This is a genomic window from Microbacterium sp. T32 (assembly GCF_001619615.1).
Lineage (GTDB): Bacteria > Actinomycetota > Actinomycetes > Actinomycetales > Microbacteriaceae > Microbacterium.
Genome location: NZ_LQQP01000016.1, coordinates 1 through 226,040 on the forward strand (window position 1 = coordinate 1; position 226,040 = coordinate 226,040).

Consider the following 226,040-nt stretch of genomic DNA (forward strand, 5'->3'; position numbering starts at 1 on the left):
GGCCGGGACAGACGAGTTCAATCTGACCAAAGAGAAACATCATTACTGACGTATCCAATGCCAACCCCCGAAAGGAGTTGGACTTTGATCCAAAGGAATTTCTCGCAATCCGAAAAACGGACCGACGAGGAATAAATTGGCATTTGACAAGTGCACGCTGTTGAGTTCTCAAGGAACGGACGCACCCACAGAAACGATCTCTCGACCTACCCGCGAGGCAACTTCACTACCTGATGCGCCACAGGCACGTCACAACCCACGAGTCGAATCAGAAGATTCAGTCATGGAAGACAAGCGCCGAGTGGCAGAATCCGATCGTATACCCACAAGCCGAAGCTCACAAGTTCTGATCGGGGTGGTTAGCCGCTTGAGAGGACGCGGGGCCTTCCGGCCGCTCCGCTCTCCCCTGTGGGGCGAACAAGTAATAAGTTACGCGGATCCGGGCGACTCGTCCAATCAGCGCCTCAGCCCGGGCGTGTCGCGAAGCGAAGACCCCGGAAACACGCGGATATAGGCCCGCCGTACGACCTGGACCGTGACAGCGAGCAGAACCGACACGATCGCCCATGCGGCAGCGATACGCGTGAGAACGCCATAGACCAGCGCGGTCGGCGTCATCGCTTCACCGAGGGACGCACTCACGGAGACCGCGATCGCTCCCCCGACGATGAGAGCCACGGGCAGCGACAGCCACCAGATGAGGCGAACGACATCGGACAGCACCCGACGCACCGGACCCGCGCCGCGCCGCGTCACCCAGACGAGGCCGTAGACGGCGAGCACGATCAGCCCGAACGCGCTCGAACCGTACTGCAGCCACTTCACTCCGGGAAGAGGGCCCCATTGATCCTCCAACGCGGGCATCAGCTCCACGCCGAGTCGTCCCTCGTGCGTGAAGAGATCCCATGCGATGTGGGTCAGGACCCCGAACGCCAGCGACACGATGAGCCAGATCAGCGCCACGGCTCCCCCGCCGAGCGACTCGCGGAGCCCCTCGCGCCAGCCGGCATCCCACCGCGACGGCAGACGTTCGGCGACAGCGCGCGGGGAAAGCTCGCGGACCGCGGGCCGCAGGACGCAGCGCCAGAGCAGGAACAGCACGAGCGCGAGTGCCGAGGTGACGACCACCCACGCGGGATCGTGCGTCATCGAGTAGTCGGGCCACATTCCGCGGAGGAATAACGGCAGGTCGGGGGTCATCGCCCCGACGGCGATCGCCGCCAGCACCAGCCGCGTGCGCACGAAAGGGAGCGCGACGACGGCATGGCTCGGCGTGAAAGGCATCAGCCGACGAACACTCCGGCGAGCGTCTTCTTTCCGCGGCGGAGGACCGAGACGCCCCCGGGAAGACCGCCGGTCACCACGGCCTCGTCGGACGAGACCTTCTCGCCGTCCAGCGAGACACCGCCCTGCGCGATCGCTCGGCGCGCCTCGCTCAGGCTGCTCACGAGCCCCGTCGCCGTGAGGGCGTCGACCACCGTCGCCCCGGGCGGCAGCACCGCGTGCGGCAGTTCGTCGAGCGCGCTGCGCAGCGTCGCGGCATCCAGAGCCGTCAGATCGCCCTGCCCGAAGAGGGCCTCGGTGGCCGCGATGACGGCCTCGGTCGCCTCCGTGCCGTGCACCGTCGTCACGACCTCGCGCGCCAACCGCTTCTGCGCGGCGCGCCGGAACGGTTCTTCGGCGACGAGGCGCTCGTACTCCTCGATCTCGGCGCGGGTGAGGAACGTGAACACCTTCAGACGCTCGACGACATCACGGTCGTCGGTGTTGAGCCAGAACTGGTACATCGCCCACGGGCTGCACATCTCGGCATCCAGCCAGATCGCATTGCCCTCACTCTTGCCGAACTTCGTCCCGTCGCTGTTCGTGATGAGCGGGGTGCCGATGGCGTGGACCGAGGCGCCCTCGACGCGGCGCACGAGGTCGGTGCCGCTGGTGAGGTTGCCCCATTGGTCGCTGCCGCCCGTCTGCAAGACGCAGCCGTAGGCGCGGAACAGCTCGAGATAGTCCAGGCCCTGGAGAATCTGGTAGCTGAACTCGGTGTAGCTGATGCCGGCCTCGGAATTGAGACGGGCGCTCACGGCATCCTTCTTCAGCATCGTCCCGACGCGGAAGTGCTTGCCGATCTCGCGGAGAAAATCGATCGCGCCGAGCGGGGCGGTCCAGTCGAGGTTGTTGACCATGCGCGCCGCGCTGTCACCCTCGAAGCTCAGGAAGCGTTCCACCTGGGTCCGCAGCCGATCGACCCACTCGGCGACGGTCTCGCGCGTGTTGAGCGTGCGCTCCGCCGTCGGACGGGGATCGCCGATGAGACCGGTCGAGCCGCCCACCAGGCCCAGGGGGCGGTGCCCCGCGAGCTGCAGTCGACGCATCGTGAGCAGCTGGACCAGGTTGCCGAGGTGCAGGCTGGGGGCCGTCGGGTCGAAGCCGCAGTAGAAGACGATGGGAGGCCCGGAAAGCAGGTCGCGCAGCTCGTCCTGGTCGGTCGAGACGTGGATCAGGCCGCGCCAGACGAGCTCGTCCCACACCGAGGTGAAAGCGGGATCGTTGGCGGGCGCGACGGCGCGAACGGAGAGCTCTTCGGAGGGCGCGGACACCCTTCCAGGCTATCAGCGGCGGCGCATCGGCCCGGATGCCGCCCGGCTCACGTCGCGTGCAGGCTCCACCACACGACGAACGCCGCCGCCAGCCCGGTGACCCAGCTCACGAGACTGCCGATGAGGAAGTACTCCGCGCGATCGCCGCCCTCGCCGTCGCGCGAGATCTCGGGGAAACGCACGATGCCCTTCGCCGCGAGAACCGCGGCCAGCAGCGGATAGGCCCCCGCCAGGGTCAACGCGAAGACAAGGATCCGCTCGAGCGGGCCGATGAGACGGCCGCCCTTGAGCGTCGTCGGCGCGTCACCCGCATCGGGCAGCACCCGCTCCCCCATCTCGGCGCGGAGGGCGATGCGGACGACGGCATTGCCGGACTCGAGGAGGAACAGCAGGCAGCCCGCCACCAGCAGCACGACATCCAGCGAGATGCCGGCGCGCGGACCGTACGCTTCCCAGACGGCACCGAGGAGTCCGGGGTGCGGCCGAGCGGGCGCCGCCACCACACACGCCGCGACCGCGACGCCGAGCAGACCGACCGGCCACAGCCCCGCGCGGGCGGGACCGCTCTCCGGCACGACCCACGTCCAGATCGCGGCGACGGCGACCGCGAGGAGGCCCGCGACGATGGCATCCGCTCCGGCTGAGACGGCCACGAGCACGACGCCCGCGATGGCGAACGCGATGCGTCGACGCCCGACGATGAGTCGACGCAACAGGTCGACTCCGCCGACGGCGACGAGGAGCAGTGCGGCGGCGATCATGCGGCGCCTCCCCCGGTCAGGGCGAGGAATCCCTCGACGACGGCGGCCGATCCGGCGGATGCCAGGGCCTGAGACACCGCGGACTGGGTGATGCCCTCGTCTCCGGCGAGCTCGCGCTGCGACCGGCCGAGGCACCGGCCGTACGTCAGGCGCCGCGCGCGTTCGCTCATCGACGAGACGAGCTGATCGCGAGACAGCGCGTAGGCGTTCGCGAGCGCGACGCTCTGCCGCACCTCGGCATCCGCTCCCTCCTGCGCCTCGAACCAGGTGCGCGCGAGCGGCGCGACGCGTTGCTGGACGGCCTCGATCCGCTCGATCGCGGCACGCGCGGCCCACCACGCGGGGCCCTCGGGGATCGTCCGATCCCCCAGTTCCACCGGCCGGACGTCGCCGACGCCCACGCCGAAGCGGCACTCGACCCCGTCCGGCAGGTTCAGGCGCACGAGGAGCAACGCCGCCGCCGCCGCGGCGACCGTGGGGTACTCGGCCTGCAGCTCGTCGCCGACGACGGCCGTCAGAGGAGCGACGGCGAGCGGGACGTCGGCCTCCGCGCGGGCGACCGCCGTCTCGATCGCGCGCTGCGCGGCCGTCCGATCGTCCAACTCTCGCGAGCGGACGATATCGGCGATCACAGCGGCGGTCATGGGATAAGCGTATTGCTTATGGGGGCGGTTTTATAAGTGTTTGGCTAATCAGAGGGACAGGGCGTGGGCCGCGGACTGCGCCCGGGCGACCAGTTCGGTGCGCTGCTCCGCCACGCGGGCGGGGGCGGTGCCGCCCGCACCCGTGCGACTCGCGACCGACCCCTCGATGGTCAGCACTCCGCGGACGTCCGGCGTGAGGGACGGGGACACGGATGCCAACAGGGCGTCATCGGCATCCTCGAGACCGATCCCGCGCTCCTCGCACGCACGGACGAGAGCGCCCGAGATCTCGTGGGCGTCACGGAACGCCACGCCCTGCCGCACCAGCCACTCGGCGACGTCCGTCGCGAGGGAGAAGCCCTGCGGGGCGAGCTCCGCCATGCGCTCGGTGTGGAAGCGGAGGGTGGAGATCATGCCGGAGAAGGCCGGAAGGACGAGCTCCAGGGTGCGCACGGAGTCGAACACCGGCTCCTTGTCCTCCTGCAGGTCGCGGTTGTACGCGAGCGGGAGGCCCTTCAGCGTTGCGAGCAGGCCCGAGAGGTTGCCGATCAACCGGCCGGCCTTGCCGCGCGCCAGCTCCGCGATGTCGGGGTTCTTCTTCTGCGGCATGATGCTCGACCCGGTGGAGTACGCGTCGTCGAGGGTCACGAACCCGAACTCGCGCGTGTTCCACAGGATCACGTCTTCGGCGAGGCGAGACAGGTCGACGCCGATCATCGCCGCGATGAAGGCGAACTCGGCCACGACGTCGCGCGAGGCCGTGCCGTCGAGCGAGTTCTCGGCCGGACGGGCGAGCCCGAGCCGGTCGGCGACCAGCTGCGGGTCGAGACCGAGCGTCGCCCCGGCGAGCGCGCCGCCGCCGTACGGCGAGACGGAAGCGCGCACGGACCAGTCGCGCAGGCGCTCGATACCGCGCACGAACGCCCAGCCGTAGGCCTGGAGATGGTGGGCGAGGAGCACCGGCTGTGCGTGCTGCAGGTGCGTGCGCCCGGGCATGATGGCCGACTCGTGTGCGGTCGCCTGGGCGACGAGCGCGTCGATGAGCCGGAGGAGTTCGCGCGTGATCGTGCGCGCGTGATCGAGCAGGTAGAGGCGCACGAGCGTGGCGATCTGGTCGTTGCGGCTGCGACCGGCCCGGAGCTTTCCGCCCAGGGCTGCTCCCACGGTCTCGATCAGCACGCGCTCGAGCGCACCGTGCACGTCTTCGTCGCCGGGGGCGGCGACGAGCGTGCCCGCCCGTACGCGATCGGCGATAGCGTCGAGACCGGCGTGCATCTCACGGGCCTCATCGGCGGAGAGGTAGCCCGCGGCTTCGAGGGCCGCGGCGTGCGCGTGCGACCCGGCGATGTCGTAGAGCGCGAGGTCCCAGTCGAAGTGGGTGGAGCGGCTCAGCGCGGCGAGCTCGGGAGACGGCCCGCCGGAGAAACGGGCGCCCCACAGCGCGCCCTCGTTCGTGCCCTGACCGGTCTCACTGCTCATGCTCCCAGCCTAGCGAGAGCGGCGGACACCACCCGGCCGCTCAGACCGCGGCCGCCGGGGGCGTGGCATCCGGTCGGGTGGGGGGACCCACGACGCGACGCACGAATCCGTCGATGACGGCCTCGAGCGGTCCGCGGCCGACGAGAAGAGCCCACGCCGTGCAGCCCGCCACGATTCCCACGGTCAGCGGGAGGAAGAGACCCGCCTCGCGCACGCCCGACAGGTCGGAGGCGTCGCCGAGAACGGCGACCGCGAAGACGGCCCAGACGACGATGTGCGCCACGTAGGCGGTCAGCGGCATGGAGCCGACCGCGCGGAGGGGAATCGCCACCCACCGCACCGGCGTTCGGCAGATCAGCAGGCACAGCCCGATCACCGCGATCGCGAAACCGCCGGAGCCGATGATCTCGCCCAGTCCCGAGGAATGCGCCTCCGCGGTCAGGACCGCCGCGAGGTACGGGGTTCCCGGAGGAGCGACCGAAGCCAGGCCGTAGCCGAGGGCGGACACCGCGATCCCGACCACCGTGACCAGCACCTGGACACGCACCCTGTGGAGGTCGAGGCGACCCACGCCCATCCCGGCGAGGAGGAAGGCGATCCACACCGGGAACGGATAGTGCCATCCCACGAACGCGGCGAGGTCGTCTCCTGCCGGGCCCGACCAGATCGGTGCGGCGTCGAGCAACGGCTGGATCCACGGCATCACGGCCGCGGCGATCGCCGCCGCGAGGAACAGCCGGCTCGACCGCAGGCCGAGGAACGGCAACGACAGCGCGAACAACAGGGCGTAGGCCGGGAGGATCACGTACACCGGCACCCCGGTCATCACCAGCAGGATGCCGATCCCCCACAGCAGTCCGCCGCGCATCGCCAAGCGGGCCGACGCCCGGATGCGCGCGGGCCCCTCGATCGGACGCGGGCCACCGGTGACGAGTGCGATCGACAGGCCCGCAAGGGTGGCGAACAGGATCGACGAGCGGCCGTTCACCACGTCGAGCCACGTCGCGGGATCGTCCGGCGCGAACGTCTCCTCGATCGTCAGCAGGTGCGCGGCGAACATGCCGAGCACCGCGAGTCCGCGCGCCAGATCGATCCCGACGAGCCGAGCGGGGCCGTCGAAACGGCGCCACGCCCGGTTCGCGCGCGGCGTCAGTCCTGGCGCAGCAGCCACACCAGCAGCGCCTTCTGGGCGTGCAGCCGGTTCTCGGCCTCGTCCCACACGACGCTCTGCGGGCCGTCGATGACCTCGGCCTCGACCTCGTAGCCGCGGTCGGCGGGGAGGCAGTGGATGAAGATCGCGTCCTCGTCGGCCCGCGACATGAGGTCAGTGGTGACCTTGAATCCGCCGAGATCGCGGATGCGTGCGATCTTCTCCTCTTCCTTGCCCATCGAGACCCAGGTGTCGGTGACGACGACGTCGGCCCCGGATGCCGCGGCCGCGGGGTCGTCGATCAACGTGATCGAACCGCCGGTCGTGACGGCGATGCGCTCGGCATCCGCGATCACGTCCGGACGGGGCGCGTAGTCCGCGGGCGACGCGACGCGGACGTGCATCCCGGCGGTGACCCCGGCGAGCACGTACGAGTGCGCCATGTTGCTCTGGCCGTCACCGAAGAACGACAGCGTGAGACCCTTGAGCTCACCCTTGTGCTCACGGATCGTGAGCAGATCGGCGAGCAGCTGGCACGGGTGGAAGTCGTCGCTCAGAGCGTTCACGACCGGGACGCGGGTCCCGCGGGCCATCTCCTCGAGGCCCGCCTGGGCGTAGGTGCGCCACACGATGGCGGCGACCTGCCGCTCGAGGACGCGCGCCGTGTCGGAAGGGGTCTCCTTGCCGCCGAGCTGGCTGTTCGCGGTGGAGATGATGAGCGGCGAACCGCCCAGATCGGCGATGCCGACCGCGAAGGACACGCGCGTACGAGTCGAGGACTTGTCGAAGATCACGGCGACGGTCTGCGGACCGGCCAGCGGCTTCTGGGCCCAGCGGTCCTTCTTCAGCTCGAGCGCGAGATCCAGGATCTCGGCCTGCTCGGCCGGGGACAGGTCGTCGTCGCGCAGCAGGTGGCGGGTCACGCGGGAACTCCTTCGATGATGAGGGCATCGGCCACGGTGGCCAGCGCAGCGCCGAAGAGATCCAGGAACTCGGCGATCTCGGCATCCCCGATGATGAGCGGTGGGGCGAGGCGGATCGTCTCGTCGTTCGCGGCGTTGACGATGAGCCCGTGCTCCTGCGCCGCGGCCACGATGGCCTTGGCGACCGGGTGGGTCAGCGCCACGCCGAGGAGGAGTCCCCGGCCGCGCACACCCGCGATGAGGGGCGAGCCGAGGGCGGCGATGCCGTCGCGCAGCTGCGCCTCGCGTTCTGCCGCGTTGCCGACGAGGTCCGCGGACTCGATCTCCTGCAGGACGGCGCCCGCCACGGCGGTGCCCAGCGCGTTGCCACCGAAGGTCGAGCCGTGGGTGCCCGGGAAGAAAAGGTCGCTGGCCGCGCCGAACGTGATGAGAGCGCCGATCGGGAACCCGCCTCCGATGCCCTTCGCCACCGTGATGGCATCCGGAACGATCCCCGCGTGCTGGAACGCGAACCACGCGCCCGTACGGCCCGCGCCGGTCTGGATCTCGTCCACGATCAGCAGTGCGCCGTGGCGCGCGGTGATCTCCCGGGCCGCCTCGAGATACCCCTCGGGCAGTTCGACCACACCGGCCTCACCCTGGATCGGCTCGACGATGAAGGCGGCGACGTGTTCGTCCACCGCGGCCTCGAGCGCCTCGATCGTCGCGTCGATGTGCTCGACACCGGCGATCATCGGGAGGAAGTCGGCCTGGAGCGCGGGCTTGCCGGTGAGCGCCAGGGCGCCCATCGTGCGGCCGTGGAACCCGCCTTTGAGCGTCAGGATGCGGGTCCGGTCGGTGCCGCGCCCGTGCAGCCGGGCCAGCTTGAACGCCGCTTCGTTCGCCTCGGCGCCCGAGTTGGCGAAGTAGACGCGCCCGGAATCCCCGGTGCCGGCGAGCCGCTTGAGACGCGCGGCGAGCGCGAGCTGCGGGGGCGTCGCGAAGTAGTTGGAGACGTGCGCGAGCGTCGCCGCCTGCGTCGCCACGGCCTCGACGAACGCCGGGTGGGCGTGACCGAGCGCGTCGACCGCGATGCCGGCGAGGAAATCGAGGTACTTCTTGCCGTCGCCGTCCCACACGTACGCGCCCTCACCGCGGACGAACAGGGCCATGCGGTCGCCGAAGCTGCGGACGAGGTCGCGTCCGGCATCCTCCTGCCAGGACGGGCCGCGCGAGCCCGGGGATTCCTGTGTCGTGTCCGCGTTCACGCGACCACCTCCGTTCCGATTCCTTTACTGGTGAAGAGTTCGACGAGCACCGAGTGCGGCACCCGTCCGTCGATGATGGCGGCCGTGGGCACTCCCCCGTCGACCGCGTCGAGGCACGCCTGCATCTTCGGGATCATGCCCGACTCGAGCTTCGGGACCATCGCGCGCAGCTCGGTCGACGTCAGGTGCGACACGAGCGAGTCGCGGTTCGGCCAATCCGCGTACAGCCCGGGCACGTCCGTGAGGACGACGAGCTTCTTCGCGTTGAGCGCGACCGCGAGCGCGGCCGCCGCGGCATCCGCGTTGACGTTGAGCGAGGTCCCCGGGTTGTCCAGGTCGGGCGCGATCGACGAGACGATCGGCACGCGGCCGGCGGCGAGGTGGTCGAGGACCGGCTGCGGGTCGACCGTGACGACGTCGCCGACGCGGCCGAGGTCGTGCTCCACGCCGTCGACCACGACGCCGCGGCGACGGCCGCCGAAGAGTCCGGCATCCTCTCCGCTGAGCCCGGTCGCGAGTGGGCCGTGGGCGTTGACCTTGGCGACGAGCTGCGGGTTGATCTGCCCGGTCAGCACCATGCGCACCACACCGATCGCCTCGGTCGAGGTGACGCGGTAGCCCCCGCGGAACTCGCTCGGGATGTCGAGCCGGTTCAGCATGGAGGAGATCTGCGGCCCGCCGCCGTGCACGACGACCGGTTTCACCCCGACGTAGCGGAGGTAGGCGATGTCGGCGGCGAACGCATCCTGGAGCTCATCGCTCACCATGGCGTTGCCGCCGTACTTCACGACCACCACCTGGTCGCGGTACTTGCGCACCCACGGCAGCGACTCGACGAGCGTCACTGCCCGTTCGCTCGCCTGGGCGGGATCGGTGTCCTGGAGGTCGATGTCGCTCATGAGGCGTAGGCGCTGTTCTCGTGGACGTAGTCGTGCGTGAGATCGTTCGTGCGGATCGTGGCCGCGGCGTCGCCGACCCGCAGGTCGACGAGGAGATCGGTCGCACGGGGAGTCAGGTCGACCTCCTCACGGGGGCGGTCGGGACCGCCGGCCGAGCACACGCGGACGCCGTTCATCCAGACGTCGACGTCGTACGGGTCGAACGCAGCTCGCGTGGTGCCGATGGCGGCGAGCACACGACCCCAGTTCGGGTCGTTGCCGAAGATCGCGGCCTTGAAGAGGTTGTTCCGGGCGATCGAGCGCCCCACCTCGACGGCGTCGTCCTCGGAGGCGGCGCCGACCACGCGGATCGTGATGTCGTGGCTGGCACCCTCGGCATCCCCCTGCAGCTGCGCCGCGAGGTCGTCGCACACCGCAGCGAGCGCGTCGGCGAACTCGTCGGCATCCACCCGGATGCCACTGGCCCCGCTGACGAGCAGCGTCACCTGGTCATTGGTCGACATGCACCCGTCCGAGTCGAGGCGGTCGAAGCTCACGCGCGTCGCCGCGCGCAGCGCGGCGTCGGCCTCGGCCGAGTCCAGGACGGCGTCGGTGGTGAGGACCACCAGCATCGTCGCGAGGCCCGGGGCGAGCATGCCGGCGCCCTTGGCCATGCCCCCGATGCTCCACCCCGTGCCGCGGTGCTCGGCCCGCTTGGGCCGCGAGTCGGTGGTCATGATCGCGAGCGACGCATCCTCGCCACCGTCGACGGAGAGGGCGGCGATCCCCTTCTCGACGCCGTCGAGGACCTTCGCGCGGAACACCTCGTCGCCCGTGCCGATGAGCCCCGTCGAGCACACGACCACGTCGCCCGCGCCGACGCCGAGGAGCTCCGCCGCGCGCTCGGCGGTCTGGTGCGTCGTCTGGAATCCGAACGATCCGGTGAAACAGTTGGCGCCTCCCGAGTTCAGGACGACCGCCTCGACGACACCGTCCCGGACGACCTGCTCGGACCACAGGATCGGATTGGCCTTCGCCCGGTTCGACGTGAAGACGGCGGCGCCGACCTTGAGCGGGCCGCGGTTGACGACGACCGCGACGTCACGGGCGCCCGTCGACTTCAATCCGACGGCGACACCGGCCGCCTCGAACCCTGCGGGGACGGTCACGCTCACGGGGCGACTCCATTCGTGGGGAGCGCCGTGGTCTCGCGGAGACCCAGCGCGATGTTCATGGACTGCACCGCGGCTCCCGCCGTGCCCTTCATCAGATTGTCGACGGCGCCGACGACGACCACCCGGTTCGCCGCGCGGTCGATAGCGAGCCCGAGGAGTGCGGTGTTGGCGCCCAGCACGTCCGCCGTCCGGGGGAACGTCCCCTCCGGCAGCACGTGGACGAACGGCTCGTCGGTGTACGCGTCCTCCCACGCCGCGCGGATCTCGGCGTCCGAGACCCCTTCGCGGATCGCGGCGGACGAGGTGGCGAGGATCCCGCGCGCCATCGGGACGAGAACGGGGGTGAAGGAGATCCGGATGCCATCGGCCGGTGCCCCGGCGGCGACCAGGGCCTGCCGGATCTCGGGGATGTGCCGGTGGGTGCCGCCGACCGCGTACGGGTTGGCGGTGCCGAGGATCTCGCTCGCGAGCAGGTTCGTCTTCGCGGACTTGCCCGCGCCGCTCGGCCCGACCGCCAGGACGGACACGATGTCGCCCGGATCGATGACACCCGCGGCGACGCCGGGAGCCAGCGACAGCGACACCGTGGACGCGTTGCAGCCGGGGGCAGCGATCCGCGTCGCGCCCCGCAGCAGTTCGCGCTGCTTGCCGTCGCCGACGGGGAGTTCCGGCACGCCGTAGGCCCACGGCTCGGCGTGCTCGCCGCCGTAGAACGCGGCCCAGTCGGCCGCGGAGGTGAGCCGGTGGTCGGCCCCCGCGTCGATCACGAGCGGCGTGTCACCGAGGGCATCGGTGTAGGCCGCGGACTGTCCGTGCGGGAGCGCGAGGAACACGACGTCGTGCCCCGCGAGCACCTCGGGCGTCGTGGCCTGCAGCTCGAGGTGCGCGAGCGAGCGCAGATGAGGCTGGTGGGAGATCAGCCGCTGCCCGGCGTTGGCGTGCGCCGTGACCGTACGGATCTCCACGTCGGGATGGTCGGCGAGCAGACGAAGGATCTCGCCGCCCGCGTAGCCGGAGGCGCCGGAGACGGCGACCGAGAGGGTCATGGATCCACCTTAGAAGTCGGGGCTGTGGCTGCAATGAGCGTGAACCGGGGCGGCGACGCCCGTATGCCCGACCGACGGCGGGTTACGAGGTCGCCGAGACTCGGCGTGCGACCCGACGTCGACGCACGGCAACGGTGCTCACGGAGAGCTCCTCGCTGCGGACGGCGTTCGACGACATTCCGCGAGAGTATCCGGCGCGGCCCGGCGGGGGCAAATCGGGGGTCCGGGCGACCGATCCGAGCGTTCCGAAAGGTGATCCAGCGACTTCTTTCAGTTTGTCCCCCATTTGGGGGACAAGTTGGGGGTATGCTCATGGCACTGCCCTCATCGCCGACCACTTCCGACTGCCCCCGCGTCGGCGATGAGGGCAGACCACTGCCCCGGCGCCGATACGCCGACTCACGCTCCCGCGTCACCGTCGCGGATCGCCGCGCCGAACCGCTCCGCCGCCACCGCGACACCGGCCAACTTGGCATCCGAGGCCTCGGCCGCCGTGAGCGTGCGGTCGTCGGCGCGGAAGCGCAGCGCGAACGTCAGGCTCTTGGAACCCGCCGCCACCCCCGCACCGCGGTAGTCATCGACGAGGCGGGCGCCCTCGATGAGCGGCGCGCCGCCCTCGAGCAGCGCGGCGCGCACGTCGCCCGCGGCGACCTCCGCCGGCACGACCACGGATACGTCCTGCGTCGCCGCCGGGAACCCGGACAGCGACGCCGCGACCACGCGCGCCTGCGCGCGCTCGAGCAGCGCGTCGAGGTCGAGTTCGGCGACCAGCACACGACCCGGAAGATCCGCCTCCGCCGCGACCGTCGGCAGCAGCTCCCCGACGTAGCCCACGTCGACGCCGGCGACGAGCACACGCGCCGTGCGACCCGGGTGGAGTGCGGCGCGCTGCGCCTGGACGAGCTCGATGTCGACACCGGCGGCCCCGGCCAGCACGCGCACGGCGTCGACCGCGTCGGCCAGGTCTGCCGCAACCGCGGGCTGGCCCGGCTGCTTGGCCACGAGGTGACCCGTCAGCAGCACGGCGACGTGCCGACGCTGCGGCGGGATGGAGGCATCCAGAGCGGTCAGCGTCGCGGCATCCGGACGCACCGCGAGGGGCGGGACCGACGCGGTGCCGTACTGCACGCCCGGCTTGGGCAGGAACACCGTGCCGGCCTCGAACAGCGCCAGGTCGACGATGCCGCGCGACAGGTTGCGGTGAGCGACCTGCAGGAGACCCGGGACGAGCGAGCGACGCAGGAACGGCGCCAGCCCGTCGAGCGGGTTGGCGAGCCTGACGCTCGGGAGCGACTCCCCCGACGGCGAGCCGTGCAGGGCGTTCTGCTCCGCGGTCGTGAACGGGAACGACGGCGTCTCGACGAAGCCCGCCGCGGCCAGCGCGTTGGCGACACGGCGTCGGCCCTGCTGCGCCGAGGTGAGTCCGCGGCCGGACGGCGGCGTGGGAAGCACCGACGGAATGCGGTCGTATCCCTCGATGCGCGCGACCTCTTCGGCGAGCGTCCACTTGTCGGTGAGGTCGGGGCGCCACGACGGCGGCACGACCAGCCAGTCGCCGTCACGCGGCTCGACCGTGCAGCCGATCAGGCGCAGGGCGCCCTCGATCTCGGCATCCGTGTACGCCACCCCGATGAGACCCGGGACGAAACCGGCCGGGAGCGGGATGCCGTCGATGTGGACCTCGGCGAAGAGTGCACCGCCGACCGCCGTGTCGAGCGTGCCGCCGGCGTACTCGACCATGAGGTCGGCGACGCGGCGGGCAGCGGCGAAGGGGATTCTCGGGTCGACGCCGCGCTCGAAGCGACGCGACGCCTCGGACGGGAGCTTGTGGCGGCGAGCCGTGCGCGCGATCGACACGGTGTCGAAGATCGCGGCCTCGATGAGGACGTTACGAGTGGCATCCGTCATCTCTGTCGTGCCGCCGCCCATGACGCCGGCGAGACCGATGGGGCCTGACTCGTCGGTGATCAGCAGGTCTTCGGCATCCAGCGTGCGCACCTTGCCGTCGAGCGTCTCCAGCTTCTCGCCCGCGGTCGCGCGACGCACGGTGATCCCGCCCTGCAGCCGGTCGAGGTCGTACCCGTGGATCGGCTCGCCGAGCTCGAGCATCACGTAGTTCGTGATGTCGATGAGGACGCCGAGCGAACGGATGCCGGCGAGCGTCAGCCGCGCGATCATCCACGCCGGCGTCGGCTTGGTGGGGTCCACGTCGCGGACGATGCGCGCGACGAACTCCGTCGCCCCGACGCGGCCGCGGATCGGCGCCCGGTCGTCGACCGCGATCGGGAAGCCGGTACCCGGGTCGAGGTCGCCCCACGCCCGCTCGGCGGGGTCGCGGAACGCCGCGCCCGTGGCGTGCGAGTACTCGCGCGCGACGCCGCGCAGCGACAGCGCGTACCCGCGGTCGGGAGTGACGTTGATCTCCACGGCGACGTCGTCGAGCCCGAGCAGCGCGATCGCGTCGGTGCCGACGGGAGCGTCGATTCCGAGGTCGACCAGACGCAGGATGCCGTTGTGCTCGTCGCCGAGACCGAGCTCGCGCGCCGAGGCGATCATGCCGTCGGACACGTGGCCGTAGGTCTTGCGGGCGGCGATCGGGAACGGCCCCGGGAGCACCGCACCCGGGAGCGTCACCACGACCTTGTCGCCCTCGAAGAAGTTGCCCGCGCCGCACACGATCCCGCGGACGCCGCCGTTCTCTTCGCCGACGTCGACCTGGCACCAGCGGATCGTCTTGCCGTTGGACTGCGGCTCGGGCGTGAACTCCTTCACCTGACCGACCACGATGGGTCCTTCGAGCTCGAAGCGGTGCACGTCCTCTTCTTCGAAGCCGACGGAGACCAGGGCCGCCAGGACGTCTTCGGGCGTGGCCTCCGCGGGCACATCGACGTACTCGCGCAACCAGGAGAGCGGGACGCGCATCAGACCACCATTCCGAACTGCTCGCTGAAACGGACATCGCCCTCGGCCATGTCGCGCATGTCTTGGACGTCGCTGCGGAACATGAGCGTGCGCTCGATGCCCATGCCGAACGCGAAGCCCGAGTACTCCTCGGGGTCGATGCCGGCGGCCCGCAGGACGTTGGGGTTCACCATTCCGCAGCCGCCCCACTCGATCCAGCGCGCCCCGCCCTTGAAGGTGGGATGCCACAGGTCGAGCTCGGCGCTCGGTTCGGTGAACGGGAAGAAGTTGGCGCGGAAACGCGTCTTCGCCTCGGGACCGAAGAGGACGCGCGCCGCGTGGTCGAGCGTGCCCTTCAGGTGCGCCATCGTGATGCCCTTGTCGATCACGAGGCCTTCGAACTGCGTGAAGACGGGGAGGTGCGTCGCATCGAACTCGTCGGTGCGGTACACCCGGCCCGGGCAGAGCACGTAGATCGGGAGGTCACGTTCGAGCATCGACCGCACCTGCACGGGGCTCGTGTGCGTGCGCATCACCAAGTGGCGGGCGACGGGATCGACGAAGAAGGTGTCCTGCATCTGGCGCGCCGGGTGATCGACGTCGAAGTTCAGGGCGTCGAAGTTGAACCACTCGTGCTCGAGCTCGGGGCCCTCGGCGATCTCCCACCCCATGCCGACGAAGATGTCGGAGACCTGCTCCTGGAGGAGCGAGATGGGATGCCGTGCACCGACGCGCGCGCGCTGCGGGAGGGCCGTGACGTCGACACGCTCGGCCTCCAGCCGGGCCGCGGTCTCGGCCTGGGCGAGCTCGCCCTCGCGCGCGGCGAACGCCTGGCTCACGCGCCCCCGCGCCTGCCCGACGAGCTTGCCGAACTCGGCCTTGTTCTCGGGGGCGACGTTGCGCAACTGGGCGTTGAGTCGCGACAGCGGCGACTGCTCCCCGGCGTGCGCGGAGCGGGCGGCCTTCAGGTCGGCCGTGGTCGCGGCGTCGGCGACGGCCGCGAGCGCGGCATCGACGGCGGAGGCGACGGCCTCGGGGGTGATCTCGGGTGCGTCAGACACGAGAACCGAGTCTACCGACGGGCGGGGACACTCCCCCGCCCGTCCAGGACGCTAGGCCGGCGAACCGGGGTCGTGCGTGCCCCGCCCGCGCTGAGCGACGATCAGCTCGGTGTCGGTGCCGGTCTGGCCGGGAGGCTCGGCGCCGGCGACGCGGGACGCCTTCGGCGAGCGGCGCAGGCCGATCTCGACGCGGTGAGCCGCGTACGACAGGGCGAGGCACATGGCGACGTAGATCACGCTCGCGATCATGGCGGCCGGGATCAGCGGCGAGCCGTACTCGCCGTTGGACCCGAGGAGACGCGCGAAGTACAGCAACTCGGGGTACGTGATGATGAAGCCCAGCGCGGTGTCCTTGAGGGTGACCACGAGCTGAGCGATGATCACGGGCAGCATCGCCCGGATCGCCTGCGGCAGCAGCACGAGGCGCATGACCCCGGCCTTGCGCAGGCCGATCGCGTAGCCGGCCTCCCGCTGGCCGCGCGGCAGCGACTCGACGCCGGCACGGATGACCTCCGACAGCACCGAGCCGTTGTATGCGATGAGGGCGATGACGACGGCCCAGTACGACGACATCCGGATGCCGATGACCGGGAGCCCGTAGTAGAGCAGCAGCATGAAGATGAGCACCGGGACGGCGCGGAGGATCTCGACGATCCAGCCGACGGGGAGCCGCACCCACGCATGGTCGGACATGCGCCCGATCGCGAGGACGAAGCCGAGGACGAGCGCCCCGACCGCCGCGGCGGCGAAAGCCGCGAGGGTCGCCAGCGTCGCCTCGCCGAAGCGCACCCAGATGGCGCTGTACGTGAAGACGTTCCATTTCGCGGCGGAGAACTGTCCGGTGTCGACGAAGCGCCACACCACGAACGCGACGACGGCGGCGACGAGGACGAGGGTCAGGATGCCGAGGACCCGGTTGCGCAGCCGCGCCCGGGGGCCGGGCAGGTCGTAGAGGACGGAGGAGCTCATCGGGCCACCTTCCACTTCTTCTCGGCGGCGCTCTGGAGAGCCGACAGCACCAGCACGAGCAGGACGAAGATCACCATGACCAGGACGATCGTCACAAGCTGGTTCTCGCCGTTCTCGCTCATGTTGGCGCGGATGTTCCCGAGGTTGACCACCGAGAAGCCCGAGGCGACGGTGGTGTTCTTCAGGAGGGCGATGAAGACACTGACCATCGGCGGGATGACGGACCGGGTCGCCTGCGGGAGGACCACGAGCGTCATGACCTGGCCGAACCCCAGCCCGAGGGCCCGCGCCGCCTCCGCCTGTCCGACCGGCACCGTGTTGATGCCGGAGCGGATCGTCTCGGCGACGTATGTCGCGGTGTAGATCCCCAGGCCGCAGACGGCGAGCGGGAGGAAGAAGCCCCGCGGAACATCGATCAGAAGAGGGACGCAGAACGCGAAGAAGAACAGCACCAGCGTCAGCGGGGTGTTGCGGATCCAGTTCACATACACCGCGCCGACCGCTCGCGCGATCGGCACCGGCGAGACGCGCATCGCCGCGACGACGAACCCGAGCACGATGGCGATCGCGCCACCGCCCACGAACAGCACGACGGTCCCCCACAGGGCCTGCGCCCACAGGTCGGGGTAGTCGAAAATCTGATTCACCGGTTGCTTCCTGTCTTCTCGTGATCGACGAGGTCGAAGGTGCGGGCGGCGCGTTCACGCCGCCCGCACCGCGTGATCAACCGGCGGGGTCGACCGCGGGCTGCGTGCCCTCGACGCCCGAGGCACCGAGGTTCTTCTCGAAGATGGCCTGCCAGGTCGATCCGCCGTCGGTGAACAGCGTGTTCACGAACTCCTGGAACGCCGTGTCGCCCTTGGTGAGGCCGACGCCGTAGCGCTCCTCACTGAAGGGCTCGCCCGCGATCTTGAGGTTGTCGGGGTCCTGGGCGGCGTAGCCGAGGAGGATGGCCTCGTCGGTGGTGACGGCATCCACTTCGCCGTTCTTCAGCTTCTCGACGCACTGCGAGTAGGTGTCGAACTCGACCACCTTGGCGGGGGTCTGCTCGCGGATGCGCTGGATCGGCGTGGAGCCGGTCACCGAGCAGACCGTCGTGTCGGCGGTGAGCGAGTCCTTGCCGGTGATGTTGTCGTCGTCGGCCGCGACCAGCAGCCCCTGACCGGTCAGGAAGTACGGGCCGGCGAAGGAGATCTGCTCCTTGCGCTTGTCGGTGATCGAGTAGGTGCCGACGTAATAATCGATGTCGCCGTTGATCAGCGCCTGCTCGCGGTTCGCCGACGCGATGGCCTTGTACTCGACCTTCGACTCGTCGGCCGGGTCGTAGCCGAGCGAGGCGGCGATCCAGCGGGCGATGTCGACGTCGAAGCCCTTGCGCTCGCCCGTCACCGGGTCGAGGTAGCCGAGGCCGGGCTGGTCTTCCTTCACACCGATGACGACCTTGCCCGCCGAGCTGATCTTCTCGAAGGTCTGGCTGCCGTCGATCGTCACGTTCGACGCTACCTCGCCCCAGACGGGGGCGTCGGAGGAACCCTCGCCGGAGCCGGCATCGGGCGAACCGGGGGTGCCGCTGTTGCAGGCCGTGAGGGCCAGAAGTCCGGCGGCGAGGATGCCCGCGCCGGTCAGGAAGCGTGCTTTACGCATGTGATGTCTCCTTGGTTACGTGTGCTGTGCGGAGGGGATACGGGGGGATGGCACGTGTGCCGGAGGCGATGCGGGCAGCGGAACACCGTCGTTCCGCCGCGGAGTCAGTGGGTGATGAGCTTCGAGAGGAAGTCCTTCGCTCGGTCGGATTCGGGCTGGGTGAAGAAGCGCTCGGGGGTCGCCTGCTCGACGATCTGCCCGTCGGCCATGAACACCACACGGTTCGCGGCTTTGCGGGCGAAGCCCATCTCGTGGGTGACGACGATCATCGTCATGCCGTCGGCGGCGAGGCCCACCATGACGTCGAGGACCTCGTTGATCATCTCGGGATCGAGCGCGGACGTCGGTTCGTCGAAGAGCATGACCTTCGGCTTCATCGCCAGCGCGCGGGCGATGGCCACGCGCTGCTGCTGACCGCCGGAGAGCTGCGCCGGGAGCTTGTCGGCCTGGTGCCCGACGCCCACACGGTCCAGGAGCGCGCGCGCCTCCTTCTCGGCATCCGCCTTCTTCATCTTGCGGACCTTGATCGGACCCAGCGTGACGTTCTCGAGGATCGTCAGGTGAGCGAAGAGGTTGAAGGACTGGAAGACCATGCCGACATCGGCGCGCAGCTTCGCGAGACCCTTCCCCTCTTCGGGGAGCGGAGCGCCATCGATCGTGATCGTGCCGCTCGTGATCGTCTCGAGGCGGTTGATCGTGCGGCACAGGGTCGACTTGCCGGAGCCGGACGGGCCGATGACGACCACGACCTCGCCGCGGTCGACGGTGAGATCGATGTCCTTCAGCGCCTGGAATTGGCCGTAGTGCTTCTGCACGTCGGAGAGGACGACAAGGGGCTCAGGGCCCGCCGGGGGAACGGATGCCATCCGTCCACCCTATGAGATGGATCAGAATGCGCCACCTCGTGGCGTCGGCCTTAACCGTTCTGTAACAGCCCGGGCTCAGCCTGCACGCTGCGCGAACGCCGTCTCGTAGAGGCACACGCTCGCGGCGGTGGCGAGGTTCAGCGACTCCGCACGGCCGTAGATGGGGAGGCGCAACGACTGGTCCGCGAACGCGAGCGCGGCGTCGTCGAGACCGCGGGCCTCGTTGCCGAACAGCCACGCCGTCGGCTGGGAGAGCAAGCCCCGGGATGCCACGAAGTCATCGCCCCCGACGTCGGCCGCGACGACGCGGAGACCGGCCTCGTGCACGCGCTCCACGACGTCGGCGAGCTCGAGATCGACCGCCACGGGGAGGTGGAACAGCGAGCCCGTGGTGGAACGCACCACCTTGGGGTTGTACAGGTCGACCGTTCGCCCCGTGAGGATCACGGCGTCCGCGCCGGCGGCGTCGGCCGCGCGGATGATGGTGCCCAGGTTCCCCGGGTCGCGCACCTCCTCGCAGATCGCCAGCAGCGTCGGGCCCTCCGCGAGGATGTCCTTCAGCGCCGTCGGCGACTGCCGGGCCACCGCGACGATGCCCTGCGGCGTGACCGTGTCGGCCATGGCATCCAGGACCGCCTCGGTCGTGTACTGCAGGTCGACGCCGGCGTCGATCGCCGCGTCCCGCACATCGGTGTGCTTCTCGAGAGCCGTCGGGGTCGCATATAGCTCGAGCACCGTCTCGGACGCCCACGCCAGCGCCTCCCGCGCAGCCTGCGGACCCTCGAGGAGGAACAGACCGGTCTCCTGCCGAGCGGCGCGCTTGCTCAGCTTGGCCACGGCGCGCACCCGCGGCGAACGAGGGTTCTCCAGCACGCCCCCAGTGTATGGCGCGGGAGGCATGCACCCCGAGAACCAGCGCAGAAACGCCGAACGGACGCCCTCCGAAGAGGACGCCCGTTCAGAAAGAACCGGTCTTACGCGGTCTTGGCGGCGTTGACGTCGCTGGGCAGCGCGGCCTTGGCCGTCGCGACGAGCGAAGCGAACACGGCGGGCTCGTTGACCGCGAGCTCGGCGAGCATGCGACGGTCGACCTGCACGCCCGCGAGGCCGAGGCCCTGGATGAAGCGGTTGTACGTGAGGCCGTTCTGGCGGCTCGCGGCGTTGATGCGCTGGATCCACAGACGACGGAAGTCGCCCTTGCGCTTGCGACGGTCGCGGTACGCGTAGACGAGCGAGTGGGTGACCTGCTCCTTCGCCTTGCGGTACAGGCGCGAACGCTGACCCCGGTAACCGGAGGCGCGCTCGAGGATGACGCGACGCTTCTTGTGGGCGTTGACGGCCCGCTTGACTCTAGCCATGACTAATCTTCCTTAAATCTCGCGGACGCTCAGATACCGAGCAGCTTCTTGGCGACCTTGGCGTCACCCGGCGCGAGGATCTTGTCCGCCGACAGACGACGGGTGCGCTTGGTGGGCTTGCCCTCGAAGTTGTGGCGGAGGTTCGCCTGCTGCTTCTTGATCTTCCCGCTGCCGGTGACCTTGAAGCGCTTCTTGGCACCCGAGTGGGTCTTCTGCTTCGGCATGTCTCTTCCTTCGTTGTGTTTCCCGCCGGGCGGGAGTTCGGGGGGCCTTACTCGGCCGGTGCCGAGGTGGGCTGTTCCGCGGGGGCCGAGTCGCCGCGGGCGGCGCTCCGGGCCGCTTCACGGTTCGCAGCGCGCTGGGCGTTCTGCTCGGTCTTGACCTCGGACTTGTTCTTGTGCGGCGCGATCACCATCACCATGTTGCGGCCGTCGATCGTGGGGTTCGACTCGACCGTGCCGAACTCGGCGACGTCCTCGGCGAACTTACGGAGCAGGCGCACACCCTGCTCGGGACGGGACTGCTCACGACCGCGGAACAGGATCATCGCCTTGACCTTGTCACCCGCCTGCAGGAAGCCCTCGGCGCGCTTCAGCTTGGTCGTGTAGTCGTGCGCCTCGATCTTCAGACGGAACCGGACCTCCTTGAGGACGGTGTTCGCCTGGTTGCGACGCGCTTCCTTGGCCTTCTGGGCAGCCTCGTACTTGAACTTGCCGTAGTCCATGATCTTGACCACGGGCGGCCGCGAGTTCGGCGCGACCTCGACCAGGTCGAGGTCCGCTTCCTGGGCCAGACGTAGCGCAGCTTCGATACGGACGATGCCGACCTGCTCGCCGTTGGGTCCGACGAGGCGGACTTCCGGGACTCGGATGCGCTCGTTGGTGCGGGGATCGCTGATGCGGAACTCCTCTTGTCTGCGGATGACGGCCGCCGTGATCCTGGTGGACCACGGGCGAAGAGGAGTACACGCCACCCGGCTCGGTGCGATGAGCACCGGCTTCTGCACCCGAACAACCCCGTGCGAAACGCAGCGGAGTGCGGGAACCCGGTAGCCTGGAGCGGCAAGCGCGGGTGGGATGTGATCCTCTTTCGTACGGAGCAGAACGCTCCGAAGCCCGCCACAGTCTAGCAGAGAGAACCACGTGGACACGACTTCCCCCGACGACGCCCGCGCCGCACAGGATCCCGAGCGTCTCGCACGGTGGGAGGAGCAGGAGCGCGCCTCCGCCTCCGCCACCCGCGACATCGCCGACGTCCCGGCCGTCGAGGTCATCACCACCACCGCCGTGCACCTGATGAGCGCCGCCGCGGTGAAGGTCGGACTCGCCGACGACCCCCAGCAGCAGATCGACCTCGACGAGGCCCGAAAGCTCATCAACGCCCTCGCCGGTCTCATCACCGCCGGGGCCCCCGAGATCAGCGACATGCATGCGCGCTCGCTCCGCGACGGCCTCCGGTCCCTGCAGCTCGCCTTCCGCGAAGCCTCCGTCATCCCCGACCCGATCGGTAAGGGGCCGGGCGAAAAGTGGACGGGTCCCGTCAACTAGGTCGCTCATTCCGTGGGGGTACCGGGCTCCGGGATGCCGTCCTCTCGAGGCAAGAACAGGGCCCCTACCCCGATTGCCTCGAGAGGACGGCATCCCTCCGCCCTGTGCCGCCGCAGGACGGCTCCTCGGTGACACCCGTGGGGCATGAGAGCTGCGGGTCAAGGTGTGCCTGGAAAGGAGGGCACCCCTCCGCCTGTGCCGCAGGACATCTCCTCGGTGACACCCGTGGGGCATGAGAGCTGCGGGGCAGGGTGCGCCTGGGGAGGACGGCATCCCTCCGCCTGTGCCGCAGGACGGCTCCTCGGTGACACCCGTGGGTGCGTGGGACTCGGCGCGTCAGACGTCGGCGCTGCGGTGCAGCTTGACCGTCAGCGAGTCCACGAGAACCGCGATGCGGTCGTCCGCGGCCCAGCGGCGCGCGAGACGCGCGAGCACGGCATCCAATTCCTCCTGCTCCAGACCCGACATCAACTGGAGGTGGACGACCAGCTCGGGGCCGCGGAGGCGACCCGTCGGGTCGCCCGGCTGGACGGCCAGGTCGAGGACCGCGAGCTCGCCGGAGATGCTCTCCTGCAGCCCCGTGAATACCGCCGGGGCCACGTGGGCCGGCTCCCACGACTCGCCCTGCGCGATCGCCCACACGGCCGGTCGGCGCAGCACGAACTCCGTGTCGGAGGTCGGGTCGATGACGATCAGCTCGGTGTCCTCGGATGCCGCGGCGAGGGCCGTCCGACGACCGTCGGCCGGGACGGGGCGCGCCGTCGCATCCCAGCGCTGCATTGCCGCAACGGAACTGAACACGGGCAGAACCTTGCGACCGTCGGGCGCGGCGACCGTGACGATGGAGAGCTCCTGGGTCTTGTCGACCTCGAGCCCGTGCGGTCCGATGCCGTGGTCGCCCTTCTCCGCGACGAGCGGGATCAGCAGACGCGCCGTACGGTAGGCCTCGACGACGTCGGTCGCGTCACCGGTACCGGCGGAGAACGCCTCGAGCGCGGCGAGCAGCGTCGGGTCTGCGGAGCCGTCGTCACCCGAGTGCGGGTTGGCCTCGAACCGCCGCCCCTCCCACGGGAGGCCGGCCGAATCCGCGCGCGGACCGCCGTGGTGCGGACCGTGGCCGTGGGGATCGTCAGTGTCCGGCGACATCCAGCGCCTCGGCCAGGGTGAACTGGCCCGCGTAGAGCGCCTTGCCCACGATCGCGCCCTCGACGCCGAGCGGCACGAGCTCGCGGAGCGCGGCGATGTCGTCGAGGCTCGACACGCCGCCCGACGCCACGATGGGCTTGGGCGTGCGCTGGGTGAGTTCGCGGAGCAGCTCCAGGTTCGGGCCGCGAAGCGTGCCGTCCTTGGTGACATCGGTGACGACGTAACGGCTGCAGCCGGCGTCCTCGAGGCGCTCGAGGACCGTCCACAGGTCGCCGCCGTCACGCGTCCAGCCGCGGGCGGCGAGCGTCGTACCGCGCACGTCGAGTCCCACCGCGATCGCCTCGCCGTAGCGGTTGATGACGTCGGCGGCCCACTCCGGGTTCTCCAGGGCGGCCGTACCGAGGTTGATGCGCGTCGCGCCGCTCTCGAGGGCGGCTTCGAGCGAGCGATCGTCACGGATGCCACCGGACAACTCGACCTGCACGCCCTTGACCTGCTTGATGACCTTGCGCATCACCGCGGTGTTGTTGCCACGCCCGAAGGCGGCATCCAGGTCGACCAGGTGGATCCAGGCCGCGCCTTGACGCGCGAAATCCAGGGCGGCATCCACGGGGTCGCCGTAGCTGGTCTCGGTGCCGGCCTCGCCCTGGGTCAGTCGGACGGCCTTGCCGTCGGCGACGTCGACCGCGGGGAGAAGGACAAGCTCGGGCGTGGACGCGAAATCGTTCATGGCTCCTCGTGCCGGCAGGCGCCTCTCGCCGGCCCGGGCACGAGGTCACACAGTAGTCGCGCCCAGCCCGTCGATCCAATTCGCGAGGAGCCGGATGCCGGCCTCTCCCGACTTCTCGGGGTGGAACTGCGTCGCGGCGAGCGGGCCGTTCTCGACCGCCGCGAGGAACGGCGCGCCGTAGGTGCACCAGGTCAGCACCGGCTCGGGGAAGGGAGGCGTCACCTCGAGCGCCCACTCCTGCGCCGCGTACGAGTGCACGAAGTAGAACCGCTCGTCGCCGATGCCGTCGAACAGACGCGAACCCTCGCCCGCGGAGACGGTGTTCCAGCCCATGTGCGGAAGCACCGGGGCGGAGAGCTCCGCCACCGTACCCGGCCACTCCCCCAGGCCCTCGGTGTCGGTGCCGCGCTCGATGCCGCGGCCGAACATGACCTGCATGCCGACACAGATGCCGAGCACCGGACGGCCACCCGCAAGGCGCCGGTCGATGATCTCGCCGCCGCGGCTGGCGTTGAGGGCGCCCATGACCGCGCTGAACGCCCCGACACCGGGGACGAGGAGCCCATCCGCGTCGAGCAGGAGCGAGCGGTCGGAGGTCAGACGCGCGTCGGCTCCGGCCTCGATGAGCGCCTTGACCGCCGAGTGGACGTTGCCCGAACCGTAGTCGAGGACGGCGACGACGGGCTTGGTCACAGCGCACCCTTCGTGCTCGGGATGCCGTCGACGAGCGGGTCGAGAGCCTTGGCCTGACGGAACGCGCGGGCGAGCGCCTTGTACTCCGCCTCGGCGATGTGATGCGGGTCGCGGCCCCCGAGGACGCGGACGTGCACGGTCAGGGCCGCGTGGATCGAGATCGCCTCGAACGAGTGGCGCACGAGCGACCCGGTGAAGTGGCCGCCGATGAGGTGCTGCTCGAAGCCGACCGGCTCGCCGGTGTGGACGAGGTACGGGCGACCGCTGATGTCGACGACGGCCTGCGCGAGCGCCTCGTCGAGCGGGACGAGCGCATCGCCGTAGCGCGCGATGCCGGACTTGTCACCGAGCGCCTGACGGATCGCCTGGCCGAGGACGATCGAAGTGTCCTCCACGGTGTGGTGCGCGTCGATGTGGGTGTCGCCCGTCGACGTCACGCGCAGATCGGTCAGCGAGTGCTTCGCGAACGCCGTGAGCATGTGGTCGAAGAACGGCACACTCGTCGAGATCTCGCTCGCACCGGTGCCGTCCAGATCCAGCGACAGCTCCACCCGCGACTCGCTCGTCTCGCGGACGATCGTGGCGGTGCGGGACGTGACGGGGCCGGTCATGCTCGCGATCCTACCGAGGCCAGGGCGTCCAGGAACGCGGTGGTCTCGTCGGCCGTCCCGGCGGTGACGCGGAGGTGGTGAGGGATGCCGACGTCGCGGATGAGCACGCCGCGGTCGTACAGCGCCTTCCACGTCGCCGCGGGGTCGTCGACGCCTCCGAACAGCACGAAGTTCGTCCAGGACTCGTGCGCGACGTAGCCGAGGGCCGCGACGGTGGCCGAGATGCGGTCGCGCTGGGCCACGATCTCGTCGACCATGGACAGCATCGTCTCGGCGTGGCCGAGCGCAGCCGTCGCCGCCGCCTGCGTGAGGGCGCTCAGGTGGTAGGGCAGGCGCACGAGCCGCAGCGCGTCGATCAGCGCCGGGTCCGCGGCGAGGTAGCCGACACGGGCGCCGGCGAAGGCGAAGGCCTTGCTCATGGTGCGGGAGACGACGAGACGCGGCCGACCGGCCAGGAGCGTCACCGCAGACGGCGCGTCGTGCGGCGCGAACTCGTGGTACGCCTCGTCCACGATCACGATGCCGTCGGTCACGGCGTAGACCGCTTCGATGACGTCGAGACCGAGAGGGGTTCCCGTCGGGTTGTTCGGTGCGCACAGGAAGACGATGTCGGGGTTCTCGCGCACGACCTGGTCGGCGGCGAACGCCGGGCTCAACGTGTAGTCGTGCTCACGCTCGGCCGCGACCCATTCCGCGCCGGTGGCGCGGGTCAGGATGGGGTACATCGAGTACGTCGGAGTGAAGCCCAGGGCTCGTCGACCGGGACCACCGAACGCCTGCAGGATGTGCTGCAGGACCTCGTTGGAGCCGTTGGCCGCCCAGATCTGCTCGCGCGTCAGCCCGTTGCCCAGGTAGTCGGCGAACGCCTCTCGGAGTCCGGTGAACTCGCGGTCGGGGTACCGGTTGACGTCGCGCAGCGCCCGGGCGATGGCATCCAGGATGTCGTCGGCCACCTCGGAGGGGACCGGATGCGTGTTCTCGTTCACATTGAGAGCGACGGGAAGCGCAGCCTGGGGTGCTCCGTAAGGAGTCATTCCCCGCAGGTCGTCGCGAAGCGGCAGGTCATCGAGGCGAACGGTCACCTCACCCATCGTAGGCGGCTCTGCACGCCTGGATCATCGACCCGGGGTGTACTCCGCGGGGATCGCGATGCGCTGGCCGGCGGTGACGGACCCGTTCTCGAGCGCGTTCAACCGGGTGATCTCGGCCACCACGTCGCGGGGATCGGAACCCGGCGCGACGTCTTCGGCGATCGACCACAGGGTCTCGCCGCTCATGACGGTGATCTCGGTGAACGCGCCCGCCGGCGCGCCCGACTCGTTGGAGGCGAGAGCTGCTCCCCCGCCGACGACGGCGATGGCGAGCGCGACCACCACGGGCAGCGCGGCCAGGAAGGCGAACACGCGGCGCCCGCGCGCGGTCAGCCGCAGGCGGGTCGTGGGGGTGGTGACGGCAATGCTGCTCATGGTGTGCTCCTCAGTGGGGAGAGATTCGCACCCCACCCTCGGCCGGGAGGGCGGTGGTGCGAATCTGTATTCCGAATCTATCTTCGATACTGTGAGAGTGTCAACACCGGGGTTCTCGGAGACCGATCGAACGCGACACGCGGAGCGCTCCGCCTGCTTCGAGTGATCCACCGGATACGGTTTCGACGAGGAGACCTCATCACGGACCTCCGACATTCGAATTTCCGCCGCATCGGAAGCGCGGCGCGAGGGGAGCACACATGACCGACGCGACGACCGCGGCCGGCCGCGAACGGCCGCAGACCCGGCGCCGGAAGAGCCTCAGCGACAAGCAGCTCGCGATCCTCGAGGTGATCCAGCGCTCGATCGCGCGGCACGGCTATCCGCCGAGCATGCGCGAGATCGGCGATGCCGTGGGGCTCAAGTCGCTCTCCAGCGTCACCCACCAGCTCAACCAGCTCGAGCTGAGCGGGTACCTGCGCCGCGACCCCGGGAAGACGCGGGCGATGGAGGTGCTGATCGATCTGCCCGGCGCCGCCGCCGAGAATCCCGCCGACACCGCACCGGCCGTGGGAGATGCCGCCCTCGTGCCCCTCGTCGGGCGAATCGCCGCGGGCGTCCCCATCACCGCGGACCAGCAGGTCGAGGAGATCTTCCCGCTCCCCCGTCAGCTCGTCGGCAAGGGCGAGCTGTTCATGCTCAAGGTGTCCGGCGAATCGATGATCGACGCGGCGATCTGCGACGGCGACTGGGTCGTCGTCCGCGCGCAGTCGACCGCGGAGAACGGCGAGATCGTCGCGGCCATGCTCGATGGCGAGGCGACCGTCAAGACGTTCCGCCGCCGCGACGGCCACACGTGGCTGCTCCCCCGCAACTCCGCGTTCGAGCCGATCTTGGGCGACGAGGCCGTCGTCCTCGGGCGTGTGGTCGCGGTCCTGCGGACGGTCTGACGCGGGAACGACGACCCGGAAGGCCGGATGCCCCCTCAGGGCGGCATCCGGCCTTCGCTGTTCCCCGGGGCGCTTGTCCACAGGCCGATCCGCGGACGGGGGGCGGCCCCTAGCATGACAGGACACCTCGAGAGAGCGAGTCCCGTGTCGTCGAACACCCCCGCCGCAGATCCCCCGCCCTCCGAGCCGTCCGCCGGTTCCCCGGCACCAGCCTCGCCCGCCGCCCCGGCACCGGCGTCGTCGGCACCCGAGCTTCCCGCCGCCGGGCCGCCGTACCCCGCACCCGGGCTCCCGGCCGCGCCTGCACCGGACCCGGCCGCCGTTGCCGCGCAGGACCCGATGGGCGCCCCCGCGCCCGCGGCGCCGAACGGCGAACCGTCACCGCCGGCACGAGCGCGTCGCCCGCGGGCGAGCGTCGTGATCCTGTCCGTCCTGCTGTTCGTCGTGGTGGTCGCCGGCGGTCTCGGTTTCTTCTGGGTGGTCACGCAGCTGGAGGAGGCGCGGACGCAGATCGAGGATCAGCAGCAGAAGATCACGGATCAGCAGCAACGCCTCGACGAGCAGCAGGAGATGATCGACCGGAAGGAACAGTTCGGAGCGGCGATGGACGACCTGTACGCGACGGTCGACCCGCTCGTGGGGCTTCCGTACTCGACGATCGTCCCCTGGAACCGCGTCGAGAACCTCGCCGAGAGCGCGTGGAATCATCGCCGCAACGCCACGGGTCTCGGCCAGGACGTCGAGGTGCTGAAGGAGCTGACGGCGGAGATCTCGGGGCAGTCCGCGGGAGTGGCGGAACAGGCGGCGTCGAACGCGTCCGGCACCGCCTGGGAGGCCACGCTCGACAGCATCGGACGGGGCTGGGTGTCCACCGTCTTCGACGACACGACACCCTGCGGCGCAACGGCGATGGCGTGCGTCACGAGCACCGACCCCTTCACCGTCCACGTGCGGGCGGACACGCGAACGGATCCGGCGATGACGGACTGGATCCGCACCGGTGCGGCGTACCACGAGTACGCCCACGTCCTGCAGTTCACCAACCCGGGTCCGACGGACGCCGCCCTGGCGTCCTTCGGGGGCGACGTCGAGACCATGGCCGACTGCTATGCCCTGACCTTCCTCGACGGCTGGTCGCTCGACCACGAAGTGTCGATCGACGAGTACTCGTACTACGAGGTCAGCGTCGGGTACGGCTACACCTGCGACGCGAGTCAGCGCCAGGTCATCCGCGACTGGGTGGGGCGCCTGGGCGTGACGCGCCAGACCGTCGGGGGCTGAGCACCGTCCGGCTGTGATCGGAGTCCGAACCCGACGGGAGGGCCACCGTGGGGATGTCCGACCCGATCCGTAGGGTGGATGCCATGCCCCAGACGCTCCCCTATGGATCCTGGCCCTCCCCTCTGACGCCCGAGGCCGTGTCGCAGTCCTCACCGCGCGTGGACGGTGCCCGCTTCGTCGGCGACGAGGTGTGGTGGGGCGAGTCCGTCCCCAGCGAAGGCGGACGCGTCGCGGTGCGGCGACGCCGCGGCGACGGGTCCGTCGAGACCATCCTCCCCGCACCGGCGAACGCGCGTTCGTCCGTGCACGAGTACGGCGGCGGCGCGTGGACCGCGTCCGACGCCGGTGAACTGTTCTACGTCGAGAAGACCGACCAACGGGTCTACGCCCTGACCCCCGGGGGCTCCGCGCGGCCTCTGACGCCCGAGAGCGGCGACGTGCGCCATGGCGGACTCACCTGGCAGCACGGCGTGCTGCTCGCCATCCGTGAGACGCACGGCGTCGGCCGTGTCCCGTCCCGCGCGATCGTCCGGATCCCGCTCGACGGCTCCGACCCCGTCGTGCTCGCGGACGGCAGCGACTTTCTCGCGCACCCCGCGCTCTCGCCGGACGGTCGGCGTCTGGCGTGGATCGCGTGGAACCATCCCGACATGCCCTGGGACGCGACGATCCTCCGCGTCCGCACCCTGGACACCGGCGAGACGCGGGACCTCGCGGGCGGCGGCCGGCGGGCGCCCCTGCAGCCCGTATGGATCGGCGACGACGAATTGCTCTACGCCGACGACCCCGACGGGCGCTGGAACCTCTTTCGACGCGCGCTCGACGGCGACCCGCAGCCCGTCGCCCCGGTCGACGCCGACACGGGCGGGCCGGTCTGGGTCCTCGGCACGCGATGGTACGGCGCCACGACGGACGGTCGCATCGTCGCGGTGCGCACCGACGGAGGCGATGAGGTGGTCGAAATCGCGCCGAGCGGCGTTCGTCCGACGGGCATCCCGGTGGTCGCCGGGGCGGCCGTCGACGACGTCCGCGGGTCGCGCGCCCTGATCTCCGGCACGACCGCGGGCGGGAGCGCGGGACTCTGGTCGCTCGACCTCGACACCGGCGCCGTCGACCTCGTCACGGGGGGCGCGGGTTCCTGGGGACCTGAGTGGATGCCATCCGCCCGCACCCTCACCACCGAGGGCCCGCACGGCCCGGTGCACGCCTTCGCCTACCCGCCCACGCACCCCGATGCCGTCGCCCCCGAGGGCGAGCGGCGGCCGTACGTCGTCTTCGTCCACGGCGGTCCGACCTCCCATGTCGGCCCGGCACCCTCGGCGAAGACGGCGTTCTTCACGAGCCGCGGCATCGGCGTCCTCGACGTCAACTACGGCGGCTCGACCGGCTACGGCCGTGCGTACCGCGAGCGCCTCCTCGGTCAGTGGGGCGTCGTGGACGTCGACGACGTGGCGGCAGCGGCATCCGCTCTCGCCTCCGCGGGTCTCGCCGACCCCGAACGTCTCGCGATCGAGGGCGGGTCCGCGGGCGGCTGGACCGTTCTCGCGGCGGTGACGAACACGGACGTGTTCTCGGCCGGCATCTCCCGATACGGCGTGGGCGACGCCCGCGCCCTCGCGGAGGATACGCACGACTTCGAGGCCCGGTACCTCGATGGCCTCATCGGGCCGCTGCCCGACGCCGAAGCCGTCTACGTCGACCGCTCGCCGCTCTCGCACCCCGAACGCTTCCGCGTGCCGCTCCTGATCCTGCAGGGCTCGGAAGACCGGGTGGTGCCCCCGTCCCAGGCCGAGGCCATCCGCGACTCCCTCGCGGCTCACGGCATCCCGCACGCCTACGTCCTGTACGAGGGCGAGGGGCATGGCTTCCGCCGGGCCGAGACCGTCGTCGACTCGCTCAGCCGCGAACTCGGCTTCCTGGGCGCGGTGTTCGGGTTCCAGACGCCCGGGGTCGCTCCGGTCTCCCTCGACTGAACACCTCTCCGGGGACACGAAGACGCCCCGCCGGTGCGGCGGGGCGTCTTCGGGGGAACGTGCGTCAGCCGGTGAACGGCGCGAGCTCGGCGGCGAGGCGAGCGCCGACGTGCGCGTGCAGGAACGTTCCCTGCTCGCGGTGCTCCTGCGCGACGATGAGACCGGTCTCGTGCACCGCCGACACGAGGTCGCCGCGGTCGTAGGGCACGACCGCCTGGACCTCGACGGCGGGGAGCGGCAGCGCCGCCTCGATGGCGGCGCGGAGCTCGGCGATGCCCTCGCCCGTGCGCGACGACACGAACAGCGCAGCGGGCGCGAGCCCGCGCAGAACGAGCCGGTCATCCGGGCTCAACAGGTCGGCCTTGTTGAACACCACGATCTCGTGACCGAAATCGGCATCCACGTCGCCCATGACGTCGCGCACCGTCGACAGCTGCGCGGCGGGGTCGGGGTGCGACCCGTCCACGACATGCAGGATGACGTCGGCGCCGCCGACCTCCTCCAGCGTCGAGCGGAACGCCTCGACGAGCTGGTGCGGCAGGTTGCGCACGAAGCCCACGGTGTCGGTCAGCGTGTACACGCGGCCGTCCGTGGTCTCGGAGCGGCGGACGGTGGCATCCAGGGTCGCGAACAGGGCGTTCTCGACCAGGACACCGGCGCTGGTCAGCCGGTTCAACAGGCTCGATTTGCCGGCGTTGGTGTACCCGGCGATCGCGACGGACGGAATCGTGTGGCGCTTGCGCTCGGCGCGCTTGGCCTCGCGGGCGGGCGCGAAGTCCCGGAGCTGCTTGCGTAGCTGGGCCATGCGCGTGCGGATGCGGCGACGATCCAGCTCGATCTTCGTCTCACCGGGACCGCGCGATCCCATGCCCGCGCCGCCGGCGCCGACCTGGCCACCGGCCTGGCGCGACATCGAGTCGCCCCAACCGCGCAGGCGCGGGAGCAGGTACTCGAGCTGCGCGAGTTCGACCTGCGCCTTACCCTCGCGGCTCTTGGCGTGCTGGCTGAAGATGTCGAGGATCACGGTGGTGCGGTCGATGACCTTCACCTTGACGACGTCCTCCAGGGCGCGTCGCTGGCTGGGGGCGAGTTCGGTGTCGGCGATGACGGTGTCCGCGCCGACCGCCGCGACGATGTCGCGGAGCTCCTCCGCCTTACCGCGACCGACGTAGGTCGCGGGGTCGGGGTGCGGCCGACGCTGCAGCACGCCGTCGAGCACGACTGCACCGGCGGTCTCGGCCAGGGCGGCCAGCTCGCGGAGGGAGTTCTCGGCATCCGTCTGCTCCCCCTGGGGGTGAACGCCCACGAGCACGACGTTCTCCAGGCGCAGCTGGCGGTACTCGACCTCGGTGACGTCCTCGAGCTCGGTGGAGAGACCGGGGACACGCCGCAGCGCCGCACGCTCCTCGCGATCCCACTGATCTCCGTCGCTCGATCCGCCGTACGCCGTCGAGGCATCCTGAAGGGCTTGCGCCGCCCCGAAGACCCGGACCCCCCGGTGCGCATCGGCGAGCGCGAGCACGCGGTCGACCGGGTCCACCGGCGACCCGTCGGTGCTCGGGGGTGTGGTCTGTTCGGTCATGTGTTCCTTTCGTCCGCGGACTGTGCCGCGGCATCCTCGCACTTTAGTCGCCCCCACGACGGAGGCTCCGGTCCGGTACGCTTCCCGCATGGGGAGCGACCACTATTTCAGCGCGTCGCCGTCGAGTCCCGAACAGTTCCGCCGCCTCCGCGTCACCCTCGCCGGGCGTGAGCTCGAAGTCGTGACCGCCGGCGGCGTGTTCAGCCCCGACCGACTGGATGCCGGCACCTCGGTGCTGCTGGCCAACACCCCCGCTCCGCCCGCCGGTGGGAACTTCCTCGACCTGGGGAGCGGGTGGGGGCCGATCACGCTGAGCCTGGCGCTGGACGCGCCGCACGCCACGATCTGGGCGGTCGACGTCAACGAGCGAGCTCTCGACCTCGTGAGGCAGAACGCGGAGCTCCTCGGCCTCACCAATGTCAACGCCGTCCGCCCCGAGGATGTTCCCGAGGGCATCTCCTTCCGCACGATCCGCTCCAACCCGCCGATCCGCGTGGGCAAGAACGAACTGCACGGCATGCTCGAGCACTGGATCCCGCGCCTCGCCGAGCGCTCGGACGGATGGTTCGTCGTGCAGCGGAACCTCGGCTCCGACTCCCTGCAGCGGTGGCTCGCCGCCACCTTCGCGACGGGTTTCTCGGTCCACCGCGCCGCGACGGGCCGCGGCTACCGGGTGCTTCGAGTGCGCCGCCACGGCTCGCCGCCGAGCGAGCCGATCGACATCGTCACCGACGGGGTTTGAGCCCCGGCTCCGCGAGCCCTCAGGCGAGCGCGACCTCGCCGGTGAAGACGAGGGATGCCGGTCCCGAGAGGAACACGCGCCCCTCAGCGACGCGGACCCCGAGCGTTCCGCCCCGCGTCTCGACGATCCACGAGTCGGGAGCGGCCGGTCCCGCCCAGTGGCGTACGGCGAGAGCCGCCGCCGCAACGCCGGTGCCGCAGCTCAGCGTCTCGCCGACGCCGCGTTCGAACACGCGCATGGTGATCGCCCCCACCCCGTCGCGCACGAGCGGATCGGCCGGGACCACGAACTCGACGTTCGCGCCACGGGCCGGAGCCGGGTCGAGCACCGGCTGGTAGGCCAGTTCGAGCCCGTCGAGCTCGTTCTCCGACGAGAGGGCGACGACGACGTGGGGGTTGCCGACGTCGATCCCGACGCCGGGGCGCGCCACCGGCAGCCCCTTGGCGCGCACGAGGACCTCGCCCGGCTCGATTCGGAACTCGCCCAGGTCGACCTCGAAGCCACGGTCGCTGCGCGTCAGCGTCTTGACGCCCGCGCGCGTGCCGATGCGCAGTCCGCCGGAGATGTCGGCCAGCCCGGTGTCGGTCAGGTAGCGGGCGAAGACCCGCGTGCCGTTGCCGCACATCTCCGCCTTCGAGCCGTCGGCGTTGCGGTAGTCCATGAACCACTCCGCGCCCGAGACCGCGGCATCCGCTCCCTCATCGATCGCGGACGAACGTACGACGCGCAGCAAGCCGTCGGCACCGATGCCGAAGTGGCGGTCGCAGAGGATCGCGACCTGCTCTTCGGAGAGGTCGAGTTCGCCGTCGGGGTCGGACACGACCACGAAATCGTTGCCCGTGCCGTGCCCTTTGGTGAACGCGAGAGTCGCCATGGCATCCAGTCTAGGGATCGGAGGCGGGCGCGTGACCGGGGGCCCGCCCAGGAGCTCAGGACGTTCCGGGACCGTCGACGATGAGCCGGCGCCCGGTGGCCCACGTCTCGAACGGTTCGTAGCCGAGCGCGTCGTAGAACCCGCGCGCACCGGCGTTGTCGGGGCGCACCATCAGCTGCACCTTGGGGCACCCGAGCGCTTCGAGCAGGCGCTCCGCCTCGGCGACGAGCGCGCGGCCGACACCGCGGCCGCGGTGCGACTCGGCCGAAGCGAGGTAGTACAGCCACTCGCGGTGTCCGTCGTACCCGGCCATGACGGTGCCGACGACGACGCCCCCGTCGACGGCGACGAGGAAGAGCTCCGGCTGAACGGTGAGCTTGCGGCGGATGTCGGCGCGCGGGTCGTTCCACGGCCGGGTGAGCCGCGCCTCCTCCCACAGGGCCACGACCGCGTCTTCGTCTTCGATCGCGAAGGCACGAATGTCCACGGTCACGCCCCGACCTCCCCGATCAGTTCCCCCGCGCGGACGGAGCGGGGGTCGACCCACCGCACGTCCGCATACCGACGGAACCACGACACCTGACGGCGCGCGTACCGTCGCGTGAGCGCCTGCGTCTCGGCGATCGCCTCCGCGCGCGTCATCTCCCCGCGCACTTCCGCCAGGGCCTGCGCGTAGCCGATCGCACGGGACGCGGTCACTCCCCGCTCGATGCCCTCGGCCCGCAGCCGGGCCACCTCGTCGAGCAGCCCCTGGTCCCACATGCGTTCGACCCGTGCGTCGAGGAGTCCGACGAGCGTCTCCCGCTCGATGCCCGTTCCGACGACGGAGGTGAGGGGATGCCACAGCTCCGGCGCCGCCGGGAGAGCACCGCCGTGAGTGTCCTCGCCCTGCGCGAGCACCTCGAGCGCGCGGACGACGCGTCGGCCGTTGCGCGGGTCGATGCGCTCCGCCGCGGCCGGATCGGCGGCACGCAGTCGCTCGTAGAGGACGCCGGGACCGAGGTCGTCGAGCTCGCGCTCGAGTTCCGCTCGCACGGCCGGGTCGCGCGGCGGGAAGCGGAAATCCCACAGCACGCTCGAGACGTACAGCCCGGAGCCGCCGACGAGGATCGCGTCCGCCCCGCGCGCATGCACCTGCGCGACGGTCTCACGCGCGACTCCCTGATACCAGGCGACCGCGGCCTCCTCCGTCACCGCGAGAATGTCGAACAGATGATGAGGGATGCCGCGCCGCTCGGCTTCGGGAAGCTTGGCGGTGCCGATGTCCATCCCGCGGTACAGCTGCATGGCATCCGCGTTGACGATCTCCGCAGAACGCCCGCGGCGCGCGAGGGCATCGACGAGGTCGAGCGACAGGCCCGTCTTCCCGGTTCCGGTCGCTCCGACGATCGCCCACAGCCGCGGCGCGGCACCCTCGCCCGTGCTCACCCGCGGCGCGGCGATATCGCCCGTCGTCACCCGCCGATGCGGAGTGTCGGCAGCCCGAGCAAGACGGCCCGAGGGGCGCCCGCCTCGCCGGCCGGTGCGGGCACGCCGCAGGACTCCGCCTGCGTTCGGTCCCAGGCGTCGCCCGCACGCGTCCGACGAATGCGCAGCGGCTGACCGGTGGGGGCATCCGCCAGCAGGTAGAACGGCGCGGCGTGCGTGACCTCCACGGAGACGACATCGCCCGGGCGCGGCAGGTCGGAGCCGTCGGGCACCTCGAAGTGGACAAGACGGTTGTCTTCCGCGCGGCCGGTGAGACGACGCGTCGTCACGTCCTTCTTGCCCTCGCCCGTCGAGACGAGCACCTCGAGCGAACGTCCGAGCTGCTTCTGGTTCTCTTCGAGCGAGATGCGCTCCTGCAGTGCGATGAGGCGCTCGTAGCGTTCCTGGACCACGGCCTTGGGCACCTGATCCTCCATCGTCGCGGCGGGCGTGCCCTGGCGGATGGAGTACTGGAACGTGAAGGCGCTGGCGAACCGCGAGGCCTCGACCACCCGCATCGTCTCTTCGAAGTCGGCGTCCGTCTCGCCGGGGAAGCCGACGATGATGTCGGTCGTGATCGCGGCGTCGGGGATGCGGTCGCGAACGCGGTCGAGGATGCCCAGGAAGCGCTCGCTCCGGTACGAGCGGCGCATGGCCTTGAGGATGCGGTCCGAACCGGACTGCAGCGGCATGTGGAGCTGCGGCATCACGGACGGCGTCTCCGCCATCGCAGCGATGACGTCGTCGGTGAAGGCGGCGGGGTGCGGGCTCGTGAAGCGGATGCGCTCCAGCCCCTCGATCTCGCCGGCCGCGCGCAGAAGCTTGCCGAAGGCCAAGCGGTCGCCGAACTCGACACCGTAGGAGTTCACGTTCTGCCCGAGCAGGGTGACCTCGATCGCCCCGTCGTCGACGAGGAGGCGGATCTCGTTCAGGATGTCGCCCGGCCGACGGTCCTTCTCCTTGCCCCGGAGGCTCGGCACGATGCAGAACGTGCAGGTGTTGTTGCAGCCGACCGAGATGGAGACCCACCCGCTGTGGACCGAGTCGCGCTTCGTCGGGAGCGTCGAGGGGAAGATCTCGAGCGACTCGAGGATCTCGAGCTCGGCCTCGCCGTTGTGGCGCGCGCGCTCGAGCATGCCCGGAAGCGACCCCATGTTGTGGGTGCCGAAGACGACGTCGACCCACGGCGCCTTCTGCTGCACCGCGTCCTTGTCCATCTGCGCGAGGCACCCGCCCACGGCGATCTGCATGCCGTCGTGGTGATCCTTGCGCGACTTCAGGTGGCCGAGCGTGCCGTAGAGCTTGCCCGCGGCGTTGTCGCGGACCGCGCACGTGTTGATCACGACGACGTCGGCGTCCGTGCCGGCCTCCGCGCGGACGTAGCCTGCGCTCTCCAACGAACCGGACAGGCGCTCGGAATCGTGCACGTTCATCTGACAGCCGAACGTCCGCACCTCGTAGGTGCGCGCGCGTCCGTCCGCCGTGCGAGCGGCGGCGGAGGGCGCGATGAGCGTCGGCGTGGCTACAGGGGTGGTCATGATGCGTGCCATTCTAAGCGCCGGTGTGGAAAGGGGCGGGGTGGCGGGTCGACGCGGGACCCGCGCCCCAGGGGGCCGCCCGCCGGGTGGGCGGATGGACGCCTCCCACCGCACCGCAGGGGTCCGCCCGCCCGCGGGGTTGGCGGATGGACGCCTCCCACCGCGCCGCAGGGGTTCGCCCGCCGTCGTGGCGGATGAACGTCTCCCCTCCGCCGCACGGGCCCCGCCGCCTGAGACGCGGACGGCGCCTCCGCCAAACGCCGGAGCCGCGGACTCGTCGGTGGGAGGGACCCGGGCTACTCGTCCGGAGTGAATCGGACGCCGCTGGACGGTGCGGGCCGGGAGAACGGCGCACGCCGCACACCCACTTCGGCGAGGGCCTGGCGCGCGGCGTCCAGGGACACGGACGACGAGTACCCCCGGCGAGCGAGTTGACCGGCAAGTCGACGCAGGCTCGCGTCGTAGTCCTTGCCGCCCACGCTGCGCGCCTTCGAGCGGGCGAACTCCAGTGCCCGTTCGGCGTCGTCGTCGGGCAGCTCGGCGATCGCCGCGTCAGCCACCTCGCGCGAGATGCCGCGCTTCCGGAGCGTCTGCACCACGGCGCGGCGCCCCTGCCCGCGACGTTCGATCGCCGACATCGCGAGCTGCTCCGCGAACGCCTCGTCGTTCAGGTAGCCGAGGTCGACGAACTTCGCGAGGATCTCGTCGACCACGACGTCATCCACGCCCTCGACGCCGCCGAGGGCCGTTCGAGCCTCCGCGAGCGAGAGGGAGCGGCCGCGGAGCCTGCGCAGAAGCATCGCCTCGGCGCGGTCGCGGGTCTCGTCGGGTGACTCCTCGGATGCAACGGCATCCGCGCCCGGTCGCGCCCACGCGGCGGCGTCGTCCCGCTCACCGTCGGGCGACGACCACCGCGACGGGAAGACGCCCGTTCGGTCGTCGCGGGTGGCGGGCGAGGCCGGGGCGGCGTCGACCGGTCGTGTGCGACCCGCTGGATGCCCGGACGACGATCGCTCCGTCGGCGTGCGAGCTCCGAACAGCGGGATGACCGGAGCAAGGGCGTCCGCGGGCACGGGGCCGTCCGCGGGCACGGGGCCGTCCGAGTCGCTCCCCGATGGGACGGAGCCGCGACCCGGACGGCGTGCGTCGTCGGTCATCAGGCCGGACGGCGGGCGGCCAGCTCGTCGGTCGTCGGAGCCGCGGCAGCGGCCGGAGCGCCGATCGCGAGCTTGCCCTTGATCTTGGTCTCGATCTCGGCCGCGACATCGGGGTTCTTGATGAGGAAGTTACGGGCGTTCTCCTTGCCCTGCCCCAGCTGCTCACCGTCGTACGTGTACCAGGCGCCCGATTTCTTCACGATCCCGTGCTCGACACCGAAGTCGATGAGGCTGCCTTCGCGGGAGATGCCGACGCCGTAGAGGATGTCGAACTCGGCCTGCTTGAACGGCGGGGCCATCTTGTTCTTGACGACCTTCACGCGCGTACGGTTACCGACCGCTTCGGTGCCGTCCTTCAGCGTCTCGATGCGCCGGATGTCGAGGCGGACCGAGGCGTAGAACTTGAGCGCCTTTCCACCGGCCGTGGTCTCGGGCGAACCGAAGAACACACCGATCTTCTCGCGCAGCTGGTTGATGAAGATCGCGGTGGTCTTGGTGGTGTTCAGACCACCCGTGAGCTTGCGGAGCGCCTGGGACATCAGGCGCGCCTGCAGACCCACGTGGGAGTCGCCCATCTCGCCCTTGATCTCGGCCTCGGGAACGAGGGCGGCCACGGAGTCGATGACGACGAGGTCGATGGCACCGGAGCGGATCAGCATGTCGGCGATCTCGAGCGCCTGCTCACCGGTGTCGGGCTGCGACACGAGCAGAGCATCGATGTCGACGCCGAGCTTCTTGGCGTACTCGGGGTCGAGCGCGTGCTCGGCGTCGATGAACGCCGCGATGCCGCCGGCGCGCTGCGCGTTGGCGATGGCGTGCAGGGTGAGCGTGGTCTTACCCGAGGACTCCGGGCCGTAGATCTCGATGATGCGACCGCGAGGAAGACCGCCGATGCCGAGCGCCACGTCGAGCGCGACGGAGCCGGTGGGGATCGTCTCGATGGGCGCACGCTCGTCGCTGCCCAGTCGCATGACCGAGCCTTTTCCGAACTGCCGGTCGATCTGGGCGAGGGCCGATTCGAGGGCCTTCTCGCGCTCTGCGGGTGAGGGCATGACGTCTTCTTTCTTCTCGCGTTCCGTCGCCTATAGGCTGTCGCGCTCACCACCGACGGTGGGGATGCCCGACAAGGCGTTCAGAGTGTCGTTCGACATCGCTCACGTTAGAGAGGGCCTCCGACATCGGTGGGAGGAACTCGGTCTTCTGTGGACGAAAACGCCCGAAACTCCGATGTGCAGGAGCCTACGCCGAAATCGAACGAAGATTCGATGACACGCCGCGTGTCACGGCTGGAGTCCCGAACTGTTCGCGGCTCCGCGTCGAGCCGGAACGGCGCGCCGGACTCAGCGGCGCCGCGGGTCGAGACGTCCCACGCCGTACCGACGCTCGAGGGGGACGTCGGTCTCCTCGCACAGAGCGAGCCACACCTCGCGCGGGTCGACCCCCGCGGCCAGAGCATCCACGCTCGTCCGCCCGCCGACGGCCGACAGCACGAGATCGGTCAGCAGCGATCCGCCACGCGGACCGAACTCGTCGGCGACGGCGCGCTCGAATTCGCTACGACGCATACTCCGGGATCAGCGAAGGGAGAGCTCGGGCTCGACCGCGGCGACCAGGTCGTCGGGAACGACGTCGGGGAAGGTCTGCAGACCCTCGAGAACCGAAAGACGATCGCCGACCTCGCGCATGATCGTCGAGATGGGGACATCGAGGGCTTCGGCGACGGACGCGAGGATCTCGCTCGACGCTTCCTTCTGGCCGCGCTCGACCTCGCTCAGGTAACCGAGTGCGACGCTCGCACGGCTCGCGACCTGACGAAGGGTACGGCCCTTCTGCTGGCGGAGCTCACGCAGGACCTCGCCGATCTCTTGACGGACCAGGATCATGTGAACCCCTCCTCACTACCGATTCCCCCGCTGCCCGGGTGGACAACGGTACAACACCGTTTCAGGTCACCCTAATGCCGCGCGCTGGGCACTGGATGGGAATCGCTGAGAACAACCCCGGTGTGTCATCATTTGTTCCCCCGCGGGAGCCGTCCCCGGCTCGACCTCACAGGGCAGCGAGAGCGCGGCGGATCGCGATGTGCGTGGCCTCGCGTCGGATGCGATCGCGGTCCCCCGCGATGACGAGCGAGTCCACCCGGGTGCCGAGCGGCGTCGAGACCGCGATGTGCACCGTCCCGACCGGTTGTCCGTCCTGAGGTTCCGGTCCCGCCACTCCCGTCGTGGCGATGCCGACGTCCGCGGGGGTGCCGTCGCGCCCGAGGACGTCGCGGACGCCGCGCGCCATCTGGCGGGCGACGCGCGGGTGCACGGCGCCGTGCGCCTCCAGCAGCGCGGGATCGACGCCGAGGACGCTGTGTTTGAGATCGGTCGCGTAGGCCACCACACCGCCCCGGACCGCGCGCGAGGCGCCCGGGATGTCGACCAGCGACGAGACCACCATCCCGCCCGTGAGCGACTCGGCGACGGCGACCGTCCAGCCGAGTTCGACGAGGCGATCGAGGAGCACAGCCGCGCTCTCTCGGGGGTCGCGAACGACGGTCTCGTCGAGATCGTCGGGCACGCCGTCGATCATCCGCGCGCCCGTTTCGCGCGAGCCCCGCGAACCTCCGAGACGATGTAGTCGATGCCCGACGCGATCGTGAGGACCACCGCGAGGGTCATCGTCACCGTCCCGGCCCACCACACGATCGAATGCCAGACGGTGGCATCCGAGAAGGATGCCAGGGGCAGGAGCGCGATCGAGAGGGCCACGGCCTGCGCCACGGTCTTGAGCTTGCCCATCCAGGCGGCCGCGAGGACATGGTCGCTGACGACCAGGAAGCGGTAGACCGTGATGCCGATCTCGCGGACGAGCACGACGATCGTCACCCACCACGGCAGTTCGCCGAGGATCGACAGCCCGACGAACGCGACACCGGTCAGCGCCTTGTCGGCGATCGGGTCGAGAAGCTTGCCGAGGTCGCTGACGATGTCGTAACGGCGGGCGATGTACCCGTCGACGCCGTCCGTGGCGATCGCCACGATGAACACGATCCCCGCGGCCCAGCGAAGTCCTCCCCCGGCGCCCGCGTCAGCGAGCAGCAACCACAGGAAGACCGGCGCACACAGGATCCGCGCGATCGTGATCGCATTGGGAAGCTGCGGATGCACCGCCATCAGTCGCGCCCCGTGAGCTGCCAGGCGTCCTCGGAGTCCTCGTCGTCGCCGACCACGGGAAGACCGTCGAACTGCGCCTCGACGGGGTCGGGACCGTAGGGGTCGTCGTCCGCACCGGCCGGCGGCTCCTCGCCGCGCAGACGCGCGAGGACGGCGGGGAGCTGCTCGTTCGTCACGAGGACGTCGCGGGCCTTGGAACCCTCCGAGGGTCCGACGATCTCGCGGGACTCGAGGAGGTCCATCAGACGCCCCGCCTTCGCGAAGCCGACGCGCAGCTTGCGCTGCAGCATCGAGGTCGATCCGAACTGCGTCGAGACCACCAGCTCGGCGGCGGCCAGCAGCAGCTCCAGGTCGTCCCCGATGTCGGCGTCGATCTCCTTCTTCTCCGCCGCGGCCTGGACGTCGGACCGGTACTCCGGCCGCGCCTGCTGCGTCACGTGGGCGACGACGCGCTCGATCTCCTGCTCGCTCACCCAGGCACCCTGCACGCGCAGGGCCTTCGAGGCGCCCATCGGCAGGAACAGACCGTCGCCCTGACCGATCAGGCGGTCGGCGCCCGGCTGGTCGAGGATGACGCGGGAGTCCGTAACGCTCGTGACCGCGAACGCGAGACGCGACGGCACGTTGGCCTTGATGAGGCCCGTGACGACATCGACCGACGGACGCTGGGTCGCCAGCACCAGGTGGATGCCACTGGCGCGGGCCAGCTGAGTGATGCGGACGATCGAGTCCTCGACGTCGCGCGGGGCGACCATCATGAGGTCGGCGAGCTCGTCGACCACGACGAGGAGATACGGGTACGGCTTGAGGACCCGCTCGCTCCCGGCCGGCAGCTGGATCTCGCCGGCGACGACCGCCTTGTTGAAGTCGTCGATGTGACGGAAGCCGAACGACGCGAGGTCGTCGTACCGCATGTCCATCTCTTTCACCACCCACTGCAGCGCCTCGGCGGCCTTCTTGGGGTTCGTGATGATGGGGGTGATGAGGTGGGGCACGCCCGCGTAGGACGTGAGTTCCACACGCTTCGGGTCGATGAGCACCATCCGCACCTCGGACGGCTTCGCCCGCATGAGGAGGCTCGTGATCATCGAGTTGACGAAGCTCGACTTACCGGAACCCGTGGAACCGGCCACCAGGAGGTGCGGCATCTTGGCGAGGTTCGCCACCACGAACCCGCCGCCCACGTCTTTCCCGACGCCGATCGTCATCGGATGGGTCGAGCCGGTCGCGGCATCCGAGCGCAAGATGTCGCCCAGGGTCACGATCTCGCGGTCGGCGTTCGGGATCTCGACACCGATCGCGCTCTTGCCCGGAATGGGCGCGAGGATGCGCACCTCGTTGGAGGCGACCGCGTAGGCGATGTTGTTGGTGAGCGCGGTGATGCGCTCGACCTTCACGCCCGGGCCGACCTCGATCTCGTACTGCGTCACGGTCGGGCCGCGGGAGAAACCGGTGACGCGCGCGTCGACCTTGAACTGCTCCATGACGCTCTCGATGGCGCGGACGACGGCGTCGTTCGCCGCGGACCGTTCCTTCGGCGGGGTTCCCGCCGCCAGGGCGCTCACGGACGGCAGACGATAGTTCGCCGACGGCGGGAGGCCCGCGTTGTCGCCACCGAGACCGGAGATGCCGGGGAGGTCGTCGTCGCCCTCGTCCTCGGCGGGCGAGTCGTCACGCAGACCGCGACCGGTCGGGAGGCCCGCGAGCGCAGACGGGTCGATGATCTCGGTGAGCGCGTCCGGAGCCGGCGGCAGCGGCGGCCGCACCGGGGGCGCGGCCGGCGCTGCGGGTGCGGAGGGCGCGACGAAGGCCGACTCGAACCCGCCCTGCGCGGTTCCGGGCGTGAGGAGCGCGGTCAGGTCGTCGGAGCCGAGGTCGCCGTCGACGTCCTCCTCGCGGCCCGACTTGTTCCGCCGCCACCACGGCAGCGACTTCTCGGCGGGCGCCTCGTCGTCGGCATCCACCGGGAGGACCGCCGTCGCGGCGTCCTTCTCGACGCGCTCGGCGCCGAACATCCACGCGTAAAGGTCGCCGAGGCGGTGACCGATCCGGTTCGGCGGGGTCTTCGTGAGGATGAGGACGCTGAGGAGCGTCAGGACCGAGAGCGCGATGTAGGCGCCGACGTCGGTGAGCAGCGACAGCGGCTCACCGAGCAGCCACCCGGCGAGCCCGCCGGCCAGGCTCAGGCGCGGCAGCCCCTCACTCGGAGCAGGTCCGCCACCCGCGACGTGACAGAACCCGGCCATCGAGAGGACGAACAGCGCGAAGCCGATGCCGATGCGGCCGTTGTCGTGGACCGACGAGGGATGCCGGAACAGCCACCCCGCGAGGAGCAGGAGCAGCACGGGGAAGACGAACGCCACCCGCCCGATGAGCCCACCGAAGCTGTAGGCGCTGATCGCCGCGGCCACGTCGTTGCCGATGAAGAACCACTCGACGACCGCACCGAGGACGGCGAGGACGACGAGGAAGAACGGGAACCCGTCGCGCCGCTGGTCGCGCTCGAGGGTCTCGGGGCCGAAGACGCGGAACATGCCGCCGACTCCGTGAGCGAGCGCCGTCCAGGCGCGGACGGCGACCGGCGGCTTCTCGGGCTCGTCGACGTACCGCTTGGGCGCGGGCGCCGACGCTTTCGGTCGCGCCTGTCCCTTCGCGGGGGCGCGACCGCCGGACGTGGACGAACTGCGGGGCATTCCCCCACGGTAGGCCGAGCCCCCGACATTCGCACGGACCGACGCGGGGTTCCGCGGAAGCAGCGCGTCAGCGGAGGGTCCTCACCATGACGTCGCGCCCCTGTCCGGCCCGGGTCACGGCGAAACCCTCGCTGCGGTAGAAGGTGCGCGCGAAGTTGTCGCGCTCGACGCTCAGGCTGATGCGGGAATACCCCTGGTCCCGCGCGTGGGCCACGAGGCGCTGCAGGAGCGCCCGCCCCACCCCGTGCGCGCGCCAGACCGGTCGCACACCGATGATGAGCTCGGGAACGCCCGTACCGACCCACCCGAATCCGGGTTCGGTGCGCGGCAGCATGCGATACCAGGCCGCGCCGATCGCCTCGCCCGCGGGCGATTCCGCGACGAAACCGGCATCCCCCGGTCGTTGCCAGCCCGCGATGTACCGCACGTGGTCAGGGCTGCTGAGCACCTCGTGACGCGGCCGGGCACTGCCGGCGCGCCAGTTCGCGGCCTCCACCGTCATGTCGGCGAGGAACGCGCCGTCGGACGGGAGCGCCGCGCGGATCGGGATGGCGGGCATGCCCGCATGATACCGATCCGCGCGGTCGCCCCGCGGGTCCGCTCCCCCACCCGTGGAGAGGAGCGGACCGGAACCTCACGCCTCGATGACGAGGGGGACGATCATCGGCCGACGACGCAGCGACTGGTTGACCCAGCGGCCGATCGTGCGGCGCACGACCTGCGACAGCGCGTGGGTGTCGCGCACGCCCGACTGCGCGGCCTCGGCGAGCGCCGCCGCGATCTTGGGCTTCACGCTCTCGAACACCGCGGCATCCTCGGCGAACCCGCGCGCGTGCACCTCGGGACCGGAGATGATCTTGCCGGTCTGGCGGTCGACGACGACGATCACCGAGATGAAGCCCTCTTCGCCGAGGATCCGGCGGTCCTTGAGGTCGGCATCCGTGATCTCGCCCACCGACGACCCGTCGACGTAGACGAAGCCGATGTCGAGCTGACCGACCACCTCGGCGTGACCGTCGCGGAGGTCGACGACCGTACCGTTCTCGCCGAGGATCGTCTTCTCCGCAGGGATCCCGGTCTCCTGCGCCAGCTTCGCGTTGGCCATGAGGTGACGGAACTCGCCGTGCACGGGCAGAACGTTCTTGGGCTTCAGGATGTTGTAGCAGTACAGCAGCTCGCCCGCCGCCGCGTGACCGGACACGTGCACCTTCGCGTTGCCCTTGTGCACGACCGTGGCACCGAGCTTCGTGAGCCCGTCGATCACGCGGTACACCGCGTTCTCGTTCCCCGGGATGAGGCTGGATGCCAGGATCACGGTGTCGCCCTCGCCGGGCTCGATCGCGTGGTCGAGGTTCGCCATGCGGCTGAGCACGGCCATCGGCTCGCCCTGCGACCCGGTCGACATGTAGACGATCTTGTCGTCGGGCAGGTCGCGCGCCTTCTTGTAGTCGATGAGCACGCCGTCGGGCACGTTGAGGTAGCCGAGGTCGGCCGCGATGCCCATGTTGCGCACCATGCTGCGTCCGAGCAGCGCCACCCGGCGGCCGTTGGCGTGGGCGGCGTCGAGAACCTGCTGCACGCGGTGCACGTGGCTCGAGAAGCTCGCCACCACGACGCGGCGCGGAGCGCGGGCGATCACCTGGTCGAGGACCGGGCCGATCGCGCGCTCGGTGGGCGTGAAGCCGGGGACGTCGGCGTTGGTGGAGTCGACGAGGAACAGGTCCACACCCTCCTCACCGAGCCGCGCGAAGGCGCGCAGGTCGGTGATGCGGCCGTCGAGCGGCAGCTGGTCCATCTTGAAGTCACCGGTGGCCAGGACGAGGCCGGCGGGGGTGCGGATCGCGACGGCCAAGGCATCCGGGATCGAGTGGTTCACCGCGACGAACTCGAGGTCGAACGGGCCGACCTGCTCGCGCTGCCCCTCCTTCACCGTGAGCGTGTAGGGCCGGATGCGGTGCTCCTTGAGCTTCGCCTCGATGAGCGCGAGCGTCAGGCCGGAGCCGATGAGGGGGATGTCGCTCTTGAGCTTGAGCAGGTAGGGGACGGCACCGATGTGGTCTTCGTGGCCGTGCGTGAGCACGACGCCCACGACGTCGTCGAGACGGTGCCGGATCGGATCGAAGTCGGGCAGGATCAGGTCGACCCCGGGCTGGTGCTCCTCGGGGAACAGCACGCCGCAGTCGACGATGAGGAGCTTGCCCTCGAACTCGAACACGGTCATGTTGCGACCGACCTCGCCGAGCCCACCGAGGGGGACGACGCGGAGGGTTCCGGGGGCGAGGGCGGGGGGATCGTAAACGGTCGTGGGCATATGGTGCCTCCTCGGATGCCGCCGTGCGGCATCCCTTCGTGTGGCGTCCCTGGCCGCGGTTCGGCGGACGCCGATGTCTTATCTCGTGGTGCCGTGCACCTTGGGCAGAGCACCGCCGGCCGCCGCGTTGCGGTCGGGACGGAAGTTGGAGAAGTCGGCGCCCGGCACGTCGCGGACGAGCGCCAGCTCGTCCTCGATGGTCGCCGCCTCCCACTCCTCCGGGCCGACCAGCGGCAGGCGCACGCGCGGGCTGCCGATGCGGCCGAGGCCGTGGAGGATGTACTTCGCCGCGACCGTGCCCGGCACGTGCGTCATGACGGCGCGGACGAGCGGCTCGAGGCGCTTGTGCTCGGCGGTGGCCGTCGCGAGGTCACCGCGGTTCACGGCATCCACGATCGTCCGGTAGGGCGTGGCCGTGATGTTCGCCGTGACGCCGATGAGACCGGCCGCGCCGATCGCGAGGTGCGGCAGCACGTTGGCGTCATCGCCGGAGAAGTACATGAGGTCGGTCTGGTTGAGCACACGGCTGACCTCGCTGAAGTCGCCCTTGGCGTCCTTCACCGCGAGGATGTTCGGGTGCTTCGCGAGGCGGAGGATCGTCTCGTACTTGATCTCGACGCCGGTGCGGCCGGGGATGTCGTAGAGGATCACCGGAAGGTCGGTGGCATCCGCGACGAGACGGAAGTGGGTCAGGATGCCGGCCTGGGTGGGCTTGTTGTAGTACGGCGTGACGATCATGATGCCGTCGGCGCCGGCCTTCTCGCTCGCCTTGTACAGCTCGATGGCGTGCGCGGTCTCGTTCGACCCGCCGCCGGTGATGATCTTGGCGCGTCCGGCCGCGACGTCCTTGCCGACCTCGACGAGACGGAGCTTCTCGGGATCGGTGAGCGTCGACGTCTCGCCCGTCGTGCCCGTGACGACGACACCGTCGGCGCCCGCGCTGACGACGTCGTCGATGTGCTTCTCGACGGCGGGCCAATCGACCTCGCCGTCCGCCGTCATCGGGGTGACGAGCGCGACGAGCACCTGACCGAAGGGGTTGCCGGAGTGCGTCATGCTCTCAGGTTATCGGTTCGGGCCCCCCTCCCTCCGGCGTCTCCCGTTCGAGGGAGGAACGAGGACCTGCCCCGCCCTAGGCTCGGCTCATGGCCTGGTCGACTCGCTCCTCCCGCACCGTGTACGAGAACCGCTGGATCCGCGTGCGCGAGGACGAGGTGACCGGGCCCGACGGCGACGGGATCTACGGCGTCGTGCAGATACAGCAACCCGCCGTGTTCGTCGTCGCGCTGGACGACGACGACCGTGTCTGCCTCGTCGAACTCGAGCGCTACACGACGGGGCGCTCGCTCGAGGTGCCCGCGGGCGGGAGCGACGGCGAGGACCCGCTCGTCGCCGCGCAGCGCGAACTCCGGGAGGAGAGCGGCGTGACCGCTGCGCGCTGGGATTACCTCGGGCGGATGAACGCGCTCAACGGCATCGCCGACGCGCCGGAACACGTGTTCCTCGCGCGCGACCTGAGCATCGCGGATGCCACGTCCTCGCAGCGCGAGGAAGGCATCGAGGCCGTGCGCTGGGTCCCGTTCGCCGACGCGCTCGGGCTCATCGCCGACGGCACCATCACCGACGGCGAGACGATCGCGGCGCTGGCGTTCGCCGGCATCCACGCCGGTCGCTTCCGCTGAGCTCAGCGCCCTCGGGACGCGGCGCGCACGACGGTCGCGTCCGGCAGGAGCCCCGACGCGGCGACCAGGAGCTTGTACCGCCACGACGGGATCGACACGGCCCGGCCGCGGGCGGCGTCGCGCAGCCCCTCGCGCACCACGGTCTCGGCGTCGAGCCACATGCCCGGCGGCACGCCCTCCTCCCCCGGCGGGAGTCCGAGGCGTTCGTGGAAGTTCGTGTGCACGAATCCCGGGCAGACCGCGGTGACGGTGACGCCGCGCGGGGCGTAGGTCACATTCGCCCAGCGGCTGAAGGAGATCAGCCAGCCTTTGACGGCGCCGTACGTGCCCCGCGGGACGAACCCGGCGACGGAGGCGACGTTGACGATGCGGCCGCCACCACGCTCGAGCATCGCGGGGAGAGCCGCGTGCACGAGCCGCATCGCGACCCCGACGTGCAGCCGGAGGTGCCGCACCTCGTCGGCGACGTCGTTCTTCTCGAAAGCCAGGTCGAGACCGAATCCGGCGTTGTTGACGAGGACGTCGACGCCCTGGGCGAGGCGCGCTTCGACCGCCGCGCGATCGTCGTCATCGAGCAGGTCGGCGGGGAGGATCTCGACCCGACTGCGGGAGACCGCGCGGATGCCGTCGGCCACCGCGGCGAGCGCCTCGCGGTCGCGCGCGACGAGGACGACGTCCGCGCCGCGGGCGGCGAGCTGACGCGCGAACTCGGCGCCGAGACCGGAGCTCGCGCCGGTGACGAGCGCGGTGCGCGTCACGGGCGGTCCGCCGGTGCGTAGGTCTCGAAGCGGTACCGGATGCCGGTGCGCGAGACGTGCCAGCCGTCGGCGGGGTCGGCGGCGGTCCGGGTCCATCCGGCGAGGGGCGGGGCGAAGGTGTCGCCGTCGACCTCGAGATCGAGCTGCGTGACCTCGAGGACGTCCGCTCGCCCGATGGCCTCGGCGTACAGGTGGCCGCCCCCGATCACCCACGCCTTCGGGGTCGAGGTGAGCGCGCGAGCGGCATCCAGGGAATCGGCGGGTTCCGCGCCCTCGCCCGCCCAGTCCGCCGAGCGCGAGACGACGATGTTCCGGCGACCGGGCAGGGGGCGGAAGCGCGGCGGGAGCGACTCCCATGTGCGGCGCCCCATGATGACGTCGGACTCGCCCGTCACCGCACGGAAGTGGGCCAGATCCTCGGGCACGTGCCACGGCATCCCGCCCTCGGCGCCGATGACACCGCCATGGGCCTGGGCCCAGACGAGTCCGAGCGTCGTCATACCGCGACGGCCGCTCGGATGGCGGGGTGGTGCTGGTACCCCTCGACGACGATGTCGTCGTAGGTGTAGTCGAAGATCGAGGCGGGCTTCCGCGCGAACCGCAGCGTCGGGTACGGGTACGGGTCGCGTGAGAGCTGCTCCTGCACCTGCTCGCGGTGGTTGTCGTAGACGTGGCAGTCGCCACCGGTCCAGACGAACTCGCCCGGTTCGAGCCCGGTCTGCTGCGCGATCATGAGCGTGAGGAGCGCGTAGGACGCGATGTTGAACGGCACGCCGAGGAACATGTCGGCGCTGCGCTGGTACAGCTGGCACGACAGCTTGCCGTCGGCGACGTAGAACTGGAACAGTGCGTGGCACGGAGCGAGCGCCATGTCGGGGATGTCGGCCGGGTTCCACGCCGAGACGATGAGCCGACGCGAATCGGGGTCGCGGCGGATCTGCTCGATGACCTGCGAGATCTGGTCGATCTCGCCGCCGTCTGCGGTGGGCCACGAACGCCACTGCACGCCGTAGACCGGCCCCAGCTCGCCGTCGGCATCCGCCCACTCGTCCCAGATGGTCACACCGTTCTCCTGCAGCCAGGAGACGTTGGACTCGCCGCGCAGGAACCACAGGAGTTCGTACACGATCGACTTCAGGTGCACCCGCTTCGTCGTGACCAGCGGGAACCCCTGGGCCAGTTCGAACCGGATCTGCCGACCGAACACGCTGGTGGTGCCGGTGCCGGTGCGATCGGACTTGTGCACGCCCGTCTCGAGGACGTCGCGGAGGAGATCTTCGTACGGCGTGGGGATGTCGGCGGTCACGGCCCTCACGATACCGGGGTCCTCCGACACCGCGGCGGTGATGCGCCCGAGGACCGCGGGCGCAGCCTGAGCGATGGCTGCGGAAACACCGGGCAGGACCGTCATTCGGCGACTCATCGGCCCCTGTCTCCCGTGCGCGCGTTAGCGTTGTCGGTCGTGGACCTGACCATCGCTCTCTTCGTGACCGCCGCGCTCATCGTGGTCGCCGTGGGCGCCGGCGTCGTCTACCGCCGCACCCAGGGCCGTGCCCGCACCGTGGACTCCGCCGAGGTGGTCGACCCGCGCCGTCTGGGTGCCGACGGGCTCGGCGAAGAGGCCACGCTCCTGCAGTTCAGCACCGAGATGTGCTCGCGCTGCCCCGGTGTCCACCGCATGCTGTCCGACATCGCGGACGGCCGCGACGGTGTGCGTCACCTCGACGTGGACCTCACCCACCGCCCTGACATCGCTCAGCACTTCCACGTGCTGCAGACCCCCACCACCCTCGTCCTCGACCGGAACGGCGCGATCCGCACCCGCTTCGGCGGCACACCCGGCCGCGCCGTGGTCGAACTCGAACTGACCCGTTTGCAAGAGGAGTCCGCCCGTGCCTGAGCTCCAGCGCATCGATGTCCGAGGCCCGCGGTTCGCGGCATCCATCACCGCCGTCCTGCTGCTGATCGCGACGTTCCTGTCGCTGATCGGCATCGCCACCGGTGACCTGGCCTCGGCGTCCCTCGGCGCCCGCGTCACCGACCCGGGGTTCCTGCTCGTGCTCGTGATCGCCGCGCTGTTCCTGTGGGGCGTCGTCTCGCCGCGCACCGCACCGTGGGGTGTCCTCTACCGACGCGTCGTGCAGCCGCGCCTCGCTCTCCCGACCGAGTTCGAAGACCCCCGGCCGCCGCGCTTCGCGCAGGGCGTGGGCCTGTTCGTCACCGCCGTCGGTCTGCTCCTCCACCTCGCGGGAGTGCCGTGGGCGCTGCCGATCGCCGCGGCCGCGGCCTTCATCGCGGCGTTCCTCAACGCGGTGTTCGGACTCTGCCTCGGATGCCAGCTCTACCTGCTCCTGCAGCGTGCCGGGCTCATCGGGCGACGCCGTCCGTCGGCTGCCTGACGCCCTTCTTCTGCAGCGGCTGTCAAGACCCCCGACGGGTCGGAGCCCCTGGCTAGGCTGACTTCCGCGGCAGCCATCCCGGGCTGCGCGGAAACCGCGGAGGTTCGAATGTCCGTCACGAGCGAAGCCACCACTGCCTGGAAGGGCAGCCTGTTCGAAGGTTCGGGCGAGGTCACCTTCACCTCGTCGGGGATCGGCACGTTCGACGTGAACTGGAAGGCCCGCAGCGAGGGCTCCAGCTCGGTCACCACCCCCGAAGAACTCCTGGCCGGGGCGCACTCGTCGTGCTTCAGCATGGCCCTCTCGAACGCCCTCGCCGAGAACGGCACCCCGCCCGAGTCGATCCACGCGACCGCCTCGGTCACTTTCAAGCCCGGCACCGGCATCACCGGCAGCCACCTGAACGTCAACGCCGTCGTCCCCGGCCTGGACGCCGCGACGTTCGAGAAGATCGCGAACGACGCCAAGGCGAACTGCCCGGTCTCGCAGGCGCTCGCGGGCATCGACATCACGCTCGAGGCGACGCTTGCCTGAGTCCTCTGCCGGAGGGGCCCGACGCGTCGTCCTCGCCGGCGCGTCGGGCCTCATCGGTTCCGCCCTCGCGGAGTCGCTTCGGGCCGACGGCATCGAGGTCACGTCGCTCGTGCGGCATCCGGCATCCGGTCCGCACGAAGTGCAGTGGTTGCAGGATGCCACCCCGCTCGATCCGGGTGTCCTCGCCGGTGCCGACGCCGTCGTGTGCCTCAACGGCGCCTCGATCGGGCGATTCCCGTGGACACCGGCGTACAAGAGTCAGCTGCTGTGGTCCCGGATCACCCCCACGCGGACTCTCGCCGCGGCGATCCGAGAGCTCGGCGACGACGCGCCCGCCCTGGTGAACGCCTCGGCGACCGGGTTCTACGGCTCGCAGCCGGGCGCCGTCCTCACCGAATCCTCACCCCGCGGTGAAGGGTTCCTCGTGGACATCTGCGTCGAGTGGGAGCACGCGGCGCGCGACGCCGGCTCCCGCGCCCGGGTCGCTCTCCTCCGGACGGCGCCGATCGTCCACGAGCAGGGTGTCCTCAAGCCACTGCTGTTGCTCACGAAGCTCGGCGCGTCCGGTCCGATCGGACGCGGCACGCAGGTGTGGCCGTGGATCACGCTCGAGGACGAGGTGCGTGCCATCCGCCACGTCATCGACTCCGACCTGGACGGCCCGGTGAACCTGACCGGTCCCACCCGTGCGACAGCGAACGACCTCGGGTTCGCGCTCGCTCGGCGCATGAACCGGCCGTACGTGCTGCGCGCACCCGTGTGGGCCATGAAGCTCGCCCTCGGCCGCGACGCGACCGAGGCGCTGCTGACCTCGGATGCCGACGTGCGCCCCGCCGTCCTCCACGACAGCGGCTTCACGTTCCTGCACGAGACCGTCGAGGACGCCGTGGCGTCCGCGGTGCCCGCGGCACGCTGACCGCGGCCCGGCCGCCCGGGTCGCCGGAATGGACCGGGTCGCCGCACCGCCCGGGTCGCCAGAGTGGACCGAATCGCCTCGCGCGCTCCCGGACCCTCAGGCGGCCCGGCGGTCCGCGGTCTCGAGCGCGACCGCCTTCCGGACCGCCGCGCGGGCCCGGCGGCGGTCACCCGCCGCGTCGTAGGCGAGCCCGAGCCGATACCAGGCCCGCCAGTCCGCGGGATGCGCCTCCACGTCGGCGCGGTACGTCGGGAACAGCGCGTCGGCATCGTCCCGAGTGGCGCGACCGCTCGGTCGTACCTCGATCTCCTCCTCGGGCAATCCGCCCTCGGCATCCAGGGTCTCGCCCAGCTTCTGGGCGCGCACACCGAACCAGAGCTCGCGGCCGATGGCCCACAGAGCGATGAGCGGCAGCACGATGAGCGCGAGGCCCATGGCCACGGCGACGCCGTCGCCGCTGGTGAGGAGGATCACCGCGCGCTGGCCGGCCAGCACGATGTAGAGCAGGAGCAGGACCGTCATGACCGCGACGGCGACGCGCGTCTTCATGCGCTGGTGACGCCCGCGACCTGTCCGGACACGTCCCCGTCGGCGATGGGCGCTTCGGGGCGGGCCGGACGCGTCCGCACGCCGATGTCGATGAAGCTGTCGAGTCCGACGACGACGCCCCGCGCCTCGCGGGCGGCGGCGAGGGCGATCCGGATGCCGGGTGCGTACGCCGCGGTCGGGTCGATGGTGTCGTGGACGATCGTGAGCGACTCCCCCGCGCCGGAGAGGATCGTCTCCTGGCGCGCGACGACACCGGGGCGGCGCAGGGAGTGGATCGCGACCGAGGCGACCTGCTGTCCGCGTGCGCGCTGGTCCACGTGCGGGGACTGCACCGGACCGACCTTCTCGCGCGCCGCGGCGATGAGCTCCGCGGTGCGGACGGCGGTGCCGCTCGGGGAATCCACCTTGGTTTCGCGATGCGCCTCGACGATCTCGATCGACGGGAAGAAGGGCGCGGCAGCGGCCGCGAGGGCGCTGCCGATCACGGATCCCAGCGAGAAGTTCGGGATGAACACGGCGCCCGTGCCGCTGGCATCCACGAGGGGACGCACGAGGGCGATGCGCTCGTTCGACCAGCCCGACGTGCCGACGAGCACGTTGATCCCGCGCTCGATGGCCGCCCGCACCACGTCGATCGACACGGCCGGCGTGGACGCGTCGATCACGAGGTCGGCGCCGTCGAGCTCGGAGAAGTCGGAGCCCGAACCGAGCACCGCCGAGACCTCGTACCCCTCTTCGGCCTCGACGACCTCGCGGATGACTCCGCCGAGCTTTCCCGTTCCGCCCACGATGGCAACGCGTGTGGTCATGCAGCCAGCCTAGGCGGACGGGGGATGCCGGGAGCGGCGCTGTCCACAGACGCGCCGGGATGCCGCTCGCCTAGCATCGACGGATGGTCTCGATTCGTACATCCCCCGTCGACGCCCCCGACGCGCACGCGCTCCTCGAGGAGTACTTCGGCCTGCGCGCCGCGATCTTCCCCGGCGGGGCGTACCGCACGGTGTTCCCCTCCCCCGCGACGTTCGTGGAGCCGGCCGGCGTCTTCGTCGTGCTGGACGACGACGAGGGCCGCCCCGCCGGGTGCGGTGGCATCCGACGGATCGAGGACGGCCCGCACGGCCCGCGCGACGAGGTCAAACACCTGTTCGTCCGCCACACCGGGCGCGGACGCGGCTGGGGCCGCGTAATCCTCGACGACCTCGAGCGCCGGGCCCGCGAGCGCGGCGCCGCGGAGCTCGTCCTCGACACGCATCACACTCTCGAGGCCGCGGGCGGCCTGTACGCGCGGTCGGGCTTCGAGGCGATCCCCGCGTACAACGACAACGCGAACGCGACGCGGTGGTACGGGAAGGTTCTGGCCTGACACCGAAGTTCGCAGATTCACTCGAACTTCGCAGATCTCCGGGCGAATGCTGCGATATTCGTCGGATTCTGCGAAGTCTGGAGCGCGCTCAGACCGGGAGCGGGTCGACCAGCCCCGTGCGCAGCTCGACGGGGAGGTGCGCCAGGTCGTTGTGCGACAGCAACGTCCAGGGGCGGCCCTTCTTCTGCGCGATGACGGTGAGGCCGCAGTAGGCCTGATTGATCGTCATCCAGCGCCAGTCCGGAGCCTGCAGGACCTCACGCACGAACCACGCGATCACGAAGTTGTGGGTGATGAGCAGCTCGTGCACCTCGCCCGTCTTCCGCGCGAGGAATTCGACCGTGGCATCCTCCATCTGCGCGCGCCCGGCCTCGATCTCGGCCTCGGTCACGCCGCCGAAGAACGGCTCGTACGCCGCGGGTGTCTCGGGCGTCATGCCCGTCGGAACGCAGTCGAACAGCAGAGCGGATGCCTCGGGCGTGACGGACGGGAGACGTTCGGCGACCGCGCGGGCGGTCTGCGCGGCACGCTCGAGGGGCGAATGCCACACGGCATCCAGCGGGAGTCCGGAGAGGCGGTCGGCGAGGAGCGCGGCTTGACGCTGTCCGCGCGGCGACAGCGGGCCGTCGGTGAGCCCGTGCTCGGCATCCTGGTGCTCACCATGGCGCACCAGGTAGATGTAATGCGTCACGTCGGCTCACCTCGTTGTCAGTGTGCGGGCCCCCCGCAGAACACTTCCAGCCTACGTCACGCCCCCCGACCGACGGTCGTTCACTCGGCGGCGCGGGCGATGTCCGACAGCTGGGCGCGGCTGAGCCGCACGCCCACGGCGCGCATGCACTCCACGACGTGTCGCGGCGCGAACGCGTTCACGATCGGAGCGGTGACCGCCTTCTGCGCGAGGAGCCACGCCATCGCGACAGCGGCATCCGGGATCCCCAGTTCGTCGCCGATCGCGTCGAGCGCGCGCAAGACGCGGGAGCCGCGACGGTTCAGATGGGCGGCGAGCTGCGACCCGCGCACCGAGGTGGCGCGCTGGCCGCGAGTACGCGTTTCGCCCGCGAGGAAGCCGTGGGCGAGCGGGTGCGAGGGCGTCACGGCGATGCCCTGCGCCGAGGCGATGAGACGGAGATCCCCGTCGAACTCCTCGCGCCGCAGCACGTTGTAGGGGACGTCGAGCACCGTCACGCGCGGGTAACCCGCCGAGGACAGGATGCGGGCCTCCACCAGCTGCGACGCGGTGTAGCCGTGCGCGCCGATCGCGCGGACCTTGCCGCTCTCGACGAGCCACTCGCACGTCGCGAGGGTGTCCTCCAGTACCGCGGTGTCGCCGCGGACGGCATCCAGCGAGAGGATGTCGATGCGGTCGGTGCCCAGGCGACTCAGCGACGCCTCGACGGCGCGGACCAGGTTCACCGAGCCGAGTCCGGGGTTGTCCGGATGCCGCCCGACACGCACCGCGAGCACGATGTCGTCGCGCGTGCGGCGGTCCTTCATCCAGGAACCGATGATGTGCTCGCTGCGGCCCGCCGCATAGCTGTCGGCCGTGTGGATCGCGTTGCCGCCGAGGTCGACGTACGTGTCGAGGATCTCGTGGCTCGCCGACGCGTCGACGTTCCAGCCGAACTCGCCACCACCGAGGAAGAGAGGGAAGACCTCGAATCCGGTCTCGCCGAGGGCGACGCGGACGTGCGACCCGAGACCCGGGCCCTGGAGTGTCACCGGAGCGGAGGGGTGAGCAGCGGGGATGGACGGCTGCGCCGCCCTGTTCCGGCGCAGGGGCGGCGGAGTCGTCTCCTCGACGCCCGAGCCGCTCATGGGCCTCTCCTCGGTGCGGCGGAGGCCGGACGCCGGCGGCGCCCGCTTCGCCCCCGACGCGTAGTTCGAGGGTAGGGCCTCCCCGAACGACCGCTCCCGATTCGCACGGCTCGGCGGTAAACATTGCATAACGCTTGGTTCCGACCAGATCAACGGCAGCGAGGAGGGCGAAATGCACGGATGCCCGCCCCGCGCGAAGCGGGACGGGCATCCGGGGAAGAGGGATCAGCCCTCGGCGGGAGCCTCCGGGCCCTCGCTCGCGGCGGCCGAGCTCTGCGTGTCCGCGGGCTCGGGCGTCGTGGCGGCCTCATCGAGCACGGGCTCGAGCGACAGCTTGCCGCGGTCGTCGATCTTGGTGATGCGCACCAGGATCTTGCGGCCGACGGACAGGACGTCCTCGACGTTCTCGACGCGCTTGCCACCGGCGAGCTTGCGGACCTCGCTGACGTGCAGCAGACCGTCCTTGCCGGGCAGGAGCGAGATGAACGCACCGAACGTCGCGATCTTGACGACCGTACCCAGGAACTGCTCGCCGACCTCGGGGTTGGTCGGGTTGGCGATCGCGTTGACCTGGGCGCGGGCGGCCTCGGCCGAGGGGCCGTCGGTCGCGCCGATGTAGACGGTGCCGTCCTCCTCGATGGAGATGTCTGCGCCGGTCTCGTCCTGGATCGCGTTGATCGTCTTGCCCTTGGGGCCGATCAGCTCGCCGATCTTGTCGACCGGGATCTGCACGCTGATGACGCGCGGCGCGGTCGGCGCCATCTCGTCGGGAGCGTCGATCGCGGCGTTGAGGACGCTGAGGATCGTGAGGCGCGCCTCACGGGCCTGCTGCAGCGCGGCGGTCAGCACGGACGACGGGATGCCGTCGAGCTTGGTGTCGAGCTGGATCGCCGTGACGAACTCGCTCGTGCCCGCGACCTTGAAGTCCATGTCACCGAGGGCGTCCTCGGCGCCGAGGATGTCGGTCAGCGCGGCGTAGCGCGTCTGGCCGTCGACCTCGTCGGACACGAGACCCATCGCGATACCGGCGACGGGAGCGCGCAGCGGCACACCCGCGTTCAGCAGCGACAGGGTCGAGGCGCACACCGAGCCCATCGAGGTCGAGCCGTTGGAGCCCAGCGCCTCGGAGACCTGACGGATCGCGTACGGGAACTCCTCGCGGCTCGGCAGAACCGGGACGAGGGCGCGCTCGGCAAGGAAGCCGTGCCCGATCTCGCGACGCTTCGGCGAACCCACGCGACCGGTCTCACCGGTCGAGTACGGCGGGAAGTTGTAGTGATGCATGTAGCGCTTGTGCGTCACCGGGGAGAGCGAGTCGATCTGCTGCTCCATCTTGAGCATGTTCAGCGTCGTGACACCCAGGATCTGGGTCTCGCCGCGCTGGAAGATCGCCGAGCCGTGGACGCGCGGGATGACCTGCACCTCGGCGTCGAGCGGACGGATGTCGGCCAGACCGCGACCGTCGATGCGGACGCCCTCGGTGAGGATGCGACCGCGCACGATCTTCTTCGTGACCGACTTGTACGCGCCCGCGAACTCCAGGGGAGCCCCGGCGGGCAGCTCGCCCGCCTCGACGGCGGCGATCAGCTCGGCCTTGACACGGTCCTTGACGGCGTCGTCGGCGTTCTGACGCTCCTGCTTGTCGGCGATCTGGTAGACGCCGACGAGGTCGTCGTACGAGCGGCCGGCGACGAAGTCGTAGACCTCGGAGCTGTACGCGGGGAAGACCGGGTACGGCTGGATCTCCTTCGCCGCGGTGTTCGCCACGACGTTCTGTGCGGCGACGAGCTCGCGGATGAAGGGCTTCGAGGCCTCGAGGCCCTCGGCCACGACCTGCTCGTTCGGCTTGGTGGCGCCGCCCTTGATGAGGTTCCAGCTGCCTTCGGTGGCCTCCGCCTCGACCATCATGATCGCGACATCGCCGTCCTCCAGGACGCGACCGGCGACGATCAGGTCGAAGACGGCGTCCTCGAGCTGCGCGGCGGTCGGGAACGCGACCCACTGGTCGGCGTGCTCGCCGTGACCGGGGATGAGCGCGAGGCGGACACCGGCGATCGGGCCCGAGAACGGCAGACCCGAGATCTGGGTCGACAGCGACGCGGCGTTGATGGCGAGGGCGTCGTAGAACTCGCCCGGCGCGATCGAGAGCACGGTCACGACGATCTGGACCTCGTTGCGGAGACCGTCGACGAACGACGGGCGCAGCGGGCGGTCGATGAGACGGCACACGAGGATGGCCTCGGTGGAGGGGCGCCCCTCGCGGCGGAAGAACGAGCCGGGGATCTTGCCGGCGGCGTACGAGCGCTCCTCGACGTCGACGGTCAGCGGGAAGAAGTCGAAGCCTTCACGCGGGTGCTTTCCGGCGCTGGTGGCCGAGAGAAGCATGGTCTCTTCGTCGAGGTACGCGGCGACCGAGCCCTGCGCCTGCTGCGCGAGACGACCGGTTTCGAAGCGAACGGTGCGGGTGCCGAAGCGGCCGTTGTCGAGAACGGCCTCAGCGGCGGTGATTTCTGGACCTTCCAAGAGGTCCCTCCTTCTTTGTTTAGGCTCGGCGCCCCGTGTGGGCGACGAGCTGACATGCGAAGGAGCAGGAACAGGCAGAAAGGGCGCGCCGACTCGTCGGCCCGGAAATCCCGGCGACTGGCCACCAGTAGACGACCACCCGGCATCGTGACGGGGAGTCCACCACAGGGGACCAGCGTCTGCCGGCCTGCTCCGTGAGCTCATGTGTAGTTGAGCGGATGCCATGGCGGCACCCTCCGAGAGCCTATCAGGGCCCGGCTTTCCCGGCTGGTTCGGCTCGCGGGAGTGCCGTACCCTCGCCTCATGGGCCTCAGACGTCACACGCGTCACACGCTGGCCGCGTGTGCGCTCGTGTGCGGAGTCCTCGTGGCGACCCCCGCGGGGGGCGCGACCGCCGCTCCCCTCCACGTGACCGCAACCGATGACGACGACCCCGCTGTCCGCGCGATCGAACAGCAGCTGGACGCCGCCCAGACCCAGGCCGCCGCGGCGTCGAGCCGGGCGCTGGACGCCTCCGCCGCCGCCGAGCGCGCGCGGGAGCTCGCAGCAAGCACGGCCGCACGCGCCGACGCCCTCACCGCGCAGAGCACCGCGGCGGAGTCCGCCCTCGCCGCGGCGAGCGCCCGCGCCGGTGCGAGTGCGTCCCGGCTCTACCGCTCGACCGCCGACGGCCCGCTCGTCGCACAGTTGTTGACGACGGCCGACCCCGATTCACTGCTCGACCGGCTCGGCATCCTGGATCGGGTGACGACGCTGACGGCGCGCACCGTCGGAGAGGCACGCAGCGCCGCCGATGTCGCGACGTCGCTCCGCACGCAGGCGGAGGACGCCCGGACCGAGGCTGCGCGGCTCGCGACCGAGGCGGAGACGACCGCCGCCCAGGCCAACACGGAAGCGGATGCCGAAGCAGCCGTCGTCTCGGAGACGCAAGGCCGGCTGGACGCGCTGTTCACTCAACTCGCGGCGCTGCGCGAAACCACGGCCGCGCAGGAACGCGCGGCCCGGCTGGCCCAGCAGACCGCCGCGCAGGCGGCCCAGCCCGGCGGCGCGACCGGCGGCGGGGCCGCGGCGTCCGGGGCCTCGTCCGGGGGCGGGTCCTCGTCGGGCGGCAGCGCGGCCTCGGGCGGGGGCTCGGGCGGGTCGGGTTCCGGCGGCGGCTCAGGCGGCGGGGCGTCGTCGGGCGGCTCCGGCTCAGGCGGCGGATCTGGTTCCGGCGGGGGCTCTGGTTCCAGCGGCGGCGGTGGCGGCTCCACGGCGCCGGCGGGCCCGACGATGAGCCCCGCCCAGGCGCGCGACTACGCGCGCGGCGCCCTCGGCGGCTACGGCTGGGGCGACGATCAGTTCTCGTGCCTGGTCTCGCTGTGGAACCGCGAGTCCGGCTGGCGCGCGGACGCCTACAACCCCGGAAGCGGTGCCTATGGCATCCCGCAGGCTCTTCCCGGAGACAAGATGGCCGCCGCCGGTCCCGATTGGCGGACGAACGCCGCGACGCAGATCGCCTGGGGCCTGTCGTACATCCGGTCTCGCTACGGCTCCCCGTGCGGTGCGTGGGCGCACTCCGAAGCGACCGGCTGGTACTGAGCGCCGCCCAGCGCCCACGATCCGTGCGAGCGCTCACGATCCGGTCGGCCGAAGCGTGGGCGCTCGACCCGATCGCGAGCGGTCGGCACGCCTCAGGACGTCGCGCGCTGACGCTGGCGGTCGCCGCGCGTGGGAAGCTCCACGTATCCGTCGTGCTTGGGCAGGATGCCGTCGCCGGCGGTGCGGCCGCGCACCCGGCGCCACACCCACGGCAGCGCGTCGCGCATCAGCCAGCCGCCCTGCGGGACGTCGTCGTCGGCGTGCAGCGCCTCGTCGAGGCCGAGCAGCGCGTCGGCGTCGGGGACGCCCAGAGCCTCGGCCGCACGGTACGCCACGAGCCGGTGCCCGCGCGAACGGAGGTGCACGAGGTCGTCGGCCCATAGTGGGAGCTCGCCGATCTCCGCCACGGCCTCGAGGTCGAGCAGGATCGCGCCGTGCGCGCGGGCGATGCGCCGCAGCTCGACGTTGTAGGCCGAGAAGCGGCGAGCGAAGATCCGTGCGGCCGCCCGGCGCGGCAGGAACGTCGTCACGAGCAGCACGTCGGCGCCCGTTCGGCGAACAGCCCGGACCGCCGACTCGACCTCGGCGACGAGCGCCGGGATCACCGGTGCGGGTCCGACGAGGTCGTTGGCCCCGATGAGGATCGAGACGAGGTCGGGCCGCATCTCCAACGCCGCGGGAATCTGCTCGTCGATGAGATGCCGCACGCGACGACTGCGGACCGCGAGGTTGGCGTACTGGAACGGTCCCTCGTCGCTCGTGTGCGCGAGGAGTTCCGCGAGGCGGTCGGCCCAGCCGCGGAACTGCCCCGACGGCATCCGGGACGCGTCGCACAGGCCCTCAGTCAGCGAATCGCCGAGCGCCACGAACCGTGTCCACCGTCCGCGGGTGCGCGGCGCGGGGACCTTGGGTCGCTCGCCACCCCGGACGAGCATGCCCTCGTCCATCGCGCGCAGCGCCGCTGCTTCGCGGTAGTACCCGACGAGGTCGCGGGTGAGGGCCTCCCACGTGCGTCCTGCCACCGCCTCCCGCGCCGCTCGCGCGAACGCCTGCCGCTTGGACTCGTCACCGACGAGGTCGGCGACGCGATCCCGGAGGTCGTCGAGGTCACCCGGCTTGTACAGCCACCCGTCGACGCTCGAGCGGACGAGATCCAGGGGCCCGCCGACGCCGGTCGCGACGACCGGCACGCCGCTCGCGAGCGCCTCCTGGATCGTCTGGCCGAAGGTCTCGCTCTCGCCAGGGTGCACGAAGACGTCGAAGCCCGCCATCGCCCGCGCGAGATCGCCGCCCGACAGATGGCCGGTGAAGACGGCATCCGGGATCGCCTTCTCCAGGGCGGAGCGAGACGGGCCGTCGCCGACGATCACGAGACGCGTGCCCGGGAGATCGGCGAGCGCGCGCAGGTCGTCGACCTGCTTCTCGGGCGCGAGTCGGCCGACGTACCCGACGATGCGCTCGCCGTTCGGGGCGACGGCGGCGCGCCACGCCTCGTCGCGGTGTTCGGGCGCGAAGCGGATGGCATCCACTCCCCTGCCCCACCGGCGGATCCGGTCGACGCCCAGTCCCTCGAGCTGCCGCGACGATGCGGAGGACGGCGCGAGGGTGAGCGTCGCGCGGCGGTGCAGCCGCGTGACGTGTCCGGCGACGAGCGCGGTGGCCTGCGGCAGACCATACTTCTGCGCGTAGGCGATGACGTCGGTCTGGTACACCGCGACCGACGGGATCTTCAGCGCCTCGGCGGCGGCGAGTCCCTGCCAGCCGAGCACGAACGGGGATGCCAGATGCACCACGTCGGGGCGGAACTCCCGCAGCAGCGCACCGAGGCGTGCCGCGCGCGCGAACACCACGCGGACCTCGGGGTACGACGGCAGCGGCACGGAGCGGAGGAGCTCCGCGCGGGCACCGTGCAGATCGGCGGTGACGTCTCCGGACTTCGGGGCGATCACGAGCGTCTCGTGACCGGCCTCCGCCAGATGACGGAGGACGTGCAGAACGGAACCGGTGACCCCGTTCATGTGCGGGAGGAAGGATTCGGCCAGCAGCGCGACTCTCACGCATCCAGGGTGGGACCCCGCGACACGCCGCGCCGTCGATCACGGCCCGACGTTCGCGATGTTCACCGGATGCTCCGCGCCGGGTCACCGCGCGGTCGGCATCCCGTCTCGATTCGCGACGGAGAGTGACGTGGTGGACGGGATCGATGCGTGGCTCGGGCTGATCGCGGCGAGCCCGTGGGCGCTGCCGGCCATGGCCGCGCTCGTGTTCGCGGATGCGTTCCTGGTGGTCATCCCGGGTGAGGCGGCCGTCACGGCCTTCGGCGCGCTGGCCGTAGCGAACGGCACCCCTCCGCTCTTCGCCGTCATCCTCGTCGCGGGCGCGGCGGCCTTCTGCGGCGACCTGTGCTGCTACCTCGTCGGGCGCGCCGTCGGTGTCGAGCGTTGGCGGTGGATGCGGGGCCCGCGCGTGCGTGCGGCGCTGGAGTGGGCGCGCGCCCGCCTCGAACGCAACGCCGCGGTCGTGCTCTTCACGGCGCGGTTCGTGCCGTTCGCCCGGCTCGCGGTGAACCTCGCCGCGGGTGCGGCACGGGTGAATCCCGCCCGGTACCTCGGGGTGGCGGCGATCGCCGCGATGGCGTGGGCCGCGTACCAGGCGGTCATCGGCGCGATAGTGGCCGCCCTCGTCCCGGGCGGACCGGTGGTCGCGGTCATCGTGTCGATCGTGGTCGCCGTCGGGATCGGCGTCGGCATCGACCTCCTGCTCGCGCGGCGCGCACGGCGGCGGGCGGCTCCGGGCGTGTCGGCGTAGGGACGCCGAGTCTCGCCGTCGAAGTTCGCAGAATCGCGCGATCTTCGCAGGATTTCGGCGCGACGCTGCGAAGAACCTCGGATCCTGCGAGCAGGGGCGGCCTCAGCCGAGCGCGAGCGTGTGCTCCGCGGCATCCACGAGTTCGTCGCCGTACGCCGGGCCGTGTCCCGCCGCGTGCACCGCGAGCGGATGCAGCTGGTGCACGGGCACCCGCTCGCGCCAGCCCGGACGGAGCGGACGCCGCGCGTCGTACGCCGCGAGGATGCGGTCGAGGAACGGACAGCCGAAGAGCGCGAGCATCGCGAGGTCGGTCTCGCGGTGGCCGCCGTGCGCCGCGGGGTCGATGAGCACGACGCCCTCGGCCGACCACAGCACGTTTCCCGCCCACAGGTCGCCGTGCAGGCGCGCGGGGGCGTCCGCGTCGTCGAAGGCCCCGGCGGCGATCAGCGCGCACGCCCGCCGGACGACCTCGGACCCGGATGCCGTGAGGTTCCCGGCCGCGACGGCGGGAGCGAGGAACGGCTCGACGCGCTGTGCCGCGTAGAACGCGCCCCACGTCGGCGCGGGCCGCGCCGACTGCGTGCGGCGACCGATGAAGATGTCGCCCGTCCATCCCGGCGGCGGTGCGCCGAAGGCGGGGGCGCCGGCGTCATGGGTCGCGGCGAGCGCGGCACCGAACTCCTCGGCGGCGGCCTGGGTGGGGCGCACGGTCTCCACGCGTTCGAGGACGATGCGCGTCGGCCCGCTCTCGAGCACCTCGACCGTTCGGGCGCCGCCCGCGGCGGCGAGCCACGCGAGTCCCGCGGCCTCCGCCGCGAAGAATCCCGCGGGGGCGTCGTCCCGGGTCTTCACCAGCCGTTCCATCGTCCCAGTCTGTCGCGATGTCGGAGGGCCCGGGCACGATGGAGCGATGAGCGACGGCTTCGACCCCGAGTTCCTCGGCATCCCCCTGCCCCTTCCCTCCCCCGCCGTCGAGACGGTACGGCTCGACTACCCCCGGTTCTCCGTGCTGCTCGACCCCGCGCGGCGCTTCGCCGCGGTCACGGGCGTCGTGATCGACGGGTCCACCGTGCAGGACCTCCCGCGCACCGGCGAGTGGCACCTCGACCCGCGGGTACCCGTCGACGCGCAGGCGGGCCCGGCGGTGTACGCCGACAACGACCTCGACCGCGGGCATCTCGTGCGCCGTCGCGACCCTGGCTGGGGCACGGTGGCGGAGGCTCGGGATGCCACGGCCGCGACGTTCGTCTACACGAACGCGGCCCCGCAGGCGGCGGGCTTCAACCAGTCGAAGGAGCTGTGGCTCGGGCTGGAGGACCACGTCCTCGCGTACGCCGAGAGCACCGACCAGCGGCTCGCGGTGTTCACCGCGCCGGTGCTGGGTGCGGACGACCCTCCCTACCGCGGCATCCGGGTACCGCTGCGGTTCTGGAAGATCGCGGCCTGGCGGTCGGACGCCGGCCTGTCGGCCGCCGGATTCGTGCTCGACCAGAGCGCGCTCGTCGACACACGGCGAGGGCTGCGCGTGCCGCCGCTCGGCGCGTTCCGGACGTTCCAGGTGCCGATCCGCGACATCGCGGCCGAGGCGCGCGTGGACGTCGGGCAGCTCGTCGGCGCGGACGTCCTCGCCCGACCGGGAGTACGGCCGACCGGCGTGCGCGAGCTGCGCGACGCGGGCGACATCGTGCTCTGAGCGGGCGCCGCGGGTCCGACGTCGCGGCCGAACCGCCGCGGTTCAGCGCACCCGCACCGCGTGCAGCAGCGTGTCGATCGCGGGATGGGCGTGTCCGCCGCGCAGTTCGGCGTCGGCCGCGCCCCGGGTCAGACGCTCGCAGCGCTCGATGCGGAACCGATCGTCGAGCGCACCGCGCAACAACGCGGGCGTGTAAAGGATCGCGGGGTCGGACGGCCCGTGCCCGCCGGCCGCGATGTTCTCGACGTCGTGCCCGACGACGACGAGCGTCCCGCCGACCCCCACCCACTCGGCGATGCGGGCGATCGCCGCGGCGTTGTCGCTCAGGTGCAGGTAGCACGACACCACGAGATCGACGGATGCCACCGGCTCCCACGTGTGGACATCGGCGCGGACCCACGACACGGCGTCCCCGCCGGGTCGGTCCGCCGCGATCGCGAGGGCCTCGGCCGAGAAGTCGACGCCCGTGACGCCCCAGCCACGCGCGGCCAGCAAGAGCGCCGTCCGCCCGTCGCCCGTGGCCACGTCAATGGCCGTGCCCGGCGTCAACGGCCCGGCGATCTCCCGCACAACGGCGGGCGGCTCGCTCGCCCACACCCCTCCGGCCGACGCTCGATAGCGCTCGTCCCACTGCGCGGCATCCATGCCCTCACCCTAGGGCCGGCGCGGAACCTGGGTGATCCGCGCGACGTCCCCTTCGGCGGCACAACCTCAGCGATCTGCACGACCTCAGCCCGAATCCGCGCGAACGGACTGAGGTTGCGCGGATCGCGGAGGGTGCGCGAATCACTGACCCAGCGCGCGCCGCGCAGCACGAAGCCCCGCCCTCCCGGAGGAGAGCGGGGCTTCGAACGGGTCACTCCCCGGCGAGACCGCCGAGCAGGTGACCGAAGGACTTGCCGGCGCCGAGGTACGACGCGGGGTCGTACGGGTCGGCATCCTGCACGGGCTCGCGCGCGGCGATCGCGTCGGCGAACTCCCGAGCGGCGCGGTCGACGCGGGCGCCGAGCGGCGCGACCTCGTCGGCGTTGGATCCCCAGTCACTGGATGCCGCGAACACGCCGGTCGGAACCGGATTCGCGTGCAGGTAGGTGAAGAGCGGGCGGATGGCGTAGTCGATCGCGAGCGAGTGGCGGGCGGTGCCCGCGTTCGCTCCCAGCAGGACCGGCGTGCCGCTCAGCGCCTGCGGGTCGAGCACGTCGATGAACGACTTGAACAGGCCGGAGTAGCTCGTGGAGAAGATCGGCGTCACGACGATCAGGCCGTCGGCTGAGACCACGGAGTTGATCATCTGCTCGAGTGCCGGCGGGGCGAAGCCCGTCAGCAGGTTGTCGGTCAGATCGTGCGCGAAGTCCCGCAGCTCGAACACGTCGCTCGTGGCGTCGATCCCGCGCGCGCGGAGCTCGGTGAGCGCCGCGTGCGCGAGCCGGTCGCCCAGCATGCGCGTCGAGGAGGGGGTCGAGAGTCCCGCGGTCACGACCGCGATACGACGGGCAGTCATGTCAGGCCCCCACTCGCGTCGCGGCGGCACCGAAGGAACTGCCGGCCTTGGCCGGGGCGTCCTGGTACGGGCTGCCCGCGGTCAGGTTGTCACCGCGGTTGGCACCGGGAACGGCCTGGCGCGGAGCGGCGCCGGCGTAGATCTTCTCGACGAGGTTCGCGTGCGTCGGAGCGTCGGGCACCTCGGCCGGACGGTTCTTCTGCAGCTCCTTGCGGAGCACGGGCACGACCTCGCCACCGAGGATGTCGAGCTGCTCGAGCACCGTCTTGGTCGGGAGTCCGGCGTGGTCGATGAGGAACAGCTGCCGCTGGTAGTCACCGAACGTGTCGCGCATCGCGGCGTACCGGTCGATGATCTGCTGCGGCGAGCCGACCGTCAGCGGGGTCATCTCGCTGAAGTCCTCGAGGCTCGGGCCGTGGCCGTAGACGGGCGCGTTGTCGAAGTACGGGCGGAACTCCTTGACGGCGTCCTGCGAGTTGGACCGCATGAACACCTGGCCGCCGAGGCCGACGATCGCCTGCTGCGGGGTGCCGTGACCGTAGTGCGCGAAGCGCTCGCGGTACAGCATGATCAGGCGCTGGTAGTGCTCCTTGGGCCAGAAGATGTTGTTCGCGAAGAAGCCGTTGCCGTAGAAGGCGGCCTGCTCGGCGATCTCGGGCGTGCGGATCGAGCCGTGCCAGACGAACGGCGGAACGCCGTCCAGCGGACGCGGGGTCGAGGTGAAGCCCTGCAGCGGGGTGCGGAACTTGCCCTCCCAGTCGACGACGTCCTCACGCCACAGCTTGTGGAGCAGGTCGTAGTTCTCGATGGTCAGCGGCAGACCCTGACGGATGTCCTTGCCGAACCAGGGGTAGACCGGGCCGGTGTTTCCGCGGCCGAGCATGAGGTCGGCACGACCGCCCGACACGTGCTGCAGCATCGCGAAGTCTTCGGCGATCTTCACCGGGTCGTTCGTGGTGATGAGGGTCGTGGAGGTCGTGAGGATCAGGCGCTCGGTCTGGGCCGCGATGTACGCGAGCGTGGTGGTCGGCGACGACGACCAGAACGGCGGGTTGTGGTGCTCGCCGAGCGCGAAGACGTCCAGCCCCACCTCTTCGGTGTGCTTCGCGATGGTGAGCGTGTCCTTGATGCGCTGGGCTTCGCTCGGGGTCTTGCCGGTGGTCGGGTCCTGCGTGATGTCGCTCACCGTCATGACACCGAACTGCATCCCGGGCCAGTTGTTCGTCTCGTTCACGATGCCCCTCCTGTTTGTATGCATCTGAATATACATCGTGAAACGCAGAACCGCGAGATCTATTCCCGGGGCCCGGACCCGGCATCCCTGCGTAAACGCTCCCGCTCAGCAGAAACGCCCGGACGCGGCGTTTCCGCCGAGCCCGAGCGTTTATGCGAGAAGGAGCCCAGGCCTCAGGCGCCGAGCAACCCCGCACCGATCGACGCGCCGGCCTGCGGTGCGGGCGGCACGGCCCACAGGCCCGAGCCGACGTGCTTGAGGTACTCCCCCATCGCGTCATTCGCCAGGGACTTCTGCAGCGTGACGAAGCGGTCGGGGCTCCGCTGGAACGACAGGAAGAACAGACCTGCGTTCAGCCGCCCGAGGTCGGTGGTGCCGTCGACGAAGTTGTAACCCCGACGGAGGATCCGGATGCCGTTGTTCATGTCGGGATGCGCCAGGCGCACATGGCTGCGCGCGTCGATGCGGGGTTTGCCCGTGGCATCCGTCGCGGTGAAATCGGGCGCCGCGAACTCGTCGCCGCCGGAGAGCGGAGCGCCCTGCGCCTTGTCCCGCCCGACGACCCGGTCCTGTTCGGCGAGTCGCGTCCGGTCCCACGTCTCGATGAGCATCGCGATACGCCGCGCGACGAGGTACGACCCGCCCGCGAGCCACGCCGGACCCTCGGATGCCGGGACCCAGACGTTCTCGTCGAGGGCGGCGGCGTCGTCCGCGAGGATGTTCGCCGTGCCGTCCTTGAACCCGAACAGATTCCGCGGGGTCGACTGATCGGCCGTGGTCTTCGACGTGCGGCCGAACCCGAGCTGCGACCACCGGATGCTCGCGCGCCCGAAGGCGATGCGGCTGAGGTTGCGGATCGCATGGACCGCGACCTGCGGGTCGTCGGCGCACGCCTGGATGCAGAGGTCTCCGTCCGATCGCTCGGGGTCGAGGTCGTCGCCGAGGAACGCGGGCAGCCGCTCGAGCCCGGCGGGGCGCTGCGCCGCGAGACCGAAGCGGTCATCGAACAGCGACGGACCGAACCCGAACGTGATCGTGAGGTTGCTCGCCGGGAGACCCAGCGCCTCGCCCGTGTCGTCCGGCGGAGCCTCGGGCGAGCCCCCGACCGCACCGGTCGCGCTCACCTCGAGGCCCTGCATCATGCGCGTCGCCGCGTACGTCCAGTCCGACAGCAGCGACGCGAGATCCTCCCGCGTGGTCCGCGCCATCATGTCGTACGCCGCGAAGTGCAGGTGCTCCTGCACCGGCGTCGTGATGCCCGGCTGATGGATGCCGGATGCCGAGGCCACGGCATCCATCGCCTGTCGCGCCTGCGTCTGACCGTAGGCGGCGCCACCGACCAGGCCCGCGCCGGCACCCACGACGAGGCTCGTGGCACTCGCGCCGAGCGCGAGGCCGATCAGGTCGCGCCGGGACACCCCGCCATCGACATCCTTCTCCGGCTGTTCTTCCGTCACGGTCACTCCAGGACGGTGGAGGTGAGCTGCGACAGCGGCTCGGCGAGCGCGTTGATGAGATCCGTGAGCTGACGCTTGTCCGCGTCGGTCAGCTGCGTGTAGGGCACGAAGCCGGCGTCCGCGGAGCCGTAGGTCGCCAGCGCGGCCTCGAGGTCGGCGTATCCGGTGTCGATCCGCGTGACGAGCGAGGCACCCTTGTCGCCCTTGGACTCGGCGAAGTCGCGCACGAGCGAGAAGGCCATCTTGGAGCCCTCCACGTTGGCGGCGAAGTCGTACAGGTCGGTGTGCGACCACCAGTCCTCTTCCCCGCTGATCTTGCCGGTCGCGACCTCGTCGAGGAGCGCGATGGCGCCGTTGGAGATGCCCGCGACACCCTGGTCGGTGAGCGCCTGCTCGAACGCGTCGGAGTGGACGTAGTCGTAGAGCTCCTGCGTGTCCTTGATCAGGGTCTGGCCGTAGGTCGCGCGCTCGTCGGGGGTGGACGGCGCCCAGTCCTTCCAGGCCGGGGTCTCGCCGTCGGCGTTGAGGGCATCCTGCGCGGGGACCCACAGGTCCTTCTCGATGCGGTGGAAGCCGGTCCACGACAGCCCCTCGGCGGTGGCGTCGACCTCGCGGTAGTCGAGGCGCGGGTCGAGGTCGCCCAGCGCCTCGGCGATCGGCTCGATGCGCTCGTAGTACGCGCGCACGCGGGGATACTGGTCGCGCGCAGCCGCGTCGTCGCCGGACGCGTAGACGCCCGCGAACGTCTGCACCGCCGGGAGCAACTGCCCGACCTGGTCCTTCACGAACGCGGCGTACAGGTCGATGGCCTGCTGCTTCTGCTCGGCGTCGGCGCCGTCGATCGCGACCGCGTCGCCGGTGACGGTGAACGCGGCCTTTCCGACGCCGTCGCCGACCATGCCCGGCTTGCAGAGCGTGAAGTAGTCACCGGGCTGCGCCGTCACGGTGAGGCTGCGCGACGCGCCGGGAGCGACGTTCTCGACCTCGCCGACGATGCGCAGACCGTCCGAAGCGAGCAGGTAGAACTCCGTGACCTGGTCACCCTTGTTCACCACGTCGAACGCGAGCGTGCCGCTGCTCGCGGTCGCCGCGGAGACGTCGCAGCCGTCCGCCGTCGAGGTGACGGTGAGGGCTCCGGCGGAGGCGGCGTCGGTCTTGGCGACGCAGCCCGAGAGGACGAGGACGGCCGCGCCGGCCGCGGCCGTGGCCGCGAGGAGGCGTGTCGGGTTCATGATGCTCCGTTCGGGTGGGCGGTGGATGCCACGGCGGGCGCGGCATCCGACGTCGGGGAAGGCGCGGCGGCCGTTGCGGCGGCGGTCGGCGCGGAGGGGGTCACCGCGGCCGGGCGTCGCCCCGCCCGCACACCGCGGATGAAGAGGGGGACGACGACGGCGACGTACACGACCCACGCGATCACCTGGAGCCAGGTCATCTGGGGCATGAAGCCGACGGTCGCCTGGAGGAGTGCGGCGAGTCCGCCGCTCGGGGCGATGACACCGGACAGGTCGAACGCCCAGCCGAAGGGGAATCCGGCCCAGCCGATCGCGACGGCGCCGGTGGTCGGGTCGATCGGGGCGCCGGCTCCGAACGGGCCGGGAAGGGCGCCGCCCTCCTGTAGATCGTGCGCCGCGTAGGCGAGCACGCCCGCCGCGACGACGACGAGGAACGCGCCGGTCCACGTGAAGAACCGCCCGATGTTGAGCCGCAGCATCCCGCGGGCGATGAGCCAGCCCAGCAGAGCCGCGGCGACGAGGCCGATGAGGGCACCGAGGAGAGCGAGCGGTTCGCTGCCGAGCCCCTGGACCATCGACCACAGCAGCAGCGTGGTCTCCACTCCCTCGCGGGCGACCGAGACGAACCCGACGAGAACGAGCGCCCACACGCTGCCCTGGAGTGCACGGTCGATGCCGCCCTCGAGCCCGGACTTGAGCGTGCGCCCGGCCTTCTGCATCCAGAAGATCATCCACGTCACCATCGCCACCGCCAGCACCGAGAGACCGCCGCCGATGAGCTCCTGAGCCTGGGTCGTGAGGGCGTAGGCGCCGAACGTGAAGATCGCGCCGATGACGACGGCCAGGGCGATCGCGAGGCCCACGCCGACCCACAGTCGGGGCAGGGCGTCGCGGCGGCCGAGCTTGGTGAGATAGGCGACCAGGATGCCCACGACGAGGGCGGCTTCCAGGCCCTCGCGCAGCCCGATGATGAACGGGGCGAAGAAGGAGGCAAGCACGGGCGAAGACCGACTTTCGGAGTTTCGGGTGGGGACCGCGGAATCGCGGGAGGTAAGGACAGCCTCACCTGACTCACCTAGATTACGCAATGTCGGCCACTCCTCGCACCCCGCCGCCCGGCGGGGACCCGTCGGGCCTCAGGGGAAGCGGTAACCGTCGGCAACATTCGCCCGAGGTCGGCGCGGCCCGACCTAGCCTCGAAGCATGTCCGAGCTGAACCTCCCGATCCTCGACCTTTCGCTCCTCGATCAGGGGCCGGAGGCCGCCGCCCGCTTTCGCGACGAGCTGCGCACCGCGACGCGCGACGTGGGCTTCTTCTACCTCACCGGCACCGGGATCAGCCCCGAGCTGGAAGCGCGGCTCCTGCAGGCTGCGAAGGACTTCTTCGCGCTGCCGGAGGAGGAGAAGCTCGCGATCGAGAACGTCACGAGCCCCCACTTCCGCGGGTACACGCGGGTCGGCGGCGAACTGACGCAGGGCCGCGTCGACTGGCGCGAGCAGATCGACATCGGCCCCGAGCGCGAGGCCATCAACGACCCGGACGGCCCGGGGTACAACCGGCTCGTCGGCCCCAACCTCTGGCCCGCCGCGCAGCCCGAACTCCGCGACGTCGTGACCGAGTGGCACGACCGTCTGACCGAGATCGCCCGGACGCTCCTCCGCGCGTGGGCGCTCTCCCTCGGCGCCGAGGAAGAGTACTTCGACCGCCACTTCGGCGATCCGCAGACGCTCATCAAGATCGTGCGGTACCCCGGCAAGGACGACCCCACCCCTCAGCAGGGCGTCGGCGCGCACAAGGACTCCGGCGTGCTCACGCTGCTCTGGGTCGAGCCAGGCAAGGGCGGGCTCCAGGTCCTCCGCGACGGCGAGTGGGTCGACGCTCCCCCGGTGCCCGGCGCGTTCGTCGTCAACATCGGCGAGCTGCTCGAATACGCGACGCAGGGATACCTGACGGCCACGAACCACCGTGTCGTCTCGCCGCGGTTCCCAGACGAGCGCATCTCGGTGCCGTTCTTCTTCAACCCCGCGCTGGACGCGGTCCTGCCGATCATCGACCTGCCCGCGGAGCTCGCCGCCGAGGCCCGCGGCGTCGAGGACGACCCGACGAACCCGATCCACGCCACCTACGGCGAGAACGCCCTCAAGTCGCGCTTGCGCGCGCACCCCGACGTCGCCGAGCGCTGGCATCCGGATCTGGTCGCCGCCCGCGCGGCATCCTGAGGCTCACCCCTCGGCGATAAAACGCGATCCACGGGAGGAAACGCACTGACGAGGCGTTTCTGCCCGTGGATCGCGTTTGTCGATGGATGCCACGGCCCCGACGCCGCACGCGCAGCGCGATTCCGCACCATCGAGGCGCAACGGAGGCTGACGCCGCGCCGCAGCATCGCCCGGGAATGACGAAGGCCGCCCCACACCGTGGGGCGGCCTTCCAAGAATGTTTTGCGCGATTGAACGCTGGTGCGATTAGCGACGCAGACCGAGACGCTCGATGAGCGAGCGGTAACGGTTGATGTCGACCTCCTGCAGGTAACCCAGCAGGCGACGGCGCTGACCGACGAGCAGGAACAGGCCACGGCGCGAGTGGTGGTCGTGCTTGTGTGCCTTGAGGTGCTCGGTGAGGTCCTTGATGCGCTGCGTCAGCATCGCGACCTGCACCTCGGGGGATCCGGTGTCACCGGGGTGCGTCGCGTACTCTTCGATGATCGCCTTCTTGACGTCTGCTTCCAGTGCCATAGGTGATCCCCTTCCTCTTCGTTGCGCGGCGCCCGACGCCTGATGCGTGGGCTCTCTTTATCCGCGGCCGATCGAACGGCAACCGCATGAGTCTACCAGCATCCGGATGCCACCACCCACCCGCCCGCGAACCCCGCCGCCCGGGCGTGCCGTAGCCTCATGGGGTGCAGATCACCGTCCGCGTGAAGCCCGGCAGCCGGCGCGGCCCCCTCGTCGAGGACGGACCCGACGGCCTCCTCGTGCACGTGCGGGAGCGCGCCGCCGACGGTGCGGCGAACGCGGGCGTCGTCCGCGCCCTCGCGGAGCACTTCGGCGTCCCGCCGCGCGACGTCGAGATCGTGCGGGGGCACACCGCCCGGGTGAAGCGCGTCGAGGTCGGAGAGTGAGCCGGGGCAGCGCGCTGATCGACCTGCGCCCCCTCACCTCGTCCCCTGCGTTCGCGCGCCTGTGGATCGGTTCCACTCTGTCGGGCATGGGCGGGCAGCTCACGGTCGTCGCCGTCATGCTGCACGTGTTCGAGCTGACGCAGAGCACGTTCGCGGTGTCGATGATCGCCGTCGCGGGCCTGGTCCCGATGGTCCTCGCGGGGCTCTACGGCGGCATGCTGGCGGATGCCTTCGACCGCCGGACCGTCGCCCTCCTCGCCGCCTGCGTGACGTTCGTGTCCACCGCTCTGCTCGCGGCCCTGGCGTGGACGGGGATGGAGAACGTGGCATCCCTCTTCGTCCTCAGCGTCGTCAACTCGGCCGCGAACTCGATCGTCATGGCCACCCGCTCGGCGATCACGCCCCGTCTCCTCCCCCGCGACCTGCTCCCCGCCGCGGCGGCCCTGCAGGGGGTCACGGTCGGGATCATGGTCATGGCCGGCCCGGCGCTCGCGGGCGTCCTCGTCGCGTTCGCGGGCTACGCGTGGACCTACTCGCTCGACGTGCTGCTGATGACGTCGCTGTTCCTCGGCCTGTGGTCGCTACCGAGGCTGCGCCCCGAGGGCGAGATCGTCCGGCCCGGCCTGGAGTCGTTCCGCGACGGCGTCCGGTTCCTGCGCCGCGCCCCGAACATCCGCCTGCAGTACCTGCTCGACATCACCGCGATGACGTTCGGCCAGCCGATCGCCCTGTTCCCCGCGATCGGCGCGGTCCTCCTCGGCGGCGGCGCGATCACGACCGGCATCCTCACCGCGGCGATCGCGGCGGGGGCGTTCCTGTCCAGCCTCTTCTCCGGGCCGGTCGGCCGCGTCCGCCGGCAGGGCCTCGGAATCGAGCGGGCGATCCAGGTCTACGGCCTGTCGATCGGGGCGTTCGGCCTGATCCTGCTCGCCGCGACGCTCGGGTGGATGCGCCCGGCCGACACCGGCGAGAACTCCGGGGCGGTCGCGCTGATCGTGCTCGCGGCGATCGTCCTGGCCGTCTCCGGCGCATCCGACAACGTCAGCGCCATCTACCGCTCGACGATGATGCAGGCGGCGGTTCCGGATGCCATGCGCGGGCGCCTCCAGGGCATCTTCATCGTCGTGGTCGCCGGCGGTCCCCGCGTCGGCGCGCTCTACGCCGGCACGCTCGCGACCCTCACGTCGCTGTGGGTGCCTCCGTTGTTCGGTGGCATCCTGATCCTCGCCCTCGTCGGCGTGCTCGTGCGCTTCTCGCCGCGGTTCCGCGAATACGACGCGCTGAACCCTGTGCCGTAAGGTCAAGGACCGGCGGATTCCGGACGTCTGAGTCGGCCGCCCCCGCGCGTGTCGGAGCCCGGGCCTAGGGTCGGGATCGTGACATCCGCTCCGTCCCCCTCTCCCGTCTCCGTCACGGTGCAGTTCGTCCTCACCGGCATCGTGTGGGGGTCGAGCTTCCTGTTCATCGCGGTCGCCCTCACCGGCATGACGCCCGCGCAGGTCGCGGGTGGCCGACTGCTCTTCGGCGCGCTCGCGCTGGCGGCGGTGGTCGCGATCCGGAGGGAACGGATGCCGCGGAGTCTCCGCGTCTGGGCGCACCTGTGCGTCCTCGCGGTGTCGTTCTGCGTCATCCCGTTCCTGCTCTTCGCGTGGGCCGAGCAGCACGTGTCGTCGGGGCTCGCGAGCATCTTCAACGCCACCACGCCGATCATGACGGCGATCATGGCGTGGGCGGTCTTCCGCGTCGAGCGGCTCCGGGCGGGCCAGCTCGCCGGGATCGCGCTGGGCATCCTCGGGGTCGTCGTCATCATCGCCCCGGGCGCGCTCGCCGACCTCGGAGGCAGCACGGTCGCGCAGCTCGCGCTCCTCGGCGCCACCGCCTGCTACGGGTTCAGCCTCGCGTACATGCGCCGGTTCCTCGGGAACGCCGGACTGTCGGGCATCGCGTTCGCGTTCGGCTACATCGGCCCGGCCGCGGTCCTCATGCTGCTGCTGTCGCCGCTGATCCTCGCCGAGCCGATGACCCTCACTCCTCCGGTGATCGGGAGCATCGTCGCCCTCGGCGTCCTCGGCACGGGCCTCGCCTACGTCTGGAACCAGAACACGCTGCGCGCGTGGGGCCCGACGCGCGCGTCAACCGTGACCTACATCACCCCGGTCGTCGGGGTGGCCCTCGGCATCCTGGTCCTGAACGAACGGCTCACCTGGAACGGGCCGACGGGCGCGGTCATCGTGTTCCTCGGCATCCTGCTCGTGCAGGAGCGCGTGCGCCTCGGTCGCCGCGCCCGCGCCTGACACGGCACCGGGGCGACGCGCGCGCCGGACAGCCGCGCCGCCGCACCCCGGGAAACGACGACGGCCCCGGATGTCGAAGCATCCGGGGCCGTCGTGAGGGCGATCAGGCCTGCAGGGCGAACTGCAGGTCGAGCTCGATGGTGACGTCCTTGCCGACGAGCACGCCGCCGGTCTCGAGCGCGGCGTTCCACGTGAGGCCGTAGTCCTCGCGGTTGATGACCGTCTTGGCGGTCGCGCCGGCCTTGTAGTTGCCCCACGGGTCGGTGCCGAAGCCACCGAAGTCGATGGCGAACGTGGCGGGCTTGCTGACGCCGCGGATCGTGAGCTCACCGTCGACGAGGAAGTCGCCGTTCTCGACGCGGGCACCGGTCGAGCGGAAGTCCATCGTGGGGTAGGTCTCGGTGTCGAAGAACTCGGCCGAGCGGAGGTGCTGGTCGCGACCCTCGTCCTTGGTGTCGACCGAGGTGACGTCGACGGACGCCTCGACCGTGGCCTCGAGCGGGTTCTCGGGGGCGACCAGGGTCGCGCTCTTCATGCCGAAGGTGCCGCGGACCTTGGAGATCATCATGTGGCGGACGGTGAAGGTCACCTCGCTGTGCGAGGGATCGAGCACCCAGGTGCCCGCCTTGTAGCCGGGGATCTCGAGCGTGGTCGTGTCGGTCATGTCACTCCTTGAGGTCTGGGGAGCCAGATCGGCGTCCTGCCGGGGTCCAACTCGCATTCATCCGAATGTATTCCACGATTCCCGAAAAACACGAACCCGAGGGGGCCGGGGCTCCCTCGGGCGCGTGAACAGGCGGTGAAACGCTCGGTCAGCCCACCTTGAGCAGGTCGATGATGAAGATGAGGGTCTTGCCGCCGAGGAAGTGGCCGCCGGCGGGGCCGTAGGCGAGGTGCGGCGGGATCACGAGCTCGCGGCGTCCACCGACCTTCATGCCCGGGATGCCGTCCTGCCAGCCCTGGATCAGGCCGCGCAGCGGGAACTGGATGCTCTCGCCGCGGCCCCAGGACGAGTCGAACTCATCGCCCGACTCGTACTCGACTCCGGCGTAGTGCACGGTGACGGTGTCACCGGGCTTGGCCTCGTCGCCGTCGCCGACGATGATGTCGCGGATGACGAGGTCGGAGGGGGCGGGGCCGGTGGGAGCGTCGAACTCCGGCTTGGTGCGATCAGTCATGACTCCATCCAAGCACGCGCCCGGCACCCGTGAACCCCCTGGACGAAGACTCAGCGCCCGGTGCCGCGGCGATGCCTGCGTGTCTCCCGGGCGCTGAGTTGGCCTATATCGATGGTGCTCCCGCTCCCCGACGCGTGTCAAGACCCCCTCGGTCAGCGGGCGAGGAGCGCCGCCCGGGCGGCGGCGGTGCGCTGCAGCAACTCGCGCTCCTGGGCGGGCGCGGTGGCGTCTCGTCCGGAGAGCGCGCGCTGGCGCGCGGCGGCGAGCGCCGTGGCATCCCGGATGAAGGTCTTCATCACCGCCGACCGATCCCCCGGCAGAGAGCGCGCCCACGCCACGGACGACCGGCGTCCCGGGCCCGTGGCGAGCATGTCGACCTCCTGAGGCGTGAACCAGCCCGCCGCGGCGTACTCCCCCAGGCGCGCCCGGGTGAGCCGCGCCTCCTCGCGACGGAGGGCCAGGATGCCGAGGATGAAGAGCACGAACAGCGGCACCTGCAGCGTCGCGTAGACCTCGAAGAAGTTGAAGAACGTCGCCGAACCGTTCCACAGCGCGTGCAGCAGCATCGCGCCGACGAGTCCGGGGAGGGCGTACCGCATCGCGGGTCCGGTGCGCAGCGCCCGACGTGCGGCCAGCCCGAACGCGAAGCCCGTGAGGCTCGTGAACATCACGTGCGCGAACGGCGAGAGGACGGCCCGCAGGAAGAACACGCTCACGACCTGCACCGTCCCGCCCTCGATGAAGCTCACGGCGAAGTACTGGATGTTCTCGGTGAACGCGAACCCCGCGCCGATGAGGGCACCGTAGACGATGCCGTCGACGGGCCCGTCCAGATACCGGCGGGCACCCGCGTACAGCAGCAGGAGCCCGAGGCCCTTCGCGATCTCCTCGACGATCGGGGCCTGGACGACGGAGCTGAACGCATCGCCGAGGCCGCCGGTGAGGAATGACAGCAGCGCGTCGACCCCCAGCGCGATGGCGACGGAGGCGATCGCGCCCCACGCGACGGCGAACACGAGGAGTCGGCGCGGTTCCGGTTCCCACCGGTCGATGAGCCGCACCGCGAACCACACGATCACGAAGGGCACCACCGCGAGGATCATGCCGACGATGGATGCCGCCGGCCCGAGGAACCGCAGGAAGTACAGCACGAGCAGCGCCAGCACCGGCACGAGGAGTGCGGCGACGACCCACAGGATGGCCCCGCTGCGGCGCGGGCGCGGGGGCACGGGGGCGGCGGTCGCGGAGACCGGCGCGTCGGCGATGCGGGCGGGCTCACCCGGACCCGGCTGCCACAGGGGCGAGGGGTAGCTCATGCGGACAGCCTAGGGGCGTCGGCGGAGCGGCCCACGGAGGGTTGCGGCAGCCGGGAACGGCATCCCCCGCCGACCGGACCGGTAGCGTGGGGGGCATGCGTTTCGCCCACGTCCGTTCCCGGGAGGCGGCGGATGCCCCTCGCTTGATCACCGTGCACGGCGAGGAGTACGCGTTCGTCGATGAACTCTTCCCGGGCGCTCCGTCGACCCTGGAGGAGCTCATCGCCGGCGGCGACGACCTGCTCGCGCGCGTACGGGAGAGCGCGGACGCCGGGGCGCGGCATCCCCTCCCGGGCGTGACCTTCGCCTCCGCGGTGCTCGCTCCCCCGACGATCCTCGCCGTGGGCCTCAACTACGCCGCGCACTCCGGCGAACTCGGATTGAAGACGGATGCCGGCCCCACCGTGTTCGTGCTGTGGCCCAACTCGTTGACCGCGCACGAAGCCACGACCTCGTGGCCGCGCAGCCTCAGCGAGGCTGTGGACTACGAGGCCGAACTCGGCGTGATCATCGGGCGAGCGGGCCGTGACGTGGCCGAGGCCGACGCCCTCGACCACGTGTGGGGCTACACCGTCGTCAACGACATCACCGCGCGGAACATCCAGTTCTCGGAGGCGCAGTGGTCGCGCTGCAAGTCGTTCGACGGCTTCACCCCGACCGGCCCCTTCGTCGTCACGGCCGACGAGATCCCCGACCCGCAGGACCTCCACATCTGGACGGTCGTCGACGGCCACACGGTGCAGGATGCCTCGACGGGACAGATGGTGCGTTCGGTGGCGACCCTCATCCACAAGCTGTCGGAGTCGGCGACGCTGCTCCCCGGCACGCTCATCTCGACCGGCAGCCCCGGCGGCGCCGGCTACTCCCGCGACCCGCAGATCTTCCTCCGCGACCGTTCGACCGTGACCGTCGGCATCGACGGCATCGGCGAGCTCACGACGCACTGCCGCATCCTGGACTGACCCGAGGGGCGGTGGGGCGCCCCGGAACGCTCAGTCCTCGACGACGCTGTCGGCCGCGCGGATCACCGGGATCGCCTCGGTGATCGCTTGCAGACCCGAGAGGCGGGCGGGCGAGATCTGCTTCATGACCTCGTCGCGGGTCATGAGACCCGCCTCCACGACCAGGTCGGCGACGTTGCGGTGCGTGAGGAGCGCGGTCTTGGCGAGCGCGGCGGCTGCGGCGTACCCGATGAAGGGCGTCAGGGCGGTCACGACGCCGACCGACGACCCGACCATCGCGCCGAGGCGCTCGCAGTTCGCGGTGATGCCGTCGATGCAGTTGACGCGGAGCGTCCACATGGCCTGACGCATCCAGGTGATCGACTGGAAGATCGAGTGCGCGATCACCGGCTCGAACGCGTTGAGCTGGAGCTGGCCGCCCTCGACCGCCATCGTCACGGTGAGGTCCGCACCGGCGACGGCGAAGGCCACCTGGTTCACGACCTCGGGGATCACCGGGTTCACCTTGCCGGGCATGATGCTCGACCCCGCCTGACGAGCGGGGAGGTTGATCTCCCCCAGCCCTGCCTGCGGGCCGCTGGAGAGCAGCCGCAGGTCGTTGCAGATCTTCGAGAGCTTGATCGCATTGCGCTTGAGGGATGCCGAGAACGACATGAACGCGCCGGTGTCGCTCGTCGACTCGACCAGGTCGGTGGCCGTCGCGAGGTCGAGCTCGGTGATCTCGCGGAGGTGACGCAGCACCGCCGGACCGTACTCGGGGTGCGCGGTGATGCCGGTGCCGATGGCCGTCGCGCCCATGTTGATCTCGAACAGCAGGTACGCGTTCTCGGTCAGACGGCTGTAGTCCTCGCCGAGCGTCGTGGCGAAACCGTGGAACTCCTGCCCGAGCGTCATCGGCACGGCATCCTGGAGCTGCGTACGTCCGACCTTGAGGACGTCGTGGAACTCCTCGGCCTTGCCGAGGAACGACTCCCGCAGCAGCGCCAGTTCCTCCAGCAGGCTCCGGAGCGTCAGCGACAGACCGATCTTGATGGCGGTGGGGTAGACGTCGTTGGTCGACTGGCTGCGGTTGGTGTCGTCGATCGGCGACAGGAAGGCGTAATCGCCCTTCTCCCGCCCCGCCATCTCGAGCGCGATGTTGGTGATGACCTCATTCGCGTTCATGTTGGTCGACGTGCCCGCGCCGCCCTGGATCACGCCGACGGTGAACTGGTCGTGGAACTCGCCGTCGATCACGCGCTGCGCGGCCCGATCGATGAGGTCGGCCTTGCGCGGGTCGAGGACGCCGATCTGACGGTTCGCGCGAGCCGAGGCCTGCTTCACCATCGCCAGGGCGACGACGAGGTCGGGGTAGACCGAGATGGGTCGCTTCGCGATGGGGAAGTTCTCCAGAGCCCGCGCCGTGTGGATGCCCCAATAGGCATCGGCGGGGATCTCGAGCGAGCCGAGGGAATCGGTCTCGATGCGGGTGCGCGTCATTGCGTCCAAAGCCATGGGGGATGTCCTCGTGGGTCGTTCACGGCGGTCAGGGATCCCCCGAGCCTAACCACCGTCCACAGGACCGTCGCTGGACGCCACGGCCTGTCGCCGGGTTCCTCCCCTCCCCGGTGTACACCGCCTCACCGTTTGCGCGAGAAGGCCTCGAGACGCTCGTCGGGAGTCAAGGCGGCCATCCGCGCGACCCACTCGGGCGTGAAGTACCCGGCCGGCTCGGCATCCACCACCGGCACGACGGCGTGGGTGATCGTGTCGTCCCACACGTGGACGAGGTGGAAGGACTGCCCGGCATCCATGCCGTTGACCTCGTCGGCGGGACGCGCAAGGTCCATCGTGTAGCAGGACGCGGCCGAGACGCTCACGGGCACCCCGGCGAACGTGCCCGACGTCGAGTAGTGCAGATGCCCGGCGAGGATCGCCCGCACGTCGCTGCCCGCGATCGCCGCGGCGAGGCCCGGTTGGTCGCGGAGTTCGAGGATGTCGAAGAACGGGATGTGGGTCGGCAGCGGCGGGTGGTGCAGCGCGAGGATCGTGCCCAGCGGTGCGGGTTCGGACAGCTCGGCGCGCAGCCACTCCAGTTGCGCGGCGTCGAGGTCGCCGTGGTGCCACCCCGGAACGCTGGAGTCGAGCGCGATCAGGCGCAGGCCGTCGAGGTCCCACACGCCCGTGACGGGTTCCTCGGTCGGCTCACCGTCCAGCAGGCCTGCCCGCAGAGCGGGACGCTCGTCGTGATTGCCCGCGACCCACACGACCGGCGCGCCCAGCCGCGCGGCCCACGGCTCGACGGCCTCGCGCAACGCGCGATACGCGTCGGGCTCGCCCAGGTCGGTGAGATCGCCGGTGAAGACCACGGCATCCGGACGGACGCCCATCGCCTCGGCGGCCTCGAGGGTCCGCCGCAGGTGCGCTGCGGTGTCGTAGCGCTCACCCAGCAACCGGTCGCCGGCGAGCAGATGCGTGTCGCTGAGATGGAGGATCACGCGCCGCGCGGGCGCGTGCTGACCGAACTGCACCGATGCCATGCCCTCAGCCTACGAGGGGGCACCGACAGCGGTGTCAGTGGAACAGGATCAGCAGCAGCGCAGCGAGCACCGCCGCCGCACACACGACGAAGCACGCATACGCCGCGGCGAGCGCGAGGCGTTTCTGGCCCACGCTCAGCGGATTGCGCGCCGCCGCCTTGGCCACCGCCTTCTCGGCGCGGCGTTTCTGCTTGTCGGTGAGCACGGTGATGGCATCCGTGAACTCCGCCGGCGCGACCAGCGGGGGGCGCCCGCCCCGCACGAGGAGCCGGAGGCCCAGGGCGTAGAACGTCACGACGATCGCGGCGCCCAGGAGGGCGGCGACGAAGACGTGCAGGAAGGCTTCCCAGTCGATGATCATGCGTCGCGGTCCTTCCCGGCCTGGGCGCGCTCGAGGCGGAGCTGCCGGCGCGTCGGACCGGGCTTGCGCGGCACTTCACCGCGGCCCCGGAGTCGGCGACCTCGCTCATCGCGTTGGCGGACGTGACCTCGTCGCGGCGCGAGCGCAGGAACAGTCCGAGGATGATCGCGACCGCGATGACCGCGTCTACCGCCACGCCCCAGCCGCCCAGCCACACGACGATGAGCGCCGCAGCCGCCCCGACGGCGCCGGCCGCGGGGAGGGTGAGCACCCACCCGATCGTGATGCGCCCCACGGTCCCCCAGCGCACCGTCGACCCGCGCCGGCCGAGGCCCGAGCCGATCACGGATCCCGAGGCGACCTGCGTGGTCGAGAGGGCGAAGCCGAGGGCGCTGGATGCCAGGATCGTCGCGGCCGTGGACGTCTCGGCCGAGAAGCCCTGCGCCGGCTTGACATCGGTGAGGCCCTTGCCGAGCGTGCGGATGATGCGCCACCCGCCCATGTACGTGCCGAGCGCGATCGTGAGCGCACACGCCAGCACGACCCAGATCTGCGGATCGGGTTCGGATGCCGACTGCCAGCCGACCGTGATGAGGGCGAGGGTGATGACACCCATCGTCTTCTGCGCGTCGTTCGTGCCGTGCGCCAGGGCGACGAGCGACGACGTGAAGATCTGACCCCACCGGAAGCCGTCGCGGCCGTCCGCCTTCATGTCGTAGCGGCGCGTGACGCCGTACGCGATCTTCGTCACCGTGAACGCGATGATTCCGGCGGTGAGCGGGGCGATCAGCGCCGGCAGGATCACCTTGCTGAGCACCACGCCGGTGTCGATCGCCGAGGCGCCGACCCCCACGAGCGTCGCCCCGATGAGACCGCCGAAAAGGGCGTGCGACGAGCTCGAGGGCAGACCCAGCAGCCACGTGAGCATGTTCCACGTGATCGCGCCGATGAGGCCGGCGAAGATGATCGGCGGGAAGATGTCGGGACTCAGCTGGTCCTCGCGGATCATGCCGCCCGAGATCGTCTTCGCGACCTCCGTCGACAGGAAGGCACCCACCAGGTTGAGGCTCGCGGCGAGCAGCACGGCGACCTTGGGCTTCAGCGCCCCCGTGGCGATGGGCGTCGCCATCGCGTTGGCGGTGTCGTGGAACCCGTTGGTGAAATCGAAGAACAGTGCCAGGACGATGACCAGCACGATGACGAGGGCTGCGCTCTCCACCGATCGCTTTCCGTAAGGGGGAAGGGAGGGATGCCGACGGGATCGGCGCGGAGAACGAAGAGTTCACCTGACGTTAGACCCGCGTTCACCGGGCCGACGACATCATTTCATCGGCATCGTCGTCGGTCAAACGGGGGCGTCGGCCGAACGAGGGGCGCAGGACTCGGACCGGGACGGTGGGAGCCGACTAGCGTGGAACGGTGACCGACTCCGCTGAATCCGCCCCCGTCGCCGCCCGCCGCCCCACTCCCCGTGTCCACCACGGCGACACGTTCGACGACCCGTACGAGTGGCTCCGAGCCAAGGACGACGCCGAGGTGATCGCGCACCTCGAGGCCGAGAACGCGTACACGGACGCGCGCACGGCGCACCTGGCATCCCTCCGCGACGAGATCTTCGGCGAGATCAAGGGCCGCACGCTCGAGACCGACCTGTCCGTGCCCGCGCGCCGCGGCGAGTGGTGGTACTACGGCCGCACCGTCGCGGGCGCGCAGTACGGCATCCAGTGCCGCGCTCCCCTGGCGTCGCCGGACGACTGGACCCCGCCCGTGCTCTCGCCCGACGCGCCCGTGCCGGGCGAGCAAGTGCTGTTCGACGGCAACGTCGAGGCCGAGGGCACCGACTTCTTCTCGCTCGGGAGCTTCGAGGTCTCCAACGATGGCACGCGCATGCTGTACGGTATCGACGTCGCGGGCGACGAGCGGTACACCGTGCGGGTCCGCGACCTCGAGACCGGTGAGACGCTCGCGGATGAGATCCCCGGCACCTTCTCGGGTGCGACCTTCTCCCCCGACGGCCGCTTCATCGTGTACACCACCGTGGATGACGCGTGGCGCCCCGACACCGTGTGGCTGCACGAGATCGGGACGGGAGTGGATGCCGACGTGCAGCTGTTCCACGAACCTGACGAGCGGTACTGGGTCGGCGCCGACTTCACCCGCAGCGACCGATTCCTCGTGATCGGCGTGGGCTCCTCGATCACCTCGGAGGAGCGGCTCATCGACGCCGGCGACCTCCGCGGTGAGGCCCGCGTGGTCTGGCCGCGGCGCGAGGGCGTCGAGTACTCGAGCGAGCACGCCGTCGTCGACGGTGAGGACGTGCTGTACATCCTGCACAACGACGGCGCTCTCGATTTCGAGCTCGTCCGGGTGTCGGCATCCGACCCGCAAGGCCCGCGCGAGACGGTGATCCCCCACCGCGCCGGCGAGCGCCTGCTCGGCGTCGACACGTTCCGCGACTGGGGCGTCGTCGCCTACCGCCGCGACGGGCTCGCGCGTCTCGGCCTGCTGTCGTACACCGACGGAGCGGTCACCGAGATCGCGTTCGACGAGCCGCTCTACAGCGTCGGCACCGGCGGCAACCCCGAGTGGGCGCCGCCCGTGCTGCGCGTGGGCTACGGCTCGTTCGTCACGCCCGGCACGGTGTACGACTACGTCATCGAGACCGGCGAGCTGCTTCTGCGCAAGCGGCAGCCGGTGCTCGGCGGCTTCGACCCCGAGGACTACGGCCAGGCGCGCGCGTGGGCGACCGCCGACGACGGCACGCAGGTTCCCATCTCGCTCGTGTGGAAGCGCTCGTTCGGAGACCCCGGGGCATCGCCGCGTCCCGTCCACCTGTACGGCTACGGCTCGTACGAGCACTCCATCGAGCCCGGGTTCTCGGTGCCGCGTCTGTCGCTGCTCGACCGGGGAGTGGTCTTCGCCGTGGCGCACGTCCGCGGCGGCGGCGAGATGGGCCGCCAGTGGTACGAGGACGGCAAGCTGCAGGCCAAGCGCAACACGTTCACCGACTTCGTCGCGGTCGCCCGTCACCTCGTGGCATCCGGCTACACCACGCCCGACCGGCTCGTCGCCGAGGGCGGGAGCGCGGGCGGTCTGCTCATGGGCGCCGTCGCGAACCTCGCACCGGAGCTGTTCGCCGGGATCCTCGCCGATGTGCCGTTCGTCGACGCCCTGACGACGATCCTCGACCCGTCGCTCCCGCTCACGGTCATCGAGTGGGACGAGTGGGGCGACCCGCTGCACGACGCCGACGTGTACGCGTACATGAAGTCTTACTCGCCGTACGAGAACGTGCGCGAGGGGGTCGCCTACCCGCGGATCCTCGCCGTCACCTCGCTCAACGACACCCGCGTGCTGTACGTCGAGCCCGCCAAGTGGGTGCAGCGCCTGCGTGAGGTCGGCGCCGACGCGCTGCTGAAGTGCGAGATGGTCGCCGGTCACGGCGGCGTGAGCGGCCGCTACAACGCCTGGCGCGAGCGCGCGTACGAGCTGGCCTGGCTGCTCGACGTCCTGGGGCTGGCGGAGTAAGGGCGGCTGCCACTTCGCGTTGCGAGCCGGCGCGTGTCCCACTTCGTGCAGTTGCAGGCGCTCTCTGCTGCACATAGTGGGACACCACCGCTGGGGTTGCGGAGGGCTGCGCGTGCAGTCGGGGCGAGCAACGGCGGGCATGTCCCACTTGGTGCAGGAATCGAGCGCCTGAATCGCACATAGTGGGACACGCCCCGCTGGGCACCGCTGAGCGCCGCTCGACGCTGCTGCGGTCTGGAGCCCGTGGTCCCACTTCGTGCAGATCGAGGGGCTCACCGCCGCACATTGTGGGACACGCAGCGTCCCGACGGCTGTTCCTCCCCCGCGCCGCAGAGCGCGGAACCATCCACGGATCGCACGCTCGGCGCCCCGGCGGCTCGGACCGCACCGCCATGCTCGGCGGATGGTCGATCACCCTCAGATCTTTTCGGTTCGGGATGCCATGGCCTCCGGCCGCTCCCGTTTCGCGCTGCGTCACGTCGGTGTTAGAACGCCCTACAGCGGCATCCGCTCGTCTGCGTCACCGCCCGCGCCGGAGGACCTCGAGGCCCGTGTCGCTGAGTACGCCCCACGACTCCGGAACGGTCAGTTCTTCAGTCACGAGACGGCGCTGGGATTGCTCGGCGCTCCACTCCCTCCGTACCCTCATGTTCCCGGCATCCACGTGTCCGCGCATCGTCCGGGGCGGGAGCCACGGGTGGAGGGCATCCGAGGTCACCGCCTGCAGACACGCGATCCAGCGGTCGTCCTCACCCCGCGGGGCTGGCCCGTCGAGCATCCGGTGCGCGCGTGGCGGCAATGCGGGACGGTGTGGCGGATCGACGACCTCGTCGCCGCCGCGGACTACCTGCTCACCGATGCCGAGCCGCGGATCGAAGTGCAGGAACTCGCGGCAGAGATCGCGCGTATGGGCGACACGCGGAAGCGCCTCCTCACGCGCGCACTCGGCCTCAGTCGCTTCGGCCCGCGTTCGGCCTACGAGACGCGACTGCGGCTCCTGCTGATCCGCCACGGGCTCCCGGAACCCGAGATCTCGTGGGTCCTGCGCGACGCTGACGGCACCTTCATCGCCGAGCTCGATCTCGCCTACCCCGCCTGGAAGGTCGCCGTCGAGTACGACGGACGCGTCCACGCCGAAGACATGCGCCAGTTCGCTCGGGATGCCGACCGGTGGGACGCCATCCGAGCGTGCGACTGGCAACACGTGCGCATCCTCTTGCACCACATGCGCGGGGACGGCACGGCCGCTGTCCGGAAAGTCCGTGAGGCGCTCGTCCGTGCCGGATGGCGGCCATGACGCCCCTCGTGTCCCACTTCGTGCAGGAAACTGCGCTCAGATTCGCACGAAGTGGGACATGCGTAGGCGGCGGAACCCACCGCGACAGCCAGGCAACGCGCGATGTCCCACTTCGTGCAGGAAACTGCGCTCAGATTCGCACGAAGTGGGACATGCATCGCCGACACGGCCCACCACGCGGGGGCGCGAGCGGTACGGGCACCGCAGCCGACCTCAGCACAGAGACAACATCGCCCCGCCCCGCGGCGGCGGGACGGGGCGACGGAAGCGGGACTCAGCCGAAGAGCGCGGCGGCCTCTTCGTAGCGGTACAGCGGGACGCTGTTGAGCTCGCCGAGGGCGTCGGCGAACGGGACACGGATGATGTCGGTGCCGCGCATCGCGACCATCTGCCCCCAGGCCTCGTCGGCCAGCGCGTCGGCGGCGTGCAGCCCCAGGCGGGTGGCGAGCACGCGGTCGAACGCTGACGGCGAACCGCCGCGCTGGATGTGACCCAGCACCGTCGCGCGGGTCTCGATGCCGGTGCGGCGCTCGATCTCGGGAGCCAGCAGTTCACCGATGCCGCCGAGGCGGGGGCGGTTGAAGGCATCCAGGCCCTTGTCGCTGAATGCCTCCTCCATGCCGGTGAGCTTGAAGCCCTCGGACACGACCACCAGCGGCGCACGCCCACGGTCGTGGGCCCGCGTGACCTGCTCGACGATCTCGTCGATCGACATCGGCACCTCGGGGATGCAGATGACGTGCGCGCCCGCGGCGATGCCGGCGTGCAGCGCGATCCAGCCGACGTGGCGGCCCATGACCTCGGCGACCATGCAGCGCTGGTGCGAGTCGCCCGTGGTGCGGAGGCGGTCCATGGCATCCGTCGCGATGTTCACCGCGGTGTCGAAACCGAAGGAGTAGTCGGTCGCGCGCAGGTCGTTGTCGATCGTCTTGGGGACGCCGATGACGTTGATGCCGTCGTTCGACAGGCGGTCGGCCGCGGCGAGCGTGCCTTCGCCGCCGATGGCCAGGATGCCGTCGATGCGGTGCCCGTACAGCGTCTTGGAGATGTTCTCGGCACCGCCGCGCACGCCCTCGTACGGGTTGGTGCGGCTCGTGCCGAGGATCGTACCGCCGACCTTCGACAGGCCCTTCACCTCGTGGCGCGTCAGGGGGAAGAAGTCACCGTCGACGACGCCGCGCCATCCGTCGCGGATGCCGACGAACTCGATGTCGTGATTCGTGGTGCCCTTGAGCACGACGCCACGGATGACGGCGTTCAGCCCGGGGCAGTCTCCGCCGCTGGTCAGGATGCCGATCTTCATGCTGGAACCTCGCTATTGGGGATGATCGAGTCGGCGACGCTGCCGCGTTCGACATTAGTGCCCCACCGGGCGCGCTCGCCAAATGGGGGACAGCTCACGCCGGATGCCAGGGGCCCGTGTTGCCATCCCTGGCCCAGCGCTCTTCGTCACCTCCCGTGTCGACCTCGACGAACCAGTACGTCTCGCCCGGCGACCAGCCTGCCACCAGGCTGGAACCGAGGGCTCCCACGGGGATGACACGTCCGGCCGTCGAAAGGTATCCCGCAACGCTGAGGTGCACACCCACGGCCTCGTTCGCCATGGACGCCCAATCAGGTTGCACCCACGGTCCGCGCCGGTCGGTCATGCGTCCCCAGTCATGCCCGCGGGACGCGGTGACGACGAGGGGATGCCGCGCACAGAGCGCCTCCCAGTCGTCGGGCCCCGCGATCTCGATCACGACACCATCGGGAACGATCGCCCGCCGTGCCCGGGCCGATTGCCACCCGAGTCCGTCCTCCACGTAACGCAACCGCAGTGGATCCCCGTGTGCTGCCGGCGGGGTGGTGAGGGCCAGGCCTGCCGGGGGTGTCGACCACCACGTCCCCGACCAGCGACCCTCACCCAGCGCAGCCCACTCGATCTCGCTCGCCGCAGCTTCTTCACGCCACCGCGCGAGCACGTCGCCCGGTGCCTCGTCGAGGACCGGGACCCCCGCGAACGAGACCGTCCACTGCCGCTCACGATCGAGGGGCCGTGCCCACTCGCGGGCGCCGGGCGCGCGCGCGACGGCTGCGGCGACGGGAGCCAGCACGGGACGCATCTCAGCGCTGGAGGCGAGGACATCGGCTCCGTCCGGCGCCTGCCAGTACCGGGCGCCATCTACAGAGGCCTCCAGAGCCGCGTCGAGCACCTCGGGCGAGATTTCCGGCGCACCCAAGTCCGTGAAAGCGGTCGCCACGTCCGCGGGTGAAACGTCGGGCTCGTCGAATGGCTCGCCGTTTCCGATCACGATCAGCGTGCTGCTCCCCGTCTCCAACCCGTGCGCGGCCCGGAACGCCGCGTGCACGGCATCCCGCATCTCGGGCGTGTCCGCGCGCCTCGCGCCGTCGAGCAGGATCTCCAGGCACAGGCGTCGTCCGCGCGGGCCGTCGAGCAGAGCCGAAGGATCGAGGAACATGCCCCGACCCTAGCGACACCGTCCGACACGGCATCCGTTCCAGCTCCCACACTCCCGCGACGCACGAACGCCCCGGGAGCACCGGGGCGTTCGCAACGGGGAATCAGGCCCCGAGCGCCTGCCGCAGCAGGTGCATGAGCGCGGAGAGCTGCACCGAGTCGCTGGACCCCGGCTCGATGGCGAGGCCGTCCAGCGCGCGCTGCGCCAGGCCCTCCTTCGAGTCGATGAGCTCGGCAATCTTCGTGTCGATCGTGTGCGCGGCGATGATGCGCCACGCGGTCACGGGCTCTTCCTGACCGATGCGGTGCACGCGGTCGATCGCCTGTGTCTGCTCCGCGGCCGTCCACGACAGCTCGGCGAGCACGACGTTGGACGCGGCCTGCATGTTGAGCCCCACGCCGGCGGCGGTGAGCGAACACACCGCGATTCCGACGGACGGGTCGGTGTTGAACGCGTCGATCGCCGCCTGGCGCGCGGTCGAGGTCTGGTCTCCGCGCACCGACACCGCCTTCAGACCGGATGCCTTGAAGTGGGCCTCCGCGGCATCCATCACGTCGATGTGCTTGGCGAAGAAGACCACCTTGCCCACCGAGCGCTGGAGCTGCACGGCGTAGTCCGCGGCGAGCTGGGCCTTCGCCTGACCGATGCGGCGGACCATCGTGAAGACGTTCTCCGACCCGGTGCCGGCGGCCTTGCTCTCCTCGAGCTCGCCGTGGGCGACGAGGCGCACGATGTCCTCGTCGATCTCGCCCGGAGCGAGCCCGCGATCGCCGCGCGCCTCGATGATGCGACGGTACTTCGCCGCGAGGCGGGCGCCCAGCTCGCGCTCGGCGTGACGGATCGACCGGCCGTACTCGTCGTCGAGCTCGACGGGGAGGTCGGCGATGAGCTTGTCGGGCAGGTCGGCGGCGACGTCCTTCTTCTTCCGACGGACGATGCCCATGGAGATCACGGCCTCGCGCGCCTCGGGATAGAACGCCTTGTCCGCGGGCGTGAGGCCCGTGGCATCCAGCTTCTCCATCAGCTCGGGACCCGGCTTCTCGCCGTTCGTCCAGCCGAGGAAGCGCCAGATGGCGTCGAAGTCCTCGACGTCGTTGATCAGCGGGGTACCCGTGAGGGCCAGGAGCAGCGGATCACGCGTCTGCTGACGGACACGGGATGCCAGCGCGAGAACGTTCTGCGAACGCTGCGACGACAGATTCTTGATGAAATGCGCCTCGTCGACCGCGATGCCCTTGAGGCCGATGGACGACAGCCACGACAGGTGCCGGTCGAGGATTTCGTAGTTGACGATGAACACGTCGGCGAAGGCGTCGATGTCGGCGCCGCTGCCGGAGATCACGGTCGCCCGGCGGTGCGGCGTCCAGCGCTGCACCTCGCGCGCCCAGTTCATCTTCACGACGTTGGGCACGACGACCAGCAGCGGATAGGCGTCGGCGACCGAGGCCGCGAGCACCGACTCGGCGGTCTTGCCGAGACCGGGCTCGTCGGCGAGCAGGAACTGACGGTGGCCCTGCCGGACGGCTTCGAGGAACCGGGACTGGTGGGGCATGACCTCGAGTCCGCGCGGCGAGACGCGGTCGAACTCGGGGACGGGCGGCAGGTCCATGCTGGCGGCCGAGCCGCCGGCGCCGGTCTCGAACGCCTTGTACAGCGGGCCCATGAGCTCCCAGCCGTCGAGGCGCCGACGCGGCGCGTCACCGGTGGGGCGCGGCGTGAGGTCGGGCGCGAGGAACGGGTTCGCCATCTGGCGCGCCTCGATGGAGGGCGGGATGACCTGCTTCTCGGCGAGCGCCGCGGGCACGACGGGAGCCGTGGCCGGAGCGCTGTCGGTGATGATGAGCTCGTCCGGCGGCAACTCGGCGCCGGATTCCAGCAGCCAGTCGCGGCGCATGCGGCGGGCGACCGGAGACGTGGCCTGGTCGACCTCGAGCAGCTGGATGAGCGACGTGTCGCGCGCGGCGGTCTTGGCCAGGATCGTGGCCACGCCGTCGAGGCGCTTGAGCAGCTCGGCGCGGGCGGCGTCGGTGATCTCGGTGTCGGCCTTGACGCGGGCGCGCTCCTCGCGGACGAGGAAGGCGATCACCTGGAACTTCACCCGGTTGGTCGGGCCGAGCTTGCCGCGCTGGGCCTTGGCTTCGACCTCGCGCACCTTGCGGGCGAGGATGGGGATGACGGGGGCCTCGTCGTCCCGACGGGATGACGAGGTCTTGCGGCGCCGTTGGCTCGAGCTTCGGGCGGCGGTTGCCGTGGTCGGCATGCTCCTCCTGAGCGTGTCGTCCGGATGTGTCCGGAACGTCCCGGCCCATGGCCGGTGGATCAGTGACCCCGGAGAATGCCGCGAGACTCACCGCCGGAGCGGCAGCGTCTGCGACCCGCAACGCGTCTTCACCGGAACGGCTCGCAAGGAGGCGGGTGACGGGGCCGCCACCAGTCTAGCGCGTCGGTGGGTGGTCCTGCCGTACCCCTCCCCCGGCGATTCCGCGACGCCTACGCTGGTGCGATGGCCGAACCGATGTCGCGCGACCAGCGCGTGGTGCTCACCGTCGCGGTTCTGGCATCCTTCGTGTCGTTCCTCGACGGCACCGTCGTGAACGTGGCGCTTCCCGCGATCTCGAGGGACCTGGGTGGCGGGCTGTCGACGCAGCAATGGGTCGTCGACGCGTATCTCGTCACGCTCGGCGCCTTCATCCTCGTCGCCGGGTCGATGAGCGACGTGCTGGGCCGCACGCTCGTCCTGCGGATCGGACTGATCGGGTTCGGCGTGACGTCGGTCGCGATCGCCGCGGCGCCCACGGCCGAGTTCCTGATCGTGGCGCGGGCGCTGCAGGGCGTCGCGGGCGCGCTGCTCGTGCCGAGTTCGCTGGCGCTCATCACGTCGACGTTCCGCGGCGCCGGCCAGGCGCGCGCGATCGGCATCTGGACGGGCGCGACCACCGTGGCGATGCTCGCCGGGCCCGTGATCGGCGGTGTGTTCGTCGACGCGCTGTCGTGGCGGCTGGTGTTCCTCGTCAACGTCCTCCCCATCGCGGTGACGCTGTGGCTGCTCGCCCGGCGTTCGCAGCCCGATCACCGCCGCCCGGGCGCACGCGTCGACCTCCTCGGCGCGGTGCTGTGCGCCGTAGGCCTGGGCGGCGTCGTGTTCGCCCTCATCGAGCAGCCGAACCTCGGCTGGGGGTCGCCGGTCATCTGGGCGCCGGCGGCCGTCGGCGTCCTGGCGTTCGCGGGGTTCCTCATGCGCCAGCGGGTCGCCCGCCAGCCGATGATGCCGCTGGACCTGTTCCGTTCGCGCAACTTCTGGGCGGGCAACCTCACGACGATGTTCGTCTACGCGGCGCTGTCGCTGTACGGCTTCGTCCTCAGCGTCTACCTGCAGCAGGGCGCCGGGCTGCCGGCCACCCTCGCGGGCCTCGCGTCGCTACCGGCGACGCTCATCTCCATCGCCCTGAGCTCGCGGGCGGGGGCGCTCTCGGGCCGCTTCGGACCGCGCCTGTTCATGACGCTCGGCCCCGCGCTCATGGCGGTGGGAGCGCTGCTGCTCCTCCTCGTCCGCCCCGAGTTCGACTACTGGACACAGGTCTTCCCCGCGGTGCTGATCTTCGGCCTGGGCGTGACCACGACCGTGTCGCCGCTGACCGCCGCGGTGCTCGGTGCGATCGACCCGGAACGCTCCGGCATCGCCTCCGCCGTCAACAACGCCGTGTCGCGCATCGCCGGGCTGCTCTCCATCGCGGCGGTGTCGGCCGTCGCGGGCGGCGCGCTGAACCTCGACGGCTTCCACCGCGCCGCGATCTTCACCGCCGTGCTGATGCTCCTCGGGGCCGCGACGTCGTTCCTCGGCATCCGTAACCATCTGTCGCGACGCGACTGACGGCGGGCTGCGCGGGCTCACGCCGGGGCGCGCTGCAGCGCGAGAGGTCGCGCCTCGACCAGACCGGACGCGAACGTCAACGCAGGATGCCGCGGACGCGCTCGACGTCGTCGGCCATCTGCACGAGCAGGGCGTCGATGCCGTCGAAGGCCGCCATGCCGCGGATGCGTTCGACGAAGCGCACCTCGACGTGGTGCCCGTAGAGGTCGAGGCCCGTCTCGTCGAGCACGTACACCTCGACCTGCCGCGCGTGCACGTCGTCGAACGTGGGGTTCGTCCCGATGCTGATGGCCGCGGGATACGTGATCCGTCGCGACCCGTCGACGTCGACGAGCCAGCCGGCGTACACGCCGTCCGCGGGCACGAACCCCTCGAGATCGGGCGACAGGTTCGCCGTGGGGTAGCCGAGCTCGCGCCCGCGCTGGAGCCCGTGCACGACCTCGCCCCACACCGAGGGCGCGCGGCCGAGCAGTCGCGCCGCCGTGGCGATGTCGCCGGCGGCGAGCGCCTCGCGGATCCACGTCGAGGACACCCGCCGATCGGCGTGCACCGCGCGCACGTCGTCGACGACCTCCACACGGAAGCCGTACTCGTGCCCGAGTCGGACCAGCAGGTCGGGGTCGCCCGCTCCGCCGGCGCCGAAGCGGAAGTCACGGCCCACCAGCACGGTCCGGGCCGCAAGAGCGTCGACGAGCACCTCTCGCACGAAGTCCGTCGCGGGCTGCGCGGCCCGCGTCTCGTCGAAGGTCAGCAGGAGGGTGGCATCCACTCCGGCCCGATCGAGCAGTTCGAGCTTCTGGTGCGGACCGATGACGTCGGGCGGGCACTTCTCCGGCCGCAGGACACTGAGCGGATTGCGGTCGAAGGTCACGGCCACGACCTGCGCACCGTCGGCCGCCTCGACCCGCGCGCGATCGATCACGGCCCGGTGGCCGGTGTGCACGCCGTCGAACTTGCCGATCGCGACGACCGACGGCCCGAACCCCGCGGGAACCTCGGCCGGATCGCGGAAGACGATCACGACGCCGTCCCACGGTGCCGGATGAGCCACCAGAGGCCCAGGAACGGCAGGACGAGCGGGATGAACACGTACCCGATGCCGTACACCGACCACACCGTCGGGTGCTGGAACAGCGCGGGGAGCGCGAGGCTCAGGGTGCCGACGACCAGCACGCCCACGAGCTCGAAGCCGATGGCCACCCACGCGACGCGGTACCACGCGGGCCGCGCCGAGAAGATCAGCGCGAGCGTGGCGACGATGTAGACCACCGCGGCGAGCGCCGACAGCGTGTACGCGACGGGGGCGTCGTCGAACTCGCGCACGATCTGCACGAACGAGCGGCCGGTGGCGGCGAGCGCCATGATGCCGTAGACGATCACGAGGACCCGGCCGATGCCGGTCATTCCGCGGGTGCGGGCGGGAGTGGTGGATGCCATGACCTTCTCATCCTAGGCGGCCGGGCGCCGCGGCATCCGGTGCCCTCAGGCGAGCTGGATCGTCCAGATGACGTGCATGCGCCACACCATGACGGCGACCGCGAGAGCCACCGCGCCCATGATGACGGTGCTCCACCGGCTGCGCTCGATGAGCGCCCACGCTGCGCCCGCGGGCGGAAGGAGCGCGGCGGAGATCAGGTAGGTCCAGTACTCCAGGAGGCTGCCCGACGGCGGGTTGCCCGCGAACGGCGACACGATCGCGATGACGATCTGCACGATGAGCAGCAGCTCGATGAGCGCGAGCGCCCCGACGGTGAGGTCGGACGGGCGGCGCCCGGCGAGGCCGGCGACGACGGCGATGAGCCCCGCGACGACCGCGACGCCCACCTGCGTGAGTGTGAACCACAGGATCATCCCGCGACCTCCTCGGGCATGTTCATGACGCTCTTCAGCTGACTCCCCCGCCGCTCGACGATCCCGACGAGTCGCCCGTCCGGGTCGATCGCCGCCGCACGCTCCCCCGTGAGGCGTCCTCCGCCCTCGATGCGCTTGCCGTGGCGGAGATCGCGCGCGTCGTCGGCTCCGACCGCGAGGGCGCCGACGACGGTCGCCGCGGCGGTGGCGGGGTTCACGAGCGCGGCCTCGGCGAGGTCGTCGACGGATGCCGCGGATCCGACGTCGAAGGACCCGATGCGGGTGCGGCGGAGTGCGGTGAGATGCCCGCCCACGCCGAGCGCGGCACCGAGGTCGCGCGCGAGTGCGCGGATGTAGGTGCCGCTCGAGCAGTCGACCACGACGTCGAGCGCGATCGTCCCACCCTCGCGTCGCGTCGCGCGCACATCGAACCGCGACACCGTCACGCGGCGGGCCTTCAGTTCAACGGTCTCGCCGGCGCGAGCGAGGTCGTACGCGCGGCGGCCCTGCACCTTGATCGCGGAGACCGTGCTCGGCACCTGCGCGATCTCCCCGGTGAGGTCGGCGATGCCGACGGCGATCGCCTCGTCGGTGACGGCGTCGACGGCCGTGGCATCCGCCCGTCCCGTCTCCGTCCCGTCGGCGTCGTCGCTGTCGGTCGAGACACCGAGGAGGATCGTCGCCTCGTAGGTCTTGTCAGCGCCCACGATGTAGGTGAGCAGGCGCGTCGCGCCCTCGACGCCCAGCACGAGCAGGCCCGTGGCCATCGGGTCGAGTGTCCCCGCGTGCCCGATCTTGCGGGTGCCGAGGGCACGCCGGGCGCGGGCCACGACGTCATGGCTGGTGATGCCTCCGGGCTTGTCGACCAGGAGGATGCCGGCGCGCACCATCAGCAGAAGTCGCCGAACACCTGCACGGGGTGCGCGGGGTCGGAGTTCTCGACGATGACGGATGCCGCGACCCGCGGCCGCGCGGTGCGGACGTACTGCTTCTCGGCATCCGGGAGATCCGGGCGCGGCGCGCCGATCGGCGGGTTCGACTCGAGCCACACCGACCAGTTCCACAGGCCCCGCAGGCCCGAGGCGTGCAGGAAGCGGCCGTCGACGACGAGGACCGCGCGCTCGGGCGCGGGCGTGCTGCCGCCGTCGAACGGCTCGCCCGCACGGAAGGGCGCGACGAGTCGCTCGCGCACGTCGCCGGCGTCGTCGGCGAGGGTCGTGCGGAACACGGCGGTGCCGTCCTCGCCGACAGCCGCGGCGAAACCGTCCGCGAAGGCCGTGGCGGCGGCGGCATCCAGCGCGTCGATCGCCACGACGAGACGTCCGTTGCCCGCGTTCTGACGCAGGAGGTCGCGCAGGCTGCGCTGCAGGGTCTCGACGGGGTTCTCGCTCGACATGCCTCCAGCCTACGGTCGTCCGCCGGTGCGCCCTCGATAAACGCTTCGCCTCGGCAGAAACGCTGCGGCGAGGCGTTTCCGCGGAGGCGGAGCGTTTCCCGGGGCGGGGCCCGCAGCGGCGCGGGACGGCCGCGCGGGCTCATAGGGTGGAGGGATGCCAGGGATCGCCGCGCCGCTCATCGCCTGGTACCGCGACAACGCGCGGGATCTGCCGTGGCGTCGGCCCGGGTTCGGCGCGTGGGGCACGCTCGTGAGCGAGTTCATGCTGCAGCAGACGCCCGTGGCCCGCGTCATCCCGCACCTCGAGGCATGGCTGGGACGGTGGCCCACCCCCACCGACCTCGCCGCCGCCGCCCCCGCGGAGGCCGTGACGCAGTGGGCGAACCTGGGGTATCCGCGGCGCGCACTCTGGCTGCACCGCGCCGCCGTCGAGATCCGCGACCGGCAAGACGGCGTCGTCCCGCGCGACGTCGACGCGCTGCTCGCGCTCACCGGGATCGGCGACTACACCGCTCGCGCCGTCGCGGTGTTCGCGTACGGGGATCGGCATCCGGTCGTCGACACGAACACCCGCCGCGTCCTCGCCCGGGTCGTGGACGGCGTCGCGCAGCCCGGCCCGCCGGGGAAGTCCGACCTCGCCCGCATGACGGCCGAGCTGCCCGCCGACATCGGCGAAGCCGCGATCCTGAACGCCGCCGCGATGGAGCTCGGGGCGATCGTGTGCACCGCGCGGGCGCCGAAGTGCGGCATCTGTCCCCTCGCGGACCGGTGCGCGTGGCGAGCAGCCGGGTATCCGGCATCCGAGGATCGCCGCCGACGCCAAGCGAAGTACGAGGGCAGCGACCGCCAAGCCCGCGGCGCGGTGCTGAAGGTGCTGCGCGAGGCGGCGCCGACTGCGGTCCCGCTCGACGACGTCGTGCCCGACTGGCCCGACCCGGTGCAGCGCGACCTCGCGATCGACTCGCTCATCGCCGACGGACTCGCCGAAGCCGAGGACGGCGCGCTCCTCCTCCCCCGCTAGGCGACCGTCGGCGCCGGTGCGACGACCGGGTCCGGCCCGAGCCGGGCGTCGAGACGGTCCGCCCGGAATTGCCCGGAGAACGCGAGCACCGCGATCACGACCGCGAACACGCCCCACATGACCAGGCCGAGCGGTCCCGCGATCACCGGCGACGGGGTCGCCGAATCCGCGGCGACGACGAGGGCCCCGAGACCGGCCGAGGCGTTGAACGCTCCGTGCGCGAAGACGGCGGGCCAGACGGATGCCGTGCGCAACCGCGTCCACCCGAGCAGGACACCGAACAGCACGCATGCCGCGATCATCATGAGGACGCCGAACGCGTTGGGTTCGAGGAAGTTGTACCCGAGCAGGATCAGCGGGGCGTGCCAGAACCCCCAGAACGCGCCCGAGACGACGAGTGCCGGCCACACGCCGAGCGGTCGGAGCGCCGGCAGGAGGAAGCCCCGCCACCCGAGTTCCTCGCCGAACGCGAACGGTGCGTTGATGATCGCCCCGACCGGGATCGTCGCCAGCTGGACCGCGGCGAGCACCGCCGCCGGCGGGAGCGGGGTCCCGGGCGGGACGCTGGCCTCCAGCGTCTTCTGGAACCCGGAGAACCCGACCGGGTCGAAGGTCGCGAGCCCCAGCGCCCCGACGACGGCGAGCCCGAGCGCGATGAGGAGCGGAGCGGCGACGATGACCGAGACGCAGGTCCAGACCGTCCGCGCGGCCGGGCGCAGCGGCCATATCCCGAGTTCGCGCAGCACCGCTCTGGTACCCCGGCGCCCGTGCGTGCGCCGCTGCACGAGGAGCGCGGCGAGCACACCGAGCGTGGGCGTGAACATCATGGCGGCGGCGACGAGTCCGAGGAACGGATCCGCCAGACCCTGTCCGCGAACCCACAGCGGGAGCGCGACGAGCCACGACAGGGCGACGGAGGTCACCGCGAAGACACCGATGGAGAGCCAGTCCGGGCGAGACGAAGCGGTCATGTCCCGAGCCTAGGAATTCCCGGATGCCACGACCTCCCCCGTACGACGGAGAGTGCCGCCCCTCCGTCAGCCGGAATGACGAACGGCCGGACACGACCCCGAGCGGGGTGGCATCCGGCCGTCGAAGCGGGAGCGTCAGTTGCGCTCGTCGCCCTCGTCTTCGTCCTGGTCGTCCTCGTCGAGGTCGTCGTCCTCGTCGTCGAGCTCGCGCGGCTTGACGTACGGGTCGGCGTCGCCGGCGTACGTCGCACCCGCGGCGAGACCGGCGACCGACTCGTCGCGTTCGCGCGCTTCGCGCAGGAGCGCCGAAATGTGGTCGGCGTTCTCAGGGATCGCGTCGAGGATGAATTCGAGCGTGGGCGTCAGCCGCGTGTTGAGGTTCTTGCCGACCTCGCTGCGCAGCATCCCCGTCGCCGACTTCAGCGCGGCCGCGGTGTCGGCGCGGTGCGCTTCATCGCCCATGACGGTGTAGAACACCGACGCGCGCTGCAGGTCGCCCGTCACTCGGACGTCGGTGATCGTGACGAATCCGAGCCGCGGGTCGCGCAGTCCTCTCTCGAGGCGCTCCGCCAGAACCACGCGGATGCGGTCGGCCACCCGGGCCTGTCGTTCCCCTGCCACTGCCTTCTCCTTCTCTCATACCGCCGCGAGCGATCACGGCGAGCGGGCGTCGAGTTACGGACGCCGCCCCAGCGTAGGGCGGAGGGGGTGTGTGCCTCCACGAGCATCGGGGTAGGGGCCCCGCTCTGCTCGGGGAGGCACACACCCCCGCAGTCCGAAGCGGGAGCCGCGCCCGAAAACGCGACCCCCGCCCGATGTGATCAGCCTCGCGGCTTCTCGACCATTTCGACGGTCTCGATCTCGTCGCCGATCTGGATGTCGTTGTACTTGCCCAGTCCGATACCGGCCTCGAAGTCCGTGCGGACCTCGGTGACGTCGTCCTTGAAGCGGCGGAGCGACTCGATCTGCAGACCGTCGGCCAGCACCACACCGTCGCGGATGACGCGCGCCTTGGCGTTGCGCGTGATCGTGCCCGAGCGAACGATGACACCGGCGATGTTGCCGAACTTCGAGGAGCGGAACACCTCGCGGATCTCGGCGACACCCGACTGCACCTCTTCGAACTCCGGCTTGAGCAGGCCCTTGAGCGACTGCTCGACGTCGTCGATCGCGTTGTAGATGACCGAGTAGAACCGGACGTCCACGCCCTCGCGGGCGGCGCGCTCGCGCGCCTTGGTGTCGGGGCGGACGTTGAAGCCGATCACGATCGCGTTGTCGATCGTGGCCAGGTTGATGTCCGACTCGGTGATCGCACCCACACCGCGGTGGATGATGCGCAGCTGGACGCTGTCGTCGACCTCGATCTTGAGCAGCGACTCCTCGAGCGCCTCGACGGCACCCGAAACGTCACCCTTGATGATGAGGTTGAGCGACTCGACCTTGCCCTCTTCGAGAGCGCGGGTGAAGTCCTCGAGCGAGATGCGCTTGCGGGCCTTGGCCAGCTGGGCGTTGCGCTCGGCGGCCTCGCGCTTCTCGGCGATCTGACGCGCGGTGCGGTCTTCCTCGGTGACGATGAAGACGTCGCCGGCACGCGGGACCGAGTTGAGACCCTGCACCTGCACCGGACGCGAGGGGTAGGCCTCTTCGACCGCATCGCCGTTCTCGTCGATCATCGCGCGGACGCGGCCGTACGCCGTACCCGCGACGATCGCGTCGCCGACGCGCAGCGTTCCGGACTGGATGAGCACCGTGGCCACGGAACCGCGGCCCTTGTCGAGCTTCGCTTCGATCGCGACACCACGCGCCGCCTTGTTCGGGTTGGCCGTCAGGTCGAGACCGGCGTCGGCGGTCAGCAGCACCGCATCCAGGAGCTCCTGGATGTTCGTGCCCTGGCGGGCCGAGACGTCGACGAACATCACGTCGCCGCCGTACTCCTCGGCGACCAGACCGTACTCGGTGAGCTGCTGGCGCACCTTGGCGGGGTTGGCGTCCGGCTTGTCGACCTTGTTCACCGCGACCACGATCGGCACGTTCGCCGCCTGGGCGTGGTTCAGGGCCTCGACCGTCTGGGGCATGATGCCGTCGTCGGCCGCGACCACGAGGATCGCGATGTCGGTCACCTGCGCACCACGGGCACGCATGGCGGTGAACGCCTCGTGACCCGGCGTGTCGATGAAGGTGATGGCGCGCTCGATGCCCTCGTGCTCGGTCCAGACCTGGTAGGCACCGATGTGCTGCGTGATGCCGCCGGCCTCGCCCGCCACGACGTTCGTCTGGCGGATGGCGTCGAGCAGTCGCGTCTTACCGTGGTCGACGTGGCCCATGACGGTGACCACGGGAGGACGGATCTCGAGGTCGTCCTCGCTCTCGGCCTCCAGCTCGGCGTCGAGGTCGAGACCGAAGCCCTCGAGGAGCTCTTTGTCCTCGTCCTCGGGCGAGACCATCTGGATCTTGTAGCCGAGTTCGGCGCCGAGCACCTCGAACGTGGCCTCGTCGAGCGACTCGGTCGCGGTGGCCATCTCGCCCAGGTTGAACAGGATGGTCACGAGCGTGCCGGGCTGCACGGTGTAGCCGCGCAGAGCCTCGAGCTTGTCGGCGAAGTCGGCGATCGACGCGCCACGACGCAGGCGGATGATCTCGCCGTTGCCCTTCGAGACGTTGACGCCGCCGACGACCGGCGCCGACCGCATCTCGAATTCCTGCCGCTTCGCCCGACGCGACTTGCGCTGCTTGGACTTGCCGCCGCCCTTACCGAAGGCACCCGCGGTACCACCGCCGGGGCCGCGGCCACGGCCGCCACCACCGCCGGGACGACCGGCGAAACCGCCGCCACCCGGAGCGCCGGGGGCGCCACCGGGACGCTGGAAGCCGCCGCCGGCACCGCCGGGACGACCGGGACCGCCGGGACGCTGCTGGAACGGAGCGCCGGGACGGCCGCCGCCACCGGGACGACCCGCACCACCCGGGCGCGGAGCGCCGGGACGGGGGGCACCGGGACGCGGAGCCTGGGGACGCGGGATGTTGCCGGGGGTCGGGCGCTGGCCCATGCCCTGCGCCGACGCGAAGGGGTTGTTACCCGGGCGCGGACCCGCGGGACGCTGACCCATGCCCTGCGACGAGGCGAAGGGGTTGTTGCCGGGGCGTGCGCCGCCCGGACGCGGGGGCGCGCTGGGGCCGGGCTTCGGGCCGCCGGGCTTGGGCGCCTGCGACGCGGGGGTCTGCGCCGCGGGAGCCGACGGAGCCGGAGCCGACGAGGCGGGCTTGGCCGGAGCCGCGGGGGTGGATGCCGCCGGAGCAGCCGCCGCCGGGGCGGATGCCGCGGGCGCGGCCGGAGCCGGAGCGCTCTGGGGAGCCGCCGGGCGAGCCGGGCCGGGCGTGGGGCCGGACGGACGGGCACCCGGGGTCGCCGCGGGGCGAGCCGGGCCGGGACGGGCGCCGGGGCGCGCCGCAGCAGCGGCGGGCTTGGCATCCGAGGATCCCGACGCACCCTCCGCCGCGAAGGCGGCGCGGAGCTTACGGGCCACCGGGGGTTCGATGGTCGATGAGGGGCTCTTGACGAACTCGCCGAGCTCCTTGAGCTTCGCAAGCGCGACCTTGCTGTCGACGCCGAGCTCGGAAGCGATCTCGTGCACGCGTGGTTTTGCCACAATTCTCCTGTCTGAGGGCCTACCCCGGACAGGGCAGACCGTTAGTTGCGGACGGGTCTCATTTCGAGCCGTTCACTTCGTGTCCATAGCCGTTCAGCCGTTTCGCTGGAGGGTTGATTCGAAGGTCTGCGTGTCAAGCGGGCCTGACACACGCAATGCTCGTACGAAGGCGCGGCGCGCGAGAGCTTTCCCGACGCACGCGTCCGTCTCGTGCACCCACGCACCCCGTCCCGGCAGAATCGCCCGCTCGTCTCTGACGAGGACCGACCCCTCCGCGACCACGCGCAGGAGCGATGATCGGGGGGCACGTGCGCGGCATCCGACGCACGTTCGTACAGGTTCCATCGTACACCTCGCCGTCGTCCGGACGACGGACGCTCAGTTGTCTTCGAGGATGCTGTCGGGCTGGATGTCGATCTTCGCGCCGGTCAGCTTCGCCGCCAGACGGGCGTTCTGACCTTCCTTGCCGATCGCCAGGGACAGCTGGTAGTCGGGCACCAGGGCGCGGACGGCCTTGGTCGTGGCATCCAGGACGAAGCTCGACGTCACCTTCGCCGGCGACAGCGCGTTCGCGACGAACTTCGGCAGATCGGCGTCGTAGTCGATGATGTCGATCTTCTCGCCGGCCAGCTCCTCGGTCACGGCGCGCACGCGGCGGCCGAGCTCCCCGATGCAGGCGCCCTTGGCGTTGACGGTCGGGTCGTTCGCCTTCACGGCCATCTTCGTGCGGTGTCCGGCCTCGCGGGCGAGCGAGACGATCTCGACGAGGCCCGCCGCGATCTCGGGCACCTCGAGGGCGAAGAGCTTGCGGACCAGGCCGGGGTGGGTGCGCGACACCGTGATCTGCGGACCCTTGTTGCCCTTGGCGACCGACGTCACGTAGACGCGCAGGCGCGAACCGTGCGCGTACGTCTCGCCCGGAACCTGCTCCTCGGGAGGGAGGATCGCCTCGACGGTGCCGAGGTCGACGTGCACCATGCGCGGGTTCGGACCCTGCTGCACGACGCCGGCGACGATGTCGCCTTCCTTGCCCTTGAACTCACCCAGCACGGCGTCGTCGGCGATGTCGCGCAGGCGCTGGCTGATGACCTGCTTCGCGGCGAACGCGGCGATGCGGCCGAAGTCGTCGGGGGCCTGCTCCTCCTCGCCGATCACGGCGCCCTCGTCGTCGAGGACGGGCGTGAAGATGCCGACGTGACCGGTCTTGCGGTCGAGCTCGGCGCGCGCGCCGGCCGGGATCTCGCCGCTGGGAGAGATGTGCTTGGCGTAGGCGGTGAGGATCGCCTGCTCGATGATCCGCGCGAGTTCGTCGAAGGGGATCTCCTTCTCGCGTTCGATCGTCTTCAGAAGTGCGAGATCGATGTCCACAAGACCCTCCGTATTCAGCTCTCGTCGGCACGAACGGCGCCGACAACCCTCCTACGATACCCGGATGCCGGCTCCCCCGCGACCTTCCCCGGCCACGCGCTCGAGCGGATTCGCCGCCAATTTGTCGAGCACACCCCCGTCGACCAGGCGCCGCGCCGCGGTGTCGGGCTTGCGCCGCGCCTGATCGACGACGCACGCGCCGAACTCCGCAGCGAGCGCACCGCGCGGATACGCGGTGAGCACCTCCCGCACGAACTCGCGCGGCAGCGCGTCGGGTCGCGCCCCTGAGATGTCGAGACCGGTCGCGGTCTCGAGCAGGTAGCCCTCGGCATCCATGTCCGGGTCGACGCTCGGCCAGTTGTGCCGCACGATGACGTCCAGCACGCGCTCCCGTCGCGCGCGTTCCCACCCTGCCCCAGCCGTGAGGGCGATGCCGACGTGACCGCCGGCGTGCTCGTAGGACAGCGTGTGGTTGTCGAATTCCGTCACGGTGCCGATGTCGTGCAGCACCGCCGAGACGTAGAGCAGCTCGTGATCGACGCCCGAGATGCCGTCGACGAGCGCGAACGCCTCGGCCCACAGCCAGGACCGCAGCGCGTGCGCGGTGATCGCGGGTGACTGGTACTCCTCGGCGAGCGCGAGAGCGCCGCGGCCGGCGAGGGTGTCGGGGACGCGGATGTCGGCGATGCGCACGGGACCTCCTGGGCTGGGGTTCCCACTCTTCCGCGCTCAGCCACCCAGTACCCGCGCGGGACGGTCACCTTCCGCCGCCTTCCCGCCAACCCGGAACGACGGATGCCACGACCCGGGGGCCGTGGCATCCGGTGCTCAGTTGACCGGAGTGGCGTGCCAGATGCGGTCGAGGTAGTCGCGCATCGCCCGGTCGGAGGAGAAGAAGCCGCTGCGCGCGACGTTGAGGATCGCCGACCGCACCCACGCGTCCTTGTCGGCGTAGGCGAGGTCGACCCGCTCCTGCGCGTCGAGGTACGAGCCGAAGTCGGCGAGCGCCATGAAGCGGTCGTCGTACAGGAGGTTCGAGATGAGGGGCTCGAACACCGTGCGGTCGCCGCCGGAGAACGCGCCCGCCGCGATCAGGTCGATCGCGCGGCGGAGGCGCTCGTCCTCGTGGTAGAAGTCCGCGGGTCGGTAGCCCTCGGCCCACAGCGCTTCGACCTCGGGCTCGCTCATGCCGAACAGGAAGAAGTTGTCGTCGCCCACGAGCTGGCGGATCTCGACGTTCGCGCCGTCGTCCGTGCCGATCGTGAGCGCACCGTTCAGCGCGAGCTTCATGTTGCCCGTGCCGGACGCCTCCTTGCCCGCGAGCGAGATCTGCTCGGACAGGTCGGCCGCCGGGATGATGCTCTCGGCGAGCGTCACGTTGTAGTTCGCGGGGTACAGCACCTTCAGGCGCCCTTGGATGCGCGGGTCGGCGTTGACGACCTCGCCGACGGCGTTGATGAGGTGGATGATGTGCTTCGCCATCGCGTAGCCGGGGGCGGCCTTGGCGCCGAAGAGGAACGTGCGCGGCTGGACGTCCTCGACCGGTACACGACCCGAGACGATGCCGTCGTAGGCACTGACGATGTGCAGGACCTTGAGCGTCTGGCGCTTGTACTCGTGCAGGCGCTTGATCATGACGTCGAGCAGGTGGTCGTCGGCGAGCGTGGAGCCGTCGCGTGCTTCCAGGACCCGGCTGAGGCGTCGCTTGTTCGCCGCCTTGACCGCGGCGAAGCGCTCGCGGAACTCGGGGTCGTCGGCGAACGCCTCGAGACCGCGGAGGCGCTCGAGGTCGACCGTCCACCCGGCGCCGAGGGTCTCGGTGATGAGCTCCGACAGGTCGGGGTTCGCCAGCCGCAGGAAGCGGCGCGGCGTCACACCATTGGTGACGTTGGTGAACTTCTCCGGCCACATGCGCGCGAAGTCCTTCAGCACGTTGTCGCGCAGGAGCTGCGAGTGCAGCTCCGCGACGCCGTTGACCTTCGACCCCGCGACCGTGGCGAGGTACGCCATCCGCACCGAACGGAACGGGTGCTCGCCGATGATCGACATGTCGCGGATGAGCATCTCGTCGTCGCCGAAGCGCTCGCGCACCTCGAGGAGGAACTCGTCGTTGATGCGGTAGATGATCTCCAGGTGGCGCGGGAGCAGACGCCCCAGCAGGTCGACCGACCACACCTCGAGCGCTTCCGGCAGCAGCGTGTGGCACGTGTACGCGAAGCACTTCTGCGTGATCGCCCACGCGGCATCCCATTCCATGTGCTTCTCGTCGACAAGCACGCGCATGAGCTCGGGCACGCCGATCACGGGGTGGGTGTCGTTGAGCTGGAAGATGACGCGATCCGGGAGCTTCTCGAGGTCGAAGCCCTCCGGGAGGACGTTCTCGACGAAGTCGGCGATGGATGCCGCGACGAAGAAGTACTGCTGCTGGAGGCGCAGTTCTTTGCCCTGGGGAGTGGAGTCCTCGGGGTAGAGGACCTTGGAGATGTTCTCGGCGAATGTCTGCGCGCGGACCGACTCGACGTAGTCGCCCGAGTTGAAGGTGTGGAGATCGAAGGCGTTGGTGGCCACCGCGCGCCACAGGCGGAGGGTGTTGACGCGGCCGTTGTGGTAGCCGGGCACCATCATGTTGTACGGCACGGCGAGCACGTTCCAGTCCGGCACCCAGCGGGTGCGCTCCACGCCCTCGTCGTCGTACGTCTCGGTGCGGCCGCCGAACGAGATGGTCTGCGCCGCCTCGGGGTGCGGGAAGTCCCACGGCGAGCCGAGGCGGAGCCACGCGTCGGGCTGCTCGACCTGCTGGCCGTCGGCGAAGGCCTGACGGAAGATGCCGTACTCGTACCGGATGCCGTACCCGATCGTCGGGATGCTCATCGTCGCGAGCGAGTCGATGAAGCACGCGGCGAGGCGGCCGAGACCGCCGTTGCCGAGCCCGGGCTCGATCTCGAGCGCGCGGAGCTCGTCGATGTCGATGCCGCACTGCGCGAGGGCCTCGGTCGCGATGTCGGTCAGGCGCGCGGCGAGGAGGTTGTTGTCGAGCTGGCGCCCGAGCAGGTATTCGGCCGAGAGGTAGCAGACCGTCTTCGACTGCTGACGGCTCTGCTGCGCCTGATCGTCGAGCCAGCGGGCCATCAGGTAGTCGCGGACGGTTCCCGCCAGCGCCAGGTAGCGGTCGTTGTCGTCGGATGCCGACAGCGCCACGCCCTGATCGAAATTGAGGTTCTGCAGGAAGCGGCGGACGAAGCCGTCGACCGACGCCGGAGGCGCCGCCACGGGGGCGAGAGCGAGCGGGTGAGTCGGGCGGAGCTCGGACGCGGAGGAAGAGTTGTCGGGCACGGTTCGACCGTAATCAGAACCGCCCGCATGCGCCAAGAGGCAACGGGATCGACACAGGATCTTCACCCCGCCGCCGCACGTCCGGTCGGTCGCAACCGGACGACGGATCTCAGTCGAGGTCGGGGTTGCGTCCGGTGCGCTCGCCCGTATCGAGCGTCGCGATCCGCGCGTGGTCGTCGGCATCCAGGGTGAAATCGAACACGTCGCCGTTCTCACGGAGACGATCGAGCGACACCGACTTCGGGAACACGACGAGGCCGCGGTCGAGGTGCCACCGGATCACGACCTGCGCCGGCGTCTTGCCGTACCGCGCGGCGATCTCGGCGAGCACCGGCGCGTCGAGCAGGCCGCCCCGGGCCAGGGGCGCCCACGACTCGGTGACGATCCCGTGCTGCGTGTTCCACTCGACGAGCTCGTGCTGCGGGAACCGGGGGTGCAGCTCCACCTGGTCGATCACGGGGAGCACGCCGGTCTCGTCACGCAGACGCTCGATGTGCACGGGCGAGAAGTTGCTCACGCCGATCGAGGTGACGCGACCCTCCTCCCGCAGACGCACCAGGGCGCGCCAGGTGTCGACGTAGCGGTCGGCGCTCGGGATGGGCCAGTGGATGAGGTAGAGATCGACCCGGTCGAGTCCCAGCCGTTCGGCGCTCGCATCGAACGCGCGCAATGTCTCGTCGAACCCCTGGTCGTCGTTCCACACCTTCGTCGTGACGAAGACGTCCTCGCGCGGGAGACCCGACGCCCGGAGTCCCTGCCCGACCTCGCGCTCGTTGCCGTACAGCGCGGCCGTGTCCACGTGCCGATACCCCGCGGCGAGCGCACCGGCCACCAGATCGGCGGTGACCTCGGCCGGCACCTTGTACGTCCCGACCCCGAGCTGCGGAATCGAGGAGCCGTCGGACAGGGGCACGCGGGGCGCTGCGATCATGGCATCCACGCTATCCGGCGTAGGGACGCGACGGCCTCAGCCCTGCAGGCGCGCGAGCGCCTCGGCGACGGGGAGCGTGTCGCGCTCGCCCGTGCGGCGGTCCCAGAGCTCGACCTCGCCGTCCGCGGCACCGCGGCCCACGATGAGGATGCGCGGGATGCCGACGAGCTCGGCGTCGCCGAACTTGACCCCCGGCGAGACCTTCGGGCGGTCGTCGTACAACACGTCGAAGCCGGCGGCCTCGAGCTGCTCGGACACGGACGCCGCGAGGTCGAACGCGACCGCATCGCGGCCGGTCGCGACCACGTGGACGTCGAACGGCGCGACCGACGGAGGCCAGATGAGGCCCTTGTCGTCGTTGTTGAGCTCGGCGATGATCGCGAGGATGCGCGTCACGCCGATGCCGTAGGACCCCATCGTGACCGTCGCGAGCTTGCCGTTCTCGTCGAGCACCTTCAGCCCCAGCGCTTCGGCGTACTTGCGACCGAGCTGGAAGACGTGCCCGATCTCCATGCCGCGCGCCAACTCCACGGGGCCCGACCCGTCGGGGGCGGGGTCGCCGGCGCGCACGGTCGCGGCCTCGACGAAGCCGTCGCCCACGAAGTCGCGGCCCGCGACGAGCGAGTGCACGTGCTTCTGGTCGATGTTGGCACCGGTGATCCACGCGGTGCCGTCGACCACGCGCGGGTCGAGCAGGTACCGGATGCCGGTCGCCGACTCCTCGCCCAGCACGGGGCCCGTAGCCGACCAGGGGCCGATGTAGCCCTTCACGAGGAGGGGGTTCTTTTCGAAGTCGGCCTCGGTTGCGGCCTCGACCTCGGCCGGCGCGAACGCCACCTCGACGCGCTTGTCGTCGATGTCGCGGTCACCGGGGATGCCGACGACGACGATCTCGCGGGTGCCGTCGAGGTGCGTCAGGGCGAGCACGACGTTCTTGAGCGTGTGCGCGGCCGTCCACTCCGCGGCGTCCGCCGTCGCGGGGCCGGCGATACCGGGCGCCGGGGCGTCCAACACCGCGTTGGCGTGGTCGACGAGCGTCGCGATCGTGGGGGTGTTGGGCGAATCGAAGATCACCGGCTCGGGCTGTCCCTCGATCGGCAGCGCCTCGGGCACCTCGGTCGTGAAGGCCTCGACATTCGCGGCGTAGCCGCCGGCCGAGCGCACGAAGGTGTCCTCGCCGATGGGCGTCGGGTGCAGGAACTCCTCCGACTTCGAGCCGCCCATGGCGCCCGCGTCGGCCGCGACGATGACGTACTCGAGCCCGAGACGCTGGAAGATGCGCTCGTACGCGTCGCGCTGCGCCTGGTACGAGGCATCCAGTCCTGCGTCGGTCGCGTCGAACGAGTACGCGTCCTTCATCGTGAACTCGCGGCCGCGCAGGAGGCCCGCGCGGGGCCGTGCCTCGTCGCGGTACTTGTCCTGGATCTGGTAGATCGTCAGCGGCAGGTCCTTGTAGGACGAGTACAGGTCCTTCACCAGGAGCGTGAACATCTCCTCGTGCGTGGGGGCGAGGAGGTAGTCGGCGCCCTTGCGGTCCTGCAGGCGGAACAGCGCGTCGCCGTACTCCTCCCAGCGGCCCGTGACCTCGTAGGGTTCACGGGGCAGCAGCGCCGGGAAGTGCACCTCGAAGGCTCCGGCGTTCGCCATCTCCTCGCGCACAACCGTCTCGATCTTGGCCTTGACCCTCAGCCCCAGCGGGAGCCACGCGAAGATGCCCGGGGCGTTGCGACGGATGTAACCGGCGCGCACGAGCAGGCGGTGGCTCGTGACCTCGGCATCCGAGGGATCTTCGCGGAGCGTACGGAGGAAGTAGTTCGAGAGACGGGTGACCACGATCATCGAGTCTAGAGCGGTGGATGCCACGCGTCCGTCGCAGACCCCCGCTCCTCCGGCGCATCCTAGGGTGAGGGCATGCGTCCCCGCTGGATCGCTCTCCTGAGCGCCTCTGTCGCCGTCCTGGTGGGCGTGATGACGTGGGTGGCGATCGGCGCCGGAGTGAGTGTCGGAAATGCGCTCGGCGGACTCGGGCGCGAACGCGCCGAGGCCTCTCCCGAGTTCGCGGCGACGGACGTCTTCTCGGTCTCGCCCGACGGCAGTCTCACCCCGCGTCCGGACGGCCGGTCGAGCCGGGTCTGGAGCGAGCTCCTGCGTGTGACGACGCCAGAGTTCGCGGCATCCATGATCACGGAGTACCAGACCGGCGACGACCCCGACAGCGACACCCTCGCCTACGTCGCGAGCGCCGACGATCCGACGAAATGGGTGTTCGCGGCGAATCTCGCTTACGACGGCGACCGTGATCTGCTGCTGATGACGCTCATCCACGAGTACGCGCACATGCTGAGCCTCGGCACGGACGACACTGATCCTTCGGCCTTCGACTGCGACACGGAATGGGCCGGAGCGGGATGCCTCCTCCCCGACTCCGACCTGCAGCGCTTCGCCGACCGATTCTGGGCCGGGTACACCGACGCCCCCGCGCGCGACAACGTCGACGCCGACACGGCGTGGGACTTCTACCAGGCGCACGAGGAGGACTTCGTGAGCGACTACGCGGCGACCAACGTCTCCGAGGACTTCGCCGAGACGTTCTCCGCGTATGTGGTGGAGCCGGACGTGGATGCCACCGACTCGGTCGTCGCACGGAAGTTCGCGTTCTTCGACGCGCTGCCGGAATACGCCTCCGCGCGCGATCGCATCCGCGCGGAGTTCGACCTGGACTAAACCACGAACCTCGCAGTATCCCGCCGAGATCGCAGATTCGGCGAGGAATCGTGCGAACTTCGGCGGAATCTGCGAGGTTCGCGCAGCTCAGACCGCGCGTCGCCGCCCCGCGTGCAGCACGGCGCGCACCACGAGCCCGGCCAGCAGCGCCCAGAACGCCGCGCTGACCCCCGCGACCGCGACGCCCGACGCCGCGACGAGGAACGTCACCACGGCGGGTATCCGCTCGCCCGGATCGTCGATCGCCTGCTGGATCGCCGAGCCGAACGCGGCGAACAGCGCCACGCCCGCGACGGCGGGGATCACGCCCGCGGGCGCGAGCAGGACGAGCGCCGCGAAGGCAGATGAGAGCCCGGCGAGCACGAAGTACGAGCCGCCGACCGAAATGCTCGCGAGCCACCGGCGGTTCGGATCGGGATGCGAGTCGGGTCCTGCCGCGATGGCGGCGCTGATGGCTCCGAGGTTGACGGCGTGGCCGCCGGCGGTCGCGGCCAGGGCTGAGCCGAGCCCGGTGACGATCATCGCCGGCCGCCACGGAACGGTGTACCCGAGGCTCCGCATCACGGCGACCCCGGGCACGTTCTGCGATGCCATGGTCACCACGAACAGCGGGATACCGATGCCGACCACCGAGCCGAACGTGAGGGTGGGCATGACGAACTCCACGCGGGGAACGAGAGTCGCCGGGTCCACCTGCGCGCCGGACCGGACGATCCCGATCACGATCACGACCGTCGCGGCCACGAACGCCAGGGGCACGGCCCAGCGCGGTAGCAACCGCGCGGCGACGAGCCACACGACGAGCACCGGCGCCACACCCCACGGGTCCGACAGCAGGCCGGTGAACGGCGCGACGCACAGCGGCAGCAGGACTCCCGCGAGCATCGCCTGCGCGATCGACGGCGGGATGCGGGCGATGAGCGCGCCGAGCGGCGGGAAGAAGCCCGCGAGCAGGATCAGGACCGCCGAGACCAGGAACCCGCCCACGACAGCGGGCCAGCCACCGTCGACGGCGCCGGTGGCGGCGAGCAGCGCGACACCGGGCGTGGACCACGCGATCGTGATCGGCATCCGGTAGCGGGCCCCGACGAAGAGGCATCCGAAGCCGATGACGACGCAGAGGGCCAGCAGACCGCTCGCAGCCTGGTCGGCGGTCGCTCCGACGCCCCGGAGGCCGGTGAGGACGACGGCGAACGTGCTGGTGAACCCGACGAGCGCGGTGATGACACCGGCGACGATCGGACGGATCGCGGACGCGTCGAGGTGGGGGGATGCGGGGGCGGCGGCGGAAGCGGACATACGACTTCCGACGCTATCGGGTCCCGCGCACGCCGAACGCGGGCCACCGCCGCACGGGTGGCCTCGTCAGGCCGTGATGACCTGCGCGGTGCCGGGGGCGGCGTTCGGGCCCATCTCGTCGGCGAGGCGGTTGGCCTCTTCGATGAGCGTCTGGACGATGTCGGCCTCGGGCACGGTCTTGATGACCTGGCCCTTCACGAAGATCTGTCCCTTGCCGTTGCCGGACGCGACACCCAGGTCGGCCTCGCGGGCCTCACCGGGACCGTTGACGACGCAGCCCATGACGGCGACGCGCAGCGGCACCGTCATGTCCTTGAGGCCCTCGGTGACGTTGTCGGCGAGGGTGTAGACGTCGACCTGCGCGCGACCGCACGAGGGGCACGAGACGATCTCGAGCTTGCGCTCGCGGAGGTTCAGCGACTGCAGGATCTGGTGGCCGACCTTGACCTCTTCGGCCGGCGGCGCCGAGAGCGAGACGCGGATGGTGTCACCGATGCCCTCGGAGAGCAGGATGCCGAAGGCGGTGGCGCTCTTGATGGTGCCCTGGAACGCGGGCCCGGCCTCGGTGACACCGAGGTGCAGGGGCCAGTCGCCCCGCTCGGCGAGGAGGCGGTAGGCCTTCACCATGACGATGGGGTCGTTGTGCTTGACCGAGATCTTGAAGTCGTGGAAGTCGTGCTCTTCGAACAGCGAGGCCTCCCACACGGCGCTCTCGACGAGTGCCTCGGGCGTGGCCTTGCCGTACTTCTCGAGCAGGCGCCGGTCGAGCGAGCCGGCGTTGACGCCGATGCGGAGCGAGACTCCCGCGTCCTTCGCGGCCTTGGCGATCGCGCCGACCTGATCGTCGAACTTGCGGATGTTGCCGGGGTTCACACGCACAGCGCCGCACCCGGCGTCGATGGCCTGGAAGACGTACTTCGGCTGGAAGTGGATGTCCGCGATGACCGGGATCTGGCTCTTCTTGGCGATGATGTGCAGCACGTCCGCGTCGTCCTGCGACGGGACGGCGACGCGCACGATCTCGCAACCGGATGCCGTGAGCTCGGCGATCTGCTGCAGCGTGGCGTTGATGTTGGTCGTGGGCGTGGTGGTCATCGACTGGACGCTGACGGGAGCGTCACCGCCGACGAGGACCTTGCCGACGCGGATCTGGCGGGTCTTGCGACGGGGAGCGAGGACCTCCGGCACGCGGGGCATCCCGATGTTCACTGCAGGCACGCCCCCAGCCTACGCCGCCGCACCCGGGCGGGGGCGGAGGGCCGCTCTGTGATAAATTCAGCGCCATGCGCGCGTATACCGGCTGGTGGCCCACCGTCTAGGCGGTGAGCACGCGTGCGACAGACCGCCCTCCCTCGGGATCGGGGCGGTCTTCGTGTTTCCGGCGGCCGCTCCGGACCCTCGATCACTGACGGAAGTACTTCGATGACCGGGCCCGACCCCTCCTCCTTGATCCACGACCTCCTCGCCAGCGACGCGCCCTTCGCGCTGATCGCCCGCGACGACGCGACGGTCGAGGTGCTCACCGGCACCGTCGTCGACGTCGAGCTGCTGGCCGACATCCCGCTCGTCGACGCCGACGGCGCACCGCGCGAGGTGCTGGCACTGGTCCCCTTCCGACAGGTGCGCGAGCGCGGGTTCGTCTGCCACGACGACGGCGCGCCGCTCCGCTGCCTCGTGATCGAGGAACGGATGCCACTCCCCCGCGCCGAGGTCATGGCATCCCTCCCCTCCTCCCCCGTCGCCCTGCAGGACGCCGGATTCGACATCGACGACGAGGCCTATGCCGACATCGTGCGCCGGGTGATCGCGGACGAGATCGGCCGCGGCGAGGGCGCGAACTTCGTCATTCGCCGCGACTTCGTCGCCGGGGTCGACGCCGACCCGCGGGTCGCCGCGCTGACGTGGTTCCGCGCGCTCCTCGAGCACGAGAAGGGCGCGTACTGGACGTTCGCGGTCGTGACGCCCGGGCACGTCGCCGTCGGCGCCAGCCCCGAGGCGCACGTAAGCGCCCGCGACGGCGTCGTCACGATGAACCCCATCTCGGGCACGTTCCGGCACCCGCGGGGCGGCGCCACGGCGGAGACCCTCGCGGAGTTCCTCCGGTCGACCAAGGAGACCGAGGAGCTGTTCATGGTCGTCGACGAGGAGCTCAAGATGATGAGCGCCGTGTGCAGCGACGGCGGCCGCATCACGGGTCCGCACCTCAAAGAGATGTCGCGCCTCACGCACACCGAGTACATGCTGCGCGGCCGCAGCACGCTCGACCCGCGGGACATCCTGCGCGAGACGATGTTCGCACCCACCGTGACCGGTTCCCCGATGCAGAACGCGTGCACGGTGATCGCCCGTCACGAGACGGCGCCACGCGGCTACTACTCCGGCGTCGCCGCCCTGTTCACGCCGAACGGGGCGACCGAGGGCCCCACGCACGACCTCGACGCCCCGATCCTCATCCGCACCGCCTACCTCGTCGACGGCCGCCTGCGCGTTCCGGTCGGCGCGACGCTCGTGCGCCACTCCGACCCGTACGGCGAGGTCGGCGAGACGCACGGCAAGGCCGCCGGTGTGCTCGGCGCGATCGGCGCGATCCCCCGCGATGTGCCTTCGCTCCCTGCCGACGCGGACCCCGACGCGCCGGTGGCCGAGCGCCGCCCGCTCGCCGAGGACCCCGCGATCGCCGAACTGCTGGCATCCCGCAACGAGCGTCTGGCGCCGTTCTGGATGAACCCGCAGGATCCCGATGGCACCGGCCCGTTCGCGGGTCGGACGGCCCTCGTCGTGGATGCCGAGGACCGCTTCACCACGATGCTCGCGCACCAGCTGCGCCACCTCGGTCTCGACGCCCGGATCGTGCACTGGTCCGAGGCGACAGACGCGGACGTGGATGCCGCCGACCTCGTCGTTGCAGGCCCCGGACCGGGCGACCCGCGCGACGACGCCAGCCCCCGGATCGCTGCGATGCGCGCGGTCGTCGCCCGCCGCCGCGACGCGAAGGCTCCGCTCCTCGCCGTGTGCCTGAGCCACCAGATCCTCGCCGATCAAGTGGGGCTCGACCTGGCGCCGCTCGCGCAGCCGCACCAGGGTCTGCAGAAAAGCGTCGATGTGTTCGGCGAGCCCGCGTCCATCGGGTTCTACAACACCTTCACCGCGCGACTCCCCGAGACGCTGCCCCCCGGCGTCGAGATCGCGGCGGACACCGACACCGGCGACGTGTACGCCCTCCGCGGCGAGCGTTTCTCGAGCGTGCAGGGGCACCTCGAGTCGATCCTGTCGCGTGACGGCATGCGCACACTCGAGCGTCTGATCGCCGCCGCCCTCTGACGGCCGGGTGCACAACTCGTGCTCTCCGAGTCGCGTCCGGCCCGAAGTCGCGCGAAACGAGGCCCGCGCAGGAGTTGTGTCGCCGTTACAGCAGCTGCACGGGGTTGAAGACGTCCGCGAGGAACAGGATGCCGCCCATCCCGACGAGCAGGATGACCACGACGAAGGTCACGGGCACGAGCTTGGTGGCATCCACCGGCCGGGCGACCCTGCCGCGGACGCGGGCGAACCAGCGCTTGAGGCCGTCCCACAGCGCGACCACGACGTGCCCGCCGTCCAGCGGCAGAAGCGGGATGAGGTTGAAGACGAACAGGGCGATGTTCAGCGATGCCAGCAGCGCGATGATCGCCTGGACGCGCGCGAGGATCGGCGCATCGATCGCGGCGAACTCCCCGGCGAGGCGGCCGGCGCCCACGACGCTCAGCGGCCCGTTGGGGTCACGCGGCTGGCCGGTGAACAGGTCGATAGCCGTGTTGTAGACGCGCACCGGCAGCTGCGACATGATCTGCGCGACCTGGCCGACCTGCTGGATCGTGGCCTCCGGACCCGCCCAGATGGGCTGCGGCACGAGGGCCGACTGCGGCGCCAGGCCCGCGAAGCCGACGGTCTGATACTCGGGCGAGCCCGCGGCATCCAGGACGGGGTGACCGGTCGCATCCGTCACCGCCCGATTCGAGGTCGCCGGTGTGATCGTCACCGTCTGCTGCGCACCGTCCCGTTCGATGACGACGGGCAGCGCCTTCCCCGGCGAGCGCTGGATGATGGCTGCCGTCTCATCGAACGTCGAGACCGGCGTGCCGTCGACCGAGATGATGACGTCGCCGGGACGGATGCCGGCGGCCGCTGCCGGAGCGACCGGGTCGGCCGCCGTGCAATCCGTACGGTTGTCGCTGGCGGGGATCACGCACTGCGAGACCGACGCCACGGTGGTGGTGCCCGCCGTGATGCCGATCCCGCTCACCGCGATGGCCGACAGCACGAGGGCGAGGATAAGGTTCATCACCGGTCCACCGAGCATGATGATGATCCGCTTCCAGACCGGGAGCTTGTAGAAGACGCGGTCGGTGCCGGCGATCATCGTCTCGGCATTGGCATCCCGGGCGTCCTGGATCATCGTCGCGAACAGGCGCGAGCGGCGCGTCGGCTGCGCGTCGCCCTCGGGGGCGGGCGGGTACATGCCCGACATCGAGATGAATCCGCCGAGGGGCAGGAGCTTGACGCCGTACTCGGTCTCGCCGATGCGGCGCGACCACAGCGTCGGACCGAAGCCGATCATGTACTGCCCGACGCGCACGCCGAAGAGCTTCGCGGGCAGAAGGTGCCCGATCTCGTGCAGGGCGATCGAGACGGCCAGGCCGATCACGAGCACGAGCACGCCGATGAGGAAGGCGATCGCGGTCACCTGCCGACGATACCGCCGCTGTCCTTGGAACCTCCCGTGCGGCGCCGATGCGGGGCCTGTGCGGGGGCGGATGAGACAATGGCAGGGATGCCGATCGACACGCCTTCCCATCTCCCGCCCGTCCTCCGGCCGGAGCACCCGCCGCGCCGCGATCTCTCGGAGCTGGCCCGCCGTTTCGGCGTGCGCAGCATCGGTGACGTCGCGGGCACCGTTCTCACCGGCATCACGCTCGCGACCGCGGATCTCCGCGCCGGCGAGGCGTTCGTCGCGATCCGCGGCGTCAACCGCCACGGCGCGGAGTTCGCCACCACCGCCGCCGAGCGCGGCGCCGTCGCGGTCATCACCGACGAGGCGGGTGCCGAGATCGCCGCGCCGACCGGACTCCCCATCGTCGTGGTCGCCGACCCGCGCGCGCTCCTGGGCGACCTGTCGGCGTGGGTGTACGGCACCGGCCCTGACGACGACCTGCCGCAACTGCTGGCCACGACCGGCACGAACGGCAAGACGAGCGTGTCCCACCTGCTCGAAGGCATCCTGGGGCAGCTCGGGGTCGTCACGGGCCTGTCGTCCACGGCCGAGCGCCACATCGCGGGCGAGGTCATCGTGTCGCGGCTCACGACGCCCGAGGCATCCGAGTTCCACGCGCTGCTCGCCCTCATGCGCGAACGCGGCGTCGAGGCGGTCGCCGTCGAGGTGAGCGCGCAGGCGCTCACGCGGCACCGGGTGGATGGGCTGCTGTTCGACGTCGCAGGTTTCACGAACCTCACGCACGACCACCTCGACGACTACGCCGACATGCGCGAGTACTTCGAGGCGAAGCTCCCGTTGTTCCGCGCGGATCGCTCGCGGCGCGGCGTCGTGTGCCTCGACTCCCCCGCCGGCGCCGAGATCGCGGCCCGCGCCGACATCCCGGTGGTCACGATCGTCGCGCCCGCGATCGCCGCCGATCCGACCGCGGAGGCGGACTGGACCGTCGAGATCGTCGACGAGCGGCAGGACGGCACCGAATTCACGCTGCGCGACCGCGACGGGCGGTCGCTGACGACCGTGGTCCCGGTCATCGGACGCCACATGGCCGCGAACGCCGGTCTCGCGATCGTCATGCTGCTCGAGGCCGGCCACACGTGGGAGGCGCTGACCGCCGCCCTCGACGGCGGCCGCATCGCGGCATCCCTCCCCGGCCGCACGCAGCTGGTCTCGGGCCCGGAAGGTCCCGCGGTGTACGTCGACTTCGGCCACTCCCCCGACGCGTTCGAGAAGACGCTCGCCGCGGTGCGGCGCGTCACCCCCGGCCGCGTCGTCATGCTCTTCGGCGCCGACGGCGACCGCGACGCGACGAAGCGCCACGACATGGGCCGCACCGCCGTCGAGGGCAGCGACATCCTCATCGTCACCGACCACCACCCCCGGCACGAGAATCCGGATGCCATCCGCCAGGTTCTCGTGGAAGGGGCGCGCCGCGCGCGACCCGACGCCGAGATCCACGAGTTCACGCCGCCCGAGCGCGCGATCCTCGAGGCCGTGAAGCTCGTCGGCGAGGGGGACGCGATCCTGTGGGCCGGCCCCGGACACCAGGACTACCGCGACATCCGCGGGGTGCGCACGCCGTACTCGGCCCGGGAGCTCTCGCGCCGCGCCCTGCGCGCCGCCGGCTGGCCCGTGCCCGACCCGCAGTGGCCGGTCCCCTACCCTGCCGACCGCACCCCGTCGTCCGACCCCGAGCGCCCGGTCGACTTCCCGGCCTGAGCCCGGGCGCCTGCTGCCCTTCCATCGGCACGACCTGCTCGTCAGGGCGAGCACAACTCCGGCACGGTCGGTGCCGCGCCCGCGCCCGGGCGCACGAAGCCGGCATCCTGCAGGAGTTGTGCGCGTGCGGCGCGCGGCCGCCGATCCGGGGTGGTCAGAGCGCGGCGATCACCGTGTCGGCCGTGCGGCGCGCCCACGCCTCGGCGTCGGCGAGGGATTCGCGGGTGAGCTCGGCGGGGGCGTCGTGGCGATCCACGACGCGCTCGATGACCTCGACGATGCCGAGGAAGCTCAGCCGCCCCTCGTGGAAGGCATCCACCGCCTGCTCGTTGGCGGCGTTGAACACGGCGGGATAGGTGCCCCCGGCGCCACCGACGCGCTTGGCGAGGGCGACGGACCCGAAGGCCTCCTCGTCGAGCGGCTCGAACGTCCACTGGGTCGCGGCCGTCCAGTCCAGCGGCACCCCGACGCCCGCGATGCGGTGAGGCCAGTCCAGCCCGAGGGAGATCGGCAACCGCATGTCGGGCGGCGAGGCCTGCGCGATCGTCGAGCCGTCGAGGAATTCGACCATCGAGTGCACGATCGACTGCGGGTGCACCACGACGTCGATGCGCTCGTACGGCACGTCGAACAGCAGGTGCGCCTCGATGACCTCGAGTCCCTTGTTCACCAGCGTCGCGGAGTTCGTCGTGACGACGCGCCCCATATCCCACGTCGGGTGCGCAAGCGCCTGGGCGGGCGTGACGTCGCCGAGTTCCGCGCGGGAGCGCCCCCGGAACGGACCCCCGGATGCCGTGAGCACCAGGCGCCGCACCTCTTCGGGTTCGCCCGAGCGCAGCGCCTGCGCGATCGCGGAGTGCTCGGAATCGACCGGGACGATCTGGCCGGGAGCGGCCAGCCGCGTGACGAGGTCGCCCCCGACGATCAGGGACTCCTTGTTCGCCAGGGCGAGCGTGCGGCCCTCCTCGAGCGCCGCGAGGGTCGGGCCGAGCCCGACCGACCCCGTGATGCCGTTGAGCACGACGTCGGCGGGGATGTCGCGCACGAGCCGTACGGCCTCCGCGGCGCCGAGCGCCACCTCGTCGACGCCGAACTCCGCCGCCTGCGCCTCGACGCCCGCGCGGTCGGTACCGGCCGCGAGGCCGACGACCTCGAACCGGTGGGGGTTGGCGCGGATGACGTCGAGCGCCTGCGTGCCGATCGAACCGGTGGAACCGAGGATGACGACGCGACGCATCGGATCAGACTACTGACCGGACGCGTCCGCGTGCTGGACTCCGAGGATGTCGACCACGAACACGAGCGGGGCGTTGGCGGGGATGCTGCCCTGGCCCTTGTCGCCGTAGCCGTCCGAGGCCGGCATGACCACGAGGACCTGCGAACCGACGGTCTGCCCCTCGAGCGCCTTCTTGAAGCCGGGGACGACTCCGGTGGTGGCGAACTCGGCCGGCTGGCCACGCTCCCAGCTGGAGTCGAACACCGTGCCGTCGTCGTACAGCGCGCCGGTGTACTGCACGATGACCTGGTCGCCGGGGTTCACGACGTCGCCGTCGCCCTGGCGGAGGTTGACCACGCGCGTCTCGGTGGGCGCCGGGGCGTCCGGCATCGTGATGGTGGGCGCGCCCTTGTCGTCGAAGGTCACGGTGGGCATGCCCTCGGCCGGGGCGACCTCGGTGCCGTCGGCGCGCGTCGGGAGTTCCTCGAGGGCGTCGGCCACGAGCACGAACGCCGGCGATCCCTCGCCGAGCGCACCGGCGGGGAACGCCGAGACCGTGCGCGAACCGATCGTCGCGCACTCGAGAGCCGCGCCGAAGATCTGCTGCGACGAGATGAGGGTGTCCATGCCGTCGGGCGCCGAGGTCTGGGAGTCCAGCTGAACCTGGCCGGTAGCGGCATCCACCAGCGTGAAGTTGGCACGCAGGACATCGCCGGCGCGCACCTGCTGGCCGGTGCCCTCGATGAGCGTGGAGCGCTCGAGACCGGCGGGGGCGTAGCCGGAGGGCAGGGTGACCTGCACCTTGCCCTTGAAGTCGCCCGACACCTGCACGTCGCCGGACGCCTCGCCCTGGGAGAGGGCGCTCTGGCACGCGCCCGGGTCCGCCGAGCCGCTGGCGTCCGGGGTGGAGCTGTCGGTCGACGAGCCGGTGCACCCCGCCAGCAGCAGGACCGCGGCAGCGGCGACGGACAGGGAAGCGATCGGGCGGAAGCGCACGGCAGACCTCTCGAAGACGATGGGAACCGACCCATCATCCCCCATCCCCCTTTGCCGTCGCTGGGAGCCCCCGACCGGCAACCCCATGCACGGGGGCGCATGCGGCGCACAGTAGCCTCGATGGGTGAGCTCCGACGAACCGGGCGGCACCCCCGCCGTCCCACCGAAGCAGATGGGCGCGGCCTACGGCCTCGGGCGTTTCTTCATCGCCCCGCTCGCCCGCGCCGTCTACCGCCCGCGCGTCGAAGGACGCGACAACGTCCCGCGGACGGGGCCGGTGATCTTCGCGAGCAACCACCTGTCGTTCATCGACTCCATCGCCATCCCGGTCGCCTCGCCCCGGCCGGTGCACTTCCTCGCGAAGTCGGCGTACTTCGAGAAGTGGGCGTCTCGCCAATTCTTCACCGCCATCGGTGCGATCCCGGTCGAGCGCGGCGCGGGTCAAGCGGCGCTGGACGCACTCGACCAGCAGCGCGCACTCCTCGAGGACGGCCGCGCCGTGGCCCTGTATCCCGAGGGCACGCGCTCTCTCGACGGCCGGCTCTACAAGGGCCGCACCGGGGTCGCGTTCCTCGCACTGCAGACCGGAGCCCCGGTCGTTCCCGTCGGCCTCATCGGCACCGACAAGGTCATGCCGGTCGGGGCGAAAGTGCCCACGACGAAAGAACGCATCACCGTGCGGTTCGGCGCACCGCTCGACCTCTCCCCGCACGGCGCCGCGTCCTCCGGCCGTGCGCGCCGCGGTGCGACGGACGAGATCATGGCCGCCATCCACGCCCTCAGCGAGCAGGAACTGGCGAACGCGTACAACGAGGTTCCCGCGCAGACTCCGCTCGAGCGCATCAAGCAGGTCCTGCCGCACGAACGCATCTGAGCGGACGTCCGGCACGTGGCACGCTCCGACGAGGAGGGCCCATAGACCCTTGACGCGACGCGTCCCGGCGAGCATGGTCTGAAGAGGCGGGCCCGAACCCGCCTCAGCCACGACGAGGAGGCACCCGTGAAGAAGTTCGTCAACGACCCGGCCGACGTGCTGGCGGAAGCCCTGCGAGGGATCCACGCCGCTCACCCGGAGCTTCGGATCGACACCGAGAACCGCGTCATCCTGCGCGGTGAACCCACGCGCGAGGGCAAGGTCGCGCTCGTCTCCGGCGGCGGTTCGGGTCACGAGCCGATGCACGGCGGCTTCGTCGGGCGCGGCATGCTCGACGCCGCGGCAGCCGGAGAGGTGTTCACCTCCCCCACTCCCGACCAGGTGCTCGCGGCGACGCAGGCCGTGGATTCCGGCGCGGGCGTGCTGCACATCGTGAAGAACTACACCGGCGACGTGCTGAACTTCGAGATGGCCGCCGAGCTCGCGGCCGCCGAGGGCGTCCGCGTCGAGTCCGTCGTGGTCGCCGACGACGTCGCGGTCCAGGACTCGACGTGGACCGCGGGCCGCCGCGGCACCGGCACCACCGTGATCCTCGAGAAGATCGTCGGCGCCCTCGCCGAGGAGGGGGCCGACCTCGACGCCGTGGCCGCGCTCGCCCGCCGCGTGTCCGAGGCGGGACGTTCGATGGGCGTCGCCCTCACGAGCTGCACGGTTCCCGCTGTCGGCCACCCGACGTTCGAGCTGCCCGACGACGAGATGGAGGTGGGGGTCGGCATCCACGGAGAACCGGGCCGCACCCGCGTCAAGCTCGCCTCCGCGCACGAGATCGCGAAACTCATGGTCGACCCGATCGTCCACGACTTCGGCGAGCCGGTCGGACCCGCGATCGTGCTGCTGTCGGGGCTCGGCGGCACGCCGCTCATCGAGCAGTACCTGCTCTACGGCGAGATCGCGCCGCTCCTCGCGGAGGCCGGGGTCGACGTGCAGCGCGTGCTGATCGGGGACTACATCACGAGCCTCGACATGGCCGGCGCCTCGCTCACCGTGGTCAAAGCCGATGACGAGTTCCTGCGCCTGTGGGACGCACCCGTCGTCACCCCCGGACTCCGGTGGGGCGCATGAGCGACGCCGTCACGACCGACGATCTCGTCGCCTGGATCCGTGCGTTCCGGGATGCCGTACAGGAGCACCGCGATGAGCTCACCGCCCTGGACTCGGCGATCGGCGACGCCGATCACGGCTCGAACATGGCCCGCGGCCTCGATGCCGTCGTCGCCAAGCTCGAGACGCCGCCCGCATCTCCGGCCGAGCTCTTCAAGACGGTCGGTATGACCCTCGTCTCGTCGGTGGGCGGTGCGAGCGGTCCGCTGTACGGGACGTTCTTCCTGCGCATCGGCCCCGCTCTCACCGATCCCGCGGATGCCACCGCGCTCGGTGCCGCCCTCCGGGCCGGGACCGAAGGCGTCGTGGCCCGCGGCAAGGCCGAGCCGGGTGACAAGACGATGGTCGACGCGCAACTCCCCGCCCTCGCGGCGTGGGATGACGCCGTCGCCTCGGGCGCGGATGCGAGGGGCGCCGCAGCGGCCGCGGCCCAGGCCGCCGAGCAGGGCCGGGATGCGACCGCGCCCCTCGTCGCGCGCAAGGGACGCGCGAGCTACCTCGGCGAGCGCAGCGCCGGACACATCGATCCGGGGGCGGCCTCGTCGGCGCTCCTCTTCCGCACGCTGAGCGACACCTTGGCGGCCCGCGGGTGATCGGCATCGTCGCGGTCTCGCACAGCCGCCCGCTCGCCGAGGCCGCGGTCGATCTGGCGCTGAGGATGGGCGGCGACGACCCGCCCGCCGTCCGTGTCGCGGCCGGAGGTCCGGACGGCGACCTCGGAACGGATGCCACGGCGATCGCGGCCGCACTCGACGAGGTCGATTCGGGGGATGGCGTCCTGGTCCTGATGGACCTCGGGTCGGCGCTGTTGAGCGCGGAGATGGCGCTCGAGTTCGCCGCGACCCCCGACCGCGTCGTCCTGAGCCCCGCCCCGTTCGTCGAGGGTCTCGTGAGCGCCGTCGTGACCGCCGCGGGCGGTGCGACGCTCACGGCGGTCGCCGCCGAGGTCGCGGGGGCGGCCGAGGCCAAGCGACGTCAGCTCGGCGACCCTTCGGAGGACGCGCCCGCCCCGGCGCCGACGCCTCCGTCCGAGGACCTCTCGTTCGAGACGACGGTGATCAACCCCTCGGGTCTGCACGCCCGCCCGGCCGCGACGTTCGTCAAGGCGGCTTCGCGCTTCGACGCGGACGTGCAGATCGCGGAGGTGGGGGGCGAGACGCCCCCGGTGTCGGCGCGGAGCCTGCTGGCCCTCATGGCCCTCGGCGTCCGCCAGGGCACGAGAGTCCGGGTGACGGCATCCGGCCCGCAGGCTCAGGACGCGCTGAACGAACTCCGCGCGCTGATCGACGAGGGTTTCGGCGAGGTGTGACGCGGCGTCGTCTGCTCAGCGCGTGACGCTGAGCAGACGACGCGCGAGCGCCTCCTCGACCACGAGCTCGGTGACGAGGCCGGCGGCCAGCGCGCCTCGGAGGGCGGTGAGCTTGGACAGGCTCGACACGACGCAGAACCGGCGCGGGATCCGCCGCACGGTGTCGAGGTCCGGTCCGCTCGAGCGGGCGTTGAGTTCGGGGATGTCCCAGGATCCGTCGACGCGATAGAACACCGTCGCGCAGTCGCCGACGACGCCCTCCCGCTCGATGATCGCGCGATCGCGCTCGTCGAAGTAATCGCCGCTGTAGACATGCGAGGGCACATCGGCGTGCGGCGACCCGAGGCCGAAGACGAAGAGCCCGACCCGCTGCTGGATCTCCAGCACCGACCGCACCGAGCGTTCCCGCCACATCGCCTGCTTGGTCCGCGGGTCGTCGAAGAGGGCGGGCACCGGGAATTGGTGCACCGAGGAGGACCATGCCGCCCCGAGTTTCGACAGGATCTCCCCCGCATACGGGATGCCGGATGTCCGGAGGTTCGCGGCCCCGTTCATCTGCACGATGTGGGTGTCGTGCACGTCCTTCGAGGGCACGTGACGCGCGATGGCGGAGAGGGTCGACCCCCAGGCGATACCGATCGTCATCGACGACTCGATGCGCTCGGCGAGGATGCGCGCCGCGGTGAGGGCGGTGCGCTCGAGCCGCTCGGCCTCGGACGTCCGCGCCGGTGTCGGCACGACGTGCGCGGTGATTCCGAACCGGTCGGCGATGCGCTGGGCCATCTGGCCGCGGGCGTCATCGGGAGGGCTGATCGAGATGGTGACGAGCCCGACGTCGCGCGCGTGCTGAAGCAGCCGCGACACGGAGGACCGCGAGACTCGCATCTCGTGGGCGATGGCATCCATCGTCAGGTCCTGCATGTAGTAGAGCTGCGCGGCACGCAATGCGTCCCGGGAGCGCTCCTCGGTCTGGGTCGTCATGACCGCCCTTTCGTCGAATGCTCATTCTGCACGTTTGTTCAAGGGGCTTGCAACAACGTGCAGGGGCGCGCATTCTTTCAGGCGTACTCCAACGAAAGGTCGCAGTCGACATGTCGTCCCCCGCTTCTTCGCTCCGCGCCGACGTCCAGGCGCTCCGTGACGCCGAAGACCTCGACGTCCTCATCATCGGAGGGGGCATCAACGGCATCGCCACCCTCCGCGACCTCGCCCTCCAGGGCGTGAAGGTCGCGCTCGTCGAGCGCGGTGACTTCGTCTCCGGCGCCTCCTCGGCCTCGAGCCACATGGTGCACGGCGGCATCCGCTACCTCGAGAACGGCGAGTTCCGCCTGGTCAAGGAAGCCGTGACCGAGCGCAACGACCTGCTCAAGACCGCACCCCACTACGTCAAGCCGCTCGAGACGACGATCCCGATCTACAAGACGTTCTCCGGCATCCTGTCCGCTCCGTTCCGTCTGCTGGTCACGCACGGTCGCGGCAAGCCCAACGAGCGCGGCGCGCTGCTGATCAAGGTCGGCCTGATCATGTACGACACCTTCTCGCGCGACGGCGGCACGGTCCCCCGGCACAAGTTCCTCGGCAAGAAGAAGTCCCTCGCCGAGCTCCCCCGCCTGAACCCCGACCTCGCCTACACGGCCACGTACTTCGACGCCTCGATGCACGACCCGGAGCGCATCGCGCTCGACGTACTGCACGACGGCATCGTCGCGGGCGGCGGCCGCACGCAGGCCGTCAACTACGTCTCGGCCGTCGGGGCCGACGAGAACGGCGTCCGCGTGCGCGACGAGGTCTCCGGCGAGGAGTTCTCGGTCAAGGCCAAGGTCATCCTCAACACCTCGGGTCCCTGGACCGACCTCACCAACGGCGCGCTCGGCCTCCAGACGCAGTTCATGGGCGGCACGAAGGGCTCGCACATCGTGCTGGACAACCCCGAGCTGCTCGCCGCCACCGGCGGGCGCGAGATCTTCTTCGAGCACTCCGACGGTCGCATCGTCCTCATCTACCCCCTGAAGGACCGCGTCCTGGTCGGCACCACCGACATCGACGCCGACCCGTCGACCCCGGTCGTCTGCACCGACGACGAGATCGAGTACTTCTTCGACCTCATCGGCCACGTCTTCCCCACCGTGGCCGTGGACCGCTCGCAGATCGTCTACACGTTCTCCGGCATCCGTCCGCTCCCCCGCCACGACGACACCGCGCCCGGGTTCGTCTCGCGCGACTACCGCATCGTCGACGACGAGATCGGCGGCATCCCGGCCATGAGCCTCGTCGGTGGGAAGTGGACCACGTTCCGCGCGCTGGCCGAGCACCTGAGCATGAAGACGCTGCAGAAGCTGCGCCGCCCGCACCGCGTGAGCACCCAGGGCTTGCCCATCGGCGGGGGCAAGGGCTTCCCCGCGTCGCGCGAGGAGCGGCGCCGCTGGGTCGCCGCCCGCACGAATGCTCACTCGGCCGAACTCGTGGATGCCATGCTCGAGCGTTACGGCACGCGCGCCGACGCGATCCTCGCCGTCCTCCCCGCCGAGCCCACCGCTCTCGAGAACGTGCCCGGCTACTACCGCGAAGAGCTGGTCTGGATCGCCGAGAACGAGCAGGTCGTCCACCTGATCGACGTGCTGCTGCGCCGCACGCACCTCGCGTTCGTCGGTGGGATGACCGAGCGCACGCTGCGCGAGGTCGCGGAGGCCGTCGCAGGTCCGCTCGGCTGGGACGCCGCTCGCGTCGACGAGGAGATCGCCGCCGCGACGGAGTCGCTGCGCACCGCGCACCGGGTCGATCTGGCCGAGGCCGGGGTCGCCCGAATCTGAGAGAACGTGCGGGCGCGCCTTCTGTTGCGCGCCCGCGCGGCGGTCATACATTCGGGATACCGAGCCGCATTACGTCCGAGCCGATGGCGGCCGGGTAAAACAGAAAGGTCGATGACGACATGCAAGATGTGAATCTGGGGCTGTACTTCTTCTCCGAGGTGGTCGGCACCGCCATGCTGATCCTGTTGGGTTGCGGTGTGGTCGCCAACGTGGCGCTGGCCAAGACCAAGGGCAATGCCGGCGGATTCCTGCTGGTGAACTGGGGGTGGGGTCTCGCCGTCTTCGCCGGTGTGATCGTGTCCGCCTACTCCGGTGCACAGCTCAACCCCGCCGTCTCCATCGGACTCCTCGTCGCGGGCAAGATCGGCTTCGTCCAGTTCCTCGTGGCCGTCGCCGCCCAGCTGGTCGGTGCCATCGTCGGTGCCGTGCTCGCGTGGGCCTCCTACAAGCAGCACTTCGACGACGAGCCCGACCCCGCCGCCAAGCTGGGCGTGTTCTCCACCGGACCCGCCATCCGCTCGTACGGCTGGAACCTCCTCACCGAGATCATCGCGACCTTCGTCCTGGTGTTCGTGATCTTCGGATTCGCCGACTACGGCGTCGCGGACATCGGTGTCCCGGGAGGCATCGGTGGTCTCGCCGCCGTTCCCGTCGCTCTGCTCGTGGTCGGTATCGGCGCCTCCCTCGGTGGCCCGACCGGTTACGCGATCAACCCCGCGCGTGACCTCGGTCCCCGCATCGCCCACGCGATCCTCCCCATCAAGGGCAAGGGCTCCAGCGACTGGGGCTACGCCTGGGTGCCGGTCGTCGGCCCCCTCGTCGGTGGTCTCCTCGCGGGTCTGCTGGCCCCGGTGCTCCTGCACCTCGCCTCGAAGTGATCCTCCGCGGGGGCGTCGCCACCGGCGCCCCCGCCCCTCTTCTTCTCCTTCCCACAACCTCCACCCACTGACAAAGGAGTCCATCCATGGCCGACTACGTCCTCGCCATCGACCAGGGCACGACCTCGACGCGCGCGATGATCTTCAACAAGTCCGGCGGCGTCGTCTCCGTCGGACAGAAGGAGCACGAGCAGATCTTCCCGAAGGCCGGGTGGGTCGAGCACGACCCCCTCGAGATCTGGCGCAACACCCAGGAAGTGATCGGTCTGGCCCTCAGCCGCGCCGACATCACCCGCCACGACATCGCCGCGGTCGGCATCACCAACCAGCGCGAGACCGCGGTGGTCTGGGACAAGAACACCGGCAAGCCGGTGTACAACGCCATCGTCTGGCAGGACACGCGCACGCAGTCGATCGTCGACCGCCTCGCCGATGGCGACACCGAGCGCTACAAGAGCATCGTGGGCCTGCCCCTCGCGACCTACTTCTCGGGCACCAAGATCGTCTGGATCCTCGAGAACGTCGAGGGTGCGCGCGAGAAGGCGGAAGCCGGCGACCTGCTGTTCGGCACCACCGACACCTGGGTGCTGTGGAACCTCACCGGCGGCATCGACGGCGGCGTGCACGCGACCGATGTCACCAACGCCAGCCGCACGCTCTTCATGGACCTCGAGACGCTCGAATGGCGCGACGACATCCTGGCCGACTTCGGCGTTCCGAAGTCCATGCTCCCCGAGATCCGTTCCTCCTCCGAGGTCTACGGCCAGGTCGAGTCCTCGTCGCTCCTGCGCGAAACCCCGGTGGCCGGCATCCTGGGCGACCAGCAGGCCGCGACCTTCGGTCAGGCGGCGTTCGATCCGGGCGAGAGCAAGAACACGTACGGTACCGGCAACTTCCTCATCTTCCAGACGGGTGAGGAGATCGTCCACTCCAAGAACGGCCTGCTGACGACGCTCGGTTACAAGCTCGGCGACCAGCCCGCCCGCTACGCCCTCGAAGGCTCGATCGCGGTGACCGGTTCGCTCATCCAGTGGCTGCGCGACCAGCTGGGGATCATCTCGTCGGCCCCCGAGGTCGAGGCGCTCGCCAGCTCGGTCGACGACAACGGCGGTGTCTACTTCGTGCCGGCGTTCTCGGGTCTGTTCGCTCCGTACTGGCGTCCGGACGCCCGCGGCGCGATCGTGGGCATGACCCGCTACGTCAACAAGGGCCATATCGCCCGCGCCGCGCTGGAAGCCACGGCCTTCCAGACGCGCGAGGTGCTCGACGCGGTCAACGCCGACTCCGGCGTCGACCTCACCGAGCTCAAGGTCGACGGCGGCATGACCGCCAACGACGCGCTGATGCAGTTCCAGGCCGACATCCTCGGCGTGCCCGTCGTGCGTCCGGTCGTCGCCGAGACCACCGCGCTGGGCGCCGCGTACGCGGCCGGCCTTGCGGTGGGTTTCTGGGACAACCTCGACGACCTCCGCGCCAACTGGCAGGAGGACAAGCGCTGGGAGCCCGACATGGACTCCGACGAGCGCGACCGCGAGCTGCGCCTGTGGAAGAAGGCCGTCACCAAGTCGATGGACTGGGTCGACGACGACGTGCGCTGAGCGCTCCCGTCACAACGGAACCCCGTCGGCCCCGTGCCGGCGGGGTTCCGTCATTCCCGAGGTGTTCGGCGTCCGGATGCCGACGCCTCACCGACCCGGCTTCGGAAAGGCCGCGCGCACGGCATCCGACTGAAGATAGTCCGAGACGCCGATGAGCAGGATCGCGAACAGGATCTGCTCCGTGACGACCCAGAACGGGTACAGGCCCGGGATGGCCGCAAGGATGAGCGCCACCACCGGGAAGATCCGGCTGAAGAGTTGCAGGCGACGGAACGCCCAGTACCAGCCCGCCCGCGCACGCCAGAGGAAGTAGAAGAGCGTCGTGGTGATGGCGAGGACGACGAGGCATCGCATCCAGACGGCGAAACCGACGTCGTCTCCCCCGAGAGTCATCACCGCGGCGACAACGACGGTCGCCACCCCGAGGAGGAAGCCGGCCGCCAGCAGGATCGTCACGGCCATGAAGGCGCGGCGGACACGGGGGTCCTCCGACGGCGGGACACGATGATCGGCCTGACGGCCGCCGGCGAGACGGTCGAGGCGTCGCAGGGCGGGTTCGAGCTGCACATGCTTACCCTACGACCGCGGCAGCGTCAGGCCGCAGTCACCACCGGCTCGTGCCGCACCGGGAAGTTCACGGAGTTCGCGATGAAGCACCATTCGCGGGCCTGCCGGTGCGCGGCGACCGCGGCCTCGATCATCGACTCCTCCGCCACCACGACACGCGGGCGCAGGAGGACGTCGGTGAACGCTCCCCCGCCCTTGCCGTCCTCGACCATGGTCCCGGTCGCCTCGTCGGTGTACGAGACGACCGTCACGCCGGTCGTCACGCACGCGTGCAGGTAGGACAGCAGGTGGCATTCACTGAGGGCGCCGAGCAGGAGCTCTTCCGGGTTCCACTTCCCCGGATCGCCGCGGAACGGCTTGTCGGCCGACGCTTCCAGCAGTGGCTTGCCGTCGACCTCGAGAGAGACGGAGCGGTCGTAGTCGCGGTACCCGCTGGTCCCGGTCCCTCGGTCGCCGGTCCACGTCGCGTGCAAGCGGTACTGGTGCTCTCCGATCATGGTCTCCATCCTGCCCTCTCCCCGGCGCCCGGGCGCGCCAGCGGGCCCGGCGGCGCGCAGACCCGGCGGATACCATGGACGGATGCCTGACACCGCACCGGATGCCGTCGAACTCGCCGTCGTGGAACGCAGCGGATTCATCGAGTCGCGCCACCACGGCGTCGCCGTGGTCCTCTCGCCTGACGGGTCCGAGCATCTCGTTCTCGGCGACCCGGCGGCGCTGTTCCTGCCCCGATCGAGCATGAAGCCCCTGCAAGCCCTGGCGTGCCTCTCCGCGGGCGCCGAGCTGACCGGCGAACGCCTCGCGATCTCCATGGCGAGCCATTCCGGCACGGACCGTCACGTCGAGGTGGCTCGCGGCATCCTGCAGTCCGTCGGGCTCACCGAAGACGACCTCGGGTGCCCGGCCGCGTGGCCGGGTGACCAGAAGACGCGCGACGAGCTCGTTCGCGATCACGGCGGGCCCTCCCCGCTTCGTATGAACTGCTCCGGCAAGCACGCCACGATGCTGCTCACGTGCGTCACGAACGGGTGGCCGACGGCGGGCTACCTCGACCCGCAGCACCCGCTCCAGGTGCACATCCGCGAGGTCATCGAGCGGCTGGTGGGTGAACGCATCACCGCCACCGCGGTCGACGGCTGCGGCGCCCCGGTCTACGCGTTGAGTCTGATCGGACTGGCCCGCGCCATTCAGCGCATCGGGACCGCGTCGGAGCGTTCGCCGTTCGCCCTTCACCGCAGCGCGGGCGCTCTCGTCCGCGCTGTGCGCGAGAACCCGTGGGTCATCGACGGACCGGGCCTGGAGGACGCCGTCGTCATCGAACGGCTCGGCGTCTTCTCGAAGAAGGGTGCCGAGGGTGTGCAGGTCATGACGGCGCCCGACGGCACCACCGTCGCGCTGAAGATGCTCGACGGCTCGAACCGTGCCGCCCACGCCGTCGCCCTGCGCCTGCTCGAGCGAGCGGGTGCACTGGAGTCCGCGGCGGTCGCGGACACCCTGGCGGCTCTCCCGCTGAGCGTTCTCGGCGGCGGCCAGCCCGTCGGCGTCATCCGCGCCGCGGTCTGAAGCCGCCTCGCCGGTCCGCCCCTTTCGAGGACGGACCGGCGAGAAGCTCAGATCCCGCCGTCCACCGAGCGCGGGTACGTGATGGGTTCCTCGGGCACCAGAACCTCGGTGTCTCGGTTGAGACTCTCGCCGCGGAAGAACGCCTTGGCGGCAGGGAACAGGTACCACAGCACCATCAGGACGACGCCGAACGCCAGCGACCCGATACCCAGCACGAACGTCCCGCCCACGCCGAGCAGCTCGGTGTTGCCGTAATCGACCGCGAACATGTCGATCGCCGACTGGATGAACGCGTACGTGAGCATCAGCGCCCCGAGGAGGGGCAGGATGCCGCGGTAGATGAGGTTCCGCGCGGAGGTGAACAGGTCGCGGCGGAAGTACCAGACGCACGCGTAGCCGGTCAGGCCGTAGTAGAAGGCGATCGCGAGCCCGAGGGACGAGATGGAGTCCTGCAGGATGTTGTCGCTGATGAGCGTCATCCCGATGTAGTAGAGACTCGCGACGATACCCATCACGATCGTGGAGAATGACGGCGTCTGGAATCGCGGGTGCACCTCGGCGAACCGCTTCGGCAGCGCCTTGTAGGCGGCCATGGCGAGCGTGCCGCGCGCGGTCGGGAGGATCGTGGTCTGCGTCGACGACACGGCGGACACGATGACCGCCAGGACGAGGAGCCACCCGAACGGTCCGAAGAGCCCGTCCTTGAGCGCCAGGAACACGTCGTCGACGTTGTAGATCGCGCCCTCCTCGCCGACGCCGGCGTACATCATCGCGGCGATCGTCACCGCGACGTAGGTGCCGAGCAGGATCACGGTGGTCAGCAGCGCTGCGCGGCCGGGAATGCGCTTGGGATCCTTCGTCTCCTCGTTGAGGGCGAGACACGTGTCCCAGCCCCAGTAGATGAAGAGCGCCAGCAGCACGGCCTCCGTGAAGCCCTCCCGGTCCTGGAACCCGAAGGGGTTCAGCCACTGAAGGTCGAACGGCGTCGGGTCGGGGGCCGTGCCGTCGAAGAACTTCCAGAGGGCCAGCACGACGAACAGCGCCAGCACGAGGTACTGCAGCCCGAGGAGGATGTTCTGGATCCGCTCGCCGATCTCCACACCCCGGTAGCTGACGTAGGTCATCGCGGCGATGAAGAAGACACCCGTGGCGGTCACCAGCGGCACGTTCTCCGCGAGTGAGCCGTCGCCGATCAGCGTCCAGACATAGATGCCGGCGATCTGCGCGAGGTTCGCCAGGACGACGGTCCCCGCGACGGCGACACCCCAGCCGCCCATCCAGCCGACCCACGGGCCGAACGCCTTGGTCCCCCATGTGAACGTGGTGCCGCAGTCGGGCACCTCGTTGTTCAGCTCGCGGTAGGCGAAGGCGATCAACAGCATCGGGATGAACGCGAGGATGAAGGCGATGGGCGCGGACCCGCCGACGGCCGCGATGACGAAGCCGAGCGTCGCGACGAGTGAGTACACCGGGGCAGTGGATGCCAGGCCGATGACGGTCGAGCCCCAGAGGCCGAGGGTACCTGCGGCGAGGCCTTTGCCGGCCGTCCGTTCGGGTGCGGTGGTCATGTGCTGAACGTAGGAGCAGCGACGCTCCCCGGTCAAGTTCTGCGCCGTCAGGCCCCGCGGCGGGCGACGTCGAGCACGACGATGGTGATGTTGTCGCGGCCCCCGTTTTCCAGCGCGGCGGCCATCATGGCCTCCACCGCTGCGGACGGGTCGGGATTGGCATCCAGGAAATGACGGATGCCGAAATCGGTGAGTTCCTTCGTCAGTCCGTCCGAGCAGATCACGAAGCGGTCGCCGTCGAGCACCTCGAGCCGGAGGTAGTCGGGCTTGACGCTGTCGCTCGGCCCCACCGCGCGGGTGATGACGTTGCCGTACGGGTGGTTCTCGGCCTCTTCCGGACTCAACCGCCCCGCGGCAATGAGTTCCTGGACCACCGAGTGGTCGGTCGTGATCTGCACGATGTCGTCGTCGCGGAGGAGATAGACGCGCGAGTCCCCGATGTTGAGGGTGACCCAGTGCGGCTCGTCGCCCGAGGCCTCGAGGTAGAGGCCGGTCAACGTCGTCCCGGTTCCCTCATCCGTCGTCTCGGGGTGGGAGACGATGTCCTTCACCGCGCGGGCGAGGGCCTTCTCGATGTGTTTGGGCGAGACGGAACCGCCCTCGACCACAGCGCGGAGCCGATCCACCGTGCTCGCACTGGCGATCTCCCCACCGAGGTGACCGCCCATGCCATCAGCGACCACGAACAGGGGGAACTCCGCGAGCACGGCGTCCTGATTGACCTCGCGCCGCTTACCCGTGTCGGTGATCGCCGCCCACGAGAGATCGAGCGCTCCATCCGACAGCGGAACGGTACGCGTGTGCGTGGTCACCTCGGGCACGAACAGATCCTCCGGTTGGCCGACATCTTCGCCGGCGGAACCGCGCGGCCCTGTCATCCTAGTCGACGCGGACACGGTCCTCAGGGATGCCGTGGGCGCGGCGCTGTGGGCAGAGACGACGATGGGCTCCCCGCCGTGCGAGGAGCCCATCGGTGATGTCAGACCTGCGGACCCGCGGGGGGCGGAGGCGTGGGCCCGGCCGGGGGCGCCGGCGGGGGCGGCGTGGTCCCCGCGGCGGGCGGGGCCGGAGGCGGCGTGGAGGGCTGCGCGGGCGGCGCGTACCCGGCGGGTGCGCCGTAGCCGGCCGCGGGGGCCGGAGCGACCTGCTGACCGGGCTGGACGGGGACGCCGTTCCACACCGTCTTGTCGGCGAGGAAGGAGTTCGCCCACGGGGCGGGCGGGATGTTCGGGTTCCACGAGGCCGATCCGAACGCGAGGATGCCGAGCCAGATGATCGTGCCGAGTCCCGGGATAAGCCACAGGAGCAGGTACGGCCAGTCCAATCCGAACTTGAGACCCACACGGTAGCCGATGAGAACTGCCGCGGCGAGGCCGACGAGCCCGAGAAGCCACCCGATCACCGGGATGTTCGTGAGTACGCCGGAGGCGACGGCCACGCCCAGGTAGACCCACGGCGAGAAATCACCCAGCTTCGCGAGGATCAGGGCGTTGTAGACGGGTACCCATGCCCGCCACTTTCCCTCGACGCCGGCCTTCTCGAAGATCTTCATCAGGAGGAAGGACCCGATGACGTATCCCGCGGCCGCCAGGATCAGGACGAGCGGCAGAAGGATGACGAGCAGCGCGAGAACGCCCAGCCCGCTGCCGCCATCGGAGTAGTAGGAGTCACCCATAACATTCCCTTTCCAGGAGAGCGTCCGACGCGCTACGGCGCGCGACGTACGTCTGCCATCGTAGCGAGGCTGAGTGTTCGCTGAAAGGTCCGGCTCAGCGGATCAGACGACCACCTCGACGATGCCCGGCCCGACACTGCGCATCTCGTGGCCGGCAGAGCCGCCCCAGGTGAGGAGATCGTCGACGGAGCCGATCCGTGCGTGCGATCGAGCCAGGCTTCGGGTCAACTCCCCCTTCGCCTTCTTGTTGAAGTGGTTGAGCGCGCGTACGACCCCGTCCGAACCTCGAGAGACGACGCGCGCGTAGACGCCGTCCACGTCGGCGGGCACTGGCCCGAGAGCCGCGTACGCCTCGGAGCGCAGGTCGAGGACGAGGTCCGGACGCGCGTCGCGGATCGCCGCCGTCACGGCATCCGCCCAGATCTTCCGGAGGGAGGGCAGACCGGGTAGGGACGTCGACGCGGCGAGACGATAGGCCGGGATGCCTTCGAGCGCACCAACGGGACCGAACGGCGCGGAGTGGATGAGCACATGCGCGCCCAACCACGCGCGAGCGGGCCCGTCGAGGGTCTCGGCATCCAGCGCGTCGAAAAGGACACCGGTGTAGCGATCCACCGCGGGCAGGGTCGGCGCAGACCGCAGCGCGGCATTGTCGGCCACTTCGTGCCGACGGCGCGCGCTGAGCTTCAGGACACGAGCGGCCGCCTCCGCGTCGGCGCTGAGCGCCACGAGACCGTCCACGACCTGCTCACGAGGAGCGCGAAGGGAGGGAAGCGCGAGCGCGCCGAGGTCGAGCGGCGGGCCGTCGCCGCCCGCACGCTTGGTCTCGGACGGCGGAAGGAGAACGAGCATGAGACTCCGGGAAAAGGACGACGCGCGCCGCCCGGCGAACCGGACGACGCGCGTCGTGAGAAGAAGCGGTCAGGACACGAGCGACGCGTGACCGGCGACGATCGTCAGCTCGCCGCCCGCCATGGACAGGAACCCGTCCTCGGCGTTCGCGAGGGTCTTGCTGCCGTCGACACCCGTGATGCGGACCTCGCCCTGGGCGAGGATCGCGAGCACGGGCTCGTGTCCCTGCATGAAGCCGATCTCGCCCTCGACCGTCTTGGCGACGACGAGCGACGCCTCCCCGGTCCAGACCTCGGCGTCGGCCGAGACGAGGTTCACGCGCAGCGGCATGTCAGCCGTTCTCCTTCTGGATCTGCGCCCACTTGGCCTCAACGTCGGAGATGCCGCCGACGTTGAAGAACGCCTGCTCGGCGACGTGGTCGAAGTCACCCTTGACGATCGCGTCGAACGACTCGATGGTCTCCTTGATCGGGACGGTGGAGCCCTCGACACCGGTGAACTTCTTGGCCATGTAGGTGTTCTGCGAGAGGAACTGCTGGATGCGACGCGCACGCGACACGACGATCTTGTCTTCCTCGGAGAGCTCGTCGACACCGAGGATCGCGATGATCTCCTGCAGTTCCTTGTTCTTCTGGAGGATCTGCTTCACCGACGTGGCCACGCGGTAGTGGTCCGCGCCGATGTAGCGCGGGTCCAGGATGCGGCTCGTCGACGTGAGCGGGTCGATGGCGGGGTACAGACCCTTGGACGCGATCTCACGCGAGAGCTCGGTCGTGGCATCGAGGTGCGCGAACGTGGTCGCCGGAGCCGGGTCGGTGTAGTCGTCGGCGGGGACGTAGATCGCCTGCAGCGAGGTGATCGAGTGACCGCGCGTCGAGGTGATGCGCTCCTGGAGCACACCCATCTCGTCCGCCAGGTTGGGCTGGTAACCCACGGCCGACGGCATGCGGCCGAGAAGCGTGGACACCTCAGAACCCGCCTGCGTGAAGCGGAAGATGTTGTCGATGAACAGCAGCACGTCCTGCTTCTGGACGTCGCGGAAGTACTCCGCCATCGTCAGAGCGGAGAGAGCGACGCGCAGACGCGTCCCCGGCGGCTCGTCCATCTGGCCGAACACGAGGGCCGTCTTGTCGAAGACTCCGGCCTCTTCCATCTCGCCGATGAGGTCGTTGCCCTCACGGGTGCGCTCGCCGACACCGGCGAACACCGAGACACCACCGTGGTCCTGCGCGACGCGCTGGATCATCTCCTGGATGAGGACGGTCTTGCCGACGCCGGCGCCACCGAACAGGCCGATCTTTCCACCCTGCACGTACGGCGTCAGGAGGTCGATCGACTTGATGCCGGTCTCGAACATCTCGGTCTTCGACTCGAGCTGGTCGAAGCTCGGCGCCTTGCGGTGGATGCCCCAGCGCTCGGTGACCTCGATCGTCTCGCCGGGAGCTGCGTTGAGCACCTCGCCGGTGACGTCGAACACCTTGCCCTTGGTCACGTCGCCGACCGGCACCGAGATGGGGCCGCCGGTGTCGCGAACTTCCTGGCCGCGGACGATGCCGTCCGTGGGCTTCAGGGCGATGGCGCGCACGAGGTCGTCGCCGAGGTGCTGAGCGACCTCGAGCGTGATCTCGGTGGAGGTGTCACCGATGGTGATCGTGGTCTTGAGCGCGTTGTAGATCTCGGGGATCGCGTCGTGGGGGAACTCGATGTCCACGACGGGCCCGGTGACACGCGCGACGCGGCCGACGACGGCTGCGTCGGTCTTCTCGGCGGTGAGGCTCATGGCTTCTTCTCTCCTTGGGAACTTACTTGCCGGATGACAGAGCATCGGCGCCGCCGACGATCTCGGCGATCTGCTGCGTGATCTCCGCCTGGCGCGCGTTGTTGCGCAGGCGGGTGTAGTCGGTGATGAGCTTGTCGGCGTTGTCGCTGGCCGACTTCATCGCCTTCTGCGTGGCGGCGTGCTTGGCCGCGGAGGACTGCAGGAGGGCGTTGAAGATGCGGCTCTGCACGTACACCGGCAGGAGCGCATCGAGCACGGTCTCGGCATCGGGCTCGAACTCGTAGAGCGGGTAGACCTCCGCCTGGGCGGGGGCTTCCTCGGCCTCGAGAACTTCGAGCGGCAGGAGACGCACCGACTCGGGCGACTGCGTCATCATGCTGACGAAGCGGTTGTACACCAGGTGGATCTCATCGACGCCGTCGTTGTCGCCACCGGCGCGGTAGGCCTGCAGCACGGCATCCGAGATCTCCTCCGCCGTGGAGAACTGCGGCGTGTCGGTGTCGCCGACCCACTGCGCTGCGCTCGGCATGCGGCGGAACTGGAAGTACCCGACGGCCTTGCGCCCGACGAGGTAGAACACGACCTCTTTGCCCTGCGTGCGAAGCAGCTCGGCCAGCTCGAGGCCCTCGCGGAGGATCTGCGAGTTGAACGCGCCGGCGAGACCGCGGTCGGAGGTGAAGATGACCACGGCGGAGCGGCGGATGTCCGCGCGCTCGGTCGTCAACGGATGGTCGATCGAGGAGTGCGTGGCCACCGCGGAGACGGCACTCGTCACGGCCTTCGCGAAGGGCGATGCCGCGCGCACACGCGCCATCGCCTTCTGGATGCGAGAGGCCGCGATGAGTTCCATCGCCTTCGTGATCTTCTTGGTCGTCTGAGCAGAACTGATCTTCTGCTTATAGACCCGCAGTTGTGCGCCCATGATTTACGTTCTCGTTTCGTCGCTCTTAGCGACGGCCCTTGACGATTCGCTCCTGGTTGACGTCCTCGGCCTCGGCGGCCTCGACCTGCTCGCTGCCCACGACGCTCTGCTCGGCACCGGGCTGGAACTCGAGGAGGAACGCGTCCACCTTCTGCTCGAGCTCGGCGACCGTGTCGTCGCCCAGCGCGTTGGTCTCGCGCAGCGTGTCGAGGACCGTCGAGTTACGGCGCAGGTAGTCCAGCAGCTCGCGCTCGAAGCGGAGCACGTCGGACACCTCGATGGTGTCGAGCTTGCCGTTGGTACCGGCCCAGATCGAGACGACCTGCTCCTCGACCGGGTACGGCGAGTACTGCGGCTGCTTGAGCAGCTCGGTCAGACGCGCACCACGGGCCAGCTGACGACGCGACGCGGCGTCGAGGTCGCTCGCGAACATCGCGAACGCCTCGAGCGAGCGGTACTGCGCCAGCTCGAGCTTCAGCGTGCCCGAGACCTTCTTGATCGACTTGACCTGAGCGTCACCACCGACGCGGGACACCGAGATACCCACGTCGACCGCGGGACGCTGGTTGGCGTTGAAGAGGTCGGACTGCAGGAAGATCTGGCCGTCGGTGATGGAGATCACGTTGGTCGGGATGTACGCCGAGACGTCGTTGGCCTTCGTCTCGATGATGGGCAGACCCGTCATCGAACCGGCACCGAGCTCGTCGGACAGCTTTGCGCAACGCTCGAGCAGACGCGAGTGCAGGTAGAAGACGTCACCGGGGTACGCCTCGCGGCCCGGCGGGCGACGGAGGAGGAGGGACACGGCACGGTAGGCCTCGGCCTGCTTCGACAGGTCGTCGAAGATGATCAGGACGTGCTTGCCGCCGTACATCCAGTGCTGGCCGATGGCCGAGCCCGTGTAGGGCGCGAGGTACTTGAAGCCGGCCGGGTCGGACGCGGGGGCGGCGACGATGGTCGTGTACTCCATGGCACCGGCGTCCTCGAGGGCGCCCTTGACCGACGCGATCGTCGAGCCCTTCTGGCCGATGGCGACGTAGATGCAGCGGACCTGCTTGTTGACGTCGCCCGACTCCCAGTTGGCCTTCTGGTTGATGATCGTGTCGATCGCGATGGCCGTCTTGCCCGTCTGGCGGTCGCCGATGATCAGCTGACGCTGACCGCGGCCGACGGGGATCATCGCGTCGATGGCCTTGATGCCGGTCTGGAGCGGCTCGTGCACGCTCTTGCGCTGCATGACGCCGGGGGCCTGGAGCTCGAGCGCGCGACGGCCCTCGGTCGCGATCTCGCCGAGACCGTCGATCGGGTTGCCGAGCGGGTCGACGACGCGACCCAGGTAGCCGTCTCCGACGCCGACCGAGAGGACCTCGCCGGTCCGGGTGACGCTCTGGCCCTCTTCGATGCCGGAGAACTCGCCGAGCACGACGACACCGATCTCGTGCTCGTCGAGGTTCTGGGCCAGGCCCAGGGTGCCGTTGTCGAAGCGGATGAGTTCGTTCGCCATGACGCCGGGCAGTCCCTCGACGTGAGCGATGCCGTCGGCCGCGTCGACGACGGTGCCGACCTCGGTCGCACCCGCACCCGTCGGCTCGTAGGCGTTGACGAAGTCCTTCAGCGCGTCACGGATGACGTCGGGGCTGATAGAGAGTTCTGCCATTGTCTTCCTTCGTTCGTGGGGCGCGAGCCCCCAGATCTCCACCCGCTCGGGCGGCAAAGTCTTAGCCGGCGATGCGCTGGCGAAGGTCGGCGAGACGTGCGGACACGCTCGCGTCGATGACGTCGTCGGCGACCTGCACACGCAGTCCACCGACCACCGTCGGGTCGATCACGGTGTTCAGGGTGACCGCCGAACCGTAGCGCGCACGGAGCGCGTTCTGGAGGCGCGTCTGCTGCTCGGTACTCAGCGGCGCCGCCGCGTAGACCGTGGCGACGATGCTCGAGCGCTGGTCGGCGACGATGGACTCGGCGCGGCGCAGGAGCGCGCGGACGCGGCGACCGCGCGAGTTCTGCACGAGCGAGGCGACGATCAGCGCCGTGGCGGCGCTGGCGCGGCCGTCGAGCAGCGTGGACACGAGCCCCGCCTTGCCGGACGCATCGCCGAGGCGACCGCCGAGAGCCAGCTCGAGCTCGCCGCTGGAGGCCACCGTGCGCGAGAACTGGAAGAGCTCGCCCTCGATGTCGGCCGACGGGTCGGCGACGGTGGCTGCGCGCACGGCCAGTTCTTCCAGCCCCTCGACGAACTCGTGCGCGTTCGACCAGCGCTGCTCGGCCGCACGACGCAGAAGTGCCACCGTGGTGTCGCGGTAGCCGGACCCGAAGACCGCGGTCACCAGCGCACCACGCGCGTCGGCCGGTGCGGACGAGTCGGAGAGCGCGCCGCTCAGCTGCGCCGATCCGTTCACGGCGCCGACGGCCGCGAAGAGCTCGCGGGCGACGTCGAGGTCGACGCCGGAGGCGGTGGTGAGCGCCTCCGTCGTCGCGGTCCGCGCCTGAGTGGTCGCGCTGCCCATTACTGAGCCGCCTTCTCGGATGCCTCGAGCTCGGCGAGGAAGCGGTCCACCACGGCCTGCGCGCGAACATCGTCGGTCAGGGTCTCCCCGATGACGTTGCCGGCGAGGTCGACGGCCAGCGTCCCCACCTCGGCACGCAGCGACACGAGGGTCGACTGGCGCTCGGCCTCGATCTGCGCGTGCGCGGCGGCGGTGATGCGAGCGGCCTCGGAGGACGCGGCATCCTTCGCCTCGGCGACGATCTTCTTGCCGTCCTCGCGGGCGGCCTCGCGGATCTCACCGGCTTCCTTGCGAGCCTCGGCGAGCTGCGCCGTGTACTGCTCCAGCGCGGCCTCGGCCTCGCGCTGGGCCTCATCGGCCTTGGCGATGTTGCCCTCGATGGCCGCACTGCGCTCGTCGAGCAGCTTCGCCATGCGGGGCAGGGCCACGCGCCACACCACGAAGATGATGATGACGAAGCACACCAGCGACCAGACGATGTCGTACACCGCCGGGATCAGCGGGTTCTCGGCCGCCCCTTCGGCGGGCTCCGCGGCGAGAGTGACAAGAGCGTTCAGCATCCTGTCTCCTTACAGTGAGTCGAGAGCGGCCGGATCAGGTGAAGATGAAGCCGGTCGCGATACCGATGAAGGCGAGCGCCTCGGTGAAGGCGATACCGATGAACATCAGCACCTGCAGACGGCCGGCCAGCTCGGGCTGACGCGCCACACCCTCGATCGTCTTGCCGACGACGATGCCCACGCCGATGGCGGGGCCGATCGCGGCGAGGCCGTAGCCGATCGTGGCGACGTTACCGGTGACCTGGGCGAGAACCGTAGTTGCGTCCACGGGTTTTTTCCTTTCGGTTGGGTGGCTCGGCGTGCGCCGGGCCGCTCAGTGCTCTTCTGCGACCGCGAGCTGGATGTAGACCGCGGTGAGGATCGCGAAGACGTACGCCTGGAGGAAGGCGACGAAGATTTCGAACAGGGTGAAGGCGAGGCCGAAGGCGAGGGAACCGACGCCCAGGGCCGTCCACCAACCACTGAGTTCCACGGCGAAGAACCACGTGGCGGAGAAGAACAGCACGAGCATCAGGTGGCCGACGACCATGTTCATCAGCAGTCGGAGCGTCAGCGTGACCGGGCGGATGATGAAGGTCGACAGGAACTCGAGCGGCACGATGATGATGTACAGCGGCCACGGCACGCCCGACGGGAGCAGCGCGTTCTTGAAGAAGCCGCCGGGGCTCTTCTTGATACCGGCGTAGATGAAGGTGACGTACGCGACGATCGCGAGGATCAGCGGCACCGCGATGACGCTCGTTCCGGCGATGTTCAGGAACGGGATGACACCCGTGATGTTCATGAACAGCACCATGAAGAAGATCGTGGTGAGGATCGGCAGGAAGCGCTTGCCATCCTTGCGGCCGAGGATGTCCTCGGCGATGTTCACACGGACGAAGTCCAGACCCATCTCGACGACGCTCTGGAAGCGACCGGGAACGATCTTCATCCGCCGGGTGCCGACTACGAGCAGGACGACCAGGACCGCGGTCGCGAGGAACTGGACCAGGTTGATGCGGGTGATCTCGAACGGCGCGCCGAACAGGTAGAGCCCCGGGAACGTGATGACCGCGTCGGGGAAGAACTCGTTGATGGAGGGCGGGTGAAACTCAGCACCCGCGGACGCGAAGTTCGTGATCAGGGTCGCAGCTTGAGTGGACAGCGCTGGCTCCAGCTTCGGGGCATCGGTGTGAACCGTTGCGACGATGGTCGGTGAGAGGCACCCGAAGTGCGAGCCTGGAAAGAGTCCCAGTCGCGGGTGGGTACTTCTCCCACCCTATCAAACTCCCGGCTGATCCATGAGTACGAGACCATCGTTCGTCTCGCCGACGGAGTATCGTGCCCCGCTCTCTCCGGCGCCGGGTTATAGGGGGGTCAGCCCCGTCGGTCGCCTTCATCGGGATCCGTCGGGAGCGTCACGTCGCTCGCGCTGGGGACCCGCATCCGCAGGAGGACGACCACGTCGACGGCCAGAGAGGCGACGACACTGACGACCAGAGCGACGTAGAACACCACCGGGTCGACCCATCCCTGGCCCCGGAGGATCACGATGGCGACGATGAAGAGGACGAGCTTGAGCAGCCATCCGCCGAGCACGATGCCGAAGAAGATCGGAACGTAGAGCGGGTCGCCGAACCACCGGTTGGCGATCAGGATGCTGGCTGCTGTCACCGCGAGGAAGATCGCGCTCACCGCAACGCCGCTCAGGGCGCTCGCCAGTCCCCCGCCGCCCGCGACGAGGAACCCCACCACGCCACCGGCGACGAGGAGGACGACTGTGACGATCCCGCCCCAGACGAGAGCCGTCCGCAGGATCGGCGTGCTCGAGAGAGGGCGTCGGGCGGCGGGGGAAGCGGTGCTCATGAGGAGGTCTCCGTGGAAGTGTGCTGCGCGCGGCGACGCAGGCGCAGGATGCGCTGGGAGGGCAGGAACGTGAGGACGAGGCAGGCGACGACTCCGACGGCCCCGAAAACGATGCCGATCGCGTAGTCGCCGGGCCAGCTCTGCTGGGTGCCGATGTACATGAGCAGGAACGACAGGCTCACCACGGCCGTCCACGCGTAGAAGATCAGGACCGCGTCGCGGTCGCTGTGACCCATGTCGAGCATGCGGTGATGCAGGTGCTTCCGGTCGGGAGAGAACGGAGAGCGCCCCGCCCACTGCCGCCGGACGACCGCGAGCCCGAAGTCGAGGAGCGGCAGGAGGACGATCACGACGGGCAGCAGGATGGGGATGAAGGCACCGAGCAGCTGCGATCGGCCGAGCTGCTGGGGGTCGAGCACGGCCGGGTCGAGCTGCCCCGTGATGGCGACCGCGGAGCTCGCCATGAGGAGACCGAGCATGAGCGCTCCGGCATCCCCCATGAAGAGTTTCGCGGGAGTCCAGTTCATCGGCAGGAACCCGAGGCAGGCGCCGATGAGCACCGCCGCGATGAACGAGGCGAGGTTGAAGTACGTACTCGCACCGGTGTCGCGGACGAGGAGATACGAATAGGCGAAGAAGACGCCGTTCGCGATCAGGCATACGCCCGCGACCAGGCCGTTCAGCCCGTCGATGAAGTTCACGGCGTTCATGACCACCACGAGCGCGAACACCGTGAGGAGGAAGCTCGCCCAGCTCGACCCGACGGTGAGGGCACCGATGGGCAGCGACAGGATCTGCAGCTGGCCGAACCAGGCGATGATGCCGGCCGCGATGAACTGGGCGCCGAGCTTGATCATCCAGTCGAGGTCCCACAGGTCGTCGGCGACGCCGACCAGGACGATCAGCAGGACGGCGCCGAGCAGCGAAAGGACGGGGACCGGGTCGGTCCAGAAGATCGCGAAGTAGGGGTTGCGGCTTGACAGCGCGAAGGCGGCGACCACACCGAGGAACATGGCCACGCCGCCGAGGCGCGGCGTGGGGGTGTCGTGCACGTCGCGATCCCGGATGCCGGGATAGAGCTTGAAGCGCAGCGCGAGCTTCCACACCACCCACGACAGCGCGAGAGTCACCGCAGCCGTGAACAGGATGGTGAGGAGGTACTGGGTCACGGACCCGGCGCCTCGGCATCCGGAGCGACGGTCGGCTCTGAGGAGGCGACCTCGGGGGCCGATGCCGTCTCGGGGTCGGGCTCGAGGAGGTCGCCGAGCACCTCGCGCAGGCGGTCCCGCGAGATCGTGCCCTCGCGGAGCACGCGCACCCGCGGCTCGGCACCGCCCACCAGCGTCGTCGCGTCGACGATCGTGGAGGCATAGCCCCACTGGCTGGGCCCGGCGTCGAGGTAGACCGCGACGCTGTCGCCGAGCATGTCGCGGGCCTCGTCGATGCTGACCGCCGCGGGCATGCCCGTGCGGTTGGCACTGGACACCGCGAGCGGCCCCGTCTCCTCGAGCAGTTCGAGCGTGAGGTTCTGCGCGGGCATGCGAACCGCGACGGTGCCGTGCGTGTCGCCGAGATCCCACGACAGCGAGGGCTGTGCGGGGAGGACGATGGTCAGGCCGCCGGGCCAGAAAGCGTGGACGAGGTCGTCCACCGCGGGCGGGACTTCGGCGACGAGGGCGCGGAGCGTGCCGACGCCGGGCACGAGGACGGGCGGCGGCTGCTGGCGGCCGCGGCCCTTCGCCTCGAGGAGGCCCATGACGGCGCGCGCGTTGAACGCGTCTGCGGCGATTCCGTAGACGGTGTCGGTGGGGAGCACGACGAGTTCGCCTCGACCGATCGCCTGGCGCGCGTGGCGCGTCCCGGAGAGCAGCTGCGACTCGTCACGGCAGTCGTAGACGGGTGACATGTCGCGCGACAGTCTACCGACGCCGACGGTGTGCGACGGTCAAGGATGAATCGCGGTCGTCGCGCGATCGCGCGTCGTGAGGTCGGGGTGGGTCGCGGCGGCACGCCATCCGTCGGCGGTGAGGATCTCGCGGATCGCCGCGCCCTGCCACTCGCCGTGCTCGATGACGATCGTCCCGCCCGGGTGCGCGAGGCGGAGTCCGACGCGGCTGAGCACGCGCACGGCATCCAGTCCGTCCGGACCGCCGTAGAGCGCCGCGGGCGGGTCGTAGAGGCGCACCTCGGGATCCCGCGGGATCGCGTCGTCCGGGACGTAGGGGGGATTGGATGCCACGACCGACACGGTCCCGTCCAGCTCCGGGAAGGCGTCGGCGAGGTCGATGAACGCCAGCGTCAGGTTCGTGGCCCCGATCCGCGCGACGTTCTCCTTCGTCCAGATGAAGGCGTCGACGGAGTTCTCGGCGGCGAAGACCCGCGCGTGCGGGACCTCGGTCGCCATCGCGAGGGCGATCGCGCCGCTCCCCGTTCCGAGGTCGACCGCGATCGGAGACGGGGATGCCGAGGACCCCAGGGCGTCGATCGCGAGCTGCGCCACCATCTCGGTCTCGGGACGCGGGACGAAGACGCCGGGTCCGACGGCGAGCTCCATCGAACGGAACGGCGCGCGGCCCGTCAGGTGCTGCAGCGGCTCGCGCGCGCAGCGGCGGTCGACGAGCGGGGCGAGCGCGGCCGCGGCGGCCTCGGGCAGACGATCGCCCCGGATCGCGGCGGCCTGCACTCCCCCGCGCGACGTCGACAGGACGTGGGCGAGGAGGAGTTCGGCATCCACTCGGGGATCGGGGATGCCGGCGGAGGAGAAGCGCGCCGCCGTGTCGCGGAGGACGTCGGCGACGGCGAGCGGGGCGGAGTGTACGGAGTCGGGCATGACGGATCACGAGCCTAGTCGCGCGGCGTCACACACGGCCGCGGGGATCGGCCGCTCACCTAGGATTGTCGCGATCCGACCGACGGCGAAAGGCGAGCCATGCCCGGCATCCACTCCGACATCACTTCCGCGTTCGGCGACACGCCGCTGGTGCGGCTCAACCGTGTCGCGGAGGGCACCGGGGCCCAGATCCTGGCCAAGCTCGAGTTCTACAACCCCGCCTCGAGCGTGAAGGACCGACTCGGCATCGCGATCGTCGATGCGGCCGAGGCCTCCGGCGAGCTGAAGCCGGGCGGCACCCTCGTCGAGTCCACCAGCGGCAACACCGGAATCGCCCTCGCGATGGTCGGCGCGGCGCGCGGGTACAAGGTCATCCTCACGATGCCCGCCTCGATGTCGAAGGAACGTCGCGTGCTGCTCCGGGCCTTCGGCGCAGAGCTCGTTCTCACCGACCCGACCAAGGGCATGTCGTTCGCGGTCGAGGAGGCCAAGCGCATCGTGGCAGAGACGCCCGGTGCCGTGTGGGCGCGGCAGTTCGAGAACGAGGCGAACCCGGCGATCCACCGTAAGACGACCGCCGAAGAGATCCTGCGCGACACCGACGGCAAGGTCGACTACTTCGTCGCCGGCATCGGCACGGGCGGCACCATCACGGGTGTGGGCCAGGTCCTCAAGGAGCGCGTCCCCGGGGTCAAGATCGTCGCGGTCGAGCCGGCCGACTCCCCCATCCTCACCAAGGGTCACCCCGGCCCGCACAAGATCCAGGGCATCGGCCCGAACTTCGTGCCGGCGATCCTGGACCGCGACATCCTCGACGAGGTGATCGACGTCGAGTTCGACGACGCGATCCGTCTCGCGCGCGAGACCGCGGCGAAGGACGGCATCCTGGTCGGCATGTCGTCGGGCGCGGCGATCTGGGCCGCTCTCGAGATCGCGCGCCGCCCCGAGGCCGAGGGCAAGAACATCGTGGTCATCATCCCCTCGTACGGCGAGCGTTACCTCTCCACCGCTCTGTACGAAGACCTGCGCGACAACTGACGTGGGGGTCCTCTCCCGCATCCGCGAGGACGTCGCGGCGGCGAAGTTCCGTGATCCCGCGGCCCGCGGCGGCCTCGAGATCGCGCTGCTCTACCCGGGCCTGCACGCCGTCTGGTCGTACCGCGTGGCGCACCGCCTGTGGGTGCGCGGCTTCCGGTTCCCGGCGCGGGCGCTCTCGCAGGTCACGCGCTGGCTGACCGGCATCGAGATCCACCCCGGCGCGACGATCGGACGCCGTTTCTTCATCGACCACGGTATGGGTGTCGTGGTCGGCGAGACGGCGGAGGTCGGTGACGACGTGATGCTGTACCACGGTGTCACGCTCGGCGGGCGCCAGCGCGAGGGCGGCAAGCGCCACCCCACGCTGCACGACGGGGTCGCGGTGGGTGCGGGGGCCAAGATCCTCGGACCGATCACGATCGGCGCCCACAGCCTCGTCGGCGCGAACGCCGTCGTGACGCGCGATGCGCCACCGGAGAGCGTGCTCGTCGGCGTCCCCGCGAAGGCGCGTCTGCGCCGCGCGAGCGAAGACACCCGCGCGCTGCTGACGGCGCCGGAGTACTGGATCTGAAGCTCCCCGCCGCAGCGCAGCGATGATCGCCGGGTCGCCGTAGGGTCGAAGGATGACGCGCCCGCACGATCTCTCGCTCGTCGCCCAGGTCGCGGCGCTCCGCGAGGGAGCGATCGGCCCGGTCGAGCTGACGTCGCACTATCTGGACCGCATCTCGCGTCTCGCGGAGCTGGGCGCGTTCGCCGAAGTCACGCCGGACGCGGCCCTCGCCCGCGCCGCGTCGCTCGCGGAGGCGGGTCCCGAGGGCTCGCTGTGGGCCGTGCCGTCGGCGGAGAAGGACCTCGTCGCGCGGGCGGACGTCGCGACGCGCTACGGATCACGCGCCCGGGCCGCGCACGTGCCCTCGGTCTCCGACCCGCTGGCGGAGGCGATGGATGCCGCGGGGGCGATCAGCCTCGGGAAGACGAGCACGTCGGAGTTCGGGCTCACCGGCTTCACCGAACCGCTCATCCACGCGCCCGCGCGGGACCCGTGGCGACCCTCCGCGGGCGCGGGCGGCTCGAGCGGCGGTGCCGCCGTCGCCGTGGCGGCGGGACTCCTGCCCGCCGCGGTCGGTTCGGACGGGGGCGGCTCGATCCGCATCCCGTCGGCGACGGTCGGTGTCGTGGGGCTGAAGCCCTCGCGCGGACGGCTGCCGATCGGGTCGGGGTTCGACTCCCCCGACGGGCTGTCGGTCACCGGGCCCATCGCGCGCACCGTCGAGGACGCCGGGCTGCTCCTGGACGCGCTGGTGGGCCTCGCCCCGTTCCCCTACGCCACCGCGGCGCCCGGTCACGGCCCGTTCGTCGAGGCCGCACGGCGACCCGCCGCGGGCCTGCGCATCGGCGTCACGACCGTCTCGCCGTGGGACGACGACGAGAACATCACCCTCGATCCCGATGCCCGGGTCGCGTTCGACACGGCAACCGCCTGGCTGAGCGACGCCGGACACGCCGTGGCCGATGCCGACTGGCATCCGGTCGGCTATCCCGCGCTGTTCCGCGTGCTGTGGCGCGCGAGCGCGGCGCGGATCCCGCTGACCACGCACGACCTCACGCTGGTCGAACCGCTCACCGCGTGGTTGGTGCGGGAGGGGCGCGCCCTCACGGCTCCGGACCTGCTCGGCGGGCTGACCGAAGCCCGGGCGTTCGAGCGGCGCACGATCGCCGACTTCGCCGCCTTCGACGCTGTGCTCACCCCCGCGCTCGCGCAGTCGCCGCGGCCCGTCGGGTGGTACGCGGGGTACGACCCGGAACGCACGTTCGCGATGCAGGTCGAATACGCGCCGTATTCGAGCTTCGTCAACGTCGCGGGGCTCCCCGCGCTGACGCTGCCGGTGACGAGGGATGCCGAGGGACATCCGGTGTCGGTGCAGTTGATCGGCCGCCCCGGCGGCGAGGCGATGCTGCTGGCGCTCGGCGCCGAGCTGGAGGCTCGTCGCGGCCCGCTCCCCCACCCACCGGCCTGGGACGCCTGAGCCCGGCCGGACCCGCACAACTCCTGCGAGCCCCCGCCGAATCACGCAGCGCAGCACCGAAGGCCCCGAGAAGCCGGAGTTGCGGAGCGGCGGCCGGCTCAGCCCTCGGAGAGCGCCGCGAGCCGGGCTTCCTCGTCGGCGGTGATCGCCGACTCGATGATCGGGCCGAGGGCGCCGTCCATGACCTGGTCGAGGTTGTACGCCTTGTACCCGGTGCGGTGATCCGCGATGCGGTTCTCCGGGAAGTTGTACGTGCGGATGCGCTCCGAACGGTCCATGCCGCGGATCTGCGAGCGCCGGGCGTCGGCGGCCTGCGCGTCGCGCTCCTCCTGCTGCTTGGCGAGCAGGCGCGCACGCAGCACGCGCATCCCCGCCTCGCGGTTCTGCAGCTGCGACTTCTCGTTCTGCATCGACACGACGATCCCGGTCGGGAGGTGGGTGATGCGGACGGCCGAGTCGGTGGTGTTCACCGACTGACCACCGGGCCCCGACGAACGGAACACGTCGATCTTGAGGTCGTTGGGGTCGATCGCGACCTCCTCCGGCTCGTCGACCTCGGGGAAGACGAGCACACCCGTCGTCGAGGTGTGGATGCGGCCCTGCGACTCCGTCGCGGGCACGCGCTGCACGCGGTGCACGCCGCCCTCGTACTTCAGGTGCGCCCACACGCCCTGCGCGGGGTCGCTCGAGGAGCCCTTGATCGCGACCTGGACGTCCTTGTACCCGCCGAGGTCGGACTCGTTGCGCTCGAGCAGTTCGGTCTTCCAGCCCATGGATGCCGCGTACTGCAGGTACATCCGCAGGAGATCGGCCGCGAACAGCGCGCTCTCCGCGCCGCCCTCGCCCGCCTTGATCTCCATGATCACGTCGCGGGCGTCGTCCGGGTCGCGCGGGATGAGCAGGCGGCGCAGACGCTCCTGGCTCTCGTCCAGGCGCTGCTCCAGCGCCGGCACCTCCTCGGCGAACGCGTCGTCCTCGCGGGCGAGTTCGCGCGCGGCATCCAGGTCGTCCGACGCCGCCTGCCAGGCCTCGTACGCGTGCACGATCCGATTCAGCTCGGCGTACCGCCGATTGACGCGCTTCGCGCGCGCCGCATCGGCGTGCACCGCCGGGTCGTTGAGCTCGAGCTCGACCTGCCGGTGCTCGTCGATCAGCCCGCGGACGGACTCGAGGATGCCGGAATCCGACACGGCTCAGCGGATGCCGTTGTCGTGCCCGTTGTCTCCGCGCGCGGGAGTCGGGATCGACTTCTGCATCTGGACGAGGAACTCGACGTTGGACTGCGTCTCCTTGAGCTTGCCGAGCACGACCTCGAGGGCCTGCTGCGGGTCGAGACCCGCGAGCGCGCGGCGCAGCTTCCAGGTGATCTTCACCTCGTCGGGCGACAGCAGCATCTCTTCGCGGCGCGTGGACGACGCGTTGACGTCGACCGCCGGGAAGATGCGCTTGTCGGCGAGCTGACGGTTCAGGCGCAGTTCGCTGTTACCGGTGCCCTTGAACTCCTCGAAGATCACGTCGTCCATCTTGGAGCCGGTCTCCACCAGCGCCGTGGCGAGGATCGTGAGCGACCCGCCGTTCTCGATGTTGCGCGCCGCGCCGAAGAAGCGCTTGGGCGGGTACAGCGCCGAGGCGTCGACGCCACCGGTGAGCACGCGACCCGACGTCGGCGCCGACAGGTTGTAGGCGCGGCCGAGGCGCGTGATCGAGTCGAGCAGCACGACCACGTCGCGGCCGAGTTCGACGAGGCGCTTCGCGCGCTCGATGGCGAGCTCGGCGACGGTGGTGTGGTCCTCCGCGGGGCGATCGAACGTCGAGGCGATGACCTCGCCCTTGACCGTCCGCTGCATGTCGGTGACCTCTTCGGGGCGCTCATCGACGAGCACGACCATGAGGTGGACCTCGGGGTTGTTGTGCGCGATGGCGTTGGCGATCTGCTGGAGCACGATCGTCTTGCCGGCCTTCGGGGGCGCGACGATGAGCCCGCGCTGACCCTTGCCGACCGGGGCGACCAGGTCGATGAGACGCTGCGTGAGCTTCTCGGGGGCGGTCTCCATGCGGAGGCGCTCCTGCGGGTAGAGCGGCGTCAGCTTGCCGAACTCGACACGGGCGGCGGCATCCTCGACCGACAGGCCGTTGATCGAGTCGACCTTGACCAGCGCGTTGTACTTCTGGCGGCTGGACTGCTCGCCCTCGCGCGGCTGCTTGATGGAGCCGACGACCGCGTCGCCCTTGCGCAGGTTGTACTTCTTGACCTGGCCGAGCGAGACGTACACGTCGCTCGGGCCGGGCAGGTAACCGGTGGTGCGCACGAACGCGTAGTTGTCGAGCACGTCCAGGACACCCGCGATCGGGATGAGCACGTCGTCCTCGCCGATCTCGCTCTCGAACTCGTCGCCGGTCGTCGCCTGCCCGCCGCGGCGCTTGTTGCGCTGGCGGTTGCGGCTGTTCGTCTGGTTCTGCTGCTGCGCCTGCTGCCCGTTCTGCGCGGGCGCCTCGGCCTCGTCCGACTCGGCGGCGGCCGCGGGAGCAGCGGCCTCGGTGTTCTCGGCGCGGTTGCGGTTGCGGCTGCGCGACCGGCTGCGGCTGCGGCTGCGCGACGGGGTCTCGGCGGACTCCTCGGTGCTCTCACCCTCGGCAGCGGATGCCACGGCCTCGGGGGCGGCGTCGGCGTCGGGGGCGGCGTCGGCCTCGGCGGCGTCGCCGGCTTCGGCGACCTGCTCGGAAAGAGCGGTCTCGGCCGGCGCGTCGGCGGCGGTGGCCTCGTCGGTTGCGGGCGCGTCGGCCGGAGCCTCGGTGACCGGCGCCTCAGCCGCGACGGGGGCCTCAGCCTCCGTGACCACGACGTCGGCGGGCGTCTCGTCGGCGGGTGCGCTCTTCGCGCGGCGCGGCGCACGCTTGCGGGGAGCGCGAGCGGGCTTGGCGGGGGCCTCTTCGTCAGCGGGCGCCTCGGTCGGGGCCGCAGCGGCCTCTTCGGCGGCAGGCTCCACGGCGGGCGCCTCGGCGTCGACGGTCTGCTCAGCAGGAGCGGCGACCGCTTCCTCCGCGGCGGGCTCCCCCGCGGGCGCGGCGTCCTCAGCGGGCGCCTCCTCGGCCGGGGCAGCGGCCTCGGCGGGGGCAGCGTCCTCGGCCGGCGCGTCCTCGGCGGCAGGCGCCTCGGCATCCGGGGTCTCGTCGACCGCGGGCTCCTCCACGGCGGGGGCGTCCTCGCCCTCCGCGTCGACGGGTGTGTCGAACAGCGTGTCGCCGGCGGGAGCGGCGGACTGCTCCTCGGTGGGGATGTCAGCGCCCTCGGGCGCGTCAACGGGCTGGGTCTCGGAGATGGACTCCACGAGTGCTCCTCAGAAATGAAACATGGTCAAATCACGGGTATCGCTGCAGAGCGCAGACGAAGATCACACCAGCGGTTCGGGAGACTGCAGCCGAGACCGGGTTCGCGATTTGTTGCGGATTTCGCAGGTGGTGCAGAGGCTCAGATTCGCGTGCTAAGCGGAACCCTCTGCGCGCTTCACTGTACCACCCTTGACGTCGACGGCGAGCATGAGCGCCTGCCACGGGGTGTCGACGACGGATGCGGTAAGGTCCGCGGCCGCGACACGCTGGCCCGGACCGTCCGCGAGCACCAGGACGCTCGGGCCCGCACCCGATACGACCGCCGCATAGCCCTCGGCGCGGAGTGCCCGCACGAGTCGGTCGGTCTCCGGCATCGCCTGCGCGCGGTAGTTCTGGTGCAGTTTGTCCTCGGTCGCGGCCATCAGCAGCTCGGGGCTCTGGGTCATCGCCGCGATGAGAAGTGCCGAGCGCGAGACGTTGAACACCGCGTCCTCGCGCGGCACCTGCAGCGGCTGCAGGCTCCGGGCGACGGCAGTCGACATCGTGAAGCTCGGGACGAGCACGAGCGGCGAGACACCGCGGTGCACGATGAGCTGCTTGTGCTGGGGGCCGGTGGCATCCATCCACGCGATCGTCAGGCCGCCGAAAAGGCCGGGGGCGACGTTGTCGGGGTGCCCTTCCATCTCGGTCGCGAGGCGCAGCAGGTCGACGTCGCTGAACGCGACCTCGCCCTCGAGCAGGCCCTTCGCCGCCAGGATGCCGGACACCACCGCCGCACCCGAGGAGCCCATCCCCCGCCCGTGCGGGATGACGTTGTGCGCCACCAGTCGCAGGCCGGGCATCTCGCGACCGACCGAGGCGTACGTGTGCGCGATCGCGCGCACGACGAGGTGCGATGCGTCGCGCGGCACGTCGGCCGTGCCCTCGCCGCTCACCTCGATCTCGAGGCGACCGGGCTCCAGGGCCTCGACCGTCAGCTCGTCGTACACGCTGAGCGCGAGCCCCAGGGTGTCGAACCCCGGACCGAGGTTGGCGCTGGTCGCCGGCACACGGACCGCGACGCGACGCCCGAGGGCTGCGGTCACTCGGCCACCGGCTTCAGGTCGAGGACCGAGGCGACCTCGGAGGTGGTCGCGTCGACCACGGTCGGCTCGACCTGGGTGCCGTCGGCCTTGCGCAGCGCCCACTGCGGGTCCTTGAGGCCGTGACCGGTGACGGTCAGGACGACCTTCGCGCCGGCACGGACGACACCCGCCTCCGCCTGCTCGAGGAGCCCCGCGACGCTGATGGCCGAGGCGGGCTCGACGAACACGCCGACCTCGCCCGCGAGGATCTTCTGCGCCGCCAGGATGCGCTCGTCGTCGATCGCGCCGAACCAGCCGTCGGTGGCCGCCCGCGCGTCCAGCGCGAGGTTCCACGACGCGGGGTTGCCGATGCGGATCGCGCTGGCGATCGTCTCGGGGTTCTTCACGACCGCGCCGGTCACGAGCGGGGCGGACCCGGCCGCCTGGAAGCCGAACATGCGCGGCACGCGCGTCGCGACGCCGCGGTCGGCCTCTTCGCGGTACCCGCGCGAGTACGCGGTGTAGTTGCCCGCGTTGCCTACGGGGATGAAGTGGAAGTCGGGGGCGTCGCCCAGCTGCTCGACGACCTCGTACGCCGCCGTCTTCTGGCCCTCGATGCGGTCGGGGTTGACCGAGTTGACCAGGTGCACCGGGTAGTGGTCGGCCAGCTCGCGCGCGATCTCGAGGCAGTCGTCGAAGTTGCCGCGGATCTGGATCAGACGGCCGTTGTGCGCGACGGCCTGGCTGAGCTTGCCCATCGCGATCTTGCCCTCGGGCACGAGGACCGCGGCGGTGATCCCGGCGTGCGCCGCGTAGGCGGCGGCCGAGGCCGAGGTGTTGCCGGTCGACGCGCAGATGACGGCCTTGGCCCCGTGCTCGACGGCGCGCGACAGCGCCACCGTCATGCCGCGGTCCTTGAACGAGCCCGTCGGGTTCATACCCTCGAACTTGACGTAGACGTCGGCACCCGTGCGCCGCGAGAGGGCGGGGGCGGGGATGAGTGGCGTGCCGCCCTCCCCCAGCGTCACGACGGTGGAGGCGTCGGTGACGCCCAGGCGGTCGGCGTACTCGCGGAGGACTCCGCGCCAGACGTGTGCCATGTCAGTTCCCTTCCACGCGCAGTACGGAGACCACGCGCTCGACGACGCCGCTCGCGGCGAGACGCTCGACGGTCTCGCTCAGGTCTTGCTCACGGGCCTGGTGTGTTCCGATGACCAGACGCGCCGAGCCGCCGGCGGCGGGGTTCTCGGCATCCGGTTCGATGGTGGTCTGCTCGACGGTCGCGATCGAGACGCGGCCCTCGCTCAGGATGCCGGCGACCGTGGCGAGCACGCCGGGCTGGTCGTCGACTTCGAGCGTGATCTGGTACCGCGTGATGACGCGTCCGATCGGCACGGTGGGGAGGTTGGCGCGCGTGGATTCGCCGACGCCCACACCCCCGGCGATGTGGCGGCGCGCGGCCGAGACGACATCGCCGAGCACGGCGGAGGCGGTCTGCACGCCGCCCGCCCCGGCGCCGTAGAACATCAGGTCGCCGGCGGCCTCGGCCTGGACGAACACGGCGTTGTTCGCGCCGTGCACGCTCGCGAGCGGGTGCGTGCGCTCGACGAGCGCGGGGTACACGCGCACCGAGATCGACTCGGTGGCCTCGCCGTCGGCGGCGGGGAGCCGCTCGCACACGGCGAGGAGCTTGACGACGTACCCGGCGTGCCGCGCGGACTCGATGATCGCGGCGTCGATCTGCGTGATGCCCTCGCGGTGGACGGCATCCAGCGGAACGGTCGTGTGGAAGGCGAGGCTCGCGAGGATCGCGGCCTTCTGCGCAGCGTCGTAGCCCTCGACGTCGGCCGTGGGGTCGGCTTCGGCGTAGCCGAGCGCCTGCGCCTGCGCGAGGACGTCGCCGAAGTCGGCGCCCTCGGTGTCCATCCGGTCGAGGATGTAGTTCGTCGTGCCGTTGACGATGCCCATGATGCGCACGACGCGATCGCCCGCGAGCGAGTCGCGCAGCGGCCGGATGATCGGGATCGCGCCGGCGGCGGCCGCCTCGTAGTAGACCTCGGCGCCGACCTGGTCGGCGGCCTCGAAGATCTCGGACCCGTGCGTGGCGAGCAGCGCCTTGTTGGCGGTGACGACGTCGGCGCCGGAGTTGATCGCCTGCAGCACCTGCGTGCGCGCGGGTTCGATACCGCCCATGAGCTCGATGACGATGTCGGAGCCGTTGATGAGCGTCTCGGCATCCGTCGTGAACAGCTCGCGGGGCAGCTCTGTGTCGCGCTTTCCGTCCACGTTGCGGACGGCGATGCCCGCCAGTTCGAGGTTCGCGCCGGCACGGTCGGCCAGTTCGGCGCGGTGCTTGAGCAGCAGGTCGGCGACCTGCGAGCCGACGGCACCGGCGCCCAGCAGGGCGACGCGCAGCGTGCGGTAGTCGGTCATTCGGTGTCTCCGTGGGATGGGGTGGGGGAAGCTGATGCCGCGACGCCGACGTCGCGGGAGAGGAGATCCTCGACGGTCTCGCCGCGGACGATCACGCGCGCCTCGCCGTCGCGCACGGCGACGACGGGGGGACGCGGGGTGTAGTTGTAGTTGCTCGCGAGGGAGAAGCAGTAGGCGCCCGTGGCGGGCACCGCGAGCAGGTCACCCGGAGTGATGTCGGCCGGGAGGTACTCGGCATCCACCACGATGTCTCCGGATTCGCAGTGGTGACCGACGACGCGCGACAGCGCGGGGGCGGCGGGACTCGTGCGCGAGACGATCCGCGCGGAGAAGTCGGCGCCGTACAGGGCCGGACGCGCGTTGTCGCTCATGCCGCCGTCGACGCTGACGTAGGTGCGCTCGCGCTCGTCGCCGATCGTGACCTTCTTCACGGTTCCGACCTCGTAGAGCGTCACGCCCGCCTGTCCCACGATGACGCGGCCCGGCTCGCACGCGACGTCGGGCATCGGGATGCCGCGCACCTCGCACTCGTCGGCGATCGCATCGACGATGCCGTCGGCGATCTCCTCGATCGGGCGCGGGTCGTCGACCGACGTGTACGAGATGCCGAAGCCGCCGCCGACGTTGAGGAGCGGGATGTCGCCGCCCGCGAGCAGACCGGCGTGGAGGTCGACGAGGCGCGCCGCCGACTCGCGGAAGCCCGCCGAATCGAAGATCTGAGAGCCGATGTGGGCGTGGAGCCCGACGAAGCACAGACTCGGCAGCTCGCGGATGCGGGCGACCGCGTCCGCTGCCCCCTCGAGCGAGAAGCCGAACTTCTGATCTTCGTGCGCGGTCGCGAGGAACGCGTGCGTCTCCGCGTGGACGCCGGTGCGCACACGCACGAGGACCGACTGCACGGCGCCGCGGCGATCCGCGATCGCGGCGAGACGCTCGATCTCGATGGGGCTGTCGAGCACGACCGAACCGATGCCGACCTCGACCGCCCGCTCGAGTTCGGCGACGCTCTTGTTGTTGCCGTGGAAACCGAGGCGGGCGGGGTCGGCGCCACCGGCGAGGGCGACCTCGAGCTCGCCGCGCGTGCACACGTCGACGGCGAGACCCTCTTCGGTGACCCAGCGGACGACCTCGGTGGAGAGGAACGCCTTGCCCGCGTAGTACACGCGGGAGCGGATGCCATGCCGCTCGGCCGCGGCCCCGAAGGCGTCTCGCGCGCGGCGGGCGTGGGCGCGGACCTCGGCCTCATCGAGCACGTACAGCGGGGTGCCGAAGCGGTCGCGCAGGTCGAACACGCTCACCCCGGCGATCTCGACGGAGCCGTCGTCGACGCGGTGCGCGGAGGTCGGCCAGACGGAGGCGACGAGCTCGTTCGCTTCGGCCGGGGCGGTGAGCCACTCGGGCACGAGCGCGGAGTGCGAGGCGGACACGGAGGAACCAATCGGGTTTTGCGGCGACGCGACGGCCGCGGATCACGGCTCCTGCCGTCGCGGTGCGTCACGCGACAGACAGTCCTTGCAGTCTAGGGCACGGCATATGCCGCCCCCGTCCCACGCCCGGGCCGCAGCGTCCAGCGGATCCGCTCGGCTGGTGAAGCAGGGGGTGAACCACCCGGCCGGATCCCGTCTCGCGCCGAAAGGGCAGCGGATGCCACACCCCGCGGCGCCTACCGTGAACCGGTGCCGAGCCCGTCCCCTTCCCCCGTCCTCGTCGTCGATGCCCTCGGCGTCCATATCGGCATCGAGCTCGGGGGCCTCGACGACGCGGACCGGAATGCGGTGCGTGCGGCATGGACGGGTGCGCTCGCGGACGAGAACGCCGAGCCGCGCGCGACCGTGACGCCCACGGCATCCCTCGGTCCCGGACCGATGCTCGCCGCCCTCTCAAGCGCCGTCACGCTCAGCGCCATCAACGAACGCCGGGGCGACCTGTGGATGCTGCACGCCGCCGGGGTCGCGGGGAGCGACGGAGCGGTCGTGGTGCTCGTCGGTCCCTCGGGCGCCGGGAAGACGACCGCCATCCGCCACCTCGCGGCCCGGGCCGGATATGTCTCGGACGAAACGATCGCCCTGGATGCCACCGGAGCGGTGCTGCCCTACCGGAAGCCGCTGTCGGTCATCACCGACGGCGTCGCGCACAAGGTGCAGCACTCCCCCGTCGACCTCGGCCTGGGTGAGCTGCCGACGGCACCCCTCCGGCTCGCGCGCATCGTTCTGCTCGACCGGCGCAGCGAACCGACGCCCGCACGCCTGCTGCCGGTGCCCACCTCGGAGGCGATCGCCGAGCTGGCCGGGCAGTCCAGCGCCCTCGCGCAGCTCCCCGGCGCGGTCCGCACGATGGCGGGCCTCATCGCGCAGACGGGCGGCGTCGTGCGCGCCGAGTACGCCGAGGCCGAGGATCTCGCGATGCTCGTCCGCGGCCTGTCCGACGCCGGGGCGCCCACGACGGTTCCCTCGGTCGTGACGCCCCCAGCGACCCGTCGTGCACCGGAGGACACCGCGGGGCCCCGCTACGAACGCACGGAGACTGTGGACTGGTCGCCGCTCCCCGACGGCACCCTCGCGGTGCTCACGGCGAACGCCGACGGGAGCGGCATCCTGCGTGTGCTCGCCGGCGTCGCGCCGGCGCTGTGGGAGGCCGCCGACGGCGTCTCCCGCGATGCGCTGGTGGCCGACGTGGACGCGCGGTTCGACTGCCCGGATCCGGGTCTGGTGACCGACACCACCCTCGCGTCACTCGTCGACGCGGGACTGCTCCGGGTGGCCGGCTGATCGCGTCAGCCGCACGTGCCGTTCTGCTGCAGCGCCGGGTCGCTGAGAATGCGCCCGTCGATGTCGAGCGTCGCCACCACGTCCTGGCCCTGGACGCTCACCGCGTTCAGGGTGAGACCGGCCGGCAGCCGGTCGGCGATGCACAGGCTCCACGTCTGGAGCGCCGCGTCGGCCGCACCCCCGAGCTGACCGCGGAGGGTGTCGGCATCCACGCGGTTCCCGCCGAGCTCGAACGACGTCGGCGTGAGCGTGAGGTCGCCGTCGGACGCGCCGGGGGTGACGGAGATCCCCACCGGGATCGGGATGCCGAACACCGAGAACTGCGTCGACAGCGTCAGGTCGGGGGCGGCCGTGCCCACGGTGTCGGACGGGAAGTTCGGGATCTGCGACAGGAGCGCGCGCAGCTGGTCGGGGTCGAGGCGCACGGAGGCCGATCCCCCGGCCGCGGGAGCGTTGCCCGCCACGGGGACGTCCTCGAGGTCGACACGGACGTCGCCCGTCAGCGGTCCGAGCGAGACGTCGGGTGCGGAGACCGCCACCTGGTCGAGGCGCCCCGTCAGGAGTTGGGGCAGCACCAGACCCGGGACCTGGACGTCGACCTGCTGATCGGCGGGAAGCCCCACCTGCTGCACGACGAGCGAGCGCACCGTGTTCGCCACGGCAGAACGGGCGATCGCCTCGGCAGCCACGAGAAGCCCCGCGATCACGACGACGACGATGGCGACGATCGCGATCGTGCGTCCGGTCCGGCGTCGGGGACGCGAGGCATCCGTCATCGTTACATGCGCTCCGGAGCACTCACGCCGAGAAGCGCGAGGCCGTTGCGCAGCACCTGACCGGTCGCGTCGTTGAGCCAGAGCCGCGTGCGGTGCACCGGCTCGACCGGGGCGTCGCCGAGCGGGATGACACGGCAGTTGTCGTACCAGCGGTGGTACAGACCCGCGAGCTCTTCGAGGTAGCGGGCGACGCGGTGGGGCTCACGCACCTCCGCGGCGTAGGCGACGACCCGCGGGTACTCCTGCAGGGCGCCGAGCAGAGCCGACTCCGTCTCGTGGTCGAGCAGCTCGGGGGCGAACTCCGACCGGTCGACGCCCGAATCGGCCGCGTTGCGGGCGACATTGTGCGTACGCGCGTGGGCGTACTGCACGTAGAACACGGGGTTGTCGTTCGTCCGCTTCTGCAGGATCTCGGGGTCGAGCGTCAGCGGCGAGTCAGCGGGGTACCGTGCGAGCGAATAGCGGAGCGCGTCCGTGCCGAGCCACTCCTGCAAATCGTCGAGCTCGATGATGTTGCCGGCGCGCTTGGACAGCTTCGCGCCGTTGATCGACACGAGCTGGCCGATCAGCACCTCGATTTCCTTCTCGGGGTCGTCACCAGCAGCACCGGCGAGCGCCTTCAGACGGTGCACGTACCCGTGGTGGTCGGCGCCGAGGAGGTAGATCTTGTGCGCGAAACCGCGGTCGCCCTTGTTGAGGTAGTACGCGGCATCCGCGGCGAAGTAGGTGTACTCGCCGTTCGAGCGGCGGATGACCCGGTCCTTGTCGTCGCCGAAGTCGGTGGTGCGCACCCAGACGGCACCCTCGTCGTCGAAGACGTGGCCCTGCTCGCGCAGACGGTCGACGGCCTCGTCGACGAGGCTCGGCCGACCGTCGACGTGCGCGTGAAGCGTGCGCTCGGAGAACCAGACGTCGAAGTGGACGTTGAACCGCTCGAGCGAGGCCTGGATCTCGCCCAGCTGGAATCCGTAGGCCAGTTCGGTCGCCACCGCGATCTGCTCGGCGCGGTCGAGTTCGCGGATGTCCGCGCGCGCGGCCGCCACCCGGTCGGCGAGGTCGGCGATGTACGCGCCGCCGTACCCGTCGTCGGGGGTGGGCTCGCCGCGGAGCGCCGCGACGACCGAGCGGCCGAAGCGCTCCATCTGCGCGCCGGCGTCGTTGATGTAGAACTCGCGGACGAGCGTGGCGCCGCTCGCGAGCAGCACCCGGGCGATCGCGTCGCCGAGGGCCGCCCACCGCGTGTGACCGATGTGGAGCGGACCCGTGGGGTTCGCGCTCACGAACTCGAGGTTGATCGTGTTGCCGCGCTGGGAATCGTTCGTCCCGAACGCCGCACCCTGCTCGACGATCGTCTTCGCCAGGGCGCCGGCGGCAGCGGCATCCAGTCGGATGTTGATGAACCCGGGGCCGGCCACCTCGACGCTCGCGATGCCGTCGACGTTCTCGAGGCCCGCGGCGATCTCGGCCGCGAACTCGCGCGGGTTCGCCCCGACCACCTTCGACAGTTTCAGCGCGGCGTTGGACGCCCAGTCGCCGTGGTCGCGGTTCTTCGGCCGCTCGAGCGGGAGGTCGACGGCAGTGAGCCCGGCGGACGACCCTTCGCGTCGCGCCTCGGCGAGCGGGGCGATGACGGCGAGCAGGGCGGCGGAGAGGGCTGCGGGATCCATAACCCTGCAATTCTAGGTGAGGCGCTCGCGGCTCCCGGCTCAGCCGATCTGCACCAGGGATTCGTGGTCGTCGGGGGACATGGCATCCGGGGTCTCGTCCTCTAGGACCGCATCGACGTACATCCGCTCGAGGCCGACGTACCCGCCGTGGTAGCTGAGGAAGGCGCAGTCGGCGGCGTCGCGACCCGTGGCGATGCGCACGAGCGAACGGCGGTCGGACAGCCGCGTCGCGTCGATGACGTACCAGGCGCCGTCGAGGTACGCCTCGGCGACGGCGTGGAAGTCCATGGGCTCGAGCCCCGGCGCGAAGCACGCGGCGTAGCGCGCGGGCATGTCCATGGCGCGCAGCAGCGCGATAACGACGTGCGCGTAGTCGCGGCACACGCCCTGACCGGTCATCAGGGTCGTGACGGCGCTGTCGGTGCCGAGGCTCAGCCCCGGGGTGTACGTGACGCTGGATGCCACGAACGACGACACCGCGGCGATGAGCTCCGCCCCCGCAAGACCGCGGAACTGGCGGCGGGCCTGCGCGAACACCTCGTCCGACTGGCAGTAGCGGCTCGGGCGGAGGTAGGTGATCGTCTCCAGGTCGCTCGTGTGCACGGTCGGAGAGGCACCGGCGACCACGGCCTCGTAACGGACGGAGAGTGGGCCCTGCTCGCCGGAGAGACGGTGCAGACGGCTGCCGGACTGGTCCACGATCTCGGTCGGGGTGTACACGCGGTCGCCGCGGGAGAACGTCAGATGCTCGCTCGCCAGGGGCACCCCCTGGGCGGCGGTGATCTGGAAGATGAGGTCGACGGACGACCCCAGATCGAGGTCGAGTTCAGCGGTCACTCGGCGCGGCACCGGGCCATCCTCGCACGGCGCAAGGGGGCCGGGGCGCGCTTCGCTCATCCGTCTTTCTTGCCCGGGCCGCCCGGGCCCGTGGAGTCGTCCTTGCCGCCCTTGCCACCGCCGCCTTTGCCCGGGTTTCCGGGGCCCTTGTCGTCGTTCTGCGGGGGCTGTTGCTGCTGCGACGGACCCTCGTCGACGACGGTGTCCTGCGCCGGCTCGGGTGTGTCGGCGACCGTCGGCTCGGGGGTCTGCACGGTCGTGGGCTCGGGGTTCGGCGTGAGCGACGCCAGATCCGCGCGGACGGTCGCGATGCGCGACAGGATCGCGGCGGCTTCGTCGGGAGAGATCGTGCCCGCATCGCGCTCAGCCACGACATCGGCCTCGAGCTGGTCGAGCGTCGCCGACGCAGAGGCGTAGTCGCCGCCGGAGGCCTGGCTCGCGAGCGTCTGCACCGTCCCCTGCCACGCCGTCGCCTCCGGCGCGGGCGGCGTGCAGCCGGCGAGCGCGACGACGGCGGCGAGCGCCACGACGGGCACGCCGATCCACCGGCGCCTCACGGGCCGACCTCCTTCCAGAGGTCGTTCACGTGCTGATCGAGGGGTGCGGGAAGCGAGGGCAGCCCCGGATCGGAGGCGGCTGTCGGGGCGTTGAGCGCGACAGCGGCGGTGATTCCCCCCGCAGCCAGCAGAACGGCGAGAACGGATGCCACGATCACGGCGGTCCGGCGGTTCGGCCGCCGCGGCGCATCGGGAACCGGGGCCAGGACGCGCGTGCGCGTGACGGCATCGGACGGCGGGCCGTCGACGAGCGCCGCGGCGCCGAGGGGCGTCGGCGGCAGTGGCTCGCCGGGCAGGGCACGGAACTCCGCGCCGAGGGAGGCGGCATCCGGTCTCTCCGCCGGATCGATGGCGGTCATGCGGGCGAGAAGCGTCCGCCAGGGTCCGGGCAGGTGATCGGGGATCTCGGGCGGCGACACGAGTCGCGCGGCCAGCGCTTCGTGCGGCGTCCGCCCGCCGAAGGCGCGGCGACCGGTGAGCGCTTCGAGCAGGACGAGACCGAGCGCGTAGACGTCGCTCGCCGGGGCGGCCGGCATCCCCCGCGCCTGCTCGGGGCTGAGGTATGCCGCTGTCCCCACGACGGTGTCCGCTCGGGTGACGCGCGTCGCGCCGACGAGTGCGGCGATGCCGAAGTCCGCGAGGGTCGCTCGTGTGCGCTCCCCGGTGTGCGCGGGCGGGCGCAGCAAGATGTTGGATGGCTTCACGTCGCGATGGACGATGCCCCGCGCGTGGACGACGGACAGCGCCTCGGCGATCTCGCGGCCGTACCGGGCCGCATCGGCCGGGGTGACGGTCCCGCGTGCGATCACGTCGCCGAGCGTCGGCCCCGCGATGAGTTCCATCGCGAGGTAGGTCGGCGGGCTCGAGAGTTTCGCGTCGTAAAGGGTGACGAGCGAGGGATGCGAGAGGGAGGCGAGCAACCGGATCTCGGAACGTACGCGCGCCATGTCCGACGGGTCCGCACCGTCGCCCGTCATGACCTTCAGGGCGACGGTGCGGCCGAGCTGTGTGTCCACGGCCTCGTATACGCGGGCGTATCCGCCCGTGCCGAGCACCCGCCCGAGACGGTAACGCCCGTCGAAGAGGTCGACGACAGGCGTGTCGGCCGGTTGAGTCGTGTCGGTGTCGGTCATTCGCGTCCTGGGATCGGGGAAGCCCCCGACGGGGTCAAACGAGGTCGTCGTTCGACGAGCGCGTGGTGGACCGAGTGACCTGCGCGCCGCCCACCCCTTCGGTGCGGGTCACGGTGTCGATCTGCCGACGGCGGACGAGGAGCACGAGTCCGATGATGAAGACGATCACGCCGGCACCGATCATGATGTAGCCGATCGTGGTGAAGTCGACGAAGTCGTTGGGAAGGTCGACGGCGAACGCGAGGATGGCGCCGATGACGATCAGCGCGATTCCGGCTCCGATGCTCATTACAGGTCCTTTCGGGAGGGTGGGTTCAGGATGACACTCACCGCGCGAGTCGGCCCAAGGTCTTGACAACCGCGCCCGGGCGGTCGTCGGTCCGGCGCCCGCCACCTGTCGCTTTTCGTACGGACGCGCCTCGCCGGGCCGAGAAACGAACGGGCGGCTCGCAACGAGCGGGGAACCAGACAGGTCGGGCGTACAGTCGCGAGCATGTGGACCGTACTCATCATTCTGCTCATTGCGTGGGCGGTGCTCTCGATCGTGGGGTTCGCGTTCCAGGGATTGCTCTGGTTGGGGATCATCGGGATCGTTCTGTTCGTCGGCACGCTGATCTTCGGCCTGGTGCGTCGCAGCGTCGCGCGACGCGCTTCCTAGCCCCACCGCCCCCGGAGCCGTCGGCCGCCACTCACGGCCGCCCCCGTCTGTCAATGGTCGTGCGCTCGGCCCCCGCGAGGGCGTCTGCTGCGCCCATGACCGTCGACACCCCGGCTCCGAGCCGGAACAGCATCCCCGCCCACCTCTGCGCGGAGCAGCACCGATCGTCTCGGCGTACTGACGGGAGCGCGATGTTCCCGACACCCGGCTCGGACCGTTCGCGTCCTAGGCCATCGTCGTCCGCTACATCAACCGTGTCGGCCTGGGCGAACGTGACGTGTTCACGTGCCCGCTCGTCGACCAGCACGGGCGCCCGCCGATGACCGGCGCGGGAGCCGCCTGAGGTTCGAGCGACCCGGCCGGCGATCGCACGAGAAAGGGGCCGCGGGTCTGAACGACCCGCGACCCCTCGTCCCTACTGGTGCCCCCGACAGGAATCGAACCTGCGACCTTTGGTACCGGAAACCAACGCTCTATCCCCTGAGCTACGGAGGCGGACGCTCAAGGTTAGCATCGCGGCACCGCCGCTCCCGACCCCGGCGGGAGCGAGGCGGAGCGGCCTCACTCCTCGCCGATGACTCCGATGCCGGTCGCCTGATGGTCGGCGTTCGGGTCATCGCCGGACGGCGCTTTGGACTGCTCGTCGACGTCGTTCGTCTGGCTGGGCGCCACCGTCTGGTCGTCGCCGAGGTCCTCGGCGTCGTCAGCCGGGGCGTTGTCCTGCGGATCGCTCATGGTCATCCCTTCCGTTGCGTGACCCCAGCCTTGCAGCGCGAGGCGACCCGGCGGAGAGGCTTGACGACCGCCGCGTCAGCGCGCTCGACCGACCCACCCGCGCAGCCGCGCACCGAGAGGTCGTGTGAGCGAGACGGTGCGACCGTGGGTCGCGACGGTGAGCCGATCGCCGTACCTCACCACGTCACCCCGGACGTAGGCGGCCCCGACCGCGACATATGTCCGCAGCAGCATGAAGGCTTCGTCGCGCGTGGAGGTCGCGTCGTCCAGCCGCGCGCGGTGCCCGGTGTCCACCCGCACCGAAAACCACCGCGTGCCGGGAGTGGAGACGATCGCCCACCGCTCCCCCGTCGACAGGCGGACGAACGCGTCGCCGTCCGACAGGCCCGTCTCCGACGGGAGGTCGGGATACTCCCCGACGAGTTCCTCGAGAGCGGCCAGCGCCTCGGCAGCCGTGACGAAATCCTCACGCCCCGCGCTGAGTCCGCCCCACTCGAACTTCCGCTCACCGGTCATGGCTGCCCCAGCAGGTCGCGCAGCCATGCTTCGCCGACCACGGGGATGCCGTAATCCCGGGCCTTCCGCGCCTTGCCCGACAGCGAATCGGGGTCTGCCGCGACGACCACGGCGACGCGCTTGGTCACGTCGGCTTTGGGCACGTATCCCGCAGCCCGGAGATCGTCTTCCCACTCCGACCGCACCCGGGACATGTCCCCGGTGAGCACGATCTCGTCGCCGGGCGCGAGCGCGAATCCCTGCAGCACGACAGCGGGCGATGAGGTCAGCCGCACGTCGCGTGTGGACAGCACCTCATCACGGAGAGCGTCCGGGATGTCGAGGAGAGCGGCGACCAGCTCGAGATCGCCCGCCTCGTCCTTGGTCAGGATGCCATCGGCCCACGCCGCGTGCCCGAGGGCGATGAAGTATTCCCGGTGCAGCCGAAGCGCGGTGTCCCGGCCGATGCCGGTCCGGTCGGCGAGTGCCACCAGCTCGGCCTTCTCGTGCTCCGACAGGTATCTGTCGATCAGGCAGCGGTCGATGAGTGCGAGGTACTGCGCCTGCTCTTCGGTGTCGGAGACATCCGGGATCCGCACGACGATCCGTTCAAGGAAACTGACCGCCGTCGCCGCGGTGGACCCTCGCGCGAGCCACTGAGCGCGTGGCGCCGTCAGTTCGGGGAGCACCGGAGCAGCCGCGAGCATCTCCGACCATTCCGAGCCGGGGGAACTGGCGAGGAAGGCTTCCAGGAGACGCGCAGTCGCGAGCGCGTCGACCGAGGCGCGGTGCGCCCCGTCGAGGGGGATGCCGAAAGCGTCGCAGCAGTCCGCGAGGCTCAGACCACCGCCCAGATGCCGACGGGCGAGCAGCATCGTGCACGCCGACACCCACGGGTCTCCGCGCCAGTAGTCGAGGCGGTCCAGTTCGGCATCCAGGAATCGCAGATCGAACGACGCGTTATGAGCGACGATGACGCGGCCGGAGAGGAGCTCGATCAGCTGCGCCGCCACCTCCTCGAAGATCGGCGCGCCGAGGATGTCCTTCGCGGCGATGCCGTGGATCCGCTGCGGTCCGAGATCACGCCGCGGGTTGATGAGCGTGTCCCACTGCCCGGTGACGATGCCATCCGGATCGACGTGCACGACGGCGACCTCGACGGCACGGTGGTGATATTCCGGCAGCAGACCCGTCGTCTCGAAGTCGATGACAGCGAAACCGGGGCCTGCGACGGGCGCGGGAGCTAACCACATGCGCCGAGCGTAACGCGCGCGTCGGACCTGGGCTCGCTCGCGATCATCCCGATCGTGAACACCGTCTTCCTCGTCAAGGTCGCGGGCTACTCGGGCTGGATGACGCTGCTCTACCTCATCCCGATCGTCGGCCTGATCTTCCACATCATCGTGTCGATCCGGGTCGGTCGCGCCTTCGGCCACGGCGGGTTCTTCTCGTTCTTCCTGCTCGTGGTGTTCTGGGTCATCGGCTACCTGATCCTCGCCTTCAGCGACGACCGGTACCGCCCCGAGCGCATCTGATCAGGCGGCGGCGGCCCTCTCGCGAGCCGAGGCGCGCAGCCCCGCCGCGATCCGCGCGGCGCGCGCGACCGTCAGACCCGGCGCGTAGCAGCGCATGAGGGCCAGTCCGATGGCGGGAAGCTGCGCCGGGTCGGGGTACACCATCCACATCGGCGCGAAGTCCGGCTGGAACTTCTTCTTGAAGTTCGCCAGCGACCGGAACCCGTACGCGGGTTCGAGCAGCACGCTCAGCTGACCGAGGAAGCGCTCCACGGCATCCGGTTCGACCTCCGATGCGTCGCGATGGAAGGCGAGCGGCGAACCCGACAGGCTCAGGACGGTGCAGCCTTCCGCTCGGAGCCGCTCGACGACGGCGCCGATGACGAACTCCATGACGCCGTTCATCGCGTCGTGGCGGCGGCGCATGACGTCCAGGGCGTATCCCTGAACCCCGGATGCCGCGTGCACGGGGATCCAGCTCGTCACCGCCACGACCCGCCCCTGCACGTCGCGCGCGATCATCAGGCGAACGGCGGGGTCCGTCATCTGCTCCACGCCGCCGAGCGTGAATTCCATCTCGGGAATGGTCTTGTCCGCGACCCACGCCTCCGAGATCTCACGGATCTGTGCGCGATCACGGAACGACAGCTCCGCCCACGTGGTCCACTCCGCGCGCACGCTCTCTCGCGCGGCGCGGTGGGTCGCCGTGCGCACGTCCTGCCGCTTCTTGCCGGCGGGCGTCCACGTGGCGGGGTCGAGTCGCGCTTCCTCGGCGACCTGCGTGCTGCTCCAGCCGAGTCCGTCGAGCGCGGCGTTCTCGGCGTCGTCGACGCTGTAGAAGACCGGCGTCCAGCCGCGTTCACCGCAGAAGTCCACGAATGCCCGCGCGACGCTCGGATCGAACCGGTCGCGCCCGAAAGCGCCACCCAGGGTCACCGCGATGCGTCCGCGGACGCGGTACGCGATCGCCGCGTCGACGTCCGGCGCGAACCAGTAGGCGTTGCCGGTCCAGGTCGTCATGAACGACAGCGCTCCGCCGCCGCCGCGCTCGAGGACGGCGCGTGCCCGCGCGCGGTCCCCGGAGTGCGCGGCCGATCCCGGGCTCAGGACGAACCGGATGGAGGCGATGACGCACACGGTCCAGAAGATCGCCGAGGGAAGGTACCAGAGCGCCTGCGCCCACCCCGTCGTCGGAACGAAGGCGATCGACTCGGTGGGGAGGAGCGAGGGCGGGAGAAGCCTCAACAGGGTGGCGCGGAAGATCGCCGCGGGCCCGGGCTCGGGGCTGAAGTGGTGCGAGAAGGCCATGGTCCCCACGAACGCCGTCACCAGGGCTCCGACGCCCGCGAAACCGACGGTCCCGAGGAACAGGGACCGCGCACCGGGTGCGGATCCGACCCGCGCTGCGCGCCGGAACACGAAGAGCGTCACGGCGACGGCGAGCGGGACGAGCGCGCCCACCGCCACCCCGACCAGGATCTGCCACACCGCGGAGGCGGCATCCGCATCCCGCGTGACGGCGAGCGTCGCGAGGGTGTCGGGCTCGGTCACGGCGAAGACGTACACCATGCCCACGAACACGAGCAGGTTCACCGCGATCGCGATGCCGAGCGCGCCGCGGCGCCCGCGCAGGATGCCCCAGGATGCCACGAGCAGCACCGCCAGCGGGAGGGCGGCGATCCAGCCCGCGGACGCCTGCAGCGGACCCGTCGTCCAGCCACCGGCGGGGCACGCGAGCAGTTCCGACCCGGCCACGCAGACACGCCCGTCCACGACGATGAGCGGGTCGTAGGACAGCCAGCCGTACACCGACAGCAGACCGGCGCCGCTCCCCCACATCGTGGCGATCAGCGGGCCGACGGCCGTCACCGCGGTGAGGGCCGCCAGCAGGACGCGCGTCTCGTGATGGGAGCTGCGGTGGACCCGCAGCGTCACGGGCCGGCCGCCCAGGACGACGCCGAGCGCGAGACCGACCGGGAGCGCGATCAGCGTGTAGAGGTCGCTGGCGGATGCCGAGTAGAGGAAGAGCGTCACCGCGATCACGGCGCTGGCCCACCGTACCCGGCGTCGCCACAGCGCACCGACGAACCCGCTCGCGGTCATCGCGACGACCAGCAGCGCGGCGACCGGCGGAGCACCCGTGAACACCTCGGAGTTCAGCGGCAGACCGGGGAGGAAGGCGCTCTCGACGGCACCGATCACCAACCCCGCCACGGAGGTCGTCAGTCCACCGGCGAGGTAGGCGACGAGCAGGCGACCGGATCCGATGACCCGTTCGGCGAGACCGCCGACGACGAGGACAGCGAGGATGACGACCGGAAGCAGCGCGGGACGGTCGACCGTGAAGATGCTCCGTGCCAGTTCGCGGAGGTCGAACGGCCCATCGCCGACGAGCACCGCCCCGCGGAACTGCACGAGACTCACCAGCAGGATGGCGGCCGCGAGGGCGACGGTGGTCCGTGGCATCCACCTCCGCTCTCGGGAGGAGCGCGACGCGAGGACGGGCGCGGAGTCCGTCCGCGGGTGCGCGGGCGCCTCGGCGCGGGGTGGGGCGGGAGTGACGGCGGTCGGCGGCATGAGGGCTCCGATGGGGTGAGCGTCGATCGCGGGAATCGATCCGACGACTCATCGTCCCTGTCACGCCGGGCGGACGTCATCCACCCTCGGGTGTATCCGACCCCGCTGAGCGGCGGGGGCCGGTCGACGGGAGACTCAGGAGGAGCGGAAGACCTCGACGGCCTCGGGACGGTCGGTCGAGGCGGCGATGAGAGCGACGACGCCGAGGCCCAGCGTGGGGGCGAGCAGGCCGATCCTCCCGATCGCGCCCGCGGCGACCATCACGCTCTGGTCCGCACCCGCCGCACCCAGGGCGGTCAACACGCCCTGGATCAGCACGGCGCAGCCGACGCTGATTCCGAGCGCCCACATCGGCGCCCACCGCCAGCGCGCGGGAACCGCGCCGAGCCGGGCGATCTGCGTCGCCGCGATCACGCCGGCCGCGATGGACACAACCGATGCACTCAGCGACAAAGCGAAGGCCGTCCACGCGGTGGAGTCGTCCGCCGACACCACCCGCGGCGAGGCCACGTTGTAGGCGAGGTTCACGACGAGCGGAGCGAACGCAAGGACGACGAGAGCGGACACCCCGAGCGGCCGTCGAGCCACGACGCTCGCCGCGCGGCTGAACCCGAACGCGAACACCAGGATGCCGAGTGCCCACGACACGTCGATCACCAGCTGCATCGCGTACCCCGGACCGATCACCTGCGCTCCGCCGAGGGTGAGGAGACCGCAGACCCCCAGCAGGATGCCCCCGACACGCCACGTCACGCTTCGCTTCCCCATGGCCCCACTCTACGAAAGGGCCGTCGCTCGTGTCAGGCTTGCGTCGGCTGGTCGAAATCCCAGTCGACCGGCTCGTCCTCTTCGTCGGATGCCGGCTCCACCAGGCGGAGCGACGAACGCGGGAAGAGACGGTGGTTGCGCAGATCCTCGGCGGACTTCGCGAAGTCGGGCTCCTCGCCCGACCACTCCACCGGCGCGGAGAGCACGTCGTTTCCGACGCCGATCACGAGTTCCGCCTGCGCGACCTTCTTGTCCTCGGTGACGATGGGGATGCTGACGGCCTCCGCCTGCCCCTCCTTCGCCACCGCGGCGGTCAATTCGACGAGCGACGTCGCGACGTCATCGGTGGTGATCACGGTTTCTCCGGCATACGTCACGCATCTCATGCCTCCAGCGTCGCCCGTCCGGCGGGACAGGAGGGGGCGGCTTGCGCGGGCCTGACCGGTGGGATACGCGTTCTTCAGTCGCGCCGCTGCGCGGACCGGAACATGCGGGCATCCAATTCGAACCATACGGCGCGCACGGTTTCGAACTCGGCGAACCGTTCGGGCGCCGGTTCGTCGAGACTCAGGCGATAGCCGCGCGGCAGGTCATCCACATGCTGTCCGTCGCGCGGGCCGCCGACGAGCACGTAGATCACGGCGACGCGTGGGATCCCGCGTCGACGGCCACGCCGTCGACAGCATCACTCATCCGGTGGAGGAAGTTCACGACGACGTCGGACTCTTCCGGCGACATGTCGATCACGGCGGCCAGCATGCGGTCGTGCATGTTGCCGAGGGTCTGACGGACCTCCGCGTGGGCGCGGTCGGTCGCCTGGACGAAGATGCTGCGGCGGTCGTCGGGGTTCGCCACGCGCGTGATGTGACCCGAGCGCTCCAGCCGATCGAGGATGGCGGTCGTGGACGCCGTCGAGAGCCCCAGATGACGCGTGAGCTCACCCGGCCGCACCTGTCGATTCGGCTCGCGCAGCAGGTAGCGCAGAACGAGGAGTTCGTTCTCCCCCATCGACATCGACTCACGCGTGCGACGACGCATCGCAAGCTCTGCCGCCCGATAGACGCGAAGGGCCTCGAGGACGGCCTTGGTGCGGACGCGCCGATCGGCCGGCTCTTCGCCGTACCAGTAGGTGTCCGCCTCGCGAGATTCGCCGGGAGCGAGGCTCGGCGACACCGCACGCATGTCTGTCATGGTGGTGGCCCCTTGCTCTCGATCCCCCGATCATACAACGAAACAAATAGTTCGACAAACTAGTTACTAAGCGAGTATGTTCTTCATGCAGCTAAAGCAACGAAGGGAGTTTCTCGTGGGTCACCTCTACTACGGCACCACGCCGGAACCTGTCCGCATCCCGGACCGCCTCCTCGCGCACATCAAGGTGGTCGTCGCGACCAAACTCCGTCGCGGCGAGAGTTTCACGATCAGCTGGACGCACGTCGACGGCACCCCCGGTCGCTCCACCCTGTGGCTGCAGCCCGCGATCCCCCTCCGATTCGTCTTCGAGAGCGCGGAGCCGGAGCAGCTCCACTCCCCGACGCTGAAGGACATGGCCGACATGGCCAACTCCTCCGCGGGCCTCATCGTGGCGCTCGACATCGAGATCCCCTCCGCGACCGCTCCCGCACGCACCTCCACGTCGGCGCCTCGGCGCACGACCCTCCGATCGGCGGCGTGACGTGTCCATCTCGACGACGGCGGCCTCGCTCGTCCCCCTCGCGGCCCCGCGCGTCCTGTGGGCCAAGGTTGATTCCGGCTTCTGGGTGGCGCACCGTGGCGGCGAGTACTACGGCTGCGTCGACAGCGTGACCGGAGGCTTCGTCGCGCGCGACGCGCACGGCGTTCCGATCGGCCGCTACGACACTCTCGAGAAGGCCAAGGGCTCGCTCCGCTCGACCGAGGACCCGGCGGATGCCGAACGGCGGCGTCGCACCGAACGGGCGACCGTCGTGCTGGCCACCGCGGCCGGCAGTGCCGCCCTCGCGTTCGCCTTGACCGCCGGCGCGCTCGCGCCGTACCTGTGAGCGCCGCCCCGATCGTCGACCTCCGCGACGAGGCCGACGACCTGGAGGATGCCGCCCGCGTGGAGTTCGCGGAACGCGACGGCGTCGCCCCGATCTGACCGCACCACCCCCTGGACAGCGCTCGGACGGTGTGGAACCGTCGCCCGCGTCGCCATGATCGGCGCTCGACGAAGGGATCCCCATGACCGACCACACCGCATCCGACCGCCCCGACGACGGCGCGGCTCCCGACCCGGACTCGAACGGCGCGGGGTCGGAGTCGCCCGACGAGGGCGCCGCCGCGCAGCAGGACGCCGACGAATCCGCCGACACCGACGCGTCGCCGGGCGGCGAGATCGGCTGACCGAGCGTCCGCTCGGCCGTGCGCGTGCGCGCCGCACGGCCGAGCGCGGATCAGACCGGCGCGAGTTGGTCCGGGCGCGGGCTGAGATCCGGACGCAGGCGCGTGCCGAACTCGTGCCGCAGAGCGCTGAGCGCGGCCTGCCACCCCGCGAGACCGTGGACTCCCGGACCGGGACTCGTCGACGCCGAGCACAGGTAGATGCCCGGCAGCGGCGTGCGCCACGGGTCCGGGCTGTACACCGGACGGCCGACGAGCTGCGCGAGAGACGGCGCCCCGGCCGAGATGTCACCCCCGGGGAAGTTCGTGTTCCAGGTCGCGATGTCCGTGGCCGTCCGCGACGACGTGGCGAGGATCGTGTCCCGGAATCCCGGGGCGAACCGTTCGATCTGTGCGATCACGGCCTCTTCCCGGTCCACGCTGCTCCCGGCGGGAACATGGGTGTAGGCCCACAGCACATGGCGCCCCTCGGGCGCGCGCGTGGCGTCGAAGAGCGACGGCTGCGAGACGAGCACGTACGGAGCGTCCGGGAGCTCGCCCCGCACGACCGCGTTCTCGGCGGCGGCGATCTCGGCGCGGCTCCCGCCGACGTGCACCGTACCCGACCGCGCGACGTCCGGATCGGCCCACGGCACCGGGGCGGACAACGCGAAGTCGATCTTCGCCACCCCGCCGCCGTAGCGGAAGCGTTCCATCGCGCGGCGGTAGGCCCGCGGCATCCGGTCTCCCACCAGTCCGACGAGCGTACGAGGAGTGACGTCGAGGAGGATGGCGCGCGCCGGAGGCAGCTGACGCAGGTCCGCGACGTCGACGCCGGTGTGCACGACACCCCCGTGCGCGCGGAGGTCGGCGATCATGGCGTCGGCGATCGACTGACTGCCGCCGACGGGGATCGGCCAGCCGCGCGCGTGGGCGTAGGTCGCGAGCACGAGACCCGCTCCCGCGGCGGCGAGACCGGGCTGCCTGAGGATCGAATGCGCCGAGATCCCCGTGATCATCGACGGGGCGACGTCTTCGCGGAATCGCGCGTTCCACCACGGTCCGCCCTGTTCGAGGGACCGGATGCCGAAGAAGAACGCCGCGAGCGGGTCGCCGGGGAGGCGGAGCAGCGCGTTGCCGGTGAAGTCCGCGACTCCGCGGACGTGCGACACCAGCGGCTTCATGAGGCGCTCGTAGGCTGCCCCGTCGCGTCCGATGGCCTCCGCCGCGCGCTCGAGATCGCGGTATCCCAGCCCGGCGCGACCCCCGTCGAGCGGGTGGGCGAACGAGACCTCCGGGAGGACGAACGGCACGCGCCGGTCGAGCCCGAACTCGCGGAAGAACCAGGACTCCAGCGCCAGGGGGTGCACGGCAGACCCCAGATCGTGACGGAACCCCGGGAGGGTGAGCTCCCCCGTCGCGGCGGCGCCGCCGAGTGAGGTCTGGCGCTCGTACAGCGCGACGGAGAGCCCGGCGCGCGCGAGGGTGACCGCCGCCGCGAGGCCGTTGGGCCCCGAGCCGACGATGATCGCGTCGTAGCGTTCGCTCATCGCTGGATCGGCTCCTTCTCCGCGGTCGAGGCCTGTCCGATCGCCGCCGCGCCACCGGTCGTCCCCGGCGCCCCGCCCTCGGCGAGGTACGCGAGGCGGTGCAGCGTCTCGGCGTTGCGCCACCGGGTGATTGCGTCGAAGACGACGTCGGGAAGGAGCTTCGTCGGGCCGGTCACGGGCTCCTCCTGGAGACGAACGACGCATCCTTCGCCCCGGCGCTTGACGTCGATCGCCACGCGCGCAATGCCGATCGGGCCCCCGTGCGGTTCGAGGACGGCTCGGCGCGGCGGATCCCACACGCGCAGGACCGTCGTGTCGTTCACGAGCACGGGCCACGAGCCGAAGGAGTGGTGCAGCTCCGCGCCCTCGCTCGGCCACTCGTCCGCCACGTCCCGCATGCGCGATGCCCCGACCACCCACAGCGGGTAGAGCCAGCCGTTCGCCAGCACGTCGAAGACGGCCTCGGGCGAGCAGTGGAACAGGCGGACGTTGCGCGCCATCCGAAACACCTCCGGGTCGCCGGGCGGGGAAGCACGGCCGGGGCCCGGACTCCCGACCGGATGCCGACCACGTTACGGGCGCGGGCACCGCCGGGTCACGGTGGTTGCGTGGGCGCACGCGGACCGTTAGGTGCTCACGCGGCCGCGGGGAGCACGACCCACGCCCGCGTGCCGCCCGCGGGCGACTCGTCCAGTCCGATGTGACCGCCGTGCGCCTGTGCGATGCGCCGGCAGGTGGCCAGCCCGATGCCGATGCCCTGCACCTCGGCGTCGTGTCCGCGCTGCATCGGTTCGAACATCCGATCGCGCAGCGCCGGGTCCACCGCGTCACCGTTGTCGTCGACGAGGAGGCGCCACCCATCGGGCATCTCCTGGACGGTCACGAAGACCCGCGGCGTGCGGCCGGCCGCCACCGTGAACTTCACGGCGTTCGCGATGAGGTTCTGCAGCAGCACGCGCAGGAGCGTGTCGTCCGCGCGGACGAACATCGAGGCATCCACGATCACTTCTGCGCCGGCGCCCACCACGGCGCCATCGAGGTCCTCGAGCACCTCGTCGACGATCTCACCCACGTCGACTCGGGTGAAGCGGGGGCGGGCGCCGCCCACGCGGGCGAAGTCGAGCAGGTCGGTGACCATGGACGTCATGCGCGCGGCCGCGGACTCGGCGCGAGCGAGGGAGCGCGCGGCGCGCGGGGCGTCGATCATCTCGGGACTGTCGGCGGCGAGCTCGAGGAACCCCGACAGGGCCGTCAGGGGGTTCCGGAGGTCGTGGCTCACCTGGGCGGCGAACTGCTCGAGCTGCGAATTGGACTCCGCGAGATCGCGCGTCAACCGGCGCAGCTCGAGCACGTCGATCACCTGGTGGGCGAGGAGATCGAGCGCGCGGGCGCTGGCATCCGAGAGCTGTCCGACCTCGTCGTCGAAGACGCACAGCGTGCCGATCGCGACGCCCGACGGCGTGATGAGCGGGCTGGAGGCGTAGAACCGGACGGACGCGATGACCCCGGTGACGAAGGCGTGGTCGCGGAAGCGCGCGTCCTCGCGCGCATCGGACACGACCACGCGTCGAGGATCGACGAGGACCGCGGCGCACATCGAGTCCTCGAGGGAACAGGATGCCGCCTGCACGCCGACGGCCGCGACCTGGTGTTGTGCGCGGTCGTCGATGATGTTGATGACCGCGGTGGAGACGCCGCACACGGTCGCCGCGAGCTCCACGAGGCCCTGCAGATCGGGTTCGGGGAGCGCCCCGACGATGCGGTACTGGTCGATGGCTTCGCGGCGCGTCACCTCGTGAGCTGTGGACACGGCACTCCCTCGCGTTTGTCCCCCCGACGAGCCTAACGGCAGTACGGTTACACCCTCCGGCCGTCGATCGGTAGGCCCTCGCGGTGCGCTCGCCCGCCGCGGACGCTGGAGGCATGACTCTCCCCACCCCGGAACCCCTGGACCCGCCCACCGCTCCCGACGCCCCCGTCACTCCGGACGAGCCGTCGCCCGGCATCCCCGCCGAACCGCTCGCTCCGACTCCCGACGAGCCGACCGTCCCCCTGCCGCCCGAGCCCTCCCCCGACCCATCCGGTGCTCACGAGGTCGACGGCCCGACCGGGAGCGCAGAGCCCGAGGCGGACAACGCCGCCGAACAGGACATGGTGGATGCCATCGACCCGGGCGGCCGTCCGGACTGACGTGCCGGAACGCGAAAGGGCGGGCGCATCAGCGCCCGCCCTTTCGTCATGTCCGCGCGATCAGGGGTTGCCGCGCGTCCAGAGCAGGAGGATCGCCACGGCCTGGAGGACGAGGCATCCCACCAGGATCGCCGTCCGCCGCCGGGGCGTGGACGACCAGCGATCGTCGGCCAGGATCGGGGCCATCGGCATGAGCAGACGGAACGTGCTCTGCTGCGGCAGGAACACGGCGAAGATGTACACGCCGTAGCTGAAGATGTACGAAACCACGATCAGACCGAGGCGGCGAACGGGGCGCGACCACATCAGCGCGACGAAGGCGACGAGAAGGGCGATCACCAGGATGATGCCCACGACACCGAGGTGCGTGCCCGCCTGACGGAACCACGGGGTGAAGGGGACGAAGCCGTCGTTGCCGACGTAGTCGAGCCACCAGCCCAACTCGGTGCGGATGTACGCGTTCTTCGTGCCCGTGACTTCCTGCGCGATGTGGCTCCACGACAGACCCGCGACCGCGATCGTCAGACCCGCGGCCATGAGCGACGCCCACTCGCGCACGGGGAACGGGTCGACGCGGCGGCGGAAGAACCGCACGAGGAACAGGATGCCGAGCGCGAGACCGAGCGCGAGGACGCCGGGGCGCGTGTACGCGGCGACCAGTCCGAGCGGCAGGATCCAGAGGTACTTGCGCTTGATCGCGAGGAGCATGCCGCTGAAGACCAGCAGCATGAACAGGCCCTCGCTGTAGCCCAGGACGAACAGGAACGACATGGGGGCGAAGGAGAAGAAGACCACCGACCACCAGGCGGCGCGCGGCTTGGTCACGGTGCGGAGCAGCACGAACAGCACCCACGTCGCACCGAGGCCCGCCGCGAGGCTGATGAGCACCGCGACCGGCTGCCACCCGAGACCCGTCGCGCCGGAGAGGAAGCGCACGAGGTAGGGGAAGACGGGGAGGAACGCCCAGTTGTTGGGCAGGATGTCGCCCGAGACGTTCATCGGCAGCGACATGGGGTAGCCCTGCGCCGCGATCTGACCGTAGCGATCGGCATCCCACCCGGTGAGGTAGTCGAAGAACGTGCCGAGGCGCTCACCGTCCGGGCCGAAGCCCCAGCGGGCGGCCTTGGCGATCGAGTAGAAGCCCCAGAGCAGACCGAAGTTCACGGTGCGGGCGATGGCCCACAGCAGCAGCACACGCGTGAAGGAACCGCGTTCGATGGGCTGCACGCCCTGCGGAGCCCGCAGCACGTCTTCGCCGTACTGTCGCAGCGCGCGGGCGAAACGCGAGTCGAGGAGACGGCGCCCGCGATCGCGCAGCGGCGCGAGGCGATCGTCGGTGGGGGCCGGTCGGACCGTGGGGACCAGCTCGCTCGGCGGTGCGCTCACTCGGAACCTTTCACACAGGGAGGAAGAAGTGGGCTGCTGACGACGGTGTCCGGCCCGGACAAGTGCATTGGCCCAAATCGTACCGGATGCCGTCAACCCGTCTTCCCGGTTGACATTCAGGAAATGGCCTGGTCAGTGGCCCCGCGGCACCGTCGTGTCGGGCCTCACAGGAGGAACGGCGAGGGCGAGCCGGGGTTGTGCGCGTGCACCAGCACACCGAAGACCACGGCGTCGAACAGCAGGTGCACGGTCACGATGTAGCCGAGCGAACGGGTGCGCAGGAAGAGGAAGCCCTGGACCAGGGCGAACGGGATCGTGAGCACCGGCCCCCACGCCTGGTATCCCAGCTCCCACAGGAACGACACGAACACGACCGCCTGCAGCACGTTCGCGGTGAGGTCGGGGAGGTGCCGGCGCAGCAGAACGAACACGGTGCAGACGAAGAAGAGCTCATCCCAGATGCCGACCGCGCCGACCCCGACGAACAGCCGGCCGATGAGCGACGGGGTGTCGACCACGGGCCAGTTCGTGTACACACCCGAGGTGACGAAGTAGAACGGCAGGATCAGCCAGCCGAGGATCAGCACTCCCCCGAGCCACGCCCACTGCCACCAGGTCCAGCGGCCCCCACCGCGCCAGGGGAAGCGGATCGCGCGGTCGCGGAACACGAACCGCGACACCATGTAGGGCAGGACGACCGCGCCGCCGAGGCCGAGGGTGAACCGCACGAACGCGGCGTCGTCGAGTTCGGCCTTCAGCGGGATGAGGCTCACCACGAACTGGCCGAGCGCGATGAGGAACACGTCGCGCGCGACGCTCGGCCGGGGCGTGACATCACGGTCCGGCACGATCGGCGTCCCCGCGCGTCGGTCGACGAGGACAGCGGATGCCACGGCCACCGCCAGCACGATCCAGCCGAGCCACACGATCTGGGCGACGAACAGCACGGGCGCCGCGAGACACACGAGCGCCGCCGGCACAAGCGCGGGCGTCCACGGGCCGTGGACGCGCTCGGGCGGGACGGCGTGCGCAGTCACGGCGCGAGACGCGTGTACGTGAGGTCGCGGATGTCGCGGCCGACCCGAATCCCCTTGCGCTCGAAAGCGGTCAGGACACGGCCGTCGAAGCGGTCCGCCCACTCCCCCGCGAATGCGCGCTCGAAGTCGGGCGCGGCATCGAGGACCGCGCGCATCTGATCGGCGTAATCCTGCCAGTCGGTGGCGAGCCGGAGCGTTCCGCCCGGCCGCAGCGCCTGGGCCGCGATGCGGGCGAACTCGGGCGCGACGAGGCGGCGCTTGGTGTGCTTCTTCTTGTGCCACGGATCGGGGAAGAAGACCCACAGCTCGTCGACGGAGGCCGCCGGGAGCAGGTGCTCGAGCACCTCGGGGGCGTTCGCCTCGACGAGCCGCAGGTTGCGGACGCCCGCGCGATCGGCATCCAGCATCGTGCGTGCGAGACCGGCCGAGAACACCTCCACGGCGAGGAAATCCATGTCGGGACGCGATGACGCGGCCGCGACGATCTGGTGGCCCTGGCCCGAGCCGATCTCCACGATGAGAGGAGCCCGGCGCCCGTAGACCTTGGCGGGGTCGACGGCCGAACCCGGCCGGACGCTGGTGGCGGCGGCATCCCGTTCCACCGGCAGGAGGTAGAACGGCGAGAGCTCGGCCCACGCGCGGTCCTGCGCCTCGGACATGCGGCCGCTGCGGCGGACGAACGACACCGGGCGGTCGCGGTACACGGGCGTCTCCATGGCATCCAGGGTAGGCGAGGCCTCGTCGGGCCCGCCCTGTCCGTCGCGCGACTGCTCGCGGGGCTTGCGGCCGCTCACGGGACGGTCACGAAGTCGATGAGTTCCTCGACCCGGCCGAGCAGCGCCGGTTCGAGGTCGCGGAACGTCGTCACGCACGACAGGATGTGCTGCCACGCCCGGGCGAGGTCGGCCTGTTCCTCCGCGGGCCAGCCGAGCGCGCGGCACACCCCTACCTTCCACTCGATGTCGCGCGGCACCTGCGGCCACGCCGCGATCCCCAGGGCTCGAGGTGTGACGCACTGCCACACGTCCACGAACGGGTGCCCGACGATGCGGACGTGGGCGCCGTGTCGCCCCCGCGCGATCTTCTCGGCGATCCGCGATTCCTTGGAGTTCGGCACGAGGTGGTCCACGAGCACGCCGTACCGACGTTCGGCCGTCGGGGGCTCGGCATCCAGGGTCTGCTCGAGGAGGTCGACGCCCTCGAGGAATTCGACCACGACGCCCTCGGCGCGCAGGTCCGCGCCCCAGACCTTCTCGACGAGCTCGGCGTCGTGCTTGCCCTCGACGAAGATGCGGCTCGCGCGCGCGGTGCGGGCACGCTGGTCCGAGGCGGCGAACGACCCGGACGCCGTCCGGGTGCGTCCCTTCGGCGCCGCCGCGGGCGCGACCAGCACGACCGGCTCGCCGTCGACGAGGAAGCCGCCGCCCAGCGGGAAGAGCCGACGCTTGCCGAGGCGGTCCTCCAGCTCGACGTGCATGCCCTCGAGGCGGGTCACCGCGCCGCAGAATCCGTCGCCGGCGACCTCGACGACGAGATCGACGGATGCCGGGACCTCGGCGGCCTTCTTGCGACCGGCGTCGCGCCAGCCGCGCGCGAGCACGTCGGTGCCGTAACGATCGTCCATGGGGGTACCTCCGAACGCCCGAGCCTATGCGCCGCGCGCGTGCGCTCAGGGCGGACGCGCCGAGCCTTCCTCCATGTCCGGGGCCCTTTATAGAGTGGGGGCCTCAGCGCTGAAGGGGAATGCATGCGAAAGCCGAAGACGGCTGCGATCATGGCGGGTCTGGTGATCGCGGCGGCGTCCGTCCTCGGTCTGGCCGCACCGGCATGGGCCGTGCCGCCGCCCCCGCTCGGGTCCAGCTACGTCCTCGACCAGGCCGACGTGCTGACCAACGGTCAGGAGGCGCAGGTGCAGTCCCGGATGCTCCGCCTCTCGGAGCAGACCGGACTCGACCTGTGGGTCGTCTTCGTCGACGACTTCACCGAGCCGACGGCCGCGGCGGACTGGGCGAACGAGACGGCGAACCACAACAACCTCGGTCCTCACCAGTACCTGCTGGCGGTGTCCGTCCAGGGGCGCGCGTACTACCTGTCGGGGAACGTGGATGCAGGAGCCCTCACCGCGGACCAGCTCACCGCCATCGAGCAGGAACGCGTCCAACCGGCCCTGTCGGCCGGGGACTACGCCGGTGCCGCGGAGGCGGCGGCGACGGGGATCACCGCGGCCGCCCAGGCCACGAAGCCGACGCCGCCCACTCCGGCCGGCAGCGGACCCGATGTCGCGCTGATCGCGCTCGTGGTGTTCCTCGTGCTGGCGCTGGGCGGTGGGCTGCTGTGGCTGTTCCTCCGCCGCCGCCGCGCCACCGCGAAGACGGCCCCGGCCGAAAGCACCGACGACCTCGCGCGGCGCGCCGGCTCCGCGCTCGTCGCAACGGACGACGCCCTCAAGACGAGCGAGCAGGAGCTCGGATTCGCGCGCGCCCAGTTCGGCGACGCGGCCGCCGCCCCGTACGCCGAGGCGCTCGCCCAGGCGAAGGCCGATCTCGACCGCGCCTTCACGATCCAGCAGCAGCTCGACGACGACGTCCCCGAGACCGAGGACCAGCGGCGCGCCGGATACACCGAGATCCTCCGCCTGTGCGGCTCGGCGGACGAAGCCCTGGATGCCAAGGCCGCCGCGTTCGACGAGCTTCGTGCCCTGGAGGCCGATGCCCCGGCCGCGCTGGCGCGGGCGCGGGAGCGGCAGACCGCGGCGACGGCCGCCCTCGAGGGAGCCGCGATCGCTCTGGCGACCCTCGGCGAGAGGTACACCGACGACGCCCTGGGAACGATCGCCGACAACCCGAGCCAGGCACGGGCGCGCCTCGACGTGGCGACGCAGCAGTTCGCCGCCGCCGATCAGGCCATAGCCGCGGGCTCGACGGGTGAGGCCGCGGTCGCCATCCGCACGGGTGAGGCCGCCGTCGCCCAGGCGGAAGTGCTCGAGAAGGCCATTCCGTCGCTCGCGAACGATCTGTCGGCCGCCGAGCAGCGCGCAGCCGATCTGATCGCCGAGATCGAGGGCGATCTCGCTGCCGCCGCGGCCCTCCCCGACGCGGACGGCCGCATCGCCGGCGCGGTCGCGACCGCACGGGCGCAGCTGGACGCCGGTCGTGCGGCGCTCACCCCGCCCCGGACGGCTCCGCTCCAGGCGCTGGCCGCGCTCGAACAGGGCAACACCGCGATCGACGCGGTGCTCGGTGCCGCGCGCGACGAGGCGGAGCGGCGTCAGCGCGCGCAGTCGCAGCTCGACGGCGTCCTCGTGCAGGCCCGGGCACAGGTGTCCGCCACCGAGGACTTCATCTCCGCGCGTCGCGGCGCCGTCGGGCCGACTGCGCGGACGCGGCTGGCCGAGGCCGGCGCCGCGCTCGTGCAGGCCGAGCAGTTGCGTGCCGCCGACCCCGCGGCCGCGCTGCAGTCGGCCCAGCGCGCCGCGACCCTGGCCGGGCAGGCCGCGTCGCTGGCGCAGAACGACGTCGGCGCGTTCGGCGGCGGAAGCGGCGGAGGGGGAGGCGACATGATGGGCGCCATCCTCGGCGGCATCGCCGTCAACGCGCTCCTCGGCGGATCGCGATCGCGCGGAGGCTTCGGCGGGGGCGGGCTGGGCGGTCTGGGCGGAATGCTCGGTGGCGGCGGCTTCAGTGGCGGCGGCGGCGGATCGCGCGGGCGCTCGGGCGGCTTCTCGTCCGGCGGCTCACGCTCCCGCGCGGGAGGAGGTCGCTTCTGAAGCTCCTCCCCCGACCTCCCCGGGTCGTCACAGAAAACTCGTAGAAACCGGCACCAGACTCGACAGGGTCGCCTCAGGAAGGAAATCCCGCATGGCCAAGCAGTCCATCTTCGGTCGGATCTCGACCCTCGTCCGCGCGAACATCAATGCGCTCCTCGACCAGGCCGAGGACCCGCAGAAGATGCTCGATCAGCTCGTTCGCGACTACTCCAACTCGATCGCCGACGCCGAGTCCGCGATCGCCGAGACCATCGGCAATCTGCGCCTGCTCGAGCGCGATCACCAGGAAGACGTCCAGGCCGCCGCGGAGTGGGGCAACAAGGCGCTCGCCGCGAGCCGCAAGGGCGACGAACTGCGCGCCGCCGGCAACGCGAGCGAGGCCGACAAGTTCGACAACCTCGCCAAGATCGCGCTGCAGCGTCAGATCACCGCCGAGACCGAGGCCAAGGCCGCCGAGCCCACGATCGCGTCGCAGACCGAGGTCGTCGACAAGCTCAAGGACGGCCTCAACGGCATGAAGACCAAGCTCGAGCAGCTGAAGTCGAAGCGCAGCGAGCTGCTCGCCCGCGCCAAGGTCGCCGAGGCCCAGAACAAGGTCCACGATGCGGTGAAGTCGATCGACGTCCTGGACCCGACGAGCGAACTCGGGCGTTTCGAGGACAAGATCCGCCGCGAGGAGGCCCTCGCGGCCGGCAAGCAGGAACTGGCCGCGTCCAGCATCGACGCGCAGTTCAACGCCCTCGAGGACGTGGGCGAGCTCACCGAGGTCGAGGCGCGTCTGGCCGCGCTGAAGACCGGCGGTCCGCAGCGCGCCGCGATCGACGCTCCCAGCACCGACATCTGATCCGGGAGCGCACCGCCGTCCGGCGGTGCGCTCCTCCCTTCCTCTGGACAGGCAGGCCATGACGCGTTTCGTGATCGCCCCGCAGTGGCAGGGCTCGTCGTCCGCGCGCGCGATGCAGTTGATCGACGGGGCCGAAGCCATCGCCGGCGACCTGCCGCGCGCCGCGACGACCTTCCTGGAGGCCCCGCGGGAGGCCGGCGATTCCCAGGGGAGCGGCATCCACCGCCTCAGCGCCGTCGTGCGCATGCGCGAGCGCATCGAGGATGCGGTCCGCGTGAGCGACGAGCCCGTCGTGACGATCGGGGGCGACTGCGGCGTCGCGCTGGGCGCGGTCTCGGCGGTCGCGGGTGACGACCTCGCCCTCGTCTGGATCGACGCGCATCCCGACCTGAACGTCGCCGAGTCCTCCCCCAGCGGCGCCTTCACCGGAATGGTGCTGCGGAGCATCCTCGGTGAGGGCGAGCCGGTCGTCCGCCTCACCCCCGGCATCGAACCGAGCCGTGTCGTGCTCGCCGGCACCCGAGCCTGGGATGCCGAGGAGGAACGCTTCGTCGAGGAGCACGGCATCCGCACGGTCGGCGTGAGAGATCTCGCCGACCCCGAAGCGCTGGCCGAGGCCGTCGCCGCGACGGGCGCTTCCCGTGTCTTCGTGCACATCGACCTCGACGTCCTGGACCCGTCGGAGATCGCGGGCGTCGCGAGCCCCGTCCCCTTCGGTGTCACGGCGGTCGAGATCGTGGCATCCCTCCGCCGTCTCCGCGAGCGGGTGCCCCTCGCCGGCGCCACGATCACGGAGTTCTTCCCGTCGTCACCCGCCGCGGCGGTCGACGACCTCGGCACGATCCTCCGGCTGATCGGCGCTCTCGCGTGAGCCCGATCCCCCACCCGCCCGCCGGCTGGCGCGAACGCGCCGACCGCGCCGTCGCCCGGGGCCGCCGTTTCGACCGCTTCATCCCCTCGATGCTGCTGGACTCCCCCGTCAGCCGCGTCGGGTTCTGGTACGGGCGCACGGTCGGCTGGGTCTGGGGCTCGATGTGGAGCACCGGGCGCATCGAGCGCCGCAACGGCCTCTGGGTCTTCCGCGGGCTTCCGTCGTGGGCGTTCCCGCGCGGCGGGGTGTGCGTCGGCGACTGCTTCCTGACCGGTGACGTGCCGCCGAGCGACGCCGTCCTCGGACACGAGGCCGTGCACGCGCGCCAGTGGCGCCGCTACGGCTTCCTCATGCCGCTGCTGTACTTCCTCGCGGGGCGGGATCCGCTGCGCAACCGCTTCGAGATCGAAGCCGGGCTGGTCGAGGGGAACTACGTCCCGCGCGGAGCGTGAGACGTGGCGCGCGCGTCGCGGCGCAGGGCCTCAGCGGGCGGTGGCGAGACCGAAACGCGCCGGCGTGTGGATCGCAGCCGCGTCGACGCCGTGGCGCGACGTCAGATCGTCGACGATCTCGGCCGTTCCGAGGAACCCGCCGGTGAGGAAGATGCGGGTGGCGTCGTCGTCGCAGCACAGCATCTCGCCGGCCCACCCCGAAACGGCCCGCGTGAGAGCCTGACCGGGAGCGCACGCCCGACCCGTGCCGGGAGCCCCGGCACGTCGCGAACGGTCGAGCCAGGTCACCGTCATCCGCGCCGGCGCCGCGATCGTGGTGATCCACGACGCGTCGGGAACCTCCACGAAGATGCGGCCGGTCGAGCAGATCGGCAGCGTCGCGAGGAGCGCCTCCATCTCGGCGAGCGACGTCTCGTCGGCCGTGATGAGGTGCTGCACGCGCGTGTGGCGCGAGGAGCGGCAGGCGGCGGCGTTGTGCTCGGCGGAGGTGGACATGATGGCGTCCACTATACCCGCGATGAAGGGTTGCCTAACCTGTGTAGAGCCCTTGGGCGCGGGTCCGTCACTCGACGAGCGCGGCTCGCAGGCGGTCGAGTTCGACCTCGGTCAGACCGTGCGCCCGCAGGAAGTCGGCGGGCGAACCGTACCTCGCGTCCAGGCGCTCCAGCAGCGCCCGCATGACGGGAGCCGGAGAGCGGGTGGCGAGCTCCTCGGCGTGCCGGATCTCGGGATGCAGCGACCGGATGCCGGCGACCACCCGGCGATTGCGTTCGGCGGGGAGGAGCCCCTCGGTGCGGGCGTAGTCCTCCACCACGGCGTCCCGGTCCACCCCCGCCGCGGCGAGCGCGATCGCGACCGTGACGCCCGTGCGGTCCTTGCCGACGGTGCAGTGAATGAGCACGGGCTGCGCTCCCGCGATCTGGCGCACGGCGTCGACGATGCGATCCGCGGAACCCTCGACGAGCTCGTCGTACAGCTCTCCCAGGCTCACGTCCCGCTCGAAGAACGACTCGACCGACCCCAGGAACAGGGGAACCCGCCGAACCTCGACGTCGAGGCCGTCGAGCCGGCTGGGCTCCCACCGGACCTCGTCGTCATCACGAAGGTCGACGATGCGCCGCAGGCCGAGGCCGTCGAGCGTGCGCAGACCGGCGTCGTCGACCCGCACGAGGTTGCCGGAGCGGTAGAGCACCCCCGAGCGCGTGCGCCCCGCGCCGGCGGGAAGTCCGCCGACGTCGCGGAAGTTCAGCGCACCCGAGACGAGCGACGTCACGCGGTCCCCCCGTGTTCGTGCGCCACCGGCGACGGCGCGGCACCGGCGCCCGCGCGCGGCGGTACCGGGTACCGCCCCGCGATCGCGACCCGGTTGAAGGCGTTGATGGCGACGAGGATCCAGCTGAGCGCCACGTACTCGGCTTCGCTCAGGATGCCGCCCGCCCGGTCGTACACCTCGTCGGGGATGCCGTCCTCGTGGATGAACGTGAACGACTCGGTGAGCTCGAGCGCCGCGCGCTCCCGCTCGTCGAACACCCCCGACTCGCGCCAGGTCGCGATCTGCGCGATGGTGTCGGCATCCACCCCCGCCGCGACCGCCCCGTCCACGTGGACGCGGACGCAGTAGGCGCAGCCGTTGAGCTGCGACGCGTGGATCTGCACGATCTCGCGGAGCCGCGCGTCGATGCCCGCGGCGGCCGCGACACCCCCGACCGCCTTCGAGAACGACCGCAGCGCGGCGTACGCCTCGGGAGCCTTCTTCGACAGGTGCACGCGTCGTTCCTCGCTCATGCGGACAGCCTAGGGCGGTCCTCGGACGCCGGGCGGGGCGGCATCCGAATCCCGGAGGGTCCCGTGTGTCCGTCGGAGTCCGCCCGCTGGCGACCGGCGGAACCGGGTGGAAGGCTGGGCGGCATGCCCGAGACCGACGAGTTCTCCTTCCTCCCCGCCCAGGCCGCCGGCGCCGGCGTCGATGTGCCGCGCGTCGCCCGGGTGAGCCTCACGCTGCCGGACGGACGCACCCTCAGCGGGCTGCGCTGGGGCGACGCCCCGCCGGTCGCGACGTTCCTCCACGGCGCGGGACTCAACGCGCACACGTGGGACACGACGCTGCTCCACCTGGGCGTGCCGGCCCTCGCGCTCGACCTCGCGGGGCACGGCGACTCGTCGTGGCGCGAGGATGCCGCCTATGTCGGCCGGGTGCTCGCGCCCGATATCGCTGCCGCGCTCGAAGCCTGGACGGACCGTCCGCAGGTCGTCGTGGGGCAGTCGCTGGGCGGCCTCACGGCCGCGGCCCTGGCGGCATCCCGTCCGGATCTCGTCGCCCAGGTCGTGATCGTCGACATCACGCCCGGCATCGATCCCAGCGGCGGCCCGGCCCAGCTGCGCGCCTTCTTCGCCGGCCCCACCGACTGGGCCACGCGCGAGGAACTCGTCGAGAAGGCACTCTCGTTCGGTCTCGGCGGCGCGCGCGAGGCCGCCGAACGCGGCGTCTTCCTGAACACCCGCGTGCGCCCGGACGGGCGTGTGGAGTGGAAGCACCACTTCGCCCACCTGGCCGCGGCGGCCGCGGCGAGCGGCGCCGACCTCGGAACCCCGGATGCCGTGCGGGCGGTGCTCGCGTCGACCGGCTGGGACGACATCGAGGCGGTCCGCGCCCCGATCCTCTTCGTCCGCGGCGAGCGCGGCTTCGTCACGGCGGAGGACGCCGATGAACTCGTCCGGCGGGCGCAGGCTGCGGAAGTCCGGACGGTGGCGACCGGACACAACGTCCAGGAGGAGGACCCCACAGGCCTCGCGGCGCTCGTGCTCGAACGGCTCGAGCGCGCCTGAGAGCGCGTCGCGAAAGGTCACACGGGCGCCCGGAGCAACGGGTGAAAGTAGGCTGGATCCACCCCACCCCACGGCTCCACAGCACTCGGATGCCGTGGGTCTTGCGAAAGGACACTCCCGCAATGCTGCGCCGTACCGCTCTCGCCACGAGCGCGCTCCTGATCGGAGCACTCCTGCTGACGTCCTGCACCGGGACCACGTCCCAGCCCACGGCGACGGGCGTCCCCGACCCGAACGCCACCCTTACCGTCCGGTTGTCGCTGGAACCGTCGAACCTCGACATCCGCCACACCAGCGGCGCCGCGCTCGACCAGGCGCTCGTCGACAACGTCTACCAGGGCCTCGTGACCCGCAACGGCGACGACGGCAACGCCATCGTCCCCGAGCTCGCGACGGACTGGAAGGTGTCCTCCGACGGCCTCACCTACACCTTCACCCTGCGTCCGGGCGTGACCTTCCACGACGGCAGCGCGCTGACCGCCGATGACGTCGTCACGTCGCTCCAGACCGCGAAGGACGACGCGTCGGTCCAGAGCAGCGGCGACCTCGCCGGTGTCGCCTCCATCACGTCGACCGATCCGACGACGGTCGTCATCACGCTCGCGCAGCCCGACATCAACTTCCTCTTCGCGCTCACCGGCCGGGCCGGGCTGATCTTCAAGAGCAACGACACCACCAACTTCGAGACCTCGACGAACGGCACCGGGCCCTTCTCGGTCTCGTCGTGGAACACCGGTCAGAGCCTGACGCTCACCCGCAACGACGCCTACTGGGGCGAGAAGGCGGGCGTCGCCGAGGTCGTGCTCGACTACATCCCCGACCAGAGCGCCGCCATCAACGCGGCCGTCAGCGGCGACGTCGACGCGGCCCTCGAGATCGACCCCGAACTGAAGAGCCAGCTCGACGGAGCGGCAGGCTTCCACATCGAGTCGGGCCTCACCACCGACAAGGGCACGCTCGCCTTCAACAATGCGCGCGCACCCCTCAACGACCAGCGCGTGCGCGAAGCGCTGCGCCTCTCGATCGACCACCAGGCGCTCATCGACACGCTCGGCTCCGGCCAGACGCTGTACGGCCCGATCCCGCCGCTCGACCCGGGCTACGAGGACCTCTCCGGCAGCATCTCGTACAACCCCGACCGGGCCCGTCAACTCCTCGCCGAAGCCGGCGCCTCGAACCTCTCGCTGACGCTGACGATCCCGAGCGTCTACCCGGGCACGATCGCGACGTTTTTGGTGTCGTCGTTCGCGGACGTCGGCGTCAAGCTCGAGGTGAAGTCGGTCGACTTCCCCACGTGGCTCAAGGACGTCTACACCAACCACGACTACGACCTGAGCTTCGTGCGCCACGTCGAGGCCCGCGACTTCGGCAACTTCGCCAACCCGTCGTACTACTTCGGCTACGACAACCCGAAGGTGCAGAGTCTGTACGCGCAGGCCCTCGCCACCACCGACGAACAGCAGTCGTCCGACTACCTGGCGGAGGCCGCGCGCATCGTGTCCGACGAGGATGCCGCGGACTGGCTGTTCCTCTCGGCCCCGCTGACCGCGGTGGCCGACAACGTCGCGAACTTCCCGAAGAACTCCCTCAACGTGCGTCTGCCGCTGGCGGGTGTGACGGTCTCGTCGGAGTGACCCGTTACGCGCTGACACGGCTGGGCCTGCTCGTTCTGGGCCTGGCCGTGTCGAGCGTGCTGATCTTCCTGTCGCTGCGGGTCCTGCCCGGCGATGTCGCGCTGCTCCTCGGCGGGACGCAGGCGACGCCCGAGCAGATCGCCGCGCTGCGCGAGAACCTCGGGCTCACGCTGCCGCTCTGGCAGCAGTACGGCGACTGGATCGGCGGGGTGCTGCGCGGAGACCTGGGCACGTCGCTGATCACGGGCGTCTCGGTGGGTTCTGAACTCGCCGACAAGGCGCAGGTCACCGTCCCGCTGGCCGCGATGTCGCTCACGGTGGCCCTCGTGGTGGGTCTCCCCTTCGGCGTGCTGTCGGCGCTGCGCCGCGGTCGCGCGGACGGCACCGCGCTCAGCGTCGGGGCGCAGGCGCTGGCCGCGGTCCCGGTGGTCTGGGCCGGCATGATGCTCGTGGTCGTCTTCGCCGTGTGGCTCGGGTGGCTGCCGCCGCAGGGCTTCCCGCGCTCGGGGTGGCACGATCCGGCGGCGGCGTTCCGCGCGCTCGTCCTCCCGGCCGTCACGATCGGCGTGGTCGAGGGCGCGATGCTGCTGCGATTCGTCCGCAGCGCGACGCTGCAGGCGATGGGTCAGGACTACGTCCGCACCGCGGCCGCGAAGGGACTCACGCGCACGCGCGCCCTGCTGTCGCACGGCCTCCCCAACGTCGGTCTGTCCGTCGTGACCGTCCTCGGCCTGCAGATCGCGGGCATCATCGTGGGCGCGGTCGTGATCGAGCAGCTGTTCACGCTCCCCGGGATCGGGCGGATGCTCGTGGCCGACGTCGCGGCTCGGGATCTCCCGAAGGTCCAGGGCGAACTGCTCGCCCTCACCGGCTTCGTCCTCGTGGTGGGTTTCCTGGTCGACCTCGTGCACCGTCTACTCGACCCCCGTCAGCGGGAGGCCGCATGAAGACGCTGCGTCGGCTGTGGGGCATCGGCACGGGACGGTTCGGCATCCTGGTCGTCGCCGTCATCCTGCTCACCGCGATCGTGTCGCTCGTGTGGACCCCGTTCGATCCCGGGACCGTCGACGCGCGCGCCCGCTGGACCGATCCGTCCTGGCCGCACGTCCTCGGGACTGACGGCAGCGGACGCGACCTCCTGAGCCTGCTCATGGCGGGTGCCCGCACGACCGTGGTGGTCGCGGTGGGCGCCGGGGTCGTGGCATCCCTCCTCGGTCTCGCTCTCGCAGCCCTCGGCGCTCTCACGGCGCGGTGGGTGCGGGAGAGCGTGGCCGTGCTCGTCGACATCCTCGTCGCGTTCCCCGTGCTGATCATCGCGATGATGATCACCGCCGTCTGGGGCGGATCGCTCGCGGTGGTGATCTGGTCGGTGGGCATCGGGTTCGGCGTGAACATCGCGCGCGTGACGCGGCCGGAGCTGCGCCGTGTACTGCAGAGCGACTTCGTGCTGGCCGGGCGCGCGAGCGGGCTCAGCCCCGCGCAGAACCTCGTCCGGCATCTGCTCCCGAACGTCGCGCCGGTGTTCATCGTGCAGTTGTCGTGGGGCATGGCCGTCGCGGTGCTCGCGGAGGCCGGCCTGTCCTACCTCGGCTTCGGCGCGCCGATCACCCAACCGTCGTGGGGCGTGCTGCTGAGCGACCTCCAGTCCTACATCTCGGTCCACCCACTGACGGTGGTCTGGCCCGGCCTCGCGATCACCTTCACGGTGCTCGGCCTGAACCTGCTCGGCGACGCGCTGCGCGAGGCCGCCGATCCGACCCTCTCCGACCGGACGCCGCAGGCCCGGACCCACGTCCCGGGGGTGGTCGCGTGAGCCTCGAGGTGGCGGACCTGCACATCGAGATCGGGGGTCGTGCGGTCGTCGACGGCGTGAGTTTCACCGTCCCGGACGGCGCCCGGGTCGGACTCATCGGCGAATCTGGGTCCGGCAAGTCCCTGACGGCCCTCGCGGTGCTGGGCCTGCTCCCGGATGCCGCGACCGCCACGGGAAGCGTCCGCTGGAACGGCCGCGAGATCCTCGGGCTCCCCGACCGCGAGCTCGCGCGGCTGCGCGGCGACGACATCGGCATCGTCTTCCAGGAGCCGCGCACGGCCCTGAACCCCATCCGCACCGTCGGGCGTCAGATCGGCGAGTCGATCCGGATCCACGAGGGTCTCTCGCGGCGCGAGGCGCTCCGCCGCGCCGTCGCGGAGGCCGAACGCGTCGCGCTCCCCGACCCCGCGCGGATCGTGGCGCGCTACCCGCACCAGCTCTCCGGCGGCCAGCGCCAGCGCGTGGCGATCGCGATGGCCCTCGCGTGCCGTCCCCGGCTGCTCATCGCCGACGAGCCGACCACCGCGCTCGACGTGACGATCCAGGCCGGCATCCTGTCGCTCCTGCGTTCTCTGGTTCAGGATGCCGGGATGTCGCTGGTCTTCATCACGCACGACCTCGCGGTCCTCGCGCAGGTCGCGACCCACGCCGTCGTGCTCGAGCACGGGCGCGTCGTCGAGGAGGGCGCGGTGGCGGAGCTGCTGCGCTCCCCCGCGTCGCCGGTCACGCGCGCGCTCCTGCGGGATGCGACCGCGACGCTGTGGCATCCGGAGATCCGACGCGACGAGGAGGGCGCACCGTGAGCGACGTGATCGTGCACGCCCGGGGCCTGTCCCGGACGTATCTGACCCCCCGCACGCGCGGATTCGGCCGCGCCGAACGCACCGCCGGCCTGCAGGATGTGGATCTCTCGGTCCGCGCAGGCTCGGCGGTCGGGATCATCGGCGAATCAGGGTCGGGCAAGTCCACCCTCGTGCGCCTGCTGCTCGGGCTGGACATCCCCACGGGGGGCACCGTCGAGGTGGAGGGACGCCCCGTCGACGCCCGCGGCTCGGCGCGGTCGCTGCACTGGCTGCGGCGGAGCACCGGGATCGTGTTCCAGGACCCGTACGCCTCGCTCGACCCGCGCATGAGCGTCGGCCGCATCGTCGGGGAGCCGCTGTGGGCGCTCGGCATCGAGGGTGACCGACGGGCCCGCGTGCGCGAGGTGCTGGAGCAGGTCGGTCTGGACCGGGATGCCGCGGACCGTTTCCCGCATCAGTTCTCGGGCGGCCAGCGCCAGCGCATCGCCCTGGCCCGCGCGATCGTGCACCGCCCGCGCATCCTCGTCGGCGACGAGCCGCTGTCAGCCCTCGACGTCACGGTGCGCGCGCAGATCCTGCGGCTCCTCGCCGACCTGCGCGCCGAGCAGCAGCTGACGCTCGTGCTCGTCTCGCACGACATCGGCGTCGTGCAGAACGTGTGCGACGAGGTCGTCGTGATGAAGGACGGCCGGATCGTCGAGCAGGGACCGACCGAGAAGGTCCTCCTGCAGCCCCAGGCGGCCTACACGCGGCAGCTCCTCGCGTCGGTGCCCACGCTCCCCGCCTGAGGGCTCCGCACGAGTTCTCCACAAGGGATGCCACGTGTCGGTGGCCCGCGTTAGCCTCGCCGCATGACCCCCGGCATCGTTCCCCCCTTCCTCCTCGATCGGCTCGCGACGACCGACGATCCGCGCCTCGCGCGGGCCGCGGCCGCGGCGCGGAAGACCCTCACCGTCCCGCGTCCCGCGCGCCCCGTCCGCACACGGCTGCGCCTGTCCATCGACGAGGGGGCGCTCGTTGCCGAGACCGTGCCCGCGCCCGATCGCGTGATCTCGGATGCCGCGAACACGGAGCGGCTGCCCGGACGACGCGTCCGCACCGAGGACGATGGCCCCACCGGTGACCGATCGGTCGACGAGGCGTACGACGGACTCGGCGCGACGTTCGACTTCTTCTGGGACGCGTTCGCGCGCGACGGCATCGACGGCGCGGGCGGATCACTGCTGGCGACCGTGCACTTCGGCGACGACTACGACAACGCGTTCTGGAACGGCGAGCGCATGGTGTTCGGCGACGGCGACGGTGACGTGTTCACCGGCTTCACGCGGTCGCTCAGCGTGATAGCCCACGAGCTCGGACACGGCGTGACCGAGGCCGCCGGCGGCCTGGAGTACCAGGGGCAGTCGGGCGCGCTGAACGAGTCGCTCTCCGACGTGTTCGGCGCCCTCGCGGAACAGCACGCGCTCGGGCAGACCGCCGACGAAGCCACGTGGCTCATCGGGGCCGGTATCTTCGCCGAGGACGTGCAGGGCACGGCCTTGCGCTCGATGTCCGCCCCCGGCACCGCGTACGACGACGACGACGTGCTCGGCAAGGACCCGCAGCCCGGGCACATGCGCGACTACGTCGAGACCTCCGACGACAACGGCGGCGTCCACATCAACTCCGGCATCCCCAATCGCGCGTTCTTCCTCGTGGCGAGCCGGCTCGGTGGCAACGCGTGGGAGCGGGCCGGGTCCATCTGGTACCGGACGCTGACCTCCGGGTCGCTGTCCCCCGCCACCGACTTCGCAGGCTTCGCGGCGGCCACGCTCGCGACAGCGACCGCGGAGTACGGTGGAACCTCGGAGGAGGTCGACGCCGTCCGCGCCGCGTGGGCCGAGGTGGGCGTCACGAAGGATGCCAGAGCCTGACACGAGCGACGACCGAATGGTCATCGTCGTCGTGCGCTCGGGCGGCATCGCCGGTCTGTCGAAGCAGTGGCGGACCGAACCCGCACCCGATCACCGACCGCACTGGCGGCGGCTCGTCGAGAGCTGCCCGTGGGACGCCGTCCCCGCGGCATCCCCGGGCGCCGACCGCTACCAGTGGCGCATCGAAGTCGACGAGGGCGACGCTGCGACACGCCGGGCGCAACTGAGCGACGGGCAGGTGGAGGGACCGTGGCGGGTGCTCGTCGACGAGGTCCGTCAGTCCGCGACGCCGAAAAGGGGCGGTCGCTGACCCGCCCTCAGCCGAACAGCTTCCGGCGCTTCTTCTTCGACGGGATGCTCTTCTGGAGGTAGACGACGCCCAGCCACCGGCCGAACTTGAAGCCGACGCGTCCCATCCGGCCGACCTCGGTGAACCCGAGCTTCTCGTGCAGGGCGATCGACGCCTCCGCGCCCTTGTCGCTGATGGCCGCGACCATCTCGCGGATCCCCTTCTCGGCGCACGCGTCGATCAGGGCTTCCAGCAGCGCGCGTCCGAGCCCCTTACCGGATGCCGCCTGGCCCAGGTAGATCGAGTTCTCGACCGTGTACCGGTACGCCGACTTCGACTGCCACGGCTGCACCAGCGCGTAGCCGAGGATCTGTCCGCTCGGCGCCTCGGCGACGAGGAACGGCAGGTCGATCTGCTTCAGCTTGTCGAACTTCTCGCGCCACCGGGCGATCGACCAGGGCTTCTCGTCGAACGTCACGACCGAGTTGCGGACGTAGTAGTTGTAGATCTCGCGGATGTCGGGGATGTCGCCCTCGGTGGCCGGGCGGATCACGTACGAGAACGGTCGCTCCGGCTCCGGTGCACGACGTAGGTGCGCCGGCAGCCTCCGCCGACTCTTCTCGTACTCCTCTTCCAGCACGCGAGCCACTCTACGGGGGCACCGGTTTCGCGCGGGTAACCCCGCGGATCGCGGATCCGCGCGTCAGGAGGGGAGGCTCCAGTCCACGGGTGCGGCTCCCTGCTCCTCGAGCAGCGCGTTCACCCGCGAGAACGGCCGGGAACCGAAGAACCCGCGGCTGGCCGAGAGCGGCGACGGGTGCGCGGAGGACACGATCGCGGTGTCGCCGAGCAACGGCGTGAGGTTCGCGGCATCCCTCCCCCACAGCACGGCGACGAGCGGCGCGTCCCGCGCGACCAGGCTGCGGATCGCGTGCTCGGTGACGCGTTCCCAGCCCCACCCGCGGTGGGATGCCGGCGCCCCGGGGGCGACGGTGAGGACCTTGTTCAGCAGCATCACGCCCTGCCCGGCCCACGCCGACAGGTCGCCGTGCGGCGCGGGAGGAATGCCGAGGTCGTCCGACAGCTCGCGGTAGATGTTCGACAGGCTGCGGGGCAGCGGCCGCACGTGCGGGTCCACGGCGAAGGACAGACCGATCGGATGCCCCGGTGTCGGATACGGATCCTGCCCGACGATGAGCACGCGAACGGCGTCGATCGGGGTCCGGAACGCCCGCAGCACGAGGTCGCCGGCCGGCAGGTACGGCTTCCCCTCGGCGCGCAGTCGCGCCCCGATGTCGGCGATGTCGCCCGCCACCGGCGAGAGCGGCTCGACCCACGAGGAGTCGATGAGGCCCGCGTCCGCGAGCTCGGCGAGAGACTTCGCCGTCACGCCGCGTCTTCCTCGTGCACCGACCCCTGGAACGACCACGGGAAGTCGATCCAGAGCGACGTGTCCTTCCACGCGTAGTCGGGCGTGATGATGGTGGTCGGCTTCGTGTAGATGACGGCCGAGCGAGCCTCGGCGCCCTGGGCGTTGAGGAGCTTCACGGCGAGGTCGAGCGTGCGACCGCTGTCGGCGACGTCGTCGACGAGCAGGACGCGGCGTCCCGCGAGGTAGGACAGGTCGAGGGCGGGCGGCAGCACCTCGGGGGCATCGAGGACCGTGCCGATGCCGGTGTAGAACTCCACGTTGAGGGCGCCGCAGTTCTTGACGCCGAGACCGTAGGCGATGGCACCGCCGGGCAGCAGTCCGCCGCGCGCGATCGCGACCACCACCTCGGGGTGGAAGCCGTCGGCGACGATCGCCCGGGAGATGTCGCGCGTCGCCACCCCGAAGTCGTCCCAGGTCAGTCGCTCGCGCTCGTCGGTCGTCGTCTCCGCCACGCGGATCCCCTCTCTTCGTGTGCCTTTCACCCTAGGGTGTCCCCCGCGCGGTGCTAGCCTCGCGCCATGTCGCGCGTCTCCGGCGCGGTCGGTCGGGTGCGCGGGTCCGCGCTCGGGGTGACCGCGGGCCTCATCGGGTGGTTCGTGCTGGTCGAGCTCGCCAGCGGCATCCTGCAGGGGTACTACGTGCCCCTCCTCCCCGACATCGTCGTGCACCTCGGCATCCGGGATGCCGACGTCAACTGGTTCGAGGCGGCGCAGTTGCTGCTCTCGGCGCTGGTGCTCCCCGTGCTGGCGAAACTCGGCGACGTGTTCGGGCACAAGCGCATCCTGCTGATCTCCGCGCTCGCGACGGCGGCGGCGAGCTGGTGGCTGGTGTTCGCCGACACGTTCCCGACGTTCCTCGCCGCGTGGGCGCTGCAGGGCTTCTACGTCGTGTGGCTGCCGCTGGAGATCGCGCTGATCTTCGACCGCGGCCGGCGGCAGAGCCGCGGCGTGTCCCAGACGCGCCGCGCCGCGGGACTCCTCGTCGTGGGTCTCCAGGTCGGCGCGATCGCGGGTGCCCTCGCCGCCGGGCGCCTCTTCGCGGCCACGGGCGGCAACCTGCGGCTGGCGCTGATGATCCCGGCGATCGCCGTCACGCTGGTGTCGCTCGTGATCTGGCTCGGCGTGCCCGAGTCGGAGCGGATGCCGGGTACCCGGCGCCTCGACGTCGGCGGGTTCGTGCTCCTCGCCGCCGCCCTGCTGTGTCTCACGGGCGCGCTGTCGTTCGTGCGGCTTCCCGCCGGTCCCGGTCCCGCGGTGATCGTTCCTCTCCTCGTCGTCGGAGCGGTGCTGCTCGTCGTGTTCGTCCGGTTCGAGCTGCGACGCGACGACCCGGCCGTCGACATCCGCGTGCTCCGGCGCCCCGAGATGTGGCCGGTGCAGGCGACGTCGTTCCTCGTCGGCATCAGTCTCCTGGGCGCCCAGGGTCCGCTCGCGACGTACGCCGGCACCGACCGATCGCTCGGCTACGGACTCGGATTGGATGCCACCGACCGCTCGAACGTGATCGGCGTGTACCTGGTCTCGCTGATCATCGGCGCGATCGTGTTCGCCGTCACCTCGCGCCGCGCCAGTCCCCGCGTGGTGCTGATCGGGGCCGCGGCCCTGGTCGGCCTGGGCTACGTGCTCCTCCTCCCCCTCCACACCGAGCTGTGGGAGGTGCTGCTGTGCCTCGCGATCGCCGGCCTCGGCTCGGGCGCGCTGGTCGCGGCCATGCCGGCGGCGGCCGCAGCCGCAGCTCCGCGCGGGCAGACGGGCGTGGCATCCGCCCTCACCAACACCACCAAGACCATCGGCGGCACCATGTCGTCGGCGGTGTTCGGGGTGGTGCTCGAGGGGGGAGCGGGTGCGGCCGTCGCGGCGACCGCCGCCCCGCTCGCGGGTTACATCACCGTGTGGACGATCTGCGCGGCGGGCGGGTTCCTGGCCGCCGTCCTGCTGTTCTTCGTCCCCAAGGTCGCGTTCGCCGACGCTCCCGAGGCCGTGGCCGGCGAGGTGCGCTGAGCGTCAGCGCACCCGCAGCGGCCCGCGCGCGAGAAGGTGCTGCGCGGACTGGGCCACCGGCCGCACGGTCACGAGGTCGAGGTTGACGTGACCCGGAGCGTCGAGCGCGTAGGCGATGACGTCGGCGACGTCCTCCGCCACGAGCGGCGCCTCGACTCCTTCGTACAGCTTGTCGGCCCCCTCCTGGTCGCCCCCGAGGCGGTTGAGGGTGAACTCCTCGGTGCGCACCATGCCGGGCGCGATCTCGATCACGCGCAGCGGCTCGCCGTTGAGCTCCTGCCGCAGGGCCGCCACGAGCATGTGCTCTCCGGCCTTCGCCGCGTTGTAGCCCGCACCACCGGGGTAGGCGGTCTGCGCGGCGGTCGACGTGACGAACAGCAGGTCGGCGTGCCCCTCGCTCTCGGCCGCGCGACGCAGGAGCGGGAGGAGGGATGCCACGAGCCGCTGCGACGACAGGACGTTGGCCTCGAACATCCAGCGCCACTGCTCGGGATCGCCGTCCTCGACGCGGTCGGTGCCGCGGGCGCCACCGGCGACGTGGACGAGCGCGTCGACGCCGCCCGTCTCCTCCAGCCACCCGGCGAGGGTCGCGACGGCGTCGCCGTCGGTGAGGTCGGCGACGTGCGCGACGACGCCCGTCTCGGCCTCCAGCGCCGCCAGCCGCTCCGCGCGCCGGGCCACGCCGACCACGTCCCAGCCGCGCGCCCGCAACTCGCGGGCGGTCGCCTCGCCGATCCCCGAACTGGCCCCGGTCACCACAGCACGTCTCGTCATGGCATCCACGCTACCGGCGGCCGATGACACGGGTCGCGCGCTCACGTTACGGCCCGTGTCCCGCCTGTTGTCTCGCTGATCCGGGGTGCCTACGCTCGCTGGAGGCCGTGACATCCGTCGCGGTCCCCGAAGATTTGAGGAGCAGCCGTGTCGGCACCCGAGAACTGGCGTTTCGAGACCAAGCAGATCCACACCGGCGCACAGCCCGACCCCGTGACCAAGGCCCGGGCGACGCCGATCTACCAGACCACGTCGTACGTGTTCGACAACGCCGACCACGCCGCGAACCTGTTCGCGCTGGCGGAGTTCGGCAACATCTACACGCGCATCCAGAACCCCACGCAGGACGTCGTCGAGCAGCGCATCGCCGCGCTGGAGGGGGGCACCGGCGCCCTCCTGGTCGCGAGCGGCCAGGCGGCGGAGACGTTCGCGGTCCTGAACATCGCGCAGGCGGGCGACCACATCGTCTCGTCGAGCTCGATCTACGGCGGCACGTACAACCTGTTCAAGTACACCCTCGCCAAGCTCGGCATCGAGACGACGTTCGTCGAGAACCAGGACGACCCCGAGGCGTGGCGCGCGGCGGTCCGCCCGAACACGAAGCTCTTCTTCGCCGAGACCATCGGCAACCCGAAGATCAACGTGCTCGACATCCGCACGGTCGCCGACGTCGCGCACGAGAGCGGCGTGCCGCTCATCGTCGACAACACGATCGCGACGCCGTACCTCATCCGTCCGTTCGAGCACGGTGCCGACATCGTCATCCACTCGGCCACGAAGTTCATCGGCGGACACGGCACGACCATCGGCGGCGTCATCGTCGACGGTGGAAAGTTCGCGTGGTCGCAGAACGTCGAGAAGTTCCCCGGCCTCACCGAGCCCGACCCGTCGTACCACGGCGCGTCGTACACGACGGCCGTGGGCGACGGTCTCGCGTACATCATCAAGGCGCGCGTGCAGCTGCTGCGCGACCTGGGTGCCGCCATCTCGCCGAACAGCGCGTGGCTGCTCATCCAGGGCCTCGAGACGCTGTCGCTGCGCATCGAGCGCCACGTGCAGAACGCGCAGGAGATCGCCGAGTGGCTCGAGGCGCACGACGACGTCGCGAGCGTGAACTACTCGGGCCTGCCCACCTCGCCCTGGTATGCGGCCGCGAACAACTACGCCCCCAAGGGCGTCGGCGCGGTGCTGTCGTTCGAGCTCAAGGGCGGCGTCGAGGCCGGGCGCGAGTTCGTGAACTCGCTGACGCTGTTCAGCCACCTCGCCAACATCGGCGACGTGCGCTCGCTCGTCATCCACCCCGCCTCGACGACGCACTCGCAGCTCACCCCCGAGCAGCAGCTCACGTCGGGCGTCACGCCCGGCCTCGTGCGCCTGTCCGTGGGCCTGGAGAACATCGACGACCTCAAGGCCGACCTCGACCAGGCCCTCGCCGCCGCGCGGCGCCTGTCCGAGGCCGCCCGCGCCTGAGCCGCGCTCCCTTCGACGCCCCGCCCCGGTCCGCCGGGTCGGGGCGTCGTCGCGTCCGCCTCGCGACCACGGGCGTGAGGGGTCAATATCTGTCGCTTCCGAGTGCCGGAAGCGACAGATATTGACCCCTCGCGCGGGCTCGCGCGGGCTCGCGCGGGCACGCGCGACGTCAGAGGCGCTGCCGCGGGCGGAGGCTGCCGAGACCGCCGTCGACCCCCAGCACCTGGCCCGTGATCCACGCGTTGGCGGGGTCGAGGAGGAACTCCACGGCCCGGGCGACGTCGTCGGGCTCGCCGAGCCGGCCGAGCGGGTGCATCGCCTCGGAGACCTTCCGCGACGTCTCGCTCGCGGTGAGGCCCTCGGTCAGCCGCGTCTGCACGAGGCCGGGGGCGACGGCGTTGATCCGCAGCCCCTGGCTCGCATAGCTCGCCGCGGCCGAGAGCGTCAGGCCGATCACCCCGGCCTTCGCGGCGGCGATCGCGTCGTGATTCGCGAGGCCCGCGAGCGCCGCGGCCGACGACGTCAGCACCACGGAACCGCCGCCGCGCATCCGCTTCCCGGCCGCGCGCACCGCCGCGAACGCCGTCGTCAGCGACGCGGCGACGATGCCGTCGTACTGCTCGCGCGAGGTCAAGTGGGCCGGCTTGAGCAGCATCGACCCCGCGAAGACCGCGATGCCGTCGAGCTCGCCCGCCTCGGCGACGGTGCGGTCGACGGCGTCGAAGTCGGTGGCATCCAGGATCACGTCCGGCTCGATCACCGACGAGTCCCGGGCGGTCGTGATCACACGATGGCCCGCGTCGCGCAGGCGTCGGGCCGTTGCCCCGCCGATGTCGCTCGAGGCCGCGATGAGGAGGAAGTTCGCCATGCCTCGATCATGCCGACAGGGCGCGCCGCGAACCGGGGCTGGACAAGCGCGTAACAGTCGCTTCGCGGGCGATGCGACCCGGGAGAATGGATGCCATGGACTGGCAGATCTCCGAAGACACGGTGCCGTCGGCGCCGATCACGGAGGCCGACGCCCGGTCCCTCCTCGGCCGGCCGCCGGCGACCGGCGCGTGGCGCGACGGCGACCCGGTCGGTGATCGGCGCTTCGCGGCATTCGGCGAGTTCCGGACCGAGAACGGCGAGCGCCTGCCCGGCTTCCGCCTGGCCTACGAGACGTGGGGCGAGCTCTCCCCCGCCCGCGACAACGCGGTCCTGGTGCTCCACGCACTGACCGGCGACAGCCACGTCCGCGGTTCCGCGGGTCCCGGGCACCCCACCGCCGGGTGGTGGAGCGACCTCGTCGGGCCGGGCGCCGCGATCGACACCGATCGCTGGTTCGTGATCGCCCCGAACATGCTGGGTGGATGCCAGGGCTCGACCGGACCGGCGAGCATCGCGCCCGACGGCTACGAGTGGGCCGCGCGGTTTCCGTATCTGACGATCCGCGACCAGGTGAGCGCCCAGGCGCTGCTGGCGGACGCCCTCGGGATCGATCGCTGGGCCGCGGTCATCGGCGGATCCATGGGCGGCATGCACGCCCTGGAATGGGCCGTCGGACACCCCGACCGGGTCGAGCGCGCCGCGATCCTCTCCTCCCCGCCGGTCACGACCGCCGACCAGATCGCCCTCAACACGGTGCAGGCCGACACGATCCGGATGGACCCGCGCTTCGCGGGCGGGGCGTTCTACGACGCCGCCGACGGCGACGGCCCGCACCGCGGGCTCGCCCTCGCCCGCCGCATGGCGATGCTGAGCTACCGCAGCCCCACCGAGCTCAACCAGCGGTTCCAGCGGTCGTGGCAGTCGGGTGTGAGTCCGCTCGGGCACGGCGGGCGCTTCGCGGTGGAGTCGTACCTCGACTTCCACGGCAACAAATTCACCCGCCGCTTCGACGCCAACAGCTACCTCACGCTCGCCGAAGCCATGAACTCCCACGACGTGGGGCGCGATCGGGACGGCGTCGAGGACGCCCTGCGCCGTGTCACGGCCACAACGCTGGTGCTCGGGGTCGACACCGACCGGCTGTTTCCCGTCGACGGACAGCATCGCATCGCCCGCGGCATCCGGAACACCCTCGACGGGGATCAGGCGGTCGTCCTCACGAGCGACTTCGGCCACGACGGCTTCCTCATCGAGACCGCCGCCGTCGACCACCACCTGCGGCGGCTGTTCTCCGCCTGATCCGGATGCCGATGCCCGAGGCGCCGCACCCGCCGCCGCGTCGCGCGCAGCGGGGTCGACCACATCGGTTGAGTGTCCAGAACACGCGGACGCGAGCCCGCGGCATCCGCGTGTCCTGGACACCGAAACCTCGGCGCCGCGCCCAGAACGCGGCCTGCGACCTCGGGGTCAGCCCTGCGTCGGGATGGAGCCGGTGATCGCCGTGGTCGCGGCCTCGGCCGCCGGCATCCGGTGTCCGGGGTGACGACCGCTGCGGTCCTCCACGCGGTACGAGATGAGCGCGACCACGAGGCCCGCGAGCGCCAGCGCCGCGCCCACCCAGGCGGGGGCGACGAGGCCGAGACCGGCGGCGATGACGAGGCCGCCGAGGAACGCGCCCAGGCTGTTGCCGATGTTGAGCGAGGAGTGGTTGAGCGCCGCCGCGATGGACTGGTTGTCTTCCGCGACGTCCATGAGCCGGGTCTGGATCGCGGGACTGAGCGCCGAGCCGCAGAACGCGACGAGGAACGCGAACGCCACGAGGCTCACGATCCACCCCGCGGTCAGGGCGAGCCCGATGGATGCCACGGCGAGGGACACGAGACCCACGCGGAGCCAGAACCGGAGGTCTTTGTCGGCCAGGCTGCCGCCGACGACGTTCCCCGCCGTCATCCCGAGCCCGACGATCACGAGGACCAGCGACACGACCCACTCGGGTTGCCCCGCGACATCGGTGACCATGGGTGCGATGTAGCTGTACATCGCGAAGAATCCGCCGAACCCGATGGCGCCGATGCCCAGCGCGAACCAGACCTGGCCGAGGCGGAACACCCGCAGCTCGTCGCGGAGTCGGCGTCCCGGCATCCCGGGATGGGCGGGCACGAAGAGGGCGATGCTGAGCGTCGCGAGCAGGAAGATGCCGGCCACGACGGCGAAGGCCGCGCGCCACCCGACCTGCTGGCCGAGCAGCGTACCCAGAGGCACACCGACGACGTTCGCGATCGTGAGGCCGGTGAGCACGAACGCGACGCCCTTGGCACGGTTGCCGGGGCCGAGGGCGTCGGCCGCGACGAGCGCGCCGATGCCGAAGTAGGCGCCGTGCGGGAGTCCGGCGAGGAACCGGGATGCCGCGACCAGCTCGAACGTCGGGGCGATGACGGTCAGCAGGGTGAAGAAGGCGAGGGCGGCGGCGAGCACGATCATCACGCGGTGCCGCGGGAACCGGGCCACCGACCCCGCGATCGTCGGCGCACCGACGACCACGCCGAGCGCGTACAGCGACACGAGCCAGCCCGCTTGCGCGATGGCGTCGTCGGGCGAGGCGGCCCAGGCGGAGGGGAGAAGGTCGCGCGCGATGTTGGGCAGGAGGCCCATCACGACGAACTCCGTCATGCCGATACCGAAACTGCCGATGGCGAGAGAAAGGAGCGCCCGCGTCGCCGCACCCTTCGAGGTCGTCGAAGAGGTCACTCCGCGATGCTAGCGGCCCGCCCCGGGCCGTGTCGAATCGATTCGGCGCGCCGCGCCCGCGCCGCCTCAGCGCCGCGCCCTACGGGCAGCATGGGCACATAAACGCTCCCGCTCGGCATAAACGACCGGAGAGAGCGTTTATGCCGAGCGGGAGCGTTTATCGAGGGATGCCGGCGCGCAACGCCGCACCCGAAACGCCGCCCCGGCACGGACACCCCGGCCACGCACGCCCCGGCCACGGACGCCGCGGCACCGACACCGCGGGCGGCGGGCGGCGTTTCAGGACGCGTCGTCGATCGCGCGCTCGAGGCGCTCGATCTTCCCGTCGATCTCGCCGGTGCGGCCGGTGCGGATGTCGGCCTTCAGCACGAGCGAGACGCGGGAGCCGTAGGGCAGCACGGCATCCGTCGCGCGCTTGACGACGTCGAACACCTCGTCCCACTCCCCCTCGATCTCGGTGAACATCGAGGTCGTGCGGTGCGGCAGCCCCGACGCACGTACGACGGACACCGCCGCGGCGACGGCATCGTGCACGGATCCGTCGGGGTTCTCCGCCGAGACGGCACCGACTCCGGACGGGGCGACAGAGAACGCGATGAGCATGGTCCGAGCCTAGGTCGCGGAGACCCGCGCGGGAACCGAGCGCCGCCCGATGACCCACTCGCGCAGATCCTTGGGGCGCGCGACGCGACCGGTGCGGACGCGCACGACGCGCACGATCGCCCACACCATCAGCACGACGCCCAGGAGGTTCCGCAGCTCGAGCAGGAACACGGGGAACGGCGCGGGGTTGGTCGCCATGAGCCCGTCGTACACGAGCGGGTAGACCCACTGGGTGACCCCGGCGATCGCGAGGGTGAGCGCGGCGAATCCGTACCACCGGCGGCGGTCGAGCATCAGGCCCAGCACCACCGGCGGGAAGAGCCACACGTAGTACTGCGGCGAGCCCACCTTGTTCAGGGCGATGAACGCCGTGACGAGGGCCAGCGCGAGCGGCGGGAAGACGCTTAGGAACGTCGCGCCGAGCCACATCCTGCGCGCGCCCACGACCAGCACGGCGAGCATCACGAGCAGCATGATCGGCGTCATGGCCGCGATGACGATGTCGGAGAAGGGCCCCGAGACCTGGAAGGTGAGGACCGTGCCGTCGTAGTAGACCTGCGACCCCGGGACGTAGAACGACGCCAGGAACATGTACAGCCCGCCGACCGGTGCCTCCATCTGGATGCCGCGCGAGGTCTGGTCCCCCACGAAACCGAAGACGTACGGGGCGCCGCCGAGGGCCACGACGGGGATGATCGTCGCGAGCGACACCGCGACCGCTCCCCACACGAGCGCGAGGCGCCGGCGGATGGCGACGAACCCGGCGGCCAGGATCGCCGCGGGCCACACCTTCATCCAGATCGCGATGGAGAGGAGGACGGATGCCACGAACGGCCGCCGCACCAGCCAGATGCTGCCGAGGATCGCGAACGGAACCGTGATCCCGTCGATGCGGTACAGGCCGACGGGGCCGATGAGCAGGATCGCGGCGAGCCAGAACACCGCAGCGATGACGCGGCCGCGCGAGCGCCCCGAGCCGACGAGGACGACGAAGGCGACGAGGTTCGCGAGCGACACGGTGATCGCCCACGCCTGCGTGTAGCCGGTCGCCCAGGCGAACACCCACGCGAAGGTCATCGGCAGGAACGCGAGCTGCGGATAGATCCACTTCTCGGTGATGCCGGGCCATTCCCACCCGATCGACCGCGTGCACGACGTGACGTCGATACCGCCGAAGAGGGCGCAGCGCGACCACGGTTCGTACACCAGATACACGTCGCCCATGGGCTCGTTGGGCTGTTGGAAGCCCAGAATCCCCACCGTGACGTGGACGGCGACGAACGCCAGCAACAGAACGACGACACGCCTCACCACCGGATCATCCTAAGCGGGCGTCCCTGAACGCCCCGGACGAGCGGATGCCGTCGACCGCCCGCGCATGCGGCGTCCCGGGCATCGCGGCGGGCAACCGTTATGGGATCGAGTCCCTCAGTCCGCGTCGAGCAGGCCGGCGACCACCCCCGGCAGCGCCTCCGCGACGTCGAGCGCCGTGATCGGCCCGCCGGCCCCGCCCCGGCCCGCGGCCGCGACGCTTCCCGCCGTGCCGTGCAGCCACGCCGCGGTCGCCGCGCAGGCCGCGAGGTCGTCGAGCGAGGTCCGACCCGCGGCGCTCGCCCCCGCCGCCACGGCCCCCAGGACGCCGCCGAGCACGTCGCCCGTGCCGGCGGTCGCGAGCCACGGCGTGCCCGTCGCGATGCGCCGCACCCACCCGCCCGGCGCGGCCACGATCGTCACGGCCCCCTTCGACAGCACGACCCCGCGCAGCGCGTCCGCCGTCTCCGCGGCCGCCCGTTCCCGCGCGTCGTCGTCCTCGGCCGCCTCGGGGTCGAGACCGAGCGCCGCACGGAGCCGGGCCAACTCCCGCGCGTGCGGTGTCACGATGACAGGTGCCGAGGCGGCGGGCGCGAGGTCGAGCGCCCCGGCATCCGTCACCACGGGCACGTTCCCGGACAGGATGCCGCGGAGCGCCGCCGTCTCCTCGGCATCGCGCTCGGTGGCATCCGTGCCCGATCCGATGACCCACGCCTGCACCAGGCCGTCCGCGGTCACGGTCTCCGGCCGCCGCTGCAGGACGAGGTCCTGCGCCCGCGCGGGACCGATGTACCGCACCATGCCGGTGCCGGTGCGCCAGGCGGCTTCGACGCCGAGCACCGCCGCTCCCGGGTACCGCGTCGAGCCCGTGCGGAGCCCGACGACGCCGCGGGAATACTTGTCGTCGGCGTCCGTTGGCCTTCGAAGTGTGCGGGCCGCATCGCGCCCGGTCCAGTCCCTCGCCGTCATGGCGTCACCCTAGAACGAGAGAGGCCGACGTGAGCACCCTCTTCACTCCCCTGACCATCCGCGGTATCGAGACGCGCAACCGCCTGTGGGTCTCGCCGATGTGCCAGTACAGCGCCGTCGACGGCATCCCGAACGACTGGCACCACGTGCACCTCGCGCAGTTCGCCGCCGGAGGCGCCGGGCTCGTCATCGCCGAGGCCACCGCGGTCTCGCCCGAGGGCCGCATCTCCCCCGACGACGTCGGTCTGTGGAACGACGCGCAGGTCGATGCCTGGACGCCGATCGTCGCCGCGATCCGTGCGCGCGGTGCGGTCGCGGGCGTGCAGCTCGGTCACGCGGGACGCAAGGCGTCGACCACGTCGCCGCTGACCGGCGGCCGCGGATCCGTGCCCGTCGAGGACGGCGGCTGGGAGACCGTCGCCCCCTCGGCGATCGCCTACCCCGGCTTCGCCGAGCCGCGGGAGCTCGACGCCGCGGGCATCGAGAAGGTCGTCACCGATTTTGCGGATGCCGCTCGCCGCGCCGTCGCGGCCGGCTTCGAGGTCCTCGAGGTGCACGCCGCCCACGGCTACCTGCTGCACCAGTTCCTCTCGCCGCTCAGCAACCACCGCGACGACGAGTACGGCGGATCCTTCGACGGACGCGTGCGCCTCCTCGAGCGGGTCACCGCCGGGTGCGCGCGGCCGCGCCCGACGCGGCGGTGTTCGTCCGGTTCTCCGGGACGGATGCCGCGGACGGCGGCTGGGACATCGACGACACCGTCCGCGCGGCCGAGCGTGTCGCCGCCGCGGGCGCCGACCTCGTGGACATCTCCAGCGGCGGACTCGTGCCGCACCAGAGCATCCAGCCCGGCCCGGGGTATCAGGTGCCGCTGGCGGAGAAGGTGCGCCGTGAGACCGGCATCCTCGTGGCCGCGGTCGGCATGATCGACGACGCGCACCTCGCGGAGTCGGTCGTCGCCGAGGGCCGCGCCGACGCGGTGCTCTCCGCCCGCGAGTGGCTGCGCGACCCGCACTACGCGCTCCGCGCGGCAGTCGAGCTCGGCGCCGACCTCCCCGCCCCGGCCCAGTATCTGCGCGCCTACTGAGCACGGGAACTCAGCGATCCGCACATCCTCCGTCGCGACCCGCCACCGGGCGCTGAGGATGGGCGGATCGCTGACGTTACGCGAAGGACCCCGGATGCCACTCCCCGACGTCAGGCGTAGCGGCGGCGGGCCGTGGCATCCTGAACCTCGCCCACGAGCTCCTCGATGACGTCCTCCAGGAAGAGCACGGCGCGCACCTCGCCGCTCTCGTCGCGGACCTGCGCGAGGTGCCGACCCGACCGCCGCATGAGGGCGAGTGCGTCCTCGAGGTCGGTCGTCTCGAGCACCGACACCATGTGGTGGATGCGCTTGGCCGGGATGGGCCGCGCCATGCGGGCCTCGTCCTCCGGGCCCTCGGCGACGCGGAGGACGTCCTTGAGGTGGACGTATCCGGTCGGGTGTCCGTGCGGATCGACGATCACGTAGCGCGAGTACCCGTGCAGGGCGACGGCCCGTTCGATCTCGGCGGGCGTCGTCGTCTCGGGGAGCGTGACGAGGTCGGCCATCGGCACCGCGATGTCGGCGGCCTTCTTCTCCGTGAACTCCACGACCGCGGTGACCGTCCCCGCCGCGTCGTCCAGGACGCCCTCGCGACGCGACTGGTTCACGATCGTCGCGACCTCGTCGAGCGTGTAAGTCGAGGTCGCCTCGTCCTTCGGCTCGACGCGGAACAGCCGCACGATGTGGTTCGCCGTCCAGTTCAGCGCGACGATGATCGGGTAGAACGCCTTCGACACCGCCACGAGCGGCGGAGCGAGCATCAGCACGGCTCGGTCGGGCAGCGAGAACGCGAGGTTCTTCGGCACCATCTCGCCGAACACCACGTGCAGGTATGACACCAGCAGCAGCGCGACGACGAAGCCCGCGACGTCGACGGCGGCCTCGGAGAGCCCCGTCAGCCCCAGCGGCTCGGCGATGAGGTGGTGGATCGCCGGCTCTGAGACGTTCAGGATCAGCAGCGAGCAGATCGTGATGCCGAGCTGACACGTCGCGAGCATGAGGGTTGCGTGCTCCATGGCGTAGAGCGCGGTCTTGGCGGAGCGCGAACCGCGTTCGGCGAGGGGTTCGACCTGCGATCGGCGCGCCGAGATGACGGCGAACTCCGACCCGACGAAGAAGGCATTGGCGGCGAGGAGCACCACCAGCCAGGCGATTCCGGCCCAATCGCTCATCGCTGGTCACCTCCCTTGGCGGCGCGCACGAGGTCGTCGACGTTCTCCTCGACGGGCGCGGGGGTGAACTGCACGCGGTCGACGCGGCGACCGTCCATGCGCTGCACGGTCAGGAGGCCCTCCTCGATCTCGACGGTGTCGCCGGCTTTCGGAATGCGCTCGAGCTCGGCCATGAGGAATCCGCCCACGGTGTCGTAGACGTCGCCCTCGGGCACGCGCACCCCGGCGCGGTCGAGGAGCTCGTCCGGGCGCAGGTCGCCGGGGAAGGTGAGGGATGCCGCGGTGCGCACCACCCCCGCGCGCGAGCGGTCGTGCTCGTCCAGCACCTCGCCGACGATCTCCTCGACGAGGTCCTCCAGCGTCACGACGCCCGCCGTGCCGCCGTACTCATCGACGACGATCGCCATCTGGTAGCCGCGGGTGCGGAGTTCGGTCACGAGGGTGTCGAGATGCACGGTCTCGGGGACGCGGAGCGGCTCGGTCGCGAGCGCGGCGACGGGGACGTCGGCGCGGCGATCACGCGGGACGCCGACCGCCGCCTTGAGGTGCACGACGCCGATGATGTCGTCCATCGACTCGTCGTAGACGGGGAAGCGGCTGTGGCCGGTGCGCCGCGCGAGCTGGATGACGGCATCCGTCGGCTCCCCCGCGGCGAGCGCGTGGACACTCGGGCGCGGGGTCATGACGTCGGCCGCGCTCAGCCGGGCGAAGGTGAGGCTGCGGTCGAGGAGCGACGCGGTGTCCTTCTCGAGCATGCCGGCGCTCGCGGAGCGCCGGACGAGGCTCGACAGCTCCTCGGCCGTGCGCGCGCCGGAGAGCTCCTCCTTGGGTTCGACGCCCACCGCGCGCAGCACGCCGTTGGCGCTGCCGTTGAGCACGGCGACCGCCGGCCGGCAGATCATCGTGAAGGCGACCTGGAACGGCATCACGAGCTTGGCGGCCCGGATCGGGACGGCGAGCGCGAAGTTCTTCGGAACGAGCTCGCCGAGGATCATCGACAGCACTGTGGCGATCCCGATGCCGAGCACGGCGGAGACGGGTGTGACGACGGCCTCCGGGATCGCCCACGAGAGGAAGACCGGACGCAGGAGGTTCGAGATCGCCGGCTCCATCGTGTAACCGGTGAGGAGCGTCGTCAGCGTGATGCCCAACTGCGCGCTGGAGAGGTGGGTCGACGTGATCCGCAGCGCGTCGATCGTGAGCGACAGGCGGGACTCCCCCGCCTCGCGTCGCGCCTCCAGATCCGCGCGATCGAGGTTGACCAGCGCGAACTCACTCGCGACGAAGAGGCCCGTGCCCACCGTGAGAAGCAGCCCCACGCCCAACATGACGTAATCCATCACGCGTCACCCCCGCTCGCAGCGGGAGAGGGTCGTCGGGGCTCGGGTCTACAACTGGGAGGGTCGTCCATCGTGCCCACGATTCTAGGGCCTCCCGGTGACGACGGCACCGGGAGATCGGCATCCGCTCACCCCCTCCAGGATGGAGTCATGGATGCCACTCCCCCCGCGCAGCAGCGCGCGGCCGCCGCGGAGGACGCGGTGCTCGCCGCGTACGTGCACAGGTACGGGCCGGTCGCCTGGGCCCACGCCTCCACCGCGGGCGACGGGGCGCGGACGTGGCACTACTGGTGGCACGCGCATCTCGTGCACGCGCTGGCCGAGGCCGAGCGGCACCGCCCGTCGGCTCGCCGGCGCCGACTGATCGGCGACCTGCTCCGCGGCGTCACGCTGCGCACCGCCGGCACCTGGATCAGCCCGTTCTACGACGACATCGCGTGGATGGGACTCGCGCTCGCCGAGACGCGCCCGCGCGGTCACGCGCGCGCCCGCATCGCCCGGATCCTCGCGCGCGCCTACGATCCCGCGGTCGGGGCGCTCCCCTGGCGCACCCGCAGCGTCCTCTACAACGCCCCCGCGAACGGGCCGGCGGCGATGGTGCTCGCCCCCAGCCGCCACCGATCGCTGGCCGCGCAGCTGAGCGCCTGGATCGCGAGAACGCTCGACGATCCCGACACGGGTCTCGTGCGCGACGGCGTCGAGCACGGCACGGTCCGGCCCGACCTCTGGACGTACAACCAGGGCGTCGCGATCGGCGCCGCCCTCGCGCTCGACGACCGCCCGCGCACCGTGGCCGTGCTGGACGCGGTCGATCGATGGTGCGCGGCGGACGACGGCCTGTTCCCCGCGGCAGGGGGCGGGGACGGCGGACTGTTCGCCGGCATCCTCGCCCGGTACGTGGGCCTCGCCGCGTCGCACCTGGACGGGGTGGATGCCGATCGCGCCCGGTGTCTCGTGCGGCGCAACGCCGACGCGTTGTGGGCGATGCGCCGGGACGGTCGGTTCCCGGCGGACCCGCGGCGCGAGGCGCGAGGCGAGGGCGACGACCTCGACCTCTCGGTCCAGCTCGGCGCGTGGATCACGCTCGAGGCCGACGTCACGGCCTCGGCGGCCCTCACCAGCTGACCGGCAGGGCCTTGCCCTCCTCGTATCCGGCGGCCGACTGCAGTCCCACGCGAGCCCGCTCGTGGAAGTCCGCCACGGTCGCGGCGCCGGCATATGTGAACGACGAACGCACACCCGACGTGATCATGTCGAGCAGGTCCTCGACTCCCGGGCGCTGCGGGTCGAGGTAGATGCGCGACGACGAGATGCCCTCGGCGAACAGCTCCTTGCGGGCCCGCTCGAAGGCATCCAGTCCCTGGAAACGCCCCTGGACGGCCTTGGTGGATGCCATCCCCCACGACTCTTTGAACGTCCGGCCGTCCTCGTCGGTGCGCAGCAGCCCCGGCGACTCGATCGTGCCGGCGAACCACGACCCGATCATCACGGACGCGGCGCCCGCGGCGAGCGCGAGCGCGACGTCGCGCGGATAGCGGACGCCGCCGTCGGCCCACACGTGGGCTCCGACCGCGCGGGCGGCCTCGGCCGTCTCGAGCACGGCGGAGAACTGGGGGCGCCCGACGGCGGTCATCATGCGCGTGGTGCACATCGCGCCCGGCCCGACGCCGACCTTGAGGATCGACGCGCCCGCGTCCGTGAGATCGCGCACGCCGTCCGCGGTGACGATGTTGCCCGCGGCGATCGGGATGCCGAGGTCCAGCGCCGCGACCTCGCGCAGCGCCCGCAGCATCTGCTCCTGGTGGCCGTGCGCGGTGTCGACCACGAGGACGTCGACGCCGGCCGCCGCGAGCGCGCGCGCCTTTCCGGCCACGTCGCCGTTGATCCCCACGGCGGCTGCCACGATGAGCCGCCCGTCGGCGTCGACGGCGGGGCGGTACACCGAGTCGCGCAGTGCGCTCCGCGCCGAGAGCGTCCCGACGATGCGGTCGCCATCGACGACGGGGACGATGTCCGCCGAACCGACCAGCTCGAACACCTCGTGGGGGTCGCCGATCCGCTCGACCTCGACCGGCGGGGCGTCGGTGCGGGCGATGTCGCCGAGGGTCGCGTCCGGGAGCGCGGTGGCCAGGCGCGGAGCCGGGACGATGCCGCGGTAGCCGTCGAGCGGGATCGTGCCGCCCTCGCGCTGATCGGCCACCACGATCCCCCGCCCGGGCACGGCGGGGAGCACGCGGCGGGCTTCGGCGACCGTGGCCGACGGCGGGAACACGAGGGCGGCGTCCCACGCCACGGGCTGCGCCTTGACCCACTCCACCGCCTCGACCAACCGCGGCAGCGCCAGATCCTGCGGAAGCACGCCGAGGCCGCCGCGACGCGCCAGGGTCGCCGCGAGACGGGGCCCCGTGACCGAGTTCATGTTGGCGGACACCAGCGGAAGGGTCGCGCCGCTCCCGTCGCCCGGCGCGAGGTCGACGCTCAAGCGGCTGCCCACCTCGGAATGACGCGGGACCAGGAAAACATCCGAATAGGTCAGGTCGACGTCGGGCTGTGCACCGGAGAACTCCATGGCATCCACCTCATCACATCCATCGATGCCGCGACCCGGGAAGGGGCGGGAATACTCGGCTAGGCTGGAGAGAGTGCGCAACGAGGATCACTGCGTGCATCCACACGAATCTTCATCGAGGAAAGCAGGCGATCGACTGTGTCGAGCCAGGTGACGGGCGTCGGTACTTCGAGCGAGGGCGAGTTCGGCGCGAACGAGTGGCTCGTGGACGAGCTCTACGAACAGTTCAAAGTCGACAAGCACTCCGTGGACAAGGCCTGGTGGCCGATTCTGGAGGCGTACCATCCGGTCGTCGACGGAGCCGGCGACGCCGCCGCAGCGCCCCCGTCCCCGCCTACGGCGGCGCCGGCCGAACCGAAGCCCGTGACCGCACCCATCCCGGTGGTCGGTCAGGCTCCCGTGGCGCGCACCACGGCCAAGCCGGCAAAGCCGCAGCCGATCCCCGCGCAGGCCCCCAACGCCGCGCCGTCGGCGAATGCGGAGAGCACCGAGGAAGACCGCGTCACCGTCCTCAAGGGGATGCCGAAGGCTCTCGCGAGCAACATGGACGACTCGCTCACGGTCCCCACCGCGACCAGCGTCCGGACGATCCCGGCCAAGCTGATGATCGACAACCGCATCGTCATCAACAACCACATGTCGCGGACGCGCGGCGGCAAGGTCAGCTTCACGCACCTCATCGGGTGGGCGCTCATCCAGGCGCTCAAGGAGTTCCCGAGCCAGAACGTCTACTACGCCGAGATCGACGGCAAGCCCTCGGTCGTGGCCCCAGCTCACATCAACCTCGGCATCGCGATCGACATGCCCAAGCCGGACGGCACGCGAGCACTGCTGGTGCCCAGCATCAAGCGCGCCGACACGCTGACGTTCGGTGAGTTCCTCGCCTCCTACGAAGACCTCGTCCGTCGCGCGCGCTCCAACAAGCTCACGCCCGGCGACTTCCAGGGCACGACCATCTCGCTGACGAACCCGGGCGGCATCGGCACCGTCCACTCGGTCCCCCGCCTCATGCGCGGCCAGGGCGCGATCATCGGCGCGGGCGCGCTCGAGTACCCCGCCGAGTTCCAGGGCGCGAGCGAGCGGACGCTGAACGAGCTGGCGATCGGCAAGACGATCACCCTCACCAGCACCTACGACCACCGCGTGATCCAGGGCGCCGGCTCGGGCGAATTCCTGAAGAAGGTGCACGAGCTTCTCATCGGGCAGCGCGGTTTCTACGACGACATCTTCGCGGCGCTGCGCATCCCGTACGCGCCGATCCACTGGGCCGCCGACATCAGCGTCGACCTGTCCGAGCGCATCGACAAGAGCGCCCGCGTCCAGGAGCTCATCAACTCCTTCCGCGTCCGCGGCCACCTCATGGCCGACATCGACCCGCTCGAGTACGTGCAGCGCACGCACCCCGACCTCGAGATCGAGTCGCACGGGCTGACGTTCTGGGACCTCGACCGCGAGTTCGTCACCGGCGGCCTCGGCAACAAGCGCGTGGCGAAGCTCCGCGACATCCTCGGCGTGCTCCGCGACTCCTACTGCCGCACGCTCGGCGTCGAGTACATGCACATCCAGGACCCGGTGCAGCGTCAGTGGTTCCAGAGCAACGTCGAGGTGAAGTACACCAAGCCCGGCCACGACGAGCAGCTGCGCATCCTGTCGAAGCTCAACCAGGCCGAGGCCTTCGAGACGTTCCTGCAGACGAAGTTCGTCGGCCAGAAGCGCTTCAGCCTCGAGGGCGGCGAGTCGCTCATCCCGCTGCTCGACCAGATCCTCCAGGGCGCGGCATCCGCCGGCCTCGACGGCGCCGCGATCGGCATGGCCCACCGCGGACGCCTCAACGTGCTCACCAACATCGCCGGCAAGACCTACGGCCAGGTGTTCCGCGAATTCGAGGGCGCCGTCGCCGTGGGCAGCAAGCGCGGCTCGGGCGACGTGAAGTACCACCTCGGTACCGAGGGCACGTTCGTGGGCGACTCCGGTGCGGAGCTCCCCGTGTACCTCGCCGCGAACCCGTCGCACCTCGAGACCGTCGACGGTGTGCTCGAGGGCATCGTGCGCGCCAAGCAGGACCGGAAGCCGATCGGCACCTTCTCCTGGCTGCCGATCCTGGTCCACGGTGACGCGGCCTTCGCCGGCCAGGGCGTCGTCGTCGAGACGCTGCAGATGTCCCAGCTGCGCGGGTACCGCACCGGCGGCACGATCCACGTCGTGGTCAACAACCAGGTCGGCTTCACGACCACCCCGACCGACGCCCGCAGCTCGGTGTACGCGACCGATGTCGCCAAGACCATCCAGGCCCCGATCCTGCACGTCAACGGCGACGACCCCGAGGCCGTCGTGCGCGCCGCCGACCTGGCGTTCCTCTACCGCGAGGAGTTCCACCGCGACATCGTCATCGACCTCGTCTGCTACCGCCGCCGCGGTCACAACGAGGGCGACGACCCCTCGATGACGCAGCCGCTGATGACGAACCTCATCGAGGCGAAGCGCTCGGTGCGCCGTCTGTACACGGAATCGCTCGTCGGACGCGGTGACATCACCGAGGACGAGTACGAGCAGGCCAAGCAGGACTTCCAGAACCGTCTGGAAGTCGCCTTCGCCGACACCCACGCGGCCGAGACCGGGGCCACCCCGGTCGTCTCGACCGACGCGGCGGACGACGTCGTCGTCGTCGGGGCGCCCGAGACCACGGGTGTGTCGCGCGAGGTCGTGCACCACATCGGCGACGCGTTCGTGAACAAGCCGGACGGCTTCACGGTGCACAACAAGCTCCAGCAGTTGCTCGAGAAGCGTCTCGACATGAGCCGCAACGGCGGGATCGACTGGGCCTTCGGCGAGCTGCTCGCCTTCGGTTCGGTGCTGATGGAGGGCACGCCCGTGCGTCTCGCCGGTCAGGACTCCCGTCGCGGCACCTTCGTGCAGCGCCACGCGGTGCTCCACGACCGCAACAACGGTCAGGAATGGCTGCCGCTGGCGAACCTCAGCGAGAACCAGGGCCGCTTCTGGGTGTACGACTCCCTGCTGAGCGAATACGCCGCGATGGCGTTCGAGTACGGCTACTCGGTCGAGCGCGCGGACGCCCTCGTGCTGTGGGAGGCCCAGTTCGGCGACTTCGCCAACGGCGCCCAGTCGGTCATCGACGAGTTCATCTCGTCGGCCGATCAGAAGTGGGCGCAGCAGTCGAGCGTCGTGCTGCTGCTCCCCCACGGCTACGAGGGTCAGGGTCCCGACCACTCGTCCGCCCGCATCGAGCGCTACCTGCAGATGTGCGCGCAGGACAACATGATCGTCGCCCGCCCGTCGACCCCGGCGTCGTACTTCCACCTGCTGCGCCGCCAGGCGTACCAGCGCCCCCGTCGCCCGCTCATCGTGTTCACGCCGAAGGCCATGCTGCGTCTGCGCGGCGCGACGAGCCCGGTCGAGGATTTCCTCGAGGGACGCTTCGAGCCGGTGTTGGACGACGACCGCGGCATCGACCGCGGCGCCGTCAAGCGCGTGCTCCTGCACGCCGGCAAGATCCACTGGGACCTGCGCGCCGAGCTCGACAAGAACCCCAACCCCGAGATCGCCCTGGTGCGCCTCGAGCAGTACTACCCGGCTCCGGTCGAAGAGCTGAACCGGGTGCTCGAGACCTACCCGAACGCCGAGCTCCTGTGGGTTCAGGACGAGCCCGAGAACCAGGGCGCCTGGCCGTTCATCGCGCTCGAGGTCGCCGATCAGCTCGGTGGGCGCGGCATCCGCGTGATCTCCCGCGCAGCCGCCGCCTCGACGGCCACCGGATCGCCGAAGGTGCACGCGAACGAGCACGCCGCCATCATGAAGGCCGCGCTCTCGCTCTGACCCCGAAGGACGCAGGGGCTCGGTCGTGATGACCGGGCCCTTCGTCGTTCTCCGAACGACCGACGGCGAAAAGCGATCGAGCTCCGGACTCAGGATGCCGGCGCGGCGAGGCCGAGTGTGGAGGCCAGGGCGGGAATCGCGAAGGTGAGGCTCTTGTCGAGCGCCTCGCCCGTGTGACCGGCTCCATCGACGATGTGGGTCAGGACGCTGAACCCGGCCGCCTGCGCCGCCTGGGAGTTCGCGAGCTGCCCCGGACCGTACGTGGTGTCGAGGCTCCCCCAGGTGAAGATGGCGGTGTGCCCGGCGTAGCTGCCGGCGGGAGCCGCGGCCATGATCACCGAGGGCTTGTTCGCCTGGAAGGCACCGGCGTCGCCGCCGTAGACCTCCGCGACGGTCCGCTCGACGTGCTCGGATCCGGGGAACTCGTTCCCCATCACGTCGAGCAGGTTGCCCCAGGTCCCGGGGTACTTCGTGCCGTAGAGGGCAGCGCAGGAACCGCCGTTGGAGAAGCCGCCGATCGTCCAATACCGGTGATCCGTGACGATGTTGAGGTTCTTCTCGGCCCACTGGGGCACCAGCTGATTGATGTAGGTCGCAACGGCACCGTACTTCGCCGAGTCGACGCACGTGGGGTCTCGGTCGGGGGCCGTGAGCTGGTCGACCACGATCGCGATCGGGGCGAGCCCCTCGTGCTTCGCCGCGAACGCATCGAGCGCCTTGGCCAGGGCGGTGGGGTCCGGCGATCCGGGTTGCCCCATCATGAACACCAGGAGGGGCAGCGCCGGGGGGTTCGGCACCTGGGCCGCCGGCGGAAGGTAGAGTGACGCGTCTCGCGCGGAATACTGTCCCGTCGGGATCTTCGTGCTGCCCGTGAGGGCGCTCACCGACCCCTTCTCCGGCATGCTGGCCGGGGGCGCCCACGTCCGATAGAGCGTCGCGGGATCGTTCGCCGTGGCATCGCGCTGCGGGAGGGTCGCGGGATCGAGAGCTTGCACGCCCAGGATCGCGGCGAGGTTGTGCGTCACCCCGTAGGAGGCGTTCACGCCCAGCGCCGCCGCGAACAGCGCGGCGAGGACCGTCACGACACCGACGATCCGACGCCCCCAGGGTCGGAGGCACACCCCGACGACACCCACGGCCACGGCTCCGACGCCTCCCGCTGCCCAGACGGCGGCATGGACGGGGAGCAGACCGTCGAAGACCCCTCGGCCCTCCAGCACGTGCACCACGATGTACGTGAGGAGTGCCGCGGTCACCGCGATGAGGAGCGTGCCCAGGAGGCGGCGCGGCGGCCACAGCAGAATCGCCAGGACACCGACGACGGCGACCACGACGGTGACGAGGAGCAGCGGCGAGTCGATCAGCTCGAACGACAGGACGAACCGGTTCACCGGCGCCCTCCCCACGCGCTCTTCGCGAGGGCGACGATCTCACGACGCGAGGCGTCCGGCAGGTACGCGCGACCCACCGCCGCGCCGATCGCCGGCAGGTCGAGCGGATCCCGGTAGGCCAGGGTCAGCTCGCGGTAGCGCGGACGGAACTTGCCCTTGAAGCGGAAGAGGGAGGCGAAGCCGTACGCGGGCTCCAGCACCTCCGCGAGCCACCGCAGGAGAGCACGGAGAGGCGCCGGATCGGCGTCGCGGAGCGCCTCGGGCGACTCGGCCAGGGGGGCGCCGGAAAGGCTGAGCACCCCCGCCCCCTCCTCCTGCAGCTGCAGCGCGGCCTTCGCGATGAGGAACTCCATCATGCCGTTGGGGCCGTCGGTCCGACGCCGCATGAAATCGAGCGTCCACCCCGTGATGGCACCGTCGGTCCAGCTCGGCATCCAGCTCGTGACCGCCTCGATGCGTCCCTCGGGTCCGACCGCCAGGAGCAGGCGGACATCGAGGTCGCGCAATTCGTCGAGCGAGCCGAGGGTGAAGCCCATCTCCGGAAGAGCCCGGTCGGCGACCCACTCCTCGTCGATCGCGATGACCTGTGAGGCCTGCGAGACGGTGAGGTCGTGCCAGCGCGTCCACACCGCGGTGTAGCCCTCCCGCTCCGCGCGAGTGAGCGGTTGACGCACCTTCTGCCACGCCTTCCCAGCGAAGGTCAGTCCGGGCAGGTCCATCACCGTCTCCACCCCGACGGGTACGTTGCGCCAGCCGAGGGCGTCGAGGTCGGCGGCCGTGTCCTCGTGCACACTGTAGAAGGCGGGCGTCCAGCCGTGCTCGACGCAGAAGTCGGAGAACGTCCGCAGCGTCTCCGACCGACGGCCCTCCGGCACGAGCGGGTCCCCGACGGCGAGGGCGACGTCGCCCACGAGCCGGTACGCCACCGCGCACTCGCGGTCATCGGAGTACCAGTGCAGGTTGCCGGCCCACGTTCCCAGGAACCCGAGGGTGTCGCTGCCGCGTTGCAGCAGCTCCCGATAGAGACGCGTGTCGCCGGGATCGGGACGCTGGATCCGCCGGAACAACCAGAGGACGGCGGCGATGACGATGACCCAGAACAGCACGCCCACCCACTGGTACGCGAACAGCGCCGGTCCGTGGTGCGGGAACGTCGCGACCCCGGCGGGGTTCGTGTACGCGGGTGGGAGGAAGCGCCGCAGCGTCAGGAGGACGAGGTCGGGAACGGACGGGTCACGGTCGAAGGACCGGCGCCCGAGCTCCTCGATGGCGAAGAACGTGGACGCGCACGCGACGAAGGCGACGCCGATGACGACGGCAACGGTGCGTGCCGCGCCGCGCGTCGCGAGCACCGGGAATTTGCGCCGCTGCAAGACAAGCACGATCGCCAGCACCAACGGGATCACGACCGTGGCGAGGGCCCACAGCACGTACTCCGCACCGCTGCCGTCGACCCATGGGTCGATACGCAGACGGCCGTTTATCAGCGAGATGACGGGGATGACGGCGGATGCCACGAGCGTGAGCACCGCGAGGATCAGCGCCGCGCGGCGTCCGAGCCGCAGCCCCCATGCCGCGACGAGCATGAGGACGAGCGGGGTGACGGCCAACAACGCCGGGCCGAGCCCGCGGGTCATCAGCAGCGCCACCTGCTCGTCGCACACCGACGAGGACATGCGACCGCACCGCGACAGCAGTTCATCGTCGTACTGGGTGTACGCATCCACGACCAGCGAGAGCGGGCCGCGACCGCCGCCGCTGATGAGGGCGACCAGCGGGCCGCTTCCCACGACCGCGACGACGAGCGCGAGCAGCGTCCGCGTCTCGCGGGTCGAGCCGCGATGCCAGGCGCGTCTCTCCCGGCCGCGGGCGAGGATCTCACCCACGACGAGACCGATGAGCGCGGCGCTGAGGCGGTACCAGGAGTCCGCGTCCCCGGCGTACAGCGCGAAGAGGGCGAGCGCGGCGAAACCGACGAGGCGCACCCGGCGGCGCCACAGCGTCGATGCGAAGGCCGAAGCGGCCATCACGACGCCCGCGATCGGCGTCGTCGGGTCGAGGACGGGCACCTCGGCGGCGATCACCGGGCGCAGGTCGGTCACCGCCCACGCCGCCGCGTGCAGTCCGATCCCGGTGAGCAGACCCGCGAGCCCGAGCACGGCCAGGAGGACCGCGGTCCGCCGCGACCCCAGCAGCCGCTCGGCATAAGCGAGCATCGTGACCGCCAGCACGGCCGACACCACGGCGTCGATGGTCGAGTCCGGGATCACGAGGGCGGTGAGGAGCGTCCACCACCTCCCCGCCGCGAACGTCGCGAGGGGTCCGGCGCCCCAGATGGACGCGTCCTCTCCCCAGAGCGACTCCGTGAGCGCGGCCGAAGTGAGGATGATCACCACGAAGGCGAACGAGACCGGGTGGGTTCGGACGTACCGCCCCGCCGCGCGGAGGAATGCGCCCGAACGCTCCCGGGTACGCCGACCGCGCCGGGAAACGGCGGGAGGGGCAGGGGCGTCGGACATCGGGGGGATGTTACTCGGGGACTCTATGGGTGATTCTCAGTACCAGATGTCGAGGAGCGGCGTCGCCGCGGGGGCGAATGCCGCGTCGATCGCGGCCAGATCGTCGCCCGCACCGCGCACCAGCCCGGCGATGGCGAGTTCGGTCGCCCGGACGCCCCCGAGGAGGAGCGACGACAGCGACCCGACCGGCATCCACACCTCAGGCTCCCCATCGGTGCGCTCGACCGAGGCCTCCCCGTCCGCACCGATGCGGACCCGCCACGCTCCGTCGGCGATGCCCAGCCCGTCCTCGACGCCGATCACCAGATCGAGCGGGCCGGAATAGGCACGGGATGCCAGCGCCCCGGGCACGTCGAGGATACGGAGCCAGTGGTGGTCGGTGAGGGTGGCCGTGACCGCGCGCCGATCGGACACCATCCACTGCACAGGCGGCACCGCGGGCTGGAGCTCCGCGGTCACCTTGCCGACCAGGTCGTGCTCGAGGGCGAAGCGCCAGAGGGCGGCGAGGGCCTCGTCACCGTCGGCGAAGAGCGCGCGGATCTGCAGCTCGTGCTCGGTGTACTGCTCGCGCTCGGCGATCGTGTAGACGAGGACACCCCGCTCGACCCCGGCGGTATCGGTGTAGGCCACGGCCCGGACCTTCTTGGCATCCGGAGCCTCCGGGGTCAGGCCCGCGATCCCGCGCCAGCGCCCGTCCCAGCCGGGCACCGCACCCGGGCGCTGCACGCGGATGCGTTCGTGCACGGCGGCCAGACGCGCGGTCAGACTCTCACGCGGGACGAAATCGAGACGCCCGGGCGCCACCGGACCCGTCCAGCGCACGCGGCGGGTGTCGACGGTCACGTCCGAGGCCCAGGCGGCCGGCGAGAACCCCCACCGCCCGTAGATCGTGGCCTCCGTGACGGTGAGTCCGGCCAGCGCGTATCCGGCGGCCGCGGCCGCCCGCAGTTCGCCGGTGAGCATCGCCGTGGCGATGCCGCGGCGGCGATGCGTGGGCGCGACCGTGACGGCGCTGATCGACCACAGCGGGATCGTCCGGCCGGGCGACACCGTCAGCTCGCTCACCCACGAGTCGACCGTGGCCACGGGAGCGTCCGGCTGGTCGCCCGCACGGTCGTACACACCGATGAGGCGACGGCCGCGCAGGCCCTCTCGGGAGTTCTCGACCTGCTCCTTCGTCGGCTCCTCCCCGAGGAAGCCTCGGGCGACCGAGGAGAGAAACGCGGGAAACCTGTCTCCCTCGATGTCGACGAGGGCGTACTCCAGACCGGTGGCGGCGAGCGCCGCGGTCGATTCGGCGTCGAGAGGGGGCGTCGTGTTCTGCGCGGAGGCCATCACCCCAGCCTACGGATCACCGCCCTCGCGCGGGGAGTTCGCGGGGTCAGTGCGAGGCCTGCAGCGACCGCAGTCGCGCCAGCACCTGATCGCGCAGCTCGTCCGGGGCCGTCTCCTTGCACGCGCGGGCGACGACGTCGGTCAGGGTCCGTGCCACGAGCGCTTCGTTCTGGCATTCGGGGCAGTTCTCGAGGTGCTCGCGGATGTCGTTGTGCTCCGTCTTGCACACCTCGTTGCGGAGGTACTCCTCCAGATCACGCCGTGCCTTGTCGCAGCCGCAGTCGCTCATTTCTTCACTCCCGTCGCGGCCTGGATGCCGCGCTCCTTCGCGTAGTCCGACAGCAGGTCACGCAGCAACCGCCTGCCGCGGTGCAGGCGGCTCATGACCGTGCCGATCGGGGTCTTCATGATGTCGGCGATCTCCTGGTAAGCGAAGCCCTCGACGTCCGCGAGGTACACCGCCAACCGGAAATCTTCGGGGATCGACTGCAGCGCGTCCTTCACGATGGATGCCGGCATGTGGTCGATCGCTTCGGCCTCGGCCGAACGGGCACTCGTGGCCGTCGTCGACTCGGCGCCGCCGAGCTGCCAGTCCTCGAGGTCGTCGATGGCGCTCTGGTACGGCTCGCGCTGCTTCTTGCGGTACGTGTTGATGTACGTGTTCGTCAGGATCCGGTAGAGCCACGCCTTGAGGTTGGTGCCCTGCGTGAAGCTCGACCAGGAGCCGAAGGCCTTCACGAAGGTCTCCTGCACGAGGTCGGCCGCGTCGGCCGGGTTCCGGGTCATGCGCATCGCCGCCGCGTACAGCTGATCCATGAAGGGCAGTGCCTGCTCTTCGAACTGTGCGCGGGGCTCCGCGTCGAGCGGACCCGTGGGTGCCTTGTCGTCCATCGACGGCAAGTCTACGTCGGGCGTGTCTTCGGCCCACCTCAGGGCTGAACCCAGAGCCGGACGTTCGAGAAGTGCGGTCACGTGTCATCCCCTTTCAGTAGGGTAGAAACCGATGAGCGACCACGGGTATTCCCCCCTTTCCCCGACCGCCGCGCCGCGCGGGGAGTGGCGTGCGCCCGTCGCCGACGGCGGGGTGGATGCCACGGTCACGGTGCCGGGGTCGAAGTCGCTGACCAACCGCGAGCTCGTCCTGGCCGCGCTGGCCGACGGTCCGGGCGTGCTGCACGCGCCGCTCCACTCCGACGACTCGGCGCGCATGATCGACGCGCTCCGCACGCTCGGCGTCGAGATCGAGGAGATCGACGAGGGATCCCCGTTCGGCCCCGACCTCCGTGTGACCCCACCGTCGAGCTTTACGGGAGGCACGACCGTCGATTGCGGTCAGGCCGGGACCGTGATGCGTTTCGTCACCCCGGTCGCCGGTCTCGCGCGCGGCGACGTGTACGTCACGGCCCACGAGAGCGCCCTGCACCGCCCGATGGGCGCCATGGTGTCGGCACTGCGCGACGTCGGCGTGGACATCGACGCGGGCGGCGGGTGGACACTCCCCTTCACCGTTCGCGGCCACGGGCACGTACGCGGCGGCGAGGTCGAGATCGACGCGAGCCAGTCGAGCCAGTTCGTCTCGGGGCTCCTCCTCAGCGCTCCCCGCTTCGACGTCGGACTGCACCTGCGCCACGTCGGTTCGCGACTCCCGAGCGTGCCCCACATCGACATGACGGTCGAGGCCCTCGCGCACCGCGGCGTCCACGTCGAACGCCCCGCGGTCGGCGAGTGGATCGTGCCGGCCGGCCCGATCCGCGCGAAGGACGTCGCCATCGAGCCCGACCTGTCCAACGCCGCCCCGTTCCTGGCCGCGGCGATGGTGACCGGCGGATCGGTGTCCGTCACCGGCTGGCCCGCGCACAGCACGCAGCCCGGTGCGCTGCTCCCCGAGATCCTCGGCGAGATGGGTGCGCGCGTGAGCCGCCGCGGCGGCACGCTCACCGTCACCGCCGGCGACGCCATCGTGGGCGCCGAGCTCGACCTCTCGGCGGCCGGTGAACTGGCCCCGACGATCTTCGGCCTGGCCGCCTTCGCCGACGGCCCGACGACGCTGCACGGCATCGGCCACATCCGCGGGCACGAGACCGACCGCATCGCCGCTCTCGTCGGAAACCTCCGCGGGATCGGCGGCGAGGCGCACGAGCTCGAGGACGGCATCCGGATCGTCCCCGCGCCGCTGCGCGGCGGCGAGTGGAAGGCCCACCACGACCACCGCATGGCCACGACCGGGGCCCTCATCGGTCTGCGCGTCCCCGGCATCGTCATCGACGACATCGGCACGACCGCGAAGACCCTGCCGCAGTTCGCGGCCCTCTGGCAGACGATGCTGGGCACGGATGCCTCGGACTGACGCGTGAGCTGGCTCGACGACGCAGCCGATGACGACGACGACCTCGAATTCGACGAGTCGTCGGTCCGGGTCCGCCCGAACCCGAAGGCGAACCGCCCGCGCACCAAGCGCCGCCCGGCCCATGCCGACGCGCAGATCGCCCGGGTGCTGGGCGTCGACCGCGGCCGGTACACGGTCCTCGTCGACGAGGACGGCCCCGACGAGCGACGTGTCCTCGCGACCCGCGCGCGGGAGCTCCGCAAGCAGCCGATCGTCAACGGCGACCGTGCGCGTGTCGTGGGCGATCTCTCCGGCGCCGAGGGCACGCTCGGCCGCATCGTCGGCATCGAGGAGCGGACGTCGCTCCTTCGGCGCAGCGCCGACGACACCGACCAGGTCGAGCGCGTCATCGTCGCCAACGCCGACCAGATGCTCATCGTCGTGGCCGCGGCCGACCCGGAACCGCGCGAACGCCTCGTCGACCGCTATCTCGTCGCGGCGCTGGATGCCGGCATCCGTCCGATGCTCGTCGTGACCAAGACCGATCTGTCGGATCCGAGCGAGTTCCTCTCGCACTTCGAGGGCGTCGACCTCCGCGTGTTCACGAGCGGGCGGGAGGACATGCCGCTCGAGCGGATCGGCGAAGCCCTCGCGGGCCACTCGACCGTCTTCGTCGGCCATTCCGGCGTCGGCAAGTCGACGCTCGTGAACGCCCTGACGGGATCCGAGCGCGCCACCGGCCACGTCAACGAGGTCACCGGCCGCGGTCGTCACACCTCGTCGTCGGCGGTCTCGCTGCGCTACCGCGGTCCGGCCGGGTCCGGGTGGGTCATCGACACCCCCGGCGTCCGCTCCTTCGGTCTCGGGCACGTCGACCCCGCGAACGTCCTCGCCGCGTTCACCGACCTCGCCGAGGTCGCGGAGGAGTGCCCGCGCGGCTGCACCCACCTCCCGGACGCCCCGGATTGCGCGATCGTCGAGGCCGTGGCATCCGGTCGCCTCGGCCCGGGGGCGGCGGCCCGCCTCGATTCGCTGCAACGACTTCTTACGACGTTCCGATCCATCGAGCGTTCTAGGCTGGAGGGGTGACGACTCTCGAAGCCGGCCAGGCCGCTCCCGATTTCACCCTGCTCGACCAGGACGAGCACCCCGTCTCGCTCAGCGACTTCCGCGGTCGCCGCGTGATCGTGTACTTCTACCCCGCGGCGCAGACGCCCGGGTGCACGACGCAGGCGTGCGACTTCCGCGACAGCCTCTCCTCGCTCCAGGGCGCCGGATACACCGTCCTCGGCGTTTCACGCGACACCCCGGAGAAGCTGCGCGCGTTCCGCGACAGCGACGGCCTGACGTTCCCGCTGCTGAGCGACCCCGACCACGCCGTCCACGAGGCCTACGGCGCGTGGGGTGAGAAGCAGAACTACGGCAAGACGATCACCGGCGTGCTGCGCTCGACCTTCGTGATCGACGAAGACGGCCGCATCGTCGAGGCGCAGTACAACGTCAAGGCCACCGGCCACGTCGCACGCCTGCGCAAGACGCTCGGCCTCGCCACCGCCTGACCCCGGGCGCGGCGTTCGGCCGCACCGGGGTCGGTCCCGAACGGACACAACGCAGGAGATCTGCGCACATCAACAGGCGCATCCGCGCTGACGCGGCGGACGGCGGGCGGTAATCCTTCGTCGTGTCCGCTCCGGGCGTCGCTCAACCCGCGAGCGCGGGGCGGGGCGCCGCGGGTCAGGCGTCGTCGCGGCGCCGCGGGGACGCGGCACGCACGGCGAGGATCAGCAGCGCGAGGCCGACGAGCGCGGGCACCGCGATGAGCAGGGCCACGCCGGGCGCGGCCCACTCCCCCGTCAGCGCGCCGATCGCGACCGACAGGATCAGCAGCTGCGTCACGATGCCGCCCGACCGGCCGGTCGAGACGTCCCGCGCGGTCGCGACGGCGAAGGCGCCGATCGCCGCGGCGCCGATGACGGTGAGCACGATGAGTGCGAGCGAGCTGACCACCGAGTCGGTGTCGCCCCCGATGAGGGCCACGACCTGCCACCCGGCGAGCGCCAGCACGCCAATCGCTTCGAGCCCGAGGACGAGCGCGG

219 protein-coding genes, 1 tRNA gene and 2 pseudogenes (1 of these 222 running past the window's edge) are annotated in these 226,040 nt (G+C 70.8%); 65 read left to right on the forward strand and 157 right to left on the reverse strand.

Annotation, left to right across the window (positions count from 1 at the left end):
- Positions 1-456 precede the first annotated feature (456 nt).
- The 21 genes from AVW09_RS09915 to infC all read right to left on the reverse strand — a co-directional run bounded on the left by AVW09_RS09915 (position 457) and on the right by infC (position 21,621).
- Complete coding sequence (locus AVW09_RS09915) at positions 457-1,284, reverse strand: DUF4184 family protein (RefSeq protein ID WP_063257928.1); 828 nt, start codon at positions 1,282-1,284, stop codon at positions 457-459.
- Positions 1,284-2,597 (reverse strand): tyrosine--tRNA ligase, encoded by a 1,314-nt coding sequence (gene tyrS, locus AVW09_RS09920; protein ID WP_063257929.1) that lies wholly within the window; start codon positions 2,595-2,597, stop codon positions 1,284-1,286. Before tyrS ends, AVW09_RS09915 begins: the two co-directional genes overlap by 1 nt.
- Positions 2,598-2,644: 47 nt before the next feature.
- Positions 2,645-3,358: a hypothetical protein gene (locus tag AVW09_RS09925; RefSeq protein ID WP_063257930.1), complete on the reverse strand. Its 714-nt coding sequence runs from the start codon at positions 3,356-3,358 to the stop codon at positions 2,645-2,647.
- Complete coding sequence (locus AVW09_RS09930) at positions 3,355-4,002, reverse strand: SatD family protein (RefSeq protein WP_063257931.1); 648 nt, start codon at positions 4,000-4,002, stop codon at positions 3,355-3,357. Before AVW09_RS09930 ends, AVW09_RS09925 begins: the two co-directional genes overlap by 4 nt.
- A gap of 48 nt (positions 4,003-4,050) precedes the next feature.
- Positions 4,051-5,481 carry an argininosuccinate lyase gene (gene argH / locus AVW09_RS09935; RefSeq protein ID WP_063257932.1) on the reverse strand — a complete coding sequence of 477 codons (1,431 nt, stop codon included), beginning with the start codon at positions 5,479-5,481 and terminating at the stop codon, positions 4,051-4,053.
- Between the two features lie 40 nt (positions 5,482-5,521).
- Positions 5,522-6,652, reverse strand: coding sequence for a heparan-alpha-glucosaminide N-acetyltransferase domain-containing protein (locus tag AVW09_RS09940; protein WP_082822915.1), 1,131 nt, complete (start codon positions 6,650-6,652; stop codon positions 5,522-5,524).
- Positions 6,631-7,554 carry an ornithine carbamoyltransferase gene (gene argF / locus AVW09_RS09945; protein ID WP_063257933.1) on the reverse strand — a complete coding sequence of 308 codons (924 nt, stop codon included), beginning with the start codon at positions 7,552-7,554 and terminating at the stop codon, positions 6,631-6,633. Before argF ends, AVW09_RS09940 begins: the two co-directional genes overlap by 22 nt.
- A complete protein-coding gene (locus tag AVW09_RS09950; RefSeq protein WP_082822916.1) occupies positions 7,551-8,801 on the reverse strand; it encodes an acetylornithine transaminase in 1,251 nt (416 codons plus the stop codon). Before AVW09_RS09950 ends, argF begins: the two co-directional genes overlap by 4 nt.
- On the reverse strand, positions 8,798-9,700 hold the full coding sequence (argB, locus tag AVW09_RS09955) for an acetylglutamate kinase (protein ID WP_022879121.1): 903 nt from the start codon (positions 9,698-9,700) through the stop codon (positions 8,798-8,800). The genes AVW09_RS09950 and argB overlap by 4 nt, the downstream gene beginning before the upstream one ends.
- Positions 9,697-10,854, reverse strand: a complete 1,158-nt coding sequence (gene argJ / locus AVW09_RS09960) for a bifunctional glutamate N-acetyltransferase/amino-acid acetyltransferase ArgJ (protein WP_063257934.1) — start codon at positions 10,852-10,854, stop codon at positions 9,697-9,699. Before argJ ends, argB begins: the two co-directional genes overlap by 4 nt.
- Positions 10,851-11,900 (reverse strand): N-acetyl-gamma-glutamyl-phosphate reductase, encoded by a 1,050-nt coding sequence (gene argC / locus AVW09_RS09965; RefSeq protein ID WP_063257935.1) that lies wholly within the window; start codon positions 11,898-11,900, stop codon positions 10,851-10,853. The genes argJ and argC overlap by 4 nt, the downstream gene beginning before the upstream one ends.
- Before the next feature lie 399 nt (positions 11,901-12,299).
- On the reverse strand, positions 12,300-14,822 hold the full coding sequence (gene pheT, locus AVW09_RS09970) for a phenylalanine--tRNA ligase subunit beta (RefSeq protein ID WP_063257936.1): 2,523 nt from the start codon (positions 14,820-14,822) through the stop codon (positions 12,300-12,302).
- On the reverse strand, positions 14,822-15,862 hold the full coding sequence (gene pheS / locus AVW09_RS09975; protein WP_063257937.1) for a phenylalanine--tRNA ligase subunit alpha: 1,041 nt from the start codon (positions 15,860-15,862) through the stop codon (positions 14,822-14,824). Before pheS ends, pheT begins: the two co-directional genes overlap by 1 nt.
- Before the next feature lie 51 nt (positions 15,863-15,913).
- Complete coding sequence (locus tag AVW09_RS09980) at positions 15,914-16,831, reverse strand: amino acid ABC transporter permease (RefSeq protein WP_063257938.1); 918 nt, start codon at positions 16,829-16,831, stop codon at positions 15,914-15,916.
- Complete coding sequence (locus AVW09_RS09985; RefSeq protein ID WP_063257939.1) at positions 16,828-17,478, reverse strand: amino acid ABC transporter permease; 651 nt, start codon at positions 17,476-17,478, stop codon at positions 16,828-16,830. Before AVW09_RS09985 ends, AVW09_RS09980 begins: the two co-directional genes overlap by 4 nt.
- 76 nt (positions 17,479-17,554) lie before the next feature.
- Positions 17,555-18,475: a glutamate ABC transporter substrate-binding protein gene (locus AVW09_RS09990; protein WP_063257940.1), complete on the reverse strand. Its 921-nt coding sequence runs from the start codon at positions 18,473-18,475 to the stop codon at positions 17,555-17,557.
- Positions 18,476-18,579: 104 nt separating this feature from the next.
- On the reverse strand, positions 18,580-19,341 hold the full coding sequence (locus AVW09_RS09995) for an amino acid ABC transporter ATP-binding protein (protein WP_063257941.1): 762 nt from the start codon (positions 19,339-19,341) through the stop codon (positions 18,580-18,582).
- A 75-nt stretch (positions 19,342-19,416) separates the two neighbouring features.
- Positions 19,417-20,214: a TrmH family RNA methyltransferase gene (locus AVW09_RS10000; RefSeq protein WP_026095919.1), complete on the reverse strand. Its 798-nt coding sequence runs from the start codon at positions 20,212-20,214 to the stop codon at positions 19,417-19,419.
- Between the two features lie 101 nt (positions 20,215-20,315).
- On the reverse strand, positions 20,316-20,699 hold the full coding sequence (gene rplT / locus AVW09_RS10005) for a 50S ribosomal protein L20 (RefSeq protein ID WP_063257942.1): 384 nt from the start codon (positions 20,697-20,699) through the stop codon (positions 20,316-20,318).
- A 29-nt stretch (positions 20,700-20,728) separates the two neighbouring features.
- Positions 20,729-20,923, reverse strand: a complete 195-nt coding sequence (gene rpmI / locus AVW09_RS10010; RefSeq protein ID WP_005048908.1) for a 50S ribosomal protein L35 — start codon at positions 20,921-20,923, stop codon at positions 20,729-20,731.
- A gap of 47 nt (positions 20,924-20,970) precedes the next feature.
- Positions 20,971-21,621: a translation initiation factor IF-3 gene (gene infC, locus AVW09_RS10015; RefSeq protein ID WP_231901820.1), complete on the reverse strand. Its 651-nt coding sequence runs from the start codon at positions 21,619-21,621 to the stop codon at positions 20,971-20,973.
- A 220-nt stretch (positions 21,622-21,841) separates the two neighbouring features.
- On the opposite strand from infC, the gene AVW09_RS10020 reads away from it, so the two are divergent.
- A complete protein-coding gene (locus tag AVW09_RS10020) occupies positions 21,842-22,246 on the forward strand; it encodes a DUF1844 domain-containing protein (protein WP_063257943.1) in 405 nt (134 codons plus the stop codon).
- 336 nt (positions 22,247-22,582) lie between these two features.
- Here AVW09_RS10020 and AVW09_RS10025 read toward each other — a convergent pair whose 3' ends face one another.
- Genes AVW09_RS10025 through AVW09_RS10050 form a run of 6 tightly spaced genes read right to left on the reverse strand, consistent with a single transcriptional unit; the run spans position 22,583 to position 26,892 of the window.
- Positions 22,583-23,392, reverse strand: a complete 810-nt coding sequence (locus tag AVW09_RS10025; RefSeq protein WP_063257944.1) for an SseB family protein — start codon at positions 23,390-23,392, stop codon at positions 22,583-22,585.
- Positions 23,376-24,122, reverse strand: coding sequence for a bifunctional 1-(5-phosphoribosyl)-5-((5-phosphoribosylamino)methylideneamino)imidazole-4-carboxamide isomerase/phosphoribosylanthranilate isomerase PriA (gene priA / locus AVW09_RS10030; protein ID WP_022879027.1), 747 nt, complete (start codon positions 24,120-24,122; stop codon positions 23,376-23,378). The genes AVW09_RS10025 and priA overlap by 17 nt, the downstream gene beginning before the upstream one ends.
- A 45-nt stretch (positions 24,123-24,167) precedes the next feature.
- The gene (gene hisH / locus AVW09_RS10035) at positions 24,168-24,815 is read right to left on the reverse strand and encodes an imidazole glycerol phosphate synthase subunit HisH (protein WP_063257945.1); all 648 of its coding nucleotides are present in this window, start codon (positions 24,813-24,815) and stop codon (positions 24,168-24,170) included.
- Positions 24,812-25,426 (reverse strand): imidazoleglycerol-phosphate dehydratase HisB, encoded by a 615-nt coding sequence (hisB, locus tag AVW09_RS10040; protein ID WP_063257946.1) that lies wholly within the window; start codon positions 25,424-25,426, stop codon positions 24,812-24,814. The genes hisH and hisB overlap by 4 nt, the downstream gene beginning before the upstream one ends.
- Positions 25,423-26,517, reverse strand: a complete 1,095-nt coding sequence (locus AVW09_RS10045; RefSeq protein ID WP_082822917.1) for a histidinol-phosphate transaminase — start codon at positions 26,515-26,517, stop codon at positions 25,423-25,425. Before AVW09_RS10045 ends, hisB begins: the two co-directional genes overlap by 4 nt.
- Positions 26,518-26,541: 24 nt before the next feature.
- Positions 26,542-26,892 carry a LysM peptidoglycan-binding domain-containing protein gene (locus AVW09_RS10050; RefSeq protein ID WP_063257947.1) on the reverse strand — a complete coding sequence of 117 codons (351 nt, stop codon included), beginning with the start codon at positions 26,890-26,892 and terminating at the stop codon, positions 26,542-26,544.
- A 260-nt stretch (positions 26,893-27,152) separates the two neighbouring features.
- Between AVW09_RS10050 and lexA the strand changes: the two genes are divergently transcribed.
- The 3 genes from lexA (at position 27,153) to AVW09_RS10065 (ending at position 31,096) form a co-directional block, all read left to right on the forward strand.
- A complete protein-coding gene (gene lexA / locus AVW09_RS10055) occupies positions 27,153-27,842 on the forward strand; it encodes a transcriptional repressor LexA (protein WP_063257948.1) in 690 nt (229 codons plus the stop codon).
- A 417-nt stretch (positions 27,843-28,259) separates the two neighbouring features.
- Positions 28,260-29,123 (forward strand): hypothetical protein, encoded by an 864-nt coding sequence (locus tag AVW09_RS10060; protein ID WP_063257949.1) that lies wholly within the window; start codon positions 28,260-28,262, stop codon positions 29,121-29,123.
- Positions 29,124-29,206: 83 nt separating this feature from the next.
- Complete coding sequence (locus AVW09_RS10065; RefSeq protein WP_063257950.1) at positions 29,207-31,096, forward strand: S9 family peptidase; 1,890 nt, start codon at positions 29,207-29,209, stop codon at positions 31,094-31,096.
- Positions 31,097-31,160: 64 nt separating this feature from the next.
- On the opposite strand, the gene hflX is transcribed toward AVW09_RS10065, so the two are convergent.
- Positions 31,161-32,678 (reverse strand): GTPase HflX, encoded by a 1,518-nt coding sequence (gene hflX, locus AVW09_RS10070; RefSeq protein ID WP_063257951.1) that lies wholly within the window; start codon positions 32,676-32,678, stop codon positions 31,161-31,163.
- 88 nt (positions 32,679-32,766) lie between these two features.
- Here hflX and AVW09_RS10075 point away from each other — a divergent pair, with 88 nt between their 5' ends.
- Positions 32,767-33,420: a class I SAM-dependent methyltransferase gene (locus AVW09_RS10075; RefSeq protein WP_063257952.1), complete on the forward strand. Its 654-nt coding sequence runs from the start codon at positions 32,767-32,769 to the stop codon at positions 33,418-33,420.
- A gap of 19 nt (positions 33,421-33,439) precedes the next feature.
- Here the strand turns inward: AVW09_RS10075 and dapF are convergent, their stop codons facing one another.
- The 14 genes from dapF to dapA form a co-directional block, all read right to left on the reverse strand.
- On the reverse strand, positions 33,440-34,294 hold the full coding sequence (gene dapF, locus AVW09_RS10080; protein ID WP_063257953.1) for a diaminopimelate epimerase: 855 nt from the start codon (positions 34,292-34,294) through the stop codon (positions 33,440-33,442).
- A gap of 55 nt (positions 34,295-34,349) precedes the next feature.
- A complete protein-coding gene (locus AVW09_RS10085) occupies positions 34,350-34,787 on the reverse strand; it encodes a GNAT family acetyltransferase (RefSeq protein ID WP_082822918.1) in 438 nt (145 codons plus the stop codon).
- Positions 34,784-35,752 carry a tRNA (adenosine(37)-N6)-dimethylallyltransferase MiaA gene (miaA, locus tag AVW09_RS10090; protein ID WP_231901817.1) on the reverse strand — a complete coding sequence of 323 codons (969 nt, stop codon included), beginning with the start codon at positions 35,750-35,752 and terminating at the stop codon, positions 34,784-34,786. Before miaA ends, AVW09_RS10085 begins: the two co-directional genes overlap by 4 nt.
- Complete coding sequence (miaB, locus tag AVW09_RS10095) at positions 35,749-37,299, reverse strand: tRNA (N6-isopentenyl adenosine(37)-C2)-methylthiotransferase MiaB (RefSeq protein ID WP_063257954.1); 1,551 nt, start codon at positions 37,297-37,299, stop codon at positions 35,749-35,751. Before miaB ends, miaA begins: the two co-directional genes overlap by 4 nt.
- 296 nt (positions 37,300-37,595) lie before the next feature.
- Positions 37,596-38,456, reverse strand: a complete 861-nt coding sequence (locus AVW09_RS10100; RefSeq protein ID WP_063257955.1) for a regulatory protein RecX — start codon at positions 38,454-38,456, stop codon at positions 37,596-37,598.
- A complete protein-coding gene (gene recA / locus AVW09_RS10105; protein ID WP_063257956.1) occupies positions 38,456-39,508 on the reverse strand; it encodes a recombinase RecA in 1,053 nt (350 codons plus the stop codon). Before recA ends, AVW09_RS10100 begins: the two co-directional genes overlap by 1 nt.
- Positions 39,509-39,796: 288 nt before the next feature.
- A complete protein-coding gene (locus tag AVW09_RS10110; RefSeq protein ID WP_022879757.1) occupies positions 39,797-40,021 on the reverse strand; it encodes a DUF3046 domain-containing protein in 225 nt (74 codons plus the stop codon).
- 9 nt (positions 40,022-40,030) lie between these two features.
- A complete protein-coding gene (locus AVW09_RS10115; RefSeq protein WP_022879758.1) occupies positions 40,031-40,339 on the reverse strand; it encodes a helix-turn-helix domain-containing protein in 309 nt (102 codons plus the stop codon).
- A gap of 166 nt (positions 40,340-40,505) precedes the next feature.
- On the reverse strand, positions 40,506-41,033 hold the full coding sequence (locus tag AVW09_RS10120) for a CinA family protein (RefSeq protein WP_063257957.1): 528 nt from the start codon (positions 41,031-41,033) through the stop codon (positions 40,506-40,508).
- Positions 41,030-41,617 carry a CDP-diacylglycerol--glycerol-3-phosphate 3-phosphatidyltransferase gene (gene pgsA, locus AVW09_RS10125; RefSeq protein WP_063257958.1) on the reverse strand — a complete coding sequence of 196 codons (588 nt, stop codon included), beginning with the start codon at positions 41,615-41,617 and terminating at the stop codon, positions 41,030-41,032. Before pgsA ends, AVW09_RS10120 begins: the two co-directional genes overlap by 4 nt.
- Entirely contained in the window at positions 41,617-44,310 is a 2,694-nt protein-coding gene (locus AVW09_RS10130) for a DNA translocase FtsK (RefSeq protein WP_063257959.1), read from the reverse strand. Before AVW09_RS10130 ends, pgsA begins: the two co-directional genes overlap by 1 nt.
- Positions 44,311-44,377: 67 nt before the next feature.
- Positions 44,378-44,869, reverse strand: coding sequence for a GNAT family N-acetyltransferase (locus AVW09_RS10135; protein ID WP_063257960.1), 492 nt, complete (start codon positions 44,867-44,869; stop codon positions 44,378-44,380).
- 75 nt (positions 44,870-44,944) lie between these two features.
- Positions 44,945-46,621, reverse strand: a complete 1,677-nt coding sequence (locus AVW09_RS10140) for a ribonuclease J (RefSeq protein WP_063257961.1) — start codon at positions 46,619-46,621, stop codon at positions 44,945-44,947.
- Between the two features lie 78 nt (positions 46,622-46,699).
- On the reverse strand, positions 46,700-47,677 hold the full coding sequence (gene dapA, locus AVW09_RS10145) for a 4-hydroxy-tetrahydrodipicolinate synthase (protein WP_022878057.1): 978 nt from the start codon (positions 47,675-47,677) through the stop codon (positions 46,700-46,702).
- A gap of 89 nt (positions 47,678-47,766) precedes the next feature.
- On the opposite strand from dapA, the gene AVW09_RS10150 reads away from it, so the two are divergent.
- Positions 47,767-48,303, forward strand: coding sequence for an NUDIX domain-containing protein (locus tag AVW09_RS10150; RefSeq protein WP_063257962.1), 537 nt, complete (start codon positions 47,767-47,769; stop codon positions 48,301-48,303).
- Between the two features lie 2 nt (positions 48,304-48,305).
- Here the strand turns inward: AVW09_RS10150 and AVW09_RS10155 are convergent, their stop codons facing one another.
- The 3 genes from AVW09_RS10155 to AVW09_RS10165 are packed head-to-tail and all read right to left on the reverse strand — an operon-like array spanning position 48,306 to position 50,367.
- A complete protein-coding gene (locus AVW09_RS10155; protein ID WP_063257963.1) occupies positions 48,306-49,061 on the reverse strand; it encodes an SDR family NAD(P)-dependent oxidoreductase in 756 nt (251 codons plus the stop codon).
- Complete coding sequence (locus tag AVW09_RS10160) at positions 49,058-49,561, reverse strand: dihydrofolate reductase (RefSeq protein ID WP_063257964.1); 504 nt, start codon at positions 49,559-49,561, stop codon at positions 49,058-49,060. The genes AVW09_RS10155 and AVW09_RS10160 overlap by 4 nt, the downstream gene beginning before the upstream one ends.
- On the reverse strand, positions 49,558-50,367 hold the full coding sequence (locus AVW09_RS10165) for a thymidylate synthase (RefSeq protein ID WP_063258136.1): 810 nt from the start codon (positions 50,365-50,367) through the stop codon (positions 49,558-49,560). The genes AVW09_RS10160 and AVW09_RS10165 overlap by 4 nt, the downstream gene beginning before the upstream one ends.
- A 156-nt stretch (positions 50,368-50,523) precedes the next feature.
- Between AVW09_RS10165 and AVW09_RS10170 the strand changes: the two genes are divergently transcribed.
- From AVW09_RS10170 to AVW09_RS10185, 4 genes are all read left to right on the forward strand, one after another.
- Positions 50,524-50,961 carry a thioredoxin family protein gene (locus AVW09_RS10170; RefSeq protein WP_063257965.1) on the forward strand — a complete coding sequence of 146 codons (438 nt, stop codon included), beginning with the start codon at positions 50,524-50,526 and terminating at the stop codon, positions 50,959-50,961.
- Positions 50,954-51,460, forward strand: a complete 507-nt coding sequence (locus AVW09_RS10175; protein ID WP_063257966.1) for a DUF4395 domain-containing protein — start codon at positions 50,954-50,956, stop codon at positions 51,458-51,460. Before AVW09_RS10170 ends, AVW09_RS10175 begins: the two co-directional genes overlap by 8 nt.
- Before the next feature lie 108 nt (positions 51,461-51,568).
- Complete coding sequence (locus AVW09_RS10180; protein WP_063257967.1) at positions 51,569-51,994, forward strand: OsmC family peroxiredoxin; 426 nt, start codon at positions 51,569-51,571, stop codon at positions 51,992-51,994.
- Entirely contained in the window at positions 51,987-52,910 is a 924-nt protein-coding gene (locus tag AVW09_RS10185; protein WP_063257968.1) for a TIGR01777 family oxidoreductase, read from the forward strand. Before AVW09_RS10180 ends, AVW09_RS10185 begins: the two co-directional genes overlap by 8 nt.
- 96 nt (positions 52,911-53,006) lie before the next feature.
- Here the strand turns inward: AVW09_RS10185 and AVW09_RS10190 are convergent, their stop codons facing one another.
- Both AVW09_RS10190 and dapB read right to left on the reverse strand, forming a co-directional pair.
- Positions 53,007-53,459 (reverse strand): hypothetical protein, encoded by a 453-nt coding sequence (locus AVW09_RS10190; protein WP_063257969.1) that lies wholly within the window; start codon positions 53,457-53,459, stop codon positions 53,007-53,009.
- On the reverse strand, positions 53,456-54,268 hold the full coding sequence (gene dapB, locus AVW09_RS10195) for a 4-hydroxy-tetrahydrodipicolinate reductase (RefSeq protein WP_063257970.1): 813 nt from the start codon (positions 54,266-54,268) through the stop codon (positions 53,456-53,458). Before dapB ends, AVW09_RS10190 begins: the two co-directional genes overlap by 4 nt.
- 83 nt (positions 54,269-54,351) lie before the next feature.
- On the opposite strand from dapB, the gene AVW09_RS10200 reads away from it, so the two are divergent.
- Entirely contained in the window at positions 54,352-54,822 is a 471-nt protein-coding gene (locus tag AVW09_RS10200; protein WP_063257971.1) for a GNAT family N-acetyltransferase, read from the forward strand.
- A gap of 88 nt (positions 54,823-54,910) precedes the next feature.
- Here AVW09_RS10200 and AVW09_RS10205 read toward each other — a convergent pair whose 3' ends face one another.
- The 3 genes from AVW09_RS10205 to AVW09_RS10215 all read right to left on the reverse strand — a co-directional run bounded on the left by AVW09_RS10205 (position 54,911) and on the right by AVW09_RS10215 (position 59,163).
- On the reverse strand, positions 54,911-55,513 hold the full coding sequence (locus tag AVW09_RS10205) for a histidine phosphatase family protein (protein ID WP_063257972.1): 603 nt from the start codon (positions 55,511-55,513) through the stop codon (positions 54,911-54,913).
- Between the two features lie 80 nt (positions 55,514-55,593).
- Positions 55,594-56,640, reverse strand: a complete 1,047-nt coding sequence (locus AVW09_RS10210) for an aldo/keto reductase (RefSeq protein ID WP_082822919.1) — start codon at positions 56,638-56,640, stop codon at positions 55,594-55,596.
- Between the two features lie 225 nt (positions 56,641-56,865).
- On the reverse strand, positions 56,866-59,163 hold the full coding sequence (locus tag AVW09_RS10215) for a polyribonucleotide nucleotidyltransferase (protein WP_022877226.1): 2,298 nt from the start codon (positions 59,161-59,163) through the stop codon (positions 56,866-56,868).
- Between the two features lie 303 nt (positions 59,164-59,466).
- Here AVW09_RS10215 and AVW09_RS17950 point away from each other — a divergent pair, with 303 nt between their 5' ends.
- Positions 59,467-60,744 carry a hypothetical protein gene (locus AVW09_RS17950; protein WP_197462607.1) on the forward strand — a complete coding sequence of 426 codons (1,278 nt, stop codon included), beginning with the start codon at positions 59,467-59,469 and terminating at the stop codon, positions 60,742-60,744.
- 92 nt (positions 60,745-60,836) lie between these two features.
- Here AVW09_RS17950 and AVW09_RS10225 read toward each other — a convergent pair whose 3' ends face one another.
- Complete coding sequence (locus AVW09_RS10225; RefSeq protein ID WP_063257974.1) at positions 60,837-62,801, reverse strand: glycosyltransferase; 1,965 nt, start codon at positions 62,799-62,801, stop codon at positions 60,837-60,839.
- 130 nt (positions 62,802-62,931) lie between these two features.
- Here AVW09_RS10225 and AVW09_RS10230 point away from each other — a divergent pair, with 130 nt between their 5' ends.
- Positions 62,932-63,552 carry a DedA family protein gene (locus tag AVW09_RS10230; RefSeq protein ID WP_231901818.1) on the forward strand — a complete coding sequence of 207 codons (621 nt, stop codon included), beginning with the start codon at positions 62,932-62,934 and terminating at the stop codon, positions 63,550-63,552.
- Between the two features lie 102 nt (positions 63,553-63,654).
- Here AVW09_RS10230 and AVW09_RS10235 read toward each other — a convergent pair whose 3' ends face one another.
- A complete protein-coding gene (locus tag AVW09_RS10235) occupies positions 63,655-64,416 on the reverse strand; it encodes a fructosamine kinase family protein (protein WP_063257975.1) in 762 nt (253 codons plus the stop codon).
- Positions 64,417-64,462: 46 nt separating this feature from the next.
- Between AVW09_RS10235 and AVW09_RS10240 the strand changes: the two genes are divergently transcribed.
- Positions 64,463-65,245: a DNA/RNA non-specific endonuclease gene (locus tag AVW09_RS10240; RefSeq protein WP_063257976.1), complete on the forward strand. Its 783-nt coding sequence runs from the start codon at positions 64,463-64,465 to the stop codon at positions 65,243-65,245.
- 42 nt (positions 65,246-65,287) lie between these two features.
- Here the strand turns inward: AVW09_RS10240 and AVW09_RS10245 are convergent, their stop codons facing one another.
- The 6 genes from AVW09_RS10245 to efeU all read right to left on the reverse strand — a co-directional run bounded on the left by AVW09_RS10245 (position 65,288) and on the right by efeU (position 71,667).
- Complete coding sequence (locus tag AVW09_RS10245; RefSeq protein ID WP_063257977.1) at positions 65,288-65,890, reverse strand: class I SAM-dependent methyltransferase; 603 nt, start codon at positions 65,888-65,890, stop codon at positions 65,288-65,290.
- A gap of 211 nt (positions 65,891-66,101) precedes the next feature.
- Positions 66,102-66,746 (reverse strand): CE1759 family FMN reductase, encoded by a 645-nt coding sequence (locus AVW09_RS10250; protein WP_063257978.1) that lies wholly within the window; start codon positions 66,744-66,746, stop codon positions 66,102-66,104.
- A gap of 1 nt (position 66,747) precedes the next feature.
- Positions 66,748-67,953, reverse strand: a complete 1,206-nt coding sequence (locus AVW09_RS10255) for an LLM class flavin-dependent oxidoreductase (RefSeq protein WP_156496061.1) — start codon at positions 67,951-67,953, stop codon at positions 66,748-66,750.
- 200 nt (positions 67,954-68,153) lie between these two features.
- Positions 68,154-69,443: an iron uptake transporter deferrochelatase/peroxidase subunit gene (gene efeB / locus AVW09_RS10260; RefSeq protein WP_156496054.1), complete on the reverse strand. Its 1,290-nt coding sequence runs from the start codon at positions 69,441-69,443 to the stop codon at positions 68,154-68,156.
- A complete protein-coding gene (efeO, locus tag AVW09_RS10265; RefSeq protein ID WP_063257981.1) occupies positions 69,440-70,669 on the reverse strand; it encodes an iron uptake system protein EfeO in 1,230 nt (409 codons plus the stop codon). The genes efeB and efeO overlap by 4 nt, the downstream gene beginning before the upstream one ends.
- A complete protein-coding gene (efeU, locus tag AVW09_RS10270; RefSeq protein ID WP_063257982.1) occupies positions 70,666-71,667 on the reverse strand; it encodes an iron uptake transporter permease EfeU in 1,002 nt (333 codons plus the stop codon). The genes efeO and efeU overlap by 4 nt, the downstream gene beginning before the upstream one ends.
- A gap of 205 nt (positions 71,668-71,872) precedes the next feature.
- On the opposite strand from efeU, the gene AVW09_RS10275 reads away from it, so the two are divergent.
- Positions 71,873-72,889, forward strand: coding sequence for an isopenicillin N synthase family dioxygenase (locus tag AVW09_RS10275; protein WP_063257983.1), 1,017 nt, complete (start codon positions 71,873-71,875; stop codon positions 72,887-72,889).
- A gap of 246 nt (positions 72,890-73,135) precedes the next feature.
- On the opposite strand, the gene rpsO is transcribed toward AVW09_RS10275, so the two are convergent.
- Positions 73,136-73,405: a 30S ribosomal protein S15 gene (gene rpsO, locus AVW09_RS10280; protein WP_058598104.1), complete on the reverse strand. Its 270-nt coding sequence runs from the start codon at positions 73,403-73,405 to the stop codon at positions 73,136-73,138.
- Between the two features lie 164 nt (positions 73,406-73,569).
- Here rpsO and AVW09_RS10285 point away from each other — a divergent pair, with 164 nt between their 5' ends.
- The 3 genes from AVW09_RS10285 to AVW09_RS10295 all read left to right on the forward strand — a co-directional run bounded on the left by AVW09_RS10285 (position 73,570) and on the right by AVW09_RS10295 (position 76,085).
- Positions 73,570-73,791: a DUF167 domain-containing protein gene (locus AVW09_RS10285; protein ID WP_063257984.1), complete on the forward strand. Its 222-nt coding sequence runs from the start codon at positions 73,570-73,572 to the stop codon at positions 73,789-73,791.
- Complete coding sequence (locus AVW09_RS10290) at positions 73,788-75,089, forward strand: MFS transporter (protein WP_063257985.1); 1,302 nt, start codon at positions 73,788-73,790, stop codon at positions 75,087-75,089. The genes AVW09_RS10285 and AVW09_RS10290 overlap by 4 nt, the downstream gene beginning before the upstream one ends.
- Positions 75,090-75,167: 78 nt before the next feature.
- Positions 75,168-76,085, forward strand: a complete 918-nt coding sequence (locus AVW09_RS10295; RefSeq protein WP_063257986.1) for a DMT family transporter — start codon at positions 75,168-75,170, stop codon at positions 76,083-76,085.
- Between the two features lie 103 nt (positions 76,086-76,188).
- On the opposite strand, the gene AVW09_RS10300 is transcribed toward AVW09_RS10295, so the two are convergent.
- The 3 genes from AVW09_RS10300 to AVW09_RS10310 all read right to left on the reverse strand — a co-directional run bounded on the left by AVW09_RS10300 (position 76,189) and on the right by AVW09_RS10310 (position 78,579).
- A complete protein-coding gene (locus tag AVW09_RS10300) occupies positions 76,189-76,749 on the reverse strand; it encodes a YceI family protein (RefSeq protein ID WP_022879808.1) in 561 nt (186 codons plus the stop codon).
- 148 nt (positions 76,750-76,897) lie between these two features.
- Positions 76,898-77,263 carry an FKBP-type peptidyl-prolyl cis-trans isomerase gene (locus AVW09_RS10305; RefSeq protein ID WP_063257987.1) on the reverse strand — a complete coding sequence of 122 codons (366 nt, stop codon included), beginning with the start codon at positions 77,261-77,263 and terminating at the stop codon, positions 76,898-76,900.
- Positions 77,264-77,415: 152 nt separating this feature from the next.
- A complete protein-coding gene (locus AVW09_RS10310) occupies positions 77,416-78,579 on the reverse strand; it encodes a PrsW family intramembrane metalloprotease (RefSeq protein WP_063257988.1) in 1,164 nt (387 codons plus the stop codon).
- Between the two features lie 95 nt (positions 78,580-78,674).
- Here AVW09_RS10310 and AVW09_RS10315 point away from each other — a divergent pair, with 95 nt between their 5' ends.
- A complete protein-coding gene (locus AVW09_RS10315) occupies positions 78,675-79,541 on the forward strand; it encodes a fumarylacetoacetate hydrolase family protein (RefSeq protein ID WP_063257989.1) in 867 nt (288 codons plus the stop codon).
- A gap of 30 nt (positions 79,542-79,571) precedes the next feature.
- Here AVW09_RS10315 and AVW09_RS10320 read toward each other — a convergent pair whose 3' ends face one another.
- The 4 genes and pseudogenes from AVW09_RS10320 to AVW09_RS17275 all read right to left on the reverse strand — a co-directional run bounded on the left by AVW09_RS10320 (position 79,572) and on the right by AVW09_RS17275 (position 83,640).
- The gene (locus tag AVW09_RS10320; protein ID WP_063257990.1) at positions 79,572-81,035 is read right to left on the reverse strand and encodes an aspartate ammonia-lyase; all 1,464 of its coding nucleotides are present in this window, start codon (positions 81,033-81,035) and stop codon (positions 79,572-79,574) included.
- Between the two features lie 125 nt (positions 81,036-81,160).
- Complete coding sequence (locus AVW09_RS10325; protein ID WP_063257991.1) at positions 81,161-82,060, reverse strand: phosphodiesterase; 900 nt, start codon at positions 82,058-82,060, stop codon at positions 81,161-81,163.
- Between the two features lie 34 nt (positions 82,061-82,094).
- Positions 82,095-82,421 carry a hypothetical protein gene (locus AVW09_RS18230; RefSeq protein ID WP_063257992.1) on the reverse strand — a complete coding sequence of 109 codons (327 nt, stop codon included), beginning with the start codon at positions 82,419-82,421 and terminating at the stop codon, positions 82,095-82,097.
- A pseudogene (locus AVW09_RS17275) lies at positions 82,418-83,640 on the reverse strand (anion permease). The gene AVW09_RS18230 and the pseudogene AVW09_RS17275 overlap by 4 nt, the downstream one beginning before the upstream one ends.
- 200 nt (positions 83,641-83,840) lie before the next feature.
- On the opposite strand from AVW09_RS17275, the gene AVW09_RS10345 reads away from it, so the two are divergent.
- Positions 83,841-85,949, forward strand: coding sequence for a S9 family peptidase (locus AVW09_RS10345; RefSeq protein WP_063257995.1), 2,109 nt, complete (start codon positions 83,841-83,843; stop codon positions 85,947-85,949).
- A 520-nt stretch (positions 85,950-86,469) separates the two neighbouring features.
- Here AVW09_RS10345 and AVW09_RS10350 read toward each other — a convergent pair.
- A complete protein-coding gene (locus AVW09_RS10350; RefSeq protein WP_156496055.1) occupies positions 86,470-86,727 on the reverse strand; it encodes a hypothetical protein in 258 nt (85 codons plus the stop codon).
- Between the two features lie 30 nt (positions 86,728-86,757).
- Between AVW09_RS10350 and AVW09_RS10355 the strand changes: the two genes are divergently transcribed.
- Positions 86,758-87,246, forward strand: a complete 489-nt coding sequence (locus tag AVW09_RS10355) for a hypothetical protein (RefSeq protein ID WP_156496056.1) — start codon at positions 86,758-86,760, stop codon at positions 87,244-87,246.
- Positions 87,247-87,520: 274 nt separating this feature from the next.
- Here AVW09_RS10355 and AVW09_RS10360 read toward each other — a convergent pair whose 3' ends face one another.
- From AVW09_RS10360 to AVW09_RS10370, 3 genes are all read right to left on the reverse strand, one after another.
- Positions 87,521-88,549, reverse strand: a complete 1,029-nt coding sequence (locus tag AVW09_RS10360) for a 6-phosphofructokinase (protein ID WP_022879797.1) — start codon at positions 88,547-88,549, stop codon at positions 87,521-87,523.
- 94 nt (positions 88,550-88,643) lie between these two features.
- Entirely contained in the window at positions 88,644-89,708 is a 1,065-nt protein-coding gene (locus tag AVW09_RS10365) for a hypothetical protein (RefSeq protein ID WP_063257998.1), read from the reverse strand.
- Positions 89,709-89,811: 103 nt separating this feature from the next.
- A complete protein-coding gene (locus AVW09_RS10370; RefSeq protein ID WP_063257999.1) occupies positions 89,812-91,968 on the reverse strand; it encodes a DEAD/DEAH box helicase in 2,157 nt (718 codons plus the stop codon).
- A 243-nt stretch (positions 91,969-92,211) separates the two neighbouring features.
- Here AVW09_RS10370 and AVW09_RS10375 point away from each other — a divergent pair, with 243 nt between their 5' ends.
- Positions 92,212-93,579, forward strand: coding sequence for an MFS transporter (locus AVW09_RS10375; protein ID WP_063258000.1), 1,368 nt, complete (start codon positions 92,212-92,214; stop codon positions 93,577-93,579).
- Between the two features lie 76 nt (positions 93,580-93,655).
- Here AVW09_RS10375 and AVW09_RS10380 read toward each other — a convergent pair whose 3' ends face one another.
- From AVW09_RS10380 to AVW09_RS10400, 5 genes are read right to left on the reverse strand one after another with little or no spacing between them, the layout of a single operon-like run.
- Positions 93,656-94,600, reverse strand: coding sequence for a bifunctional riboflavin kinase/FAD synthetase (locus AVW09_RS10380; RefSeq protein WP_063258001.1), 945 nt, complete (start codon positions 94,598-94,600; stop codon positions 93,656-93,658).
- On the reverse strand, positions 94,597-95,016 hold the full coding sequence (locus tag AVW09_RS10385; protein WP_063258002.1) for a hypothetical protein: 420 nt from the start codon (positions 95,014-95,016) through the stop codon (positions 94,597-94,599). Before AVW09_RS10385 ends, AVW09_RS10380 begins: the two co-directional genes overlap by 4 nt.
- 45 nt (positions 95,017-95,061) lie before the next feature.
- On the reverse strand, positions 95,062-95,430 hold the full coding sequence (locus tag AVW09_RS10390; protein ID WP_063258003.1) for a hypothetical protein: 369 nt from the start codon (positions 95,428-95,430) through the stop codon (positions 95,062-95,064).
- Positions 95,427-96,320, reverse strand: coding sequence for a tRNA pseudouridine(55) synthase TruB (gene truB, locus AVW09_RS10395; protein ID WP_063258004.1), 894 nt, complete (start codon positions 96,318-96,320; stop codon positions 95,427-95,429). The genes AVW09_RS10390 and truB overlap by 4 nt, the downstream gene beginning before the upstream one ends.
- A complete protein-coding gene (locus AVW09_RS10400) occupies positions 96,320-96,826 on the reverse strand; it encodes a hypothetical protein (protein ID WP_063258005.1) in 507 nt (168 codons plus the stop codon). Before AVW09_RS10400 ends, truB begins: the two co-directional genes overlap by 1 nt.
- A gap of 154 nt (positions 96,827-96,980) precedes the next feature.
- Here AVW09_RS10400 and AVW09_RS10405 point away from each other — a divergent pair, with 154 nt between their 5' ends.
- Positions 96,981-97,847 (forward strand): A/G-specific adenine glycosylase, encoded by an 867-nt coding sequence (locus tag AVW09_RS10405; protein ID WP_063258006.1) that lies wholly within the window; start codon positions 96,981-96,983, stop codon positions 97,845-97,847.
- On the opposite strand, the gene AVW09_RS10410 is transcribed toward AVW09_RS10405, so the two are convergent.
- The 9 genes from AVW09_RS10410 to AVW09_RS10445 all read right to left on the reverse strand — a co-directional run bounded on the left by AVW09_RS10410 (position 97,844) and on the right by AVW09_RS10445 (position 109,930).
- Positions 97,844-98,818, reverse strand: coding sequence for a CPBP family intramembrane glutamic endopeptidase (locus AVW09_RS10410; RefSeq protein ID WP_063258007.1), 975 nt, complete (start codon positions 98,816-98,818; stop codon positions 97,844-97,846). The two genes, AVW09_RS10405 and AVW09_RS10410, sit on opposite strands and share 4 nt — an antisense overlap.
- A 135-nt stretch (positions 98,819-98,953) precedes the next feature.
- Positions 98,954-99,439: a 30S ribosome-binding factor RbfA gene (gene rbfA / locus AVW09_RS10415; RefSeq protein ID WP_063258008.1), complete on the reverse strand. Its 486-nt coding sequence runs from the start codon at positions 99,437-99,439 to the stop codon at positions 98,954-98,956.
- Positions 99,440-99,639: 200 nt separating this feature from the next.
- Positions 99,640-102,465 carry a translation initiation factor IF-2 gene (gene infB, locus AVW09_RS10420; protein ID WP_197462608.1) on the reverse strand — a complete coding sequence of 942 codons (2,826 nt, stop codon included), beginning with the start codon at positions 102,463-102,465 and terminating at the stop codon, positions 99,640-99,642.
- 93 nt (positions 102,466-102,558) lie between these two features.
- Positions 102,559-102,810: a YlxR family protein gene (locus AVW09_RS17280; RefSeq protein ID WP_082822921.1), complete on the reverse strand. Its 252-nt coding sequence runs from the start codon at positions 102,808-102,810 to the stop codon at positions 102,559-102,561.
- A gap of 33 nt (positions 102,811-102,843) precedes the next feature.
- A complete protein-coding gene (gene nusA / locus AVW09_RS10425) occupies positions 102,844-103,833 on the reverse strand; it encodes a transcription termination factor NusA (protein WP_022879672.1) in 990 nt (329 codons plus the stop codon).
- 51 nt (positions 103,834-103,884) lie between these two features.
- Positions 103,885-104,526, reverse strand: a complete 642-nt coding sequence (locus AVW09_RS10430; RefSeq protein ID WP_063258010.1) for an HD domain-containing protein — start codon at positions 104,524-104,526, stop codon at positions 103,885-103,887.
- 135 nt (positions 104,527-104,661) lie between these two features.
- Entirely contained in the window at positions 104,662-107,166 is a 2,505-nt protein-coding gene (locus AVW09_RS10435; protein ID WP_063258011.1) for a glycogen/starch/alpha-glucan phosphorylase, read from the reverse strand.
- A 109-nt stretch (positions 107,167-107,275) separates the two neighbouring features.
- Complete coding sequence (locus tag AVW09_RS10440) at positions 107,276-108,097, reverse strand: aldo/keto reductase (protein ID WP_063258012.1); 822 nt, start codon at positions 108,095-108,097, stop codon at positions 107,276-107,278.
- A gap of 36 nt (positions 108,098-108,133) precedes the next feature.
- Positions 108,134-109,930 (reverse strand): proline--tRNA ligase, encoded by a 1,797-nt coding sequence (locus AVW09_RS10445; protein ID WP_063258139.1) that lies wholly within the window; start codon positions 109,928-109,930, stop codon positions 108,134-108,136.
- Positions 109,931-110,008: 78 nt separating this feature from the next.
- Between AVW09_RS10445 and AVW09_RS10450 the strand changes: the two genes are divergently transcribed.
- Positions 110,009-110,821, forward strand: a complete 813-nt coding sequence (locus AVW09_RS10450) for a hypothetical protein (protein ID WP_063258013.1) — start codon at positions 110,009-110,011, stop codon at positions 110,819-110,821.
- Positions 110,822-110,908: 87 nt separating this feature from the next.
- Here AVW09_RS10450 and AVW09_RS10455 read toward each other — a convergent pair whose 3' ends face one another.
- Both AVW09_RS10455 and ispG read right to left on the reverse strand, forming a co-directional pair.
- Positions 110,909-112,120, reverse strand: coding sequence for a benzoate/H(+) symporter BenE family transporter (locus AVW09_RS10455; RefSeq protein ID WP_063258014.1), 1,212 nt, complete (start codon positions 112,118-112,120; stop codon positions 110,909-110,911).
- Between the two features lie 66 nt (positions 112,121-112,186).
- On the reverse strand, positions 112,187-113,338 hold the full coding sequence (ispG, locus tag AVW09_RS10460) for a flavodoxin-dependent (E)-4-hydroxy-3-methylbut-2-enyl-diphosphate synthase (RefSeq protein WP_197462609.1): 1,152 nt from the start codon (positions 113,336-113,338) through the stop codon (positions 112,187-112,189).
- Positions 113,339-113,542: 204 nt separating this feature from the next.
- Between ispG and AVW09_RS10465 the strand changes: the two genes are divergently transcribed.
- Positions 113,543-115,441, forward strand: a complete 1,899-nt coding sequence (locus AVW09_RS10465) for a chorismate-binding protein (RefSeq protein WP_063258015.1) — start codon at positions 113,543-113,545, stop codon at positions 115,439-115,441.
- 85 nt (positions 115,442-115,526) lie between these two features.
- Here the strand turns inward: AVW09_RS10465 and AVW09_RS10470 are convergent, their stop codons facing one another.
- A complete protein-coding gene (locus tag AVW09_RS10470) occupies positions 115,527-116,843 on the reverse strand; it encodes a M50 family metallopeptidase (RefSeq protein WP_063258016.1) in 1,317 nt (438 codons plus the stop codon).
- Positions 116,844-116,930: 87 nt separating this feature from the next.
- On the opposite strand from AVW09_RS10470, the gene AVW09_RS10475 reads away from it, so the two are divergent.
- Positions 116,931-118,589 carry a Mur ligase family protein gene (locus AVW09_RS10475; RefSeq protein WP_063258017.1) on the forward strand — a complete coding sequence of 553 codons (1,659 nt, stop codon included), beginning with the start codon at positions 116,931-116,933 and terminating at the stop codon, positions 118,587-118,589.
- A 154-nt stretch (positions 118,590-118,743) separates the two neighbouring features.
- Here AVW09_RS10475 and dxr read toward each other — a convergent pair whose 3' ends face one another.
- Together dxr and AVW09_RS10485 are read right to left on the reverse strand one after the other, a co-directional pair.
- Positions 118,744-119,826 carry a 1-deoxy-D-xylulose-5-phosphate reductoisomerase gene (gene dxr / locus AVW09_RS10480; RefSeq protein ID WP_063258018.1) on the reverse strand — a complete coding sequence of 361 codons (1,083 nt, stop codon included), beginning with the start codon at positions 119,824-119,826 and terminating at the stop codon, positions 118,744-118,746.
- Between the two features lie 9 nt (positions 119,827-119,835).
- Positions 119,836-120,801, reverse strand: coding sequence for an FKBP-type peptidyl-prolyl cis-trans isomerase (locus AVW09_RS10485; protein WP_063258019.1), 966 nt, complete (start codon positions 120,799-120,801; stop codon positions 119,836-119,838).
- A gap of 172 nt (positions 120,802-120,973) precedes the next feature.
- Between AVW09_RS10485 and AVW09_RS10490 the strand changes: the two genes are divergently transcribed.
- The 4 genes from AVW09_RS10490 to dhaM all read left to right on the forward strand — a co-directional run bounded on the left by AVW09_RS10490 (position 120,974) and on the right by dhaM (position 124,145).
- The gene (locus AVW09_RS10490; protein ID WP_231901821.1) at positions 120,974-121,675 is read left to right on the forward strand and encodes a lysophospholipid acyltransferase family protein; all 702 of its coding nucleotides are present in this window, start codon (positions 120,974-120,976) and stop codon (positions 121,673-121,675) included.
- Between the two features lie 126 nt (positions 121,676-121,801).
- Positions 121,802-122,797 (forward strand): dihydroxyacetone kinase subunit DhaK, encoded by a 996-nt coding sequence (gene dhaK, locus AVW09_RS10495; RefSeq protein ID WP_063258021.1) that lies wholly within the window; start codon positions 121,802-121,804, stop codon positions 122,795-122,797.
- Positions 122,794-123,429 carry a dihydroxyacetone kinase subunit DhaL gene (gene dhaL, locus AVW09_RS10500; RefSeq protein ID WP_063258141.1) on the forward strand — a complete coding sequence of 212 codons (636 nt, stop codon included), beginning with the start codon at positions 122,794-122,796 and terminating at the stop codon, positions 123,427-123,429. The genes dhaK and dhaL overlap by 4 nt, the downstream gene beginning before the upstream one ends.
- Positions 123,426-124,145, forward strand: a complete 720-nt coding sequence (gene dhaM, locus AVW09_RS10505) for a dihydroxyacetone kinase phosphoryl donor subunit DhaM (RefSeq protein ID WP_063258022.1) — start codon at positions 123,426-123,428, stop codon at positions 124,143-124,145. Before dhaL ends, dhaM begins: the two co-directional genes overlap by 4 nt.
- A gap of 15 nt (positions 124,146-124,160) precedes the next feature.
- On the opposite strand, the gene AVW09_RS10510 is transcribed toward dhaM, so the two are convergent.
- The gene (locus tag AVW09_RS10510; protein ID WP_022878079.1) at positions 124,161-125,126 is read right to left on the reverse strand and encodes a sugar-binding transcriptional regulator; all 966 of its coding nucleotides are present in this window, start codon (positions 125,124-125,126) and stop codon (positions 124,161-124,163) included.
- A 110-nt stretch (positions 125,127-125,236) separates the two neighbouring features.
- Here AVW09_RS10510 and AVW09_RS10515 point away from each other — a divergent pair, with 110 nt between their 5' ends.
- From AVW09_RS10515 to glpK, 3 genes are all read left to right on the forward strand, one after another.
- Positions 125,237-126,955: a glycerol-3-phosphate dehydrogenase/oxidase gene (locus AVW09_RS10515; RefSeq protein ID WP_063258023.1), complete on the forward strand. Its 1,719-nt coding sequence runs from the start codon at positions 125,237-125,239 to the stop codon at positions 126,953-126,955.
- A 119-nt stretch (positions 126,956-127,074) separates the two neighbouring features.
- Complete coding sequence (locus tag AVW09_RS10520) at positions 127,075-127,833, forward strand: MIP/aquaporin family protein (protein ID WP_063258024.1); 759 nt, start codon at positions 127,075-127,077, stop codon at positions 127,831-127,833.
- Positions 127,834-127,919: 86 nt separating this feature from the next.
- On the forward strand, positions 127,920-129,431 hold the full coding sequence (glpK, locus tag AVW09_RS10525) for a glycerol kinase GlpK (protein ID WP_063258025.1): 1,512 nt from the start codon (positions 127,920-127,922) through the stop codon (positions 129,429-129,431).
- An 87-nt stretch (positions 129,432-129,518) separates the two neighbouring features.
- Here the strand turns inward: glpK and AVW09_RS10530 are convergent, their stop codons facing one another.
- Both AVW09_RS10530 and AVW09_RS10535 read right to left on the reverse strand, forming a co-directional pair.
- Positions 129,519-129,998 carry a hypothetical protein gene (locus AVW09_RS10530; RefSeq protein ID WP_063258026.1) on the reverse strand — a complete coding sequence of 160 codons (480 nt, stop codon included), beginning with the start codon at positions 129,996-129,998 and terminating at the stop codon, positions 129,519-129,521.
- Between the two features lie 26 nt (positions 129,999-130,024).
- Positions 130,025-130,495, reverse strand: a complete 471-nt coding sequence (locus tag AVW09_RS10535) for an OsmC family protein (RefSeq protein ID WP_063258027.1) — start codon at positions 130,493-130,495, stop codon at positions 130,025-130,027.
- An 82-nt stretch (positions 130,496-130,577) separates the two neighbouring features.
- Between AVW09_RS10535 and AVW09_RS10540 the strand changes: the two genes are divergently transcribed.
- On the forward strand, positions 130,578-131,561 hold the full coding sequence (locus tag AVW09_RS10540; protein WP_063258028.1) for an asparaginase: 984 nt from the start codon (positions 130,578-130,580) through the stop codon (positions 131,559-131,561).
- A 47-nt stretch (positions 131,562-131,608) separates the two neighbouring features.
- Here AVW09_RS10540 and AVW09_RS10545 read toward each other — a convergent pair whose 3' ends face one another.
- From AVW09_RS10545 to prmC, 16 genes are all read right to left on the reverse strand, one after another.
- Positions 131,609-133,129: an APC family permease gene (locus AVW09_RS10545; RefSeq protein ID WP_063258029.1), complete on the reverse strand. Its 1,521-nt coding sequence runs from the start codon at positions 133,127-133,129 to the stop codon at positions 131,609-131,611.
- Between the two features lie 47 nt (positions 133,130-133,176).
- A complete protein-coding gene (locus tag AVW09_RS10550; RefSeq protein ID WP_063258030.1) occupies positions 133,177-133,950 on the reverse strand; it encodes a PP2C family protein-serine/threonine phosphatase in 774 nt (257 codons plus the stop codon).
- Between the two features lie 158 nt (positions 133,951-134,108).
- Positions 134,109-134,804 carry a hypothetical protein gene (locus AVW09_RS10555; protein WP_063258031.1) on the reverse strand — a complete coding sequence of 232 codons (696 nt, stop codon included), beginning with the start codon at positions 134,802-134,804 and terminating at the stop codon, positions 134,109-134,111.
- Positions 134,805-134,906: 102 nt separating this feature from the next.
- Positions 134,907-135,656, reverse strand: a complete 750-nt coding sequence (locus AVW09_RS10560; protein WP_063258032.1) for a YaaA family protein — start codon at positions 135,654-135,656, stop codon at positions 134,907-134,909.
- A 69-nt stretch (positions 135,657-135,725) separates the two neighbouring features.
- On the reverse strand, positions 135,726-135,986 hold the full coding sequence (locus tag AVW09_RS10565; protein WP_063258033.1) for a F0F1 ATP synthase subunit epsilon: 261 nt from the start codon (positions 135,984-135,986) through the stop codon (positions 135,726-135,728).
- 1 nt (position 135,987) lies between these two features.
- The gene (gene atpD, locus AVW09_RS10570; protein WP_063258034.1) at positions 135,988-137,436 is read right to left on the reverse strand and encodes a F0F1 ATP synthase subunit beta; all 1,449 of its coding nucleotides are present in this window, start codon (positions 137,434-137,436) and stop codon (positions 135,988-135,990) included.
- 22 nt (positions 137,437-137,458) lie between these two features.
- Entirely contained in the window at positions 137,459-138,358 is a 900-nt protein-coding gene (locus tag AVW09_RS10575) for a F0F1 ATP synthase subunit gamma (protein WP_022878091.1), read from the reverse strand.
- Between the two features lie 25 nt (positions 138,359-138,383).
- Positions 138,384-140,015, reverse strand: a complete 1,632-nt coding sequence (atpA, locus tag AVW09_RS10580; protein ID WP_022878092.1) for a F0F1 ATP synthase subunit alpha — start codon at positions 140,013-140,015, stop codon at positions 138,384-138,386.
- 61 nt (positions 140,016-140,076) lie between these two features.
- Complete coding sequence (locus AVW09_RS10585; RefSeq protein WP_063258035.1) at positions 140,077-140,868, reverse strand: F0F1 ATP synthase subunit delta; 792 nt, start codon at positions 140,866-140,868, stop codon at positions 140,077-140,079.
- Positions 140,868-141,428, reverse strand: a complete 561-nt coding sequence (locus AVW09_RS10590) for a F0F1 ATP synthase subunit B (RefSeq protein ID WP_063258036.1) — start codon at positions 141,426-141,428, stop codon at positions 140,868-140,870. The genes AVW09_RS10585 and AVW09_RS10590 overlap by 1 nt, the downstream gene beginning before the upstream one ends.
- A 34-nt stretch (positions 141,429-141,462) precedes the next feature.
- Positions 141,463-141,696, reverse strand: a complete 234-nt coding sequence (atpE, locus tag AVW09_RS10595) for a F0F1 ATP synthase subunit C (protein WP_043360904.1) — start codon at positions 141,694-141,696, stop codon at positions 141,463-141,465.
- A 45-nt stretch (positions 141,697-141,741) separates the two neighbouring features.
- Complete coding sequence (atpB, locus tag AVW09_RS10600) at positions 141,742-142,572, reverse strand: F0F1 ATP synthase subunit A (protein ID WP_197462614.1); 831 nt, start codon at positions 142,570-142,572, stop codon at positions 141,742-141,744.
- 212 nt (positions 142,573-142,784) lie between these two features.
- A complete protein-coding gene (locus AVW09_RS10605; protein WP_063258038.1) occupies positions 142,785-143,273 on the reverse strand; it encodes a hypothetical protein in 489 nt (162 codons plus the stop codon).
- Positions 143,270-144,442 (reverse strand): MraY family glycosyltransferase, encoded by a 1,173-nt coding sequence (locus AVW09_RS10610; protein WP_063258039.1) that lies wholly within the window; start codon positions 144,440-144,442, stop codon positions 143,270-143,272. The genes AVW09_RS10605 and AVW09_RS10610 overlap by 4 nt, the downstream gene beginning before the upstream one ends.
- Positions 144,439-145,179, reverse strand: coding sequence for an L-threonylcarbamoyladenylate synthase (locus AVW09_RS10615; protein WP_063258040.1), 741 nt, complete (start codon positions 145,177-145,179; stop codon positions 144,439-144,441). Before AVW09_RS10615 ends, AVW09_RS10610 begins: the two co-directional genes overlap by 4 nt.
- A gap of 39 nt (positions 145,180-145,218) precedes the next feature.
- Positions 145,219-146,103 carry a peptide chain release factor N(5)-glutamine methyltransferase gene (gene prmC / locus AVW09_RS10620; RefSeq protein WP_063258041.1) on the reverse strand — a complete coding sequence of 295 codons (885 nt, stop codon included), beginning with the start codon at positions 146,101-146,103 and terminating at the stop codon, positions 145,219-145,221.
- Positions 146,104-146,202: 99 nt separating this feature from the next.
- Between prmC and cysK the strand changes: the two genes are divergently transcribed.
- The 3 genes from cysK to AVW09_RS10635 are packed head-to-tail and all read left to right on the forward strand — an operon-like array spanning position 146,203 to position 149,168.
- A complete protein-coding gene (gene cysK, locus AVW09_RS10625; RefSeq protein WP_063258042.1) occupies positions 146,203-147,141 on the forward strand; it encodes a cysteine synthase A in 939 nt (312 codons plus the stop codon).
- 1 nt (position 147,142) lies between these two features.
- Positions 147,143-147,712 carry a serine O-acetyltransferase EpsC gene (gene epsC / locus AVW09_RS10630; protein WP_063258043.1) on the forward strand — a complete coding sequence of 190 codons (570 nt, stop codon included), beginning with the start codon at positions 147,143-147,145 and terminating at the stop codon, positions 147,710-147,712.
- 52 nt (positions 147,713-147,764) lie between these two features.
- Positions 147,765-149,168, forward strand: a complete 1,404-nt coding sequence (locus tag AVW09_RS10635; protein WP_063258044.1) for an amidase — start codon at positions 147,765-147,767, stop codon at positions 149,166-149,168.
- 98 nt (positions 149,169-149,266) lie between these two features.
- On the opposite strand, the gene prfA is transcribed toward AVW09_RS10635, so the two are convergent.
- The 6 genes from prfA to lysA form a co-directional block, all read right to left on the reverse strand.
- Positions 149,267-150,343, reverse strand: coding sequence for a peptide chain release factor 1 (prfA, locus tag AVW09_RS10640; RefSeq protein WP_026095656.1), 1,077 nt, complete (start codon positions 150,341-150,343; stop codon positions 149,267-149,269).
- An 18-nt stretch (positions 150,344-150,361) separates the two neighbouring features.
- On the reverse strand, positions 150,362-152,497 hold the full coding sequence (rho, locus tag AVW09_RS10645) for a transcription termination factor Rho (RefSeq protein ID WP_063258045.1): 2,136 nt from the start codon (positions 152,495-152,497) through the stop codon (positions 150,362-150,364).
- 153 nt (positions 152,498-152,650) lie between these two features.
- Complete coding sequence (gene thrB / locus AVW09_RS10650) at positions 152,651-153,583, reverse strand: homoserine kinase (protein WP_063258046.1); 933 nt, start codon at positions 153,581-153,583, stop codon at positions 152,651-152,653.
- Positions 153,580-154,662, reverse strand: coding sequence for a threonine synthase (thrC, locus tag AVW09_RS10655; RefSeq protein ID WP_063258047.1), 1,083 nt, complete (start codon positions 154,660-154,662; stop codon positions 153,580-153,582). Before thrC ends, thrB begins: the two co-directional genes overlap by 4 nt.
- Position 154,663: 1 nt before the next feature.
- Positions 154,664-155,995, reverse strand: coding sequence for a homoserine dehydrogenase (locus tag AVW09_RS10660; RefSeq protein WP_063258048.1), 1,332 nt, complete (start codon positions 155,993-155,995; stop codon positions 154,664-154,666).
- Positions 155,992-157,422, reverse strand: coding sequence for a diaminopimelate decarboxylase (lysA, locus tag AVW09_RS10665; RefSeq protein ID WP_063258049.1), 1,431 nt, complete (start codon positions 157,420-157,422; stop codon positions 155,992-155,994). Before lysA ends, AVW09_RS10660 begins: the two co-directional genes overlap by 4 nt.
- Positions 157,423-157,671: 249 nt before the next feature.
- Here lysA and AVW09_RS10670 point away from each other — a divergent pair, with 249 nt between their 5' ends.
- On the forward strand, positions 157,672-158,763 hold the full coding sequence (locus AVW09_RS10670; protein ID WP_063258050.1) for a hypothetical protein: 1,092 nt from the start codon (positions 157,672-157,674) through the stop codon (positions 158,761-158,763).
- 5 nt (positions 158,764-158,768) lie between these two features.
- Here AVW09_RS10670 and AVW09_RS10675 read toward each other — a convergent pair whose 3' ends face one another.
- From AVW09_RS10675 to AVW09_RS10700, 6 genes are read right to left on the reverse strand one after another with little or no spacing between them, the layout of a single operon-like run.
- Positions 158,769-159,539, reverse strand: a complete 771-nt coding sequence (locus AVW09_RS10675) for an LmeA family phospholipid-binding protein (RefSeq protein WP_063258051.1) — start codon at positions 159,537-159,539, stop codon at positions 158,769-158,771.
- A 2-nt stretch (positions 159,540-159,541) separates the two neighbouring features.
- Positions 159,542-161,206, reverse strand: coding sequence for an arginine--tRNA ligase (locus tag AVW09_RS10680; protein ID WP_063258052.1), 1,665 nt, complete (start codon positions 161,204-161,206; stop codon positions 159,542-159,544).
- A gap of 39 nt (positions 161,207-161,245) precedes the next feature.
- Complete coding sequence (locus tag AVW09_RS10685) at positions 161,246-162,055, reverse strand: transglutaminase-like domain-containing protein (protein ID WP_063258053.1); 810 nt, start codon at positions 162,053-162,055, stop codon at positions 161,246-161,248.
- Positions 162,056-162,099: 44 nt separating this feature from the next.
- A complete protein-coding gene (locus AVW09_RS10690) occupies positions 162,100-162,600 on the reverse strand; it encodes a hypothetical protein (protein ID WP_063258054.1) in 501 nt (166 codons plus the stop codon).
- A complete protein-coding gene (locus AVW09_RS10695; protein WP_063258055.1) occupies positions 162,597-163,733 on the reverse strand; it encodes a serine/threonine-protein kinase in 1,137 nt (378 codons plus the stop codon). The genes AVW09_RS10690 and AVW09_RS10695 overlap by 4 nt, the downstream gene beginning before the upstream one ends.
- Positions 163,734-163,767: 34 nt before the next feature.
- The gene (locus AVW09_RS10700) at positions 163,768-164,022 is read right to left on the reverse strand and encodes a DUF6458 family protein (RefSeq protein ID WP_063258056.1); all 255 of its coding nucleotides are present in this window, start codon (positions 164,020-164,022) and stop codon (positions 163,768-163,770) included.
- Positions 164,023-164,226: 204 nt separating this feature from the next.
- Here AVW09_RS10700 and AVW09_RS17955 point away from each other — a divergent pair, with 204 nt between their 5' ends.
- Positions 164,227-164,391 carry a hypothetical protein gene (locus AVW09_RS17955; RefSeq protein WP_197462610.1) on the forward strand — a complete coding sequence of 55 codons (165 nt, stop codon included), beginning with the start codon at positions 164,227-164,229 and terminating at the stop codon, positions 164,389-164,391.
- A gap of 419 nt (positions 164,392-164,810) precedes the next feature.
- Here AVW09_RS17955 and AVW09_RS10705 read toward each other — a convergent pair.
- The 4 genes from AVW09_RS10705 to AVW09_RS10720 form a co-directional block, all read right to left on the reverse strand.
- Positions 164,811-164,886, reverse strand: a tRNA-Arg gene (locus AVW09_RS10705).
- Positions 164,887-164,952: 66 nt separating this feature from the next.
- Entirely contained in the window at positions 164,953-165,126 is a 174-nt protein-coding gene (locus AVW09_RS10710; protein WP_156496058.1) for a hypothetical protein, read from the reverse strand.
- 75 nt (positions 165,127-165,201) lie between these two features.
- Positions 165,202-165,642, reverse strand: a complete 441-nt coding sequence (locus AVW09_RS10715; RefSeq protein WP_063258057.1) for a hypothetical protein — start codon at positions 165,640-165,642, stop codon at positions 165,202-165,204.
- Positions 165,639-166,874 carry an exonuclease domain-containing protein gene (locus AVW09_RS10720; RefSeq protein ID WP_063258058.1) on the reverse strand — a complete coding sequence of 412 codons (1,236 nt, stop codon included), beginning with the start codon at positions 166,872-166,874 and terminating at the stop codon, positions 165,639-165,641. The genes AVW09_RS10715 and AVW09_RS10720 overlap by 4 nt, the downstream gene beginning before the upstream one ends.
- 51 nt (positions 166,875-166,925) lie before the next feature.
- Here AVW09_RS10720 and AVW09_RS10725 point away from each other — a divergent pair, with 51 nt between their 5' ends.
- The gene (locus AVW09_RS10725) at positions 166,926-167,156 is read left to right on the forward strand and encodes a DUF5684 domain-containing protein (protein ID WP_269454560.1); all 231 of its coding nucleotides are present in this window, start codon (positions 166,926-166,928) and stop codon (positions 167,154-167,156) included.
- On the opposite strand, the gene AVW09_RS10730 is transcribed toward AVW09_RS10725, so the two are convergent.
- From AVW09_RS10730 to AVW09_RS10750, 5 genes are all read right to left on the reverse strand, one after another.
- A complete protein-coding gene (locus AVW09_RS10730; RefSeq protein ID WP_063258059.1) occupies positions 167,157-169,601 on the reverse strand; it encodes a bifunctional lysylphosphatidylglycerol flippase/synthetase MprF in 2,445 nt (814 codons plus the stop codon).
- Positions 169,602-169,847: 246 nt separating this feature from the next.
- Positions 169,848-170,480, reverse strand: coding sequence for a hypothetical protein (locus tag AVW09_RS10735; RefSeq protein ID WP_063258060.1), 633 nt, complete (start codon positions 170,478-170,480; stop codon positions 169,848-169,850).
- A 32-nt stretch (positions 170,481-170,512) separates the two neighbouring features.
- A complete protein-coding gene (locus AVW09_RS10740) occupies positions 170,513-170,866 on the reverse strand; it encodes a hypothetical protein (RefSeq protein ID WP_063258061.1) in 354 nt (117 codons plus the stop codon).
- 74 nt (positions 170,867-170,940) lie between these two features.
- Positions 170,941-171,120: a hypothetical protein gene (locus tag AVW09_RS10745; RefSeq protein ID WP_063258062.1), complete on the reverse strand. Its 180-nt coding sequence runs from the start codon at positions 171,118-171,120 to the stop codon at positions 170,941-170,943.
- The gene (locus AVW09_RS10750) at positions 171,117-171,671 is read right to left on the reverse strand and encodes a MarR family winged helix-turn-helix transcriptional regulator (RefSeq protein ID WP_082822923.1); all 555 of its coding nucleotides are present in this window, start codon (positions 171,669-171,671) and stop codon (positions 171,117-171,119) included. Before AVW09_RS10750 ends, AVW09_RS10745 begins: the two co-directional genes overlap by 4 nt.
- Positions 171,672-171,786: 115 nt before the next feature.
- Here AVW09_RS10750 and AVW09_RS10755 point away from each other — a divergent pair, with 115 nt between their 5' ends.
- From AVW09_RS10755 to AVW09_RS17705, 3 genes are all read left to right on the forward strand, one after another.
- Positions 171,787-172,155 (forward strand): DUF7882 family protein, encoded by a 369-nt coding sequence (locus tag AVW09_RS10755; RefSeq protein ID WP_063258064.1) that lies wholly within the window; start codon positions 171,787-171,789, stop codon positions 172,153-172,155.
- A 1-nt stretch (position 172,156) separates the two neighbouring features.
- Positions 172,157-172,501 (forward strand): hypothetical protein, encoded by a 345-nt coding sequence (locus AVW09_RS10760; RefSeq protein ID WP_063258065.1) that lies wholly within the window; start codon positions 172,157-172,159, stop codon positions 172,499-172,501.
- Positions 172,502-172,682: 181 nt separating this feature from the next.
- On the forward strand, positions 172,683-172,844 hold the full coding sequence (locus tag AVW09_RS17705; RefSeq protein ID WP_022880282.1) for a hypothetical protein: 162 nt from the start codon (positions 172,683-172,685) through the stop codon (positions 172,842-172,844).
- A gap of 50 nt (positions 172,845-172,894) precedes the next feature.
- Here AVW09_RS17705 and AVW09_RS10765 read toward each other — a convergent pair whose 3' ends face one another.
- From AVW09_RS10765 to AVW09_RS10775, 3 genes are all read right to left on the reverse strand, one after another.
- Positions 172,895-174,370 carry a phytoene desaturase family protein gene (locus tag AVW09_RS10765; protein ID WP_063258066.1) on the reverse strand — a complete coding sequence of 492 codons (1,476 nt, stop codon included), beginning with the start codon at positions 174,368-174,370 and terminating at the stop codon, positions 172,895-172,897.
- Complete coding sequence (locus AVW09_RS10770; protein ID WP_063258067.1) at positions 174,367-174,870, reverse strand: SRPBCC family protein; 504 nt, start codon at positions 174,868-174,870, stop codon at positions 174,367-174,369. Before AVW09_RS10770 ends, AVW09_RS10765 begins: the two co-directional genes overlap by 4 nt.
- Before the next feature lie 134 nt (positions 174,871-175,004).
- Positions 175,005-176,180 (reverse strand): sensor histidine kinase, encoded by a 1,176-nt coding sequence (locus AVW09_RS10775; protein WP_063258068.1) that lies wholly within the window; start codon positions 176,178-176,180, stop codon positions 175,005-175,007.
- Between the two features lie 113 nt (positions 176,181-176,293).
- Here AVW09_RS10775 and AVW09_RS10780 point away from each other — a divergent pair, with 113 nt between their 5' ends.
- On the forward strand, positions 176,294-176,560 hold the full coding sequence (locus tag AVW09_RS10780) for a hypothetical protein (protein WP_063258069.1): 267 nt from the start codon (positions 176,294-176,296) through the stop codon (positions 176,558-176,560).
- A gap of 60 nt (positions 176,561-176,620) precedes the next feature.
- Here the strand turns inward: AVW09_RS10780 and AVW09_RS10785 are convergent, their stop codons facing one another.
- From AVW09_RS10785 to AVW09_RS10800, 4 genes are all read right to left on the reverse strand, one after another.
- Complete coding sequence (locus AVW09_RS10785) at positions 176,621-177,946, reverse strand: hypothetical protein (RefSeq protein WP_063258070.1); 1,326 nt, start codon at positions 177,944-177,946, stop codon at positions 176,621-176,623.
- A 164-nt stretch (positions 177,947-178,110) separates the two neighbouring features.
- The gene (locus AVW09_RS10790; RefSeq protein WP_063258071.1) at positions 178,111-178,983 is read right to left on the reverse strand and encodes a CPBP family intramembrane glutamic endopeptidase; all 873 of its coding nucleotides are present in this window, start codon (positions 178,981-178,983) and stop codon (positions 178,111-178,113) included.
- On the reverse strand, positions 178,980-179,699 hold the full coding sequence (gene trmB / locus AVW09_RS10795) for a tRNA (guanosine(46)-N7)-methyltransferase TrmB (RefSeq protein ID WP_063258072.1): 720 nt from the start codon (positions 179,697-179,699) through the stop codon (positions 178,980-178,982). The genes AVW09_RS10790 and trmB overlap by 4 nt, the downstream gene beginning before the upstream one ends.
- A 74-nt stretch (positions 179,700-179,773) precedes the next feature.
- A complete protein-coding gene (locus tag AVW09_RS10800; protein ID WP_063258073.1) occupies positions 179,774-180,607 on the reverse strand; it encodes a DUF3097 domain-containing protein in 834 nt (277 codons plus the stop codon).
- A gap of 123 nt (positions 180,608-180,730) precedes the next feature.
- Here AVW09_RS10800 and AVW09_RS18360 point away from each other — a divergent pair, with 123 nt between their 5' ends.
- From AVW09_RS18360 to AVW09_RS10820, 4 genes are all read left to right on the forward strand, one after another.
- Positions 180,731-182,749: a TPM domain-containing protein gene (locus AVW09_RS18360; RefSeq protein ID WP_063258074.1), complete on the forward strand. Its 2,019-nt coding sequence runs from the start codon at positions 180,731-180,733 to the stop codon at positions 182,747-182,749.
- A gap of 91 nt (positions 182,750-182,840) precedes the next feature.
- Positions 182,841-183,593, forward strand: a complete 753-nt coding sequence (locus AVW09_RS10810; RefSeq protein WP_063258075.1) for a PspA/IM30 family protein — start codon at positions 182,841-182,843, stop codon at positions 183,591-183,593.
- A 58-nt stretch (positions 183,594-183,651) separates the two neighbouring features.
- Positions 183,652-184,464 carry an arginase family protein gene (locus AVW09_RS10815; protein ID WP_063258076.1) on the forward strand — a complete coding sequence of 271 codons (813 nt, stop codon included), beginning with the start codon at positions 183,652-183,654 and terminating at the stop codon, positions 184,462-184,464.
- Entirely contained in the window at positions 184,461-184,916 is a 456-nt protein-coding gene (locus tag AVW09_RS10820) for a hypothetical protein (RefSeq protein ID WP_063258077.1), read from the forward strand. Before AVW09_RS10815 ends, AVW09_RS10820 begins: the two co-directional genes overlap by 4 nt.
- Before the next feature lie 30 nt (positions 184,917-184,946).
- Here the strand turns inward: AVW09_RS10820 and AVW09_RS10825 are convergent, their stop codons facing one another.
- The 3 genes from AVW09_RS10825 to AVW09_RS10835 all read right to left on the reverse strand — a co-directional run bounded on the left by AVW09_RS10825 (position 184,947) and on the right by AVW09_RS10835 (position 186,701).
- The gene (locus tag AVW09_RS10825; RefSeq protein ID WP_063258142.1) at positions 184,947-185,411 is read right to left on the reverse strand and encodes an SIP domain-containing protein; all 465 of its coding nucleotides are present in this window, start codon (positions 185,409-185,411) and stop codon (positions 184,947-184,949) included.
- Between the two features lie 67 nt (positions 185,412-185,478).
- The gene (locus tag AVW09_RS10830) at positions 185,479-186,189 is read right to left on the reverse strand and encodes a tyrosine-protein phosphatase (protein WP_063258078.1); all 711 of its coding nucleotides are present in this window, start codon (positions 186,187-186,189) and stop codon (positions 185,479-185,481) included.
- Positions 186,186-186,701: a carboxymuconolactone decarboxylase family protein gene (locus AVW09_RS10835; protein WP_063258079.1), complete on the reverse strand. Its 516-nt coding sequence runs from the start codon at positions 186,699-186,701 to the stop codon at positions 186,186-186,188. Before AVW09_RS10835 ends, AVW09_RS10830 begins: the two co-directional genes overlap by 4 nt.
- A gap of 123 nt (positions 186,702-186,824) precedes the next feature.
- On the opposite strand from AVW09_RS10835, the gene AVW09_RS10840 reads away from it, so the two are divergent.
- The 8 genes from AVW09_RS10840 to AVW09_RS10875 all read left to right on the forward strand — a co-directional run bounded on the left by AVW09_RS10840 (position 186,825) and on the right by AVW09_RS10875 (position 194,215).
- On the forward strand, positions 186,825-187,742 hold the full coding sequence (locus tag AVW09_RS10840; protein WP_063258080.1) for an alpha/beta fold hydrolase: 918 nt from the start codon (positions 186,825-186,827) through the stop codon (positions 187,740-187,742).
- A 122-nt stretch (positions 187,743-187,864) separates the two neighbouring features.
- The gene (locus tag AVW09_RS10845) at positions 187,865-189,376 is read left to right on the forward strand and encodes an ABC transporter substrate-binding protein (protein WP_063258081.1); all 1,512 of its coding nucleotides are present in this window, start codon (positions 187,865-187,867) and stop codon (positions 189,374-189,376) included.
- Positions 189,373-190,323, forward strand: coding sequence for an ABC transporter permease (locus tag AVW09_RS10850; RefSeq protein ID WP_063258082.1), 951 nt, complete (start codon positions 189,373-189,375; stop codon positions 190,321-190,323). The genes AVW09_RS10845 and AVW09_RS10850 overlap by 4 nt, the downstream gene beginning before the upstream one ends.
- On the forward strand, positions 190,320-191,189 hold the full coding sequence (locus AVW09_RS10855; RefSeq protein ID WP_063258083.1) for an ABC transporter permease: 870 nt from the start codon (positions 190,320-190,322) through the stop codon (positions 191,187-191,189). The genes AVW09_RS10850 and AVW09_RS10855 overlap by 4 nt, the downstream gene beginning before the upstream one ends.
- A complete protein-coding gene (locus tag AVW09_RS10860) occupies positions 191,186-191,992 on the forward strand; it encodes an ATP-binding cassette domain-containing protein (RefSeq protein ID WP_063258084.1) in 807 nt (268 codons plus the stop codon). The genes AVW09_RS10855 and AVW09_RS10860 overlap by 4 nt, the downstream gene beginning before the upstream one ends.
- Positions 191,989-192,780 (forward strand): ABC transporter ATP-binding protein, encoded by a 792-nt coding sequence (locus AVW09_RS10865; RefSeq protein ID WP_063258085.1) that lies wholly within the window; start codon positions 191,989-191,991, stop codon positions 192,778-192,780. Before AVW09_RS10860 ends, AVW09_RS10865 begins: the two co-directional genes overlap by 4 nt.
- 63 nt (positions 192,781-192,843) lie before the next feature.
- Positions 192,844-193,905: a M4 family metallopeptidase gene (locus AVW09_RS10870; RefSeq protein WP_063258086.1), complete on the forward strand. Its 1,062-nt coding sequence runs from the start codon at positions 192,844-192,846 to the stop codon at positions 193,903-193,905.
- The gene (locus AVW09_RS10875; RefSeq protein ID WP_156496059.1) at positions 193,892-194,215 is read left to right on the forward strand and encodes a protealysin inhibitor emfourin; all 324 of its coding nucleotides are present in this window, start codon (positions 193,892-193,894) and stop codon (positions 194,213-194,215) included. The genes AVW09_RS10870 and AVW09_RS10875 overlap by 14 nt, the downstream gene beginning before the upstream one ends.
- 7 nt (positions 194,216-194,222) lie before the next feature.
- Here AVW09_RS10875 and AVW09_RS10880 read toward each other — a convergent pair whose 3' ends face one another.
- The 3 genes from AVW09_RS10880 to AVW09_RS10890 all read right to left on the reverse strand — a co-directional run bounded on the left by AVW09_RS10880 (position 194,223) and on the right by AVW09_RS10890 (position 196,078).
- Positions 194,223-194,834, reverse strand: coding sequence for a GNAT family N-acetyltransferase (locus AVW09_RS10880; protein ID WP_063258143.1), 612 nt, complete (start codon positions 194,832-194,834; stop codon positions 194,223-194,225).
- Between the two features lie 63 nt (positions 194,835-194,897).
- The gene (locus AVW09_RS10885) at positions 194,898-195,584 is read right to left on the reverse strand and encodes a uracil-DNA glycosylase (RefSeq protein ID WP_063258088.1); all 687 of its coding nucleotides are present in this window, start codon (positions 195,582-195,584) and stop codon (positions 194,898-194,900) included.
- On the reverse strand, positions 195,581-196,078 hold the full coding sequence (locus AVW09_RS10890) for a phosphoribosyltransferase (RefSeq protein WP_063258089.1): 498 nt from the start codon (positions 196,076-196,078) through the stop codon (positions 195,581-195,583). Before AVW09_RS10890 ends, AVW09_RS10885 begins: the two co-directional genes overlap by 4 nt.
- A gap of 66 nt (positions 196,079-196,144) precedes the next feature.
- Here AVW09_RS10890 and AVW09_RS10895 point away from each other — a divergent pair, with 66 nt between their 5' ends.
- Complete coding sequence (locus AVW09_RS10895; RefSeq protein WP_063258090.1) at positions 196,145-197,626, forward strand: MFS transporter; 1,482 nt, start codon at positions 196,145-196,147, stop codon at positions 197,624-197,626.
- Between the two features lie 3 nt (positions 197,627-197,629).
- Here AVW09_RS10895 and AVW09_RS10900 read toward each other — a convergent pair whose 3' ends face one another.
- A complete protein-coding gene (locus tag AVW09_RS10900) occupies positions 197,630-198,400 on the reverse strand; it encodes an SDR family oxidoreductase (RefSeq protein WP_197462612.1) in 771 nt (256 codons plus the stop codon).
- Between the two features lie 147 nt (positions 198,401-198,547).
- Here AVW09_RS10900 and AVW09_RS10905 point away from each other — a divergent pair, with 147 nt between their 5' ends.
- The gene (locus tag AVW09_RS10905) at positions 198,548-199,870 is read left to right on the forward strand and encodes a bifunctional o-acetylhomoserine/o-acetylserine sulfhydrylase (RefSeq protein WP_063258092.1); all 1,323 of its coding nucleotides are present in this window, start codon (positions 198,548-198,550) and stop codon (positions 199,868-199,870) included.
- A gap of 169 nt (positions 199,871-200,039) precedes the next feature.
- Here the strand turns inward: AVW09_RS10905 and AVW09_RS10910 are convergent, their stop codons facing one another.
- Entirely contained in the window at positions 200,040-200,738 is a 699-nt protein-coding gene (locus AVW09_RS10910) for an SDR family NAD(P)-dependent oxidoreductase (RefSeq protein ID WP_063258093.1), read from the reverse strand.
- A 95-nt stretch (positions 200,739-200,833) separates the two neighbouring features.
- Here AVW09_RS10910 and metX point away from each other — a divergent pair, with 95 nt between their 5' ends.
- Positions 200,834-202,039 (forward strand): homoserine O-acetyltransferase MetX, encoded by a 1,206-nt coding sequence (gene metX / locus AVW09_RS10915; protein WP_063258094.1) that lies wholly within the window; start codon positions 200,834-200,836, stop codon positions 202,037-202,039.
- Positions 202,040-202,207: 168 nt separating this feature from the next.
- Here the strand turns inward: metX and AVW09_RS10920 are convergent, their stop codons facing one another.
- From AVW09_RS10920 to AVW09_RS10935, 4 genes are all read right to left on the reverse strand, one after another.
- Positions 202,208-203,488 carry an MFS transporter gene (locus tag AVW09_RS10920; protein ID WP_063258095.1) on the reverse strand — a complete coding sequence of 427 codons (1,281 nt, stop codon included), beginning with the start codon at positions 203,486-203,488 and terminating at the stop codon, positions 202,208-202,210.
- Between the two features lie 279 nt (positions 203,489-203,767).
- Entirely contained in the window at positions 203,768-204,091 is a 324-nt protein-coding gene (locus AVW09_RS10925) for a thiamine-binding protein (protein WP_063258096.1), read from the reverse strand.
- Between the two features lie 9 nt (positions 204,092-204,100).
- On the reverse strand, positions 204,101-205,405 hold the full coding sequence (locus AVW09_RS10930) for a glycosyltransferase family 87 protein (RefSeq protein ID WP_063258097.1): 1,305 nt from the start codon (positions 205,403-205,405) through the stop codon (positions 204,101-204,103).
- Between the two features lie 114 nt (positions 205,406-205,519).
- Positions 205,520-206,371 (reverse strand): ADP-dependent NAD(P)H-hydrate dehydratase, encoded by an 852-nt coding sequence (locus AVW09_RS10935; RefSeq protein WP_063258098.1) that lies wholly within the window; start codon positions 206,369-206,371, stop codon positions 205,520-205,522.
- 29 nt (positions 206,372-206,400) lie between these two features.
- On the opposite strand from AVW09_RS10935, the pseudogene AVW09_RS10940 reads away from it, so the two are divergent.
- Positions 206,401-207,458 (forward strand): annotated as a pseudogene (locus AVW09_RS10940) (NADH:flavin oxidoreductase/NADH oxidase).
- Between the two features lie 110 nt (positions 207,459-207,568).
- Here AVW09_RS10940 and AVW09_RS10945 read toward each other — a convergent pair.
- Both AVW09_RS10945 and AVW09_RS10950 read right to left on the reverse strand, forming a co-directional pair.
- Positions 207,569-208,630 carry a hemolysin family protein gene (locus tag AVW09_RS10945; RefSeq protein ID WP_063258099.1) on the reverse strand — a complete coding sequence of 354 codons (1,062 nt, stop codon included), beginning with the start codon at positions 208,628-208,630 and terminating at the stop codon, positions 207,569-207,571.
- The gene (locus AVW09_RS10950; protein WP_063258100.1) at positions 208,627-209,970 is read right to left on the reverse strand and encodes a hemolysin family protein; all 1,344 of its coding nucleotides are present in this window, start codon (positions 209,968-209,970) and stop codon (positions 208,627-208,629) included. Before AVW09_RS10950 ends, AVW09_RS10945 begins: the two co-directional genes overlap by 4 nt.
- 150 nt (positions 209,971-210,120) lie before the next feature.
- On the opposite strand from AVW09_RS10950, the gene AVW09_RS10955 reads away from it, so the two are divergent.
- On the forward strand, positions 210,121-211,095 hold the full coding sequence (locus AVW09_RS10955) for a glycoside hydrolase family 76 protein (protein WP_063258101.1): 975 nt from the start codon (positions 210,121-210,123) through the stop codon (positions 211,093-211,095).
- Here AVW09_RS10955 and AVW09_RS10960 read toward each other — a convergent pair.
- Positions 211,085-212,539, reverse strand: a complete 1,455-nt coding sequence (locus AVW09_RS10960; RefSeq protein ID WP_063258102.1) for a GuaB1 family IMP dehydrogenase-related protein — start codon at positions 212,537-212,539, stop codon at positions 211,085-211,087. The two genes, AVW09_RS10955 and AVW09_RS10960, sit on opposite strands and share 11 nt — an antisense overlap.
- Before the next feature lie 138 nt (positions 212,540-212,677).
- Between AVW09_RS10960 and AVW09_RS10965 the strand changes: the two genes are divergently transcribed.
- A complete protein-coding gene (locus AVW09_RS10965) occupies positions 212,678-216,373 on the forward strand; it encodes a multifunctional oxoglutarate decarboxylase/oxoglutarate dehydrogenase thiamine pyrophosphate-binding subunit/dihydrolipoyllysine-residue succinyltransferase subunit (protein WP_082822924.1) in 3,696 nt (1,231 codons plus the stop codon).
- 89 nt (positions 216,374-216,462) lie between these two features.
- On the opposite strand, the gene AVW09_RS10970 is transcribed toward AVW09_RS10965, so the two are convergent.
- Genes AVW09_RS10970 through AVW09_RS10990 form a run of 5 tightly spaced genes read right to left on the reverse strand, consistent with a single transcriptional unit; the run spans position 216,463 to position 222,590 of the window.
- A complete protein-coding gene (locus AVW09_RS10970; RefSeq protein ID WP_063258103.1) occupies positions 216,463-217,764 on the reverse strand; it encodes an alpha/beta hydrolase in 1,302 nt (433 codons plus the stop codon).
- Positions 217,761-220,283, reverse strand: coding sequence for a bifunctional lysylphosphatidylglycerol flippase/synthetase MprF (locus AVW09_RS10975; RefSeq protein WP_082822925.1), 2,523 nt, complete (start codon positions 220,281-220,283; stop codon positions 217,761-217,763). The genes AVW09_RS10970 and AVW09_RS10975 overlap by 4 nt, the downstream gene beginning before the upstream one ends.
- Before the next feature lie 36 nt (positions 220,284-220,319).
- The gene (locus tag AVW09_RS10980; RefSeq protein ID WP_063258105.1) at positions 220,320-221,618 is read right to left on the reverse strand and encodes a GNAT family N-acetyltransferase; all 1,299 of its coding nucleotides are present in this window, start codon (positions 221,616-221,618) and stop codon (positions 220,320-220,322) included.
- 46 nt (positions 221,619-221,664) lie between these two features.
- Positions 221,665-221,907 carry a zf-HC2 domain-containing protein gene (locus AVW09_RS10985; protein WP_063258106.1) on the reverse strand — a complete coding sequence of 81 codons (243 nt, stop codon included), beginning with the start codon at positions 221,905-221,907 and terminating at the stop codon, positions 221,665-221,667.
- Positions 221,904-222,590, reverse strand: coding sequence for a sigma-70 family RNA polymerase sigma factor (locus AVW09_RS10990; RefSeq protein ID WP_442922745.1), 687 nt, complete (start codon positions 222,588-222,590; stop codon positions 221,904-221,906). The genes AVW09_RS10985 and AVW09_RS10990 overlap by 4 nt, the downstream gene beginning before the upstream one ends.
- A 31-nt stretch (positions 222,591-222,621) precedes the next feature.
- Here AVW09_RS10990 and aroA point away from each other — a divergent pair, with 31 nt between their 5' ends.
- The 3 genes from aroA to bcp are packed head-to-tail and all read left to right on the forward strand — an operon-like array spanning position 222,622 to position 225,503.
- Entirely contained in the window at positions 222,622-223,965 is a 1,344-nt protein-coding gene (aroA, locus tag AVW09_RS10995) for a 3-phosphoshikimate 1-carboxyvinyltransferase (protein ID WP_063258108.1), read from the forward strand.
- A 3-nt stretch (positions 223,966-223,968) separates the two neighbouring features.
- Positions 223,969-225,033, forward strand: a complete 1,065-nt coding sequence (gene rsgA, locus AVW09_RS11000) for a ribosome small subunit-dependent GTPase A (RefSeq protein WP_063258109.1) — start codon at positions 223,969-223,971, stop codon at positions 225,031-225,033.
- A complete protein-coding gene (gene bcp, locus AVW09_RS11005) occupies positions 225,030-225,503 on the forward strand; it encodes a thioredoxin-dependent thiol peroxidase (protein ID WP_063258110.1) in 474 nt (157 codons plus the stop codon). Before rsgA ends, bcp begins: the two co-directional genes overlap by 4 nt.
- Before the next feature lie 175 nt (positions 225,504-225,678).
- On the opposite strand, the gene AVW09_RS11010 is transcribed toward bcp, so the two are convergent.
- Positions 225,679-226,040: the 3' portion of a hypothetical protein gene (locus AVW09_RS11010; protein ID WP_063258111.1), read on the reverse strand. It continues 19 nt past the right edge of the window; 362 of the gene's 381 nt are visible here — the last part of the coding sequence; the start codon falls outside the window, past its right edge; its stop codon occupies positions 225,679-225,681.

Excerpts from the sequence above, each read along its gene's own strand:
- AVW09_RS09915 (WP_063257928.1), bottom strand. The coding sequence starts at position 1,284 with ATGCCTTTCACGCCGAGCCATGCCGTCGTCGCGCTCCCTTTCGTGCGC.
- AVW09_RS09925 (WP_063257930.1), bottom strand. The coding sequence starts at position 3,358 with ATGATCGCCGCCGCACTGCTCCTCGTCGCCGTCGGCGGAGTCGACCTG.
- AVW09_RS09930 (WP_063257931.1), bottom strand. The coding sequence starts at position 4,002 with ATGACCGCCGCTGTGATCGCCGATATCGTCCGCTCGCGAGAGTTGGAC.
- argH (WP_063257932.1), bottom strand. The coding sequence starts at position 5,481 with ATGAGCAGTGAGACCGGTCAGGGCACGAACGAGGGCGCGCTGTGGGGC.
- argB (WP_022879121.1), bottom strand. The coding sequence starts at position 9,700 with ATGAGCGACATCGACCTCCAGGACACCGATCCCGCCCAGGCGAGCGAA.
- argC (WP_063257935.1), bottom strand. The coding sequence starts at position 11,900 with ATGACCCTCTCGGTCGCCGTCTCCGGCGCCTCCGGCTACGCGGGCGGC.
- pheT (WP_063257936.1), bottom strand. The coding sequence starts at position 14,822 with ATGCGCGTCCCGCTCTCCTGGTTGCGCGAGTACGTCGATGTGCCCGCG.
- AVW09_RS09980 (WP_063257938.1), bottom strand. The coding sequence starts at position 16,831 with ATGAGCTCCTCCGTCCTCTACGACCTGCCCGGCCCCCGGGCGCGGCTG.
- AVW09_RS09990 (WP_063257940.1), bottom strand. The coding sequence starts at position 18,475 with ATGCGTAAAGCACGCTTCCTGACCGGCGCGGGCATCCTCGCCGCCGGA.
- AVW09_RS09995 (WP_063257941.1), bottom strand. The coding sequence starts at position 19,341 with ATGGCATCCGTTCCCCCGGCGGGCCCTGAGCCCCTTGTCGTCCTCTCC.
- rplT (WP_063257942.1), bottom strand. The coding sequence starts at position 20,699 with ATGGCTAGAGTCAAGCGGGCCGTCAACGCCCACAAGAAGCGTCGCGTC.
- rpmI (WP_005048908.1), bottom strand. The coding sequence starts at position 20,923 with ATGCCGAAGCAGAAGACCCACTCGGGTGCCAAGAAGCGCTTCAAGGTC.
- AVW09_RS10025 (WP_063257944.1), bottom strand. The coding sequence starts at position 23,392 with ATGTCGCCGGACACTGACGATCCCCACGGCCACGGTCCGCACCACGGC.
- priA (WP_022879027.1), bottom strand. The coding sequence starts at position 24,122 with ATGAACGATTTCGCGTCCACGCCCGAGCTTGTCCTTCTCCCCGCGGTC.
- hisB (WP_063257946.1), bottom strand. The coding sequence starts at position 25,426 with ATGACCGGCCCCGTCACGTCCCGCACCGCCACGATCGTCCGCGAGACG.
- AVW09_RS10045 (WP_082822917.1), bottom strand. The coding sequence starts at position 26,517 with ATGGGTGAGGTGACCGTTCGCCTCGATGACCTGCCGCTTCGCGACGAC.
- AVW09_RS10050 (WP_063257947.1), bottom strand. The coding sequence starts at position 26,892 with ATGAGCAGCATTGCCGTCACCACCCCCACGACCCGCCTGCGGCTGACC.
- lexA (WP_063257948.1), top strand. The coding sequence starts at position 27,153 with ATGACCGACGCGACGACCGCGGCCGGCCGCGAACGGCCGCAGACCCGG.
- AVW09_RS10065 (WP_063257950.1), top strand. The coding sequence starts at position 29,207 with ATGCCCCAGACGCTCCCCTATGGATCCTGGCCCTCCCCTCTGACGCCC.
- hflX (WP_063257951.1), bottom strand. The coding sequence starts at position 32,678 with ATGACCGAACAGACCACACCCCCGAGCACCGACGGGTCGCCGGTGGAC.
- AVW09_RS10075 (WP_063257952.1), top strand. The coding sequence starts at position 32,767 with ATGGGGAGCGACCACTATTTCAGCGCGTCGCCGTCGAGTCCCGAACAG.
- dapF (WP_063257953.1), bottom strand. The coding sequence starts at position 34,294 with ATGGCGACTCTCGCGTTCACCAAAGGGCACGGCACGGGCAACGATTTC.
- miaB (WP_063257954.1), bottom strand. The coding sequence starts at position 37,299 with ATGACCACCCCTGTAGCCACGCCGACGCTCATCGCGCCCTCCGCCGCC.
- AVW09_RS10100 (WP_063257955.1), bottom strand. The coding sequence starts at position 38,456 with ATGACCGACGACGCACGCCGTCCGGGTCGCGGCTCCGTCCCATCGGGG.
- recA (WP_063257956.1), bottom strand. The coding sequence starts at position 39,508 with ATGCCCTCACCCGCAGAGCGCGAGAAGGCCCTCGAATCGGCCCTCGCC.
- AVW09_RS10110 (WP_022879757.1), bottom strand. The coding sequence starts at position 40,021 with ATGCGTCGTAGCGAATTCGAGCGCGCCGTCGCCGACGAGTTCGGTCCG.
- AVW09_RS10115 (WP_022879758.1), bottom strand. The coding sequence starts at position 40,339 with ATGATCCTGGTCCGTCAAGAGATCGGCGAGGTCCTGCGTGAGCTCCGC.
- AVW09_RS10120 (WP_063257957.1), bottom strand. The coding sequence starts at position 41,033 with ATGATCGACGGCGTGCCCGACGATCTCGACGAGACCGTCGTTCGCGAC.
- pgsA (WP_063257958.1), bottom strand. The coding sequence starts at position 41,617 with ATGGCGGTGCATCCGCAGCTTCCCAATGCGATCACGATCGCGCGGATC.
- AVW09_RS10130 (WP_063257959.1), bottom strand. The coding sequence starts at position 44,310 with ATGCCCCGCAGTTCGTCCACGTCCGGCGGTCGCGCCCCCGCGAAGGGA.
- AVW09_RS10135 (WP_063257960.1), bottom strand. The coding sequence starts at position 44,869 with ATGCCCGCCATCCCGATCCGCGCGGCGCTCCCGTCCGACGGCGCGTTC.
- AVW09_RS10140 (WP_063257961.1), bottom strand. The coding sequence starts at position 46,621 with ATGCCCACGACCGTTTACGATCCCCCCGCCCTCGCCCCCGGAACCCTC.
- dapA (WP_022878057.1), bottom strand. The coding sequence starts at position 47,677 with ATGACGCACTCCGGCAACCCCTTCGGTCAGGTGCTCGTCGCGCTCGTC.
- AVW09_RS10150 (WP_063257962.1), top strand. The coding sequence starts at position 47,767 with ATGGCCTGGTCGACTCGCTCCTCCCGCACCGTGTACGAGAACCGCTGG.
- AVW09_RS10160 (WP_063257964.1), bottom strand. The coding sequence starts at position 49,561 with ATGACGACGCTCGGACTCGTCTGGGCCCAGGCCCATGGCGGTGTCATC.
- AVW09_RS10180 (WP_063257967.1), top strand. The coding sequence starts at position 51,569 with ATGTCCGTCACGAGCGAAGCCACCACTGCCTGGAAGGGCAGCCTGTTC.
- AVW09_RS10190 (WP_063257969.1), bottom strand. The coding sequence starts at position 53,459 with ATGAAGACGCGCGTCGCCGTCGCGGTCATGACGGTCCTGCTCCTGCTC.
- dapB (WP_063257970.1), bottom strand. The coding sequence starts at position 54,268 with ATGACCACACGCGTTGCCATCGTGGGCGGAACGGGAAAGCTCGGCGGA.
- AVW09_RS10200 (WP_063257971.1), top strand. The coding sequence starts at position 54,352 with ATGGTCTCGATTCGTACATCCCCCGTCGACGCCCCCGACGCGCACGCG.
- AVW09_RS10210 (WP_082822919.1), bottom strand. The coding sequence starts at position 56,640 with ATGAGCGGCTCGGGCGTCGAGGAGACGACTCCGCCGCCCCTGCGCCGG.
- AVW09_RS17950 (WP_197462607.1), top strand. The coding sequence starts at position 59,467 with ATGGGCCTCAGACGTCACACGCGTCACACGCTGGCCGCGTGTGCGCTC.
- AVW09_RS10235 (WP_063257975.1), bottom strand. The coding sequence starts at position 64,416 with ATGGAACGGCTGGTGAAGACCCGGGACGACGCCCCCGCGGGATTCTTC.
- AVW09_RS10240 (WP_063257976.1), top strand. The coding sequence starts at position 64,463 with ATGAGCGACGGCTTCGACCCCGAGTTCCTCGGCATCCCCCTGCCCCTT.
- AVW09_RS10245 (WP_063257977.1), bottom strand. The coding sequence starts at position 65,890 with ATGGATGCCGCGCAGTGGGACGAGCGCTATCGAGCGTCGGCCGGAGGG.
- AVW09_RS10250 (WP_063257978.1), bottom strand. The coding sequence starts at position 66,746 with ATGACTGCCCGTCGTATCGCGGTCGTGACCGCGGGACTCTCGACCCCC.
- AVW09_RS10255 (WP_156496061.1), bottom strand. The coding sequence starts at position 67,953 with ATGCAGTTCGGTGTCATGACGGTGAGCGACATCACGCAGGACCCGACC.
- efeO (WP_063257981.1), bottom strand. The coding sequence starts at position 70,669 with ATGAACCCGACACGCCTCCTCGCGGCCACGGCCGCGGCCGGCGCGGCC.
- AVW09_RS10275 (WP_063257983.1), top strand. The coding sequence starts at position 71,873 with ATGTCCGAGCTGAACCTCCCGATCCTCGACCTTTCGCTCCTCGATCAG.
- rpsO (WP_058598104.1), bottom strand. The coding sequence starts at position 73,405 with ATGGCACTGGAAGCAGACGTCAAGAAGGCGATCATCGAAGAGTACGCG.
- AVW09_RS10300 (WP_022879808.1), bottom strand. The coding sequence starts at position 76,749 with ATGACCGACACGACCACGCTCGAGATCCCCGGCTACAAGGCGGGCACC.
- AVW09_RS10305 (WP_063257987.1), bottom strand. The coding sequence starts at position 77,263 with ATGACTGATCGCACCAAGCCGGAGTTCGACGCTCCCACCGGCCCCGCC.
- AVW09_RS10310 (WP_063257988.1), bottom strand. The coding sequence starts at position 78,579 with ATGAGCTACCCCTCGCCCCTGTGGCAGCCGGGTCCGGGTGAGCCCGCC.
- AVW09_RS10315 (WP_063257989.1), top strand. The coding sequence starts at position 78,675 with ATGCGTTTCGCCCACGTCCGTTCCCGGGAGGCGGCGGATGCCCCTCGC.
- AVW09_RS10320 (WP_063257990.1), bottom strand. The coding sequence starts at position 81,035 with ATGGCTTTGGACGCAATGACGCGCACCCGCATCGAGACCGATTCCCTC.
- AVW09_RS10325 (WP_063257991.1), bottom strand. The coding sequence starts at position 82,060 with ATGGCATCGGTGCAGTTCGGTCAGCACGCGCCCGCGCGGCGCGTGATC.
- AVW09_RS18230 (WP_063257992.1), bottom strand. The coding sequence starts at position 82,421 with ATGATCATCGACTGGGAAGCCTTCCTGCACGTCTTCGTCGCCGCCCTC.
- AVW09_RS10350 (WP_156496055.1), bottom strand. The coding sequence starts at position 86,727 with ATGCTCGACGGGCCAGCCCCGCGGGGTGAGGACGACCGCTGGATCGCG.
- AVW09_RS10360 (WP_022879797.1), bottom strand. The coding sequence starts at position 88,549 with ATGAAGATCGGCATCCTGACCAGCGGCGGAGACTGCCCCGGGCTGAAC.
- AVW09_RS10365 (WP_063257998.1), bottom strand. The coding sequence starts at position 89,708 with ATGTTCCTCGATCCTTCGGCTCTGCTCGACGGCCCGCGCGGACGACGC.
- AVW09_RS10370 (WP_063257999.1), bottom strand. The coding sequence starts at position 91,968 with ATGCCGACCACGGCAACCGCCGCCCGAAGCTCGAGCCAACGGCGCCGC.
- AVW09_RS10375 (WP_063258000.1), top strand. The coding sequence starts at position 92,212 with ATGGCCGAACCGATGTCGCGCGACCAGCGCGTGGTGCTCACCGTCGCG.
- AVW09_RS10385 (WP_063258002.1), bottom strand. The coding sequence starts at position 95,016 with ATGGCATCCACCACTCCCGCCCGCACCCGCGGAATGACCGGCATCGGC.
- AVW09_RS10390 (WP_063258003.1), bottom strand. The coding sequence starts at position 95,430 with ATGATCCTGTGGTTCACACTCACGCAGGTGGGCGTCGCGGTCGTCGCG.
- truB (WP_063258004.1), bottom strand. The coding sequence starts at position 96,320 with ATGGTGCGCGCCGGCATCCTCCTGGTCGACAAGCCCGGAGGCATCACC.
- AVW09_RS10400 (WP_063258005.1), bottom strand. The coding sequence starts at position 96,826 with ATGTCGAGCGAGAACCCCGTCGAGACCCTGCAGCGCAGCCTGCGCGAC.
- AVW09_RS10405 (WP_063258006.1), top strand. The coding sequence starts at position 96,981 with ATGCCAGGGATCGCCGCGCCGCTCATCGCCTGGTACCGCGACAACGCG.
- AVW09_RS10410 (WP_063258007.1), bottom strand. The coding sequence starts at position 98,818 with ATGACCGCTTCGTCTCGCCCGGACTGGCTCTCCATCGGTGTCTTCGCG.
- AVW09_RS17280 (WP_082822921.1), bottom strand. The coding sequence starts at position 102,810 with ATGGAACCTGTACGAACGTGCGTCGGATGCCGCGCACGTGCCCCCCGA.
- AVW09_RS10440 (WP_063258012.1), bottom strand. The coding sequence starts at position 108,097 with ATGATCGCAGCGCCCCGCGTGCCCCTGTCCGACGGCTCCTCGATTCCG.
- AVW09_RS10450 (WP_063258013.1), top strand. The coding sequence starts at position 110,009 with ATGCGTCCCCGCTGGATCGCTCTCCTGAGCGCCTCTGTCGCCGTCCTG.
- AVW09_RS10455 (WP_063258014.1), bottom strand. The coding sequence starts at position 112,120 with ATGTCCGCTTCCGCCGCCGCCCCCGCATCCCCCCACCTCGACGCGTCC.
- AVW09_RS10465 (WP_063258015.1), top strand. The coding sequence starts at position 113,543 with ATGACCGGGCCCGACCCCTCCTCCTTGATCCACGACCTCCTCGCCAGC.
- AVW09_RS10475 (WP_063258017.1), top strand. The coding sequence starts at position 116,931 with ATGCCGATCGACACGCCTTCCCATCTCCCGCCCGTCCTCCGGCCGGAG.
- dxr (WP_063258018.1), bottom strand. The coding sequence starts at position 119,826 with ATGCGTCGCGTCGTCATCCTCGGTTCCACCGGTTCGATCGGCACGCAG.
- AVW09_RS10490 (WP_231901821.1), top strand. The coding sequence starts at position 120,974 with ATGGGCGCGGCCTACGGCCTCGGGCGTTTCTTCATCGCCCCGCTCGCC.
- dhaL (WP_063258141.1), top strand. The coding sequence starts at position 122,794 with ATGAGCGACGCCGTCACGACCGACGATCTCGTCGCCTGGATCCGTGCG.
- AVW09_RS10510 (WP_022878079.1), bottom strand. The coding sequence starts at position 125,126 with ATGACGACCCAGACCGAGGAGCGCTCCCGGGACGCATTGCGTGCCGCG.
- AVW09_RS10515 (WP_063258023.1), top strand. The coding sequence starts at position 125,237 with ATGTCGTCCCCCGCTTCTTCGCTCCGCGCCGACGTCCAGGCGCTCCGT.
- AVW09_RS10520 (WP_063258024.1), top strand. The coding sequence starts at position 127,075 with ATGCAAGATGTGAATCTGGGGCTGTACTTCTTCTCCGAGGTGGTCGGC.
- glpK (WP_063258025.1), top strand. The coding sequence starts at position 127,920 with ATGGCCGACTACGTCCTCGCCATCGACCAGGGCACGACCTCGACGCGC.
- AVW09_RS10535 (WP_063258027.1), bottom strand. The coding sequence starts at position 130,495 with ATGATCGGAGAGCACCAGTACCGCTTGCACGCGACGTGGACCGGCGAC.
- AVW09_RS10540 (WP_063258028.1), top strand. The coding sequence starts at position 130,578 with ATGCCTGACACCGCACCGGATGCCGTCGAACTCGCCGTCGTGGAACGC.
- AVW09_RS10545 (WP_063258029.1), bottom strand. The coding sequence starts at position 133,129 with ATGACCACCGCACCCGAACGGACGGCCGGCAAAGGCCTCGCCGCAGGT.
- AVW09_RS10555 (WP_063258031.1), bottom strand. The coding sequence starts at position 134,804 with ATGGGTGACTCCTACTACTCCGATGGCGGCAGCGGGCTGGGCGTTCTC.
- AVW09_RS10560 (WP_063258032.1), bottom strand. The coding sequence starts at position 135,656 with ATGCTCGTTCTCCTTCCGCCGTCCGAGACCAAGCGTGCGGGCGGCGAC.
- AVW09_RS10565 (WP_063258033.1), bottom strand. The coding sequence starts at position 135,986 with ATGCCGCTGCGCGTGAACCTCGTCTCGGCCGACGCCGAGGTCTGGACC.
- atpD (WP_063258034.1), bottom strand. The coding sequence starts at position 137,436 with ATGAGCCTCACCGCCGAGAAGACCGACGCAGCCGTCGTCGGCCGCGTC.
- AVW09_RS10575 (WP_022878091.1), bottom strand. The coding sequence starts at position 138,358 with ATGGGCGCACAACTGCGGGTCTATAAGCAGAAGATCAGTTCTGCTCAG.
- atpA (WP_022878092.1), bottom strand. The coding sequence starts at position 140,015 with ATGGCAGAACTCTCTATCAGCCCCGACGTCATCCGTGACGCGCTGAAG.
- AVW09_RS10585 (WP_063258035.1), bottom strand. The coding sequence starts at position 140,868 with ATGGGCAGCGCGACCACTCAGGCGCGGACCGCGACGACGGAGGCGCTC.
- AVW09_RS10590 (WP_063258036.1), bottom strand. The coding sequence starts at position 141,428 with ATGCTGAACGCTCTTGTCACTCTCGCCGCGGAGCCCGCCGAAGGGGCG.
- AVW09_RS10605 (WP_063258038.1), bottom strand. The coding sequence starts at position 143,273 with ATGAGCACCGCTTCCCCCGCCGCCCGACGCCCTCTCTCGAGCACGCCG.
- AVW09_RS10615 (WP_063258040.1), bottom strand. The coding sequence starts at position 145,179 with ATGTCACCCGTCTACGACTGCCGTGACGAGTCGCAGCTGCTCTCCGGG.
- prmC (WP_063258041.1), bottom strand. The coding sequence starts at position 146,103 with ATGCCCGACTCCGTACACTCCGCCCCGCTCGCCGTCGCCGACGTCCTC.
- cysK (WP_063258042.1), top strand. The coding sequence starts at position 146,203 with ATGCCCGGCATCCACTCCGACATCACTTCCGCGTTCGGCGACACGCCG.
- AVW09_RS10635 (WP_063258044.1), top strand. The coding sequence starts at position 147,765 with ATGACGCGCCCGCACGATCTCTCGCTCGTCGCCCAGGTCGCGGCGCTC.
- thrC (WP_063258047.1), bottom strand. The coding sequence starts at position 154,662 with ATGGCACACGTCTGGCGCGGAGTCCTCCGCGAGTACGCCGACCGCCTG.
- AVW09_RS10660 (WP_063258048.1), bottom strand. The coding sequence starts at position 155,995 with ATGACCGACTACCGCACGCTGCGCGTCGCCCTGCTGGGCGCCGGTGCC.
- AVW09_RS10675 (WP_063258051.1), bottom strand. The coding sequence starts at position 159,539 with ATGACGGATGCCTCGCGTCCCCGACGCCGGACCGGACGCACGATCGCG.
- AVW09_RS10680 (WP_063258052.1), bottom strand. The coding sequence starts at position 161,206 with ATGGATCCCGCAGCCCTCTCCGCCGCCCTGCTCGCCGTCATCGCCCCG.
- AVW09_RS10695 (WP_063258055.1), bottom strand. The coding sequence starts at position 163,733 with ATGACCGACACCGACACGACTCAACCGGCCGACACGCCTGTCGTCGAC.
- AVW09_RS10700 (WP_063258056.1), bottom strand. The coding sequence starts at position 164,022 with ATGAGCATCGGAGCCGGAATCGCGCTGATCGTCATCGGCGCCATCCTC.
- AVW09_RS17955 (WP_197462610.1), top strand. The coding sequence starts at position 164,227 with ATGTGGACCGTACTCATCATTCTGCTCATTGCGTGGGCGGTGCTCTCG.
- AVW09_RS10710 (WP_156496058.1), bottom strand. The coding sequence starts at position 165,126 with ATGAGCGATCCGCAGGACAACGCCCCGGCTGACGACGCCGAGGACCTC.
- AVW09_RS10715 (WP_063258057.1), bottom strand. The coding sequence starts at position 165,642 with ATGACCGGTGAGCGGAAGTTCGAGTGGGGCGGACTCAGCGCGGGGCGT.
- AVW09_RS10720 (WP_063258058.1), bottom strand. The coding sequence starts at position 166,874 with ATGTGGTTAGCTCCCGCGCCCGTCGCAGGCCCCGGTTTCGCTGTCATC.
- AVW09_RS10730 (WP_063258059.1), bottom strand. The coding sequence starts at position 169,601 with ATGCCACGGACCACCGTCGCCCTCGCGGCCGCCATCCTGCTGGTGAGT.
- AVW09_RS10735 (WP_063258060.1), bottom strand. The coding sequence starts at position 170,480 with ATGGGGAAGCGAAGCGTGACGTGGCGTGTCGGGGGCATCCTGCTGGGG.
- AVW09_RS10740 (WP_063258061.1), bottom strand. The coding sequence starts at position 170,866 with ATGAGATGCGTGACGTATGCCGGAGAAACCGTGATCACCACCGATGAC.
- AVW09_RS10750 (WP_082822923.1), bottom strand. The coding sequence starts at position 171,671 with ATGACAGACATGCGTGCGGTGTCGCCGAGCCTCGCTCCCGGCGAATCT.
- AVW09_RS17705 (WP_022880282.1), top strand. The coding sequence starts at position 172,683 with ATGACCGACCACACCGCATCCGACCGCCCCGACGACGGCGCGGCTCCC.
- AVW09_RS10765 (WP_063258066.1), bottom strand. The coding sequence starts at position 174,370 with ATGAGCGAACGCTACGACGCGATCATCGTCGGCTCGGGGCCCAACGGC.
- AVW09_RS10770 (WP_063258067.1), bottom strand. The coding sequence starts at position 174,870 with ATGGCGCGCAACGTCCGCCTGTTCCACTGCTCGCCCGAGGCCGTCTTC.
- AVW09_RS10780 (WP_063258069.1), top strand. The coding sequence starts at position 176,294 with ATGACTCTCCCCACCCCGGAACCCCTGGACCCGCCCACCGCTCCCGAC.
- trmB (WP_063258072.1), bottom strand. The coding sequence starts at position 179,699 with ATGGAGACGCCCGTGTACCGCGACCGCCCGGTGTCGTTCGTCCGCCGC.
- AVW09_RS10800 (WP_063258073.1), bottom strand. The coding sequence starts at position 180,607 with ATGGACGATCGTTACGGCACCGACGTGCTCGCGCGCGGCTGGCGCGAC.
- AVW09_RS18360 (WP_063258074.1), top strand. The coding sequence starts at position 180,731 with ATGCGAAAGCCGAAGACGGCTGCGATCATGGCGGGTCTGGTGATCGCG.
- AVW09_RS10810 (WP_063258075.1), top strand. The coding sequence starts at position 182,841 with ATGGCCAAGCAGTCCATCTTCGGTCGGATCTCGACCCTCGTCCGCGCG.
- AVW09_RS10815 (WP_063258076.1), top strand. The coding sequence starts at position 183,652 with ATGACGCGTTTCGTGATCGCCCCGCAGTGGCAGGGCTCGTCGTCCGCG.
- AVW09_RS10825 (WP_063258142.1), bottom strand. The coding sequence starts at position 185,411 with ATGTCCACCTCCGCCGAGCACAACGCCGCCGCCTGCCGCTCCTCGCGC.
- AVW09_RS10835 (WP_063258079.1), bottom strand. The coding sequence starts at position 186,701 with ATGAGCGAGGAACGACGCGTGCACCTGTCGAAGAAGGCTCCCGAGGCG.
- AVW09_RS10840 (WP_063258080.1), top strand. The coding sequence starts at position 186,825 with ATGCCCGAGACCGACGAGTTCTCCTTCCTCCCCGCCCAGGCCGCCGGC.
- AVW09_RS10845 (WP_063258081.1), top strand. The coding sequence starts at position 187,865 with ATGCTGCGCCGTACCGCTCTCGCCACGAGCGCGCTCCTGATCGGAGCA.
- AVW09_RS10855 (WP_063258083.1), top strand. The coding sequence starts at position 190,320 with ATGAAGACGCTGCGTCGGCTGTGGGGCATCGGCACGGGACGGTTCGGC.
- AVW09_RS10870 (WP_063258086.1), top strand. The coding sequence starts at position 192,844 with ATGACCCCCGGCATCGTTCCCCCCTTCCTCCTCGATCGGCTCGCGACG.
- AVW09_RS10875 (WP_156496059.1), top strand. The coding sequence starts at position 193,892 with ATGCCAGAGCCTGACACGAGCGACGACCGAATGGTCATCGTCGTCGTG.
- AVW09_RS10895 (WP_063258090.1), top strand. The coding sequence starts at position 196,145 with ATGTCGCGCGTCTCCGGCGCGGTCGGTCGGGTGCGCGGGTCCGCGCTC.
- AVW09_RS10900 (WP_197462612.1), bottom strand. The coding sequence starts at position 198,400 with ATGACGAGACGTGCTGTGGTGACCGGGGCCAGTTCGGGGATCGGCGAG.
- AVW09_RS10910 (WP_063258093.1), bottom strand. The coding sequence starts at position 200,738 with ATGGCGAACTTCCTCCTCATCGCGGCCTCGAGCGACATCGGCGGGGCA.
- metX (WP_063258094.1), top strand. The coding sequence starts at position 200,834 with ATGGACTGGCAGATCTCCGAAGACACGGTGCCGTCGGCGCCGATCACG.
- AVW09_RS10925 (WP_063258096.1), bottom strand. The coding sequence starts at position 204,091 with ATGCTCATCGCGTTCTCTGTCGCCCCGTCCGGAGTCGGTGCCGTCTCG.
- AVW09_RS10935 (WP_063258098.1), bottom strand. The coding sequence starts at position 206,371 with ATGACGGCGAGGGACTGGACCGGGCGCGATGCGGCCCGCACACTTCGA.
- AVW09_RS10945 (WP_063258099.1), bottom strand. The coding sequence starts at position 208,630 with ATGAGCGATTGGGCCGGAATCGCCTGGCTGGTGGTGCTCCTCGCCGCC.
- AVW09_RS10950 (WP_063258100.1), bottom strand. The coding sequence starts at position 209,970 with ATGGATTACGTCATGTTGGGCGTGGGGCTGCTTCTCACGGTGGGCACG.
- AVW09_RS10955 (WP_063258101.1), top strand. The coding sequence starts at position 210,121 with ATGGATGCCACTCCCCCCGCGCAGCAGCGCGCGGCCGCCGCGGAGGAC.
- AVW09_RS10960 (WP_063258102.1), bottom strand. The coding sequence starts at position 212,539 with ATGGAGTTCTCCGGTGCACAGCCCGACGTCGACCTGACCTATTCGGAT.
- AVW09_RS10975 (WP_082822925.1), bottom strand. The coding sequence starts at position 220,283 with ATGTCCGACGCCCCTGCCCCTCCCGCCGTTTCCCGGCGCGGTCGGCGT.
- AVW09_RS10980 (WP_063258105.1), bottom strand. The coding sequence starts at position 221,618 with ATGGCCTCCGCGCAGAACACGACGCCCCCTCTCGACGCCGAATCGACC.
- AVW09_RS10985 (WP_063258106.1), bottom strand. The coding sequence starts at position 221,907 with ATGAGCGACTGCGGCTGCGACAAGGCACGGCGTGATCTGGAGGAGTAC.
- aroA (WP_063258108.1), top strand. The coding sequence starts at position 222,622 with ATGAGCGACCACGGGTATTCCCCCCTTTCCCCGACCGCCGCGCCGCGC.